Source organism: Halobacillus faecis, from assembly GCF_007991335.1.
Lineage (GTDB): Bacteria > Bacillota > Bacilli > Bacillales > Halobacillaceae > Halobacillus > Halobacillus faecis.
Genome location: NZ_BJYD01000017.1, coordinates 1 through 230,686 on the forward strand (window position 1 = coordinate 1; position 230,686 = coordinate 230,686).

221 protein-coding genes, 1 pseudogene, 3 riboswitches and 1 other annotated feature (1 of these 226 cut by a window edge) are annotated in these 230,686 nt (G+C 43.9%); of the genes and pseudogenes, 69 read left to right on the forward strand and 153 right to left on the reverse strand.

Going from position 1 to position 230,686, the window contains the following annotated elements:
• Positions 1 to 147: 147 nt before the first annotated feature.
• A complete protein-coding gene (locus tag HFA01_RS08730) occupies positions 148 to 366 on the forward strand; it encodes a hypothetical protein (protein ID WP_146815305.1) in 219 nt (72 codons plus the stop codon).
• A gap of 10 nt (positions 367 to 376) precedes the next feature.
• Here the strand turns inward: HFA01_RS08730 and HFA01_RS08735 are convergent, their stop codons facing one another.
• The 7 genes from HFA01_RS08735 to HFA01_RS18895 all read right to left on the reverse strand — a co-directional run bounded on the left by HFA01_RS08735 (position 377) and on the right by HFA01_RS18895 (position 7,979).
• Entirely contained in the window at positions 377 to 1,129 is a 753-nt protein-coding gene (locus HFA01_RS08735) for a GntR family transcriptional regulator (RefSeq protein ID WP_167506213.1), read from the reverse strand.
• Positions 1,101 to 1,949 (reverse strand): YitT family protein, encoded by an 849-nt coding sequence (locus tag HFA01_RS08740; RefSeq protein ID WP_146815309.1) that lies wholly within the window; start codon positions 1,947 to 1,949, stop codon positions 1,101 to 1,103. Before HFA01_RS08740 ends, HFA01_RS08735 begins: the two co-directional genes overlap by 29 nt.
• Before the next feature lie 340 nt (positions 1,950 to 2,289).
• Complete coding sequence (locus HFA01_RS08745) at positions 2,290 to 4,155, reverse strand: PAS domain-containing sensor histidine kinase (protein ID WP_246139305.1); 1,866 nt, start codon at positions 4,153 to 4,155, stop codon at positions 2,290 to 2,292.
• Between the two features lie 168 nt (positions 4,156 to 4,323).
• Positions 4,324 to 5,193: a DNA-3-methyladenine glycosylase family protein gene (locus HFA01_RS08750; RefSeq protein WP_146815311.1), complete on the reverse strand. Its 870-nt coding sequence runs from the start codon at positions 5,191 to 5,193 to the stop codon at positions 4,324 to 4,326.
• Positions 5,194 to 5,545: 352 nt separating this feature from the next.
• Complete coding sequence (pdaA, locus tag HFA01_RS08755) at positions 5,546 to 6,325, reverse strand: delta-lactam-biosynthetic de-N-acetylase (RefSeq protein ID WP_146815313.1); 780 nt, start codon at positions 6,323 to 6,325, stop codon at positions 5,546 to 5,548.
• 85 nt (positions 6,326 to 6,410) lie between these two features.
• Complete coding sequence (locus tag HFA01_RS08760; RefSeq protein WP_146815315.1) at positions 6,411 to 7,718, reverse strand: Na+/H+ antiporter family protein; 1,308 nt, start codon at positions 7,716 to 7,718, stop codon at positions 6,411 to 6,413.
• A gap of 111 nt (positions 7,719 to 7,829) precedes the next feature.
• Complete coding sequence (locus HFA01_RS18895) at positions 7,830 to 7,979, reverse strand: SE1561 family protein (protein ID WP_167356021.1); 150 nt, start codon at positions 7,977 to 7,979, stop codon at positions 7,830 to 7,832.
• A 140-nt stretch (positions 7,980 to 8,119) separates the two neighbouring features.
• Here HFA01_RS18895 and HFA01_RS08765 point away from each other — a divergent pair, with 140 nt between their 5' ends.
• Positions 8,120 to 8,998, forward strand: a complete 879-nt coding sequence (locus tag HFA01_RS08765) for a mechanosensitive ion channel family protein (RefSeq protein WP_146815317.1) — start codon at positions 8,120 to 8,122, stop codon at positions 8,996 to 8,998.
• On the opposite strand, the gene HFA01_RS08770 is transcribed toward HFA01_RS08765, so the two are convergent.
• The 3 genes from HFA01_RS08770 to HFA01_RS08780 all read right to left on the reverse strand — a co-directional run bounded on the left by HFA01_RS08770 (position 8,968) and on the right by HFA01_RS08780 (position 10,958).
• Positions 8,968 to 9,762, reverse strand: a complete 795-nt coding sequence (locus tag HFA01_RS08770) for a YfkD famly protein (RefSeq protein ID WP_146815319.1) — start codon at positions 9,760 to 9,762, stop codon at positions 8,968 to 8,970. The two genes, HFA01_RS08765 and HFA01_RS08770, sit on opposite strands and share 31 nt — an antisense overlap.
• Before the next feature lie 62 nt (positions 9,763 to 9,824).
• Positions 9,825 to 10,436, reverse strand: coding sequence for a YczE/YyaS/YitT family protein (locus HFA01_RS08775; RefSeq protein ID WP_146815321.1), 612 nt, complete (start codon positions 10,434 to 10,436; stop codon positions 9,825 to 9,827).
• A 129-nt stretch (positions 10,437 to 10,565) separates the two neighbouring features.
• A complete protein-coding gene (locus tag HFA01_RS08780) occupies positions 10,566 to 10,958 on the reverse strand; it encodes an OsmC family protein (protein WP_146815323.1) in 393 nt (130 codons plus the stop codon).
• Positions 10,959 to 11,111: 153 nt separating this feature from the next.
• Between HFA01_RS08780 and HFA01_RS08785 the strand changes: the two genes are divergently transcribed.
• Positions 11,112 to 12,284, forward strand: coding sequence for an MFS transporter (locus HFA01_RS08785; RefSeq protein ID WP_146815325.1), 1,173 nt, complete (start codon positions 11,112 to 11,114; stop codon positions 12,282 to 12,284).
• 93 nt (positions 12,285 to 12,377) lie between these two features.
• On the opposite strand, the gene HFA01_RS08790 is transcribed toward HFA01_RS08785, so the two are convergent.
• The 4 genes from HFA01_RS08790 to HFA01_RS08805 form a co-directional block, all read right to left on the reverse strand.
• The gene (locus HFA01_RS08790) at positions 12,378 to 13,430 is read right to left on the reverse strand and encodes a metal ABC transporter solute-binding protein, Zn/Mn family (protein WP_146815327.1); all 1,053 of its coding nucleotides are present in this window, start codon (positions 13,428 to 13,430) and stop codon (positions 12,378 to 12,380) included.
• A 133-nt stretch (positions 13,431 to 13,563) separates the two neighbouring features.
• Positions 13,564 to 13,974 carry a Fur family transcriptional regulator gene (locus HFA01_RS08795; RefSeq protein ID WP_146815329.1) on the reverse strand — a complete coding sequence of 137 codons (411 nt, stop codon included), beginning with the start codon at positions 13,972 to 13,974 and terminating at the stop codon, positions 13,564 to 13,566.
• The gene (locus HFA01_RS08800; protein WP_146815331.1) at positions 13,974 to 14,828 is read right to left on the reverse strand and encodes a metal ABC transporter permease; all 855 of its coding nucleotides are present in this window, start codon (positions 14,826 to 14,828) and stop codon (positions 13,974 to 13,976) included. Before HFA01_RS08800 ends, HFA01_RS08795 begins: the two co-directional genes overlap by 1 nt.
• Positions 14,821 to 15,606, reverse strand: a complete 786-nt coding sequence (locus tag HFA01_RS08805) for a metal ABC transporter ATP-binding protein (RefSeq protein ID WP_146815333.1) — start codon at positions 15,604 to 15,606, stop codon at positions 14,821 to 14,823. The genes HFA01_RS08800 and HFA01_RS08805 overlap by 8 nt, the downstream gene beginning before the upstream one ends.
• Before the next feature lie 179 nt (positions 15,607 to 15,785).
• Here HFA01_RS08805 and HFA01_RS08810 point away from each other — a divergent pair, with 179 nt between their 5' ends.
• Both HFA01_RS08810 and HFA01_RS08815 read left to right on the forward strand, forming a co-directional pair.
• Entirely contained in the window at positions 15,786 to 16,787 is a 1,002-nt protein-coding gene (locus HFA01_RS08810; protein WP_246139306.1) for a permease, read from the forward strand.
• 21 nt (positions 16,788 to 16,808) lie between these two features.
• Positions 16,809 to 17,675 carry a TIGR03943 family putative permease subunit gene (locus tag HFA01_RS08815; RefSeq protein WP_146815335.1) on the forward strand — a complete coding sequence of 289 codons (867 nt, stop codon included), beginning with the start codon at positions 16,809 to 16,811 and terminating at the stop codon, positions 17,673 to 17,675.
• Positions 17,676 to 17,812: 137 nt separating this feature from the next.
• On the opposite strand, the gene HFA01_RS08820 is transcribed toward HFA01_RS08815, so the two are convergent.
• Positions 17,813 to 18,505: an amino acid ABC transporter permease gene (locus HFA01_RS08820; RefSeq protein ID WP_146815337.1), complete on the reverse strand. Its 693-nt coding sequence runs from the start codon at positions 18,503 to 18,505 to the stop codon at positions 17,813 to 17,815.
• 10 nt (positions 18,506 to 18,515) lie between these two features.
• The gene (locus HFA01_RS08825) at positions 18,516 to 19,397 is read right to left on the reverse strand and encodes a transporter substrate-binding domain-containing protein (protein WP_146815339.1); all 882 of its coding nucleotides are present in this window, start codon (positions 19,395 to 19,397) and stop codon (positions 18,516 to 18,518) included.
• Between the two features lie 232 nt (positions 19,398 to 19,629).
• On the opposite strand from HFA01_RS08825, the gene HFA01_RS08830 reads away from it, so the two are divergent.
• Complete coding sequence (locus HFA01_RS08830; protein ID WP_146815341.1) at positions 19,630 to 21,540, forward strand: heavy metal translocating P-type ATPase; 1,911 nt, start codon at positions 19,630 to 19,632, stop codon at positions 21,538 to 21,540.
• Between the two features lie 46 nt (positions 21,541 to 21,586).
• On the opposite strand, the gene HFA01_RS08835 is transcribed toward HFA01_RS08830, so the two are convergent.
• Genes HFA01_RS08835 through HFA01_RS08845 form a run of 3 tightly spaced genes read right to left on the reverse strand, consistent with a single transcriptional unit; the run spans position 21,587 to position 23,248 of the window.
• Complete coding sequence (locus tag HFA01_RS08835) at positions 21,587 to 22,417, reverse strand: YihY/virulence factor BrkB family protein (RefSeq protein WP_146815343.1); 831 nt, start codon at positions 22,415 to 22,417, stop codon at positions 21,587 to 21,589.
• A gap of 22 nt (positions 22,418 to 22,439) precedes the next feature.
• Positions 22,440 to 22,769, reverse strand: coding sequence for a YtxH domain-containing protein (locus HFA01_RS08840; protein WP_115893576.1), 330 nt, complete (start codon positions 22,767 to 22,769; stop codon positions 22,440 to 22,442).
• An 11-nt stretch (positions 22,770 to 22,780) separates the two neighbouring features.
• Positions 22,781 to 23,248 carry a low molecular weight protein-tyrosine-phosphatase gene (locus tag HFA01_RS08845; protein ID WP_146815345.1) on the reverse strand — a complete coding sequence of 156 codons (468 nt, stop codon included), beginning with the start codon at positions 23,246 to 23,248 and terminating at the stop codon, positions 22,781 to 22,783.
• A 222-nt stretch (positions 23,249 to 23,470) separates the two neighbouring features.
• On the opposite strand from HFA01_RS08845, the gene HFA01_RS08850 reads away from it, so the two are divergent.
• Positions 23,471 to 24,862, forward strand: coding sequence for an alanine/glycine:cation symporter family protein (locus HFA01_RS08850; RefSeq protein WP_246139307.1), 1,392 nt, complete (start codon positions 23,471 to 23,473; stop codon positions 24,860 to 24,862).
• 132 nt (positions 24,863 to 24,994) lie between these two features.
• On the opposite strand, the gene HFA01_RS08855 is transcribed toward HFA01_RS08850, so the two are convergent.
• The 6 genes from HFA01_RS08855 to HFA01_RS08880 all read right to left on the reverse strand — a co-directional run bounded on the left by HFA01_RS08855 (position 24,995) and on the right by HFA01_RS08880 (position 28,569).
• Entirely contained in the window at positions 24,995 to 25,456 is a 462-nt protein-coding gene (locus tag HFA01_RS08855) for a hypothetical protein (protein WP_146815349.1), read from the reverse strand.
• A gap of 149 nt (positions 25,457 to 25,605) precedes the next feature.
• Complete coding sequence (locus HFA01_RS08860) at positions 25,606 to 26,271, reverse strand: SOS response-associated peptidase (protein WP_146815351.1); 666 nt, start codon at positions 26,269 to 26,271, stop codon at positions 25,606 to 25,608.
• Between the two features lie 69 nt (positions 26,272 to 26,340).
• The gene (locus HFA01_RS08865) at positions 26,341 to 26,712 is read right to left on the reverse strand and encodes a DnaJ family domain-containing protein (protein ID WP_146815353.1); all 372 of its coding nucleotides are present in this window, start codon (positions 26,710 to 26,712) and stop codon (positions 26,341 to 26,343) included.
• Between the two features lie 11 nt (positions 26,713 to 26,723).
• Positions 26,724 to 27,179 carry a nucleoside deaminase gene (locus HFA01_RS08870; protein WP_146815355.1) on the reverse strand — a complete coding sequence of 152 codons (456 nt, stop codon included), beginning with the start codon at positions 27,177 to 27,179 and terminating at the stop codon, positions 26,724 to 26,726.
• Positions 27,180 to 27,194: 15 nt separating this feature from the next.
• A complete protein-coding gene (locus tag HFA01_RS08875) occupies positions 27,195 to 27,836 on the reverse strand; it encodes an MOSC domain-containing protein (RefSeq protein ID WP_146815357.1) in 642 nt (213 codons plus the stop codon).
• A complete protein-coding gene (locus tag HFA01_RS08880; protein ID WP_146815359.1) occupies positions 27,826 to 28,569 on the reverse strand; it encodes a YkgJ family cysteine cluster protein in 744 nt (247 codons plus the stop codon). The genes HFA01_RS08875 and HFA01_RS08880 overlap by 11 nt, the downstream gene beginning before the upstream one ends.
• 163 nt (positions 28,570 to 28,732) lie before the next feature.
• Between HFA01_RS08880 and mreBH the strand changes: the two genes are divergently transcribed.
• From mreBH to HFA01_RS08900, 4 genes are all read left to right on the forward strand, one after another.
• Entirely contained in the window at positions 28,733 to 29,740 is a 1,008-nt protein-coding gene (gene mreBH / locus HFA01_RS08885; protein ID WP_146815361.1) for a rod-share determining protein MreBH, read from the forward strand.
• Positions 29,741 to 30,138: 398 nt separating this feature from the next.
• Entirely contained in the window at positions 30,139 to 30,444 is a 306-nt protein-coding gene (locus tag HFA01_RS08890) for a hypothetical protein (RefSeq protein WP_146815363.1), read from the forward strand.
• Positions 30,445 to 30,473: 29 nt separating this feature from the next.
• Positions 30,474 to 30,845 (forward strand): DUF1428 family protein, encoded by a 372-nt coding sequence (locus HFA01_RS08895; protein WP_146815365.1) that lies wholly within the window; start codon positions 30,474 to 30,476, stop codon positions 30,843 to 30,845.
• Positions 30,846 to 30,867: 22 nt separating this feature from the next.
• Positions 30,868 to 31,788, forward strand: coding sequence for a ketopantoate reductase family protein (locus HFA01_RS08900; RefSeq protein WP_146815367.1), 921 nt, complete (start codon positions 30,868 to 30,870; stop codon positions 31,786 to 31,788).
• A gap of 41 nt (positions 31,789 to 31,829) precedes the next feature.
• Here HFA01_RS08900 and HFA01_RS08905 read toward each other — a convergent pair whose 3' ends face one another.
• A complete protein-coding gene (locus HFA01_RS08905) occupies positions 31,830 to 32,411 on the reverse strand; it encodes a M15 family metallopeptidase (RefSeq protein WP_246139308.1) in 582 nt (193 codons plus the stop codon).
• 132 nt (positions 32,412 to 32,543) lie between these two features.
• Here HFA01_RS08905 and HFA01_RS08910 point away from each other — a divergent pair, with 132 nt between their 5' ends.
• The gene (locus HFA01_RS08910) at positions 32,544 to 33,272 is read left to right on the forward strand and encodes a hypothetical protein (RefSeq protein WP_307725369.1); all 729 of its coding nucleotides are present in this window, start codon (positions 32,544 to 32,546) and stop codon (positions 33,270 to 33,272) included.
• Positions 33,273 to 33,464: 192 nt separating this feature from the next.
• Here the strand turns inward: HFA01_RS08910 and iadA are convergent, their stop codons facing one another.
• The gene (iadA, locus tag HFA01_RS08915; protein ID WP_146815369.1) at positions 33,465 to 34,631 is read right to left on the reverse strand and encodes a beta-aspartyl-peptidase; all 1,167 of its coding nucleotides are present in this window, start codon (positions 34,629 to 34,631) and stop codon (positions 33,465 to 33,467) included.
• Positions 34,632 to 34,657: 26 nt separating this feature from the next.
• Entirely contained in the window at positions 34,658 to 36,154 is a 1,497-nt protein-coding gene (gene yfcC, locus HFA01_RS08920) for a putative basic amino acid antiporter YfcC (protein ID WP_146815371.1), read from the reverse strand.
• Positions 36,155 to 36,314: 160 nt separating this feature from the next.
• Here yfcC and HFA01_RS08925 point away from each other — a divergent pair, with 160 nt between their 5' ends.
• The 5 genes from HFA01_RS08925 to HFA01_RS08945 all read left to right on the forward strand — a co-directional run bounded on the left by HFA01_RS08925 (position 36,315) and on the right by HFA01_RS08945 (position 41,186).
• Positions 36,315 to 38,336 carry a sigma-54 interaction domain-containing protein gene (locus HFA01_RS08925; RefSeq protein WP_146815373.1) on the forward strand — a complete coding sequence of 674 codons (2,022 nt, stop codon included), beginning with the start codon at positions 36,315 to 36,317 and terminating at the stop codon, positions 38,334 to 38,336.
• Positions 38,337 to 38,402: 66 nt separating this feature from the next.
• Complete coding sequence (locus HFA01_RS08930) at positions 38,403 to 39,038, forward strand: hypothetical protein (protein ID WP_146815375.1); 636 nt, start codon at positions 38,403 to 38,405, stop codon at positions 39,036 to 39,038.
• 113 nt (positions 39,039 to 39,151) lie between these two features.
• The gene (locus tag HFA01_RS08935; protein WP_146815377.1) at positions 39,152 to 39,343 is read left to right on the forward strand and encodes a hypothetical protein; all 192 of its coding nucleotides are present in this window, start codon (positions 39,152 to 39,154) and stop codon (positions 39,341 to 39,343) included.
• Between the two features lie 21 nt (positions 39,344 to 39,364).
• A complete protein-coding gene (locus tag HFA01_RS08940) occupies positions 39,365 to 40,360 on the forward strand; it encodes an acrylyl-CoA reductase family protein (protein ID WP_146815380.1) in 996 nt (331 codons plus the stop codon).
• A 427-nt stretch (positions 40,361 to 40,787) separates the two neighbouring features.
• Positions 40,788 to 41,186, forward strand: a complete 399-nt coding sequence (locus HFA01_RS08945; RefSeq protein WP_146815382.1) for a hypothetical protein — start codon at positions 40,788 to 40,790, stop codon at positions 41,184 to 41,186.
• Between the two features lie 80 nt (positions 41,187 to 41,266).
• Here the strand turns inward: HFA01_RS08945 and HFA01_RS08950 are convergent, their stop codons facing one another.
• The 3 genes from HFA01_RS08950 to HFA01_RS08960 form a co-directional block, all read right to left on the reverse strand.
• The gene (locus HFA01_RS08950; protein WP_146815384.1) at positions 41,267 to 41,461 is read right to left on the reverse strand and encodes a YwbE family protein; all 195 of its coding nucleotides are present in this window, start codon (positions 41,459 to 41,461) and stop codon (positions 41,267 to 41,269) included.
• Between the two features lie 265 nt (positions 41,462 to 41,726).
• A complete protein-coding gene (locus HFA01_RS08955) occupies positions 41,727 to 41,939 on the reverse strand; it encodes a DUF2188 domain-containing protein (protein ID WP_146815386.1) in 213 nt (70 codons plus the stop codon).
• 63 nt (positions 41,940 to 42,002) lie between these two features.
• Entirely contained in the window at positions 42,003 to 42,464 is a 462-nt protein-coding gene (locus HFA01_RS08960) for a DUF2188 domain-containing protein (protein WP_146815388.1), read from the reverse strand.
• Positions 42,465 to 42,715: 251 nt separating this feature from the next.
• Between HFA01_RS08960 and pxpB the strand changes: the two genes are divergently transcribed.
• The 5 genes from pxpB (at position 42,716) to HFA01_RS08985 (ending at position 47,705) form a co-directional block, all read left to right on the forward strand.
• Entirely contained in the window at positions 42,716 to 43,429 is a 714-nt protein-coding gene (gene pxpB / locus HFA01_RS08965) for a 5-oxoprolinase subunit PxpB (RefSeq protein WP_146815389.1), read from the forward strand.
• Complete coding sequence (locus HFA01_RS08970) at positions 43,426 to 44,427, forward strand: 5-oxoprolinase subunit C family protein (RefSeq protein WP_146815391.1); 1,002 nt, start codon at positions 43,426 to 43,428, stop codon at positions 44,425 to 44,427. The genes pxpB and HFA01_RS08970 overlap by 4 nt, the downstream gene beginning before the upstream one ends.
• Before the next feature lie 12 nt (positions 44,428 to 44,439).
• Positions 44,440 to 45,213: a LamB/YcsF family protein gene (locus HFA01_RS08975; protein WP_146815393.1), complete on the forward strand. Its 774-nt coding sequence runs from the start codon at positions 44,440 to 44,442 to the stop codon at positions 45,211 to 45,213.
• Between the two features lie 51 nt (positions 45,214 to 45,264).
• On the forward strand, positions 45,265 to 46,455 hold the full coding sequence (locus HFA01_RS08980) for an NRAMP family divalent metal transporter (protein ID WP_146815395.1): 1,191 nt from the start codon (positions 45,265 to 45,267) through the stop codon (positions 46,453 to 46,455).
• Between the two features lie 587 nt (positions 46,456 to 47,042).
• Entirely contained in the window at positions 47,043 to 47,705 is a 663-nt protein-coding gene (locus HFA01_RS08985) for an O-methyltransferase (RefSeq protein WP_146815397.1), read from the forward strand.
• A 39-nt stretch (positions 47,706 to 47,744) separates the two neighbouring features.
• Here HFA01_RS08985 and HFA01_RS08990 read toward each other — a convergent pair whose 3' ends face one another.
• The 12 genes from HFA01_RS08990 to HFA01_RS09045 form a co-directional block, all read right to left on the reverse strand.
• A complete protein-coding gene (locus tag HFA01_RS08990; RefSeq protein ID WP_167506214.1) occupies positions 47,745 to 48,560 on the reverse strand; it encodes a protein phosphatase 2C domain-containing protein in 816 nt (271 codons plus the stop codon).
• Positions 48,557 to 49,114, reverse strand: coding sequence for a GNAT family N-acetyltransferase (locus HFA01_RS08995; protein WP_146815401.1), 558 nt, complete (start codon positions 49,112 to 49,114; stop codon positions 48,557 to 48,559). The genes HFA01_RS08990 and HFA01_RS08995 overlap by 4 nt, the downstream gene beginning before the upstream one ends.
• Positions 49,115 to 49,219: 105 nt before the next feature.
• Complete coding sequence (locus HFA01_RS09000; RefSeq protein WP_146815405.1) at positions 49,220 to 50,194, reverse strand: quinone oxidoreductase family protein; 975 nt, start codon at positions 50,192 to 50,194, stop codon at positions 49,220 to 49,222.
• A gap of 12 nt (positions 50,195 to 50,206) precedes the next feature.
• Positions 50,207 to 50,992 carry an enoyl-CoA hydratase/isomerase family protein gene (locus tag HFA01_RS09005; RefSeq protein WP_146815407.1) on the reverse strand — a complete coding sequence of 262 codons (786 nt, stop codon included), beginning with the start codon at positions 50,990 to 50,992 and terminating at the stop codon, positions 50,207 to 50,209.
• 16 nt (positions 50,993 to 51,008) lie between these two features.
• Entirely contained in the window at positions 51,009 to 52,769 is a 1,761-nt protein-coding gene (locus HFA01_RS09010; protein ID WP_146815408.1) for an acyl-CoA dehydrogenase FadE, read from the reverse strand.
• Positions 52,750 to 53,493, reverse strand: a complete 744-nt coding sequence (locus HFA01_RS09015) for a 2-phosphosulfolactate phosphatase (protein ID WP_146815410.1) — start codon at positions 53,491 to 53,493, stop codon at positions 52,750 to 52,752. Before HFA01_RS09015 ends, HFA01_RS09010 begins: the two co-directional genes overlap by 20 nt.
• Position 53,494: 1 nt before the next feature.
• The gene (locus HFA01_RS09020; protein ID WP_146815412.1) at positions 53,495 to 54,556 is read right to left on the reverse strand and encodes a phosphotransferase family protein; all 1,062 of its coding nucleotides are present in this window, start codon (positions 54,554 to 54,556) and stop codon (positions 53,495 to 53,497) included.
• 12 nt (positions 54,557 to 54,568) lie between these two features.
• Positions 54,569 to 54,967 carry an acyl-CoA thioesterase gene (locus HFA01_RS09025; RefSeq protein ID WP_146815414.1) on the reverse strand — a complete coding sequence of 133 codons (399 nt, stop codon included), beginning with the start codon at positions 54,965 to 54,967 and terminating at the stop codon, positions 54,569 to 54,571.
• 12 nt (positions 54,968 to 54,979) lie between these two features.
• Positions 54,980 to 55,852, reverse strand: coding sequence for a 3-hydroxyacyl-CoA dehydrogenase family protein (locus tag HFA01_RS09030; protein WP_146815417.1), 873 nt, complete (start codon positions 55,850 to 55,852; stop codon positions 54,980 to 54,982).
• Positions 55,842 to 56,420, reverse strand: a complete 579-nt coding sequence (locus HFA01_RS09035) for a TetR/AcrR family transcriptional regulator (protein WP_146815419.1) — start codon at positions 56,418 to 56,420, stop codon at positions 55,842 to 55,844. The genes HFA01_RS09030 and HFA01_RS09035 overlap by 11 nt, the downstream gene beginning before the upstream one ends.
• A gap of 29 nt (positions 56,421 to 56,449) precedes the next feature.
• Positions 56,450 to 57,229 carry an SDR family oxidoreductase gene (locus HFA01_RS09040; RefSeq protein WP_146815421.1) on the reverse strand — a complete coding sequence of 260 codons (780 nt, stop codon included), beginning with the start codon at positions 57,227 to 57,229 and terminating at the stop codon, positions 56,450 to 56,452.
• A 4-nt stretch (positions 57,230 to 57,233) separates the two neighbouring features.
• Positions 57,234 to 58,445, reverse strand: a complete 1,212-nt coding sequence (locus tag HFA01_RS09045) for an acyl-CoA dehydrogenase (protein WP_146815424.1) — start codon at positions 58,443 to 58,445, stop codon at positions 57,234 to 57,236.
• A gap of 458 nt (positions 58,446 to 58,903) precedes the next feature.
• On the opposite strand from HFA01_RS09045, the gene HFA01_RS09050 reads away from it, so the two are divergent.
• A complete protein-coding gene (locus tag HFA01_RS09050; protein ID WP_146815426.1) occupies positions 58,904 to 59,464 on the forward strand; it encodes a CotY/CotZ family spore coat protein in 561 nt (186 codons plus the stop codon).
• A 100-nt stretch (positions 59,465 to 59,564) separates the two neighbouring features.
• Here HFA01_RS09050 and HFA01_RS09055 read toward each other — a convergent pair whose 3' ends face one another.
• Positions 59,565 to 60,026, reverse strand: coding sequence for a DinB family protein (locus tag HFA01_RS09055; protein ID WP_146815428.1), 462 nt, complete (start codon positions 60,024 to 60,026; stop codon positions 59,565 to 59,567).
• A gap of 151 nt (positions 60,027 to 60,177) precedes the next feature.
• Between HFA01_RS09055 and HFA01_RS09060 the strand changes: the two genes are divergently transcribed.
• On the forward strand, positions 60,178 to 61,014 hold the full coding sequence (locus tag HFA01_RS09060; RefSeq protein WP_146815430.1) for an STAS domain-containing protein: 837 nt from the start codon (positions 60,178 to 60,180) through the stop codon (positions 61,012 to 61,014).
• A gap of 17 nt (positions 61,015 to 61,031) precedes the next feature.
• On the opposite strand, the gene HFA01_RS09065 is transcribed toward HFA01_RS09060, so the two are convergent.
• Entirely contained in the window at positions 61,032 to 61,808 is a 777-nt protein-coding gene (locus HFA01_RS09065; protein ID WP_146815432.1) for a nucleotidyltransferase domain-containing protein, read from the reverse strand.
• A gap of 71 nt (positions 61,809 to 61,879) precedes the next feature.
• Between HFA01_RS09065 and HFA01_RS09070 the strand changes: the two genes are divergently transcribed.
• Positions 61,880 to 62,833 (forward strand): nuclease-related domain-containing protein, encoded by a 954-nt coding sequence (locus HFA01_RS09070; RefSeq protein WP_146815434.1) that lies wholly within the window; start codon positions 61,880 to 61,882, stop codon positions 62,831 to 62,833.
• A gap of 171 nt (positions 62,834 to 63,004) precedes the next feature.
• On the opposite strand, the gene HFA01_RS09075 is transcribed toward HFA01_RS09070, so the two are convergent.
• The 5 genes from HFA01_RS09075 to HFA01_RS09095 form a co-directional block, all read right to left on the reverse strand.
• Positions 63,005 to 64,264: a glutamate-5-semialdehyde dehydrogenase gene (locus HFA01_RS09075; protein ID WP_146815436.1), complete on the reverse strand. Its 1,260-nt coding sequence runs from the start codon at positions 64,262 to 64,264 to the stop codon at positions 63,005 to 63,007.
• 20 nt (positions 64,265 to 64,284) lie between these two features.
• A complete protein-coding gene (gene proB / locus HFA01_RS09080; protein WP_146815438.1) occupies positions 64,285 to 65,415 on the reverse strand; it encodes a glutamate 5-kinase in 1,131 nt (376 codons plus the stop codon).
• Positions 65,416 to 65,454: 39 nt separating this feature from the next.
• The gene (gene proC / locus HFA01_RS09085; protein ID WP_146815440.1) at positions 65,455 to 66,297 is read right to left on the reverse strand and encodes a pyrroline-5-carboxylate reductase; all 843 of its coding nucleotides are present in this window, start codon (positions 66,295 to 66,297) and stop codon (positions 65,455 to 65,457) included.
• A gap of 314 nt (positions 66,298 to 66,611) precedes the next feature.
• Entirely contained in the window at positions 66,612 to 66,941 is a 330-nt protein-coding gene (locus tag HFA01_RS09090) for a thioredoxin family protein (RefSeq protein ID WP_146815442.1), read from the reverse strand.
• A gap of 57 nt (positions 66,942 to 66,998) precedes the next feature.
• Positions 66,999 to 67,613, reverse strand: coding sequence for a DUF421 domain-containing protein (locus HFA01_RS09095; protein ID WP_146815444.1), 615 nt, complete (start codon positions 67,611 to 67,613; stop codon positions 66,999 to 67,001).
• Positions 67,614 to 67,715: 102 nt separating this feature from the next.
• Positions 67,716 to 67,930: a binding site (T-box leader), on the forward strand.
• 39 nt (positions 67,931 to 67,969) lie between these two features.
• On the opposite strand from HFA01_RS09095, the gene argS reads away from it, so the two are divergent.
• Both argS and HFA01_RS09105 read left to right on the forward strand, forming a co-directional pair.
• Complete coding sequence (argS, locus tag HFA01_RS09100; protein WP_146815446.1) at positions 67,970 to 69,652, forward strand: arginine--tRNA ligase; 1,683 nt, start codon at positions 67,970 to 67,972, stop codon at positions 69,650 to 69,652.
• 72 nt (positions 69,653 to 69,724) lie between these two features.
• Complete coding sequence (locus HFA01_RS09105; protein ID WP_146815448.1) at positions 69,725 to 69,955, forward strand: hypothetical protein; 231 nt, start codon at positions 69,725 to 69,727, stop codon at positions 69,953 to 69,955.
• Positions 69,956 to 69,998: 43 nt separating this feature from the next.
• Here HFA01_RS09105 and HFA01_RS09110 read toward each other — a convergent pair.
• Positions 69,999 to 70,520 (reverse strand): annotated as a pseudogene (locus HFA01_RS09110) (AAA family ATPase).
• Between the two features lie 552 nt (positions 70,521 to 71,072).
• Between HFA01_RS09110 and HFA01_RS09115 the strand changes: the two are divergent.
• Complete coding sequence (locus HFA01_RS09115; protein WP_146815846.1) at positions 71,073 to 71,555, forward strand: ribonuclease H-like YkuK family protein; 483 nt, start codon at positions 71,073 to 71,075, stop codon at positions 71,553 to 71,555.
• Between the two features lie 13 nt (positions 71,556 to 71,568).
• Positions 71,569 to 71,829 carry a DUF4190 domain-containing protein gene (locus HFA01_RS09120; protein ID WP_146815450.1) on the forward strand — a complete coding sequence of 87 codons (261 nt, stop codon included), beginning with the start codon at positions 71,569 to 71,571 and terminating at the stop codon, positions 71,827 to 71,829.
• Positions 71,830 to 71,874: 45 nt separating this feature from the next.
• Here HFA01_RS09120 and HFA01_RS09125 read toward each other — a convergent pair whose 3' ends face one another.
• Positions 71,875 to 72,528: a peroxiredoxin-like family protein gene (locus HFA01_RS09125; protein ID WP_146815452.1), complete on the reverse strand. Its 654-nt coding sequence runs from the start codon at positions 72,526 to 72,528 to the stop codon at positions 71,875 to 71,877.
• A gap of 24 nt (positions 72,529 to 72,552) precedes the next feature.
• The gene (gene eutH / locus HFA01_RS09130) at positions 72,553 to 73,671 is read right to left on the reverse strand and encodes an ethanolamine utilization protein EutH (RefSeq protein WP_218027763.1); all 1,119 of its coding nucleotides are present in this window, start codon (positions 73,669 to 73,671) and stop codon (positions 72,553 to 72,555) included.
• A gap of 138 nt (positions 73,672 to 73,809) precedes the next feature.
• On the opposite strand from eutH, the gene HFA01_RS09135 reads away from it, so the two are divergent.
• Entirely contained in the window at positions 73,810 to 74,214 is a 405-nt protein-coding gene (locus HFA01_RS09135) for an ion channel (RefSeq protein ID WP_146815454.1), read from the forward strand.
• 143 nt (positions 74,215 to 74,357) lie between these two features.
• On the opposite strand, the gene msrA is transcribed toward HFA01_RS09135, so the two are convergent.
• From msrA to HFA01_RS09150, 3 genes are all read right to left on the reverse strand, one after another.
• Positions 74,358 to 74,831 carry a peptide-methionine (S)-S-oxide reductase MsrA gene (msrA, locus tag HFA01_RS09140; RefSeq protein ID WP_146815456.1) on the reverse strand — a complete coding sequence of 158 codons (474 nt, stop codon included), beginning with the start codon at positions 74,829 to 74,831 and terminating at the stop codon, positions 74,358 to 74,360.
• A gap of 121 nt (positions 74,832 to 74,952) precedes the next feature.
• Positions 74,953 to 75,074, reverse strand: a riboswitch (SAM riboswitch).
• Between the two features lie 168 nt (positions 75,075 to 75,242).
• The gene (locus tag HFA01_RS09145; protein ID WP_146815458.1) at positions 75,243 to 75,935 is read right to left on the reverse strand and encodes an AIM24 family protein; all 693 of its coding nucleotides are present in this window, start codon (positions 75,933 to 75,935) and stop codon (positions 75,243 to 75,245) included.
• Between the two features lie 136 nt (positions 75,936 to 76,071).
• Positions 76,072 to 76,947 carry an alpha/beta hydrolase family protein gene (locus HFA01_RS09150; RefSeq protein WP_167506215.1) on the reverse strand — a complete coding sequence of 292 codons (876 nt, stop codon included), beginning with the start codon at positions 76,945 to 76,947 and terminating at the stop codon, positions 76,072 to 76,074.
• 183 nt (positions 76,948 to 77,130) lie between these two features.
• Between HFA01_RS09150 and HFA01_RS09155 the strand changes: the two genes are divergently transcribed.
• A complete protein-coding gene (locus tag HFA01_RS09155; protein WP_146815461.1) occupies positions 77,131 to 77,619 on the forward strand; it encodes a DinB family protein in 489 nt (162 codons plus the stop codon).
• Positions 77,620 to 77,670: 51 nt separating this feature from the next.
• Here HFA01_RS09155 and HFA01_RS09160 read toward each other — a convergent pair whose 3' ends face one another.
• Positions 77,671 to 79,155 (reverse strand): Na+/H+ antiporter NhaC family protein, encoded by a 1,485-nt coding sequence (locus tag HFA01_RS09160; RefSeq protein WP_146815463.1) that lies wholly within the window; start codon positions 79,153 to 79,155, stop codon positions 77,671 to 77,673.
• A 135-nt stretch (positions 79,156 to 79,290) separates the two neighbouring features.
• Between HFA01_RS09160 and HFA01_RS09165 the strand changes: the two genes are divergently transcribed.
• The 3 genes from HFA01_RS09165 to HFA01_RS09175 all read left to right on the forward strand — a co-directional run bounded on the left by HFA01_RS09165 (position 79,291) and on the right by HFA01_RS09175 (position 84,575).
• Positions 79,291 to 79,788 (forward strand): GNAT family N-acetyltransferase, encoded by a 498-nt coding sequence (locus HFA01_RS09165; RefSeq protein ID WP_146815465.1) that lies wholly within the window; start codon positions 79,291 to 79,293, stop codon positions 79,786 to 79,788.
• A 405-nt stretch (positions 79,789 to 80,193) separates the two neighbouring features.
• Entirely contained in the window at positions 80,194 to 82,950 is a 2,757-nt protein-coding gene (gene ppc, locus HFA01_RS09170) for a phosphoenolpyruvate carboxylase (protein ID WP_146815467.1), read from the forward strand.
• A gap of 338 nt (positions 82,951 to 83,288) precedes the next feature.
• A complete protein-coding gene (locus HFA01_RS09175) occupies positions 83,289 to 84,575 on the forward strand; it encodes a GntP family permease (RefSeq protein WP_174787817.1) in 1,287 nt (428 codons plus the stop codon).
• Positions 84,576 to 84,667: 92 nt separating this feature from the next.
• Here HFA01_RS09175 and HFA01_RS09180 read toward each other — a convergent pair whose 3' ends face one another.
• From HFA01_RS09180 to HFA01_RS09205, 6 genes are all read right to left on the reverse strand, one after another.
• Entirely contained in the window at positions 84,668 to 85,444 is a 777-nt protein-coding gene (locus HFA01_RS09180; protein WP_146815469.1) for a 3-hydroxybutyrate dehydrogenase, read from the reverse strand.
• A gap of 107 nt (positions 85,445 to 85,551) precedes the next feature.
• Positions 85,552 to 86,928, reverse strand: a complete 1,377-nt coding sequence (locus HFA01_RS09185) for a Glu/Leu/Phe/Val family dehydrogenase (protein WP_146815471.1) — start codon at positions 86,926 to 86,928, stop codon at positions 85,552 to 85,554.
• Positions 86,929 to 87,058: 130 nt separating this feature from the next.
• Positions 87,059 to 87,838 (reverse strand): enoyl-ACP reductase FabI, encoded by a 780-nt coding sequence (fabI, locus tag HFA01_RS09190; protein WP_146815473.1) that lies wholly within the window; start codon positions 87,836 to 87,838, stop codon positions 87,059 to 87,061.
• A gap of 54 nt (positions 87,839 to 87,892) precedes the next feature.
• Entirely contained in the window at positions 87,893 to 88,564 is a 672-nt protein-coding gene (locus tag HFA01_RS09195) for a Dph6-related ATP pyrophosphatase (protein ID WP_146815475.1), read from the reverse strand.
• A 17-nt stretch (positions 88,565 to 88,581) separates the two neighbouring features.
• Positions 88,582 to 89,094: a GNAT family N-acetyltransferase gene (locus HFA01_RS09200; RefSeq protein ID WP_146815477.1), complete on the reverse strand. Its 513-nt coding sequence runs from the start codon at positions 89,092 to 89,094 to the stop codon at positions 88,582 to 88,584.
• Positions 89,091 to 90,158, reverse strand: coding sequence for a C45 family autoproteolytic acyltransferase/hydrolase (locus tag HFA01_RS09205; protein WP_146815852.1), 1,068 nt, complete (start codon positions 90,156 to 90,158; stop codon positions 89,091 to 89,093). The genes HFA01_RS09200 and HFA01_RS09205 overlap by 4 nt, the downstream gene beginning before the upstream one ends.
• 401 nt (positions 90,159 to 90,559) lie before the next feature.
• Between HFA01_RS09205 and HFA01_RS09210 the strand changes: the two genes are divergently transcribed.
• Positions 90,560 to 91,618: an NAD(P)/FAD-dependent oxidoreductase gene (locus HFA01_RS09210; protein WP_146815479.1), complete on the forward strand. Its 1,059-nt coding sequence runs from the start codon at positions 90,560 to 90,562 to the stop codon at positions 91,616 to 91,618.
• A gap of 36 nt (positions 91,619 to 91,654) precedes the next feature.
• Here the strand turns inward: HFA01_RS09210 and HFA01_RS09215 are convergent, their stop codons facing one another.
• The 3 genes from HFA01_RS09215 to HFA01_RS09225 all read right to left on the reverse strand — a co-directional run bounded on the left by HFA01_RS09215 (position 91,655) and on the right by HFA01_RS09225 (position 95,241).
• Positions 91,655 to 92,599, reverse strand: coding sequence for an ATP-grasp domain-containing protein (locus HFA01_RS09215; RefSeq protein ID WP_146815481.1), 945 nt, complete (start codon positions 92,597 to 92,599; stop codon positions 91,655 to 91,657).
• A 640-nt stretch (positions 92,600 to 93,239) separates the two neighbouring features.
• On the reverse strand, positions 93,240 to 94,685 hold the full coding sequence (locus HFA01_RS09220; protein ID WP_146815483.1) for a carbon starvation CstA family protein: 1,446 nt from the start codon (positions 94,683 to 94,685) through the stop codon (positions 93,240 to 93,242).
• A gap of 388 nt (positions 94,686 to 95,073) precedes the next feature.
• The gene (locus tag HFA01_RS09225; protein WP_146815485.1) at positions 95,074 to 95,241 is read right to left on the reverse strand and encodes an aspartyl-phosphate phosphatase Spo0E family protein; all 168 of its coding nucleotides are present in this window, start codon (positions 95,239 to 95,241) and stop codon (positions 95,074 to 95,076) included.
• A 278-nt stretch (positions 95,242 to 95,519) separates the two neighbouring features.
• On the opposite strand from HFA01_RS09225, the gene HFA01_RS09230 reads away from it, so the two are divergent.
• Complete coding sequence (locus tag HFA01_RS09230; protein WP_146815487.1) at positions 95,520 to 95,900, forward strand: RidA family protein; 381 nt, start codon at positions 95,520 to 95,522, stop codon at positions 95,898 to 95,900.
• Positions 95,901 to 95,998: 98 nt separating this feature from the next.
• Here the strand turns inward: HFA01_RS09230 and HFA01_RS09235 are convergent, their stop codons facing one another.
• On the reverse strand, positions 95,999 to 96,229 hold the full coding sequence (locus HFA01_RS09235; protein WP_146815489.1) for an excisionase family DNA-binding protein: 231 nt from the start codon (positions 96,227 to 96,229) through the stop codon (positions 95,999 to 96,001).
• 116 nt (positions 96,230 to 96,345) lie between these two features.
• Between HFA01_RS09235 and HFA01_RS09240 the strand changes: the two genes are divergently transcribed.
• The 5 genes from HFA01_RS09240 to HFA01_RS09260 all read left to right on the forward strand — a co-directional run bounded on the left by HFA01_RS09240 (position 96,346) and on the right by HFA01_RS09260 (position 100,782).
• A complete protein-coding gene (locus HFA01_RS09240) occupies positions 96,346 to 97,194 on the forward strand; it encodes a DUF1206 domain-containing protein (RefSeq protein ID WP_146815491.1) in 849 nt (282 codons plus the stop codon).
• A 225-nt stretch (positions 97,195 to 97,419) separates the two neighbouring features.
• Complete coding sequence (locus HFA01_RS09245) at positions 97,420 to 97,875, forward strand: recombination-associated protein RdgC (protein ID WP_146815493.1); 456 nt, start codon at positions 97,420 to 97,422, stop codon at positions 97,873 to 97,875.
• 100 nt (positions 97,876 to 97,975) lie between these two features.
• A complete protein-coding gene (locus tag HFA01_RS09250) occupies positions 97,976 to 98,725 on the forward strand; it encodes a YybI family spore inner coat protein (RefSeq protein ID WP_146815495.1) in 750 nt (249 codons plus the stop codon).
• Between the two features lie 230 nt (positions 98,726 to 98,955).
• Positions 98,956 to 99,777 (forward strand): STAS domain-containing protein, encoded by an 822-nt coding sequence (locus HFA01_RS09255; protein WP_146815497.1) that lies wholly within the window; start codon positions 98,956 to 98,958, stop codon positions 99,775 to 99,777.
• A gap of 12 nt (positions 99,778 to 99,789) precedes the next feature.
• Positions 99,790 to 100,782 (forward strand): Gfo/Idh/MocA family protein, encoded by a 993-nt coding sequence (locus HFA01_RS09260; RefSeq protein ID WP_146815499.1) that lies wholly within the window; start codon positions 99,790 to 99,792, stop codon positions 100,780 to 100,782.
• A gap of 35 nt (positions 100,783 to 100,817) precedes the next feature.
• Here HFA01_RS09260 and HFA01_RS09265 read toward each other — a convergent pair whose 3' ends face one another.
• The 4 genes from HFA01_RS09265 to HFA01_RS09280 all read right to left on the reverse strand — a co-directional run bounded on the left by HFA01_RS09265 (position 100,818) and on the right by HFA01_RS09280 (position 105,988).
• A complete protein-coding gene (locus HFA01_RS09265; protein WP_146815501.1) occupies positions 100,818 to 101,300 on the reverse strand; it encodes a GNAT family N-acetyltransferase in 483 nt (160 codons plus the stop codon).
• A gap of 100 nt (positions 101,301 to 101,400) precedes the next feature.
• A complete protein-coding gene (locus tag HFA01_RS09270) occupies positions 101,401 to 102,702 on the reverse strand; it encodes a Na+/H+ antiporter NhaC family protein (RefSeq protein ID WP_146815503.1) in 1,302 nt (433 codons plus the stop codon).
• A 469-nt stretch (positions 102,703 to 103,171) separates the two neighbouring features.
• Positions 103,172 to 104,494: an aspartate aminotransferase family protein gene (locus HFA01_RS09275; protein WP_146815505.1), complete on the reverse strand. Its 1,323-nt coding sequence runs from the start codon at positions 104,492 to 104,494 to the stop codon at positions 103,172 to 103,174.
• A gap of 111 nt (positions 104,495 to 104,605) precedes the next feature.
• Positions 104,606 to 105,988: a YjiH family protein gene (locus HFA01_RS09280; RefSeq protein ID WP_146815507.1), complete on the reverse strand. Its 1,383-nt coding sequence runs from the start codon at positions 105,986 to 105,988 to the stop codon at positions 104,606 to 104,608.
• A gap of 188 nt (positions 105,989 to 106,176) precedes the next feature.
• On the opposite strand from HFA01_RS09280, the gene cypC reads away from it, so the two are divergent.
• Entirely contained in the window at positions 106,177 to 107,427 is a 1,251-nt protein-coding gene (gene cypC / locus HFA01_RS09285; protein ID WP_146815509.1) for a CYP152 family fatty-acid peroxygenase CypC, read from the forward strand.
• A gap of 50 nt (positions 107,428 to 107,477) precedes the next feature.
• On the opposite strand, the gene HFA01_RS09290 is transcribed toward cypC, so the two are convergent.
• Positions 107,478 to 108,539, reverse strand: a complete 1,062-nt coding sequence (locus HFA01_RS09290; RefSeq protein WP_146815511.1) for an AI-2E family transporter — start codon at positions 108,537 to 108,539, stop codon at positions 107,478 to 107,480.
• Positions 108,540 to 108,664: 125 nt separating this feature from the next.
• Positions 108,665 to 109,414, reverse strand: coding sequence for an STAS domain-containing protein (locus tag HFA01_RS09295; protein WP_146815513.1), 750 nt, complete (start codon positions 109,412 to 109,414; stop codon positions 108,665 to 108,667).
• 276 nt (positions 109,415 to 109,690) lie between these two features.
• On the opposite strand from HFA01_RS09295, the gene HFA01_RS09300 reads away from it, so the two are divergent.
• From HFA01_RS09300 to HFA01_RS09310, 3 genes are all read left to right on the forward strand, one after another.
• Positions 109,691 to 109,846: a Fur-regulated basic protein FbpA gene (locus tag HFA01_RS09300; protein WP_146815515.1), complete on the forward strand. Its 156-nt coding sequence runs from the start codon at positions 109,691 to 109,693 to the stop codon at positions 109,844 to 109,846.
• Positions 109,847 to 109,874: 28 nt separating this feature from the next.
• Positions 109,875 to 110,177 (forward strand): MerR family transcriptional regulator, encoded by a 303-nt coding sequence (locus tag HFA01_RS09305; protein ID WP_146815517.1) that lies wholly within the window; start codon positions 109,875 to 109,877, stop codon positions 110,175 to 110,177.
• Positions 110,178 to 110,329: 152 nt separating this feature from the next.
• Positions 110,330 to 110,860 (forward strand): YceI family protein, encoded by a 531-nt coding sequence (locus tag HFA01_RS09310; RefSeq protein WP_146815519.1) that lies wholly within the window; start codon positions 110,330 to 110,332, stop codon positions 110,858 to 110,860.
• Between the two features lie 238 nt (positions 110,861 to 111,098).
• Here HFA01_RS09310 and HFA01_RS09315 read toward each other — a convergent pair whose 3' ends face one another.
• From HFA01_RS09315 to HFA01_RS09380, 14 genes are all read right to left on the reverse strand, one after another.
• Complete coding sequence (locus HFA01_RS09315; RefSeq protein ID WP_146815521.1) at positions 111,099 to 111,422, reverse strand: CHY zinc finger protein; 324 nt, start codon at positions 111,420 to 111,422, stop codon at positions 111,099 to 111,101.
• A gap of 151 nt (positions 111,423 to 111,573) precedes the next feature.
• Entirely contained in the window at positions 111,574 to 112,767 is a 1,194-nt protein-coding gene (locus HFA01_RS09320; protein ID WP_146815523.1) for an MFS transporter, read from the reverse strand.
• A gap of 15 nt (positions 112,768 to 112,782) precedes the next feature.
• Positions 112,783 to 114,414, reverse strand: a complete 1,632-nt coding sequence (locus HFA01_RS09325) for an SLC13 family permease (RefSeq protein ID WP_146815854.1) — start codon at positions 114,412 to 114,414, stop codon at positions 112,783 to 112,785.
• 216 nt (positions 114,415 to 114,630) lie between these two features.
• Positions 114,631 to 115,908, reverse strand: a complete 1,278-nt coding sequence (locus tag HFA01_RS09330) for an exo-beta-N-acetylmuramidase NamZ family protein (protein ID WP_146815525.1) — start codon at positions 115,906 to 115,908, stop codon at positions 114,631 to 114,633.
• Positions 115,909 to 115,971: 63 nt separating this feature from the next.
• Complete coding sequence (locus HFA01_RS09335) at positions 115,972 to 118,080, reverse strand: glycoside hydrolase family 3 protein (RefSeq protein ID WP_371860325.1); 2,109 nt, start codon at positions 118,078 to 118,080, stop codon at positions 115,972 to 115,974.
• Between the two features lie 331 nt (positions 118,081 to 118,411).
• Complete coding sequence (locus HFA01_RS09340; protein ID WP_146815527.1) at positions 118,412 to 119,731, reverse strand: Na+/H+ antiporter NhaC family protein; 1,320 nt, start codon at positions 119,729 to 119,731, stop codon at positions 118,412 to 118,414.
• Between the two features lie 135 nt (positions 119,732 to 119,866).
• A riboswitch (SAM riboswitch) is annotated at positions 119,867 to 119,974 on the reverse strand.
• Positions 119,975 to 120,045: 71 nt separating this feature from the next.
• Positions 120,046 to 121,122, reverse strand: coding sequence for an ABC transporter substrate-binding protein (locus HFA01_RS09345; RefSeq protein WP_146815529.1), 1,077 nt, complete (start codon positions 121,120 to 121,122; stop codon positions 120,046 to 120,048).
• 24 nt (positions 121,123 to 121,146) lie between these two features.
• Positions 121,147 to 121,920: an ABC transporter ATP-binding protein gene (locus tag HFA01_RS09350; protein WP_146815531.1), complete on the reverse strand. Its 774-nt coding sequence runs from the start codon at positions 121,918 to 121,920 to the stop codon at positions 121,147 to 121,149.
• A gap of 22 nt (positions 121,921 to 121,942) precedes the next feature.
• Positions 121,943 to 122,764: an ABC transporter permease gene (locus HFA01_RS09355; protein ID WP_146815533.1), complete on the reverse strand. Its 822-nt coding sequence runs from the start codon at positions 122,762 to 122,764 to the stop codon at positions 121,943 to 121,945.
• 104 nt (positions 122,765 to 122,868) lie between these two features.
• Positions 122,869 to 124,194, reverse strand: coding sequence for a coiled-coil domain-containing protein (locus tag HFA01_RS09360; protein WP_146815535.1), 1,326 nt, complete (start codon positions 124,192 to 124,194; stop codon positions 122,869 to 122,871).
• Positions 124,195 to 124,513: 319 nt separating this feature from the next.
• Complete coding sequence (locus HFA01_RS09365) at positions 124,514 to 125,221, reverse strand: hypothetical protein (protein WP_146815537.1); 708 nt, start codon at positions 125,219 to 125,221, stop codon at positions 124,514 to 124,516.
• Positions 125,218 to 125,967, reverse strand: a complete 750-nt coding sequence (locus tag HFA01_RS09370; RefSeq protein ID WP_146815539.1) for a hypothetical protein — start codon at positions 125,965 to 125,967, stop codon at positions 125,218 to 125,220. Before HFA01_RS09370 ends, HFA01_RS09365 begins: the two co-directional genes overlap by 4 nt.
• Positions 125,936 to 126,853, reverse strand: a complete 918-nt coding sequence (locus HFA01_RS09375; protein WP_146815541.1) for an ATP-binding cassette domain-containing protein — start codon at positions 126,851 to 126,853, stop codon at positions 125,936 to 125,938. The genes HFA01_RS09370 and HFA01_RS09375 overlap by 32 nt, the downstream gene beginning before the upstream one ends.
• On the reverse strand, positions 126,850 to 127,227 hold the full coding sequence (locus HFA01_RS09380; protein WP_146815543.1) for a GntR family transcriptional regulator: 378 nt from the start codon (positions 127,225 to 127,227) through the stop codon (positions 126,850 to 126,852). Before HFA01_RS09380 ends, HFA01_RS09375 begins: the two co-directional genes overlap by 4 nt.
• Positions 127,228 to 127,395: 168 nt before the next feature.
• Between HFA01_RS09380 and HFA01_RS09385 the strand changes: the two genes are divergently transcribed.
• A complete protein-coding gene (locus tag HFA01_RS09385; protein WP_146815545.1) occupies positions 127,396 to 128,730 on the forward strand; it encodes a short-chain fatty acid transporter in 1,335 nt (444 codons plus the stop codon).
• A 151-nt stretch (positions 128,731 to 128,881) separates the two neighbouring features.
• On the opposite strand, the gene HFA01_RS09390 is transcribed toward HFA01_RS09385, so the two are convergent.
• Together HFA01_RS09390 and HFA01_RS09395 are read right to left on the reverse strand one after the other, a co-directional pair.
• A complete protein-coding gene (locus HFA01_RS09390; RefSeq protein WP_146815547.1) occupies positions 128,882 to 129,661 on the reverse strand; it encodes an ion transporter in 780 nt (259 codons plus the stop codon).
• Between the two features lie 76 nt (positions 129,662 to 129,737).
• Complete coding sequence (locus tag HFA01_RS09395) at positions 129,738 to 131,090, reverse strand: hypothetical protein (protein WP_146815549.1); 1,353 nt, start codon at positions 131,088 to 131,090, stop codon at positions 129,738 to 129,740.
• Positions 131,091 to 131,596: 506 nt separating this feature from the next.
• Here HFA01_RS09395 and HFA01_RS09400 point away from each other — a divergent pair.
• Both HFA01_RS09400 and HFA01_RS09405 read left to right on the forward strand, forming a co-directional pair.
• Positions 131,597 to 132,394, forward strand: a complete 798-nt coding sequence (locus tag HFA01_RS09400) for a CAP domain-containing protein (RefSeq protein WP_146815858.1) — start codon at positions 131,597 to 131,599, stop codon at positions 132,392 to 132,394.
• Positions 132,395 to 132,720: 326 nt separating this feature from the next.
• Entirely contained in the window at positions 132,721 to 132,993 is a 273-nt protein-coding gene (locus HFA01_RS09405) for a hypothetical protein (protein WP_244157096.1), read from the forward strand.
• A gap of 41 nt (positions 132,994 to 133,034) precedes the next feature.
• Here the strand turns inward: HFA01_RS09405 and HFA01_RS09410 are convergent, their stop codons facing one another.
• Genes HFA01_RS09410 through HFA01_RS09420 form a run of 3 tightly spaced genes read right to left on the reverse strand, consistent with a single transcriptional unit; the run spans position 133,035 to position 136,638 of the window.
• Positions 133,035 to 134,126 carry a Ger(x)C family spore germination protein gene (locus HFA01_RS09410; protein ID WP_146815551.1) on the reverse strand — a complete coding sequence of 364 codons (1,092 nt, stop codon included), beginning with the start codon at positions 134,124 to 134,126 and terminating at the stop codon, positions 133,035 to 133,037.
• A complete protein-coding gene (locus HFA01_RS09415) occupies positions 134,123 to 135,214 on the reverse strand; it encodes a GerAB/ArcD/ProY family transporter (RefSeq protein WP_146815553.1) in 1,092 nt (363 codons plus the stop codon). The genes HFA01_RS09410 and HFA01_RS09415 overlap by 4 nt, the downstream gene beginning before the upstream one ends.
• Positions 135,215 to 135,225: 11 nt before the next feature.
• Positions 135,226 to 136,638, reverse strand: coding sequence for a spore germination protein (locus tag HFA01_RS09420; protein ID WP_167506216.1), 1,413 nt, complete (start codon positions 136,636 to 136,638; stop codon positions 135,226 to 135,228).
• Positions 136,639 to 136,838: 200 nt separating this feature from the next.
• Between HFA01_RS09420 and HFA01_RS09425 the strand changes: the two genes are divergently transcribed.
• Positions 136,839 to 137,936 (forward strand): oxidoreductase, encoded by a 1,098-nt coding sequence (locus HFA01_RS09425; protein ID WP_146815557.1) that lies wholly within the window; start codon positions 136,839 to 136,841, stop codon positions 137,934 to 137,936.
• Positions 137,937 to 137,999: 63 nt separating this feature from the next.
• Here HFA01_RS09425 and HFA01_RS09430 read toward each other — a convergent pair whose 3' ends face one another.
• Positions 138,000 to 139,220 (reverse strand): hemolysin family protein, encoded by a 1,221-nt coding sequence (locus HFA01_RS09430; RefSeq protein ID WP_146815559.1) that lies wholly within the window; start codon positions 139,218 to 139,220, stop codon positions 138,000 to 138,002.
• 353 nt (positions 139,221 to 139,573) lie between these two features.
• A riboswitch (purine riboswitch) is annotated at positions 139,574 to 139,675 on the forward strand.
• Positions 139,676 to 139,804: 129 nt separating this feature from the next.
• Here HFA01_RS09430 and HFA01_RS09435 point away from each other — a divergent pair.
• Complete coding sequence (locus HFA01_RS09435; RefSeq protein WP_146815562.1) at positions 139,805 to 140,995, forward strand: NupC/NupG family nucleoside CNT transporter; 1,191 nt, start codon at positions 139,805 to 139,807, stop codon at positions 140,993 to 140,995.
• Positions 140,996 to 141,126: 131 nt separating this feature from the next.
• On the opposite strand, the gene HFA01_RS09440 is transcribed toward HFA01_RS09435, so the two are convergent.
• From HFA01_RS09440 to HFA01_RS09450, 3 genes are all read right to left on the reverse strand, one after another.
• On the reverse strand, positions 141,127 to 141,897 hold the full coding sequence (locus tag HFA01_RS09440; protein ID WP_146815860.1) for a SurA N-terminal domain-containing protein: 771 nt from the start codon (positions 141,895 to 141,897) through the stop codon (positions 141,127 to 141,129).
• Positions 141,898 to 142,089: 192 nt separating this feature from the next.
• Complete coding sequence (locus HFA01_RS09445; RefSeq protein ID WP_146815564.1) at positions 142,090 to 142,560, reverse strand: NUDIX hydrolase; 471 nt, start codon at positions 142,558 to 142,560, stop codon at positions 142,090 to 142,092.
• Complete coding sequence (locus HFA01_RS09450; RefSeq protein WP_146815567.1) at positions 142,553 to 143,605, reverse strand: MerR family transcriptional regulator; 1,053 nt, start codon at positions 143,603 to 143,605, stop codon at positions 142,553 to 142,555. Before HFA01_RS09450 ends, HFA01_RS09445 begins: the two co-directional genes overlap by 8 nt.
• A 259-nt stretch (positions 143,606 to 143,864) precedes the next feature.
• Between HFA01_RS09450 and HFA01_RS09455 the strand changes: the two genes are divergently transcribed.
• Positions 143,865 to 144,122: a hypothetical protein gene (locus HFA01_RS09455; RefSeq protein ID WP_146815569.1), complete on the forward strand. Its 258-nt coding sequence runs from the start codon at positions 143,865 to 143,867 to the stop codon at positions 144,120 to 144,122.
• A gap of 90 nt (positions 144,123 to 144,212) precedes the next feature.
• Here the strand turns inward: HFA01_RS09455 and HFA01_RS09460 are convergent, their stop codons facing one another.
• The 3 genes from HFA01_RS09460 to HFA01_RS09470 all read right to left on the reverse strand — a co-directional run bounded on the left by HFA01_RS09460 (position 144,213) and on the right by HFA01_RS09470 (position 149,477).
• Complete coding sequence (locus HFA01_RS09460) at positions 144,213 to 146,639, reverse strand: bifunctional diguanylate cyclase/phosphodiesterase (RefSeq protein ID WP_146815571.1); 2,427 nt, start codon at positions 146,637 to 146,639, stop codon at positions 144,213 to 144,215.
• Positions 146,640 to 146,755: 116 nt separating this feature from the next.
• A complete protein-coding gene (locus HFA01_RS09465; RefSeq protein ID WP_146815573.1) occupies positions 146,756 to 148,951 on the reverse strand; it encodes a Z1 domain-containing protein in 2,196 nt (731 codons plus the stop codon).
• 88 nt (positions 148,952 to 149,039) lie between these two features.
• A complete protein-coding gene (locus HFA01_RS09470) occupies positions 149,040 to 149,477 on the reverse strand; it encodes a YkvA family protein (protein ID WP_146815575.1) in 438 nt (145 codons plus the stop codon).
• 267 nt (positions 149,478 to 149,744) lie between these two features.
• Between HFA01_RS09470 and HFA01_RS09475 the strand changes: the two genes are divergently transcribed.
• Both HFA01_RS09475 and HFA01_RS09480 read left to right on the forward strand, forming a co-directional pair.
• Positions 149,745 to 151,004, forward strand: a complete 1,260-nt coding sequence (locus tag HFA01_RS09475) for an ATP-grasp domain-containing protein (protein ID WP_146815577.1) — start codon at positions 149,745 to 149,747, stop codon at positions 151,002 to 151,004.
• Between the two features lie 29 nt (positions 151,005 to 151,033).
• A complete protein-coding gene (locus HFA01_RS09480; RefSeq protein ID WP_146815579.1) occupies positions 151,034 to 152,995 on the forward strand; it encodes a hypothetical protein in 1,962 nt (653 codons plus the stop codon).
• A gap of 353 nt (positions 152,996 to 153,348) precedes the next feature.
• Here HFA01_RS09480 and HFA01_RS09485 read toward each other — a convergent pair whose 3' ends face one another.
• The 5 genes from HFA01_RS09485 to HFA01_RS09505 all read right to left on the reverse strand — a co-directional run bounded on the left by HFA01_RS09485 (position 153,349) and on the right by HFA01_RS09505 (position 156,958).
• Entirely contained in the window at positions 153,349 to 153,546 is a 198-nt protein-coding gene (locus HFA01_RS09485; protein WP_089651440.1) for a cold-shock protein, read from the reverse strand.
• A gap of 172 nt (positions 153,547 to 153,718) precedes the next feature.
• Complete coding sequence (locus HFA01_RS09490) at positions 153,719 to 154,027, reverse strand: hypothetical protein (protein ID WP_146815581.1); 309 nt, start codon at positions 154,025 to 154,027, stop codon at positions 153,719 to 153,721.
• Positions 154,028 to 154,073: 46 nt separating this feature from the next.
• The gene (locus HFA01_RS09495) at positions 154,074 to 155,285 is read right to left on the reverse strand and encodes a GNAT family N-acetyltransferase (protein ID WP_146815583.1); all 1,212 of its coding nucleotides are present in this window, start codon (positions 155,283 to 155,285) and stop codon (positions 154,074 to 154,076) included.
• 333 nt (positions 155,286 to 155,618) lie between these two features.
• Positions 155,619 to 156,482 carry a pirin family protein gene (locus HFA01_RS09500; protein WP_371860326.1) on the reverse strand — a complete coding sequence of 288 codons (864 nt, stop codon included), beginning with the start codon at positions 156,480 to 156,482 and terminating at the stop codon, positions 155,619 to 155,621.
• Positions 156,483 to 156,529: 47 nt separating this feature from the next.
• Entirely contained in the window at positions 156,530 to 156,958 is a 429-nt protein-coding gene (locus tag HFA01_RS09505; RefSeq protein WP_146815587.1) for a MarR family winged helix-turn-helix transcriptional regulator, read from the reverse strand.
• A 146-nt stretch (positions 156,959 to 157,104) separates the two neighbouring features.
• On the opposite strand from HFA01_RS09505, the gene HFA01_RS09510 reads away from it, so the two are divergent.
• The gene (locus HFA01_RS09510) at positions 157,105 to 157,539 is read left to right on the forward strand and encodes a hypothetical protein (protein WP_146815589.1); all 435 of its coding nucleotides are present in this window, start codon (positions 157,105 to 157,107) and stop codon (positions 157,537 to 157,539) included.
• A gap of 115 nt (positions 157,540 to 157,654) precedes the next feature.
• On the opposite strand, the gene HFA01_RS09515 is transcribed toward HFA01_RS09510, so the two are convergent.
• Both HFA01_RS09515 and HFA01_RS09520 read right to left on the reverse strand, forming a co-directional pair.
• Positions 157,655 to 159,100 carry a protein adenylyltransferase SelO gene (locus HFA01_RS09515; protein ID WP_146815591.1) on the reverse strand — a complete coding sequence of 482 codons (1,446 nt, stop codon included), beginning with the start codon at positions 159,098 to 159,100 and terminating at the stop codon, positions 157,655 to 157,657.
• Positions 159,101 to 159,389: 289 nt separating this feature from the next.
• Complete coding sequence (locus HFA01_RS09520) at positions 159,390 to 159,698, reverse strand: hypothetical protein (protein ID WP_146815593.1); 309 nt, start codon at positions 159,696 to 159,698, stop codon at positions 159,390 to 159,392.
• A gap of 663 nt (positions 159,699 to 160,361) precedes the next feature.
• Here HFA01_RS09520 and HFA01_RS09525 point away from each other — a divergent pair.
• The 3 genes from HFA01_RS09525 to HFA01_RS09535 all read left to right on the forward strand — a co-directional run bounded on the left by HFA01_RS09525 (position 160,362) and on the right by HFA01_RS09535 (position 163,092).
• Positions 160,362 to 161,621: a hypothetical protein gene (locus HFA01_RS09525; RefSeq protein WP_146815595.1), complete on the forward strand. Its 1,260-nt coding sequence runs from the start codon at positions 160,362 to 160,364 to the stop codon at positions 161,619 to 161,621.
• A 114-nt stretch (positions 161,622 to 161,735) separates the two neighbouring features.
• Positions 161,736 to 162,275, forward strand: a complete 540-nt coding sequence (locus HFA01_RS09530; RefSeq protein WP_146815597.1) for an S-Ena type endospore appendage — start codon at positions 161,736 to 161,738, stop codon at positions 162,273 to 162,275.
• Between the two features lie 178 nt (positions 162,276 to 162,453).
• On the forward strand, positions 162,454 to 163,092 hold the full coding sequence (locus tag HFA01_RS09535; RefSeq protein ID WP_146815599.1) for an S-Ena type endospore appendage: 639 nt from the start codon (positions 162,454 to 162,456) through the stop codon (positions 163,090 to 163,092).
• Between the two features lie 412 nt (positions 163,093 to 163,504).
• Here HFA01_RS09535 and HFA01_RS09540 read toward each other — a convergent pair whose 3' ends face one another.
• From HFA01_RS09540 to HFA01_RS09565, 6 genes are all read right to left on the reverse strand, one after another.
• Positions 163,505 to 164,353, reverse strand: coding sequence for an amidohydrolase family protein (locus HFA01_RS09540; RefSeq protein ID WP_146815601.1), 849 nt, complete (start codon positions 164,351 to 164,353; stop codon positions 163,505 to 163,507).
• Positions 164,354 to 164,357: 4 nt separating this feature from the next.
• Positions 164,358 to 167,435 (reverse strand): GNAT family N-acetyltransferase, encoded by a 3,078-nt coding sequence (locus HFA01_RS09545; protein ID WP_146815603.1) that lies wholly within the window; start codon positions 167,433 to 167,435, stop codon positions 164,358 to 164,360.
• Positions 167,436 to 167,692: 257 nt separating this feature from the next.
• Positions 167,693 to 168,430, reverse strand: a complete 738-nt coding sequence (locus HFA01_RS09550) for an amino acid ABC transporter ATP-binding protein (RefSeq protein WP_146815605.1) — start codon at positions 168,428 to 168,430, stop codon at positions 167,693 to 167,695.
• A 9-nt stretch (positions 168,431 to 168,439) separates the two neighbouring features.
• Positions 168,440 to 169,138 (reverse strand): amino acid ABC transporter permease, encoded by a 699-nt coding sequence (locus HFA01_RS09555; protein ID WP_146815607.1) that lies wholly within the window; start codon positions 169,136 to 169,138, stop codon positions 168,440 to 168,442.
• Positions 169,125 to 169,952 carry an amino acid ABC transporter substrate-binding protein gene (locus HFA01_RS09560; RefSeq protein ID WP_146815609.1) on the reverse strand — a complete coding sequence of 276 codons (828 nt, stop codon included), beginning with the start codon at positions 169,950 to 169,952 and terminating at the stop codon, positions 169,125 to 169,127. The genes HFA01_RS09555 and HFA01_RS09560 overlap by 14 nt, the downstream gene beginning before the upstream one ends.
• A 122-nt stretch (positions 169,953 to 170,074) precedes the next feature.
• A complete protein-coding gene (locus tag HFA01_RS09565; RefSeq protein WP_146815611.1) occupies positions 170,075 to 171,061 on the reverse strand; it encodes a DUF3231 family protein in 987 nt (328 codons plus the stop codon).
• Between the two features lie 169 nt (positions 171,062 to 171,230).
• On the opposite strand from HFA01_RS09565, the gene HFA01_RS18900 reads away from it, so the two are divergent.
• Complete coding sequence (locus HFA01_RS18900; RefSeq protein ID WP_167506217.1) at positions 171,231 to 171,404, forward strand: hypothetical protein; 174 nt, start codon at positions 171,231 to 171,233, stop codon at positions 171,402 to 171,404.
• A 121-nt stretch (positions 171,405 to 171,525) separates the two neighbouring features.
• Here HFA01_RS18900 and HFA01_RS18905 read toward each other — a convergent pair whose 3' ends face one another.
• From HFA01_RS18905 to HFA01_RS09585, 5 genes are all read right to left on the reverse strand, one after another.
• On the reverse strand, positions 171,526 to 171,669 hold the full coding sequence (locus tag HFA01_RS18905) for a hypothetical protein (RefSeq protein ID WP_167506218.1): 144 nt from the start codon (positions 171,667 to 171,669) through the stop codon (positions 171,526 to 171,528).
• A 42-nt stretch (positions 171,670 to 171,711) separates the two neighbouring features.
• A complete protein-coding gene (locus HFA01_RS09570) occupies positions 171,712 to 172,176 on the reverse strand; it encodes a divergent PAP2 family protein (protein WP_146815614.1) in 465 nt (154 codons plus the stop codon).
• A 159-nt stretch (positions 172,177 to 172,335) separates the two neighbouring features.
• Positions 172,336 to 172,764, reverse strand: a complete 429-nt coding sequence (locus HFA01_RS09575) for a cell wall hydrolase (protein ID WP_146815616.1) — start codon at positions 172,762 to 172,764, stop codon at positions 172,336 to 172,338.
• Between the two features lie 71 nt (positions 172,765 to 172,835).
• The gene (locus tag HFA01_RS09580) at positions 172,836 to 173,531 is read right to left on the reverse strand and encodes a phosphatase PAP2 family protein (RefSeq protein WP_146815618.1); all 696 of its coding nucleotides are present in this window, start codon (positions 173,529 to 173,531) and stop codon (positions 172,836 to 172,838) included.
• A 256-nt stretch (positions 173,532 to 173,787) separates the two neighbouring features.
• Positions 173,788 to 174,843, reverse strand: coding sequence for a M14 family zinc carboxypeptidase (locus HFA01_RS09585; RefSeq protein ID WP_146815620.1), 1,056 nt, complete (start codon positions 174,841 to 174,843; stop codon positions 173,788 to 173,790).
• Positions 174,844 to 175,283: 440 nt separating this feature from the next.
• On the opposite strand from HFA01_RS09585, the gene HFA01_RS09590 reads away from it, so the two are divergent.
• Both HFA01_RS09590 and HFA01_RS09595 read left to right on the forward strand, forming a co-directional pair.
• The gene (locus HFA01_RS09590) at positions 175,284 to 176,342 is read left to right on the forward strand and encodes an SDR family oxidoreductase (protein WP_146815622.1); all 1,059 of its coding nucleotides are present in this window, start codon (positions 175,284 to 175,286) and stop codon (positions 176,340 to 176,342) included.
• Positions 176,343 to 176,465: 123 nt separating this feature from the next.
• Positions 176,466 to 178,250, forward strand: a complete 1,785-nt coding sequence (locus HFA01_RS09595) for a S9 family peptidase (protein WP_146815625.1) — start codon at positions 176,466 to 176,468, stop codon at positions 178,248 to 178,250.
• Positions 178,251 to 178,298: 48 nt separating this feature from the next.
• Here the strand turns inward: HFA01_RS09595 and mmuM are convergent, their stop codons facing one another.
• The 3 genes from mmuM to HFA01_RS09610 form a co-directional block, all read right to left on the reverse strand.
• Positions 178,299 to 179,228 (reverse strand): homocysteine S-methyltransferase, encoded by a 930-nt coding sequence (gene mmuM / locus HFA01_RS09600; protein WP_218027764.1) that lies wholly within the window; start codon positions 179,226 to 179,228, stop codon positions 178,299 to 178,301.
• 190 nt (positions 179,229 to 179,418) lie between these two features.
• The gene (gene srtD / locus HFA01_RS09605; RefSeq protein WP_146815629.1) at positions 179,419 to 180,033 is read right to left on the reverse strand and encodes a class D sortase, LPxTATN-specific; all 615 of its coding nucleotides are present in this window, start codon (positions 180,031 to 180,033) and stop codon (positions 179,419 to 179,421) included.
• Between the two features lie 355 nt (positions 180,034 to 180,388).
• Positions 180,389 to 182,578, reverse strand: coding sequence for an ATP-dependent helicase (locus tag HFA01_RS09610; protein ID WP_146815631.1), 2,190 nt, complete (start codon positions 182,576 to 182,578; stop codon positions 180,389 to 180,391).
• Positions 182,579 to 182,772: 194 nt separating this feature from the next.
• Between HFA01_RS09610 and HFA01_RS18910 the strand changes: the two genes are divergently transcribed.
• A complete protein-coding gene (locus HFA01_RS18910) occupies positions 182,773 to 182,946 on the forward strand; it encodes a hypothetical protein (RefSeq protein ID WP_167506219.1) in 174 nt (57 codons plus the stop codon).
• Between the two features lie 93 nt (positions 182,947 to 183,039).
• Here HFA01_RS18910 and HFA01_RS09615 read toward each other — a convergent pair whose 3' ends face one another.
• Positions 183,040 to 183,516, reverse strand: coding sequence for a ferritin (locus HFA01_RS09615; RefSeq protein WP_371860328.1), 477 nt, complete (start codon positions 183,514 to 183,516; stop codon positions 183,040 to 183,042).
• Between the two features lie 181 nt (positions 183,517 to 183,697).
• Between HFA01_RS09615 and HFA01_RS09620 the strand changes: the two genes are divergently transcribed.
• Together HFA01_RS09620 and HFA01_RS09625 are read left to right on the forward strand one after the other, a co-directional pair.
• Complete coding sequence (locus HFA01_RS09620; protein WP_146815635.1) at positions 183,698 to 184,864, forward strand: DUF4317 domain-containing protein; 1,167 nt, start codon at positions 183,698 to 183,700, stop codon at positions 184,862 to 184,864.
• Between the two features lie 317 nt (positions 184,865 to 185,181).
• Positions 185,182 to 186,366: a cation:proton antiporter gene (locus tag HFA01_RS09625; RefSeq protein ID WP_146815637.1), complete on the forward strand. Its 1,185-nt coding sequence runs from the start codon at positions 185,182 to 185,184 to the stop codon at positions 186,364 to 186,366.
• Positions 186,367 to 186,419: 53 nt separating this feature from the next.
• Here HFA01_RS09625 and HFA01_RS09630 read toward each other — a convergent pair whose 3' ends face one another.
• Complete coding sequence (locus HFA01_RS09630) at positions 186,420 to 187,793, reverse strand: hypothetical protein (RefSeq protein ID WP_146815639.1); 1,374 nt, start codon at positions 187,791 to 187,793, stop codon at positions 186,420 to 186,422.
• A 395-nt stretch (positions 187,794 to 188,188) separates the two neighbouring features.
• On the opposite strand from HFA01_RS09630, the gene katG reads away from it, so the two are divergent.
• From katG to HFA01_RS09645, 3 genes are all read left to right on the forward strand, one after another.
• Positions 188,189 to 190,423 (forward strand): catalase/peroxidase HPI, encoded by a 2,235-nt coding sequence (gene katG, locus HFA01_RS09635; RefSeq protein ID WP_146815641.1) that lies wholly within the window; start codon positions 188,189 to 188,191, stop codon positions 190,421 to 190,423.
• A 175-nt stretch (positions 190,424 to 190,598) separates the two neighbouring features.
• Positions 190,599 to 190,898 carry a protein YxiS gene (gene yxiS, locus HFA01_RS09640; protein ID WP_174787818.1) on the forward strand — a complete coding sequence of 100 codons (300 nt, stop codon included), beginning with the start codon at positions 190,599 to 190,601 and terminating at the stop codon, positions 190,896 to 190,898.
• A 237-nt stretch (positions 190,899 to 191,135) separates the two neighbouring features.
• Entirely contained in the window at positions 191,136 to 192,089 is a 954-nt protein-coding gene (locus tag HFA01_RS09645; RefSeq protein WP_146815643.1) for a calcium/sodium antiporter, read from the forward strand.
• Between the two features lie 95 nt (positions 192,090 to 192,184).
• Here HFA01_RS09645 and HFA01_RS09650 read toward each other — a convergent pair whose 3' ends face one another.
• Positions 192,185 to 192,520: a DUF779 domain-containing protein gene (locus HFA01_RS09650; RefSeq protein ID WP_146815645.1), complete on the reverse strand. Its 336-nt coding sequence runs from the start codon at positions 192,518 to 192,520 to the stop codon at positions 192,185 to 192,187.
• A 1-nt stretch (position 192,521) separates the two neighbouring features.
• Positions 192,522 to 194,042, reverse strand: a complete 1,521-nt coding sequence (exaC, locus tag HFA01_RS09655) for an acetaldehyde dehydrogenase ExaC (RefSeq protein WP_146815646.1) — start codon at positions 194,040 to 194,042, stop codon at positions 192,522 to 192,524.
• Positions 194,043 to 194,530: 488 nt separating this feature from the next.
• On the opposite strand from exaC, the gene HFA01_RS09660 reads away from it, so the two are divergent.
• Entirely contained in the window at positions 194,531 to 195,256 is a 726-nt protein-coding gene (locus tag HFA01_RS09660) for a polyphosphate kinase 2 family protein (protein ID WP_146815648.1), read from the forward strand.
• 892 nt (positions 195,257 to 196,148) lie between these two features.
• Here HFA01_RS09660 and HFA01_RS09665 read toward each other — a convergent pair.
• The 17 genes from HFA01_RS09665 to HFA01_RS09745 form a co-directional block, all read right to left on the reverse strand.
• Positions 196,149 to 196,436, reverse strand: a complete 288-nt coding sequence (locus HFA01_RS09665; RefSeq protein ID WP_146815650.1) for a YkvS family protein — start codon at positions 196,434 to 196,436, stop codon at positions 196,149 to 196,151.
• 361 nt (positions 196,437 to 196,797) lie between these two features.
• A complete protein-coding gene (locus HFA01_RS09670) occupies positions 196,798 to 196,995 on the reverse strand; it encodes a hypothetical protein (RefSeq protein ID WP_146815652.1) in 198 nt (65 codons plus the stop codon).
• A 35-nt stretch (positions 196,996 to 197,030) separates the two neighbouring features.
• Positions 197,031 to 198,407: a 23S rRNA (uracil(1939)-C(5))-methyltransferase RlmD gene (gene rlmD, locus HFA01_RS09675; protein ID WP_146815654.1), complete on the reverse strand. Its 1,377-nt coding sequence runs from the start codon at positions 198,405 to 198,407 to the stop codon at positions 197,031 to 197,033.
• A 173-nt stretch (positions 198,408 to 198,580) separates the two neighbouring features.
• The gene (locus HFA01_RS09680) at positions 198,581 to 199,498 is read right to left on the reverse strand and encodes a diacylglycerol kinase (protein ID WP_146815656.1); all 918 of its coding nucleotides are present in this window, start codon (positions 199,496 to 199,498) and stop codon (positions 198,581 to 198,583) included.
• Between the two features lie 155 nt (positions 199,499 to 199,653).
• Positions 199,654 to 201,084 (reverse strand): Asp-tRNA(Asn)/Glu-tRNA(Gln) amidotransferase subunit GatB, encoded by a 1,431-nt coding sequence (gatB, locus tag HFA01_RS09685; protein WP_146815658.1) that lies wholly within the window; start codon positions 201,082 to 201,084, stop codon positions 199,654 to 199,656.
• On the reverse strand, positions 201,084 to 202,553 hold the full coding sequence (gatA, locus tag HFA01_RS09690; protein WP_146815660.1) for an Asp-tRNA(Asn)/Glu-tRNA(Gln) amidotransferase subunit GatA: 1,470 nt from the start codon (positions 202,551 to 202,553) through the stop codon (positions 201,084 to 201,086). The genes gatB and gatA overlap by 1 nt, the downstream gene beginning before the upstream one ends.
• 12 nt (positions 202,554 to 202,565) lie before the next feature.
• Positions 202,566 to 202,856 (reverse strand): Asp-tRNA(Asn)/Glu-tRNA(Gln) amidotransferase subunit GatC, encoded by a 291-nt coding sequence (gene gatC / locus HFA01_RS09695; RefSeq protein ID WP_089651494.1) that lies wholly within the window; start codon positions 202,854 to 202,856, stop codon positions 202,566 to 202,568.
• A 476-nt stretch (positions 202,857 to 203,332) separates the two neighbouring features.
• Entirely contained in the window at positions 203,333 to 204,844 is a 1,512-nt protein-coding gene (putP, locus tag HFA01_RS09700; RefSeq protein WP_146815662.1) for a sodium/proline symporter PutP, read from the reverse strand.
• 495 nt (positions 204,845 to 205,339) lie between these two features.
• Entirely contained in the window at positions 205,340 to 206,890 is a 1,551-nt protein-coding gene (gene pruA / locus HFA01_RS09705; protein WP_146815664.1) for an L-glutamate gamma-semialdehyde dehydrogenase, read from the reverse strand.
• Positions 206,891 to 207,186: 296 nt separating this feature from the next.
• Positions 207,187 to 208,362, reverse strand: coding sequence for a CamS family sex pheromone protein (locus HFA01_RS09710; RefSeq protein ID WP_146815666.1), 1,176 nt, complete (start codon positions 208,360 to 208,362; stop codon positions 207,187 to 207,189).
• An 89-nt stretch (positions 208,363 to 208,451) separates the two neighbouring features.
• On the reverse strand, positions 208,452 to 210,452 hold the full coding sequence (gene ligA / locus HFA01_RS09715; protein WP_146815668.1) for an NAD-dependent DNA ligase LigA: 2,001 nt from the start codon (positions 210,450 to 210,452) through the stop codon (positions 208,452 to 208,454).
• Between the two features lie 14 nt (positions 210,453 to 210,466).
• The gene (gene pcrA / locus HFA01_RS09720; protein ID WP_146815670.1) at positions 210,467 to 212,701 is read right to left on the reverse strand and encodes a DNA helicase PcrA; all 2,235 of its coding nucleotides are present in this window, start codon (positions 212,699 to 212,701) and stop codon (positions 210,467 to 210,469) included.
• Positions 212,698 to 213,408: a heptaprenylglyceryl phosphate synthase gene (pcrB, locus tag HFA01_RS09725; RefSeq protein WP_146815672.1), complete on the reverse strand. Its 711-nt coding sequence runs from the start codon at positions 213,406 to 213,408 to the stop codon at positions 212,698 to 212,700. The genes pcrA and pcrB overlap by 4 nt, the downstream gene beginning before the upstream one ends.
• A 263-nt stretch (positions 213,409 to 213,671) precedes the next feature.
• Positions 213,672 to 214,259 (reverse strand): YitT family protein, encoded by a 588-nt coding sequence (locus HFA01_RS09730; protein ID WP_146815864.1) that lies wholly within the window; start codon positions 214,257 to 214,259, stop codon positions 213,672 to 213,674.
• 141 nt (positions 214,260 to 214,400) lie between these two features.
• Positions 214,401 to 214,703, reverse strand: a complete 303-nt coding sequence (locus HFA01_RS09735; protein WP_146815674.1) for a YerC/YecD family TrpR-related protein — start codon at positions 214,701 to 214,703, stop codon at positions 214,401 to 214,403.
• A 13-nt stretch (positions 214,704 to 214,716) separates the two neighbouring features.
• On the reverse strand, positions 214,717 to 215,775 hold the full coding sequence (locus tag HFA01_RS09740) for a DUF3048 domain-containing protein (protein ID WP_146815676.1): 1,059 nt from the start codon (positions 215,773 to 215,775) through the stop codon (positions 214,717 to 214,719).
• Positions 215,776 to 215,811: 36 nt separating this feature from the next.
• Positions 215,812 to 217,557, reverse strand: a complete 1,746-nt coding sequence (locus tag HFA01_RS09745) for an adenine deaminase C-terminal domain-containing protein (RefSeq protein ID WP_146815678.1) — start codon at positions 217,555 to 217,557, stop codon at positions 215,812 to 215,814.
• A gap of 73 nt (positions 217,558 to 217,630) precedes the next feature.
• Between HFA01_RS09745 and HFA01_RS09750 the strand changes: the two genes are divergently transcribed.
• The gene (locus tag HFA01_RS09750; protein ID WP_146815680.1) at positions 217,631 to 217,885 is read left to right on the forward strand and encodes a YgaP family membrane protein; all 255 of its coding nucleotides are present in this window, start codon (positions 217,631 to 217,633) and stop codon (positions 217,883 to 217,885) included.
• A gap of 189 nt (positions 217,886 to 218,074) precedes the next feature.
• On the forward strand, positions 218,075 to 218,182 hold the full coding sequence (locus tag HFA01_RS19230; RefSeq protein WP_335808466.1) for an EYxxD motif small membrane protein: 108 nt from the start codon (positions 218,075 to 218,077) through the stop codon (positions 218,180 to 218,182).
• On the opposite strand, the gene purD is transcribed toward HFA01_RS19230, so the two are convergent.
• The 12 genes from purD to purE form a co-directional block, all read right to left on the reverse strand.
• On the reverse strand, positions 218,144 to 219,427 hold the full coding sequence (gene purD, locus HFA01_RS09755; protein ID WP_146815682.1) for a phosphoribosylamine--glycine ligase: 1,284 nt from the start codon (positions 219,425 to 219,427) through the stop codon (positions 218,144 to 218,146). The two genes, HFA01_RS19230 and purD, sit on opposite strands and share 39 nt — an antisense overlap.
• A gap of 18 nt (positions 219,428 to 219,445) precedes the next feature.
• Positions 219,446 to 220,978, reverse strand: a complete 1,533-nt coding sequence (gene purH, locus HFA01_RS09760) for a bifunctional phosphoribosylaminoimidazolecarboxamide formyltransferase/IMP cyclohydrolase (protein WP_146815684.1) — start codon at positions 220,976 to 220,978, stop codon at positions 219,446 to 219,448.
• Entirely contained in the window at positions 220,975 to 221,553 is a 579-nt protein-coding gene (purN, locus tag HFA01_RS09765; RefSeq protein WP_146815686.1) for a phosphoribosylglycinamide formyltransferase, read from the reverse strand. The genes purH and purN overlap by 4 nt, the downstream gene beginning before the upstream one ends.
• Positions 221,550 to 222,554: a phosphoribosylformylglycinamidine cyclo-ligase gene (gene purM, locus HFA01_RS09770; protein ID WP_146815688.1), complete on the reverse strand. Its 1,005-nt coding sequence runs from the start codon at positions 222,552 to 222,554 to the stop codon at positions 221,550 to 221,552. The genes purN and purM overlap by 4 nt, the downstream gene beginning before the upstream one ends.
• A 12-nt stretch (positions 222,555 to 222,566) precedes the next feature.
• A complete protein-coding gene (gene purF / locus HFA01_RS09775; RefSeq protein ID WP_146815690.1) occupies positions 222,567 to 223,979 on the reverse strand; it encodes an amidophosphoribosyltransferase in 1,413 nt (470 codons plus the stop codon).
• On the reverse strand, positions 223,955 to 226,180 hold the full coding sequence (purL, locus tag HFA01_RS09780) for a phosphoribosylformylglycinamidine synthase subunit PurL (RefSeq protein WP_146815692.1): 2,226 nt from the start codon (positions 226,178 to 226,180) through the stop codon (positions 223,955 to 223,957). The genes purF and purL overlap by 25 nt, the downstream gene beginning before the upstream one ends.
• On the reverse strand, positions 226,164 to 226,847 hold the full coding sequence (purQ, locus tag HFA01_RS09785) for a phosphoribosylformylglycinamidine synthase subunit PurQ (RefSeq protein ID WP_146815694.1): 684 nt from the start codon (positions 226,845 to 226,847) through the stop codon (positions 226,164 to 226,166). The genes purL and purQ overlap by 17 nt, the downstream gene beginning before the upstream one ends.
• A gap of 1 nt (position 226,848) precedes the next feature.
• On the reverse strand, positions 226,849 to 227,094 hold the full coding sequence (purS, locus tag HFA01_RS09790) for a phosphoribosylformylglycinamidine synthase subunit PurS (protein WP_089651512.1): 246 nt from the start codon (positions 227,092 to 227,094) through the stop codon (positions 226,849 to 226,851).
• Positions 227,082 to 227,804, reverse strand: a complete 723-nt coding sequence (gene purC / locus HFA01_RS09795) for a phosphoribosylaminoimidazolesuccinocarboxamide synthase (RefSeq protein ID WP_146815696.1) — start codon at positions 227,802 to 227,804, stop codon at positions 227,082 to 227,084. Before purC ends, purS begins: the two co-directional genes overlap by 13 nt.
• Positions 227,805 to 227,927: 123 nt before the next feature.
• Complete coding sequence (gene purB, locus HFA01_RS09800) at positions 227,928 to 229,220, reverse strand: adenylosuccinate lyase (RefSeq protein WP_146815698.1); 1,293 nt, start codon at positions 229,218 to 229,220, stop codon at positions 227,928 to 227,930.
• Between the two features lie 10 nt (positions 229,221 to 229,230).
• Entirely contained in the window at positions 229,231 to 230,358 is a 1,128-nt protein-coding gene (purK, locus tag HFA01_RS09805) for a 5-(carboxyamino)imidazole ribonucleotide synthase (RefSeq protein WP_146815700.1), read from the reverse strand.
• Positions 230,348 to 230,686 carry the 3' portion of a 5-(carboxyamino)imidazole ribonucleotide mutase gene (purE, locus tag HFA01_RS09810; RefSeq protein WP_146815702.1) on the reverse strand. The gene runs 153 nt beyond the window's last position, so only the last 339 of its 492 coding nucleotides appear in the window; its start codon lies off the right edge, out of view; its stop codon occupies positions 230,348 to 230,350. The genes purK and purE overlap by 11 nt, the downstream gene beginning before the upstream one ends.

Sequence of the window (230,686 nt, forward strand, 5' to 3'; positions counted from 1 at the left end):
TAAAAGTCTCGAAACTGAGTATTCAAGTATCCTGCCAGTTAGTTGAATAAAGAGGAGTATTTGAGGGTATGGTACATATACTTGAATTGACAAATTATTTTAACTTTTCATATAATACGTGTAAGCATAAACAGGGAGTGATCATCAGTGGAAGCTCGCCCCGTTCGTAAACAGCTTGGACTAAGCAAGTATCAATTATTTCTCATATCCGCCATCATGGTCGTCGCATTCTTATCTGTATCCATGATTACGAAGAACTTCAATTATACGCTGGCTTCGTTGATCACAGTCATTGTCATTAACCTCAGCATCTTACTTAAAACGCTTCGCCTACAAAGAAAAAGAGCCTTTAAATCTGGACAGTAACCGTCCTGGATTAAAGGCTCTTTTGCTGTTCTTCTATCCTGTTTTTCCTCTGGCTTATAGACATGTAGTTCAAGCTTTCTTCCATATGCTGATCGATCAATTGGAGCAAGCGGGTCAAGTCTTTATTTTTTAATGCTTCGAGCAAGCCTTCATGTTCTTTAAAACGCTGTTTTTCGTACAGGTCTTCATCTACAAATACATCGTACAACATAAGATATACATTGATTTGATTAAGGATTCGTTCAGTAAAGTCAATCAAAAACGTATTCTTTGTTTTTAACGCAAGGGTCATATGAAATTGCTTGTTCACATCCAGGTACTCCAGGATATTTCGTGTTTCGTAGGTTTCTCTTTCATGTTCAATCCACTCTTCCAAGTGAACGAAATCTTCTTCATTCATCTGGTCATAGATTTGTTCAAGGGTCATCTTTTCTAAATGGCGCCTCATATCAAAGGCTTGTCTAATTTCTTCAAGCGTAGGTTCCACAACAAAGGCTCCACGATTGGAATAGATTTTGACTAACCCTTCCTCTTCCAACTTTTTCATCGCGTTTCGGATAGGGGTTCGTGAAACTTGCAATTCTTTTCCAATCGTGTTTTCGACAAGCTGGGTACCCGGGGGTAGATGGCGAAACAAAATGTGGTTTTTCAAGTATTCGTATACGTCATCCGTTCTGGATTGACGCTCATTGAGCGTTTCTGTAAACGTACGGTTCTGGATGTTATCCCACCTTTTATGCCAAGCGTTTAAAGTTTTCTCCAAGGATTTCATTCATCGAGTGAACGGTTATGAAGGCTTGTTCGTCTACTGCCGTCATATATTTTTTCAACCTTGTATAGTCTTTACGGCTTAGAATCGTCGTGATGACTTCTTTGTCTTCTTGATTAAAAGCACCCTTCGCCTGATGAATAGTAGCGCCTCGTCCCAGTTGATTTACAATGAAGTAACGGACTAATTCACTTTCTCGACTAATAATAACGATTTCTTTATTGTCTTCGAATTGCTGCAGCATATAGTCAATAACTAGTCCATTCAAAATGACCCCGAAAAATGCGTACATTCCGACCGTTGGCCCGAAAAGGAAGATCGATGATGTTGCAATCGCAATATCGGAAAACAAGACCCCTTTTCCGACTTCAACAGAAAAGAATTTATTCAGGATCATAGCTAGGATATCTGTTCCACCGGTAGAGGCTCCCTGATGGAAAACAAGCGCCATTCCTGATGCTGCGATAATCTGACCGATAATCAACTGAATAAGAAGATCATTACTCAAAGCTTCCTGCATAGGGAAAAATGCTTCAAGTCCCCATACCATAAAGGAAAGAGCGAAACTTGCATATATGGTTTTCAAACCAAATTGAAATCCTAAGAATATAAAACCGACGATAAAGAGTATGATGTTCAAGATAATCATGATCATTCCTAGTGAGAGATCTGGAATGACTTTATTCAGTACGATTGAAGCACCACTTACTCCTCCTGTGGCAAGATCGTTTGGTGATAGGAAAAAATGGACATTGATGGCTACTCCAAGCGCACCTAAGTTCATTAATAGAAAAGACCATACTTTTTTTAGCATCAGAAAGCCTCCTTTTTATGTGTAAATCGGTTAGAATTTGTCGAACGAAAATTGTAGTACAATCGGGATTATAGATCCCATAAATACGTTTGTAAACAGCTTTGATTATAAAAAAATATTTTATTTTTTGTAAGCGATTAAAGGTGGAATTTTCTAATAACAACACATGTTCAATTGCTGAAATTTCTAAATTTGATGAATCCTGACTGTATAAAAAGAACAAGGGCACCTTCTGTAGATAAGGTTTCCGTTAGTCCTTTTGGCCGAAAATATCCTCCTCCCTCACTTTAAAACATAAAAAAAGCATCACCCCTTGGGATGATGCTTTTTTCATTGAATTCTATTTTGGTAAGGTTACGGTAACCGTTGTCCCGGTACCTTTTTGACTTTCGTATGATATTTCTCCATTCAGGTCTGAAACAATCTTCTTCGTGACCATCACTCCTAAACCAGTTCCTTTTTCTTTGGTTGTAAAGAAAGGTTCACCGATTTTGGCAAGTTCTTGTGGTGTTAAACCAGGTCCATTGTCTCTAACGGAAAGCGTTAGGTTAGAGCTGGACATCTGTATGCACACACGAACCTCTCCACCTAGATCTACGGCGTCAATGGCATTTTTGACTAGGTTGATAAGAATTTGATTCAATCGCTTCGGTTCCGTTTCAAATGTGTCCCGAATGGGATCACAGTCAAACAGAAGATAGATTTGTTTTTCATTCGCTTCTGGTTCAAGCAGCCGCAATACATAAGAAACCAATTGTTCAGGATCTACCTGTTCAAGCTGAATCGATGATTTCGGCTTGGATAACATCATGAAATCTTGGACGATGGCTTCAATACGATTGACTTCGTCGAGGATGATCTCCTGGTAGTTATCCCTCAATTCAGGGTTAGCTGCCCCAATTTGCAGAAACCCTTTAATCGCAGTCAATGGGTTTTTAATTTCATGAGCAATACCAGCAGACATTTGAGTAATTGTGGAGAGCTGTTGGGATTTCTCTTTCAGCTCTAACATCTCTTTGTATTCCGTTACATCCTCATGAATACCAAGAACATACGAATTCCCATAATATTCAACAGGAAAGCCTTTCGTACGAATCCATTTCGTTTCTTCTTCAGCACCAGAAAGACGATATTCTATTTCACTTTCTTTCTTTGCCATCTCATCTAGAGCAGTCCTTAGAGAGGCGCGGTCCGATTCATGAACTTTTTCTATGAACAAGTCCGGATCTAGGAAAGCTTCCTGACGGGAGATGCCGAACATCTCCTGAAAAGCTGGGCTGACGTAATGGAGTTCCTTGAAGTCCGGCTGGCTGATCCAGAAGACATCCTTAATGTTATTTGCAAGTAATGCAAACCTTTCTTCTGACGCTCTCAATGCTTTCAATTGATTCTTGTATTCTGTAATGTCCTGGAGGAAGACAGTAATTCCCATTTCAGTGGGATGAACGGTAACATGGACATCTATGTTGGTTTCCTTTAGATATCCTTCAAACTCCACAGTCTCTTGAGTTTCCATTGACCTTAAATACTGTTGAAAGAAATGATAGTGCTCACCTATTGGAAATATATCCCATAATTTCTTAAAATAGTTCTGGAAGAAAGGGACCTCTGTCATCTCTTCCATTTTGGGATTGGCATACGTAACTTCCCAATTGTGATTGATCAATGCCAGACCATGTGGGAATTTATCGACTAGGTGCATCATTCTTTTTTTCATGGGGGAAGACTCCGATCCAAACATGTGTATCATATTCCGGTGGTGTTGATAACCCACACTTTGGTTTAAGGACAACGTGGTTTCTTTTTGCTGATTCGAAGAGAGAGTCATGGAGGCAGGGACATCGATCTGGTCCTTTATACTTTTCAAGGAAAAAGCAATTTGACCATTTGTCAGATGAACCATTTTGCATTGATATTTATGCCTGTTCGCATCTGTCAACTGGACAGACGATTCTCTGAGCCCATCTGTTAAAAGATTATGCAAAACCTGCTGAAGGCGCTGCTGTCCCGTGTGAGCAAAACTACGGATCCACTGAGAGAACGACATGTCCGACTCTTGAAGTTGAAGTGTTCCTTGCATTTGCTGATTAAGCGTAACTGTTTGAAGACGCAAATCCAGTAAACATGCAGGTGTACCATTCAAACTTAGAACATCCAAAATTTCGCCGCTATGCACTTGGTCAGAATACCTCTCTCTAATTACCAATATTAAGACCTCTTTCCTTTTATCCGTTCAATATTTTCCAGTACGGTTATCATTATAACGTAAGCCTTAACAATTTTGAATATTTTCAAAACAATTCACCCATTATTTTTGTATTTACTACAAATTATGAGGTAGAAGACAAGTTTATGACCATTTTCTTGTATCTTTTCATCCTTCAATACTTCTCCATAGCGTTAATGAGGCGTAACTCAAATACGGCTCCCATTCCTTACTCCAATTCTCCATTTGCTCATATGTCGGTTTGGTTTCCAAGTTGAAATAAAGCTTTAGTGCATTTTGAATGCCAATATCGGCTTTTGGAAAAAGATTCGGTCGACCAACACCGAACATCATCCAATTTTCTGCTGTCCAAGGCCCAACCCCTCTAACTTTAACCAGTTGCTTCATAATTTCCTTATCTGATTCATTCGCTAATGCTGCCAAATCCAGCTTCCCATCCACAATTAAACGTGATGTATCAATAACATATTCTGCTTTTCGCTGACTGAATTGCAATTCTCTTAACGTTTCGTAAGAGGTTTCGGCTACAGTTTCAGGGTCTGGGTAAAACCATACCCCTTCCTTTTTTGTTCCCAGTGTTTCCACAAACCGAGTACTCAACGTATAAGCGAATTTCATATTCAACTGCTGGTGGATGATGACTTTCATCAAACAGTCATAGAGATGAAAATCTTTCACAATCGGTGTACCCGGATGTGCTTGGAACATTGTTTTCAAGCTAGTATCCAAGAAGTGGTCATGAACCTTTTCTATATCTGTATCCCATTGAAATAAATCAGATATGTGAGAGAGCAACGATTCTTTTTCTTCCTCACTGTCACTCGACACTTCAAAAGAAGGATCAGCGGTTGTGCCGAGTCCCTGGACACGGACAATGTGATGGTTTCCTCCTAGCTTGACTGGAACATCGACCCACCGCTCTTCCCGGTTTAGACGGGTTAGAGGGTCAAACGCCCATCGAAGCAATGTGTAATCAAAATCATAAAAAGTATGTGCTTTAAACTTTTCTTTCCACAAACTGTTTTTCCTCCCTTTTGTCGGACGATTTGTTTAGATTTAGTTAAGAATGGGAACTATGCCCTAATATCCTCTTTTACTCATTTCCATCTTCATTCCTTTTCAAACATTCTTCTACATCCCCATACATTTGTCCACCTCCAATAATTCTTATCCCTAGATGCTCCTTCGACTTAAGATTGCCCTTATTCTCGGAAGTCGCCGTTTCGAAACTCTATTGTGAGCGAGGGGGTCGGGGAAGCTTAGTGAGGACAGGTCCAAAAAATAGAGTAGGCTCTTCATGTTCTTTAATAACTCCTACTATATAAATGAAAAAGAAAAACCACCACACGGAATGTGCAGTGGTTTAGGTTTAAAGTCCCCAAACAGGAGCAGGAACCATCTGTTTAATCATAAGATCATTCAAGCTTCCAAATCTGTATCCTCTTTTTCTAAGTTCATCAATCAGTTGAGACAAGGCCTCCGCATTATCCTGGGAAACGGTGTGTAGAAGGATGACGGCTCCAGGGTGGATTTGATCGATGACACTCCTGTAGGCATATTCCCAACCGCGTTGTTTGTCTGTCTCCCAGTCCACAAAAGCGAGGGACCAGAAGGCATGCGTGTAGCCAAATTCTTTCGCCCATTCTAATGTTTTCTCATTAAAAGTCCCCCTTGGTGGACGGACGAAAGTCATCACTTCCTGATCAGTCAAATCTTTGACAGCCTGGTCCACTCTTTCTAGTTCCCGCTTCATTTTCTCTTTCGATACTTTTGTAAAGTCAGGATGGCTCCAGGAATGATTCCCAATCAAATGCCCTTCCTTCGCCATTCGCTTTAAAAGTTCCGGTGCACTTTCAATATAGTGACCGGTAACAAAAAAAGTGGCGGGTACATCTTTTTCCTTCAATACGTCAAGCACTTGACCTGTGTACCCTTGTTCATAGCCGTTGTCAAAAGTCAAATAGACAACCGGGTCACCGGAAGTGTCTACATAAAAACCATCATACTTATCAATCATCGGTCCATACCGTCCAACGTCAGGGACGGAACCGTCTTTCTTCTTACTGAACCCCCAGCCTTCAGCCAATGTCTGGTTTGGCAAAATCAAAAGGAATAACGCCAGTAATACGGCGAATGTTCTTTTCCACATACGGACCACTCACTTTTTTCTTAGTATGTGTGGACACCCGATGAATATAAAAAAAGACAGGTGGGAAAATTACCCACATGCCCTTTTATAGAAATAGTGACGCTGCCCATCCAAAAATGAACAATGGAATATTAAAGTGTAAAAATGTCGGAACACAAGTATCCCAAATGTGATTGTGCCTTCCATCTGCATTCAGACCAGATGTTGGTCCAAGTGTACTATCAGAAGCAGGAGAACCAGCATCACCTAGAGCTCCAGCCGTTCCTATTAGCGCAGCTGTTGCCATCGGCGAAAACCCTGCTGACAAACAAATCGGCACGAAAAGTGCGGCCAGAATTGGAATGGTGGCAAATGAAGAGCCTATCCCCATCGTGACGATCAACCCGACAAGTAACAGTAAGAAAGCGATGAATGCCTGGTTGTCACCGAGATAATCGGAACTGATTTCGACAAGAGCTGATACAGACTCAGTTTCTGTCAGTACGTTTGCATAACCCGCTGCTACTAACATAACAAAAGCGATAAAGCCCATCATACCGATTCCTTCATTTACTACTTTGTCTCCTTTGTTATAAGGAACAACGCGGAAGATGAACATAAGGATAATTCCCGCGAGTGCAGCTAGAATAAGGTTCTGCCATACCGCTTGAATAACCAGGGTAACTACGATTGCGACAAGAGTCCAGAAGTGATTAAGGTTAAATCCAGTTGATTGTACTTTTTCGACTTCAACCCCGTTCCCTTCTGCATCCACATCCGGCAAGTCACGCTTCTTCCGATACGTAATAAAAATGGCAATCAAAAGACCGACGATCATACCTGAACCTGGAATGATCAATGATTGAGCGATTGAACCAATGCCAAGGTCGATTCCACTGGTGCTCATGGATGATTGAATCGTTTCATGGAAGATGTATCCAAAACCGATGGGCAGCATCACATAAGGAGCCTTCAAACCAAAGGTCAATGCTGCAGCAACAGCCCTGCGGTCCAATTTCATTTCATCAAACAATTTTAGTAACGGTGGAATTAAAATAGGAATAAAAGCAATGTGTACAGGGATCACATTTTGGGACAAGCTCGCTACAAATGCGATAACAAGTACCATCATCGTACGTCTATCCTTTAAAACTCGAAGCAGATAACCAATCAGCAGTGATGTGATCCCAGAATAGCTGATGGCTACTGCAAAAGCTCCTAACAATATATAACTAAGCGCCACGCTTGCCTGTTCACCCATACCGCCAACAAGCAGCTCTAATGAACTCACCAAGGTTTCCCCATTCATGAGGCCGGCGGTCAAACCTGCGGCAAGAATAGCAATAATGACATTCACACGTAATAAACTTAAGATTGTCATTACCAGGACAGAGACTACAACTGCCCATGCCATAAAACATTCTCCTCTCACTCTTTTCATGCATTAACGATTTATCATGATAAAGCACGAACGTAAAAAAATCAACCCTCAAATAAATTGAGAGTCAATTCTGACGATAACCATTTATTCCATGTTCTTTTCAAGATCTTCCAACATGGAAATAAGACGATCAATATCTTCCACAGACGTTTCTTCCGGGTCTAACTTCTCAATACGTCCCATAAAATCCGCCAGGCGCACTTTCAGATCTTCAATCCGTTCTTGTTGTGACATTCTTCTGCACCTCTTTTCTTCATACTTTCACGTTTTGGCCACGTTCATCATAGTACATGTCAATCGGCCTGTCCACAAAGAAGAAATCCACCCCCCACTAATGCTATAATGCTTGATAGAACCTATAGGAGGACGAATCCATGTCATTAAACGAGTTTAATGCTTACCTGGAAGAAAATGCCATAATAAAACTTTTATTAATTGCAGCCATTCTTTTTGTAGTTGTCCTCATTCTTCGTAAAGTCATTCATACGTTTTTCAAAAAAACGGACTTCATTGAGGAAAGAAAAGAAAATACTCTTGAATCCATGCTCAATTCCATCATCAGTTATACGGCTCTTATCGGGTTTATTCTTGTCGTTCTTGATGAATTCACTTCCATCGAAAAATTACTTGCCGGTGCTGGAGTCATCGGGATTATTGTAGGTTTTGGGGCCCAAAGCCTGATTAAAGACTTTTTTGCCGGCCTGTTCCTTTTATATGAAAAGCAGCTTCATAAAGGAGACTTCATCTCCGTTAACAACACCTTCCACGGGACAGTTGAAGACATAGGACTCCGGTTTTTGAAGGTGCGTCAATGGAGCGGTAAATTACTGACCATCAGCAATGGTCAGATTAAAACCATTGAAAATTACAACTTTGAATATATGCGCGTCATCGAAAAAGTCACCACAAGTTTTCACCAAGACCCCAAACAAGCGTATCAGGTCTTAGAAAAAGCTTGTGAGCGATTGAATGAGGAATTACATGAGTACTTGAAGAAAGATTTAACCGATAAGGCTTATGAACCTTTCCAAGTGTATGGGATGTCCTCTTTAAACCATGAACATCGTGGATATGAATATACAGTCGTGGCTGTAGTCAATGACCTAGTCTATTGGACGGCAGCAAAAAAAACGCGCCTTATTCTAGCTGAAGAGTTGTTTGAAAACAATATCTTCATGGCAGAACAGCGCGTTGAATTGAATTCATCTGGTCATGGGGACCATCACTTCACTTCAAATGAAAAGCTCACGTGATCTTGGATCGGGATCCATGCCCCGATCCCTTGCCTCGTGACGTTTTTTACGTTCAACGTTTTTTTCGAACCTTTGAGCTGAATGTACACATCACCAAACGTTACTTCCCCTTTTTCATTGACAGCTGGTGCATAAGCATGAAGAATTCCTACTTTGTTCGTTGGCACACCATAGGTATTGTTTTGCTTAGTCCCTTTACCAATGACCGTGTTGAAGGAAAGTGGAAGCTTGGTATTTTTTTGTGCTTCTAGCAGAATAAGCTTCATCATCTGGTCGCTGTGACTAATTCTTGAAGTCAAACCGCCTTTGATCTGCTTCTCTTCTTTCTGCACATAACTCAGCTTCTCTGTTTGCTTCCCACCGTGGTTGCTGTATTCATTCGTATTGATCTCCTGGTATTCCCAATTGATATTTGTCTCTTTGGATTCGTAAGCCAGCGGCCATCGCCCCAAAAAAATCTCCCCTCTATAACCAATGGCGAACGGCGATGGTTTCAATGATGTTTCATTCAACATCTCAATCAACTGTGGGTTGGTCACTCGAACATCCGTATCTTCCATCAATTCTTTCGTAATCGCTTCGGCTTCCAACAACTCTTGATCATCTGTCGAATTCGGATACGTGTTGTCTTTGGATATGTTCAGTACATGGTTCGGAATCGCACTCTCTTTTTCTGTTTTCTTATTTTCAGCTGATATCGATCCAGCACTAATGAACATGAAAATCCCAATAAATATGATCAGTCCTAACCACTTTCTTTTCACATCATGGGCCACCTTTCTTTTTTTATATTTTGTGAAAAATGGCCCGGACTATACACAAGGAATCATGAAAGCATCTTGTTCATGACGTGGTTCGCCTTCCCATCGAAAAACTGGATAAAAGGTCCAATCAAGACAATGATAATAACGGTACCGATTCCAATCGGCCCTCCAAGTACAACTGCAAGGACAAGTGCAAAAACTTCCGTCAACGTTTTTGCCGTTCGTAAACTGAAACCGAATCTCTTCTGCAGAGCAACCATGAATCCATCGATGGGATTCAAAGAAAACTTCGGTTGTAAATATAAAGAAACGCCAAAGGCAATAATGGCAATCCCACCGACCAGCACCGTCAATTGAACCCAGAAAGATGCAAGCCTGAACGTATCAAATACGGATAACATCCAGAAATCAATGAATTGTCCGATGACGAAGATTGTAACGACAGCCAGTAAATCCGGTTTTTCTTTTGCAATGATAGCGTTTGTAAAAATCAGCATAGCACCGATAATAATGACCCAGCTGCCTACAGTAAAACCGATCGTCTCAGACAGACCGACATTCACAGCATCCCAAGCACCCGCACCTAGATCTGATTTGATGGTTAATGTAATCCCAAGGGAAATAATGATTAATCCTATAAGATAAAAGAAAGCTTTGATAAAAACATTCCTCATTCCATTCCTCTCCTCTTCCTTTACATAATGCTAGACTTAATTGTTAAGACTTCACTGTATGACCAATATGTAAAAAAACATGCACAAAAAAAGAGCGCTTATCCAAATTCAGGATAACGCTCTTTCATTTTACTTGCTAAGTTGAATGCACTCAAGTGTTTCTTCTACTTCTATGCTGTTTTTTACTGACTGAACCATAGAACAATTTTTTTGGGAAATATCAAGGTTCTTCAACAACTTATCCTGGTTCAAATGGTATCCTTTAATTACATAATGAAGATGGATTTTTTCAATACGATTGGCTTCATCAGGATTCCTCTCAACCTCAGCCGTCACTTTAATATCCTCATAGTCCGTCCGTTGTTTATCAAGGATTTTCCGAAAGACTCCAATGCTGCAACCTGCAATGGATGCAACCATAAGTTGATAAGGGCGGAAACCGAACGTCTCATCACCTGAAATGTTCATTTGGCCGTACTCGAATGACGTGCGAACACCGTTTTCTTTTAAATAAAAGTCCATGATTCATTCACTCCTTTGACAATATGCTGCGCCTTTAGTTTTATAATAACCGTTTTCAGTAAGGAAATAACCTTCTTATTAGAAAGAAAAACTTGTCCCCTTCTATCGATTTCTTATACGATAAGGAAGTATGAAAAAGGGGGCAGGCAGTTTATGGTATCCAAACAAACACGATTCCGGATTTTAATCGGTCTCGTAACCATATCAGGATTTTCCCAGGGGATGCTCCTTCCATTGATTGCTGTCATCCTTGAGCAGAACGGCATTTCTTCCTCTATCAATGGATTGCATGCTACTGGGCTTTATATAGGGATTTTACTTTCCTCACCATTCATGGAAAGACCACTGCAACGAATCGGATATAAACCAATGATCATGATTGGAGGGGCTTTGGTTATTGTATCTCTTGCCTTATTTCCTTTCTGGCAGGCGCTGTGGTTCTGGTTCATTTTAAGAGTCACTATTGGAATCGGTGACCAGATTCTTCACTTCGGAACTCAAACGTGGATTACGGCCACCGCTGAAAAACATAACCGTGGTCGAAGCATCGCTTATTACGGCTTGTTTTTCAGTGTCGGCTTTACGCTGGGCCCGTTGATGACCAACCTGTTGACTTTCGGTGTCTATGTACCATTCCTCATTTCTTCGTTGTTAAGTTTAATGGTTTGGTTATTCATGATTTGGGTGAGGAATGAAACACCTGAAAAAGACCATACCACAGCTTATGGAACCAGTTCAATCAAAAGGTTTGCCAAAGCCATCCGTCTGGCATGGGTTGCTTTTTTACCACCTCTTGCCTATGGATTTCTAGAAGCGACCCTTCACGGAATCTTCCCGGTGTACGGGATGAGGATTGGACATGATGTAAACTTATTATCCTTGATTATTCCGAGTTTTGCTGCAGCCAGTTTGTTCTCTCAGATTCCTCTAGGCGCATTGAGCGACCGGATCGGAAGGAAGAAAGTCATTTTGACCGTCGTAGCGGGGGGAATCGTTGCCTTCCTTGCCGCAGCTCTGTTTGAAGACTCTGTGGCTGCTCTCTTCGCCACTTTCGCACTAGGCGGATTATTCGTCGGTTCCTTGTTCTCTTTAGGTATTTCATTCATGACAGACTTGTTGCCTAAAGACCTTCTTCCTGCCGGGAACATTTTATGTGGCATGGCTTTTAGTATCGGGAGTATTTTAGGACCTTTCTTGTCCGGATTCTTCTTAGATTTTTGGCCGAACCTATCATTTTTCTACGTCATTGTCAGCTTGTTAATCATTGTCTTTGCAGCTACCGTTTACAAGAAAGGTCCATCTGCTTCCCACCCACAACACGGGTAATGCACCTCTGTAGTTAAAGTGGTGTGAAACGAAAACCCCTATTAAACAAATAGGTATAAAAAAAGCTGCGGACATCTTGTCCGCAGCTTTTGCTTATTCAGATAATGCTGTAGTCAGTACATCAAGGTTTTGCTCCATCAACGTAAAGTAGTCTTCATCGTTATCTACATTATCTTCCGTTAAAACAGAAAGGTTGTGGAAACGAAGCGCTTCTGCTCCAATCTCATTTTGGATGACTTCTGAAACTTTCGGAGTAATATTCTGCTCGAAAACTACATACTCGAGGTTATTTGACTCGGCAACTTGAACAATATTTTCAAGGTCTTTTTGAGAAGGCTCATTTGTCGGGCTTAGTCCTGATACGGCAATCTGCTCGATTCCATAAGCCTCTTCCCAGTAACCATAGGCGGCATGGGAAACAATAACTTTGCTTTTGGCTTTAGATTCTACACGATCATGAAACGCCTGATCTAAATCCATCAGTTTCGCTTGTAGTTCTTGGTAATTTTCTTCATAAAGCTCTTCCTGATCTGGATTCATTTTAATTAACTGACTTTTGATTCCTTCTGCCATTTGTGCCGCTCTTACGGGATCCAACCAAACGTGAGGGTCCATTTCGCCATGGCCGTGACCTTCATGACTATCTTCTGCATCGGCATGTTCATCTTCTCCGTGGCTATTTTCTTCTTGAGCATGTTCATCTTCTCCATGACTGTCTTCTTCATGTGCATGCTCATCTTCTCCATGGTTATGAACATGTTCTTTTAGATCCATATCCGCTGCTGCTTCCAGGATCTCTACACCCTCCGGCTGAATAGAATCAGAAATTTTCTTTGCGTAACCTTCTAAACCGGCACCATTGTATATAAAAAGATCCGCTTCCGCCATTTTCACCATTTCCTTCGTCGTTGGCTCATACGTGTGAGCGTCTGAACCTGGTGGTAGAATAGATTGGACGCTTACCGTCTCTCCACCTATTTGTTCAGTAAAGAACTGTAAAGGATAAACCGTTGTGTATACATTTACTTGCCCGCTTTCGTCACTTGCTGTTTCATTATTTTGATCTGATGATGTCTCTTTATTTCCACAAGCAGTCACCACTAAAATGGTAAGTATAAAAGATAGTAAGATTGCTAGTTTCTTCATTTGTTGACCTCCTCGTCTTCCAAAAAGATTATATCGTAACCGTTACACTTTGTAAATAGTAACGATTACTTTTTGATGCACTTAAAAAAGAAACCCGCGTTCGAAACACAGGTTTCTTTTAATACCCGACAAATCAGTGACATTGCGGACATTTGCCATAGATCTCGAACTTATGGTTTTCAACATCATATCCATGCAAGTTCTCATTAATACTATCCATTGGGCAGAATTCAATCGACTTTGTTTTTCCACAAGTGGTGCAAATGAAGTGATGGTGATGGCCATGTGTATCACAGCCTAAGCGAAAATGCTTTTCCCCACCAAGTTCTGTAGCTTCTAATATATCCACGTCTGTCAGCATATAAAGGTTACGATAAATAGTATCGTAGCTGACCCCCGGAAAATCATTTTGAATTTCCTTTAGTATTTCTTTTGCCGCAATATATTGGTCTTGTTTGACAAAGATCTCTAAAATACGCTCCCGCTGCTTCGTTCTCTTAAACCCTTTTTCCTTCAGTCTTTGTAAAGCGGTCTCTACGTTCATTATGCTTCACCCTTTATCCATTGTTGAGCTCGAACTCGTTTGTAAAGAATCGACATAATTAAAATCAAAATAGCTGACACGACAATCGTCCCTCCTGGAGGAACACTCAGATGATAGGATGAAATGAGGCCGATCAGAACAGAGGTTTCTCCAAAAGCGATGGATAGACCAATTGTCTGCTTGAAGCTTTTTGCAATACGGATGGCTGAGGCGACTGGTAAAGTCATTAAAGCCGACACAAGTAAAATTCCTACGACCTGCATAGATGATGCAATAACCAGTGCCACCATAACGATAAATAACAAATGAATCCATCTTCCATTTACACCAGAAACTGACGCATGTTCCTCATCAAAGGAGAGAACGAAAAGCTCCTTATAAAACAAAATAACGATAAGGATGACAATCGAGGTAATCACAAGTACTGTCCACATACTATCACGGCTGACGGCTGTTACACTTCCGAATAAATAACTGAATAAATCCGTATTAAATCCGTCTGCAAGAGAAATGAGAATCACACCGACACCAATTCCCCCAGAAAGAATAATAGGAATTGCAAGTTCTTCATAGTGTTTATACACTTTACGAAGCCGCTCAATCAAGATCGCTCCGAACACGGAAAAGGCCATCCCCATGTAGATCGGATTCCATTCATTGACAGCGCTCACTCTTTTTTCAATCAGCAAGCTTGCTGCAATCCCAGTTAACGTGATGTGGGATAAGGCATCCGCAATCAAAGACAAGCGTCTTACGACAATGAACACTCCCAATAATGGAGCAACGATGCCGATTAGGATGCCTGTTATCGCGGCGTTTTGTAAAAATTCATATTGTAAAAAGCTTTCAATCATTGTGGTTCACCTCATGATGCGTGTGATTATGAGTCAGCTGCTGGACGGAATGACCATAAAGTTGATTGAGATCCTCTTCACTGAACTCCTTATACTCTTCAGAAGCTCCGTGAAAGTGAACGGTTTTATTCATACAAATCACATGTGTCGCATGCTCGGTGATCGTCCCGATATCATGGGTGACCATCAAAAGGGTAATCCCCTGCTCCTGATTCAGTTTACCAAGCAAATCATAAAATTCCGTTACGTGCTTAGCATCCACCCCGACCGTCGGTTCATCAAGGATTAATAAAGAGGGATCACTCACTAAAGCTCTTGCAATAAACACACGCTGCTGTTGTCCTCCTGATAATTCTCCGATATTGGAGTAAGCATATTCCTCCATCTCTACAACTCTCAAAGCTTCTAAGGCTTTTTCTTTATGTTTTTTATTAAAGAACTTAAAAGCTCCGATGCGGGAGACAAGTCCTGTCTTCACAACTTCAATTACGGTTGCAGGAAAACCAGAATTGAAACTGTTGGCTTTTTGTGAAACGAATCCAATTTCCTGCCAATCCTGATAGTTCTTTAAAGTTTGGCCGAATAAGTGAATGGAACCATGATCAGGCTTAACAAGTCCCAGCATTAATTTAATCAGTGTGGACTTCCCTGAGCCATTCGGACCGACAAGACCGAGGAACTGGCCAGACTGAATATCCAAGTTTACGTCTTGGACGACCCATTCTCTATCATATTTAAAAGATACATTTTCTAACTTTACGATTGTTCGATTTTCCATGGTCAATCCCTCTCGAAATAATAATCATTACGAATTAAATTATAGTTCATCCGTTCATTTAAGTAAAAAAGCCTGCTCGAAATCTATTGACAGTTCTTCTAAATTCCTGGTTAATAGAATAGGATAATTCATAACCATTACGATTTAAATGCAAATTCCATCATAAAGGAGGATTCTACTTGAATCAAGACCATTCTTCCACGAATTACAGATTAGGATACTTTTTACTCGTTATCTTTTTTGTATTGTTCCTTTTTGGAGACACAATCCCCTTCGATCGTATATGGCCTGTTCCCTCTTCCTTGCTGGATATGAATACAATTTTTATCAGTATCGTGCTTGAAGCCATTCCGTTTGTTCTACTCGGGGTATTCATATCCTCTGTCATTCAAACGTTCTTGAAGGAAGAAACATTGAAACGTTTCATTCCAAGAAACCCGGCTCTTGCTCTATTTCCTGCCGTTACTATTGGTGCGATCTTTCCTGTATGTGAATGTGCCATCGTACCGATTGTGCGCCGACTAATCCAGAAAGGAATGCCTCTCCATGTAGGGATTGTTATTCTTGTTTCAGCTCCTGTTTTGAATCCGATCGTTTTTCTTTCTACTTTTTACGCCTTTCAAACAGATCTGACCATTGCTTGGGCAAGGATGGGACTGGCCTTTATCGTTTCCATACTTATCGGTGCCGTGATTTACGCTTACTTCGGTAACAGCTGGCAATTAAATAAAAAGAATGCTTCTGTACATAATCATTACCATAACCATCAGGAGCGGAATCGTTTAGCAGAAACATTCCAACATGCCAGTGACGAATTCTTCGATATGGGAAAGTTTCTTATTCTAGGGGCCCTTTTTGCCAGTATTGTTCAAACCTTCCTGGCAAGGGATTTTCTCATTGAACTTGGTAACGGTATGCTTGCGGGACCGTTAGTCATGATGTCCCTCGCCTATGTACTTTCTCTCTGTTCAGAAGCCGATGCTTTTGTTGCTTCCTCTTTCAAAGGTCTTTTCTCTACAAGTTCATTGCTTGCCTTCCTTGTTTACGGACCAATGACAGACTTGAAAAATACCATTCTCATGTTTGCCTATTTTAAAAAGAGATTTGTTTTTGCTTTTATCGGAATTGTTAGCATCATTGTCTACACAATAACCATCCTTTTTGATGTCTTTTTCTTATAACGGTGATAGGAGGAATATTTGATGAAGCCTGGTACGCATCAATTCGTAAGAGCTGTCATTCTTTTTGGATTTGCACTCTTCATATTAAAACTGTTGATCAGCGGTGATATACAAAAGTTTATCGCCCCTCGTATGATGCCCTATGTGTACTTTACACTTATAGTCGTAGGGATCCTTGGAGCCATTCAATATTTTAAAACAGGGGATGAAGAAGAGCACGAAAATTGTGGGTGTGCCCATGGTCACGATTATCCCAGATCAAAAGTGAAATCTTTTTTAATTTACGCATTGTTCATTGTACCTGTTTTGACTGGAATGATGTTTTCCGATCATGTCATGGGCAGCTCTGCTGCAGCGAATAAAGGTTTTAAATACGAGATGCGCAACACAAACCCAGAAATTGATACGGAACCTTCAACAGACGGAGAGGATATTGACCCAATTGAATTAAATCCGGGCGTATTAACTCCTAAAAAACGATATCCAGACCTTTACGAATCTATGAGTGAAGCTAATGTTATTCATTTAACCGAAGACAATTACATTGGAACCATTTCCTTGATGGAAGACCACATGGAAGAATATCTCGGAAAAGAGATTGTCATGAATGGATTTGTTTTCCGCGAAGACACCTATCCTGAAAATCAGATTGTAGTGGGACGCTTTGGAATTAGTTGCTGCGTAGCTGATGGCGGAATCTACGGAGTGATGGTTCAAGGGGCGGAGCTAAACACATATAAAAATGATACATGGGTCGAAGTTAGAGGGATTCTCAACATGGTGGATTATAACGGTTGGCAACTTCCCTTGATCGAACCGAAGGATATGATTGAAATTGAAACACCACATGAACCTTATGTGTATGAAACATTCGAATTTTCAGGTTAAGTGCCAGCCCCATCTAGATAGAGATGGGGCTTTTCTGTTGGCACCTGGTACCTATTTAAGTTACGGAGGTAGGTTTAAAGAAGTAAGATATATATAGACAGAAAAAAGCCAGAGCTGAACGGCTCTGGCTTCATCGCTTATAGATATCGGTTGTGACGCTTCTCCAAATAATCTTGAAGAGCCGAAAAAATCATAGTAAGCGGCCAATACACAAGGGCTGCTGTAATGTACATCGTCATCGAATCGACCGTTCGACCCGCTGCGATTTGTGCTTTATTCAAAATCTCTGGTACTGAGATCATTGCTGCAAGTGATGTGGCTTTCAGCAAATCAAGAAAGACATTTCCAAGCGGCGGGATGGCGATTCTCGTTGCCTGAGGCATGATGATTCTTCTTATCGTCTGCCAATACGTAAACCCGAGTGCACGGGATGATTCCCATTGACCGTTCGGAACACTGTTCAGAGAAGCTCGATTGATTTCTGCAATATACGCTGCACTGTTTGTTCCAAAGCCGATGATTGCCGCTACGGTTGCCGGCATTTTTATTCCTACAACAGGAAGTCCGAAATACAAAACGAATAAATACACGAGAATTGGGGTACCTCGCATAAAAGAAATATAAAATCGGGCTGGCCATCTGAGCCAGATATAATCCGATCCTCTCGCAAGTGCTAAAAAGAAACCCAGAACGAGCCCGACCAGCATACCGCTCAAAGCGACCAGCAAGGTCAAAGGAACACCTTCAAGAATAAAAGGAAGGTTTGCCCAGGCACGCTCCGCGTTAAAAAGTTTTTCGATTTGAATTTCGTTTATTTCGATACCTAACATAAGGATCTCCTTACAGTTCTAGACCTTCGATTTCACGGATATCTGCTTCTGGTTTTTTAGAAGCATCCTTGCCACCGAAGAACTCTTCAGAAAGCTTCGTAAGGGTTCCATCTTCTCTCATCTCTTGTAACACAGCATCGATTTCCTCTTTCATTTGAGATGCGTCATTAGGCATAACAATGGCTGAGTTCGTCGGATGGAACTTCAGGTCCGGGTGTAATTGAACTTCAATATTAGGCAGTGCTTTTAAGGCAAGAGACTGCAAGTAATAATCATTGATGATAAAGTCTGTGTTCCCGTTCTCGACATCTCGCAAGTACACATCATTGGTTACATTTCCGTATGTTTTCGTTTCTGCACCGAAGTGTTCAGCAATCTGTGAAAACACGGTAGTCGCTCCACCACCATGTGTTTTTCCTTCAAGGTCTTCCAGTTTCTCAATTCCAGATAAGTCAGACTCACGGACAATCATAGTGGAATATGAATATTTATATGGTTCACTAAACGTAAACTGTTCTTGACGAGCTTTCGTCACTTCCATGTCGTTGATCACTGCGTCGATACGGCCACTGTTGATGGCGGAAAGTAGTCCATCGACTCCATATTCTTCAAATTTCAATTCTAGACCGAGGCGATCCGCCACCTCTCTCATGATTTCTACATCATATCCAGTCATCTCATCAGAGTCTTCTGGATAATAAGAAGCTGGGAAAAGTGTACCTGAAGTACCGACAACAATCTCCCCTTTTTCTTGGATTTCACTCCATTTGCTATCGGAAGCTTCTTCGCTTCCAGTGCTATCTGAACTGCTTTCTCCTTCATTACTTGAACCACAAGCAGCAAGAAATCCGGCAAGCATAAGCATAAGTATGAATAAAAGACCTTTGCGCATTCGTTTTTCCACCTTCCATATGTTTTTTGCACCTGTCTAATATAGCAACTTGACACCTGTAATATCAACTGCCTGGATTCTTTTTTACACATTCCATTTTTTCCACTTGTATTCTCACCCTTTCGTGATATCATAATAATATATATTAAATTAAAATAATTTTAAATAAACTCTCCATTTCACCGCATTAATTGACTTTTATTCTCAATTAACTAAAGGAGTTGAAAATTGTATGAATCAATCACGAACCTTATCTTCCTTGAAGTGGTGGAAATTACCATCACCTTCTACCCTTAAGGAACATGTTGAATTAATAGCAGCCATAAGCAGCGGACTACTTATCTTATTTGCATGGTATGGAGAACACCATTGGGCACCATCTGTATATGTCAGTTTATATGTAACAGCTTTCTTTATTGGTGGTTTCGCTAAAGCTAAAGAAGGATTAGAAGAGACAATAAAAGAAAAATCACTCAATGTTGAATTGCTCATGATTCTAGCCGCTATCGGCTCTGCTTCCATTGGATACTGGACAGAAGGAGCCATTCTCATCTTCATCTTTGCTTTAAGCGGAGCTCTGGAAACATATACGATGAACAAAAGCCATAAAGAGATCTCTTCATTAATGAGTTTGCAGCCGGAAGAAGCCTTCCTTATTACAAATTCCGGGTATGAATGGGTACCTGTAAAAACGCTCCAGATCGGCGATCAAATATTAATCAAACCAGGGGAACGTGTCCCTGCAGATGGAAGGATTGTGAAAGGCAGTTCCACATTAAATGAAAGTGCCATTACCGGTGAATCTCTCCCTGTTAGCAAAAGTGAAACTGGAGAAGTTTTCGCAGGAACGATGAACGTTGACGGCAGCCTTGTCGTCTCTGTCACCAAACCGTCGAATGAAACACTTTTCCAAAAAATCATTACCATGGTTCAAAATGCTCAAAGTGAGAAATCCCCTTCCCAATTGTTTATTGAAAGGTTTGAAAGTACGTATGTAAAAATCGTATTAGCCGTGGTGGGTCTTATGTTATTCCTCCCACATTTTCTGTTCGGATGGTCATGGATGGAAACCATCTACCGGGCCATGATTCTACTTGTCGTTGCTTCTCCATGTGCCCTTGTCGCTTCCATTATGCCTGCAACATTATCGGCTATATCAAAAGGTGCACGCCATGGGATTTTGTTCAAGGGGGGCGTACACCTTGAACACCTCTCTCATCTAAAAGCAATCGCTTTTGATAAAACAGGGACGCTCACGAAAGGAGAGCCGGAGGTCACTGACTTTCTTCCAATAGAAATGAACATGGAAGCTTCCATTCTTTCTGTCGTTTCTTCCATTGAAAATGAATCCAACCACCCCCTAGCCCAAGCAATTGTAAAGTATGCCCAAAAAAATGACTGCTCTTTTTCTACAGTCGAAAATGTCAAAGATCATAGTGGGATGGGTGTGAGTGGACAATACAACAACGAGGAGTGGAAAGTAGGAAAAGCCGATTTTGTTGGGAAAGAAGCAGCAACTTCGTATAAAGATAACCTTGCGGAAGTCCTTGCTTCGGAAGGGAAAACCGTGATTTTTGTAGCAAAGAATGAGCAGGTTGTTGCCCTCTTCGCCCTGAAAGATACAGTTCGAAAAGAAGCGAAGGAAGCTATTTCCACACTAAGAAGCCATGGTATTTACACCATTATGTTGACAGGTGACAATGACCGCACGGCAAAAGCCATTGCTGAAGAAGTAGGAATGGATAACTATATCGCTGAATGTATGCCTGACCAAAAACTTCAGGAAATCAAAACATTAAAAGACCATTTTTCTCATGTCGGTATGGTTGGGGACGGAATCAATGATGCACCGGCACTCGCAGAAGCTGATGTTGGCGTTGCCATGGGGGAAGGTACAGATGTTGCCTTAGAAACAGCGGATGTTGTATTGATGAAAAACGACCTTCCCAAGATTGGAGAGGCTACCCAGGTCTCTCGGAAAATGAACAAAATCATCAAACAGAACATTATTTTCTCTATAACCGTAATCATGCTTTTGATTGTAAGCAACTTCTTGCAAATCCTCGACCTTCCTTTAGGTGTCATTGGACATGAAGGGAGTACGATTCTCGTGATATTGAATGGACTCCGATTACTAAAATAAATAAGAAAGGCGGAACCTTACACGGTCCCGCCTTTCTTTATTTCTTCTACCCCCACGTTTCTTTCTTTCTACGGTGATGACTCATGGCATTGATTTCCCCTCCCAGAATAATGACAACTCCTGAAAGGTATAACCAAATCATGAGTACGATCACTGTCCCTAAACTCCCATAGGTGGCAGAGAAATTCCCAAGACTACTCACATAAAAAGAGAACAACAGAGAGACTAACTGCCAGCCAAATGTGGCAAATACCGCCCCAGGGACGGTATCACGGTATTTCAATCGTTTATTTGGTGCCATGACATACAAAAAGGACAATACGATATAAAAGATGATGGAGGAAATGACCCACCTCATCCCATTCCATAACGTCAAAAAGTTTTCTGAAAGTCCGAAGACAGAAAACAGTTGAATGCCGATCGTATGACCAAGCACAGGCAGCAAAAGCGCAATTCCGATAACAAAAACCATCGCCACTGTCAGGACAATTGCGATGATACGTGATACAAGAAACGAACGGTTCTCTTTGACGTTATGAGCACGGTTGAATGCGCGCATAATGGCATTGACCCCATTAGATGCAGCCCAAAGGGTGCCTAATAAACCGATGGATAACAAACTTCCATTTTCCCCGCTTAATAAGGAAGAAACATTTTCCGTAATCAAATCGAACGTTTCAGGGGGCGCATAGGTACTGACGAAAGCAAGCACACGTTCTTCGTCAATATGTAAATATCCGAGCAATGTAAGCAGGAATATCATAAAAGGAAACAGAGATAGTAGAAAAAAATACGACAGTTGAGCTGCCATCCCTCCGACATCATCTTCACCGAAGCGAGCAAACAGCTCTTTGCCAAAATTCTTGATGATTTTCACGATATTCCCTCACCTCTTGTGATCAAGAAGCTTCTTTTGAATCGTCGACAGCTCTCAGCTGCTCTTTCACTTCTTGATTGATTTCCCCTACTTTATTCAGCATACTCTCCGCCTTATCCAATAATTCCAGAAGATCTTCCACTCCTTTATTTACTTGGGAAGAAAAAGCCTCATAATTCACTCTAATTCTGTGGATGGCTTCTGAAGGCTGCTTCACATAACTTTGACATTTGGAACCTGTAGCTCGTGATTTCTCTCCTACATACTGTCTTGTTTCTTTATCCATAAGTGCTGCTATTCCTCCAACCAAAGCTCCGATCAGTACACCTTTCCAAAGTTTACTCTGTCCCATAAACATCCTCCTCAAAGATTATGATCGTTTTTTATTTTTTCTAACAGTTTAAAACATCCATCATGGACGAGGTCATACACATATTCAAAATTACCTGTAAAATAGGGGTCCGGCACTTCGCTTTCCTTTGAATGAGGAACGAAGTCCAGCAGTTTGGCGACCACTACATCATTTTTCTCTCGAATTCCTTTTAAGTCCTGGATGTTTTTATCATCCATCGCAATGAGGTAATCAAAGTCATCCCAGTCCGATGCCTTCACTTGTCTTGCACTCATGCCCTCATAAGAGATGCTTTTCTCATCAAGGATTGCCCGTGTCCCTTCATGAGGCTCAGAACCGATATGCCAATGGCCAATCCCTGCAGAATCGACGGTTATTTTTTCATCCAATCCTTCTTTTTTCACAAGATCTTTAAAAATGGCTTCTGCCATAGGGGAACGACAAATGTTACCGAGGCAGACAAATAATACACGAATCATAACTATGTTCCTCCAATGTAGTATTTCTCATCTGTTTATTTTCTATGAAAGCGTCGAAAATCCTGCCCAATTAAAACAGTTCACGCAAATATCTTCCCTTTTCATGTCGAAATCAACCGTTCTTTTTTTATTTTTGTATATAAATGACCTTGACATTTGTTTCTAATTTTCGGAATATTTAATATATGGACAAATATTAAATATATGGATAGGGGGAAGATGATGGGTGAAGGTAGTGCACTACACAGTTTTTTAAGTGAATTAAGTGGAATCGTCTGGGGACCGTTCCTTCTGATTTTATTGGTAGGAACAGGGGTTTATTTGACACTCCGTTTGGGTTTTCTTCAGTTCAGAACCCTCCCTTACGCTCTAAAGCTTGCTTTTAAACCAAGCAAAGAGAAGAAAAAGAATGAGAAAGGAGATATTTCGCATTATCAGGCACTCACCACAGCTCTTGCTGCAACCATTGGAACAGGAAACATCGCTGGTGTAGCAACGGCCGTTGTTCTAGGTGGACCTGGTGCCGTTTTTTGGATGTGGGTGACCGCTGTTTTCGGTATGGCGACAAAATATGCCGAAGCTGTACTAGCCGTTAAATACAGAATCGAAGGAAAGAACGGTGAAATGTCCGGCGGGCCGATGTATTATCTATCCCGCGGTTTGAAGACCAAATGGCTCGGACGTCCGCTCGGTTTCTTATTCGCGATCTTCGGTGCCGTTGCTGCATTCGGAATCGGGAACATGGTCCAGTCCAACTCCGTTTCTGATGTCATGGAAGGCACGTTCAATGTTTCTCCATGGGTGACGGGAGTGCTGCTTACGCTGTTAGCTGGCTTAGTTTTGCTGGGAGGAATTAAAAGTATCGGGAAAGTCACGGCTTTCTTTGTTCCAATCATGGCTATTTTCTATGTTATTGGTGCACTAATCATACTTATTCTGAATTACAACATGGTCATCCCGGCATTTGGCACTATTTTCAATGATGCATTTACAGCAAGTGCCCTTGGTGGCGGTCTACTGGGGACAGTCATTCGTTATGGGGTCGCACGTGGTGTGTTCTCCAATGAAGCAGGTCTCGGTTCTGCACCGATCGCTGCTGCTGCAGCCCGCACCGACTATGCAGGACGCCAGGCACTCGTATCCATGACTCAAGTATTCATTGATACCATTATCGTTTGTACAATGACAGGTTTAACGATTGTCATGGCTGGTCAATATCAAGGCGGCCTGGATGGCGCCGACTTGACTTCTACCTCATTCCAAATCTTCCTTGGTGATGTAGGAGCATATATTGTAACCATAGGCTTAGTCTTCTTTGCCTTCTCTACCATTGTCGGTTGGTCCTACTATGGAGAAAAATGCTTCGGTTACTTGACGAAACAACGATTCATCGGTGCTTACAAGATTGTGTTCGTAGCGTTCGTCCTTGTAGGAGCCGTATCCCAACTGAGCACAGTATGGATTTTCGCTGACGTTATGAATGGCTTAATGGCCTTCCCGAACTTGATCGGACTATTACTCCTATCCGGTGTCGTAGCTGCCGAAACGAACAAGTTCCTGAAAGTCGCCAAAAAAGAAAAACAACAAGAACGCGAACAACGGCAAGCCGGTTAACCTTAAATAATGACCTCTCATGCAAAAAGAGCTTACCGCACTACGTTGCGGTAAGCTCTTTTTTTGGTGTAAACTCAATTATTAGAAAACTTCTTGTTTTGAATAAGATTAATGAGGGCACAGGAACTACAACTAAGCTAATCCTCCCACCACCCACAGAATAATCAGAAACGATAACCCTATTCCTGTTGGTAAAAGGAAACTACGATACACAGTTCCCCAAGTAAAATGTTTTTTTCTACTTTTTAAGATCAGATCAACGGCAAAGAAAATGCAAGCCGCTCCCAAGCTGACCCACATAAAGATAACTCCAAAAAACATATGCAATAAACCTGAAACCAACAATTCCGCTTTGGGCTGTCCAGTGACTTTCGCTATATATCCTCCCGCCCATTCGCTAACAAAGGATGCGGCCACTCCGTATGAGAGAATCAGTGGAAGGCTGTATAACAAACCTACGGGTATAAGTAAAGTGACTGTATGTAGGTAAACGACTAAACTACTTAGCCCACTATCGAACGCCATGATGAACCCTAGAACAACAGCGTATATAGAACTTGTGATAGAACCGGCTACAATTTTTCTTTTTAACAAATACAGTCCTCCTTCTCCGCAAAACACTAATATGGTACTTGATTAAACGTTACGGAAAAAGAGGTAAATAAATCCATCCAAACGCTACACCTTACATTCCTATGGGTATCTGATTACACTACCCTGACTTATCCATTAAAAAATATTCGTTATGCTATCGGGGTGATGCAGTCAGGGCCTTCGTTTTTAGCTGAGTTGACGTAGTCGCTAACTTCATAGGCATGGAGATCGTCCATTGTCAGTTGTTCAACAAAACCCTTGGCATCCGAAGGCGACCATTTCACTGGTTCAATCCACTCATCCTCCCTTCCTTCAGGCAATATCACGGGCATACGCTTGTGAATCGGAGTCATGAACTCATTCGCATCCTGAGTGAGAATCGTACAAGTGTAAAGGGACTCTTCATCCCCTTCCCATTGGTCCCACAAACCGGCAAAAGCAAAAAGTGAACGTTTTTCAGGTTGGATCCTCACAGGTTGTTTTCCTGATTCGGTCTTTTGCCATTCATAAAAGCTATCCGCCACAATTAAGCAGCGTTTTTGGCTCATCAGCCTTTTGTAGCTGGGCTTTTCATGAGCGGTTTCACTTCTTGCGTTTATCATTTTGTAGCCGATCTTAGGATCTTTGGACCACGAAGGGACAAGCCCCCACTTCATATAACCTGCACGTTTTTGTTTTCCATCATGGATAACGGCCAGCACCTTTTGACCTGGTGCGATGTTATACCGTGGTTCATAACCATCGATCGGTCTTTCAATTCCGTACTCTTTCAATATTTCCGCTTCTTCAGCTAACAACGTGTACCTTCCACACATATCATCGCCTCCTATTCGTTTTTTCATGACCACCTCAACCATTGATAAATATAAAAATCCCGGCGTCATTCAAAATCCGAAACGCCGGTCAATTTTGCTTTGATATTGTTTGAATGCCCCTGATTGGTCCATTTTCCTCTTTTCCATCATCATATCAAAGCGAAGCTTTTTCTCTTTCCATTCTTTTTTATAGTAAGCGGATAACTTCGGATCTTTAATCTCGGCTAAAAGATCTTCAATTTCTACCATTTCTTTTTTCAGGATCATTTCTTCAGGCAGCATGTTGGCATTCTTCAAAATCCGGTAACTGTTTCTAAGTTCAGGAGGCAGATGAGCGAATTCGTCTTTGGGGAGCGGCTTTCCTTTCCCAGGCAAGTTGTCAAAATCCCCATTTTTCATGGATTGTTTAATCTTTTCCTCAATCAAATGTCCATAATCCATCTTTCTGCCTCCTATCCTTTCTTCATCGCATAGGCATGCATTGCATCTAATTCACTATTTTCGATTGGTTCATGGATCATCGTGATTTCTCGTTGGTTCTGTGTTTTTTGTAGGTCTTGATAAACTTTTTCTGATAGGGTAAGTCCCACACGACTTGCCTCTTCGACGGATTGGGAGTAGATGACTTTTTTCAAATTAGAAAAATACATGGCCGTGAGACACATCGCACAAGGTTCTCCACTCGCATACATCGTACAATCACTCAAATCAATCGACCCCCGTGCTTGTTGGGCTTTTTTAATCGCTACCATTTCAGCATGAGCGCTGACATCGGGGTGGAGATGAAGTTCATTTACACCTTCGGCAATAATTTCTCCGTTACAAACAAGAACTGCTCCGAATGGGTGGCCTCCATCGTTTACATTTTCTAAAGCTAACTGCAAAGCCCGTTCTGAAAAAGGATTCACAATCTCTATCTCCTCTCATTTTTGTAGACGTTTGTTCAGCGATTGCTTCAAACCACCAGCGAGTGGTTCAACAGCCACAACCCGTCTAATTTCAGTGGCGTTATCTCGATCATGGTAGCGCACCTCATTGACATCATTCACAGTCACTCCATCGGGATGAGACTCAATTAAGGTCATATAGTCCCCAGGAGCCACCTTCCCCTCCCGCAGCACTCTCAAATAAAAACCCGAGAACCCTTTCTCCACGACACGTGCCGGAAAATCATCGATTCCATGAGTTCGAGCTATAATATAGCACGGCTTTCTGGGCTCAGATACTTGCAGGACGGCTTCTCCAAGTTGAAAAATATCGCCGATCCGGATGTCACGTTCGTCCATCCCTTCTACAGTCAAGTTTTCACCGAAAGAAGGGAAAGAAAATTCTTGACCGTAATGATCTTCCCAGTGCCTATAGTGCTGGGCTGGATAGAGACATACAGCTTTGTCCCGGCCGCCGTGATTCTTTTTATCGGCTTGTTCATCCCCTTCAAAGTTCGTATAAGTCAAATGGACAGGACCTTTGACAGGGGTTTTCCGGTAGGCACTGTTCAATTCCCCTTTATCCGTTTGATAGGTTTCCGGACGACCGACATTCAAAGATAAGAGTTTATACTTCACTTAAGGTCCCCTCTTTCCATTGCTTAATCCAAGCTGGGAGATAATCATAACTCCAAGCGTCCATCGGATAATCAACAAAAACGTCTTCGCCATTTTCATAGAGCGCTTGTATTAATTCATTCATACTTCCGAAATAAAATTGATAAAGAAATTCATAGCTGAACGGTTCTTTTGGCATATGCTGATCTGCACACACCTGCGGATCACTATAGTTCAAATAGGTACGACAAGGAATCGGCCGCACTTCATAAGCCATACATAGTTGAGTTTCTGGATCCAGCATCGGGCATGGCAGGTTCAACTTTTTGTATTCCAGTTTTGTCTCTGGCGCTTCATAATCCATAGCCATGGCTTTTTGCAGTTTGTCCTGCTGTTTTTCATAATAATTTTCCCAATGGTCATAAATCGCTTTTTTTCGATCTTCGGAAAAGTTCTCAATGGAACGAAACAGCATTTTCGCTTCCATTTTCGTAATGACAATCGGGAAATAGCAGCAAAAAGCACACCCCATAAAACAATTCGGCTTCATGGAGGTAAATTCCTCCATCCGCTCAATTTCATGGTCGACTTCGGTTAGCAATCGCTGAAAACCACTTAATATAACCGTTTCTGTATCTTGTTCACTATCCAATAATTCATCAACAATCCCGTCAAAAAATGAAGGGTCGATATCATACGATTGGTTTATTTTTTCACACCGCTTTATGATTTCTTCATGTTTCAAAAAACTCATAGTAAAACTCCTCTATCTATCGTTAGTCCCATTATACATGGGGGATGACTTATGACACCACTTTCTCCCCGACCACGAATTTCCTGTTGTTCAACCCCCAAAAAAATCCTATGATATGAGAAGACATATAAATAGAATCATTCACCTTTGGAGGTACGTCTACATGTTATCAAACGCAGAAATCGGTATCGATCTTGGTACTGCTAATATATTGATTTATTCAAAATCAAAAGGAATTCTACTTAATGAACCTTCTGTTGTCGCCTACAATACAGAAACGAAAAACGTGGTGGCTGTAGGGAAAGAAGCAAAAGAAATGGTCGGAAAGACACCGCGAAACATCATCCCTGTCCGACCGTTGAGAGATGGTGTTATCGCTGATTATGATATGACCGCGCAAATGTTGAAAGAGCTTTTGAAAAAAGTATCCAAAAAATCCGGCATCTCCATGCGTAAACCGACCGTTGTCATTTGTACCCCTTCCGGCTCAACTTCTGTTGAACGCCGTGCCATTCACAATGCAGTGAAAAGCTATGGAGCTAAAAATGTGCATTTGATTGAAGAACCAATCGCAGCCGCAATCGGTGCTGACCTTCCCGTCGATGAACCTATTGCGAACGTAGTCGTAGATATCGGTGGCGGAACGAGTGAAGTGGCTATCATTTCCTTCGGTGGTGTCGTGTCCTGCAAATCCATTCGTACAGGTGGAGACGTCATGGATGAGGAAATCATCCAGCACGTGCGTAAAGCTTACAACGTATTAATCGGAGAGCGCACAGCCGAACAAATCAAGATGGAAATCGGCTACGCACTTATCGATCACCCAGAAGAAACGATGGAAGTAAGAGGTCGTGACATGGTCACTGGTCTTCCAAAAACCATCGAACTAAAATCAACGGAAATTCAAGGAGCCCTGAAAGAGTCCCTAGAACAGCTACTAGAAACGATTCGTGCAACCCTTGAAGATTGCCCACCAGAACTAAGCGGAGATATCGTAGACCACGGTGTCATCCTTACCGGAGGCGGCTCCTTGCTCAACGGCATGCAAGAGTGGCTGTCCAACGAAATTTCCGTACCCGTACACATGGCCCCAAGCCCACTAGAATCCGTAGCCATCGGAACCGGCCGCAGCCTGAAAATGATTCAGAAACTGCAAAAAGCAAGTAAGTAAGAAAGAAGTGTGGAATCACCCTGGTAGACTCGACAAGCATAAGACAAGCGGCGCAGTGGAGTGCTCTTCCTCCACGGAGGCGATTGACTTATGGCTCGAGAGTCTGGGTGATGGAACCGATCCAAAAAGATTGAAAGAAAAAAAACCTCCGGGTGGTCCCCCGGAGGTTTTGTTGTATCATCTCTTGCTCCTCCCAAAAGAAATAAACAAAACTAATTCCCCCTCAAAAGAGAGGATATAAGAGGGACTCTGTCGAAATACGGATAAAAGTAGAGATTCATTTACACTTTTGATAGAATGTTTCGAAACAACCCACGGAGTGGAAAGTAAGGAATAGAGGTCTATTGCCCTACTCTCACTTTTAACACAGCAGATCAAACATTAAGGAGCAGATTTCAATGAAACTATCTACTTTACTCAAGTGGTTAACAGGTGGTTGTGAAGCATTCCTGGCTATACCTATAGCAGGCGGGGCTTTCATATTCAGCAATGCATGGCTCCCGTTATTGTTCATGTTCGTTTTCCACTTAATTACCCTCGTTGTCTCAGCTAAAGACAAGCGTCCCTATGTAGGGAGTATTCTAGGTATGATCACAAGCGCCATAGGAGCGATTCCTTTTATCGGCTGGGTCATGCACACAGTGACTGCCATCGTTCTTTTGATAAATGCTGGACGGTCCACAAGCCTGGATAATAAATCCTGATCACCTATTTCATTGAGGGGGGGATAGCATTGTTTACAGTCATATGTCTTTTTCGAGTTAAACAAAAAAATCTGGATGAATTCATAGAACTGAGTAGAAAATCCGGGAATCTCTTAAAATCCCATGGCGCTCTCGACCATAATATTTATTTTTCAAATAAGTTGACCGGAAGCCAAGGATCCATGGGGCTCTTGAATGTGATAGATGTTGAGGAAGATGAAGAACTCATTCTCGGTCAATCCATATTTAAAAGTGAAGAGCATTACCACGAAATCATGAAAACAGCAGGATTCGACGATATCATCCAGTATTTAGACGACCATATTAAAGATGTTGTAGAGTCGACTAGAATTATTACCTCAAGTTTCACAACAGAACGTAGCAAAGAGTTAGAAGCATAATTTCTTCGGAGGTGTTGGAACTATGAAAATCGTAGTTTTAGGCGCAGGAGCTCTAGGAGCCTATTTTGGAGCACGCTGGCAGGAGGCTGGACACGAGGTCATTAACCTTGTCCGCGAAGGAAGAGCCGAGCAGATTGAAAAGAACGGTTTGAAGCTACATAGCGAAATGGGAAATTACGAAGTTCCAGATCCCGTGATTGCTAGGAGTCCAGAGGAGATTGAAAGCCCTGACCTTGTTTTTCTTGCCGTTAAAGGCTACCACCTTCATGGTACATTGGACTGGCTGAAAGCTTTGGTAAACAAGGGGGCAAAAGTGTATCCCGTTTTAAACGGTATGGAACACATCAGCATATTGCAAAAAGAATTGGGGGAGGAAGCTGTGATCGGCGGACTTTCTTACATCATTGCAACCCTTGATGAAGCTGGCCATGTTGTCCATACGAGCCCATTCCATGACCTCGTATTCGGACCGCTCCATACATCTCAGCAGGCCATCTGTGAAGAGCTTGCCCTCGCTTGCAACCAGGCGAATTTGAACGGTACGTTAAGTACAAACATTCTGGAGGACATGTGGAAAAAATACATGTTCATTACCGCCTTTTCTGGAATTACAACAGCTGTTAATCAGCCTATTGGCGTTGTACGAAGTTATCCTCAAACGTTCCGAATCGCAGAACGAATTCTTACGGAAATGAAACAACTCGCAAACGCTCACCACATCGATTTGACAGATGAACAAGTGCAGCAGGCATTTGAACGGTTACGCGGATTCGATCATGAAATGACATCATCCATGCATCAAGATCGACGAAAAGGACTGCCACTGGAAGTTGAACACCTTCATGGGGGAGCTTTACGCCTGGGTAGCGAAGTGGGATTGAGCATGCCTTATATCGAAACGATCCATGCAATGATCAAACCTTACGAAGAATATCAACAATGACAAAAAAGGTGCCCCTGAACTCAGTGGCACCTTTTCTCTATCTATTCTTCATCTGCGTACTCGTCTACTTTGGGCCTCTTCCCTCTTTTCAATTCCCTGATCGATAATCCGAAGTCCATCTGCAAATGAGGATAATCCTTAAAATTCTCCCAGTCGCCTCCCCATTCAAACCCAAGACCTTTAGCTGCTTCAGCGATTTCCAACCAATCAGATCGTCCGTTTCCATTTCCATCGTACTCTGTATCCCAAATGATTCGGCCATCTTCGTTCTCAAGCGCAAAATCTATGGCAAGTCCATAATTATGATAGGACTCCCCACCCTTTGCATAAGTGACAATTTGCCCCTCAGATGAACGACCTTGTTCATATAGCTTGTCTTGTCTTTGAACAGATCGGTGACCTTCTGTTATAACAATGTTGATCCCTGATCCCCTTACCTTTTCAACCAGTTGTTCTTTCCGCTTTTCCACTGTCGGATGAAGGTTTGTGGGCAACGGGACATCTTTTTTGTAAAAAACACCTTGAGGAAGTTCCTTTTCTACTTGTGGGACCAAAAAAAACAGCACCAGAGCAACCACGACAGCAAAAAAGAAAAAGTTCATCAGGTTTTTTAGAATGCGCACTTCTGCTTCCCTTCCATTCATTTATTGATTAATTTGAGAATACCACACGAAGCTGGTTAGAGAAACGAATAACTTCCTTTTCATAGTTTCCTATAGTATATTTACAGAAACATCCAATTGGGAGGGAACCATATGAAGTCCATCTACTTGTTACTTTCAAACACAGGAACGATCACAAACCAAGCCATCAAAGCATTCACCGCAGCGCCCTACAACCACGCATCGATCTCCCTGGATAAAAATATGAAGCGCCTGTATAGTTTCGGTAGACGTCGACCGACAAACCCTTTTTGGGGAGGATTCGTTCAGGAAGACCTTGTTCAAGGAACATTCAGCTGGTACCCCTACGCCACATGTGCCGTTTACGAATTAAAAATGACAAGAAGAAAATATCAAAAGCTCGAGCGCCTTCTTAAAGCGTTCGCTAAAAACTATAAAACATACTTTTACAATTACTTAGGTCTTTTGGGTGTGCCTACAAACCAGCCCATTCATGTGAAATCCAGTTATTTTTGCTCCCAATTCGTAGCTGAAGTACTTAAACGAGCAGGATCCAACCTTTTTTACAAAACGAGTGCTCTTGTTACTCCAGATGATTTCCGCAATCACGATGAACTCCAGTTGATTTACGAGGGTGCCCTTTATGAATACCCCCATTTATATTCAAAAACCTATTACCATCCAAAAAAGTACAAATCCTTCCCTTTTCGAAGATACATGATACAACAGATAAAGTCGGAGGTGCTCGGGATACAAGAAGAGAACGGAGAGCTCTACCAGTTCAGGGATGGCTTCATCAAACCCAAGAAAATCTTAATCTCAAAAAAATGGTACAGAATAAGAAATTTGCTAAGACTATAAATCCCTCTCCATGGCTCCAAAACATGTATAGGGACTTACGGACAAGATTAAAAAACACCAGAATATAAGTGCCATAGACACCGATAAACCTCATGAATGTAGAAAAACAAAAGCCCAACCGTCTTCCCATACCCTGATTAGAATCTTAAAAGCAAACACCCTGATCCGAGAACAGGGTGTTCGCTTTCTTACTTATTCAAATGTCCCTTTAACTAAAGGTTCTCCATTTCTGACCATTTCTCTCCCTAAGGCAATAACTCGGGAAATTCCCAGTGTTTCCGGGTTCATCATAACAAGGTCTGCATCTTTCCCTTTTTCCAGTTTCCCTTTCGTATGAAGACCCAAAATAGCTGCCGGGTTTAGGGTGATGACCCGCAAGGCATCTTCCATGCTCACCTTCTGCTCTAAAACGGCCTCCTGGAAAGCTTCATAAAGGGAGGCGACCTTACCTACTTTCAAACCAATCAAGTTCCCCTTACCATCAAAATCCGGGAGGCTACCTTGAGCGTCGGAAGTGAAGGTCATTTGTTCAACCGACACCCCCTGATCAAGCATGCGTTTTAGGGCTTCACTGCTTTTCACTTCTCCATCTTCTAAAAATTTCGGGATTGTACTCGTGGTAAAATCAACGTATCCTCCCTTTTTAGCGTATTGGATGCCTGCTTCAAAAAGATCAGAATTACGGTTGATGTGTGTCGGATAAAATTGTGTTATAGGTATATCAGTCGTCTCAATGACTCTCTCTATAAGTTCTAATTTATCTGGACTATCCCCGACATGCACATTTACAATCCCTTTTTTCCCTGAAAGCATCCCACCGATCCGCGCTTCGGAAGCGATCTTCGCCATTTCTTCAACGGTAGGCTGAGAAGATCGGTGGTCTGAGATGGCGATTTCTCCCGCTCCAATGATCAGATCAATCAACAGAATGTCGTCCTCGATGTTGCCTGTCAATGTTTTTACAGGGACTTGATAAGAACCAGTATGACAATAGCAGGTAATCCCTTCCTCCCTCAAAGCACGTGCTTTCGCTACGAGATTTGTCATAGTCCGTGTCGTCCCATCCGTGCCAATGACACCAACAAGAGTGGTTACTCCGTTTAAGGTGGCATCCGTCAGAGTCAACTCAGGTGTGCGGGACCGGAAACTTCCTTCCCCACCTCCACCAGTAATGTGAACGTGACCGTCAATAAATCCAGGAGTCAGCACCTCCCCTTTAGCTTCTATGACGTTCACCTGACCACCAGACAAGTCTATATGATCCTGGATATCGGCAATTCGTCCATCGGCAATCAGGACATCTTTTTCTCCTAAAAACTCAGGAGCATATACGGTGGCCTGTTTTATTAAAGTAATCAATTCTTATACCTCCTGTGTTCTCTCATTTAATTGAAGTTGACGAGTACAGCGACGATGACAAAGACTGACGCGAGTCCGAAGAGGAGCAACTGGAATTTGAAAATGAAACGGAACCAGTTGGACCAGTCCAGCCGCGCTGCACCTAGTGTTCCCATAAGCGCCGCAGAAGTAGGTACGATGATGTTCGTCAAGCCATCCCCCAACTGGAAAGCGAGTACGGCTACTTGTCTCGTTACACCTGCGATGTCTGCTAACGGTGCCATCAACGGCATCGTCAAAGCTGCCTGCCCTGAACCCGATACGACAAAGAAGTTGAAGACCGATTGGAATAAGAACATCAGCCATGCAGAGATCACCTCTGGCACCCCTTCAAACACTTGGCCTGCTGAATGAAGAACGGTATTCAGTACAGAAGCTGTTGCCGGGTCATCTCCACCTAATATGATAATGATCCCTTTAGCCATCCCTACAACCAAAGCTGCTGGCAGCAGATCCTTCGCCCCTTGAGCAAACCCTTCTGCGATATCGTTGACTCTCATGTTGTTCAATTTAAAGATCACACCAATGATTCCTGCAACCAGACCAATAGTGAAAAACTGACTTGCAATTTCCGGAATATAGTAGGCATGTTGAATAACACCCCAGATGATCCAAGCTACCCCTAAAACCACAGTTAAGATGACAAGCGCGTGACCAAATTTAAAATTGACTTTTAAATCTTTTTGCTCAAAGTCATCTCTGAAGTATTGATCGGATTTATAGGCTAATGACCGAGTCGGATCCTTTTTCACAGCACTTGCATATCTCCACGTATAGAAAGTACCAATAGCCGTAAAGATCACCCACATAGTAAATCGGAATGGGGTTCCTGAAAGGACAGGCACATCTGAAACTCCTTGAGCAATCGCTACTCCAAATGGGTTCATCCAGGATGTCGCAAATCCGATTTGTGTGGCTACATAAGTAATCATGATTCCTGTAATGGCATCATACCCAAGCGCAACCACGAGTGGTACAAGAATCATAGCGAATGCAATGGCTTCTTCTCCCATCCCGAAGACAGCGCCGCCCAGAGAAAATAAGAAGAACATAATTGGAATAATCAGCACTTCTTTCCCTTTCGTCCGATCAATGACGGACAGGATCCCTTCCTCGACGGCACGGGTTTTCATAATGATTCCAAAGGCTCCACCGATAATGAGTATAAAAGCGACGACTCCGACAGCCGAACCCCACTTATCTCCTGAAACTAACCCCTCAAATACATAATTTAATAGGCCTGCTCCTCCAAAAGGCTCAAACAAACTTGTCCCTTGCTGAGCATTTTCTTCAGCTACCGAAAAACTATCCGGGATCAGGACCGTTCGCGTTTCTTCTGATCCTGATTTGTCATACGTTACCTCTTTTGTTTCAAATGTCCCCGCAGGTATTAAATAAGTTAATAGAGCTGCGAATAGGACAACGAAAAAGATGATGACATACGTATGAGGCATCTCAAACTTCTTTTTCCGCTTCTTATCCATATGTTTTCCCCCTTTATAATCCTTCCACTAATCTACATGCAAGTTTCATGCCAAAAACATTTTCTGAATATTCCGCCTCAAAAAAGGCCGTTCACCTAAAATAGGTTTTAATTGGGTGTTATAATATAAACCAATAAGAACTAATAAGAAGGGTGATCGGATGAAAAACCAATTAACCTTGTTAACAGGAACAAAAGAGACCCAAGCGACCCTGCATGAACAATTGGAAGACATTTTAGGAGAATTCATTCATATTGAGAGCTATGCCGTCGATGAATACGTGCCAGAACAAATCAGCGATGATTTAATCATCTTTTCCTCTTATTTAATTGAAAAAGAAGCAGCTCCCTTCATCGCTCCCGGCTCACCACGCAAAACGGCCATTCGCACGATTAATTATCAACACATTGAGCGATTGTTGGAACTCGAGGAAGGAACCTCCGTCCTATGTGTCAATGACACCTTCGAAATGGCACAAGAAACGATTGACACCTTAGAAAAGATGGGTTTGGACCACCTTTCCTTCACCGCTTATTATCCTGGTCAAAAGAATACGATGCACGACATTCTTACTGCCATTACTCCGGGCGAGGTAACCCTTGTCCCTCCTTCGGCAGAAAAGATCATTGACATCGGCGTCCGCCTGATCGACATTACGACATTAATTGAAATTCTCGATCACTTCCATTTAAAAGAAGAGCTAGGGGGAATGATTTCGAACCGGTACACCGGAAAGATTATCGAGCTCAGCAAAAAGCTATCGGAAATGAACAAACAAACCGAACTCTTAAACCAACACCTCCAGCAGGTAGTTGATGGAGTGAATGATGGCGTCATGGCCATTGACTCTGAACAAAAGGTTACCGTATTTAATCCTTTCATTGAAGAGTACAGCGGACTATCGCACACGCACGCCATGGGAAAGCCTGTTCATCAATTATTTAAGGATCCTAAGCTTCTCGATTTCATGACCACCCCTCAAGAAGAAGGATTATACTTCTCTTTAAACGGCTACAACCTCATGATCTACCGTGTCCAATGGGAAGAGAGTGACAATGTTATCTTCATTTTCAAAAACTCGGATGAAACCATCACGATGGAAAAAGCGGCCCGTAAACACTTGTTGAAAACAGGCTATATCGCAAAATACACGTTCAAAGATATCATTGGAAACAGCCCAGCCATTCAAAAAGCGAAAAGCATCGGGTATAAACTTGCGAAAACTCCCCTTCCCGTTTTAATACACGGGGAAAGCGGCACCGGGAAAGAACTTTTCGCTCACGCCATCCACCATGAATCCGACCACCTTTATGAACCTTTTCTTGCTGTGAACTTCAGCGCACTACCCGAAGACTTATTGGAAAGTGAACTATTCGGCTATGAAGAAGGAGCTTTCACTGGTGCCAAAAAAGGCGGTAAAAAAGGATTATTTGAACAGGCGGATGGGGGAACTATTTTCCTTGATGAAATTGGAGATATCAGTTTAAAGCTGCAAGCCCGTTTATTGCGTGTGATTCAGGAAATGGAAATTCGTAAAATCGGTGGATCCAAAACCATCCCAATCAATGTACGCATCATCGCAGCTACGAACAAAGATTTACTTGAACTGATCGAACAAGGGGAATTCAGAGAAGACCTTTATCACAGGCTTAAAGTTTTATACGTATCTGTCCCTCCACTCAGAGAACGAAAAACAGACATCCCTTCGCTTGTGGAACAATTTCTATTAGAAAACCACACACCAAATAAATCACTTGGTGAAGGGTTGATCGGAGAATTGATGAGCTATGATTGGTTCGGAAACATTAGGGAATTAAAGAATACGATATCCTACCTTCTTACGGTTTCAGAGGGGGACACGATTGCAATTCATGACCTTCCTGGTGAAGATTTTTTCCAAAGACCGAAGAAGGAGACAAAACAGACAACAACCAGCCTTGTGGATGATCAAATAAATAAAAAAGTTTTAAAGATCGTCCTTTTATTAAACGAATCGATGGTCAATGCAAGCCGTAAAAAAATCTATGAAAAACTGTCTCTGGATGAATCCACCCCTTTATCCGAGCAGCAGATTCGCAGAGTGTTGACAGAGTTGAAAGAAAGAGGGTTCGTTACCATCAAACGAGGTCGGGCTGGCACGCAAATCACAGAAGCAGGGGCTAATTACATCCGCCAAAGTTAATGTGCTTCCATTCAGAGAATGATATAATAATGTCGAATCGACAAAATCAGGGAGAGAGACACGACGATGGGACTACAAGATAGAAAATCTAGTAAAACGTTCTATGAATTATTCATGGTCGCTCTCGCAGCCCTATCCGTCGCCACGATTTGGCAGCAAACCGGCTATAATAGTGTGATTGTCTGGACAACATGGTCCATCTTCTTCCTCGACTTCCTTTATCGATTATATAAAGCCGACAGCAAATGGGGGTTCATAAAAAAACACCCTTTCATTGTTATCGCTGCCATCCCCCTTGATGCGATCTTCCAATTTGCTAGATTTGCAAGAATCCTTCACCTTTTAAGGTTGAAGTCCATCACAAAATATTACACGATGCCTTTTATACGCTTTCTTAAAAGGCAGCATCTTTTAACGGTAACGGGAGCCACCTTTATTCTTGTGTTCCTTTTGATTATTCCATTAAATTTAATTGAAAATGAATTAGATAGTTACGGAGACGCATGGGTAAGTGCCATCCTTTCCCTCACCTTCTTCGGTAGATCTGGTTTCGAACCAGAAACGATGACCGGACATATCATCATCGTGATCTTCACCATCTTAGGTGTCATCATTCACGGGCTGGTGATCAGCACGACATTTGACTACTTGATACAAACCTCGCTGTTCCAATCCATTAAAAGTAAATTCACTGATAAATAAAGCCGCCATCTTATGGACGGCTTTTTTTCATGCCTCTCTTGCTAGATCAACGTTTAACTCCATATGGAAAAAGGAATCATAACCGGGACACCCATTTTCTGGAGGTGAAAGAGATGGCTGATCATAAACGAAACAAAGTATCCGAAAACGACCAAAGCTTTCAAGAAAAACTTAAAAAAGAACAACTGATTGATGGTATTCCAGACGAAGAAGTAAAGAAAGAAGAACGAGAACAGGATAAAGGAAGAAAGTCCAAACAGGACTCCGTTACAGAGGAAGACTACGACGAGGACCTTCGTCCTTAAAAGCAGAAATGAGGTGAAACGTTGACAAAGTTTAACGCATATAAAGTCGATCAAACCGAAGAAGGTGTGCATGGTTCGGTGCAGGCACAATCCTTCTCAGACCTGCCTTCCAGCGATGTTTTAATTAAAGTCCATTATTCCAGCATCAACTACAAAGACGGGATGGTTACACAGCCGGATAATGCACTCGTTAAAAATTATCCCATCATCCCAGGGATTGATTTGGCCGGGGAAGTGGTTCGATCCTCAGACGGCCAGTTTAAAGAGGGCGACGCTGTCATTGCTACCAGTTATGAAATCGGCGTCAACCATCACGGTGGATTTAGTGAATACGCAAGCATCCCAGCCGAATGGATCGTCCCCCTTCCCGAGGGATTGACGACAGAAGAAGCAATGATATATGGGACTGCTGGTTTCACAGCTGCTCTCTCCATTCACCGGTTAGAAGAAAACGGGCTGACTCCTGAGGAGGGGCCTGTCCTAGTAACCGGAGCTTCTGGAGGCGTCGGGAGTATAGCAGTGTCTATGCTTGCTAAAAGAGGCTATACCGTTGAGGCAAGCACAGGGAGTCCTGAACATGAAGAATACTTAAAAGACTTAGGCGCTTCTAAAATTATTTCCCGTGAAGAGGTTTATGACGGAAAGCTACGCGCCATAGCAAGCGGTCAGTGGGCTGGAGCTGTTGATCCTGTCGGAGGTGAACAGCTCGCCTCTCTTCTTAGTCAATTGAAATATGGAGGCGCCGCAGCCGTAAGCGGCCTGACCGGAGGTACAAAAGTGCCCACACAGGTTTATCCTTTCATATTACGGGGAATATCCCTCATTGGAATTGATTCTGTCAATTGCCCAATGAATCTAAGGAAAAAAGTGTGGCATCGAATGGCTAATGATTTAAAAATTAAAGAAGTCTTTGATCGAATTAAAGTTGTGCACACTCTAAATGAAGTGCCCGAAACACTTGAAAACATTCTACAAGGAAACACACGCGGCCGTTCGATCGTAAAACTTATGAATTGATGGTAGTTTTACAAAACGTACACTATTGACATCTATGAACATAGAGTTTATAATGTTTTGATAGTGCCTTCGAGAGAAGGTAACTCGGAAAAGAAAAGAGTGATTTGTATGAGACTGGCATTCTGCTACGTTTTGATACAACTTAATCACACTGGATCAGCTTCGGAGCTGTAAGGATGCAATAGAGGTAGGGATTGCGTCGTTTAAGTTGCCAAAAACTACCATGTAGAATTTTTGAACCGCGGCACTAACATGGACAAAGTTCCACAACCCTTGCGAAAAAAGCAAGTGGGTAAAACTTGATATTTTCCGAAAGTATACAAAGCGAGAAGGGCGGCCGCCCTTCTCGCTTTTCCAATTTACATAGGTTTAAAGAAATGCTTTCATGGTAATATAAGCCATAGATGTATAAAAGGAGGCTTATAATATGTCCCGGTACTTAGACCGTATCGAACCGGAAGATGTCCGCTTTCTTATGGACTTATCAGAATTTAAAACCCTCGTCCTGGAGATGCTTGGCGAAGCTCGGGATTTGGTGAACATACAGATCAACTACGATTTTCTTGATGAGCCCGAAGGAGACACACTTGTCAGGCCCATGGTTCAACTCAATGAAATCAGTAAATTCACAGAAGAGGACCGGCATACATTACTGCAAACTGGTTTTTCCATTGATGGCGAGCCATTTGATAACGGTGACTATGCCATGGAGCAAATCTTTGGTTCAGCGTACACCATTCTTTCGGTTACAGAAGATGAAGACGGTGCTTTTTTTACAATTGAAATGCCTTATAGAAACTTTGAAAAACAAAAGAGTCATGTGTAACCGTACTTTCTAAATATCTCAAAAAAGACAAAGAGCCCATGTTTTTACATGGGCTCTTTGTCTTGGCAAGAAGGCTATTTTTAGGAGTGTATGTTTTTTACTCGACCGACTTGACCGTCTTCAAGGCGTACCTTTATTCCGTGAGGATGGTTCGGGGATTTGGTAAGAATATCTTTTACTTTCCCACTGGTCAGCGCCCCTGTTCGTTGGTCTTTTTTCAGCACGATCTCTACTTCTGCCCCTATTTTAATGTCACTTCTTTTTTGTCCATTCATTTTTTGGAACCTCCACATTCAGTCTCTTCCGTATTCTACCACAATTCCTCTATCCGTCACTCATTCAACAGAAGCTCCCTTTACTTGAAGACTCAGTTTCGAGATGACAAAGGAAAGCGAGCTATTCCCCGTAGCCCCCTTCCACTCAAGAAAAGTCTCGAAACCGAGTCTTCCACAATCCTGCCATTTAGTTGAATAATACCATCCCTCTATTAAATCAAACATAAAAAAAAGCACTCGCTTGGAGTGCTTTTTTTATGTTTAATTAGCTGCTGTAGTTGTATTGATTTTGAATTTTACCTTCTTTGGTATGGATGACCGCTGAAGTTCCTTTGTTTTGTGCGATTTCTTTTGCACGATCAATCGCATCTTGTTTGTTTTCGTACACCTTCGTCGGTTGTTCCGCACCTTCTGCTTTAACAGCCCAACCTTCTTCATGAGAAACTACATGTTCTGCTTGATTTCTACTTTCAGCCACTTTGAATTCCTCCTTGAATAATTATTATATAAGTTATATATCCTGTTACGAAAAGACGTAAACCTAAGATTCTCCATTGAATGACATTTTTTCCTGTATACTTCCATCTTTTTTATGAACGACTACTTGTGTTCCTTTGTTCTCAGCAATCTCTTTCGCTCGATCAATCGCGTCCTGCTTCTTGTCAAAAACATTAGAAGGTTGTTTCGCATCTTCCGTTTTAACGGCCCAGCCTTCTTCATGTGCAACTACATGTTGTCCCTTTTCAAGAAGTTCCGGGCGACTTTCTCCCCGTTCTTGGTCTCTTGATTTTAGGTTTTTATCGCTCATCTGTTTCACACGATTGATTTCTTTCTCATCTGCGTTTTCATACCATTCTTTTGCCTGCTCTGTAGCGATAGGGATGGCCTGGCCCTCTTTATATCCTTCGTCAATCATGGCGTTCGCTATATCAATCGCCTTTTTCCTGATTGGTGTTTCCAAGTTTTTAAGCGAACTTGGAAAATCATCTGTATCCCACGGCATTTCATTCGCCCTCCTCATTCGTTCATTATCTTTTTTATTCCCTTCCACAAAGCGTGATTAAACCAATCGGGGACCTTTGTCGAATTGAAACAGCTGAAAAAATAGGATACGATATTAACGTCCATAAGTTAGAAAAAATGACATCCTTTGATATTTCCCTGCCAAATTTAACCGGTTAGTTAACGCAATACTCGCCATTCTGTAGAGTTGTTTGGCATCACTACTTTCAAAAGTGTATAGGAGGTATTTTCTTGAATATAAGCATTCATCCTCTTGGAGATCAGGCTCTCCTTATTGATTTTGGAGAATCTATTAATGAGGAAACCAATCAACAAGTACGTCAAGCTGCCGCACAACTAGATGACCAAAAACCCAGCTGGATGATTGAATACATCCCAGCTTTTTCTACTCTAACCATTCTATATAACCCCTACTACATAGCTAAACAGATAGGTTCACAAGATCTTCTTCCCTATGAATGGGCCCGAACAGAAGTGTTAGCATTGTTATCCCAATCCTCCACCTATCACTCTGAGGAGAGAACTATAGAAATACCTGTATGCTACGGAGGAGAATGGGGACCAGATCTCTCCTTCGTAGCTTCACATAATAGCATGAGCGAAGAAGAAGTCATAGACACCCACATGAATGGGGATTACCTTGTGTACATGATTGGATTTGCACCCGGCTTTCCATATATCGGTGGAATGAATAAAAAAATTGCTGCTCCCCGGCATGACGATCCAAGGCTTTCGATTCCTTCAGGCACCGTTGGGATTGCCGGAGAACAAACGGGAGTATATCCTATTGAAACTCCAGGGGGATGGCAATTGATCGGCAGAACCCCTCTCAAACTTTTCGAACCTGATCGAGATCGTCCTTCTCTACTTCAAGCAGGAGACCGCATTCGTTTCACACGCATTGATGAAGCAGAATATATACAACTAAAGGAGGGGGAACAATGATTTCTGTACTGAAATCGGGGTTGATGACCACCATTCAGGATATAGGACGATATGGCTATCAAAAAGATGGAGTCATTGTGAGTGGAGCCATGGATCAACAGGCCCACCGAATCGCAAACCTCCTCGTCGGAAATCCTGCCGATGCGGCGACAATGGAAATGACACTTATGGGGCCTGTCCTTGAATTTCAAGAAGATGCCTTCATCGCTATCTGCGGGGGAAATCTTACGCCAATGATTGACGGTGAGAGTGTCGCCATGTGGAAACCATTGTACATAAAAGAAGGAAGTGAGCTTCGTTTTGGCAAACCCAAAAAAGGATTCAGATGCTACCTTTCCATTGCCGGAGGGTTTCAGGTGCGGAAGGTTATGGGAAGTTCGTCCACCTATCTGCGTGCAAACATGGGTGGTTTTGAAGGACGCACTCTAGAAAAAGGAGACCAGCTTCGTTTTGGTCACTCGGATTCTCAACTTCGTTACTCAAAAGAACAAATGAAAACTGCGGATAAGCCTATATCCTTTAAAGAAGCTTCCTGGTTCGTCGGTCCTGAGTTCACCAATTATATGAAGGACAATCAGCCGATCCGGGTTATGGCCGGCCGTGAATTTAAGTTATTCACAGAGAAGAGTAAAGAACAATTCTTCAACGATCCTTTTCAAATTGATTCGAAATCAGACCGTATGGGGTACCGTTTAAGTGGCGGAACCTTAAAACTTGAAAATAAGAAAGATATCGTTTCAGAAGCGGTTACGTTCGGAACCATTCAAGTACCTCCAGATGGGAATCCAATTTTACTAGTAGCAGATCACCAAACCACTGGCGGTTATCCCAAAATCGGACAAGTGGCTTCGATCGATCTACCTAGAGTCGCACAAATGCGGCCCGGAGAAAGTATCAGATTTACACCTATTTCTCACGAAGAAGCTCAACGCCTGCTCTTAGAAAAAGAAAAAAACTTAAAACAACTGCAAAGAGGGATTGAAACCAAACGACTATGAGGAGGAGAATCTATGCATATCGTAGACTTGAATTGTGATATGGGAGAAAGTTTCGGCCGCTATACCATTGGCCGTGACGAGGAAATAATGAAATACGTAACCTCCGCGAATATCGCATGCGGCTACCATGCCGGAGATCCATCTATCATGAAAAAAACGGTCCGAATGGCGCTGGAACATAACGTCGGGATTGGCGCCCATCCAGGTCTTCCAGATCTAGCGGGCTTCGGCCGACGTCCGATGGATATTTCCGAAGAAGAAGCTTATGATATGGTGGTCTATCAAATCGGAGCTCTGAAAGGATTTGTGGATACTGAAGGGGGACGTCTACAACACGTTAAGCCCCACGGAGCTCTCTTTAACATGGCTGCGAAAGACCAATCCTTGGCACACGCCATTGCCAAAGCTATTTACGATGTGGACTCTGAGCTAGTCCTCTTTGGACTGGCAGGAAGTGAACTCGTGAAAGCCGGGCATGAACAAGGGCTTAAGACAGCAAGCGAAGTATTCTCAGATCGAACTTATCAACAGGATGGATCACTTACTTCCCGAAGAGAACCAAACGCGCTCATCACCGATCACCAGCAGGCGGTGGAACAAGTCATTCGCATGATTAAAGAAAACAAGGTCCGTACCGTACAAGACACGGATATTGATATTGATGTTCATACGATTTGTATTCACGGTGACGGAGGAAGCGCGATCGATTTCGCCAACTATATTACAAAAGCCCTGAAAGAATCAGAAATCACACTTCAATCCATCAGTGAATTTATCACAAAATAAGTAAACAATAGAATTCATACATCACAACCAACATAACAAAGGAGCTACTCCATGAAAGAACAATCGACAAGAAGTCTCCTGTTAGGAGCCGCTTTCTTGATGGCGACGTCCGCCATCGGTCCTGGCTTCCTGACACAAACGACTCACTTCACTCAACAACTTGCAGCAAGTTTCGGATTCGTCATCTTAATCTCCATTATTATAGACATCGGGGCCCAATTGAACATATGGCGAATCATTGCCGTATCTGAAAAACCGGCTCAAGACATCGCTAACAGCCTCCTCCCCGGCCTTGGAGTATTTTTATCTGTACTCATTGTTGCCGGTGGATTAGCCTTTAATATTGGGAATATCGCAGGCGCCGGCCTAGGTACCAATGTACTTTTCGGAATTCCACCTGAAATGGGGGCATTATTTAGTGGTATTGTAGCCATCGCCGTCTTTCTGGTGCGCGAAGCTGGTAAAGTCATGGACCGATTCGCACAAATTGCTGGTTTCGTTATGATTGCTTTGACGATTTTCGTTATGTTCTCTGCCCAACCGCCTGTAGGAGAAGCGGTCACAAAAACATTCGTCCCTGATACGATTGATTTTCTGGCGATCATCACACTCGTCGGGGGGACCGTTGGAGGCTATATTACATTCGCCGGTGGCCACCGTCTTCTAGACGCAGGTGTGAAAGGAAAAGAAGCACTCCCACAAGTCACAAAAAGTTCCGTGTCTGCGATTGGAATTGCCTCTGTCATGAGAATCTTCCTTTTCCTTGCTTCCCTGGGTGTTGTAGCCTCAGGTTTCACCCTGAACCCTGAAAACCCACCAGCTTCTGTTTTCCAGGCAGCCGCTGGAAATGTCGGATATAAAATCTTCGGTGTCATCATGTGGGCAGCTGCCGTAACTTCTGTCGTTGGAGCCGCTTATACATCTGTCTCATTCATTCGTACATTCAATAAAACGATCAACAAGTACCATAAATGGTTTATTGTCGCGTTTATCGTCATCTCAACCACCGTATTCGTTTCTGTCGGCGAGCCTGTCAAAGTGTTGATTCTTGTCGGCTCATTAAACGGCTTGATTCTACCTATTGCACTGGGTGTCATGCTGGTTGCCGCATATAAACAAAAAATCGTTGGGGACTACAAACACCCGCTATGGTTGACCATCTTCGGTGTCCTCATCGTCATTGCCATGTCCTACATGGGCGGCATGTCACTAATCCAAGGCATTCCAAAACTATTCGGTTAACCCCAAAGAGCTCAGGCAATCTGAGCTCTTTTTTCATGCACTAAAGCTCCCAATTGTGGAAGACTCAGTTTCGAGACGATTGTGTGGTTCTAGGGGCTCCGGGAAAAGGTTCGCTCCTTTGCCATGAAAGATTCTCGAGACCACTTCTAAAAATTGACTCTTATGATTGAGGAAAGTGGATGATTAGAACCCTGCCGCAGTACGTAAAATCTTGATCCAGAGCGCTTTGCACCTCTAACAGTTGGATAGTGGGAGCCTCTAAATTCGTATAGGCGTTTGTTTCTAACTTACATCGAAAGGGGTGGTTGGGAAGCTGCGAGACTCCCGCGGGAATGGATCGACTGGCAAGACCCCACAGTGCGCAAGCACGAGGAGGCTTGCCGTCATCCCCGCAGGAAAGGGAGTAGCATCCCAGCCACCCCTGACGCCCAACAAGGCAACGAACCCCGGAAACCTCTCGAAACTGAGTCTTCTACAATCCTGCCATATCCTTTAATTAGGAAGTGGGTATTGAAGCCCCTTTTTGTTCGAATTTTTAGTGAAAGAGGATTACACTAGAAGAAACTTATACATAAGGAGTGGTTTGGTTGCGAAATCTGGAGACTTGGAAGCAAGTAGATCAGTACTTTATCGATCAGCTGATTCCCGCAGATCCTGTTATGGAGAATGTACGAAAAGCAAACGAAGAAGCAGGACTCCCTTCCATCGACGTGTCTGCCGTCCAGGGAAAGATGCTTCAGCTTTTTGTGAAAATGAAAGCCGCGAAAAATGTTTTGGAGATTGGCACTCTCGGTGGATACAGCACCATATGGATGGCGAAATCCCTCCCTGAAGATGGTCACGTCACTACATTAGAATTCAACCCGACACATGCCGAAGTGGCCTCCAGGAATATGGAAATGGCAGGAGTGAAGGATAAGGTTGAAGTGATTGTCGGTCCCGCTCTTAAATCTTTGCCCACTTTAGAGGGACGGGAACCCTTCGATTTTATTTTTATTGATGCAGATAAGAATAATAATCCCCACTATATCAAAGAAGTTCTTAAGCTATCCAAGCCCGGTACGACGATTTTAGTAGATAATGTTGTACGGGATGGGGAACTGCTCGACTCAGAAAGCAAGGATAAGAGTATTTTGGGCATACGAGAGATGTTTGACGTATTAAACAACCACCCCCACCTTGATTCCACAGCTTTTCAAACAGTAGGAAGCAAAGGATATGACGGTTTCGTCCTAGCCGTTGTAACATAAAAAACCTAAACTAAGTGCACCTTTCATAGGAGGGTGCACTTAGTTAAATTTAATCCATACCGCTGTTCGGTCATCGATATGGAGAGAATGTTTATTCAGGTGTTCCGTTAATTCATGAACATAACCTTCCAACCCTACTTCTCGAATTCTCTGATACGTTTCTTCAAGGGTAAGTTCGGGATGAAATAAACCATCAGAAATAAGCAGGAGGCTCCGAATCCCTTTTCTTTTGATTACTCCTTGATCAAGGTATTCCATCACCTCAGGCATTCCGTTAGCAACCGTATAGCCACCTTCCACATTTGCAAGCCGACGGTTGTAGCGAAGCTTATTCATGTGTAGATCATAGTAACTTTCAGGTGGAAGGTTCTCTCCAGCCTTTTTTCCTTCGACACGTTTCTGCTTCGCTCTTTCGCTGATCCCTTTGACAGAGTCAATTGTGACAACCTTAAACTTTCCATTCTCATCCTCTACAAGAATCATAGAATCCCCTAGCTGCACATAATGAATCTGGTCATCCATAACTTTAACAACCGCTACGCATGTGGACCATCGTTCTTCTTCGAGTTCTGTCTGGACAGCGGATCTTTCCATCTCTTCCTTCAGATGTAGGTTGGCTTCTTCTACGGCCTTCACCAACTCTTCCCCACTCTTTAACCGCTCCATTTTAGTTTTGAAAATTCGTGCGGCAAGATACGCTCCATTATGGCCTGCTTCATCCTTGAAACAGACGAGCGGAGTTGCTCCATCTAAAACCCCATAAATACCAGCTTGTTCATTTAGAACAAAAGCGTCTTCGCATTCCTTTTTTTGCGGGCTCTTTTTTTGGATATGTTCCACGTATGTGACGTTCAAGTGATCTCCCCTTTCTTCAGCCACTCTTCTTTCAACATTCCGTACACCACATGGTCCGTATATTCATCATAAAGCCGGGCTGCTTGACGGATGACACCTTCCTGCTTAAAACCCAACCGCTCCGGCACTCCGCGACTCTTTGTATTCTGAGAGGCTGCTCGAATCTCAATTCGGTTCATACCTAGTGTCTTAAACGCATAGTCGAACAGAACGCGACAAGAACGTGTAAGCAGCCCCTTCCCTTTGTAATCAGCTCCCATCCAGTAGCCAATGCTTGTGAATTTATTTTTCTCATCAATTTCATGAAAATCAACGACACCAGCAATGTTTCCTTGATAAAGAATACAAACGGTCAGCCCGTTGTTTTCTGCATAACGGCGCAAACACATCTTTATGTAGTTTCTTGTATCTTCCACTTCTTTTGTAAAGTGGATCCATGGCAACCATGTTTTTATATGCTCTCTGGAACGATCCGATAGTCGGAATAGCTCTTCCGCATCACGGTGGTCGATCATCTTCAGTGATAATTCTTCATCGATTTTTTGTTCAAACATTAGTCTTCTCCCCCTTTTTATCTGTGGTCATTTGTATTCGACAGAATCCTCTCTTCTTCCTGCAAAAAAAGTACGGCAGAACAAGTCTGCCGTACTTTTTATAGGTTATGGCTTCAAGACCAGCTTTCCTTTTGTTTTTCTGGCCTGCATGACCTCATGAACATGAGCCGCTTCCTCTAAATCAAACACACCACCGACAGTCAACTTCAATTCACCAGTCTTCACCATTTTCAATAAATGGTTCAAACTCTTTTCAAACAGGACAGGCTTCTTCATAATCTGTGGCAAAAAGAATCCAATGACCGATAGATTTCGATTCATAAGACCAGAAGGATACATTTGGGGCGGCTCTCCGCTGGCAACCCCATAAACTACGACTCTTCCAAATCCTCTCATGCATTTGACGGTCTCGTGAAAAATATCGCCTCCAGCCATTTCCAGAGCCACATCGACTCCTCTGCCATCCGTCGCCTCCATTACTTCTTCACGCCACATCGGATTCGTGTAGTTGATGGCGTAGTCTGCACCTAAATCACGGGCTAAGTTCAGCTTTTCATCTGTGCTGGCCGTTGCGATTACCTTTCCTGCTCCGAAATGTTTGGCTAGTTGGACAGCAAGGGAACCAACGCCTCCGGCCGCTGCATGAACAAGGACGGTTTCTCCTTTTTCCAGCCTCCCCATCGTTGTGAGAATATGATAGGCGGTTAACCCTTGTAAGGGTAAAGCTACAGCGGTTTCGTCTGTGACTTCGTTTGGAATGGGGATCAAAGTACTCTCATTCGCCTTCACATATTCGGCATAGCCCCCTGAACCAATGAGGGTCACGACACGATCTCCCTTACCGACACGGCTCACCCCTTCGCCTACCTCTTCAACGACCCCGGCAACTTCTGCTCCAGGGATAAAGGGAAGTGGTGTGGGTACTACATAAGCCCCCTCACGCCTTGCTGTGTCCGCATAGTTCACTCCGATGGCATGAACTTTGAGAAGAACTTCTCCTTGTTCAAGCTCTGGTCGGTCGACATCCACCTTCTCCAATACGGAAGGCGCTCCATATTCTTTGAACTGAATCGCTTTCATCTTTTTCCCTCCTCATTTCCCAACAAAGTTGGGTTTGCGCTTCTCCTTGAAGGCCTGCACACCCTCTTTATGATCTTGCGTGGTGACCATCATCGTTTGTGTTATTCTTTCCTGCTCAAGAATCGTAGCTAAATCGGAGCGATCAGCCTGATCGACGATCTTTTTCATCATCCCCATCGCTCTGCCCGGACCTTTAGAAAGAGCAAGGGCATAGTTCATAGCCTCTTCTTCTAAATCAGCTAGTGGAATGACGCGATTCACCAATCCCCATTCAGCAGCTGTCTCAACAGGAATAGGTTCTGCGCGGAACAGCAGTTCTTTCGTACGGTATGGACCTAACAATCGTGATAAAAAGTAATGACCGCCTCCGTCCGAAACAAGTCCGACCTGTGCAAAGCTAAGCACAAATTTGCTTTCTTCCCCTGCCAGAATCTGATCACAGGCAAGCGCAAGGTTGAATCCAGCTCCTGCTGCGTATCCATGTACCACTGCCACGACTGGTTTGGCTAAATCTTTGATTTTCAAAATTAATTGATTGAGTTCTCCTACATGGTCATACAGATGCTGTGCGTCAGCTGTCCCCATGGATTTCACATCTCCACCCGCTGAAAAAGATCGGCCGGCCCCTGAAAGCACCACAACTTTCACATCATCATTACGTTCGGCTTCAGACAAGGCCTCTTGAAGACCTAAAATCATTTGATCAGAAAAAGCATTCAATGAATCCGGCCTGTTCAGTACACAGGATAATACCGGACCTTTAATATCGACAGTTAAGTGATCATTACCTAGTTTCATATTCGTCATCTCCTTTTTATGATACATATTGACCTGCAGCAATCATTCGATCGGCAAGCTGGCGGTTTCTTTCCATTGACCCTTCCCATTGATATTCACTTAAAAGCACAGGGATATGACGTAAAGTTTGAACACGTTCCTCCCCTTGCAAAAGCTCGGATAAAAGCTGGGTGATCGAACGCTGTACATTCAATGCAGACTGTTCAATTAACGTGTAGGACATCATTTCTTTTAATGGAAGGCTCGAATCTTTTGCATGTTCCGCTTTCCTTGTCCTTAAGACTGCGGACTCGACACGGTAAATTTCAATGGCAAGATCGGCAAGCTTCATTAATATCTCTTGTTCTTCCTGAATGGCTTTTCCGTATGTTCGGTAAGCCGCCCCTGCACATACAAGATATAAATCCTTGAATAAAGCCACGGCCTCCTGCCGTTTCTCGGAGCGTTTATACCCACCGTTCTTCAAAGAATATTCCGCTTTCTCCATTAATGATGCGGCATCAAATTCTTCTTTGGCTGCTTTTTGCAAAAAAGCACCTGGAATTAACAGACGATTGATTTCATTGGTCCCTTCAAAGATTCGGTTTATTCTTGAATCTCTATAAGCTTGTTCAATGGGATATTCCTTGATGAATCCCGCGCCTCCATGAAGCTGTAGGGCTTCATCCACCACCTCGTCCAGCGTTTCCGACCCGGCAACCTTACAAATTGCAGCTTCGAGCTTATGCTCATTCATCGCTTTAGCTGTGGATAGACGATCTTCAGAATCATAGTGACCATGGAGCGAAGCTTCTATATGACCAGCCGTACGATAAAGCAGAGATTCCGCACCATAGATTTGAGCCGCCATTGAGGCGAGTTTTTCCTTCGTTGCTGGAAATTCTGCAATACTTCTTTTAAACTGTTTCCGTTCTTTCACATGGGTAATCGCTAACTGAAAACTGTATTTTGCTGCTCCCATTGTGGCAAACCCTAAATTGAAACGCCCTAAATTTAAAACGTTAAGAGCGATCAGATGTCCTTTACCGACATCTCCGAGTAAATTTCCAACCGGAACCTCACAATCTTCCATCACTACAGAACAAGTCGAAGACCCTTTAATTCCCATCTTCTTTTCTTCAGGTCCGATGGAAAGTCCCGGGAAATTTTTTTCGACGATAAAAGCGGAAAAGTGCTCTCTATCTACTTTTGCATAGACAATAAACGTATCGGAAAAAGCGGCATTCGTGATATAAATTTTGGTTCCGTTTAATAGATAATGAGTACCTGCTTCATTAAGCACGGCTGTGGTTCTAGCGGAGAGGGCATCGGAACCAGCTTCAGGCTCTGTAAGACAATAAGCCCCTATGTACTCTCCAGATGCGAGTTTAGGCAAATACTTTTCTTTTTGCTGCTTCGTACCAAAATAGGTGATTGGTAATGTGGCTATACATGTATGGTTCGAATGAGCAACACTGTAGCCGCTTGCATTTCCTAATGCTTCACCAACGATTCCTTTACTGATCTTATCTAAGCCAAGCCCTCCGTAATTTTCAGGAATACTATGACCGAGCAGCCCCAAATTTCCGGCATGACGCATTTTCTCAGCTACAAAATCATAATCTCCACCTTCGATTCGTTCCCTATTCGGGTGAATTTCCCGGGTAATAAATTGTCGAGCAGTGGAAGCCATCATCTTATGCTCATCAGTCCGATCCTCCGGTGTGAACACAGCATCCTCTGAAATCTCCGAAATCAAAAACTCTCCACCACGAATGTTATGCTGAACTGGTTGCATTTTTCCCCTCCTTGATTTGACCGCTATCACGGTCATACGTCAGTATAGAATCGAATAAACCTTCTTCAGCAGCAAAATCAATTTCTTTCGGATCAAGCCCAGCCTTTACAAGTAACTTTCCTATTCTACAGTTTCGCAATAATTCTTTTGCGGGCCCGCTTCCTTCGTAGAAACCGAGAGCTGTCACAGCGGCATCCGAAAGTTCCCACCTGTCCCTTTTTTGCATGTGATAGATTAGACTGCCGACGCCATAAAAATCCTCCACCGTGTATTTTCCGCTTGACCCGGCACAGACGAGAACGATATCTTCTCCTTGATGATGCTCTGCCATATGATCGGCCATTGCTGGATTGTTCAGCAGTGAAGCGGCATATAAAGAGGAAGCCTGTGTGGATTGGTGTAAAGCCACCGTCCCATTTGTCGTCGTCAAGAAGAGGTGCTTATTCTGAATGATGGATTTCAAGTTGGTTCTTAACGGTGGTTCGAACCCAGCAATTCCCCTCCCTTTATCCTCTCCAGCCAGAATGAAGGGATCTTCAAATTGTTCCGCTTTTTTCCGAGCTTCATCCGGGCTGAATACTGGAATGACACTGGAAGCACCATCCGCAATCGCAGCTGTAATCGTGGATGTGGCAAATAATACGTCAAAGACGACGACGACTTTCCCTTTTAACTTTTCCGGCCGTATATCTTCTTTTTTAAAGATGACTTGGATTGTTCCCATGCTAGAGACCTGCTGTTTCTTCCGCATGATGAATCAATTGATTGACGAACACATGCATTCCTGCAAACCTCGGATCCTGTGTCTGCCCATTCTTATAGCGGTAATAAATTTGTTGAACAATCCCTGCCAACTTGAAATAGGCGAAGGTCAAATAAAAGTCTATGTCATCCACATGTCGACCGCTCTTTTCGGCATAACGTTGAATGAATTCCTCCCTTGTATAGAAACCATCCTGAGCCGTGAGCGGCGGCTTCCCTAATCCCGTTTTCAGAAGTTCAGGATCGTCTTTCTGAATCCAATAGCTCATGGCAGCTCCAACATCGGCCAATGGGTCTCCTACGGTCGTCATTTCCCAATCAAACAAACCTACCATTCGTGAGGGATCTTCCTTACTGAACATGGCATTGTTCAACTTGTAATCATAGTGAATGATGGTAGCTTCATTGGATAAAGGAATATGATCGATCAGCCATGTTTTCAAACGCTTCCCGGAAACCACATCATCAGTTCTCGCCTTTTCATAGCGTTTGATCCATCCATAGACTTGCCTTTCCATAAATCCTTCAGGCTTGACCATATCTTTAAGAGAAGTCTGTTGGTAATCCAGTGAATGAAGTTCTGCCAGCCGGTCGACCATCGTTTCTGAAAGTTGTCTTCCAAGCTGATCTGTCGCTTCCACAGCTTCTGGGAAGGCGTGATCAAATACGAGGCCTTCTCTGCGTTCCATGAGAAAAAAAGGGCGGCCAATCAGGTTGCCCGATTCATAGAGATAGGGTTTCGGCGCCAAAGGAAAGACTGGATGTAAAGATTGAAGAACCTTGAATTCACGTTCCATGTCGTGGGCCTTCGGAGCGACCGGTCCCATGGGAGGGCGACGTAAGACTGCTTTCCACTCCTCTCCCACCGACAACTCATACGTTAAATTGGAATGCCCCGCCCCGAACTGCCTGATTACCAAATCACCTGAAGGCACCTCCAACTTTTGCCTTAAGAAACGTTCAAGCTTGTTTACATCGAGCTCCTCCCCTTGACGTACAGGCCTTGTATCTTCTGTATAAACCATGAAGAACCTCCTTTATTTAGCTACCATTTGATAGGATGATAAGGATTCTTTCATATCCGTGGTCATCGCGACACTTTGCTGTTGTTCAAAGTCGAATTGAACAATGACCGACAAGCCCCTGGCCACAAGTTCACCTGACTCTTTTTCAAACATTTCCTGCTCTAAATGAAAGCTTGAGCGCCCAATTTTTGCGACATGACTGCGAATAATCAGTGTTTGATTGAAGTACACTTGCTTGATGAAATCACATTTCGTCGATGCAAGGATGAAATTCCAATCATCTCCTACAAGTGCCAAATCATTAAAAAAGCGGATCCGTGAATCTTCCATATAGACAAAAAAGTTATTGTTGTTCACGTGCCCCAATAAGTCGGTCTCACAAAATCTCACGTTCACTTCTATTTCGTGCATTCGTTCTCCTCCTCAACTTTTCACAGAGCTCTCATAGGTATAAAAACCCTTCCCGGTTTTACGGCCAAGCTCTCCTGCTTTCATTTTTTCTTCGATCGTTTTAGATGGCCGGTCTTTAGGATCACCGGTTTCCTTATACTGCTGCTGCATGACATAATAACCGACATCTATACCGGAAAGATCCATCAATTCAAATGGGCCGATGGGATGTTTCAGCGCTTTTTTCACGATTTTATCAATGTCTTCATAATCCGCGTATCCACCCTCATACAAGCTCATCGCTTCTTTTTGAATGGCGAACAAAATACGATTGGCAATAAATCCTGAGATTTCTTTTTGTAAAAGAACAGCGGTACGATTCATCTCTTTGCACACTTTCATAGCTAAATCAGTTGTCTCATCAGAGGTATGGTCACCTTTGACAACTTCCACGCAGTCCATGACCAGTGGCGGGAAGAAAAAGTGCATGTTGCACACCTTTTCAGGCCTTGATGTTGCATCAGCAATCAATGAACTGACGATCGTGGAAGAATTGGTCGCAAAAATTGTATGAGATGGAGCATGCTCTTCCAGCTTTGCAAACACTTGTCGTTTTACATCCAGTTTTTCAACGACAGCTTCAATAACAAGGTCTGCACTTGATACCGCTTCCTCCAATTCTGTTGTAAAATGAAGGCGGGCAAAGGCCTCATCACGCGCGTCTTTAGAAATTTTTTCTTTTCTTACCCACTTCTCCATAATCCCAACAAGTTTTGCTTCAGCCTTTTCCAATGATTCCTGGCTGATGTCCTGGATCTTGGTTTCATATCCAGCTAATGCACCTAGCATGGCAATCTGATGACCCATACTGCCCGCTCCGACAACCGCTAATTTTTCAATGGTCATTCGTCTCCTCCTTCACTCCGTTAAAAATCAACTGCATATATAAATCAGTCAAAGACTTCTCGTCCACTTCTCCTTCGGGTTCGTACCAAAAATAGCTCCAGTTCGCCATTCCAAGGACTGCATAGGATAACATGTCTGCACGGAGAGTTTTCTTGAATTCTCCGTCCGCCATCCCCTTTTCCAACACTTTCTGTATATTCAATTGAAATTGTTGGCGTTTTGGCATGATGATCGCTGTCTTCTCTTCACTCAGGTGTCTCATTTCTTGAAAGAACACGAGTGCACTATGACCGTTTGTTCTGATATTGCCAATCAACAACTCTACAATTCTATACAACTTTTCTTGATTGGAAAGACCTTCGCTTGTCATGATATTTTCTTGCCCCTCCAGCAGGTGATCAATAAAAGATTGATGAATGTGAACAAGTACATCTTCTTTGTTTTTGAAATAGTAATAGAATGTCCCTTTTGTCACTCCATTCGCATCAACGATGTCCTGGATGGAGGTGGCCTGGAACCCCTTTTTACCGAATAATTCTATGATTGAGTCCATCATTCTCTCTTTCATGCCCATCCGTCCTAACTCAGCAAAATCCATTAACAGGAAGCGTGCATGCCACCGTCAACAACGAGGACGTCTCCGGTGACATAATCCGATGCTCGACATGCTAGAAATAGAGCGGCTCCTTTTAAGTCCTCCTCAGAACCAAAGCGTCCCAGCGGCGTTCGATCGAGTATGAAATCTCCCCCGTGCTCAAGTACCCCTTTCGACATTTTTGTCGGGAAGAATCCGGGAGCCAGGGCGTTCACTTGAATGTTGTGCATGCCCCACTTCACTGCTAGATCCTTTGTAAAAGTGATGACCGCACCTTTGCTGGCATTGTAGCCGACCGTCTCCATAAACCTTGGATCCGCACCACCAAGACCAGCAACAGAAGCAATGTTGATGACCTTTCCGGACTTCTGTTTGACCATTTGCTCGCCAACTTTCTGAGACATAAGGAAAGTTCCGGTCACGTTGACGTTCATTACCTTTTGAAAAGCTTCCAGTGGCATTTCGAGCGTCGGTGCGCCCCACGTAGCCCCGCTATTGTTAACAAGAATATCAATCGTCCCGAATTTGGCTAACGCTTCCTCCACTACACGGTCAATGTCTTGAGGGTTCGTGACATCACACCCAAGCGCAAGTGTCTCCACACCACATTCACCCTCAAGCCTGTGCGCCGTTTGTTCACACGCCTCTTTTTTACGGGAACAAACAATAATATTCGCCCCTGCTTCGGCAAGACCTTCAGCAATTTGTTCACCAAGCCCACGTCCGCCTCCTGTAACAAGTGCGGTTTTCCCTTTTAAATCAAAAAGATCTTTTACATGCATGGTCTCACTCCTTATATTTGGATAATTCAAGTTTAGCAATCTGTCTTCGGTGAACCTCATCCGGTCCATCTGCCAGCCTCAATGTTCGAGAGTTTGCCCATTGGGCAGCTAAGGTGAAATCATCACTGACTCCTGCCCCGCCGTGAGCTTGTATCGCCCGGTCAATAACTTTCAATGCCATATTCGGGGCGACCACCTTAATCATGGCGATTTCGGTTTTCGCTTCCTTATTCCCAACCGTGTCCATCATATAAGCAGCTTTTAAGGTAAGCAGACGTGCCTGTTCAAGTTCAATCCGGGAATCTGCGATCCACTCCCTTACGACCCCTTGCTCTGCTAAAGGACGATGAAAAGCCACTCTGTTTTGAACACGCTTACATAAATCCTCAAGCGCTCGTTCCGCTGCTCCAATCAATCGCATGCAATGATGGATTCTTCCAGGTCCTAGACGACCTTGTGCGATGGCGAACCCTTTACCCTCTCCCCAAATCATATTTTCCTTCGGGACACGGACATTGTGAAAATCAATTTCCGCATGACCATGGGGAGCATGGTCATATCCAAATACAGGTAACATGCGCTTGATCTGAACACCTTCCGTATCCAAAGGGATAAGAATCATGGATTGTTGCTCATGACGCTTGGCATCCGGATCCGTTTTCCCCATAAAGATGGCGATTTTACACCGTGGATCTCCTGCTCCTGAAGACCACCATTTCCGACCATTGATAACATAATCGTCTCCGTCCCGTATAATGCTCGACTTAATGTTTGTAGCATCAGAAGAAGCCACATCCGGCTCGGTCATCGAAAAACAGGATCTGATTTCTCCCTTCAGAAGAGGTTCCAACCACTCTTCCTTCTGATCTTCACTTCCATAACGGGCCAGCACCTCCATGTTCCCTGTATCAGGTGCATTGCAATTAAAGACTTCAGGGCCAATGAGAGAACGGCCCATCAATTCACAGAGTGGAGCATATTCGAGATTTGACAACCCGGCTCCATATGTATCGTCAGGTAAAAATAAGTTCCAAAGCCCTTCCTCTTTTGCTTTCAATTTCAGCTCTTCCATAATCGGAGGCACTTCAGAAAAGCGATCCTTTTGTGCATTTAGTTGTTCCTCATACACCGACTCATTTGGATAAACGTGTTCATCCATAAACCGTTGCAGCTTTTCTAGGTAGCCTTTCACCTTATCGGAATAATCAAAGTTCACCCTTTTCCCTCCTTTAACAAAACATACCAAACGGTTAGTATGCATCCATTTTATACCTACTATTCTGAAAATTCAACAAAAGTGAATGATTATTCATATTTTATAATTATAGTCCTACTTTTCCCAGTCCCCTCTGAATCTCCATAAGGCAAACGATTTCCTTTATCTCGAAGTCTGTTTTTGCTTGAAGGCATTAAGCGTAATTAAGAAAAATAAAAAAGATGCCAGTGTACGCTGGCATCAGACCGTAGGGAAATTTTCCATGGCGTGGTAGACCATGAACTTTGAGCTTTCGTGAACTCTCAGTACTATAAAATATTCCTTCCACAGCTGGTTGCCTTGGCGTTCACCTAGCATTTTTACAATCTATGAAGATTCTTAGATTGGTAGGCACCTATACAAGCGCTCTCTATGAAAAAACATAGAATGTAGAGAAAAAATAAAGGAGGAAATGTTTTATGAGTTGTAAAGGAAGAGATAACAACTGCGTCCGCGATGTTATTAAAGAAATCATTAAAGCTCAAGATGAAGTAGCTGCCTTGATGGACAATGGTTGTTGCGATGTCAGCTGCGAGCGATCCATTCGTGATCTGCTTTCACCTGCTGAAGAGACACCACGTAACACAACCATCCCATTCATTTTGTACTGCAAAGACTGCAAACCTTTCATCGGTAGCGGGGTTATTCGTAAACAATTAATGTCTAATAGCTCCACTTATCTTGCCTGCTTGAGCTCTCCAGTTTTCAGAGCGAAGAAATTTACCAATGATGGAAAGTGTGTCAAACTGGAGCTTTTGATTCCTGAATCAAATGGGGGAGCACGTGCTGTACCATCTTGTAGAAAGAAAGATGTGTGCGACTATTTCCCGGGAGATTCTATTCGTAACCTTCGCGCAACAGGAATCTGCATTACTGTAGATCTGGATTGCTTCTGCAGCATCACATGCCTAGAACCGACGACTCCATTGATGTCAACACGTCACGAAATAGACGACGCTATGTCTCAATACGAAGACTAATAAAAAAACGTGCACGGAACCTTGTTCCTGCACGCTTTTACATAATAGATACACGGATAGGATAATAAGAACGAGTAATTTCTCCGTCCTTACCAAATCACTAACCCTTCACTACTGGATTTATTCCCCACCATCCGTTTCGTTTTCGAATCGTGACAATCTGGCCGATATGGTAAGCGTTATGCATAAATAAATTCGAAAGGGTCTCTGCCCACATTTCAAGCTTTTCCTGACTGCATGATAGAAGCTCTTGTTTAAACATCGTCATAACCATTTGGAAGTCAGTCACTCGTGAATGCCAATCCATTTGTCCGTGATTTTGAAATGTATCATAGTGACGGGGCCGCTCAGCCACTTCCTCCCCACGGAAGCGACTTAAGTATCTTTCGTTGTAAAAATAAAGATGATGGACGATTTCCGCGATGGAGTGGGGTTGATCGTGCAGTTTCTCCATTGCTTGTGGTTCTTCCAATTCTCTTACGGCATAATTGAAACAGACGAACCAGCTGTTTTCATCGTGGACAGATTTCAACTGCTCTATTAATACTTCTCTTATAGCCATTTCACCACCTCCTCGTTTTGATATTCCCTTTTTTAATAACCTTAAGTCAATCCTATTGGAAATGAATAGTTATACCATTTATAATGGGAGTAACTGATGATCCTCTCCAACTAGTCAAATAGAGGCTCATAGAACAGAGAGGAGCTTGCAAATGGAACCGAACCAAGCTTTACATGACTTTCTTTTGCAAAAAGCTGAAGTTTTAACAGATGAGTGGTACAATTCTCTGAATCAACATGACGTTTCAGGGGTGTATGCAGCTACGGATTCAGAAGTCGTCGATCATTTAAAAGCTCAGAACTATGAATTTCACAAATATATGCGCCAGCTTTTCATATTGGAGCGTGACGAATTTTTCAAACAAATCAACGGGTGGATTATTAATGTCGGTAGAGATCCGCAGCATTTAAACACACCTACCCACGAAATCATTCGGGAATTCATGCGTGTTCGTGAACAGTATTTGGATTTCCTGGAAGAATTCATCCTTCAACAGGAAACGCCTGTATCCCGCGACCTAGAAAATGAATGGAAACGTTTGTTAATCGAAGTTTTTGATGAGATCATGTTTAAAGTTACAGAAGAAAAATCCAATCAGTTGAACAGAAAAATTGACCATCAACGTACGGTGATTAACGAATTGAGTTCACCGCTCATTCAGTTATCCAATGACCGGGCCTTACTCCCATTAGTCGGTAATATTGATACCGAACGTGCGACGGCGATTTTGGAAAACACCTTGAAAAACTGTACGGAAGAGGATATTGATGTCCTTTATATCGATCTATCCGGTGTTTATCTCGTTGACACGATGGTGGCTCAACAAATTTTTCAATTGATTGATAGTTTACAACTGATTGGTGTTTCATCAACCGTTGTCGGTATTCGACCTGAAATTGCTCAGACAGCCGTTCAGCTCGGTGTCGACTTCAGAAATGTCACAACCACCGCCACGCTCTCTCAAGCGATGGCCGGTCAATCATTCTAATCGTTAGAACTCCCTGATCAGGGGGTTCTATTTTTCATTTCTTCTATCATTCTCTTCAAGAAAGGAATGGTATAAGTTTCACTCCCCCAATAATCTTCAAGCCACTCCAGATGGTCTTCCATCATAGCAGCCATTTGAACCACGGCCTTTTCATGACGGTCCAATGATATACTACGATACACGTTCTCCATCTCCTGAACATGAGCAGATGGAAGTGCATGTGGGACAGCCTTTAAACCCAGCTGCGCTCGATCCGGTGCGTATTTTTTCAGTAGAACCTTTGCCACATTCACGCCTATATCGTTGGCTACCTTTACAGCCCACAGGTCATTCCCACGATCAGCCGCTTTCTTGTATTGCAGGAAGAAGAAAGCCGTGTCATCGACCGCATATAAAAAGTCCTTTTCAGATAAATAGAGATTCTGATGAGATTCATGCTTTTCCATACGCTGTTCCTGATCATAGAGAACGCGGAAAAAATCTTTATGTACGAGTGTTTCCTCAGTAACCGTAAAAAGATCCACGTGAAGCAAATTTTCATACACAGCAATGATTTGTGGAGCGATAATAAAGATATCATCATAAAAAATGATGTGCTGGTAGCTTTCGAGATGCTTTTGTCTATTTTTCAGAAAAGCTTCCTTGTCCACCTCATCGACCAGCACATACAAATCCACATCCGAGTGCTCGTCTTCCTCCCCGCGCCCCATCGACCCCTTTAAAAAAACAGCCTTCACGAGATCATCTGCTTTCAAGCTTTCCGTGATCTTTTCTACTGCTTCTCTTTGTCTCATCCAATCCCTCCTAAAAATAAAGATTACACCATCATATAATAGAATGAATTTTTTGTAAAAGGAGTTAGAACATGTCTCGAGAAAAATCACTAGAACTCTTAAAGCTTGAATCTCTTCTTAATAGGGTTTCCACCCATCATCCCCTCAGAGAGGAAATGGCAAACCGTTTAGGCCGCTTGTCTGCCGGGCATTTTGGTGAGTCAACAGCTGAACACTACATGAAGTACTTTCCAGGAATAAGCAGGCAGGATGTCAGGCTTCACGATGGGATCCAACCTTTTCAGATAGACACTCTGCTTATTTCTAAGGAATGCCTGGTTATTTTGGAAGTAAAAAACTACAAAGGGGAACTCCATTTCGATCTTGACCAACGGAAACTCATAAGAACAATAGATGGAAAAATCGAGATATTCCAAGATCCCTTTATACAAGTAGCACTGCAGAAATTTCAATTGCAACGCTGGATCAAGAGATCCGGCTTCCCCTCCATCCCCATCTACTCCTTCATAGTCATCGCAAACTCCAATGCCTCTCTTACATTCCAAGGAGAAGATCTTAGTAAAAGAAAAAGAGTCATCTTCGCAAAACAACTACCGACTCACCTAACGAAATTCATGGAAAATTTCAAAGGAAAAAATGTGTGGACTGACGATCACTTGGACGAATTCTCAGCACGGATTAAGGCTGAATATATCCCCTATGATTCAGATGTCATGAAGCAATATGGCATTTCAAAAGATGAGCTCAATTGGGGAGTGCCGTGTCCCTCGTGCCGCTTACTTGGTATGGTTCGGCGCCGTGATCATTGGCTTTGTGAAAGTTGTGGATCTAAATCAAAAGATGCTCATCTACATTTATTGAAAGATCATCAATTGCTGATCGGAGACACGATTACAAATGCAGAATTCCGTGCTTCAACTGGAATCGGGTCCGTAAAGGTGGCTCGTACTCTCCTAAACCAATGCTGTACCCACAACAATCGTCACTCGAAGGCAAGAAAATATACGATAGATTTAGTTAGGTAACCTTCAGCAGCCGTTAAGTCACTTTCCTTACCAGTTAGGGCACTTTAAATTCAGTTAGGGCACTTTGCGATCGCGTTAAGTCACTTTCCCCCACCATTAGGGCACTTTCCTACCCTCCTCATCACAAAAAAGAAGGGAAACTCTTGAGAGTTTCCCTTCCACAAAAGAACCTTATCTAATTTGGCCGGTTCCCTTCATTAAGAACTTCACTGTCGTCAGTGCAGGAAGTCCCATAGGGCCACGGGCATGCAATTTTTGTGTGGAAATACCGATTTCGGCTCCGAATCCTAGCGCACCACCGTCTGTGAAACGTGTGGAGGCATTGTGATAAAGCGCGGCAGCATCCACTAGTGCAAAGAATGTCTGTGCTGCTTCATCATCTTCGGTCACAATCGCTTCTGAGTGTTTCGTGCCGTACGTTTCGATGTGTGCGATCGCATCGGTTAAATCGTCTACAGCTTTAACGGCGATGTCTGTGCTCAAGTATTCGTTCGCCCAGTCTTCTTCGCCGGCAAGTACAGAACCTGGGATGATATCCAGGATATACTCATCGCCGTGTACAGCAATGTTGTTTTCTTTCAATGCTGCGATAAGCGCATCTTTATTGTCGTTCAACCACTCTTTGTGGACGACAAGTGTTTCTGCAGCGTTACATACCGCCGGGCGGTCTGTTTTCGCGTTCACGAGAATGTTGATCGCTTTTTCAACGTCTGCATGTTTGTCGACATAGATGTGGCAGTTCCCAACACCTGTTTCAAGTACAGGTACGGTTGCGTTCTCAACGACAGCCTGGATCAACTTGCCGCCACCACGTGGGATGAGAACGTCGATGTGTTCTTTCATTTTGAAAAGTTCATTCGTTGCTGCGCGGTCTGTGGATGCGATGAATTGTACCGCTTCTTTCGGAATCTTCGTTTCTTCAAGACCACGGTGCATCACTTCAACAATTGCCTGGTTCGAGTTAATTGCAGAAGATCCACCCTTCAGAACAATCGCATTACCAGATTTCAGCGCAAGACCAGTCGCATCGACGGTCACGTTCGGGCGTGCTTCGTAAATCATACCGATGACACCTAAAGGTACGGTTACTTTTTCAACTTGCAGACCATTTTCAAGTGTCCAATCTGTCACCACTTGACCAGTCGGATCTTCAAGTTTGGAAACATCACGTAACCCTTGGGCGAACTCAGCTACACGTTCTTTAGAAAGGGATAGACGGTCCATAAATGCATCGGTGAAGCCTTTTTCACGTCCATTCGCCAGATCTTTCTCATTGGCAGCTAAAATTGTCTCGTATTCACGTTCAAGTACATCGGCTAAGTGATTCAGCGCCTGGTTCTTCTCTTCTTCAGAAAGAATCATCAATTTCTTCGAAGCTTTCTTCGCTTCCATTGCTTGTGCTTCAACGTTTACATTAGTTGTTAGTGTCATCAAAGACCTCCTTGATTATTTTAAACACCTACGGGCAGGGCAACGTCTAAGTGGCAGACAAAATCTTTACGTTCAATTGCTGCTTGTTCATAAGACTCAAGTTCAGGTTCAGTCAGGCTGATCATTTCTTCCATTTCATCTGAAGAATAATTGACAACGCCTAGACCGATCTCATCTCCATCAAGATCGTGAATGCGCACAACGGCACCTTTTTCAAAACGTCCTTTTACATGATGAACGTTCATCGGCAGGAGACTTTTCTTCATTTCAACAATGGACTCTTTTGCACGATGGTCGATAATGACTTCACCTTCTGGCCCAGAGTTGAAAGCAATCCACTGCTTCTTCTGGTCAAGGTTTTCAGAGTCTGTCGTTGTTTCAAAATACGTTCCTGTTGCATTTCCGTACACAGCATCATAAACGATGTTCGGCGTGTTTGCTTTTCCTAAGAAGGAAGAGATGCCGGATGCCATGGAAATCTTGAATGCGTCAATCTTGGACTTCATACCGCCTGTGCCGACTGCACTACCTGGATCACCAGCTGCGGCTTCGATTTCTGGGGTAATTTCGTGGACTTTATCAAGTAGTTTCGCGTCCTCATTTTTTCTAGGGTCTGCATCGTAAAGTCCGTCAATATCGGAAAGGATGATCAATTGATCTGCGTCCACAAGTCCTGCTACTTTTGCAGAAAGTGTATCGTTATCACCGAATTTCAGTCGATCGATCGTAATTGTGTCATTTTCGTTGACGATTGGGATAATGCCGCGTTCAAGCAGGACATTAATCGTATTACGTGCATTGTTGTAGCGGTCTTCGTCAGAGAAGTCGCTGCGGGTAATGAGGATCTGGGAACCCATATAACCGTGGGATAGGAAAAGATCGGAATAAGATTCCATCAACAATCCCTGGCCAATGGATGCGGCTGCCTGTTTTTCAGGCAAAGAGCTCGGGCGCTCAAGACAACCGAGTTTACGATAACCTGCGGCTACGGCCCCTGAGGATACGAGTAGAACTTCGTGGCCATCGTCTTTCAATTGGACGACTTCATCTACTAATTTTTCTAATTTGCGGCGGCTGACTTCACCGTGCATGCTGGTGAGGGAACTACTCCCTATTTTAATTACTACCCTTTTTTTATCTTGACTCAACATATCACTCCTGTTTAACTTTTTCGCATCAATTTGCTTTGTTTACTTACTGCCTACAAGTAGTCCTTCAAGTTCTTTGCTTAATTCTTTCGAGCGGCTGGCTGCTCCTTTAATCGCTTCAGAGATGGCGTAACCTCCACCTGCTTCATCAAGAGCGTTGAGCCCTGCAGCTGTTGTACCGTTCGGAGATGTCACGTTTTCACGTAGTTCTGTCGGGCTTTCATCACGTTCCAACATCATTTTTGCTGCTCCAAGCAACGTTTGTGCTCCGATTTCACGAAGAGTTTCGCGATCCATGCCTTCTGCACGACCCGTCTCTTCAATGTGTTCCATTAAATAATAGAAGTAAGCGGGTCCGCTTCCTGCTATTCCTGTGAATACGTCCATTTTATCTTCTTCAATGACGAAAACTTCGCCAATGGATTTCAGTAGTTCTTTTGCTACAAGTACATTGTCCATGTCTGCAAAACGTCCTGGCGAAATGGCTGTCGCAGATTCGCGAAGCATGCTTGACGTATTAGGCATCACACGGATGACTTGCTGTCCTTCATTCAATCGTTCTTCCATATATGATGTTGAGATTCCCGCAAGTACAGAAACAAGTACTTGGTTTGCTGTCAATTTATCTTTTAAATCAGCAAGTACAGCATCAATATCTTTCGGCTTCATTGCCAAAATGAACTGATCGACTTCTGCAAAGTTCAATTCATCTTTCAATACTGTGCGTACGCCGTATTTAATATTTATTGTGTTTAAACGTTCTTGATTACTTCTATTGGTCACGATGATGTTCTCAGCTGGAATATTGCCGGATTCCACCATGCCTGAAATCATCGCTTCAGCCATAGAGCCTGCACCTAGAAAAGCAATCGTTTGTTTAATCATTTGGGTTAATCTCTCCCGTTCGCATTTTTTGTTCGCTTTGTTTAAGACGTTTTTCATCATAACATTGGGCAAATCTTATTCAAGGGGTTTTAGGCAAGTCGGGTCTATATACGCCAATTAGTTAGTGTAAACGGTTTCATGGAGAGGTATTTCCAATTCATCGCTTCTCATCGCAAATAATCTCGTCTCAGACATGTATTTGCGGATTGAATTTTCAAGAAAAGCCGGAGAAAGCAAAATTGAGGGAATTATCAGACTTTATTTTTGTATGATCATATGAAAAAAAACCATCTGTTGAGGGTTTCAACAGATGGTCATCCTTCATTAATGAAATGATTCAGTTTGGCAAGTTGCTGGTTCAGTTCCCCGAGTGGAACAAAGCGGGCTTTGCGGAATAATTCTTTCCCTTCAGAATAGATCAAAACAGCTGGCACCGTCATGACTGAAAACTCTCCGGCCACTTGCGGAACTTCATCAGCGTTCACATGCCTGGATACAATTTCAGGATAGTCGTTCAATAAGTTCTCTACTTGCGGAAGCAAACCATGGCAGACCGAACATCCGGGCCTGGATACATAAACAATCGAAAGCGGATGTTCATGAACAAATCCCTGTAGTTCTTCAATGGTGTTTACGGATTCCACTTTTCTCACCTCTGTTCCATTATATCAAGGAATAGATCAAAATGCCTGCACGGGGACTTAATTTAAACGATCTGGATGAACGTGTTGGTGTTGCTTCGTTTCTACTTCCTTAAATAAATCTTCAGCAGGAGGTTTCGCTGTCGGGATTTGTGCGGCCTGATTTGGATTTAACATCTGTTTCAACGAAAGAATTTGTTGGTATAAGTCATCAATGTCCTGCTTTGTCGCTGGTCTTTTATGTTCTTTAAACTCAAACCCGACCTGCCCGTTTGGTTCCAGGGTCGCCGACTTAAGGTCAGCAATGGACGTGACGTTGCTCTGCCTTAACTTCATCTCCAACTGGTCAACAGTAAAACGTAGTTTCTTTATATTCTTTTCATTTAACTGTCCATTTTCAATAATGGATACAGACCTGCCTGTGAGGAAACGTTCCATAAAATCGAATTTCACCTGGCTGAATTCCATAACCATCAGTGTAAGGACAAGCACTCCCCCAACGCCGAATGTCACCCATATATTTTTCCCCGCCACAGGTTGGATCAGTAAGGAACCGATCGCAATCATGATGACTGTCTGTGATAAAGTCATCTGTGAAATGGATTTCCGACCAGCAATACGAAGAATGATTGTCCCTACAATAATAATGAGAACAGCTTTCCAAATCCAATCCATCATCGATCACCTCTATATCGTATGTTCACCTAAATAAACCAAGATATTCGCAAAGAAAGGATTGCAAAAGGGAATGCTTTCCGCTATAATCTTTTCAAATATAGAAATTCTAGGAAAAAGAGAGTAGCTACCAGAAACAGACCAGCGACTCAGGGGGGGTGGAAGCCTGAGCAGGATTTCAGTAGTGAAACGGACTTTTGAGAAGCTTTCCTGAATCATAGAGTAGGGAAAAAGCCGGGGACGCCCCCGTTAACAACGTCGAGTGGCTATTCGATAGCTATAAGAGTGGTACCGCGAGCACAAACCTCGTCTCTTTTTTAGAGACGAGGTTTTTTATTTTTATGGAGGTGTCGTTTATGGAAAAACAAATACTTGCCCTGCAGATCGCTCATATCCTTGGGGAGGAATATCCACGGGATTGGGTGCAGCAACAGATTGAAACCCCTAAGCAGTCCAGCCATGGTGACCTGGCTTTTCCTTGCTTCCCCCTGGCAAAGACGTTGAAAAAAAGCCCGCATCTGATTGCTGAGGAAGTTTCCAGTCAATTGAAACACCCGATATTCAAAGATGTGCAGACAGTAGGCGGCTATATTAATATTTTTCTTGATCAGGGGTTTGTCGCTGAACATACGTTGAACCAATTTTACCAGGACCCGGAAGCCTTTGGGGCTCACGAATTTGGAAAGGGAAAGACTATCGTCCTTGATATGTCAGCTCCGAATATTGCCAAACCTTTCTCTATGGGCCATTTAAGATCCACGGTCATTGGAAACGCCCTTTCCAACCTTGCTCAAAAATGTGGATATGAAACCGTGAAGATCAATTACATCGGAGACTATGGTACTCAGTTCGGAAAACTATTAGCCGCTTATCTCAAATGGGGCCAGGAAGAAAGTCTCAAGCAGAATCCAATTCAAGAATTGACCCGAGTGTATGTAAAGTTCCACCATGCTTCAAAAGAAGATCCATCCTTCATTGACGAAGGTAGAGAATGGTTCAAGAAATTGGAGGATAACGATGAAGAGGCGATTGCCTTGTGGAAATGGTTTAAAGCCGTTTCACTGGAAGAGTTTGAAAAGATTTACAATCTCTTAAGCATCACCTTCGACTTGACGCGCGGCGAAGCCTACTACAATGATAAAATGGATACGACCATCGACATGCTGCAGGAAAAGGGATTGTTGGAAAAATCGGATGGAGCTCAAGTCGTCCGCCTTGATGAGGAAGAATTACCTCCCTGCCTTATTCAAAAAAGCAATGGCACGACCATTTATGCCACAAGGGATATAACAGCTGCGATTGATCGGAAACAAACGTATAACTTTGATGAAGCCCTCTATGTGGTCGGCCATGAGCAAACCCTTCATTTCCAGCAGATCAAGCATGTGTTGAAAAAAGCAGATTTTGCCTGGGCGGATCAATTAAAACATATCTCTTTTGGAATGATGCTTCAAGACGGCAAGAAAATGTCCACACGTCAGGGGAAGACCGTTTTACTGGAACAAGTGCTGCAAGAGGCCATTTCCCAAGCTGCGAATAATATAAAGGAAAAGAACCCTCAATTGAAGAACGCTGAAGAGGTCGCGGAACAAGTTGGAGTAGGTGCTGTCATCTTTCACGACCTTAAACACGATCGTCGCAATGATGTCGAATTTTCTTTGGAAGATATGCTTACTTTTGAAGGCCATACGGCTCCATACCTTCAGTACACCTATGCTCGAACCGTATCTTTACTGGAAAAAGGGAACTTTGATCCCAATAATCCTGTAACAGACGTTCAAACAGCATCCGCTTGGCCACTGATCAAAACCATCCGCCTTTTCCCTGAAGTGATTGAAAAGGCTTATCAGGAGTATGACCCATCCAAACTTGCCAAACACCTGTTGGACGTTGCCCGTCACTTCAATAAATTTTACGCCCTTACAAAAGTAGTGGGAAGTGCAGAGGAACAAGCACTCCTTTCATTGATTTATGCCGTTAACTACCAATTAAAAGACGGTTTGTCCATTCTCGGGATTCAGGCACCTGAAAATATGTAGCATATAGAATTTTAGAACTTCCACCTTCCTTCTATTATAATAGAGGTAACAAAAGGGAGAGGAGCACATCCTATGTACCCGATTTATTACGGACTTGCCATCATTGCCTCGCTAGCTGCTTTGATAGGCACAATCGTTATAGCTAAAAATGTAAACAAACCCGAAAACACATCGTCACCTGAAGATGATGCCAAGCAGTTGAAGAATGCCGGGAGTGACACGGGGAGCATTCCATTACTGACGACCATTTACGCCATCACATTTGTCATAACAGCTATTCTCATGTGGATCTTTATTTTTTAACACATGTAAGGAGAAAAGGTGCGCCTTTTCTCCTTTTTTGTTTTTATAAAGAGGACTTTATAATCAAATCGGCTTGGCTTTCAGGATCGGTCGTTACTATGTAGTAATCTTCCGCTTTCCAGTACCGTTCCTTGAATTTATCGATATTCTTTCTCGTTTCCTTACTTTCTCTTAAAAACCTTTCTTCTCTTGGACACTGGACCTAGACCACAAAATCAAAAAAACTTCGCCACTCTTCCCTTTGCAAAAATACACCTTCTATAATAACTAAAGCCCTCTCTTTTTCGAGCGCTTCAAATAAGTCTTCCTTTAATGCTTTGACATCCCATTGTAGAAAATAATATTCGTACCATGGTTCATACCCGGTATTGTATCTCCTCTCTCTTTCCACCACGTAATCATCGATGTGATACGTTACGACTGGAAAAGAAGATTTCTTGAGTTCCTTTTCTATTTTCTCAGTAAGCGTCGTTTTCCCTGAACGACTCAAACCATCAATTCCGAATATGAATCTTTCTCCTGCGTTTAAAGAAGGAATTCTTCGAAGGACCTCCTCGACCACCATCCCCCCTCCTTTCGTTATTGTTTTATTCATATCGAACGTGTGTGTTTTTCTACTGACTGATGCAAACCACTGAAATTCGTTGTTTCCCTGCCCCCGTATCCATGGCCAGGGAGTGTCATCCATTATTTCAACCAGACCAGGCTTCCTTTAAGGGAGCGCGGTATGTGCTCAGCTCGCTCCCGCGGAAAGCGAGTCATTCCCCACAGCCCCCATCTCCTCAACATACGTCTCGAAACTGAGTCTTCAAATAAAGGGAGTTTTTATTTAACACTTAGTTCCGGAACTTCTGTGTAATCCTCCTTCTCGATTTGCGGTACTGATACCCTTGGTACATAGAGAACAAAACTTTTTTTCAATGAAAATGTACATAAATTTTTCAACACTGACACATACTCTCGATAAATTCATGTTATCTTTCGTGTAGGTCTATGAATATCTTAATAACAGAATGGTCACTAGCTCATTGACGTACAATCCCTTTCTTTTGAAAAATTTAAGGAGTTGGCTACTGTGAACCAATCCCATGTATTTCAAAACCTCACCCATAAAAAAATGAAGTTCGAAGAAGTGTTTTCTCATATTCTGACGTTTATGAAAAGTGATCCGATCGGGGATTACAAGTTAATGATGGGGACGGATTCCCAAGTTCATCCCTCCCACACCCTGTTCATTACCGGCATTGTCATCCAACGAGTGGGAAAAGGGGCCTGGGCCTGTTTCCGCAAAGAAGTCGTGCACAGACAAATGACTACCCTGCATGAACGTATTTCCTACGAGACATCATTAACGGAACAAGTGGCTTCCTTGTTTACAGAAGAAAAGAAGAACACCCTCATTGAAGTTGTCCTCCCTTATATCTATAAAGGAGCCACGTTTACAATTGAAGGGCACATTGATATTGGGAGTGGAGATCGAAACAGGACAAGAGTCTATGTAAATGAAATGATGGCCAGAATCGAGTCCCTCGGAATGGAAGCGAAGATTAAACCGGATTCCATTGTAGCAAGCAGTTACGCCAATCGATATACAAAGTAGTGGGCGGTGATTGTTGATGTATCAAAAGACCGTTACCTCTTGTGTGTTAGGAATGATGTCTATTTTTCTTCCCTTTGTCGGTATCATTCTTGGATGGTTCGGATTTCTTTTCGCAAATAAAGCTCTTGATGAACTCTCCACAGATGCCCCGGGATATCGTTACGCCCTAGGTGGAAAGATATGCAGCATCGTTGGGCTTTGTCTACAGTCCTGCATCCTTATATTCATCCTTGCTGCCTATTTCTTTTTTATGAATCTGAATCTCTTTATGTAAAAAAATGAAAGCGCCCTCCGGATCTAGAGGGCGCTTTGTAAGCTATTAATTGTTTATTTTTTTTAATTCTTCAAGAACATCAGATGGTTCGGCTCGATCTTTGTAATCAGCCTTCGTGTAGTCATACACAATCGTCCCATCTGTATCAATGATATAAGTGGCGGAGACAGGCAGGGTCCATGTTTCGTCGCCATTGTGTTTATCCACGTTCAGCCCTTTGTCTTTGTACACCTCAACCAGATAATCTGGTAATGGATACACTAAGTTATATTGATTGGCCACTTCATTTCCAACATCGCTCAGTACGTGATAGTTCAGTTCATTTTTCTCCTGGGTGGTCAATGACTGATCGGGAGTTTGTGGACTGATCGCCATTAATTCAGCTCCTTGTCCATGAATCTCATCTAAAATCTGCTGATAGGCTCTCAGTTCCATGTTGCAGTAAGGGCACCAGCCTCCGCGGTAAAAAGTAAGAACAACCGGTCCACTTTTCAATTGTTCATACAGTTCGACCGTTTCTCCCTTCGCGTCAGGCAAATTGAAGTTTGGCGCTTTCTCTCCTGTAGACAAACCCTCTCCGTCATTTGAAGATTCAAGTTCATCAATCGCTTTCTTCATCTTTTCTTGAATTTCCTCAGGAGTTGCTTTCTTGAATTTTTCAATGTATTCATGATAATGCTTTCTCATTTCTGTCTTCATGAAAAAACTCCTTTTTCATTAGATTCACTTTTCATTATATAGAGTTTCGACACTCGAAGAAAATGATTTGCTTTCTCTCGTCATCCACAAAGCCAGTCCAACAGCCAAGAGGCCTGCTGTCAATTTACCGATCAATACTGGAAAAATCATATCCTTTTCCACACTCGCTACAAATGCGAAATGACTGCCTATGACGAACGCTCCACTCACGGCAAATGCAGCGTTGACCGTTTTTCCTCGTTCATCCATGTCTTTCATCGTCGCCAGCATAGGTAAATGATGCGCCGTGGAAGCAATCAAACCTGTTAAGGACGTAGAATTCATCCCTAATCTACCACTCAGTCGCCCTATCCATTTTTCTCCCCGCTGATTGATGAAAGCAACAAGAGGATATGCGCCAGCTAATGTAACGGTAATCCTTCCGACAATAACCATCCCGTAAGATAAAGGAGCCATCCCCGGGAGGACAACAAACCCTGTCAGTGTTTCGATAATTATGAGAGCGAGACCAGTAATAATCATAATTTCAATGGTTTTTCCGAAATAAGAAAATAACCGGATCGTTACGTTTGTGAACAACCACAACCCTGTCCCGATGACAGCGGAAAGCAAGATTGCCGGCGTCAAATTACGTAACATCCAAACGGATTCATATCCTGCCAGAGCACCCCCGACAAAGCATCCGATCGGCACCGTAACTAAACCTGCTAAAATTCCTCTTGAAAAGAAGGGACGATCCTCCTTTTTTACAATCGTAAGCGCAACAGGAATAGTGAAAACAAGCGTTGGGCCCATCATCGTGCCGAGGAGTGCCCAGGAAAAAGTAGCCGCTTCCTCTTCTAAAGCTAGGGTTTCTGCCAAAGGGTAGGCCCCCATATCAATAGCAAGCATCATGGATGCAAACATCGATGGATCTGCCCCAAACCATAAAAACACCGGGCGGATGACTGGGGCCAACCACTGGGACAGTACAGGAGCGAGGGAGATGATTCCTACCATCGAAAGAGCAAGCGGTCCCATCATCATAAACGCTTCGTAAAACCGCCAGCCGAGAGATAGGCGATGATTAAGTACATAATAATCAAGCGCTCCCAATACCATGAAAGCACACATCACGATCAATATCGCGTCATTTATCCACAAAAGCCCAGCCCCTTTCCTCTCATTTATGTTTACAGCAACTTCTACACAGGGTAGTACTTTTTCTATAACGGCTTGCTCGTCTTTACCCAGGGGACGCTGAAATAGCCTTTCCATATTACTTAAAAAGGAGAAGAGAAAATGGTACAAACTCTATTCCTCGTTGCAATCATTTTCATTGCAGCGAATCTCGTGTACTTTTTCACGAATAAAACGTACAGAAAAAGCTACTTCAGCACAGCACTCTTTTTTCAATTATTTTTTGTCCTCACAGGTCTCTTATTGGGATTTGCACTCCTTTACTATCTGCTATCGATAGATCGAGTCATTCTAATTACTAGTCTATCATCCCGGGAACCTGTCGACCCAACCTTTTTGGACTTGCTTTACTTTAGTGGGGAAACATTGTTGAGCGTGGGTTATGGGGACATGCTGCCTGTTGGGATGGCACGCTTTTTTGCATTGCTTGAATCAGGAATCGGCATCCTTCTCCCTACAGCCTATTTCTTAAAAGCCATGGATGTATCCAGGCAAAAGGAAGATTGATTCTTCCAACAACTTTTATGGATGATCAGAGATTTGGCAGAACCCTTATGAGGCATCCACGCCTCCCTGATTCATAGCACAAAGTTTTTTGAAGCTGAGCCTCACCGAAATAAAAAGGACCCTTATGAAAGGGTCCTTTCTTATTATCCAATGGAGCATGCGGCGGAGCCATGCTTTTGCAAATATTTCTGGTGATACTCTTCGGCTTCATAAAAGGTCGTAGCCTCTTCTACTTCTGTCACAATAGGACGTTTGAAAATCCCTTTTTCTTCCCACTCTTTAATTTTTTCTTCAGCAATGTATTGCTGGCTTGCATCTGAATAAAAAATGACAGAACGGTATTGGTGACCAACGTCGATTCCCTGCTTATTGCGGGAAGTCGGATCGTGAGCTTCAAAGAAGATATTCACAAGTTCTGCATAGGTGATGACAGTTGGATCGTAGTTCACTTTCACTGATTCCGCGTGTCCACTCTTACCTGCTTTAACTTGCTCGTATGTCGGGTTCTCCAGATGGCCGCCAATATAACCGACCTTCGTTTCTGTAACCCCTTCAAATTTTTCAAAAAATGCTTCTACTCCCCAAAAACATCCTGCACCGAAAATAGCTGTTGCCATTTGACATCTTTCCTTTCCCTTAACGCAACTTCTATCGAGAGCCTTGACGGTTATGGTGCTTATACGAAAAGACCCCTTTTCTTATCCAGTAAGAAAAGGGGTCGCTAATATCCGCACGATCCTCTCATCTCTTAGAATGGTGATCCATTCTACAGGAATTGGCACCGTTCTCGTCAATCCTTAGATTGATTCGATGGTTGCCGGGCATCAAAGGGCCAGTCCCTCCGCCTCTCTGGATAAGAAGTTTCCGTTATTTAATTTTTGTTAGTACCCATAGTACTACGTTTTTGTAACGAAGTAAAGGATAACAGATTAAAAATTTCTATTGAAAGCACATCGAGTACTTCTTTGCTTTTATTGTATTCAAAGCTTAACATGCTCATGCCTGTCTGTAAAAAAATCCGCTCCCGCTCAGCTCTGTCCCGTCGTGTAAACTTCTTCGAACGGCTGCACAATGACGAACCCTTCTCCTTCAAATTCCATTTGAATGGACTCCCCGCTTCCACGTCCAATCAGCGTTTTAAAACTAATGTCTGTTTTGAAATTGGGCTCCAAGTGTCCGGACCAGGCAACAGTAGCATGTGGGTCAGTAATCACAGGTTCTCCAGGACGGACCAACAATGTTAAGGGTTCATAATGCGAAGTAATCGCGACGCGCCCACTACCGCTTAGGGTCACGTTGAACAAGCCGCCAGAAACCATACCGGCTACTTTTTTCATTAATTTAATATCCCAGTCAATGCTCGGTTCAAAGGCAAGAAGGTCGTTCCCATTCACCGTAATGGTTTCATTATCCAGATCGAAAATAGTAATCTTCTTGCCCTGGTCGGCAAGGTAAAGGCGCCCGCGCCCAGTGGCCTTCATTAAAGAACTTCCTTCGCCGGTCATAGCTTTTTTAAATAAACGACCGACGCCATGCTCAAGGATCCCCTCTCTTTCAAATTTAATGTTTCCATTATAGGAAATCATCGCTCCCGCTTTCGCCCACACTTGATCGAGAAGGTTGACCTCAAGAATTCTCGGAGTCTCCAGTTCAAAATAATCATTCTCGGATTCATCCTGCTTCGTTTTTCTAATAAATTCATCAATGGAGTAGTCGCTCATTGTATGTTCCTCCTTATCGTATTCTATGGTTATTTATGCTTCCTCATTGCTTCTATACCACGATGGATTATAATCGAGTCCTAAAGTTTACGTATCTATATCCCATTGGCGATGATTATACCGGCCTATGTACATTTTATTTTTCCTCTAGATGCTTTTCAAACCAATTCAACACCTCAGGAGCATACTCATTGAAATGCAGCCTTAGACCGTGATCTCCATTTTCATACTCAACATACCGATGAAGATCATGATTACGTTCCATCAAGTCTGCAAACACTCGCGCCTGTTCAACCGGGACTGTCTGATCCCTTTCTCCGTGAAGCATTAGTGTTGGTACATCAAGATCCGCCACCCAATGAATCGGGGCAAGTTCACGATACCAGCTTTGTTCTCCACCTGGTTCTCCCATCAGCTGTTCGATTTGCTGTTGGAAAGGTTCAGGCTGTGTGAGATACAGCTGCTTTAAGTCGGTAATGCCTCCAATGACAGCGAGGGCATCAACCTCCATATCCTGTTGAACAGCGAGTAAACTCATCCACCCGCCACGGGAGTATCCAAGCATGACCGTTCGCTCTTCATCTACATGTGCCAACTCTGCCCCAACCTTTTTTATATCCAGCACGTCTCGGACAAAATCTTCCGTATGGGTTGGTTCAAACTTACCTTCTGCGTTTTCCCTATAGTGAGACGCCAATACAACATATCCCTGCTTTGCCCAATAAGATAGGTTTTTAAGTTCTTGTGCATCAGTCAACGAACTTTCTCCCACCCCACCGCGATTATGAATGAGTAAGGGAAGTTTCCCATCAATATCCTCCGGTTCAACCCAAAGACCCGGGATTTCAGTACCGTTGCTGTCATATGTAATGGAATATCCTGTAACACCTGGTACACCAATTTCTACCTCTTCCTTACTCTGAAGGACAGATTCTTCTTTAGCATCGACAAAGAATACCACAGCACCGATGAAACAAAGGAAAGCGATAAAAGCTCCAAGGAGTTTCTTCACCTGATCCCTCCTCAATCATAATTGGAATAATTTGTATGACATGGTCATGCATTTTTTTCCTTTTCTTGTCTGTACATACGAAAGGTGGTGGAAAAGGTTTCATTTTTGGAGGGGCTGGGGAAAGAAACTTTTATTAGAGTTGTGATAGACTCTATGTAACTTCACTTGAAAGGGAGAATCTGTATGTATGGCTTAGATGAGAAAAGAAAGGAACTGCTCCATTTTGTTGAGGAAGTTTCAGAGCAAGAAGCATCCGTTAAGCCTGAAGAAGATCGTTGGTCGATTCTTGAAGTTTTAGAACACTTATACTTAATGGAACAATTAATCGTTTATCAGATTAACCAGGCTCTTAAACAGGGAGACACTCAACAGGCAACAGAAAAACCGATCCATAAGACGACAAACCGCGACTATAAAGTTGATGCACCAGAGGCCGTCCGCCCGAAGGGAGAATTCAAGACCCTGGATGATGCAAAAGAAGGTTTGAAAAAGACACGCGAAGCAACTTTGTTCCTGATTCATAATAAAGAAGAGGATACTTTGCAAAACCGCGTATTCCCTCACCCCGCTTTCGGAGATATGAACTTGGAACAATGGGTTGAATTTATCGGTTGGCATGAACTACGACACCTGGATCAAATGAAAGAAGTAAAGGCCCATATTCATGCGTAACACAAAAACAACCCCCTGAGTGATCACCACTCAGGGGGTTACTCTTACCACTCATTTTTTAAAATCCTCTGGTTTAACTTCCTCACCATTTTTACCGGTGTAACGAAGTCCCCATCCTGTCCATGCCGCAATAAACATGACAATTAATAATAACCATCCCTGGAAGACGAACGGAAAGACTTCGCCAGGTCCGACGACAGGAAGGAAATCATATTGATCGGCTGCTCCCTGGACGGTAGCCCATGCGAGCAAAACCCCGCCACTCCACGGGAAGATGTAGCCAAGTGAAGATGTGACGGTATCGAGCAAGTTGGCTCTTCGATACGGGTGGATATTCATTTCTGTACCTAGTTTACGAACAAAAGGTGCCGCAGCAATCTCAGCTGCCGTGTTAATCGTTATAAATACATTCAAGAAAGCGACTATTCCGAAAATTGAAAGTTCAGCTCGGCGGACAACATTGTTGATCAGCTTCAAGAAGAAGTTTTTTATGACATCCATCGTACCTGCTACGTCCAACAGATAAGCGGCTGCCAATATGAATAAAATTAAAATAGCCATATTAAAATAGCCGCTGATTCCATCAATTAACGCCCCTTCAATCACCGCTTCTCCCGCATCGTTCTTATGGATATGCAGGACCTCTTTCAAGGAATGACCGGAAAGAAGGATAAACACGCCTGCTGCCAAAATCCCGTACGAAAGCGAGGTCAATAAATGGTGACCGCTTAAGGCTAAATAGAGAACCAATGCAAATGGAGCCAACATGAGAAGCCCTTCAGGTGAAACTTCATTTTGAAGCTGACTGACCACTTGCTGACTGCCCATCTCTCCACCACCGCCAAAAATTACAAATAAAATGAGAGCTGGAATGGCTGCAGTAATGGAATATTTAAAACGTGAACGGACAACTCCTGGTACGTCCGCATCTTGAGTTGTTGCAGAAACAATGGTCGTGTCTGATACAGGGGCCAGGTTATCTCCAAAGACAGCTCCACTTAAAATCGCAGCCAGGAGAATAACAGGATCTGCTCCTAGAATGACTCCAGCCGGATACATCAGAACACCAAAAGTCGCTACTGTACCATAACCGGTACCGACAGCTGTTGAAAACAACCCTGCTAGAAGAAAAGTAATGCCGACAAAAGCTCCCCCTTCCAGTCCGGATTGGAAACCGAACCAAATAAGGCCGTCGACTAATCCGCCAGCGGATAACATGTTTGCAAACATCCCTGCCCAAAACCAGGCAATGATGGCAACGACCCCTACTGGCTGGGCCATGCCGGATATTAAGCTTTGTGCATAATCCGACCATTTGGATTTACATAAGAATAAACCAATGGCAATTCCAATGACCATCCCGAGTACTAATGCTTGTTCGGTCACAAGCCCTGTGACACTTAATACAATCGCCCATATGATGAAAAAGACTAAAGGAATGGTCGCGGTAAAGACTCCTCCACGAAACTCTAACCTTCGTATATCTTTTTCTCCTACGGCTTCATCAATGACTTGATCTTTTTCTTTATCTGCCACTAGATTCCCTCCTCTACCAACGTTAACTGTACAATAGTTTATCATCCCATGTGTATAGATGTAATGTCACGAATTTTTTCATAATTTTTCAAAAGTATTGTATCATCGATAAAAAGTAATGAAAGGAGAAAGGCCATGCTTCAATTGATCCCTTTCCAAGAAAAAGATTTTCAAATATTACTTAGTTGGATTGAATCACCGAGATTCCTTATGCAATGGGGAGGGCCGATGTTCAATTTCCCATTAACCCACCAGCAACTGATGGATTACAACGATGCACAAGACCGACAAGCCTTCCAAGTGTATGATCCATCAGTGCGTACAATCATTGGACACCTTTCCATTGGACGGATAGATAAAGATAAAAAACAAGGACGAATTGGAAAGGTCATCGTTTCTCCCGAATACAGAGGAAAAGGTTATGGCAAAGATATGATTCAGCTAATTTCCACGTACGCCTTCCAGCACCTTGGACTAGAAAGACTGACATTAGGTGTCTTCGACTTCAATAAAGGAGCCATGCGCTGTTACGAAAAGGCTGGTTTCACCAAAGACCGCTACTTCAAAAACCACCGCCCTTTCGAAGACGAATTATGGAGCCTTTATGAAATGAGTCTCAATAAATATACATAACACTTAAGAGGGGAGAATGCGCGGCGTTCTCTCCTCTTACCTTTTCATACTCCCCCCATTCCTATACACCCCACCAGGAGGAAAGCTCCAGCAACCCATATTCATGGAAATCATTGGGTGACCAGGTCATACATATTCTTCCAAATCCTTCAGCTAAGATTTTCATTTTGTGTTTTGATGGGAAAGAATTTAAAATAGTAGAAGTATGTTTATGCATGATTATAAGTTAACGCTTACATGTGTTGTCATCCTTATACTTGCCATATTTTTCTGACGTTTAAAACTGGGTAACTGTTGATGGTATCACGGATCGAAGTGTTTGACTATGCAAATTATTCTGATAACATTATGAAACACATAGGCCATTTTATTATACTTAAATTGATCTGACAGGAAGGTGAAAGTATGACTACTGTAAAAAACACAAGCGATCATACAACTCCCTTACGCCGGGACATCCATGCATTAGGAAAAATGCTGGGTGATATTCTCGTCCACCACGGCGGAGAGGAACTACTAAACAAAGTAGAAACGATCCGACAATTAACGAAAGACTTGAGGAATAATCCAGATCCCTCAACATATAACCAACTGAAAGATGAGATTCAAAACCTCGAACCACCAATGCGCTCCCAAGTCATCCGCGCATTCTCGATTTATTTCCACCTCGTTAATATAGCTGAACAAAATCATCGCATTCGCCGTCGCCGCGAATATCAATTACGCGAAGATCATGGCGCACAACCATTCTCGCTCGAAAGCGCTGTACAGAATTTGAAAAAGAATGACTTTTCTAAAGGGGCAATTCAAGAGGTCTTGAACAAGCTTTCTCTGGAATTAATTATTACTGCCCACCCTACAGAAGCTACAAAGCGGACTGTGCTTGAGATTCAGAAGCGTATTGCAACAATCCTTAAAAAGCTTGATCATCCTCAATTGACGAAGAGCGAACGTGAGAGCTTACAGGACAGCCTTCAAAATGAAGTCACGGTTCTTTGGCAGACAGATGAATTACGCGAGCGTAAGCCAACCGTTATGGATGAAGTGCGCAACGGGCTTTATTATTTTGACGAAACCTTATTTGACGTGCTTCCAGATATCCACCAAGAGCTCGAAGCTCGGTTGGAGGATCACTATCCAAATGAAGATTGGAACGTCCCGAACTTCCTTCGTTTTGGCTCCTGGATCGGCGGCGACCGAGACGGAAACCCGAACGTAACACCTGAAATTACGTGGCAGACACTTCAAAAACAGCGAAAACTGGTTTTGAAAAAATATGATGAGGTACTCGTCGAGCTGATGAAGCGATTCAGCCATTCTTCCACACAGGTAACCGTCACCGATGAGTTAAAAAACGCCATTGAACGAGAAGAACCCATGCTTCCAAAAGGGAAGAAATGGCGTGTGGACCGCGAAATTTACCGCCGTAAATTCGCCATTATCCTGGAACGCCTTCGTCAAGTAGGTAAGTCTGATATCGGCTATGGTTATGCGGACGAGCTTCTCAAGGACTTGCGTCAAATACGTGACAGTGCACAAACACACCAGCCGAACAAACGCGAACTGAAAAAGCTGCGCAAACTGATACGTCAAGTGGAACTATTCGGTTTCCACCTCGCCACACTCGATATTCGAAATCATAGTGGCGAACATGAATCAGCTGTCTCAGAACTTCTACAAAAAGTAGGAATTGTCGAGGACTACGCTTCCCTGGAAGAGCAGGAGAAGCTTGAAATCCTCCAAGATGTATTGAAGGATCCACGTCCGATTTCATTATTGAACGAAGACTATTCTGAAGAGACACAAAAAATGCTGAATGTCTTTCAGATGATCCGTAGAGCTCATAAGGAATTCGGTGATCGTTCAATTGAAGTCTATTTAATTAGTATGACGGAATCTGCAAGTGACCTTCTTGAAGTCCTTGTACTAGCAAAGGAAGCTGGCATCTACCGTCTGCATGCAGATGGCACAGTGGAAAGCAACTTGAATGTGGCCCCCCTTCTAGAAACCGTCGATGATCTTGTAGCTGGCCCTGAGATTTTAAAGACTCTATTTGAAATGGATGTCTACAGCAAACACTTGGAAAAGCATGGAAATCACCAGGAAATTATGCTTGGATATTCTGATGGAAGTAAAGATGGCGGAACACTCACAGCCAACTGGAGACTTTACAAAGCCCAACAGGAAATTCACGATATGGCCCATGAATACAATGTTGGTTTGAAATTCTTCCATGGTCGTGGAGGATCTCTAGGACGTGGCGGAGGACCGTTGAACCGAAGCTTGCTTTCTCAACCAGTGGAGACTCTTGGCGAAGGTGTGAAAATTACCGAGCAAGGAGAAGTTCTCTCTTCCCGTTACCTGCTGAGGGATATCGCATATCGAAGCCTTGAGCAAGGAGCCTCTACCCTACTCGAAGGCGCCATGAATATTTCAAAAGAATCCGAACAAGGTCACCATAGGGAAGAACTATGGGAACAAGCCCTTGAGGAAATTTCTGATGTATCCTTGAAAAAGTACCAGTCGCTCGTATTCGGTGATTCCGACTTTTTGACTTACTTTAACGAAGCGACTCCGTTACAAGAAATCAGTGAGCTTAACATCGGTTCCCGTCCAATGAAACGTAAAGACAGTTCTAAGTTTGAAAACTTAAGAGCCATCCCGTGGGTTTTCGCTTGGACACAAAACCGTCAGCTCATTCCAGCTTGGTACGCGGCCGGCACAGGACTTGCCAGTTATGTGGAGAATAACGAAGATAACCTGGCTGTGCTCAAGCAAATGTATGAGAACTGGCCGTTCTTCCGTTCTACCATCAATAATTTACAGATGGCCCTGACAAAAGCGGATATTCAAACAGCTAAAGAATATAAAGCTCTTGTCAATGATCAGGAACTTGGAGAACGTATTTTCCAAACAATTGTGGAAGAATACGATCGCACCAAAGACATCTTGCTGAAAATCACAGGAGATGCGGAACTTCTTGATCACCAACCGACCATTAAAGAATCTGTGCGACTTCGTAATCCTTATGTAGATCCATTGAACTTCCTTCAAGTGGAACTCATTAAAGAATTGCGTCAAGTCGATGATCACGAAGATATCTTAACAGAAGTTCTTCTTACCATCAGCGGTATCGCAGCCGGACTTCGTAACACAGGCTGATCAATAAATACCAAAGCCGAGTATAACCCTCCGAGGTTATACTCGGCTTTTTTATTCAAAAATATGGCAGGATGGTGTAAGACACAAATTCAAGATGGTTCGAGGTTCGCTGCCCTGGTTGAGCTTCAGGGATAGCTCACTGTGGTGGAAAGCAAGCCATTCCCTCATCCCCTTCCACTCCTCAAAAGTCTCGAAACTGGGTCTTCAAGAATAGAGAGCTTCAGCAAAGGATCGACCGCTCGTTTTCTTTTAACCATTTGAATTCATATGGAATTCCTCATTTATTTTTCAGTTTTGGACAAAGTAAAACAGATATTAAACAAAGTGAGGGATTCATCATGATCAGTATCCTAATTGGACTCGTACTACTTATGCTTTTGGCTTATCTTGGATGGTCCATCATCTGGATTGCGCCACTGGTATCAGGTATTGTGGCGATTTTAAGCGGCATGGATATCCTGCCTGCGTACACAGATACCTACATGCAAGGATTTGTCGATTTCGCGAAAGACTATTTCCCGATTTTCCTTTTCGGTGCGATTTTCGGAAAATTGATGGAAGACACGGGAGCCGCTCAGTCGGTTGCTCATAAGATTTCAAGCGTGATTGGTAAAAAACGTGCGATTCTTGGCATGCTTTTATCGGCAGCTATTCTTACGTATGGCGGAGTTAGTTTGTTTGTTGTAGTCTTTGCTGTGTACCCCTTGGCTGTAGCGATGTTCCGCGAGGCGAATGTTTCTAGAAAGCTGATTCCATCAACGTTTGTACTCGGAGCATTCACTTTTACGATGACCGCTCTTCCAGGAACACCTCAGATTCAAAACATTATCCCGATCAACACCTTTAAAACAGACACGATGGCTGCTCCAATCTTAGGGATTGTTGCTGCTTTGATCATGGCTGTCGGCGGATATTTTTATTTGAAATTCCGTGAGAAACAACTGAATAATAAAGATGAGAAATTTACGGAGCCTGAGGGTGACAACCAAGTTAAAAGTGTGAACGAAGAAGAACTTCCGAACTGGATTCTCTCCACCATTCCACTAATCGCTGTAGTTTTGACATTGAACGCCTTTGACATCAGCATTTTAGCCGCGTTGCTCATCGGGATCATACTAATCATGATCTTTAACTGGAAAGATTATAAAGCTTTCATCAAAGCAATCAATGGCGGGGCTTCCGGCTCGGTTATGGCTACCATTAACACGAGTGCTGCCGTCGGATTTGGTACGGTTGTTACAGCGTCACCTGGGTTTGACTCTGTAAAGGAATTGATTTTCAGTATCCCACTAAGCCCGTTTTTCTCCGAAGCTTTTGCCGTCAGTCTGCTTGCGATGATTACCGGTTCGGCATCTGGAGGAATGGGAATTGCTCTCGAAGCTCTCGGACAAGAATATTACAATATTGCTGTTGATCAAGGGTTGAGCCTTGAAGCTTTTCACCGTATTACTTCGGTAGCGTCTGGAGCCTCCATACTCCCTCATAACGGTGCTTTATTGACATTGTTCACTGTTACAGGATTAACCCACAAAGATTCCTACAAGGATGTTTTTGTTGTCGGTCTTCTTATTCCGATGATTGCAACCATTGCGATTATCTTCCTTGCTATGATGGGCATCAATTAAATAGCAAAAGCTTCTCTCCTAAGGAGGGAAGCTTTTTCATTTGATGAAGGAAATGAAAAACACGTCCCCCATAAAGAGGACGTGTTTCTTTTTTATTGAACGGTGTAACCACCATCGATGACCGCTGCTTGGCCAGTGATGCTTTTCGCTTTTTCACTGACAAGAAAAATCGCATAGTCTGCAATTTCCTGCACTTGAAGCAATCGATTTTGTGGCACGAGTGGATAAATAACTTCTTCCAAGGCTTTTTCCTTATCGATGTTTCTCGATTTTGCAAGATCTTCTAACTGGTTTTGAACCAGCGGTGTATCTACATATCCCGGGCAGATTGCGTTAACGGTGATACCATGGTCCGCCGCCTCTAGAGCAGCTACCTTTGTTAACCCAATCACCCCATGCTTGGCACTGTTATAACCAGCTTTCCCTGCGAAACCGATCAGTCCATTGATCGAAGCCATATTTAAAATTCGACCATAGCCTTGCTCCTTCATGTGTGGGAACGCGTATTTTGTTCCATAGAACGGACCTTTCAGCATGATATCCAGGATCAATGAATATTTTTCACTAGGGAATTCCTCAATTGGAGCGACATGCTGGATCCCTGCGTTATTGACGAGAATATCAATTTTACCGAATTTATTGACCGTTTCTTCAATTGCATTTTTCACATCTTCTTCTTTCGCTACGTTGGCAACGACCCCTTCTACTGTATGTCCTTGGGAACGTAGCTGTTCTACTGATTTGTTGAGGGTATCTTCATTGATATCATTAAGCATGACCTTTGCGCCTGCTTTTGCAAATTCTGTGGCGATTTCAAGTCCAATCCCCTGTCCGGAACCAGTAATTAAAGCTGATCTACCTTCAAGCATTCCAACTCCTCCTTTAAAATAAGCACTCTTCCTTTAATTTTCCCTTTTCCAAGAAAATATGTGCAAAAAAAACTCAACCTTATATGTAAGGTTGAGTTTTTCACCCTTTAATAGAGCTTTCCCTGACGGTACATGATCGTAGATAGTTTCGTGACGGAATGAATGTAACAATTTTGCCTTAACGGGAACGGATCTCCGAAAAATTGCGGAAGGATCGTATCCATCGTACCTTTCAGCTTATCGAAAAGTCTTTCGAAAACCTGATCCTCTGTCATGAACTGTGCCTCTCTTCCCTGGACCCATTCGTAGTAAGAAACGATGACCCCACCTGCATTGGCTAAGATATCAGGTACAATCAATACCCCTTTATCCGCAAGATATCGATCCGCTTCTTCTGTAATCGGTCCATTTGCGCCTTCTACGATGATTTTCGCTTGAATGTCCTTCATGTTATCTTTATGGATTTGATCTTCCAACGCTGCTAAAATCAGAACATCAACATCCATTTCCAATAAATCATCCCGCTCTTTTATTTCTGCCACAAGCTCATGCTCATTCAGTTCTTGTTCTGTGGAAGGCAGGTCCCCATCATGCTCTTTCGCGAATTGTACAAGTCCAGGGATGTCCAGGCCATCTGAGTTATACAGCATGACATTCGCATCGCTCACAGCGACCACACGGTTTTTCAAATGATTGCATTGATAAGCCTCAAGGGCAGCGACAGAACCAAGGTTACCGAAGCCCTGGACGGCCATTTTCAACTTTTTATCGGCATGATCAAGAGCGGTATGAGCAAAAATGTTTTCCGTATCGCCCAGCCATTTTCTATGTTCATTGACGAAATCATGCATCATATACCGGAACGTATAGTAAACCCCTTTCCCGGTCGACTCTCTTCTTCCAAGCGAACCTCCGTTGACTATGCTTTTTCCAGTAAAACTGTTGCGGTACGGCTCTCCAGGGTGAATGTTTTTGAATTCGCCCATCATCCAGTCCATTTCCCGCTCCCCTGTGCCCACATCCGGAGCTGGAATGTCCTTGTCAGGTCCTAGGATATCATTGAAATATTGGACGTATTTCTTACATATCAAATTGAGTTCTTTTATGGTGTATTCTTTCGGGTTGATGACCACTCCCCCTTTACCTCCACCAAAAGGAAGTTCGTGCAGGGCATTTTTTAAAGTCATCAATTTGGCTAAATTGGAGACTTCATCTTCATCGACCGATTCATGAAAACGAATCCCGCCTTTATAAGGCCCCACGGTATCACTATGTTGTACGCGGAATGAAGGGATCCTTACAATTGTGCCATTTTCTGTCGTGATGCGTAGGAAAGATTTGTGGATATGATTCGGAGTCGAGAGCAGGGCGACCAATGAGTTGTAGGCTTGCTCTCGTGTTTGTGCTTTTAAATCCGGCAGAAAATCTTCATCTTCCATGATGGCTTTCAATGACTCTTCAATAATGGTTTGTTGTCTTTGCATAATCCGATAGCCTCCGTTCTAATGAATTGGTCCTGTGTTGATTTCCTTATCTAAGAGTCCATTCCCCAAACAGAAGCTATAAAACGTTTTCAGCAAAGAAAAAAGCCCCCTGCGCGAGGGGGCTTATCCATTAACCTAAAATATTGTAACCCGAATCAACGTAGACAATTTCCCCTGTCACTCCACGTGACAAGTGGCTCATCATGGCCAGTGTCATATCACCGACTTCTTCCTGCGTTACATTCTTTTTAAGAGGAGCGGTTTCTTCAATTTTGTGTAAAATTTCATTGAAGCTTGGTACGCCTTTCGCTGCAAGTGTACGTACCGCACCAGCTGAGATGGCATTGACTCTGATTTGGTTTTTGCCTAAATCAGAGGCTAAATAACGGACAGTAGCTTCAAGGGATGCCTTCGCTACACCCATGACGTTGTAGCCTTCGACCACGCGTTCAGCGCCGAGATAACTCATGGCAATCATCGATCCGCCTTCTGTCATATAAGGTTGACTGGCTTTCGCAACCGCAATAAGAGAATAAGCGCTTGTGTCCTGTGCAAAAGCAAACCCATCACGGGAAGTTTCGATGAAATCCCCTTTTAGATCCTCGGCATGTGCAAAAGCGATGGAATGACAGACCCCATGAATGACTCCCACTTTCTCACCGATCTCTGTAAATGCTTGCTGAATACTTTCATCACTGTTCACGTCACATTGGACGATGGCTTTCGCATCCAACCCACCGTCTGCAAGCAGCTTTTCAAGTTTTTTATAACTTCTTTCTTTTCGATATGTAAAAATAACGTTTGCTCCTGCCTGATAAAGGGATTTAGCCACGCCCCAGGCAAGACTTCTCTGGTTCGCCACACCCATGACGACGATGTTTTTATCTTTCATTTGTAAAATATCTTCCATAGTAACCTCCAACAATGTGTTTTCTTAGTTATACCTTATTCCAAAGAGGATTGTCTACTTTTCATCCAACTCTACATGAGAAAACCTGCCATCATGTGACTCAAATCGCTTCCCATGCTGAAGCCTCAAAGGCGTATGGAACAAGGGCCCATCACAAACGAATGTGTGAAATTCACCATTTTCTCCGCAGGGGTCAATATCAGAGGGTAAGGAATGCAGAAACTCCCGATCATAAAGAACTCCCGGGAGTCTTTGATCCAACTTCAGTGTATCAACGGTAGTGACCACTGCCTGAAATCCATTTCCAATGACCTCTGCGGCCACTTTCTGTGAACCCATTCCCCATAAAGGATAAACGCCCGCCATCCCATTCTTCTTCAATAGTTCGTCTCGGAATGATCGAATATCCTCAAGGAACAGATCAGCGTAAACCACTTTGCTGATTTTTCTTTCCCTAAAGCCTTCGAACACCTCCTTCATTACGTTGTTATAAATCTGATTTGATGCATTTTCCGGAACCATGACGATTTTAAGTGGTTGGTCAAGTGCAGCCGCTTGCTTCATGAGCAGATTCTTACTGACTTCATGGACAGGTAAATGCAATGATTGTTCAGAGATGGTGGAAAAAAGGCCCGCGACCTCATAATTTTCATCATCTATCACTTTTTGCAAGGCAAGGGCCGAATCCTTGCCACCGCTCCAGGAGACGATCACTTTCTCTGGCATTTTCCCATCACTTCCTTTTATGAATGTAAATGCAGCGCCATGTGGATCAGGTTCTCACTTTTGCCGTTCTTCCGAATGTAATCTTGAAAGCATCCTTCCTTTTGAAAACCGAAAGACTCATAAAGGTGGATGGCTCGTGCATTGGATTCCGATACATTCAACCGGATAATATCCAGCCCATCCGTCCGCCGGCATCTTGCTATCATTGCAGTTACGAGTTCCCGTCCAATCCCCATGTTTCTTACGTCCCTTTTCACACTAACACCGAATGTACCTTGATGTCTTGTGGCAGATAGAGCGCCCAGATTAAAGTTTAAAAAGCCGACCAACTCACCGTCCCTTTCTGCCACGAGAAAAAACTCAGGTTCTTCATACCGGCCGATCCATGCTTTTTCTTTTTCCAGAGAATCGTGGAATTCAGAGGGATATTTCAACCCATAACCTTCAGATAAAATTTCCTTAGCAATCACCATCGTATAAGGTGCATCTTTTGGCTGCCCTTTACGAATCACACATGAGGGCACGGTCATTTCTTACCACTCCAATAAGCGCCGTCCTCCATGTGAGCAAAAGGAATGTCGGTATCCACTTCTCCAACCACCTTTTCTTCTTCGAGGTCCTCTCCATTCAACCAACGAGAAAAATCAAATTCTACGGGTTCTTGATCCCCACCTAAAGCAAACCAGGCTTTGTTTTCTTTTGGTAAGTATCCAGATGTGTGAATGGTTCCTGCCCAATTGCTGTACAGTTTAGAAAATACTCCACGATCTGTATCATTCATTAACCGGAAAGCATCATAAGCACCTTCAATATTTTCACGATTCGAACGGATGGCATCCATACGCTTCATAGAATCCACGAGATGATTTCGATTTTCCTTTTTCATAATTTCAAAATGGTTCGTACAAACGTCCGATTCCCTTACCTCTACTCCCCGTGGAGAAGCCTCCACTATATAAGTCACATTGCTCTTATCAAATACGGTATAACTAAAGGAGTGGCGATGAGGGATCTCACGGAGCATTTGAACAGCTTCGGTTACATTCGCACAGGACTCAAGTATAAGACGCCCGATCATACAGCAGATAAATCCATCTCCAGGACGCTTGCGATGCATAAAGTTATAGCCCATCACAAGACCTTTTTCATTCATCCCATCCATACGGCCGGTAATACGCTGCGTCGGTCCTATCATGCTGTATCCCTGGTCTGTCGGTTGAAAAAGGCTGTACCTTCCCTCATATGTCTTCGGCATGTAATCATAATTCCGAATGAAATAGCCGTCTCCGGTCATAATCGAACATCCACTTCGTTTATAGTCGATACGATATCCACCGAATTCCATCATTACTTTTTCCATCGGCCATTCCAGCGAATCCCTCAATCCCAGAAGCTCCTCCCAGATACCCGGGGCAAAGCGCGTGATTGCTTCCTTCACTTCCTGTTCTTCTACAATAAAACGAGGTTTCCTCACCCGCCATTGCTTTTCCCTATTCTTTACGGTCCACGAGTCTTTCAGCAGCTTTCCTTGATAAAATCCAAAATCATAGTGCGTGCCTCTAAATTGTAAAAGATCGCTATGTATTTTCTTCATCATCGTTTCCTTTCTAACCGTTTCTGCCTTCAATGTACCAGATTCCACTTCAAAATTGAACTATCGCTTACTTCTATTTAACATATTGGCGGGATTCTTGAAGACTGTTTCGGGGTTCATTTGCTGTGTCGAGAGTCAGAGGGGCTTGAAAGCGAGCTATTCCCCGAGCCCCCACCATCTATAGCCTCGAAACTGAGTCATTCAGAAATAGGGAGGTTATACGAAAGAATTTGTCCATTTAGACTTTTAAATATTTATGGAGAGGGAATCGAATAATAAGGAAAGATGAGAGAATTTGCTTAATCATTCTAGTTTTTCACTAGTAATTTTGGTACTCTAAAGGTTGTAACAATCCGAAAGCGTTTTCGATAGGGGATTAAGGAAAAGGTGGTGGAACAAAGATGAAAGAAGTCGTAATTTTGGGGGGCGGCTATGGCGGTATGAACACTCTGCACGGGTTGCTCGATCAAATCCCGGAAGATGTACATATCACTGTCGTCGACAGGAATCCTTACCATTCATTAAAAACTGAATTCTACACCATAGCTGCAGGAACAGAATCTGACCGTCATGCCCGCGTTGATTTTCCGAAACATGACCAAGTCACTTATGTCTTTGATGAAGTGGAGAAAATCGACACAGAAAATGAGACCATCGTCGTCAAAGGTGGGGAAAAAAGTCTTCCTTACGATTACTTATTAATTGGCCTTGGTTGTGAGGATAATTATCACGGCATCGAAGGAGCACGAGAATTCACCGAGAGTGTCCAGACGTTCTCGAAAGCAAGAAGTGCGGGCTTTGCCATAAACAACCTCGGAGCCTACGGAAAGGTGACCGTTGTCGGAGCCGGACTCAGTGGTATTGAGGTGGCTTCAGAAGTCAGAGAAAGCAGACCGGACTTGAACATTCGATTACTGGACCGTGGCGACACGGTATTAAAAGCTTTCGATTCCAAGATTCAAGATTATGTAGAGAAATGGTTCAAAGATAATGATGTGGAAGTCATCCACGGAGCGAATGTGGAATACGTCGAAAAAGACGGCGTATGCAACAATGGAGTTTGTTATTTGAACGATGTTACCGTATGGACCGCGGGTGTCCGCCCGAACTTCCTCGTCAGAGAGCTTCCTTTTGAAAAGGATGACCAGGAGAAAGTCATCATCAATGATTTTTACCAGGTGCCCTCTCATCAAAATGTCTATGTAGTAGGTGATTGTGCAGCTTCTGAACATTCTCCTAGTGCGCAGCTTGCCGGACAGCAAGGAGAAAAGGTGGCCGATGTACTTAATGCCGTCCTTAGAGACCGCGTACCTGAACGTCCGTCTGAGGTGAAGCTTAAAGGGGCCCTGGGCTCTCTTGGGAAGAACGACGGATTTGGCAACATGCTTCAAAAACCGATGACAGGCGTCCTTCCTCGTCTCGCCAAATCAGGAGTTCTCTGGTTAAGCAAACGACACTAAAAAAGATCGATCACGTTCATGTGATCGATCTTTTTGTTATACATGTGATTTCTCTAAAAGCCCTCCGAGGTACTTTGCCAGCTCAAGCATGCCATAAGTACCTGCTTTTGCTTCAGCATCCGAATTGTAGTTGGTATTTGTGTTCACATCATAGGTGTAAAAACGACCTTCTTTATCCTGAATAGCTTCAATTCCAGCGACGTCAATATTGTTATCCTGTAAAAACGTCTCATACTCATCAATGATGGCTGGTCGATAATTTTCGAGAACTTCAAACTTCGCTTTAGGAGTTTGTGGTTCAGCATCCGTTGGGCAATACAAGTCTTCTATCGAGCAAGCATCTGCCGGGCATAGTTCAAAGCCTTCAGACGTATCCACTTTCACCCCATAAACAAACCTTCCACCTACAAATTCGTGACGAACAATATAGGGTTCCGGGGCTTCAATATACTGTTGAATCAATGTAATTCCATCAACCGGCTCCTCAAAAGAGTCACTATCCAAGTATTCTCGCAATGCTTCCGTAGAATGGAAAAGCTGAACTCCCTGCCCTTTTCCAGCACGATTGTGTTTCGTTATGAACGATTCCATGTCCAACTGCCGCGCAGCATCGAGAATGTTCTCTTTCCCTACAGCCGTAATTGTTTTCGGTGTGCGAATGCCAGCTTGATTTAGAGCCATATACTGATTGACCTTACTAACTTCAAGCCTTAAAGCGCGGCTGCCATTCACAATGGTGCGGTCATGGCGTTCGAGCCAGGCAAGCACAGCTTCCGTAAACTCAGGTGCGTACCGGTGATTCCTTGTATGAGATGAAGCACTGATACGGTTGTAAAAAACCCCTTCAGGTGGCTCGCTTGTCAAATCAAGCGTCCCCTGATCTAAATGCCAGAGTTCATAAGGAAGATCAAGCTCTTCTAAGCGCTCCGTTAAATGATCGGTCCATTCATCGTTCTCATGGAGAATATAAATTTTGCTCATCGAACCGACTCCTTTCCTTTTCTTCTTTATACTTATCATATCATAAAAAACCGATAAGGTTACTAGGAATAAGCTTATTACAAAGAAATTCCAACTCCCACTTACGCTCCCGATTGTTGAAGACTCAGTGTCGAGACTTTTGATGAGTCGAGGGGGATGCGGGGAATAGCTCGCTTTCCGCGGGAGAGCCATTCCCCTACGCCCCTTTACTATATAAGTATCTCGAAACGACTCTACAAAAGCAGAGTTTCCAATATCTGTCGAAATGCAGAAGTCTGTTGCCTCACCATTTAAATGCTGTTACAGTGCGCTCTATGACTAATGGACAAGGAGGTTGGAAGACGCTCCTTCTCAGTATAGGGGTTCGTTTTTCACACTCATCGAATGGGGTGGTTGGGAAGCTGCGAGACTCCCGTGGGAGAAAGGAGATCGGCGAGATCCCTTAGTGCGGCAGCCCGCCCGAGGAAGCTCGGCACTCCCCCACATTAGAGCGAGTAGCTTCCCAACCACCCCTGACGCCAAACAAGGCAACGAACCCCGGAAACATCTCTAAACTATGTCTTCAAGAACCCTGCCATTATCTTTAATTAAGACGGAAAAGAATAAAAGCCGCTTAGCCTGAGGCTAAGCGGCTTTTGGATTATCCTGCTTTTGAGGTAATGATGGTATCTTCTTTTCTCACTTTCTGTTTAATCACCTGCCATACGAACCAAGTGGCAACGGCAAGCCAGATGACCGATCCAAAGACCATAGAAGTGGAATACTCCAAACCAAACCCTTCAGGAGCGTAGAAGATATAAGAGCTTACTACAGCCGTCATGAACAGGGCGGGAACACTACAGATCCAGTGGAACTTGTGATTTTTCAACAAATACATGGCTCCTGTCCAAAGCATCACTGTCGCTACCACCTGGTTGGACCATCCTACATATCTCCAAAGAAAGCTGTAATCCATTTGCGTTAACAGGAACGTTGGAATCGTAACCGGGATTGCGAATAGCAAGGGTGTCCATTTTCCTTCGAATTTCTTTTTACTGACCTGACGGGCAAAATCAACAAGCATCATACGTGAAGATCGCAAAGCGGTATCTCCCGTAGTAATCGGAAGGACAATGACACCAAGAACAGCAAGGATCCCTCCCAGCGTACCAAGTGTGGTGCTACTGATTTCATTAATGACACCAGCTGGTCCTCCTTCTGCCAGTGCGGTTTGCAGACCTCCTGTGTTACCGAAGAAGGTCATACCGGCAGCTGCCCAGATTAAAGCAATCATTCCTTCAGCAATCATGGCACCATAAAACACTTTTCTTCCTTCACTCTCTTTTTTCAACGTTCGAGCGAGAATTGGGCTTTGCGTACTGTGAAAGCCTGAGATTGCTCCGCATGAAATCGTCACCATCAGCATCGGCCAGATTGGCAATTCATCTGGATGGAGATTGCTGACCGTCAAATTAGGAATGGGGTGGTCGAAGAAGAACATCCCTATCCCAATGGAGACAGCCATGAATATCAAGATGGCTCCAAAGATCGGGTACACTTTTCCAATAATTTTGTTGATCGGTAGAAGAGTAGCAATGAGAAAATATGAGAAAATGATTAAGACAGATGTGAAAAATCCTAGTGGCGTGATTTCTGCCATCAACTGAGCCGGACCAGCCGTGAAGGCTGCAGCTACTAAGATCATAAGGCCAATGGATAAAAGATTGATCACCGAACGAGCGGGACGGCCTAAGTACTTTCCTACAAGTGTCGGGTACTGAGCTCCGCCATGACGAAGGGAAAGCATTCCCGAGAAATAATCGTGCACAGCTCCAGCAAAAATGGAGCCAACAACGATCCAGATAAATGCTACGGGACCATATAACGCTCCCATCACAGCTCCGAATATAGGTCCAAGCCCAGCGATATTTAATAGCTGGATAAGACTCGCTTTCCACCAGCTCATCGGCACATAGTCAAAACCATCGTTCTTTTCATATGCAGGTGTGTTTTTCTGATCATTGATTCCGAAAATTCGTTCAACCACCTTTGCATAAAAAAGATATCCGACGACAAGTAAAACAATAGATGCGATAAATGTGATCATCGCTGAGCCTCCTTTCAAATTTGAATGTAAGAAGTATTCTAGCGATGATTTTGTCGAATCACAACCCATTTTCTGAATATTTATATTTTTATCTTTTTTTTCTTAAAAATTAAGCGCTCCCAAGATCATTTAGCGTCGCTTTTACTTTCTATCGCTTAAATAAGTGCGGCACTCTTTTTCACATGATTGGTACCTGGAACCTAAAATTGAACATAAAAAAACTCCTGCGTCATTCGCAGGAGTTCATGGTTCTTATGTAACCTGCCACCCTGTAGAAATGGTTAAGTTTCCCGCAGTCGTTTCGATTGCCAGGGTGGCATTGATATTAAGATACCATAGTGGCTGTATTCATTCAAACACATATTGCCCTATGTACTCTTTACCTGTTTTAATTGGAACATTGGTATTGTCTCTTTTCACTAAAGCGATTTAATAGATCATCTAACTCTTGTGAAATTCTCAATAGTTCATCATCTGTCGGATTATTGTTATAGATTTCATACATACGCATTCTCAATTCTTCTATTTGTTTCTCTAATCGCTCTTTGTAAGGCATAATTTCATCTCCTCCACTCGTACCATACCCTAAATAAACTACTCTAAACTATTATTTTTAAATAATTTTCAAAAATAATGATGTCCCATCTCATTTAACCACTCTATACGTATTTTATCGGACAAAAATACTGAAAAATAAGTCTTATTCACTATTTTCTAGTTGATTTATGGAGGTTTCATAAATCTATTGTCGATATTTCCCGGGTAATCATTCTATTCCTCTATTACGGATATCGTGATAGGATAATTAAAAACCTACATAAAGGAGTGGCAGTCATGTTTAAAGCTGTTTCAACGAATCAAGCACCAAGTGCGATTGGTCCATATTCTCAGGCTACAGACCTCGGAAATATTGTTTATATTTCCGGACAGATCCCGCTAGACCCAGAGACGATGGAATTCGTCTCTAACGATATTCAAGAACAGACACACCAAGTAATGAAAAACATTCTTGCGATACTTGAAGACGTAAACCTTTCTTTCAAGAATGTTGTAAAAATGAACATCTACTTGGACTCGATGGATGATTTTGCGGTAGTCAATGATGTTTATGCGAGTTATTTAACTGAGCCTTATCCTGCTCGTGCTGCTGTAGAAGTTAGCAAACTCCCTAAAGGAGCAAAAGTGGAAATAGAAGCCATTGCTACACGAGGCTGAATCTATATTTATAATATTCGAAAATTGCATTGTTTTTCTGTCCATTTTATTCCAAAAAAAGCAGAGCTGTAAAGGCTCTGCTTTTTTGTTTCATTCCATTAATCCTCATCTTTAACATCCGGATCCTCAGGAATAGGTTCACTCAGATATTCTTGAATCATTTTCCGGTAGTTTTCCATTTGTTCCATGTGATTGTGGAATTGATTTTTATTGATTAAATACTGCCGCCCATCATAAATGGCCTTAATTTTATGATTCAAGATCAAATGTCGGAGATAGTCTTCAGGTAGCTCAAGATATTCTGCCGTTTCTTCCACTGTTAAGTACATGATCCGTCACCTTTCTTTCACTTGCATTATATCATTTCTTTTTTGACGAAACGTTTCTTTTACTACAATTGTGGGAATTAGATTAGAAACTATTCTAGTGAAATGAGAGGGATACTATGGCTTCTACGATGACAGCAAACAAAAACAAGCGTTCAGAAGCAAGCGAGGAAATCAAACCATGGGTACGGAGGTTCGGAAGACTCGGTTTTATGGCTAAGGGTATTGTTTATGCTCTTATCGGTGTATTAACTTTGATGGCCGCTCTTGGAGTTGGTGGGAAAACAACAGGTACTTCAGGAATGTTCAGCTCTCTTGCCGGTGTCGCTTTTGGAGAAATCTTACTTTGGATCATTGGTATTGGCTTAATCGGGTATATCTCCTGGCTCGCAATTAAAGCCATCATGGATCCTAATAATGAAGGAACGGATGCGAAAGGGTTAATCACTCGAATCGGTTATATTGTAGGTGCTGTAATTTACGGTTCCCTGGCTTTCAATGCAATAAAAATCGCCCTCCATGCTGGTTCCAGCAGTGGAAATTCAGAACAGACGATTTCAGCTAAACTTTTGTCCCAGCCTTTTGGTCAATGGCTTGTCGGGATTGTTGGAGCTATTGTCATCGGGTATGGTATTTATGAATTTTATCAAGGAAGTACAGGCCGCTTTATGAAGAAGATGAATACTGCGGAAATGGACCGTCATAAAAGGAATGTAGCAGAAAAATCCGGTAAATTCGGGTTATCTGCAAGAGGGATTGTACTCGGGCTTATCGGATTCTTTTTCATTCAAACGGCCCTAACGGCAAATCCTGATGAAGCCAAAGGTCTGGACGGAGCGCTTTCTGAAATTGCCCAGCAGCCTTACGGACAAGTACTACTGGGGATCGCTGCCGTTGGATTAATCTTATATGGTGTCTACCAAATGGTACGTGGGCGTTACGCACGGATGAACTTCGGAAAAAAATAAATGCATTAAAAAAGCCTTTCCTCCATGGAGGAAAGGCTTTCGATTTTTGTCGCGAATATACCGACGACCACATTCGTCGTTTAGCTTTATAAAAAGCATGTACTTCGTCTTACACAAACAGCTCATCGCCCATTTACTATACCACGATTCTTCTTTAGATGCAATAAGGCGTTGAGTCGCCTCCTTGTGCTATACTAGGGCTACAAAAAATCTCAGGAGGAGCTTATGCTTACATTTGAAGAGAAATTGAACATCATTGAAGAATTCCCTGAACTTGAAAAGAAAGAGATTTCTCTCGGAAGAGTGAATTTTCATTATGAAGAAAGTGTTTATGATAAAAAAATCGTCGTTTACCGACTCCACCCGAATGGCAACGGATTTGTTTATGCGGGTGAATTAGATGGATATGCTACGGATGACAAAGGGATGGTCAACATTAAGGAAATCAGCGCCGATGAACTCCGCACATTAATCCGGGAAGCGATCGAATCTTTGTCCCTCTCTCCTGCCGAAAAAAATCCAGTCATGGAAGAATGGCTGAACGACAACGATCAGTCCCTTGTTCTAATGCGTGAAGAGGATGGTTTCCATGTTTACGCTGAAGAACAGTTAGAAGGTACGTTCAATTCTTACGAAGAAGCCGTCAACTTCCTTGAACAAGAAGGCTTCAGCCGTCTTTAATGAACCAAGAGCCGCTTTATACGGCTCTTTTTTATACGGCTAGGTATTGTCATGCCCCGCCCATTCTGCATAAAGTATTGAAAAAAGGTGGCGTTTCTTTATGTACACGTACCCCTATTCATACAGACAGCAACAGCCCTTACCAACTTCAAATATCCTCTCTTATGCCAAAGGAGATGTAAATGGTGATCTCATCCCAGACCAAGTTTTTCTAGTAGGAGAAAAAACACCGGATAGTCCGTATATTACAAACATCACTCTGGTCATTCAGGATGGACAAACGAGCATCTTCTATAGTGTCCCCTTAAAAACGAACATGGGATATCAACCACGCCTTTTTCTCGGTGATTTCACAGGAGACGGTGTCGATAACATTTTGATCAGCATGGACTCTGGTGGAAGTGGCGGTTATGGATACTACTATTTATATTCGTTTTTGAACAATCAAGCACAGGTCCTCTTCGACTATGAAACATTTGATGAAGCCTATGAATATGAAGTCACTTACCAAAACCAGTACAAAGTTGAAGTTCTAAACAAAACCCTTGACCTCTCTTTTATGATCGATCTAAGCAACAGGGACCCTGAGTACCTATCAGACATTTATAATGAAGACGGAACATTAAAAGCACCGCTACAGGGTTCGGTCTCTGGCTTGAATACTCTTTACCCCATCGATTTTGACGGGGACGGTGTTTATGAATTGTTCGCCTTTCAACGGATCATCGGCCAGTATAATGCGGATGGTCTGGGACTAGTTCAAACCCCGCTCACATGGAAAGGTAATGGCTTTGTCCCCTTCTTTGACAATCAATATGTAGCTGTCCTCGGCGTGGGTTCAGACACCTAAATACTTCAAACCTGGCACGCGGCTTATCTTTTTAAGTACCAGGTACCTTGGTTCTACCCCACGGTACCTGGTACTAGATTCAAACTTCTCTAGTACATAAGGCTTCTTTTTACTTACTCTCTTTTCACAGTGGTAACCGCAGAAAATTCTGATGAAATCTCCCATAAATCGTTATACTAGGATAAAATGGGGTATAAGAAAAACTAACGTAAATGGAAGGAGAAAGCGATATGGATCGATTAAATGAACGTTTAGCCCAATATTTTCATGATAACCAAACCACATTAGTAAATGAATTACTCCCAAAAACGTTGGACAAACTTCAAATCAACTATACAGATCAGGATCTGAATTATCATTTTGAAATGCTCCGTCTACTTCTGGACCGTGTAGCTAAAAGCCTCTTGCAGCACCCAGATGAAACAAATGCAGCTGCCATCGGCTATGACACCGAAAATTACCTCTATTCTAAAGGAGTTCTTCTAAAACAGACCGTGGATGTGTTGAGCGTCTTCCGTCTTTCTCTCATGAAGCACATGCGGAATTCAAACTTGATTCAGGAGGCCAAAATCGAAGAAGGCTTCGTTGTGGCGGAAGAGGTTGTCACTGCATTTGACGCAGCGATACGCGCAACAACAGATAGTTATAATAAGACAAAAGAAAGAGAACATGAAGAAATGGAGAAGCATTTGAACGCGGTCTCTACCCCTGTCGTTCTCATCGACGAATTTCAAGCCGTCCTTCCATTGGTCGGAGAATTTTCAACGGAACGCTTCGACGTAGTCAAAGAGCACACGCTACATAAAGTCAAAGAGCACGGTTTGCGGTTATTATTCATTGACTTTTCAGGGATCGCTACATTCAATGAGGTCTTCATTAATGACCTGTTCAATTTAACAAAAACCATTAAATTGCTTGGTACAAGAACGGTACTGACTGGAATTCGCACAGAAATGGCCATCGCAGCCATTCAATCTGATATGAATTTCGAGGAGCTCGAGACTTTCAATGATCTTAAACAGGCCCTAATTACAATTAATGATAACCAATAAGGAGTTGAACCAATGATTCGTGTAGCATTATTAAGCAAGTGGCACGTGCATGCCGTTGATTATGCACGTGAAGCTTCTGAAAATCCCGCTATTCACATTTCAAAAGTCTGGGATGAAGATATAGAACGGGGCAAAATGTGGGCGGAGGAACTTGGTGTACCTTTCGATGACGACCTCAAGCGAGTGCTTTCAGATCCGGAAATCGATGGTGTCATTCTCACAAGTCCAACAAATCTCCATATGGAAATCATCATGGACGCTGCCAACCATGGAAAACATATCTACACAGAGAAAGTGCTCTCTTCAAGTCGAAAAGATGATGAAAAAATTTTCTCCAGCATAGAGGATACCGGCGTAAATTTCATGATCTCCTTACCTAGATTGACCTCTGACTATTATCTATATGCCCAAAAAGTTGTAGATGACGGTGTGCTAGGAACTGTAAATATGATTCGCTGCCGTGTGGCTCATAATGGAGCGGTCCCCAATGATGACCATCCGAATGGTTGGCTCCCTGAACGTTTTTTTAATAAGGACCAATGTGGAGGGGGGACTTTGATCGACCTTGGGGCCCACCCGATTTATTTGGCGAATCGCCTCGCCGGAAAACCAAAGGCTGTATCCGCACGATTGCATTCACTCACAGGCCGGGGTGTCGATGATCACTCTGTTGCCACCGTAGAGTATGAATCAGGTATTCTTGCAGTCTTGGAATCAAGTTTTGTGTCATCCGGGAGTCCTTTCCAGCTCGAGATTTACGGGACAGATGGGACACTTATGGTTGAAGGAAGCGAGGTACGGATCAAAAGCCGTTCCCATGGGATGAACGAATGGACATACCCCGAACTCCCAGCTGCTATCCATTCCCCTCTGCAACAATGGGTTGATGAAATCCTCAATCAAGTGGAGCCGACCATCAAGAAGGAAGATGCCCTTCAGTTGACGGACGTCAACGAAGCAGCCGCTCTTTCACACGAACACAACATGAGAATCACCATAGAATAAAAAGCGCCTGCCCATCATTTTGTGATGGACAGGCGTCATTCAAGTTCTTTTCTCAATGTTACTAATGGTCTCACTTTACCTCGAAACCATTCTTCTGTGATATCCCCTGTCGGTACAAACCCGTTTTTTTCAAAAAAGCGCAAGCTTCCCTGATTATCCTCGTAAACTTCGGCAAAAACGTTTTCCATGCCAAAAAGGGCATAAATCTCTTCAAGAAATAACCGAAGAGCCTCTGTTCCAACACCACAGTTCCTCTTTTCAGCAATGACCATACCGATAAAATCTTTTCCTGGCGTTCGGAACAACTCCACCTTTCCAATTAATCGGTCATCCAAAACCACAGCTTTCATGTATAAATTCGGCTTTTCACCATTGAAGTAGGATTCATAAGCTTTAAAGAATTGCTCATATGTACGCGGGACATCCACACCTGTTTGCACTTGGAGTTTTTCGTCCATTTCCCATTTATGCAGCACTTCAATATGGCTGCTCTTAATGTCCTCAATGGAAACTTCCATAAATCATTCTCCTCTTAAAAAATAAATCCAGATCATAAAATCAGTACCAGACGGAACGCCTGGTACTGTGAATATTCCCTATTCTTTTATTTTGAATCCATTAATTTCGAATCGTAAACTTTGGAAAACGAAATACGATAGCCAGAACTCCCGAGAGAGCTAGCAGGATCGGATAAAAACAGAAAGGGACAATACTGACAGGTGAAATGCTTGCTACTCCTGCCACTGACAGAATTTGTGCACCATATGGAAGCAAACCTTGGACAGAACTGGAGAAGATATCCAATAAGCTCGCTGACCTTTTGGAGTCAATCTCAAACCGTTCTGAAATTTGTTTAGCCAGAGGACCAGCTGTCATGATGGAAATCGTATTATTGGCTGTAGATACGTTCACGGCGCTGACCAATCCTGCGATACTGAATTCTCCGCCTCGATTCGATTGAGCACCTCGACTTATTTTACGAAGAAGGAAATCAATGCCACCATTTTGACGAATCAATTCAACAAGTCCCCCAAGCAGAATGACCAGCAAAGCCAATTCCTGCATGCCGGCAAACCCGTCGCCTAAAAGAGTGACAAATTCTATTCCTGAAAAGTCCCCCATCAATAGGCCGATTAATCCCGCGAAACCAATACCTCCCATAAGGACGTAAATAACATTGATGCCCATAATTGCAAAAATAAGAACTCCAAGATACGGCAACACTTTTACAACGTTAAACGGATGGTCATCCTGGAGCGTGGAAGCTGCATCCGTTGTCAACACACCAAAAATAATAGCCGTTACGACCGCAGCCGGAAGGACGATAAAGAAGTTTGCTTTGAACTTGTCTTTCATTTCTGTTCCTTGTGTCCTAACGGCGGCAATCGTTGTATCAGATATGATGGAAAGGTTATCTCCAAACATAGCTCCACTGACGATCCCTCCCATCGTTAGAGCAACTGCGACATCTGTCTGCTCTGCAATACCCATCCCAACGGGCGCAAGAGCCACAATCGTTCCCACAGAAGTTCCCATGGAAATGGAAATGAAACAAGCGATGATAAACAAACCGACAATCAGCAAGTTTCCTGGTAATATGCTCAAACCTAAGTTGACGGTTGAATCAACAGCTCCCATCCCTTCAGCGACTGTAGAAAAAGCGCCTGCCAATAAGAAGATGATCACCATTAAGATAATGTTGGAATGCCCTCCACCTTCTGTCAATTGCTGTAATTTCGTCTGAAAAGCCGTTTTTCTATTCATAAAGAGGGCTACGAGAATGGCAGCAAATACAGCCACCAATACAGGCATTTTATAAAAGTCACCGGTTAGGATTCCAGAGCCGATAAAAAGCAAGATAAATACTCCAAACGGGAGCAGCGCCCATCCGCTCCCCTTATTCAATTCTTTTGTTTCCATAAAGATCCTCCTTAGTCAGGATTCGTTCCCCTATTCCTACCTATAATAGCTCTTTCATACTCTACAACACTCAAAGATGAGATATCAAGTTTTGAGACGCTTATATATTGAATGGAAAAAATAGGGTAGTGGAATGGATCCTATATATCATTCATTTATTGTTATGAATGCTACCTCCTGCTCTAGCCACAGTTTCTACAGGATGGCCATCATACACCGATGGCTACAGTCATTATTTCCAGGCTTCTTTTTGCGACGTTCACCACTCTTTTGCTCATCCCAGCAATTTATCGGCTATTCACTAAACCAAAAGGAAAGAAATCAGAAATCAACGCTTCCCCGGAAAAGTCGGCTATGTAAAACCCCCACAAACAATAAAGGAGGAGCGAAACCTATGCATGTAATGACCTCCCCTATTGTAAATAAACGAGGCGTAGCTGATATTCAGCTACGCCTTTTTTTGTTAACTTCATGACACAGGAGACATTCCAATCTCCATTTCATATGAAACCAACGCTTCTTCAAACATCTTTAAACCTTCACTGATTTGGTCCTTTGTAATGGTTAAAGGTGGAATCATCCGGATAATCTCAGTCTTATTTCCACCAAAGTAAAACAGCACCCCATTTTCAAGGGCTTGATCAAGAATCTTAAAAAGTCCTTCACTGTTTGGCTCTTTCGTGACAGGATCAACGATTTCAATACCAATCATCAAGCCAATTGAACGGACATTCCCGATGACAGGGTGTTTTTCCTGCAGCTCTTTCAACTTCCCAGCCGCATAAGCCCCCTGCTCCTTCGCATTTTCAAGCAGCTGTTCCTCTTCCATGACATCAAGAACCGCATTGGCTGCGGAGCAAGCGATTGGGTTCCCGCCGAAAGTCGTCGCATGGCTTCCAAGTGGCCATTGGTGCATCAACTCTTTAGAGGCCACTGTAGCACTCAAAGGCATGCCATTCGCAATCCCCTTAGCAATTGCCATGATATCCGGAACAACCTCGAACGTATCAGCAGCAAACCATTCGCCTGTTCTCCCAAACCCAGTCTGGACTTCGTCAAAGATTAGTAAAACACCATATCCATCACATAGTTCTCTAAGCTTTTTCAACCATGCTTTCGGAGGGACAACATATCCACCCTCCCCAAGCACAGGTTCTACAATGACAGCAGCGACTTCATCAGGTGTCACTTGATGGTCAAACAATCGTTGGAAGTCCTTCTCTAGTTGATGGACAACATAGACTTCCGGGTCATCCCCTTTCGGACTATCTTCCATTCTTGCAAAAGGGATGTGGTAGGACCCTTGAGGCTGCATAAATTGACGGTATTTACTCTTTGAACTTGTTACGCTTAAAGCTCCCATGGATCTTCCGTGGAACCCTCCAATAAAAGACACAATATAAGGCCGCTTCGTAACATGTTTCGCTAACTTGATCGCTCCCTCTACAGCCTCCGTTCCACTATTTCCAAAAAAGAAACAGTCCAGGATTCCAGGCATAATTTCAGCAAGGCGATCAGCCAGCTTTAATATAGATTCATAGATGATGACACCTGATGGTCCATGAGCAAGACTGTCTGCTCCTTCTTTAATCGCTTTAACTACTTTTGGATGACGGTGCCCTACATTTGTCGTAGCGATCCCGGACGTGAAATCTAAGTACTTCTTTCCGTCCACGCCGTAATAATAGCACCCTTCCTCTTTAATGACTGGCAGATTCGGATGATCTTTAGCCATGCTCGGGGCAAGCCTCTCCGACATCCGTTCTAATCGATGTGTCCAATGTTGTGTCATAGTGTTCCTCCTGATGTAATAGTCCAAGTTTCTAATGTATTTTGTTTTCATAATAAGAATAAAGGAGCTTTAGTTGAAATCTAGAAATCTCCTTCATTCCTGTAGGTAAGGTTAAAAGAATAATAGATGAGCAAGCAGAGCAGCAATCGGTAGAGTAATGACTGTACGCTGCAGGAAAATTACGAAAAGCTCAAAGAAATTGATCGGAATTTTGGATTTAATCAATAGGATACCAATCTCAGACATGTAAATCAGCTGTGTTAATGACATGACTCCGATAATGAAACGCGTCAATTCTGATTCAATCCCACTTCCAACCACAGCTGGCAGGAACATATCCGCAAATCCAACGATCATCGCCGGTGCGGCTTCTGCAGCCTCCGGAATTTGCAGCAGGTTCAAAAACGGAATGAACGGGTAGGAAAGCCATGTAAACACCGGGGTGAATTCAGCAATGACAAGGGCGATCGTTCCAAGAGCCATGACAAGGGGGATTAGGCCGAACCAAATATCCGCTACATTATAGATTCCTTTTCTCACTATGGACCCAGCACTTTTCACTTGATCGGCTTTGGCTACCGCCTGGTCAAGACCGAATTTGAAAGTGGATGTCCCTTCTGGCACAATTTCATCAATCTGTTTCCCGACAGGTTCGTGATACGTTTCTTTTTTCAAAGAAAGTGGTGGGATCCTCGGACAAATGACAGCTGCTACAATCCCGCAGACAACGACCGTAAAATAGAAAGATACGAACATATGATCAATTGATAAAAACTTCGCAATCACGAGACTGAACGCAATGGATGCAATTGAAAAGTTACTTGCAACAACCGCCGCTTCACGTTTGGAATAGTAACCATTTTCATACTGCTGGGTGGTCAACAGCACACCTACCGTCCCACTCCCCATCCACGAAGCCATCGCATCTACGGATGAACGACCAGGCAGCTTGAACAGTGGATGCATCACTTTTCTTACGACCGTTCCAATTAAGTCCATCAAACCGAACTCCAGCAACAGCGGCATAAATAAACTTGCAAATAGAAACCAAACCATTAGAACAGGAATCAAGTCATAGAGGACAACGCCCCCTGTCAGTTCTGAACCGATATAAGAGGGTCCTGCCTCAAGGAGCGTCAGAATAGCAAAAGCTGCTCCAAGGAAACGTAAAACGATCCAAAACGGTCCTACATCAAAAACATTCGCTATGAATGGATGATTTCTTATCTTGTTGCTTACAACTTTTACGCCCACACTCCCTATAGCGGAGAGCGAGATTATAATGGTCATAAACGCAGGAATCCAGGGGCCAAGGGCCGCTTGGAGCCCATCTGCCATCAAACCAAGTCCGATCGTCACCCGTCCATTAACAGAGATCGGGACGAGGAATAATAAGACCCCGACCAAAGATGGTAGAAAAAATTTCATCCATTGTTTCATTGTATAGGATGTGGATGTTTGAATACTGCTTACTTTTGATTGTTGAATAGCCATGATTCGGCCTCCTTTGTCATTTTTATGCATAATTAAGTATAAATAAACAATTTGCGATAGTTAGTAACTATACATTTTCATGCATGAAAATTCAATAGGTTTTATGAAGTTTTTTAAGACGGTTTATTCAGATGGAGAAAAAGGAATAAAGAAGATGATGAGATTGCTAGTATAGGAGGCGTTACATAATGACGGTTAAAGTGCCAAAAGACAAGACAATCGACAATACACTAGCCATTTTTAAAGACGGATACAACTTCATACCAAAACGGATTCAGAATCACCATTTGGATGTATATGAAACGAGGGTTTTAGGAGAAAAAGTAGCTCTCCTCAGCGGAATTGAAGGGGCAAAACTTTTTTATGATACCAGTCGTATGAACCGGAAGGATGCTTTACCTAAACGAGTATTGAAAACGTTGTTCGGTGAAGATGCCATTCAGACAATGGACGGGGATGCACACACGCATCGCAAGTTGTTGTTCATGTCACTCATGACTCCCGATGCCCTCCAGGAATTGTATGAAATCACAACGAAGAACTGGGCACACTTCACCAAAAAGTGGAGCAGCATGAAAAAGGTGACGCTTTATGACGAGTCCCGGGAACTGCTGTGCCGGACCGCTTGTGAATGGGCCGGCATCCCATTAGCGGAAAAGGAAGTAAAGAAAAGGACCAGAGACTTGAGTAATATGATTGATGGATTCAGTGCGGTCGGACCAAAGCACATCGAAAGCCGGAGAGCACGCAAACGGTCGGAAGAGTGGATAGAAGAATTAATCTTACAAGTTCGTAAGGGGAACCTTGAAGCAGAAAAAGGAAAAGCCATCTATGAAATGGCTATGCATAAAGATTTGGAAGGTCAACCGTTAGACGCACGTATGGCAGCTATTGAAGTATTGAATGTGATTCGTCCACTAGTAGCCATTTCTAAATTCATCGCATTCGGCGCTGTTGCCCTTCATGAACATCCAGAAACTCAAACGCGCGTCGCCCTGGATGATGAATATCTATTCCAGTTCGCACAGGAAGTCCGTCGATACTTCCCCTTCGTTCCTTTTCTCGGAGCGAGGGTCGACCATGATTTCACATGGCAGCAATACCCATTTAAAAAAGATCAACTGGTCTTAATCGACATTTATGGAATCAACCATGACCCTAAAATCTGGGAGAATCCGGATCAATTCAATCCCGAGAGATTCATCGACTGGGATGGCGGATTGTTCGACTTGGTTCCTCAAGGCGGAGGCGGGTATTATAAAGGTCACCGCTGCCCGGGAGAATGGCCGACCATTGAAGTATTGCAGGCAAGTTTTCGTTACATGACCAAGCATTTAGGCTATGATGTTCCAAAACAAGACTACAGCTACAGTTTGAAGAAGATGCCCGCCCTTCCTAAAAGCGGCTTTATTATAAGCAACGTCCACTTCAAAAATTGATAACTTAAAGTTAAAAAAGTCCAGGAACAAATTCCTGGACTCTTTTCTATTCAAGAATGATAGAGTCGATAAAAATCATACCCATGCTTCAGCAATACCTTTATTACGGAATAAGTAGGGACAGCGATAATCATCCCGACCACTCCATACAACGGTGCGGCTACCACAAGTAGCAAAATAACCGTTAACGGGTGGATATCTAATCGTTCTCCAAAGATCAAGGGGGCAACTAAATTCCCCTCTAATTGTTGGACAACAATAAACGTGATGATCACATAAATGGCCATGGAGGGTTCCTGCATAAGAGCGACCACAATTGCCGGTATGGCACCAATGACAGGACCGACAAAGGGAATAATACAAGTTAACATAACGAATATACCCAGGATTAGTGCATAATCGAGACCTATAATAACGTAACCGATGTATGTCAAAATGCCATCCACAGCAGCAATAGTCGCTTGTCCGATCACATAGGATGAGACTGTATAATCTAAATCTTTGAGCACTTTTTCTCCCCTAGGCTTATGTTTTTCAGGTAAGGCTCTTTTTAAAAAAGGAATCAGTTTGTCGCCATCTTTCAAAAAGAAAAACAAAACGAAAGGAACGATGATTAACACTGTGGTCGCACCAGCGATGGTTGAAAAAACACTCATCATGTGCTCACCAATCTGTTGAGTCAATCCACCGAAATATTCTGTTACACGCTGCTTAATGGAAGCAACAGAAACCATTCCCATATCATTTTGCTCAAGCTTTTGACCCGCCTCTTCTGCCGTTTGTTTGATTTTTTCAGGGAGTTCCGAGATATCCGTAATCTGTTTTTTTATCGTACCCGCTAAAAAACGGATACCTCCATAAATAAGCGCCCCGATTACGGCAAAAACAAAGAGGATTGCAACAGGCAGGGGAAGGAATTTTGATCTTGCCATAAAGTGTACAACAGGCCGCAAAATATAAAAAAGGAACCCAGCGATTAACATCGGATAAAATAAAGTCCCGAAAATCGTTTTGACTGGATTCAAAAGCTCTAGTTTTTCTAAAAAATAATACAGGATAAGGATAAGTATAGCCGCTGTGATGTACTTAAAAAATGAGTGTTTCATCCACATGTTCCTTCACCGTCCTTTTATCCAAATCATTCACTAAATGGACAGGTGATAAACTATAAATCATGCACCCTGACCAAATTCCTCTCCTACTTATGCAAAAGAGACCTGCCTGGGGCAAGTCTCCTTTAAGAGTCATATTGTATAATGTAACGTAATCCTGCGTAGGTATTTTTGAATGTTTTCAACCCTTTGTCGAAGTATTGGAAGGTAAGAGCAAGTTTTGGTGTAATCCCAACCACAAGACATTCGGTTCCAACTAATTGCAGCGACTGATTCAACTGTTTTAAATGTCTGCTGAACTGGTCATTGAATTTATGAATACCGCTTAAATCTATTAAAGCGTATTGGATATCACCTTCCGTACATTCCTTCAGTAGCGAGGAAATCAGATGATCCACTCTTTTTTCATCCAAATCACCAATGAGCGGAATAGCCACTGCATGGTCCCATACTTTCAGAATAGGAATGGAAAGGGACTCAATGAGATGATCCTTCCTCTCCTCTTCCTCAGCCTTCGTTGTTACATCCATTAACATGATGGTATAGTAACTGGTTTCCCCCTCTGCATTTTTCATTGGTGTAATGACTGTATCGGCGACAAATTTATTCTTTATGTTGATCCTCACTTGATGTTTCTTATTCAGTCTTTCCATACGATCCTGTTTCTTTAAAGAATCGGTATAAAAGTTGTCCATATTCTCCCCAATTAAATCGTTCACGTGCTCATACCCGAACATCGGAGCAATTTTTGTGAAAAGATTTTTGGCCTCATCATTCATCCACACCAGATCATAATTGAGGTCTGCAAGCAAGATGTTCTCTCCTATGCTATTCAGCGCATCTGTCATCGTTAGATCTGAAGTCATTAAAGCCATCCATGTTCCCACCTTATCCAATTAATTTTTCTTTATTATAATACCATTTCCTTTCCAGAGGTAGAGGTGAAAAAAGTCGAATGTGTTCATGTTATAAAACTTAACAATGTAATAGTTTTATGTTAGATTTTCTTACATACTAAGTGACATACATGATTTTTTCCGCTATTCTATATTCATCAGATAAGAATAGGAGGAGATCATCGTTCTTTTTCCAACCCGACGATTTACTGTGCCAAATAAGAAAGTATTTCACACATACGGGAGTGAACCTTAATGAAGAACCATTTGAGGACCGCCGTTGAGAGTATGAAAGAACATTACATCCAAAAACTTATTGATGCAGGAATGTATCAAGCCTCTGACGAAATGCTCAAATCGTTAACGTTAACGGAGCTCGAAGCGCTCGCTTCAAGGGTCGAACGACCATAAGGAGGTGCAACATCAAGGAGGAGAAGTGATGTCGTCTTACAAGCACAAAAAAGTCATTTCGATTGGTACGGTCAACGAACTTACAGGCCTTTCTCTCAGGCAGATCCGATATTACGAAGAGCGGGAATTGATTTATCCAGAACGTACCAAGAGAGGAACACGCAAGTATTCTTTTTCTGATGTTGAAACCCTCTTGCAAATTGCTGACAAACGAGAGGAAGGTGTACAAACGTACGAGATCCGGAAAGATTTACAGTCTTCCAATAAAGGGAAGGTAATGGAACGGATGCTTCGCGGGCAACTGAATGCCCATTTTCGAATGAACAAATGAATCCATTTACAGGCAGCCCGGACACCCCTAGGTCCAGGGCTTTTTTTTGCACACTTTTAATATCTCGACATAAAATATCTTGACTTCAAAATAATTGAGGAGTATAGTTTTATTTAGAATTAAAACTATTTTATTTCAAAGGAGAATGTAAGATGACAAATTTAACGTTGGATCAAGTCCACAGCAGCTTGAATTTCCAAATTAAGCATATGATGGTATCAAAGGCGAAGGGTGAATTTGAAACATTCGACGTAGAGTTTTCCGGTGATTTGAATGACTTACCTTCTGCCCAAGTGACCGTTACTATTCCGGTATCTTCTATCAATACAGGGAACGAACAGCGCGACGGCCACCTTCGTTCCGGCGACTTTTTCGAAGCTGAACAATACCCTAACCTTGTGTTCCGCAGCACTTCCATTAAAAAGGTTTCGGATGATGAATTCGAAGTAACCGGTGACTTCACCATTAAAGAAGTGACTCATCAGGAGACCTTCACCGTTGAATATAACGGGACATCCAAGAGCCCTATGGATGGCAGCACGATCGCAGGTTTTGATGTGAGTGGAAAAATTGATCGTGAAGTTTACGGATTAACGTATAATGCGGCTCTTGAAACTGGCGGTGTTCTACTAGGGAAAGAAGTTAAGTTTGAAGGGAACTTTGAGTTTGTTGTAGGGGAATAAATCTACACGATTTAAAAAAGGTGAGCCTAATTATAGACTCACCTTTTTTAGTGGATTTTTTATTCTCTATTGGTCTAGTTGGCGTTAAGTCACTTTTCTATAGTGCTAAGTCACTTTCAACACCGTTAGGAAACTTTGAATCTAAGTTAAGTCACTTTCACCTCTTGTTAAGGCACTTTCCAATCCTCTCCCCCCCTCCTCCTTCCAACATAAAAAATCCGCCCACGATGATGGACGGTTACATCTCAAAATATAAAGGATAATGCAGGCGGCAACCCTCATTAAATCCATGCAGACAAACAGGGCATTGAGACGACTTCATATATTCATGAATGGTTAACTCATGGCTGCAGCTTCCACATAAGATCGCACGCTCATCCCATTTGTGCTTTGGCCATTGACTCGGTTCATGGTCTGCTTGTTCCTGATGGCAGGAATAACACGCATAATATTCCCCGCAGCAGTGAAAACGTATGGCGATCACATCAACTTCACTGTGATAGTGCGCACAGCGTGTCTGATGGTCAACCTGATTTCCCTTCACGAGAGGAGTCTCTTCCATTTTATCCTCTCCTTTTCTTTTAACATCCATATCTATCACACTCTGTTTATTCTCATGATCAGAAGCACAAATTCATCTATCCGTATTATAACATGGGTCATTGCCATAAAAAGGTGTACCAGGTCATCCAGTATTTGGATAATGGTTTACATCACTCATTTTTATAGAGTGGCAGAAAGATAAATAGGAGGATGAGCATGAAAGTGACACTCAACACACCTGTCCATTGGTAGTTTTCCCATAGGGTACCGATGGCCGTGCTGCCCACAGCTACCCCGATGTAATAACTGATCAAGTAAAACCCTGAGGCTCCGCTTTTATGATGGGTCGCGGATTTGCTGACAAGGGCAGCGGCCATGGAATGAGCGACAAAGAAACCCATACAAATGAGGCAGAGTCCTAAGAGTACAAACGTTCCAGCTGGAAGTGCGGTAAGGGAGGCACCAGCGATGAGGATCGTCACACCAGTGAACATCACTTTTTTCAACCCAATCACATCAGACACACGTCCTGCCAGCGGGGGCGCGAGGACTCCAAATGCATAGGCAAAGTAGGTAAAAGCGATCCATTTTAATGACCAATTGAACGGATCTCCCTGTAAATGAAAAGGGATGTAAGTCCAAATAGCCGTAAAGACAATTTGCAGCAATACACCCATGAGGAACAAAACAAGCATCGACCGGCTCTTCAAATGAACCAGCATGCCTTTCAAATCATCACCGATGGACTGGTTTGTTTTTTCGAAAAAGCGTTCTTTTGGAAAAAGGACTAAAAATAGCAAAGCTGAGAGCAGTCCAAACGCAGCAAAAATATATAAGGTCGACTGCCAATTAAACAGATCTGTCACATATCCACCTACAACTCTCCCTCCCATTCCTCCGAGGGCATTGCTGGATATGTATAAGGTCATGGCTAGACCCAAGTGTTTATGTGCGACCTCAGCTCCTAAATACCCCATCGCTGCCGCAGGGATGCCCGCTAAAAAGAAGCCCTGTATAAATCTCACCACAACCATCCACCCGAATGTTGGCGTGAATGGCAAAAGGATGAGAGTCCCTGCTGTAATAAACAAGGAAACTTTCATGACAACAGCACGTCCATATCGATCGGCAGAAAAACCGAGGATAAATAGACCGACGACCATGGCGATGACACATGCTGACATGAGTAAACTGGATTCCGTAGCGGAAACTTTAAATTGGTCAGTAAACACAGGAAGCAGTGGTTGAAAAACATATAAGGTTGAGAATATGGATAAGGAAGCTAACATCAAAGCGGTGGTGACACGCCAAAATTCACTTTGTTCAGGCGTGTAGGGTTGTCTGTTCGGTTGTGCAGCTTCCATGTCCATCATCCTTTATTATGAGTTAAAGCGATTCGGGAATGTCGTTAAATCGATCCCCCAAACGAACGGTAAGTAGAAATAGATTGCGATTGTAATTAAAACGACGGCAACAATATTCAGCCAGAGTCCGGCCTTAGCCATATCCGGAATTCTTAAATAGCCACTACCGAAAACGACGGCGTTCGGAGGGGTTGCCACAGGCAGCATAAATGCACAGCTTGCCGCTACACCCGCTGCAATCATTAAGCTGTACGGGTGAACCGAGATCGCACTGGCTAGAGAGGCCATAATCGGAAACATCATCGTCGCTGTGGCCGTATTCGATGTAATTTCCGTTAAGAAGATAACGAGCGCTGCAACGATGACAACAATCAGTATCAGATTGACACCATCTAAAATCGTCAGCTGCGTACCAATCCATTCAGCAAGCCCCGTTTCCTGAAATCCAGCAGCAATAGCTAGACCTGCACCAAAGAGAAGCAGGATTCCCCACGGCAGCCCTTTCGCTGTGTTCCAATCCAGAAGATAATCTCCTCTTTTGTTTTTTGAAGGTATGAGAAAAAGGAGAATGGCTGCACTCATCGCGATCATCGTATCATTGATATTTTCATTAATGTGTACGAGTAAAAATGATCTCGATATCCACGCTACTGCTGTCAAAGCGAACACGGTCATGACAATTTTTTCTTCTACACTCATGACACCGAGCGCACGCCTCTCCTCCCCAATGACTTTTCTGCCCCCGGGCAGTTCTTTAATTTTCATAGGGAAAGCAATTTTAACCAAATAGAACCAGGCGAGTGCTAAGAACAGAATCGTCAGTGGAACACCGAACGCCATCCAACCAGCGAAGCTGATTTCGATTCCGTAGGTTTGTTCAACAACGGCTTTAAAAATCGTGTTCGGTGGTGTTCCGATTAGAGTTGCCAGTCCACCAATGGAAGCACTATAGGCGACCCCGAGCATGACCGCTTTACCGAAATTGAAATTCTCGTGATCCACTGATTCCCCTTTTTTCTTCAACTGTTCAGAAGCTTGATAGATAACCGCCATGCCGATCGGGACCATCATCATGGCCGTTGCTGTATTGGAAATCCACATCGACAAGGTCCCCGTAGCAACCATAAACCCAAGCACGATTTGTTCGGTGCTTGTCCCTACGGATGCGATGATAAACAAGGCCATCCGCTTGTGCAGGTTCCACTTTTGCATGGCAAGCGCAATAAGGAAACCACCCATAAACAGGAAGATCGTATTATCGCCATAGGAAGAAGCCGTCGCACCACCGTCCAGCCCTCCGGTGAGAGGGAAAAGAATCAACGGCAGAAGGGATGTTGCAGGAATTGGAATCGCTTCTGTGATCCACCACGTGGCAATCCAGATGGTACTAGCTAAAACAGCTACAGCACTTTGCGATAACCCGTCCGCCTCTAAAAACAAAAGTGTAAGCGCAAACAAAATTGGTCCCAAAAAAAGACCCACTTTCTGACGCGTATCAAAGGACGGCCCCGGGTCCTGACCTTCTGACTTCTCGTTCGTCTGAGACGCCGTTGACGTTCCGCCGCCACTTCCTTTCACCATAAAACTCAGTAAATCCTTTGCTTCGTAGTGCATCGTCCAAAGCCTGTTCCATGCCCCACTTAACATTGATTGTGCACCCATGCTTATTACCTCACTTTCCATTTGTCAAATATGTATGAATATTTACAAATTTTATCATAAAGTCCAACTTCTTGTAACAAATTCGCATCCACTTGAGACCGATGACTCAACAACTGCCGCTTACTGGTAAAAATATACACACCAGGTCATCCATATTCTGGATGACCTGGTGTGTCAAATTATCCCTTATTCTTCTTGTTGTTATTTATAAAGGAGGTAGTGTTTTCTTACTTTGTTGAAGTCTTTAAGATCGTCTTCCCAACGGTCTTTCATATTTTCTACGGACTCGCCGTTTTCAATAGCTTCGCGGATCCATCCATTACCAACTAATAGATCGAAGAAGGAGACGCCTGCTGAGTTTTCCGCACGGAACTCGAAGTCTTCCGGATACATGTCATGAATCGTCTTCACGAGATAGACACCGGTTTCTACAGCGTTGAACTCTTCACGATCGATGACATGGATCTGCACCCCATGAGTCAATTTCCCTGCATGCTTCGAGAAGGATGGGGTGAAGGATGCCGCTCTGAACCTTACTCCTGGTAGGTTGAAAGCGTTCATCTCTGCCGCCAGATCTGTACTATTAATAAAAGGAGCGCCAATCAATTCAAACGGTCGAGTCGTACCGCGCCCTTCAGATACATTTGTCCCTTCAATCAAGGCTGCGCCCGGATATACGAAAGCCGTGTCAACGGTCGGCATGTTCGGGGAAGGAGCAACGAATTCTAGTCCTGTCTCATCATAATCCATGCTCCGCTTCCACCCTTGCATTTCCACGACCGTCAAATCCGCACCAATCTCAAACTCGTTATTGAAAAACTTCGCAAGCTCCCCAACTGTCATCCCATGGCGTAGTGGGATCGGATAGTTTCCGACGAAGGACTTGTAGTCTTCATTCAAAACCGGACCTTCCACTTTTTCTCCACCCAGTGGATTCGGACGGTCAAGGACGACAAATGGGATGTCATTTTCCTGAGCTGCTTCCATCGCATAAGCCATCGTGTAGATGTACGTATAGAAACGTGTGCCTACGTCCTGAATATCAAACAGCAGCACATCGATGTCTTCTAACATATCCGGAGTCGGTTTTCGAGTCTTGCCATAAAGACTGTAAACTGGAAGTCCTGTTTCTTCATCTGTATAAAACTCCACATACTCTCCAGCCTGAGCGCTGCCCCTGACCCCGTGTTCCGGGCCATACAACGCCGTCAGGTTAACATCCTCATCGTTGTGTAACAGATCAACGATGCTGTTCAAGTTTTGGTCAACACCGGTCGGGTTTGTAATCAGACCCACATTCTTACCTTCAATCAGTTCTTTCTCTTCATCTAAAAGGACTTCTACTCCAAGCTTGAAAGGTTCCCCTTTTTTATGATGCCCTTTTTGTTTACCAGGATTGCCGTTATGATCCGCGAAAACAACTGAGAACGTCGACCATGTCATCATCAAAACGACAGCAAGCATCAACCATTTTTTCATAATAACCTCTCCCTTTTAATTATGATGAAGAAGGACGTGAAGCCCCTCTTCCTAAAAAAACGATTAGTAACTGAGACCCGTACCATATTCAAACAATACGCCACCGTCAGCTCCTGGAATGGTCACAGGCAGTTGGCCGGTTGGATTGTTTGTACCAAAAATGGTAGCCGCCGTCGCTTTAAAACTTGCATCCCTGAAGCCGTACTGTGCAATATAAGCGTCCACTCCTGGATAGGCCATAATGTCATAAGGGTTTCTAATTCCTACACCAATCACTTCTGCATCTGTGTTCGCCATTACCTCATGGATCAACTGCATTTGAGAATGGTCTGACGAACGCGTGGACACATTGTACGTGTACGTTCCAAAGATGACTTTGTCTGCTTCCGCCACTGTTTGTTTTTGCTCCGCCGTCAATTTGCTTTCATCTGTTCTGATCAAGGTCGTATGGGAATGGTGAGCAGAAACAGCGTCTGCAAGGTCGCCAATAAATGTGTTTCCAATCACCACTACCTGTTCATCACCTGACGCGTCCAATGGAAGTGCCCCATCATTTTTCACTAGCGTAATGGAACGTTCAGCCGCTTCTTTCTCCACAGCTTTATGTGCCTCTGATCCGACGACTTCTTCCGCTTCTGCGATTTTCTCATCGAGCGGTTGAGGTGTTTCTTCTTTAATGATGCCTCGGTTCAACTTCAATGTAAGGATCCGTTCAACAGAATCTTCAATCGTAGCCATTGGAATTTCCCCAGACTCTACAGCCTCATAAACACCTGAAGCTACTTCCTCGAGCCCTACAGGCATAAGCGCAATGTCTGTGCCTGCATTGATGGCACGAATAACGGCATCCACCGGTCCAAAATGATCGGCGATGGCTTTCATGTTCAAAGCGTCTGTGACGACGACTCCTTCATAATTCATCTCCTCACGCATCAATCCAGTCAAAACCTTTTCAGAAAGGGTGGCTGGAAGCGCGATTTCAGAACCGTCCTTCTGGGAAATCACTTTGGTATCATCAATTTTCGGGAACGTGATATGGGCAGTCATGATCGCATCAATGCCTGCATCCATCGCCTGTTGGAACGGATACAGTTCAACTTCCTTCAGACGCTCAAGGTCGTAAGGAACCTCAGGAAGACCGAGGTGGGAATCTGTTGCCGTATCCCCATGACCTGGGAAGTGTTTCGCCGTTGCAGCCACCCCGTGCTGCTGCAGCCCTTTCGTGTACGCCACACCCATTTTTCCAACGAGCTCCGGATCTTCCCCGAAAGAACGAACGCCAATGACAGGGTTGTCTGGATTGTTGTTTACATCCATAACAGGGGCAAAGTTCATGTTGATACCAAGGGATTCAAGTTCAGCTCCAATCACTGCCCCTACATCTTCAGCGATTTCTTCCGATCGGGTGGCACCTAAGGCCATATTTCCAGGCATGTCCGTCCCTGATTGTAGACGTGTCACGATTCCGCCTTCCTGGTCAATCGTCATAAGCAAACCATACTTTTCAGAAGCGGCTTGATAATCAGACACAAGCTTGGCCGTTTGTTCTGTTGTCACAACGTTCTCACGGAATAAAATGACACCGCCCAAATGATATTTCTGTACCATCTCTTCAATTTCAGGAAGCATGTCCGTCACGTTTTTCCCTTCCCATTTCCTGAAATCAGGCATCAGCATCTGACCGACTTTTTCCTCCATCGTCATGTTGGCAAGTGCATGTTGAACGAGGTCGTAACGGTCACCCTCCTGTTTTTTAATGGTCGGTTTGAAATCCGGCTTCCCTTTCTTATTCTTTGAAGGATCGGGCTTGTAGTCCAGAGCGATCCGGTCTTCAAAATGGCCATTCGATACCGTCACCCATGTTCGTCCCGGTTTTCCTGTAAAAGTAACCGTTCCATCGTCCGAGACAGTGGCAACGTTTGAATTCCTCGATTTCCAAACGAGTCCGTCATTCACCTTTGTGAAGTGTCCGTCTTCATACACGTTCAGTGCGGAAAGAGTCAACTCGTCCCCGTCCACCGTCTCATCTGCTTGCGGTACGTTCTCAAAAATGATGACATCCGATAATCCGTCCTCTTCAGCAGCTTCCACCTTTGTACCCATCAACCACGATGGCAGCATCATGCCAATGGTCAGTGTAAAGATCAACATCCATTTGCCTGCCATTCTCATTCGCCATTCCTCCTTGATTTATCTATTTGTAAAAGGTGCCTTCCTATCCAAAAAGACCCTTTTGCAAAACCATTTTCGAAAAAAACACCCTCAAAAAAGTCGGTACAGGAGAGATAATGTTGTAAACGTTTACATTTTGTAATAAAAGCGTAACGGAAATAGATATAGTCGTCTATACCACTTAAGGCCCTAATCATTCTATTTACCTCCATTTTCCAAAGCTTTCCTACTATTCCAATTGACTCATTTTAAAATAATGTGTCAGCTTTTTTTAATTTAACTGTAAAAAAAGTACATATAAAAAGGCACCTGAATCAGGTGCCTTCTCCTCTTAAGACGCGTTCTTAAACACTTCTTTTCTTTTTTCAACTGTGAACTTCGGATATCTAAATGCGATCGCTAAAAGACCCGCTACAGCTGTGAGTAAGGGATAAATACAAAACGGAACGATGGCAACAGGAGAAATACTTGCCACACCCGCTACCGCGAGGATTTGGCCTCCATAAGGAATGATCCCCTGCACGGAACTGGCAAAGATATCGAGGATACTCGCTGAACGACGTCCTCCAATCCCATATTCATCAGAAATTTGTTTGGCCAGTGGTCCTGCTGTAATGATGGAGATGGTATTGTTCGCCGTAGAAAAGTTGATAGCTGTCACAATCCCAGCAATGCCAAGCTCCCCACCACGATTGGAATTCACTTTCCTGCTCACGGCTTGCAGCAAAAATTCGATGCCTCCATTTGCCCGGATCAATTCCACAAGACCACCCAGCAAGATCGCAATCATGGCAAGCGTCTGCATATTCGTAAATCCATCACCTACGAGAGTTATGAATTCCATCCCGGAAAATTTACCAAGCAAAAGGCCGACTCCACCAGCAAAAACAATGCCTCCGATCAAAACGTAAATGACGTTTACTCCAGCAATGGCAAACCCGAGTACACCTAAGTAAGGTAAAATTTCTAGAATGTTGTACGTGTAATTCTCATTCAGGCTTGCCGATGCATCCGCCGTCATCACCCCAAAAATAACGGCCGTGATCATGGCTGCCGGTAAAACGATGAAGAAATTCGCTTTGAACTTTTCTTTCATTTCTGTCCCCTGTGTACGAACAGCTGCAATGGTCGTATCCGAAATGACAGAAAGGTTGTCCCCGAACATCGCACCACTGACAATCGCCCCCATGACCAAGGCAAGACCGATGTCTGTTTGCTCGGCTACACCTACTCCAATTGGCGCAAGGGCAACCACTGTACCTGTCGATGTCCCCATGGAAATGGAAATGAAACAGCCGATCACAAACAAACCGACGACCATCCAACCGCCAGGCAGGTACGTTAAACCAAGATTGACGGTAGATTCAACTGCGCCCATTCCGGATGCTACAGCAGCGAAAGCTCCTGCAAGTAAGAAAATAATAACCATTAAGATGATATTGGGGTGCCCTCCCCCTCTCGTCAAGTGGGATATTTTCGTCTGGAAATCTGCTTTACGGTTCATGGCTAACGCAACGAGGATCGCTACGAACAGAGCGACCAATACGGGCATTTGATAAAAATCCCCTGTGATGATGCCCGAACCAATGAAAAGTAAAATAAAGATCGCAAATGGGATGAGTGCGAAAGCGTTGCTTAATGGTTTTGTCATGATTTGACCTCCTTTATATATATAACTCATCAGAATAGTCGGTTTTATCGCGAGAAAAACACTGGTCTAAAAAAGACGGCAAACAAAAAGAGCCTTCTCACATAAGAAGGCTCTTGAAACGTATCCGCACATTCCTTCTCATCTTTCAAGTGATCATCACTTGCTGGAATTAGCACCGGCCAACCGATGTTGGTGGTTGCTGAAGCTTCGCAGGACCAGTTCCTCAGCTTCTCTTGATAAGAATTATTCAATTGAGTTAATGGTTACTTTACAATAAAAACCATTCGCTGACAAGAGTTTTTTCAGAAAAAATGTCATCGATCGTAGCGCCCAATCACTTCCATCGCTTCTTCTGAAAGTGAGGTGTCGATGGCGTCACTAAAGTCAATGTCCCCGCTGATCGCACCGTTTGCGTCATACATCTCGAACTGTTTCTTAATATCGTCGATGAACATTTCCCCGTTCGGATCGAGTCCTGTTACACCAACTTTCTTCCAAACATCAGCGTCTTTCAAGGCCGTATGCTTTGTCATGATTTCAATGACTTCATCCAGTCCCTCATCATAAAGGAACGCATCATTGTAATCACGTACCCCTTTCAAATAAGCAGCCATAAATCGGACGGAAACATCGGTGTCCTTTTCAATAAAATCAGGAGACCCGAGGACCATCGCAATTTGTGCATCCGGAGCGAAATCTGTGGCGTCACCGAAGCGGACGTGCAGATCCTGCGCTTCTCCCTGAGTGATCAGAGGCTCGATTTGCAAAGCAGCATCAATCGATTTGTTGCCCATTGCGGCAAGCATGTTACCAAAATCAGACATGAGGACAAATTCGACATCGTCTTCCGTCAGCCCGGCATGTTCAAGCATACGCTGAAAAATATAATCATCAACGGCATTTCTCGATGAAACGGCAATCCGCTTCCCTTTCAAATCACTATACTCTTTGATTTCATCCTGCAGATCTTCACGAACCACAAAGCTGAAGTACGAGCTGCCATCAAAATAGTGCCCTTTATCAGCGATGATTTTCACATCAATGCCCTGAGCGATGGCATTGAAGAAGGAAGCTGTAGAAACGCCCCCGGCAATATCCACCTCACCCGCAGCCAACGCCGGAAGCATGTCGTCACTATTGGCGAACGTTGTAAACTTGATATCGATATTGTAATCATCAAAATATCCTTTTTCTTCAGCGATATAAAAGCCAGCTCCAGATGCAGCACCGTCCTCGGCAATGACCACCGTCGCTTTTTTATCTAATGGAGCAAAATCGCCGTCAATCATTTCACCACTCCCTGTATCCTCCCCAGAATCACCGGAGGCACAGCCGAACAACACAAAGATGATGAACAAAAAAGAAAACAGATGACATACTTTTTTCACCATGGGATTCCAATCCCCTTTCTTTCACTATTTACGCGATCGCTGCACTTCATCCTGAAGATGATTCCAAATCTCGACAAAATGTTCTGCCATCAAAGGATCTGCCCGTACCTGCTCCATATTTCTCGGACGTGGCAGGTCAATCCGTTTTTCATCAATGATGGTGCCGGGCTGGGAACTCATCAACAGGATCCGGTCGCTAAGTAGGAGCGCTTCATCTATGCTATGGGTAATAAATAAGACCGTTTTCTTCGTCTCCGACCAAATATTCAATAATTCTTCCTGCAAAATGAATTTGTTCTGCTCATCGAGTGCAGCAAATGGTTCATCCATGAGGAGAATTTCTGGATCGTTTGCAAACGCTCTGGCAATACTGACGCGCTGTTTCATCCCGCCGGACAGCTCTTTTGGATAGAGTTTAGCGAATTTTTCAAGCCCCACTTTATTCAAATAGTAAGCGGTCCGTTCTTTGATTACATCTGCAGGCAGATGCCTCATCTTTAAGCCGAAACTGACATTGCCTTCAACGGTCAACCACGGGATGACCCCGCGTTCTTGAAAAACCATCGACTGCAGCGGGCGCTCTTTATTACTTTTCGCAATCGTAAAGGTCCCACCACTTGGCTTTTCTAACTCAGCCAGAATCCTTAATAAAGTCGTTTTTCCACAGCCGCTCGGTCCGACGAGACAAACGAATTCCCCGTCTGCAATATCGAGCGAAATCCCTTCTAACGCCGTCACGCGGCTCTCTTTTTTATAAAAAACCTTCGTTAAATCCTTAATCGATATTTTAGCCTCCATCCCTTGTCGCTCCTTTCATCAGTTAGCGCCATGGCAGCAGTTTGGCCTGCAGCCCCCGTAGAATGATGGAAAACAAATAGCCGAAGAACGAAATGAGTACGAGTCCGACAAACATTTCTTTTAACAAAAAGGCTTTATACGATGTCCAGATCAAATACCCAATCCCTGAGTTGGCTCCCATCATTTCTGCCGCGACAATCGTCAACAGTGCAATCGCCTGCCCCATTTGAATACCTTCGAGCATGACCGGCAGCGAACCAGGCAAAGCGATTTTGAAAAAGAACTGCTTCGAATCCGCGCCATAGTTTTTTGCAACATCCAAATAAATGCGGTCAATGTTCACAACACCCGCTACCGTATTAATGACGACAGGAAAAAACACACTTCCCGCAATCGTCACCACTTTGGATACTTCACCGACACCAAATAAAATGATGATGATGGGCAGGAGAGCAAGGGTTGGAATCGGCATCAAGGCCATGATGAGTGGCGACAGGAAATGTCGGACCGGTCCGTAAAGCCCCATTAGGAGACCAATCACTATAGCCGGTATGACCCCCAGCAAAAATCCCGCGAAAATACGAAACAAAGAAATGCCGACATGATGAAACAGCTCTCCGCTCATCCCCATCGCCCAGAACGTTCCTACAATCTCTGTCGGTGGCGGGAAGAAACGGGCATCAATCAGTCCCGTTCTTGATAAAAACTCCCAAAGCAATACAATGAAAATCGGCGATGATATGGTCAATATCTGCTTCAGACGATGCTGCATCTGGCGCTTTTTCCATTCTTGTTTTTCCATTTGTAAAGGGTCTGTCATAGATTCCCTTAAGCCATCTTTCATTCTCACCACCTCTACCGCTAATTTATGTGCGAACGCCCAATTGTGTGAAATTGTTCCTTTTATACGTCTATAAAAGCAAAAAAAACGCCATCTAGGCGTCTTTTTCACTCATTCTCTTTATTGGTTTCCTCAAGATTCGTCGCCAATTCTTCCAACTTCTTTTCTAATACTTTCATGAAAGCGACCTTTCCTTCTTGATTTCCTGCAGGTGGAACTTCTTCTCCAAAGATGTACCTCATGTGTTCCTCCATCTGAGAAAAAAACTCCCCTTCTCCGATCTGTTCTAAATAAGGAGGAGTTTGGAAAGCATCCAATTCTTTTTTCAATGCTTCGTTCTCTTTTCTCTGCTTTTCTGATTCATTATTAAGCTTACTTATTTGTGTACGCATTCGTTTTGTATCTGCTTCATTAGTAAAAAGAGATTTTTGTAACCTCTTCACTTCTCCCTTGACGGTCTGACACTCTTCTTTCCATTTACTCACTTCTTGATCGGCGTATTGTTTCTCTTTCAGCCTTTCCTTTTCAAGCTGTTCTTTTTCTTTCCGATAGGTGTTTTCTAATTGTGAATAATCGTCTCTCGCTTTAGCGAGGGATTCTTTCACACCTTCTAATTCTTCCATGAAGGTTTGTGAACGCTGAGTAAGTTCTTCATTCTTTTTTTCTAACTCTCCCTTATTCTCTTTCCAAATTTCCGCTGCCTTTGAATGTCTTTGATTGGATTCATCCAATTGTTTTCTTATTGTTATGCATTCCTGTTGAGCTCTCTTTTTCATCTGCAGCTCATTATTAAAGTTATTTTGCAGAAAAGAAAAATCTTTCTGTGCTTGTAAGATCATTTGTTTTTTCTGCTCAAGACGTTCGTTTAACTGTGCACACTCACTCTCTAGTTTATCAATTTCGAGAGAAAAGTTTTTCTTGGTATCGGCTAGATCTTCTTTTAGTTTCTTCACTTCTTCTTCCGCTTCCGTTTTAGCATCTGTTACTATTTGTAGTTTTTGCTGAATTTCCGCATAGCTTCTTTGTAACATGGAAAGATCTTTTTGAGATTGGAAGATCCTTCTTCTTGTCTCTGCCAGTCCGCCCTCCAGGTCCTGAACTTGACCAGATAATTCTTTTTCCTTGTGGCTCCACCCGATTGCTCGATTTTGCCAATCCTTTAGTTCAGTCTTGAATTTTTCCTCTTGTTCCTCATAACGATTTACTCGTTCCTCAAACCCTTGAATTCTCCGCATTAACTCTTCATTTAAAACAGATTCTTCATGATTCCATTGCTCTATTGTCTCTTGTAATTCTTCGTTCTCTACTTTTAATTTCTCCAGTTGGGAGTAATGATAATTATCTTGATAATCCTTCACCCTTTTTTTGTATTTGTCCAACTCAGCCCTATAATAAATCAACTTCTGCTGTAACTGGATAGGATCCTTTTTCACTCGCTCCGCCCCCTTCTAACAGAAAACCGATTGCTCCATTTTATGTTGGAAGTTTTTCATTTATCACTTTCTCCCCTTAACGATTGAGCCGTCTCCATTTAAGGTAGGACTGCTTATGATATAGATAAGAAAGGAGAAGGAATATGAGGGATAAAAAACATCGAGAAGCTCTAAGACAAAGAACACATCAACAAAGCGAGACAGACACTACCCAAACACCAAGAAAACCAACTCGTAAAAAAGCAGGCGGCTGTGGGTGCGGCAAGAAAAAGAAATAACTCATAAAAAGAGAATGGAAGGTAACCTTCCATTCTCTTTTTTACGATGGATTCACTTCTGTATAACCATTCTGATCAGCCGCTACGTTCAGTCCTTCAGGGACACGGATATAAAGAGCGGACCCGTTCCAATGGGATACGGTTGTCCGTCCCCACGCATATCCATTTTCTTCACCGAACAAGCGGAATGGAAATTCAGTGCCGAACATTTTATATTTCAAGTTCAATGTTTCTCCTGGATAGATTGAAAGGGTTGTCGTATCCAGGACCACGGCCGGCATATACTTCTCTTCCACTTCGTACCCGTTGACTGTCAGTGGTGTCTGATAATAAGAGGCTTCCACGGTCTCCGTAAGTTCGTCTGTATGTTCGACGAAAATGTTGACCCCGTTCACATCATTTTCTAATACTTGAAGAACGATTTGTTCTTCGTTAAAAGGAAACGACCATTCATGGATGCGCCACTCTTCCATGTCATCCACCTTGCCTTCATGAACGGCTTCATAGAATTGCTGAGACTTCTGCTCCGCATCTCTATCATTCTCTTGTCCTCTCAATTCCGTGCTGTCAATAGGAAGGACGAGAAAAATAACCATTGAGCCAACTAACAGGGCAGAATAACCGATAAGCATCCAGAGTCCCATCTTCCCTTTCGCAAAACCGAAGTGTGAACTTTTCTTAATGAGAAGGCTTAAAGCAATAAAAACCGTAAGCAGGATCAGGATCGGCAAGAAAGTCACTATAATCATTGCTTCACCTCCAGACGGTTGGAAACGAGTACAGCGAGTGCGTAGAAAATAGTCGTCGCAGCGAGAGTCTTCAGTGTGAAAAGCCACGCATTGCTTTCCTCAAAAAAGAATTCAAAGAAATATACCTGAACTGGGAATCCGCCTCTATATAACAAGATCATTAGACCGATGACAACGACCGGCAGAATAATGACGAGCATTTTGTTCAACTGAACAATCATCCCAGCCAGATAGCCTAAGCTGCTGAACAAAAATAGGATGAGAATGGTCGCGAGCATACCAAGGAACCATGCACTCCCATTCCCTACTCCCTGAGTAAGAAGCATTTCATCTCCAGGCAATATAAAATAGGCAAACAGTTTCAAAGCAAAACTGGACAGCAAAGCAGTCAGCGCCCCAATGACACATAGGACAAACAGAAAAGCAATGGTCGAAAGTGTACTCGTCTTCCTATTTGTAACAAATGCAAAATCATCTTCCCGATACGCTTTCGTCGTTAATAGAAAAGCGGTAAGAAATCCCCAGAAAATCGTGAAACCCACCACGATGTCTGCGGTATAATAGGTAATGTTCACATCGTATCCTGTTCTACCGCTGCCCATTGAACCGGAACCATTCAATGAAAACAAGAGACCGAGAAGCTGGATGACCACAAGCGAAGTGAATACGCCTGTATAAGACTTCCATTTATAGCCGATCTGCTTTTTGACGATTTCAGACGTCTGTACTTCGATCAAAGACATCATCTACACTCCCCTTTCCATGTTGAGGTTCAGTTAGATAGATACATAAATCATTCGCTTTAACAGGTGAGATTTGAATCCCCGCCTCCTGCATGCGCCGGTATTCATGATCCGTAAAATCGTTTTTCACCACGGCATAGCACGTATCAAATGCCTGCTCTTTTTTCCATAGAATCTCTTTTTCTTTTAGAAAAGAATCAACCATATCTTTCTTTCCAGTGAGACCCAATCCATATTCCTTCAAGTCATCCATCGACATTTGCAGCCTCAAAGCTCCTTCATGAATCACAAGCACTTCTTCAAACAGATCTTCCATCTCTTCTAGATGATGCGTCGATAATAGAATGGTTCTCGGATGCGCTAAGTAATCCTTCAGCAGGGCACGGTAAAAATCTTTTCGGACGGCTGCATCCATCCCTGTCGTTGGTTCATCAAAAATCGTAAGTGGGGACCTTGAAGCAAGGCCGACAATCATGTTGAACGTACTCTCTTTCCCCTTGGACAACTCATTGTGATGCTGCCTTGAATCAAATCCGAAATAATTGAACAAACTTAGTGCTAAATCAGGGTCCCAATGGTGGTAAAACCGCTTGCCCTCTTCAAGAATTTCTTTTAAGGTGAGCGCAGTCGGAAAGTTCATAGCATCGTCAATAAAGATCGTATTGGCCGACACGAACAAATTGTTGAACGGTCTCCTCCCATAAACCTCGACAATTCCTGACTTCTCCTTCAATAAACCAGCGATGATCTTCAGGAGCGTCGTTTTCCCTGCTCCATTTCTGCCGATTACACCGACAATTTTATTTTCTTCAATGGAAAAAGAAAGGTCGTGCAGCGCATTTTTCCGATAATAACGCTTATTCAAATCCTTACATTTAATTGCTTTCATTCTTGATCTCCCTTCCAAGCATCTCTGACCAGCTTAATGGTTTCATCCTTTGAAAGCTCAAGTCTTCCGGCTTCCATGACGAGGTCTTCAACTAAATTTCTCAGTGTCTGATTTTTTCGTTTATCCTTAATGATTTGTTTAGCGTTGGTCGAGACAAACTTCCCTAGTCCTCGTTTGTCGTAGAGAATCCCTTCTTCTGCAAGCTTTGTCAGACCTTTGGCAGCTGTGGCTGGGTTGATGTTATATAAATCAGCCAGTTTATATTGCGAATAAACTTTTTCATCCGCCTGAAAGTTCCCACGCAAAATTTCGCTTTCCAGCCATTCGGCAATTTGAATATAGATCGGTTTCAAGCCGTCGGTATCAAGAATCAATGGATCACCTACTCTCTAAATGGGTGCATTAGTGTTGTAATGTAGTGTATGACTATTTCTAACTTTTGACAAGGAAAAAATTACACTTGGGTCTTGAAATTTCCTGTGCACTGTTGGACACTTAATGTTGTAGTTGAAAGCGATTACATAATTAGGAGGTAGTTTAGGATGCTTCGAGGAATCACAAACTTTTTCGATCGGATGGTGCAGCGTTTCTTACCCGATGCGTTTTTGTTCGCCATCATTTTGACACTTGTCGTTTTTGGATTAGGGATTTTCTTTACAGGCAGTTCACCAGGACAAATGGTGCAATTTTGGGGAGACGGCTTTTGGAATCTTCTCGCCTTTGCCATGCAAATGTCTTTGATAGTTGTCACGGGATACATACTTGCCAATACTCCTTTGGTTAAAGCCGCTTTATCTAAAATAAGTACGCTCGCCAAAACTCCAGGACAGGCCATTGTGTTAGTCACTTTCGTAGCTGGAATTGCTTGTGTGATCAACTACGGTTTTGGGCTTGTAGCTGGAGCACTACTTGCCGTCCATGTGGCGAGACGTGTCCCGAATGTGGATTATCGTTTACTGATGGCCAGTGCCTATAGTGGATTTATTCTTTGGCACGGAGGGTTTTCAGGATCCATTCCGTTGACTATTGCGACAGAAGACCATTTTCTAGCCGATTCGATTGGCTCCATCGCTATTACGGACACCTTATTCAGCAGCATGAATATTTTCATCATCGTGACTTTACTTCTCTCTCTTCCTCTGCTTAACTTGTGGCTGCTCAAATCCAGTGGTGACCTGAGTAAAAACAATCTCGACTTCTTAGAAAACGAAGATAAGGCCGAGCAGCAAATGGCCGCCACTACTGCCGAACTAACTCCGGCAGAACGTATGGAAAACAGCAGGATCATCTCTTACTTCATTGGTGCGCTTGGACTCGCGTTCATCGTCTATCACTTTGTTAGAAATGGGTTTGACCTCAATATAAATATTGTGAACTTTATTTTCTTATTCCTCGGAATCCTTTTTCACCAGACACCAAGAAGATTTTTGAACAGCGTAAACGATGGAGTGAAAAATGCTGGCGGAATCATCATTCAATTCCCTTTTTATGCAGGCATCATGGGCATGATGGTCGCATCTGGTCTATCTGAGCAAATGTCGAACTGGTTTGTGAGCATTTCAACAGAATTCACGTTTCCCGTGCTCGCTTTCATCAGTGCCGGAATTGTTAACTTTTTCGTCCCTTCCGGAGGCGGACAGTGGGCGGTTCAGGCTCCGATTATGATTCCAGCTGCGATGGACCTTGGAGTAAGCACCGCCAAAACAGCGATGGCTGTGGCCTGGGGCGATGCGTGGACGAACATGATCCAGCCATTCTGGGCCTTGCCGCTTCTTGCGATTGCCGGGTTGAAGGTGAAAGACATTATGGGCTTCTGTGTCATCATTTTATTTTGGAGCTTCATCCCAATCTCCATCGCTCTTCTATTTTTCAACTAAGGCATCTCCCTTCCCTCTACACAGATGGCAGGATTGCGTAAGTTTCTAAGCTCAGTTGGTTAGAAACGCTTGTATGCGTGTAAAGGCTATAGAAAAGGTCAGGGAATGAGAAAGGATCGCTGTCCAATGGCTGGACAGCGATCCTTTTGGGTTAACCTGTTTTATTATTCTTACGATCTTGCTCCCGCATCATCTGCTTCAGCTCATCAAGATCATTCATAATCTTCGCCATATCCTTACTTTCTTCCTCCGCATGTTCGGAAAGCTGTTGGGCATTGTTGACGATTTCACCAATAATCAGATTCAATATAATGAAAGCAGAAACAACAATAAAGGAAACAAAATAGACCCATGACCATGTGATCTCAGCAAAAATCGGACGGAAGACGCCGCTTGCCCAGCTCTCCAATGTAAATACCTGGAATAATGTCAACGTACTGAGACCGACATTCCCAAAGTATTCAGGAGCGATGTCTCCAAAGAAGGTGACCCCAATTATCGCATACACATAAAAGATGATGCCCATCAGGATCATGACGGACCCAATAGCAGGAATGGCAAGGAACAAAGCGCTTGTCAGCCTCCTTAGAGAAGGGACAACTGAAATGGTCCTCATTACTCGCAGCACCCGTAAAATTCGTAACACGCCGACGAAGTGAGTGTTATAAAGCACGAGACTTCCAAATACGATGACAAAGTCGAAAATGTTCCAACCATCTTTAAAGAAGTGGCTGCGATAAACGACAAGCTTTAAAATGATTTCAATCGTAAAGATCGATAAAACCAAAATGTCCAAAAATATGAATAACGAGTGATAGTTTTGATAAATGCTATCATCCGTAGAAATTCCGATAACAACAGCATTGATCAAGATAACCGCTAATATAAAACGTGAAAAACTTCTATGTTCAATGAAATGGCGTAACTTGATTCTCTTCTCCCCACTTTCTCCCCAATATAACTCTCTCGTCTTTTATATAGGATTTATGCGCAGCCGTCAATTGCCTTTATGCCCACTTTTGGACATCAACACACAATTGCTGATAAGCCTTCGATTCATCCATCATTTGTTTATCTGCATACACTTTCGAAAGCCACCTGAGCGGCTCGGGTGTACTCGGTTTCAGCTCCATTTCCATTTGAAAGCATTCGATGGATTTCTCAAGCTGATGAAATCCATAGTACAGTTCTCCAAGCTCCTGCATACAATCCAGGTCTTCCCTGATTTCGTTCATCCGCTCTACTTTCCTCATGAGCGAGCTCTTCTTCGGGAAGGACTTTAGAGAATCATGGACTTGTTCAATCTCCATCGTTTCGAGCAATCTTATAAGGAAGGCATCCAATAACTCCCTGGTTTCTTCCGGGTGCTGAGCTGTAATTCGTCTCATAAAAGGCATGAAGTTTACGGGATCCTCATGGAAACGATTTTTTTCAAGTAAGGTCGTCATCTGCTTGAATTGTTCTTCATCCAGCATGAGCTCCCGTTCTGTGTAAAGACGCGCCGCTGCATCTGTATTCTCTTTTACTAAATAATGTTGGAAAAGATCTTCCGTTACGGATGGGAAGGATGGAATCGTTTGAGACATTTGCTCAAGTAAGAGGGTTCGGCTATCGCAATCGAAGTGCCTGGACAGGTAGGCACGATACAATTGGTAGTTTTCCAGGGTCGGTTGGTTATAGAAATGAGTTAACAGATGAGATGACGCTTCAACCCAACGATGCTCTTGTTCCAAAAGACGTTGGTGGTCTTCGAAAGTTGCATAGGTTTCCTTAAACAACGGGTCGCGTTCCATAAGTGTGTGTGATTGTTCTAAGTATAGGTTGGTAAGCTCTCGGTAGGAGAGGTCATTGGCCATTTCTTTCACGAACTTGTTGTTCGGTGCAAAGTCACGCATCACCCGAATCACCCGATAGGCTCCGGACATGTTTCCTTCACGACGATATTGATAAAAGAGAGATTTCATATCCTGGAATAATTGTTTCTTGGGAATGAATGATTCAAAAAAGGTGAGGACTTTCGCCTGTTCTTGTCTGGAATATGGACCTGCGATTTTCTTTTTCAGCTGAGGATAGCTGACTTTGTGTAGAGGGGTGTTCATTTCAATCAAAGCTTGTAAAAATGGATGTGGGGATTCATAAGCCGTACCTTCTTTAAGTGCACGAGCTATATAGGAATGGAGCTTTAACCGTGTCGTCCGGACAGCCGTCAGATATTTTTGCTTATAAAAGAAAAGCATATGGCATTGGGATTGATCATCAAACGTTTCAACCAGCTGCATCTGCTCATAAAAAACAATACGGGATGGAACAAGCGCTAAATCTTTCTTCGGCTGCTTGACATGAATGGTCATTGGGTTCATTAACATCCGCCTCCCTCTTTTCTTCACTATATCACAATGGACGTTCTGTGGTAAAAATAAGACTTTTGTAGAATATTTTATATTATATATCTCACGTGGACTTGTTACTAATGTTAAGTGGTATAGTAAATGATTGGTGATATTCTATAACAAGCCATGCCCTGAAGGAGTTTTGACAGGTGTGCTGTAAAAGGAGTCTATCCTCTCATGAAGCCTTTAATCCCATCCTAATCTTTGTAAAACTGCTGTCATACTCGTAAAAAACAGACCTTTCTTAAAAGTCTGTCAACCCAGATAAACTAGTAAAATATCTATTTGAAGGATTTTCATTCCAAAAATACGCTTTTTAAGAACTTTGAGAATCCCTGAGATTAATGGACCCTTCGAATCTAACAATCTTCTCTTATGATCTTATGGAAATATCATCCTCCTATGTTACAAAAGTTCAGTGGTACGATGGAGTCGTTCCAAAAAAACAAAGGTTTCAAGGAGGAATTTTCAACATGATGAAAAAATCATTGATGGTATCAGGAGCGCTCGCTCTATCCTTACTAGCAACACCAGCCACTTCCCTTGCATCGACAGGTGAAGTACAGCAAAACGTACAAGTAGAAACAAAAACGATTCAAATAGATTCCAGCCAACTGAACAACTGGATCACTGACAATGAAGAAGCTCTCAAGAACAACAAACTTCAACAAGTAGATTTCCAATCTTTCTTTAATCAATTTGCACAAAAATATCAACAAGTACCACCAGAACAACCGAAACAAGAAGAGCCAAAAGCAGAAACTCCTGTAAAAGAAGAACCGAAACAAGAAGCACCTGCTCCAAAACAGGAAGCTGAACCAGCCCCTGCACCAGAGCAGCCTGCTGAAGAAGAAGTACAAAAAGAAGAAAACACACAAGAAGAAGCAGCATCTGAAGTATCTGCATTCGAAAAACAAGTCGTTGAGTTGACCAACCAAGAGCGTGAAAAACAAGGACTCGCTCCACTGAAACTAGACACTGAACTAAGTGCCGTCGCTAAAGACAAGTCTCTTGATATGCAGCAAAACAACTATTTCTCTCACAACAGCCCAAATTACGGTTCTCCATTTGACATGATGAAGTCTTATGGCATCGACTACCGTACAGCTGGTGAGAACATTGCCATGGGACAAACCACTCCAGAAGAAGTTGTCCAAGGCTGGATGAACAGTCAAGGCCACCGTGAAAACATCATGAACCCTAACTTCACCCATATTGGTGTAGGTCATGCAGAAGACGGAAACTACTGGACTCAAATGTTCATCGGTAAATAATAGAATGTGAGGCAGTCGCCACCGGGAATCTCCCGGTGGCTTTTTTGTGCGTTTATCCGGCTCTTTGGCGCGAACCGGCTGCTCTTTGGCGCGAACCGGCTGCTCTTTGGCGCGAACCGGCTGCTCTTTGGCGCGAAAGGTCATCCTCAAATCGGATGACCCTTCGCTTACAGAAATTCATCCTTTCACTAGACTTGCAGTAGGCATTTTTCACAAATCTGTGAACGAATGACTTTTTTTCTTTTTTATTTGTCCAAAACCTATTGCAATTAGTCTGAATATTCCATAAAATCAATCATAATTTAACTATATCAAATCAAAAGGATGTGTTCTTTTTGAATACAAAAACGGTGAGTCATCTTTACAACGTATGCCCTCTTTGCCACGGAACCGGAACTTATAAGGAATATGATGACAGTAAGGCGAATATGATCATGGATCACTACAGCCGCGTGAATCATGCGAGTGAAAAGACGGCATGGAAAATGGCGGTGGAAGAAACGAGTTACAGCACGGAATGTGGGCGTTGCCATGGCAATGGTCATGTGTTGAATGACGAAGGTGAAGAGATGTACAGGGCTTTGAAGCAGTTTGCCTGATTTATATAATGGCCCCTCATTTTAGAGAGGGCCTATTATATTTATAACAATCCTCCTGTCTTCTCAATTTCCACCTCTACATCCACCTTGAACTGAACCTCCTTATATTCATCTTCCCAATCCATTTGTCTCCATTCCTCCGGATACTTCGCAGCAATATCCAAGCCGATTCCTAAAGGATCACTATGGACTTCCTGAAGGATGGTTATGACTTCCTCTATTCTTCTTGTTATCTCTTCTTCTGCTTGCACCTCCATACCTTTGAGGTCTGACTCTCCGAGTGGGTTTTCGTTAAGCTCTGTTCTAATCTTCAAATTAAGATGGCTTTTGATAGACCCGTCCTTTGAAACCTTGGTATCCAGATCCCTCTTTAGGTCCATAATGGACAATCGGTATGGTTTTTCGGGATTATTCTTATAAGGTATAAAAACATCTGCCCGAAAGCCTAGATCATCTCGCATAAGCAGTAAAAGAGTAGCCTGCCTGGCGTCAAGGTCCTTCCCTGTATATTGATCTTGATCAAAAAGAGCTAAACCTTTGATGTTTGGCTTTTCGCCCTTCTTTTCCATTAGAGGGAAAATGGGATCGATTTTTTCGTTGTTCATTTTATTCCATATCGTAAACAAATTCATTTCAGGGATGATTGTGTTACTTTCGGCTGAACGAATACCGTTCAATACACGAAAAGCAACAGGACTCTCGTCATCTTCAATACTTAAGATTTCTATTGCTTCCCCTTTTACTACAACTATTTTGGATGGCAGATATCCAAGATTACCACGGTAGAAAGTCTCCAGTAACGGATAAATCCCTTTTTTTGCAAGCTCCTCACCTATAAAAATTATGAATGTCTTCGTAACATCCAGACGTCCAGGTAGATGATTTTTGACCTCATGCCCAAGCTCTCCTGTTGTGGCAGCCTCTGCGGTCAGTAACTCGTCTTTCACTTCAATTCTTCCTCCGCCTTGGGACTTAATATTCAACGCACGTATGCCTCCCCTGATAAGGTTTGGATCTTCTGCTGAAAGATCATAACTGATGCCATTGATGAGTCGGCGATCCTTCAAGTTTTCCTGATCCCAACACCCTGTAAGCAAAAATAAAGACAAAAAGAGAATCATACCTTTTCTCATGCATTCACCTTTTTCTTTTTAAATAGATAAGATAAGAGAGTTAGCAAGAACGGAAGAAAGAATGCAACAATATAAATGGTGTACTTCAGTATTAGATCATAAAGTCGAAAAGCTTCCTCACTGTATGAAGCTGAAACGACTAATATATACATGATGCCCCCACTTATGAGGACGATCGATCGTAATGGCTTCCCCTCTTTTCCGATACTTTTACTGCAGATGAGTAAATAAATAATTACCGATGCCGTCATCGGACTGAGCCAAATAAATACAAACAATAGATCGATACGGTCAACGGTATTAAATGAAAGAGAACGCATTAAATAAAGGACAGGCTCTCTCACCTGCTTAAGGACATCAGGACTGAAAACCATCACACAAAGAATAATGACAACAAAATATAGCAGAGTAATGGTTGCGTTAGAGAGTGAAACCGTACGTAATAGCTTCGAATGTTTCATATGTACATACGGACCTATAAATAACATTAGCTCAAACCCTAATACCGCAAACAAGTCCGCTTCGGCACTCTTGATAACCTCTAAAAAACCTGATCCCCCCACCGGCATCAAATGACGTACTTCAAGAGGGGTTTGAAACAGAATAAGCACCAGAAGGATAAAGACCGGTACGAGCACCACAGATAAAACAACTAAATAACGAGCAACGACCGGATAATCCTGCACAACTAAATACATGCTGAGGGCAATAATCAATAAAGCGATGGACCATACGGGTGTATAAGGGAGAAGCCAGTTGTTCACTAAATTAACAAGAAGAATCATGGAATACGTACCGATGATTAAAAAACCGATATAGTTGACTATATTTATCGCTCTTCCAATATAAGGACCAGTAATTAATAACGGAATTTCCTGATAGGATGAGCCTGGAAATCTCTTGAGTAACAACCAATAGACGACCATTGTAAGTTGGACAAGCATGCCCGCAACTAGGACAGGCATCCAGGCATTTTGTTCTACTTCCATCTGCAACAAATTGGGCAACGAAAGAAGACCTATTCCTAACTGGGCTTGAATGATCATTAAATAGATCTGAAGTTTTGTGAGCAATCGGCTATTATTCATTTCCCTCTCTCCTAGCGTGAATAATCCTCGTTCTTATTAGAATTACGTAGAATAAAATCTCCCATTTCATTCGTTCGTAATGGAGCTAATGGTGCTAAATAAGGTTCACCGAACGATTCCAACTTGCACAAGTGAATCAGGATAGCCATTAAGATAATTGCGATGCCGAATAAACCGAATAAAAATGCTGCAATCATCGACACGAAGCCCAGCAACCGGGAAATGACAGCCATCTGGTTAAAAGGAGCAGCAAATGAGGCAATGGCTGTCAGACCGATAATAACGATCATTGTATTGGATACAAGTCCTGCCTCCACCACCGCTGTGCCGATAACCAGACCTCCGACAATTCCGATCGTTTGCGCAATGGGAGACGGAAGCCGAATAGCTGCCTCTTTTAATATCTCCAAGATGACCTGCATCAGTAATGCTTCCAATATAGGTGGAAAAGGCACGTATTCAATAGATGTCCGGATACTGTAAAGAAGTCCAAGAGGTAAAATTTCCGGATGAAAACTGACAATGGCGATATACATAGCTGGAAGCGTCACAGCAATTAAGAAGGAGATCAAACGAATGATCCGGAAGAAAGATCCAACAATCCAATGCATGGAGTAATCATCAACCGATTGATAGAAAGCAAAAAAAGTCGTCGGTAAAACGAGTACTTCCGGGGTACCGTCTATAATCAATACCGCTTTGCCCTCCAGCAAATAAGACGCAGCACGATCCGGCCGTTCCGTGCTTAAAGCCTGTGGAAACGGAGAATGATTATTATCTTGAATCACTTCTAGAAGGCCTGTGGACGTCTGCAATTCTTGGAGATTGACGCTGTTTAATTTTTCTTCAATATGATGAAGAACTTTCTGATCAATCACCTCATCAATGTACATAAGAGCAACGTTGGTATCTGTTAAATGGCCAAATACATACTTTTTCATCTTAAAAGAGGGAGCTTTGATCCTCTTCCTTAAAAGCATCATATTTGTACCTAGGGACTCACCGAACCCATCATGCGGACCACTAATAATATGCTCCGAATCGGGCTCTTTGATCGCCCGTTTTTCCTCCACAGGTACAGAAGCTATAATCGCTTTTTCTTCTCCCTCAATTAATAGGGCGCAGCTTCCACTCAGAAGTTCAGAAACGAGTGTGTGAACGGTAGCCGTCTGCTTGTCCTCTGAAACCTGAAGGGCTTCAAGAGCATTTTTTCCTTTGGTTAATTTGAGAGGGCGGATGATATAGTCCATCACCTTATCCTTGGCAGCTAGTGAATCCATGTAAAGGATCTTCCCACTCTTATGCCCAAAGACAACGGCTTCCACCACTAAATCTTCTGTGTGAAAAAAAGCTTGTTGAATAAGCTCGACATTCTGATCCAAATTATCAGTAAGCATCCGTTCATTGCTCTCGATCTGCGACACAGGTCCCCCTCCTCCCTTATAGAATCTTTTCCTCTTAGCTTGTAACGCGAGTGCAAATTTATGCGATAGCCAAGTAGGTGGATGTTTATCATAATTGCCGCTGGAGAATGTCAATGTGGTGGAACTGAGCATTTATTTTGAAACTGAGACAAAAATAAAGTAATCTTTATTACAATGATTTGAAGAAAGGTGGATGTTCCATGTTATTTGATTCCTATAAATTAGACAGCAAAAAGTTGGACAACCGTTATGTCGTAGCACCGATGACTCGTATTAGTGCTGAAGCGGACGGCCGCGCCAATGATCGTATGAAAAAGTATTATCAGCGTTTTGCCAAAGGTGGATTCAGCGCTATCATTACGGAAGGGATTTATCCAGATACGACCTTCAGCCAGGGGTACAACAATCAACCAGGGATTGCGACGGATATTCAGGCAGATGCTTGGAAACCGGTCGTGAATACTGTGCACGATGAAGGAAGCATCATCATCGCCCAGCTCATGCATGCCGGGGGCCAAAGCCAGGGGAATGCATACACCGATGAAACGATCGCTCCTTCTGCTATTGCTCCAAAAGGGGAACAATTGGGCTTTTATGGAGGTTCAGGCGCATTCCAGACGCCACGTGCGATGGATGATCAGGACTTCTTAGAGGTGAAAGAAGATTTTGTGGCAGCTGCGCGCCGTGCGAAGGAAGCTGGTTTTGATGGAGTGGAAATTCACGGAGCGAACGGCTATCTTCTGGATCAATTTTTGACCGATTACTTGAATAAGCGTGAGGATGAGTATGGGGGATCGGTTGAAAACCGCCTGCGTTTTGTATTGGAAGTCGTGGATGAAATTCTCGCAGAAGTTGGAGAAGACTTCATCATCGGAATTCGTATCTCTCAAGGTAAAGTCGCCGATCAAACCCACAAATGGGCCGGTGGTGAAAAAGAAGCCGAGCAGATCTTCGGTGCACTAGGGAAGACGGGATTGGATTACATTCACGTCACAGATGGTGATGCGACAGCCCCTTCCTTCGGTGAAGGATCCAAGACGCTTGCCGGTGCAGCTAAGACTTATGGCGGCATCACAGTTATCGCCAACGGTCAACTTCAGGAGAAAGAGCGCGCGGAGAGCCTTCTCGATTCAGGACAAGCCGATCTTGTTTCCATAGGTACTGGAGCACTTGCCAATCCTGATTTACCGAACAAAGTGAGAGACAATGTTGAACTGAATGCCTTCGATTTTGAAAAAATCTTGCTACCACAAGCCGAAGTGAAAGACCACGAACTCGATGCACCTATAAGAAAATAAACATGAAAGAAGACCCGGTCCCATGCGATTGTGACCGGGTCTTTCTTATTTTCAGTTTCATAATCATTTAACGATCTGTACTTTTCGCACCATACGTCCTTCAATTTCCAACACTTTAAATGTTAGATGATCTTGTTCCAATACATCCCCTTCATTAGGGAAATCATTGAATTCCTTGATCAGGTAACCCGCAAGGACATCTTCTTCTTCCGGAATTTCTGTATCAAAAATAGAATTCAGACGACGTAAGGTGATTTTTCCATCGCAAATCAACTCTGTTTCTGATATTTTTTCAATGATGGCATCCCTCTCTACATCCATTTCATCTTCAATTTCCAAACCAATCATCGCTTCAATGACATCTTCATGGGTTAGAACACCCTCGGTTCCGCCATACTCATCTAGAACAATGGCCATATGTTTTTTCTCTTTGGTCATTTTCCTAAACACCCATTCAATCTTATGGAACTCATAGACGACCAAAGGATCTTTGTACGTGTATTCCATGAACGGCTTCTCCGGTTCCATCGCCCACGAAATTAAATACTTCGAGTGGAAAACGCCGATGATATCGTCCATGTCCTCACCATATACAGGATAACGGGTGAATGGATGTTGAACGACCATGTCACGGACTTCTTCGAAAGTTGCTTCCTGATCAATCGCAATCATATCGACGCGCGGTGTTTTCAGCACGTCTTTTACGTTCAAATTATAAAAATCAAGCACACCTTTGATCCTATGGGATTCTGCTTCATTGAACGTTCCCTCAGAGTCGGCAATGTCAACCATGGTACGGAGCTCTTCTTTTGAAATGGACGATTCATTCTTCTGTCCTTTGGATAAAGCATTGGTTATAAATCCTGTTAGCCGGTTCAGAACAATAGTGATGGGTTTAAACACAACCACAAAAAAACGAATGACTGGATATACAGTTAGAGCAATGCGATCCGGAAAAGCAGCGGCCACCGACTTTGGAATAACCTCTGAAAAAATAATTATGGTAACCGTCAGAATGGCAGAAGCCAGCCCCACACTGAATCCATATTGAATGGCTAATGTAGTCACTAACGTAGGCAGCAGGATATTCGCGATGTTATTTCCAATTAAAATAGTAGTGATGAATTCACTGGGGTGTGAGAGTAAATCTAGTAATTTACCTGCTTTTTTATCGTCTTTCTTTGCTCTCGATTGTAGCTTCATTTTGTTAGCTGCCGTAAGAGCCGTTTCACTTCCTGAGAAGAAAAGCGACACAAACAGCAAAAAGATGATCGCAATGATCACGGGGCTATTCCTCCTTGAATGATGGACAATTTTTAAGTAAGAGGGCTAGAAAATGGCCTCCCTCTCCTTGTTCACGTTTTACATTTTTCAGTCTGTATCATACACACGAAATGTCAGTAGCACCTATTGTACACTACATCCTTTTCCCTTAGAAGAAATATGAAAACTACACCTTCCGTTTACTGGAGTAATCTATTATAAAAAAGAGATTCTTTAGATAAGCTCCATTCGTATGGAAGCTACCCAATGATATCTTATATAGAATTTTCTTTGTTTATTTAGAACATTTCGTATATTACAACATTACAACAATGTCTTGCCACGTTCTTTTTCGTCTGCTAGAATTTCAAACTATCAACTTCATACGGATTCCTTATATAAATGTGGAAATATGGTCCACAAGTCTCTACCTGGCTACCGTAAATGGCCGGACTATAAGGAAAGATACGTTCAGGCTCTTTGATATGACCTGTTCTACCTCTTTCCTTTTTACAATGGAAAGAGGTTTTTTATTTATATTAGGTTGTCAGACATCCTACCTCCACAAGAAGGAATCCGTAAACTATTCCAAGGAGGAACACTTCATGAACATTCTTACAGGACTACTCTCATTACTTGCCATCGTTGCTTTAGCTTGGCTGCTCAGCAGCAACCGAAAAATGGTGAAGTGGCACACCATTCTCGCAGGTTTAGCTTTAGAAGGCGTATTTGTGTACACCATGCTCAATGTTTCCATCGGTCAACAGTTGTTAAAGAAAGCTGCTCTCTTCATCCAGAGCGTGATTGATTACAGCTCGGCAGGGATTGAATTTGTCTTTGGTCCTCTATTTGCTCAAACAGATATCAATTTCTTGTTTGCGATCAACGTGTTAGGTGCACTCATTTTTATATCTGCCTTGATTTCTGCTCTTTATCATCTACGTATTTTACCTTTTATTGTGAAAATCTTAGGAACGATTGTTGGAAAGCTATTAAAAACATCGAAAGTGGAGTCCTTCAGTGCTGTCGGAAATACGTTTCTCGGAGTAGCAGAGGCCCCGTTACTCGTAAAGCCATACTTGGCTAGAATGACTCGCTCTGAAACCTTTGCGATTATGGTCGGAGGAACAGCTTCAGCCAGCGGTGCCATCCTGGTCGGTTATGTAGGAATGGGTATTGATTTGAAATATCTATTAATCTCTATTTTCAGCGTACCATTCGTGTCACTGGTTGTTGCCAAGCTCATTGAACCCGAGGTGGAAGAATCCGAACTGGATGGAAATGTCCGGATGGCCGGTTCAGGTCACGCAAATGTATTTGAAGCGATCTCTGATGGTGCTGTCAATGGTGTGAAACTCGCTTTGAACATTGGTGGCCTCTTGATTGCTTTCATTAGCATAATAGCATTGGTCAATGGATTGTTAGGTGTCGTTAATACCGACCTATCAACGATCTTCGGATTCTTGTTCTATCCATTCGCCATATTGATAGGCATTCCAATTCCTGATGCTTTCCAAGCTGCTTCATTAATCGGGACAAAACTTGCTGCCAACGAGTTTCTGGCTTACCGGGACCTGCAGGAAATGGTGAATCAATTGTCACCAAAGACAGTGGCCATTATGTCCGTTGCTTTATGTAACTTCGCGAATCTGTCATCCATCGGTCAATTGATTGTAGGGCTCGGCTCATTAGCTCCCAACAAACAATCCCAAGTCGCTAAACTGGGACTAAAAGCCATCATCGGAGGAACACTCGCAAGCTTCATCACAGCCATCTTCGTATCCATGTTCATTTAAAATATGAAGGATGTAAAAATATGTAAGACCTGGTCACCCATAAAATGGGTGACCAGGTCTTACAAAATCATCCAATTCCATAAAATACATGAAAGAAACCAGACCTTATAAGGTCTGGTTTCTTGTTTGTCTTATAGATTAACTGTGACTTCTGCATCTTCACGAAGGTTATCGACAAGTTTTTGAGTCGCTTGTCCTTCTTTTTGACGAGTCAACTGCTGTTCGATTGTTGGTTTAGCTTCTTCATAGGAAGGTACTTCTTGTTCTGTGTCCATACTTTCTTGCTGTTCTTTCATTTTGTCATAAGCTTCTTTGATTTCTTCCTCTGAAGGTTTTACATCTCCAGCCTCTTCAGCAATCAGCTTATCAATTTTAACTTGAGTCTGAACTTGAGATCTTACTTCCTTCTCACTCATTCCTCGTTCTTTAAGCGCTGCAAGAAATTCATCAACGGAACCGACTTGCTGTTGCTTTGCATATTCCTCAAGTGTCTGGTCTACTTCTTTTTCAGACGCCGTAAATTCACGATTGTTGGCTTCCTGTACCAATAGCTCTTGTCCTACCAGGCTTTCAGCTATTTGTTTCTTCAGTTGATCCTGATCAAGTTCCTGGCCTGTCATTTGAGACTGCATCGCTGCTTGCTGGAACTGTCCTTTATAAGTCGTTTCGAATTCTTCTTTTTTAATTTCTGTACCATTTACACTAGCGACAACTTCAGGGACACCTTCAAGATCTGGTTCAGGTGCTTCAGGTTGTTCACCGGATTCTGCTTGTTCTGTTTCCTCCTGCTTTTCTTGTTCCTTATTATCAGAAGCGCCTTCTTCATCGTTACCGCAGGCAGCTAGTAAAGAAACGAACGCTACAAAGAGTAAACTTAATAACCACTTTTTATTCAATGTCATTTCTCCTTTATTCATCGTTGTGTTAGCCATTGTAACACGGAACCACCGTCTGTAAACACACCTATATCGGCGGTCACGAGTCCCCCTTCACACAAGCGACCTTCTGAACACTGTCATGACAAGGCTTCTTCAAGGAATATTTTGTCTTTCTTACAAATGTGGAAAATTTGTGGAAAGTATGAAAAGGATCCATCAGCGGATGACTGGTGTACGAGTTCCACTCAGCCAATCATGAATAAAGGGCGCCTGATGAGGATTCAGAAGATTTTTTTGTATTTCCTCAGCATAAAAGAAAGCCTGCTTCTTACTCTCATCGTTTGTCGTCAGTGCCCCTTCATAGAAGCTGCTGCGAAAGATGATCTGGACACTAAACACCCTGTCTCCATTCTCGTATGTAGCAAAACCTGTTTCACCTGAATAAATGCCGAACAAGTCCATCGCTTTTAGATCAAGTCCGGTTTCTTCTTTCACTTCCCGTTTAACTGCCGAATCGAAGCTCTCGCCAATTTCAAGAAGCCCGCCCGGTATGCCCCACACTCCATAATCAGAACGTTTTTGCAGGAGAATACGGCCATCCCCATCTTCTATAATTGCCCCGCAACCGACTGTGAGCAATGTTTCGTGGCCGATCATACGGCGCATCGTCTGAATATAATCATTCATTTGGTATTCTCCTTTCAACCTTTTCAGCGTAGAGAAGGTGGAGAATCGAATTAAACGGATGGGCTTCCACTTTATAACCATGTTCTTCCCACCATCTGATTAAGCGTGAGCGGTCGGCATAGTACTCATCTTCAATCGCTTCCACCGCTTCTTCGTTCCCTGATTCTTGATAACTCTCGAGTACGCTTTTTCTGTGTGAGTCATCTCTAAACATTAAATCAGCAATGACTACTCGCCCGTTGTCACCCAGGGTACGATCCATCTCTGCAAGGGCAAGCTCTTTATCCTCATCTGTTAAATGGTGGAGCGCGTAGCTCGAGACGATAAAGTCCGCCTCTTTATCATTTAAAGGAAGAGAAAGGAAATGACCCAGACGTGTATCCGTTTGAGGGTGTTTCTCTGCACACACCTTCAACATCTCTTTCGACTGATCGACAGCAACCATCGGTATGCCCTGCTGCAAGAATAATCCGGTCAAGTTCCCTGTTCCTGCACCGATATCCACACCCCTCTCCTCAGCAGATGCTTCCACCCAAGCATGAGCCTTCGATAGAGCCTCATTATAATGTTCATGAACATTGAAGCGGTACCCCGTTGTTTTAATATTGTCATCATAGTCTTCCGCCTGTTCATCAAAATTCCAACGATCGCGCCAGTTCGTCCGCTTCTCTTTCAAAGCCTTTAACTCACGGGCCATATCCATCATCGATTCCTCCTCTTCTTCTCTTCGACTGACCTCAATCATACGTTCCACCGTTGCCACCGTATCTCTGATCTGCAGCATTTCTTCATAAAGCCACGAACGCTGGTTATGTAAATAATTCGTAAAGTCATCATTGTGATCCAAAGCCTTTTTAATTTCTTTTGTAGATAATCCAACTTCCCTCAAAGCAAGGATGGTACGCAGATCCCCGACCTCTTCCTCTGTATATATCCGGTATCCATTGCTCGCTTTTTTCGGTGCAATCAATCCTTTTTCTTCATAAAAACGAATCGTCCTCTGCGTGGTGCCCAATTTCTTCGCTACTTCGGTAATCTTCATCATTAAAATGAATCCCCCTTTTCAAATCCCACTATAAAGGGTAACGTTACGTAAAGGTAAAGAACATTCTAAAAAAATTTCCACCTTCACATGATACTCTCTCAAAAATAGACTAATAATCTAGTTCACATGCTCATAAGCTTTTAGAGGTTAAGGGAGAGTGTCATAATTTTCGGATAGCAGTTGAAAATCGCTGTGAGCTTTTATAGTATAATGGTAACAAACAGTTTCATAGCTTTGATTTCCTTAGAGGAGTGAGCAAATGTTAAAAGAATCTGACTTTCCAACAGAAGAATTAAGAGGGCAATGGATCAAGGTCCGGAATAAGAAACTGGAGGAAATGGCCCAGTTCATCCAACGATACTTCCATCTCACTAAAGTCAGAGAAAACCCGGGCAGTTATGAAGTTCAGGGGTACTTCTACCAACCTGGATTTGGTGAAGTCCGCATGGCGTTCGAATTCAGTTACGAGAACGTCGCCAAATTCACAGATTTATTTGATGAGCCCATTGAAAAATAAGAAATAGAAAAAAAGACCCATACACTGGGTCTTTTTTCTGTCCTAAAACTTGCAGAAACGCTCCTGTTTCATTACATACCTAGCTGCTTACTACATAGCCATCGAACGAGTTAAAAGAGCACTCGCTTCCGTTTTGTTTAATGGCTTGCTAAATACATACCCTTGATATTCCGCACACCCATGGCTGCGGAGATAATCCAACTGGACTTCTGTTTCCACCCCTTCTGCAATGACACTTAACCCGAGCCGTTCAGCTAATTGTATAACGGTGTCCACAACCGCCCGATCCTTTTCATTCTCATGAATGGTCTGAATAAAGGAACGATCCACTTTCAATGTATCTAACGGGAAGTCTTTCAAGTAACTGAGTGATGAAAACCCTGTCCCGAAATCATCCAACGCGAGTTGAACCCCCATGGTTTTCATGCGGTTCATGACCGGCAGCGCCTGTATGGAATCCTGTACTATACTTTCGGTAAGCTCGATCTCCAAATGTTCAGGGGCGACTCCCGTTTCTTTAAGTACGCGTTCAACTGTAGATACAATGGTTGGGTCCATGAACTGGATTGCTGATAAATTGACACTGATCCTCTCCAGGTTATGTCCTTCATTGATCCATTGGCGATATTGGTGACAAGCTTCGAACAGGATTTTCTCTCCAAGAGGTACGATTAATTTCGTCTCTTCTGCCAGAGGGATGAATTCGTCCGGGCCTATGAAACCAAGTTCCGGGTGGCTCCAGCGAGCCAGGGCTTCGAAGCCAATAATTTTCCCGGAATAAACGTCTACTTGCGGTTGGTAATACACATCAATACCTTCTTTTTCAACGGCTTTCCTCAGCCCGTTTTCCAGTTGGAGTTTCCGAGTGATGTGCTGATCCATTTCTTCCGTATAAAAACAATACTGTCCTCCACCCATTTGTTTTGCCTGATACATCGATGTATCTGCGCGCTTGATAAGAAGATCGGGAGTGGTGCCATCCTCTGGATAGAGACTGATACCTATCGAACCTGAAATATAAAGGTCTCTATCTTCTATTGTAAAAGGAGTGGCAATTTCCTCTATGATCAACTCCGCCACTTCTTTTGCCCCTTCCGAACCTGTGTCGGGGAGAACAATGATAAACTCGTCCCCACTCTGCCTGGCCAGGAGAGCTCTTTGGGTCAGGAGGGATTTCACCCGTACAGCCCCTTCATTTAGCAACAAGTCCCCCATCCGGTGGCCATACACGTCATTGACCTGCTTAAACCGGTCAAAATCCAAAAACATGACAGCCAGGTTTTCTTGGACGTCCTGAATATACCCAGCCAATTGTTCATAAAGAGCTCGCCGGTTAGGCAGATGGGTCAAGTCATCTTTATACACCAGTTCACGGATCCGTTTTTCATTATCGAAACGCTCTGTAATATCCCGGATGATGCCTGTAAAGTAGGTGGTTCTTTCATCTTCTACGGTCGATAAGGAGAGCTCCATTGGAAATTTCGATCCATTTTTATGTAAACCCTCAAGTTCTACGGTCTTTCCAATCACATGGGCGTGTTTGGTTTGTTTATATCTCTCGATGGCTTTTTGATGGGGATCCCTAAAATGTGCGGGCATCACTTTAGTTAAAAGCTCACCAATCATTTCATCAGCCCTATATCCAAACGTCCGCTCAGCTGATTTGTTCCAGGCCAGAACAACCCCTTTTTCATCCGATGTTACAACCGCATCGTTGGCGGACTCCAAAATAGAACGATACATTTCGTTAGCCACCTCAAGACGCGTGTTTGTCGTTTCTATTTCCGTATCAAATTTGATTAACGCAATCAGAAATCCGATGGTTAAGAGAACTCCTCCAGCAATCAGCCAGGCGAGCATTGTCGGATCAACTACGGGACCACTGATCGGCGATTGGCTTGGTCCCATAAAAAAGGTAGCCGATTCCATCCCCGTAAAGTGCATCCCGCAGATCGCCATCCCCATGAACGTGGAACTTCCCCATCTTTTCAAATGGTCCTTTCTGTTATCGCTTTTCTCTTTTTGCGCATATAAGGAGAAGAGTCGTAACCCTACAAAGGAAACAGCTAATGCAATAGCGCCGGATGCCGCCACCAGCCATGGTTCATACTCGATCATAGCATTCATCTTCATGGCATCCATCCCAATGTAATGCATGGACACGATGCTCAAAGCAATTAACAGCGCTCCCGTAAGCCGCCAGACCTTCTTATCCAACCCTTTACTAATAATAAAAAAGGCGGTGAAGCTGGAAGCAACAGCAGCTATTATACTTAATACAACCAAAACAACGTCGTACACAACAGGCATTCCCATGTCATAAGCAAGCATGGCAATAAAATGCATCGACCAGATGCCACCACCGAAAGTCAGACTTCCCAGGATCAGCCATTTATACCTGGTATGTTGAACGGAAGCCATGCGGTTCACAATTTGCAAAGCTGTATAAGAAGACAAGATGGAAACCACTACTGACAAAAGCACGAGCCATCCGTTATATTCACCGACCACTTCCATTGCTTCCACCTCTATCCTTTTTTCGACATCAATCTTTTCTCCTATTATACAACACCCTTTATAAATGGAATAGAAAAAAAGCCTGTACCAATTGTCCTATTGGCCAGACTTCTTTACTATCCATGGATCGTCTTATTTGCGTACACAGTCGGAGCTGTTTCTGCTTGTGCAACGAGGACAGGCCACCAAAATGGCGCTCCCCGCCAACCATGCTCTTTTTTTCCTTCCTGACGAAGCATAATCAAGGCCGGGTGTTGTTGAGCTACTTTTCTTGCCATTGTCATCTCACCCGTACCTTTACCTGGAGTATCAGGAGAATTTTCGAACTTACCATCCTGTTTAAAGCGACGAATCTGCCTGTTTCTTTTTGTAAGCAGCCAGACAAAAGCATCTTCCTGAGCCTCCGAACTCAAGTAATCCAGGATTCCTTTATATTCATCAAGATAAAAATCATAGCCTGTTTCCATTTCAAGCGTCTCATGAACAAGACTGAGGATTTCCTTAACCTTTGTTACTGGAACAAGGTAGGCACCATCCTTGGTGACATGTGCGTTATTGATCGCTTTTTCGACAAGCTGATCGATCCTGCGTATCGTTTTTTCGATATGCGTTTTATACCCCGTTTGGAAACCGACAGGCAGCATACGCTTGTGTGGCTTAATCATCGTAAGGCTTGATAATAAGATTTTGTTTGGATTACAAGGCATAATTGTATCGTTGAGATCTCTTTGAATAAAAACGACACCTTTGTGATGACCGCCTCGTTCGAAAGCGTTCCTCAGCTCCCTGTCGAACTCATGGATTCGCTTCATAACTCCATATATTTTTTGCGTGGTGTAAAAACGAGTAACGGCAAGATCCGCGACAGGTCTTGCTCCATACATCCGGGAGTGTTGTAAAACCGTATCCTGTTGGAAAGACTTCGGGTTCCTTCCGTAGAAAAAGCCGATAAGATTATGAATCGTCACGCCCCGGTCGAGGATTTGCCCGCCGATAAAAATGTTCATAGGTGCTCGGAGTTTCAATTCCCCCTTATGATTGAGGAGTTCGGTGACATCTTTTTCCGAGTTGACCACACTACTTACCATATATTCTTCATCTAATGAATGACGGACTTCTTCATAGACATCTTCAAATATAGGAGCCGGTGTCTTTTTCAGTGTGTTCACTGACCGGATAAGGTCGTCATAAGACTCACGGACGAGCCTTTGAAACTCTTCCGATTCCGATCGAGCGGCCTCGATGAGCAACGTTTCGAAACCTTGGATCAATTCAGCCTGCCAGGCATGCGCATTTTTCCCACGTTCGGTGTGGATGATAAAAGAATACTTTTGCTCTCTCCGACCTTTCATGCGCTGCTGAAAACGGCGGATGCTCGCGCCTACGATAAAGTTCACAACCGCCTTCCGGATGTTCGCAATATTTTTCTGGCTCAATAATCGATCCATTTTGACACGGCGGCCATCCATCTTCTTCATGACCTCCAGTTCTTTTTCATCCACTTCATGATAAAGGTAAGAAGCAAGATGACCGTCTTTCTCACTTTTGTCAAAATAAACATCCCCACCGATGTAACGGTCGTGGATAGGAACAAGTTCTGTGAATGCCGGGCGGATCGGTTCGAACACTTTCCCTTCATGGACCTTCATTTCTTCCGGTTGCAAGTAAAGGGAATAAGGAGTCGCAGTGACTTGTAAAAACGATGGGCGGTCAAGCGCTTTTCTAAGATCATTGATTTTTGATGCAATCACCCGCATTTGCTTGACGTTTTGCTCCCGCTTGTATTCGTAAGCGACACTTGCGAAGTCTGCCTCGTCATCAATGAAAAGCACGCGTTTATTTTGCAAATCCGGGTATGTTTCCAGCACGGCCTGCTTCAGGCGATCGAGATTGTGGGTCTCCTTTTTCACAATGAGGGCCAGTTTTTGAGATAATTCATACTTTCGTAGATTGTCAGGCATGTTCATAATATCGAAAACCTGCAAGGCATCATGGTCGATGGCCCCTTCGAACTCTTCATGAAGACGAGCATAGGTTTGTTTGACGAGCGCATTTGTCCCTTTTGTCAAAAGGATGACCAGATCAAAGCCATGATCATACGCCAGGCCCATTACTCCGATAAACGTACGTGTCTTCCCGGATTGGATCTTCCCAAGCAGCATCCCCGGGCGGTGCTCAGTCGTGTTTGTATCTTGAAGTTTCGCCATCGTCCGCAGCATACACTCACGAACAGGCTGTTTATATTGATTCTTTTTATTTAAATACTTGAAAAACGCTCCGTTTGTTTTCAAGTGTTGGAATGTTGATGACATTGTATCTTCTCCCTTTTACAAAACACGCTTATTATACATGATTGTGGAACATGAAAAAAGCAAGGAAACCTGGAAATGGTCTCCTTGCTTACTCTGCTTTCTCTACAGGGTCTTCCAACTCTTCAAGATCAACTTCCCCGTTAAAGAGTTTCACTAGTCTTGCCTGAGCCTGTTCTTTCACATGTTCATCAATATGAGAGATTACTTGATAGACAGCATAAATGATCACTGCACTATCATCCGTAAAACCAACGACCGGAATGAAGTCAGGGATGACATCTACAGGCAAGATTAAATACCCTAACGCTCCCGCAATCGTCAGTTTCGCCTTTTTCGGCGTATCTGGGCTTTTGAAGGCATAATACAAAAGCAAACTATAATAGACGATTTTAGTCCCGATCCGACTGCTGTAGGTACGAAGCTTTTCACCATATTCTTTCTCCGAAAAATATGCCCTTCCCCGTTCCACCGCTTTCCTAGGGTCGAGCTTCTTCAAACGATCCTGATAGGTCTTTTGTTTTGTCATAGGCACCTTCCTTTTTCAGTACTATACTTTTGACGAAAATCACTTCTTCTAAACTCTTTTAATCGATGGTTCGTTTTATTTCCTGGGAAATCGACGTACCGGATGGGAATTGCCATATACCTATTCGTCGTTTTCATGTAGAAGAAACACTAGTTTTGTCGAATAGGACAATAAAGCTTACAGTTTTTGGCCTATTCTGATACTTTAAGAGTAACAGTGTCAAAGTTTCTTATACTTATATTTTCACTGACAAAGGAGAGGTTCGAAATGGATCTAGATCAACTTGAATTGAATGCGACAGTGGATGAGACGGTTAAAACGAAACCGTATTACACGGCTTTAGTCGGATGGAGTGTGCAGGCCATTGAGGCTGCAGCTCGTATGAACCGCCCATTCGTCGTTGTCGGACCTGCAGAGTTTGAAACATATGCAGAAAAGCACGAAATTCCATTTGTAGGATGGGACTTCAATAAGCTCAATGAAAGCTCTGATCATTTGTACAAACAGTTGAAAGACATGGGTGTTGAAGTTGCCGTTCCTTTATATGAAGAATGTGTGGAATGGGCCGGGGCGCTGAACGCTCGTTTCCGTGAAGACCCTCGTGTATTCAACCGTTCTTTATTGCTTCGCGACAAAGGGATGATGAAACGAAAAGCACAAATTTCCGGTATTAAAGTCGGCGTTTTCGAAGAGGCTCACGAGAAGGAAGATGTTAAACGTTTCTTGAAACGCGTGAACGAAGCTTTGTTGAAACTGGAAGGCGATCACCTCGATCCGATCCATGTTAAACCGTTGGACAAAGCCGGCTCTGTCGGTCACTTAGCCATCTATAATAATAAAGACATTGAACGGATTCAGGATACGGATTTCCCATTATTGATGGAAAGTCACCTTGATGGACAGGAATTTTCCTGTGAGGCGTTCATCCATAAAGGCAAAGTGCGCTTCCTTAATATTACGGAGTATGTGAAGCTTGGTCATTCCAACTTCGTTCCTGCTTCCCCAAGCTTAGAGGAAAAACGTCCTCTAATTGAACGTGCGGTCCAACAACTGGTCGACGCTTTCGAAATCGAGTACGGCGTCATCCACCCCGAATACTTCATCACCCAGGACGGAACGCTCCACTTTGGAGAGGTAGCGGCCCGCGTACCTGGAGGTCATATTTTCGAGTTGATTGAACGCGCTTACGGATTTAGCGCCTATGAAGCTCAAATCCTTTGCAGTGATCCGAATACAACAGAAGAAGAAATCCGCGAATTTTTCCCAGACCCTTACGATTATCAAAACTACGCCGGGTGTCTAATGGTTCACCCGAATGTAGATTACGTTGAAGACTTGAAAATCCCTGAAGAGCTTGAGGATCATCCATATTTTGAAAAGCATGATATGTTCACCCCTCCTCAAGGGAAAGTAGCCGAGCGCGTTGGCTTCGGAAACCATTATGGAACGATCTTTTTCTATGGCCGTGACAGTGAAGAGATGACCGATTTGCTGAAGACATACGAGCAGTACAACTTTTACGTATAAACGCAAGCGATAGAGAAAGGAGAGGTTTTATGCCTCAGACGACGAGTGCCCTTGTCGAACGTTTCATCTATGCTTTAGACGAATTAGATAGAGCTCCATCCTTTGCAAAATCCAAGTACCAGACAGATGTGTACCAGGAAGCGAACCGCCTCATTGAAGCAGAGGATGGCTTTGAAAACTTATATCAGCATGCCGGACGTTTGGAAGAAGCGGGTGTATTTCAAGATGGACCATGGGAGACAGCAGAAAAACTCCAGCCTCCCCTTGTAGCCGGGTCCCTAAAAGCGAAAGGACTTCCTATGATCATCGAAGTCCTCAGCGAATTGCGTATGCTCGCCATTGCTAAAGGAAAAGCGACGAACCCGAACGTTTCACCTGAAATGGCCGAAGAATTTTTAAATGAAGTGATGGTCCTGAACTTGAACCTCCTTTTCCCAGACGCCAGTGAAAGTTCCAGGATTGAAAAACATGAGAATGATGAGAAGGCAGGGAAATTGTTTCAATTCTTATCCACTCATCTTTCATCAAGTGCACTGATCCAAACCCTAATTTATGAAATCAAGCGACTAACGGCGCAACGTCCGATCATGGTGAAAAGAATTGTATCCATGATCAAGATGGCAAAGGAAATGCTCGATCAAGATTCGGATGACCAAGGGAAGACAGAATTGAAGCAATTCATTGCAGCCATTGAAGGACCGTCTAAACTGAGTGAACAATTCAATGACGTCAACGCGTACCGTTCACAGTTGAAAACACTCACACGCACAGACCTTATTTCTGAGAGTGTCGCACTCGCACAGTCCATGCGCGAAACGGGCCTCGTATCTCCACATCATGCAACCTTGATTCGCTTTTTGAGCAAAAGGAATCCTGCGCTTCTTGCTTATGCGCTGAATTTAAACAGTAAAGGCAGCGCTAACCTCGAGGAGCATCGGGAACTTGTCATCCAGTTGATCCGGGCTTCTATTTTCCCTGGTACCCGGCAGGCGATTTATGGCCTGTCGATGTTACTTGAACGTGGAGTATTGTCTCATTCCCCTGTCGCACCGGGTCTAAGGCGATTGGTAGAACTTGATATCCGCCCGGATGTACGACACGCGCTTAATTCAACGACGAATACAGGCGAAGGTGTCACCGCGAATAGCATCCTTGTCGCCGGTACCATTCAAGTACTCGGTCAGCCACTCGGCGTTGGACAGGGATTCAATCCGACCTGTCAGGCTGCCCGCGGCATCAGCTTATGGGCACAGCACGCCCCTGGCTTCTTGTTGGAAATCATTCCACGTGCGGCACGTGATGGCGACCTTGACTTCACGTTTGAAGGAACACCGATTCACTCAAAAGAGCTGAAAGGCGGACTAGCTCCGGACCTTGATAAAGAACTTGATCCTGTATCCCTTGTCCTCGTGCCTCACCTGGACAAGATTTACAGTGAAATGATGACGCGTGTAGCTTTGAGAGGAGAAGACGGTCACCGCTGGGTCAACCCGGCCTTTTATGGAAACTGGGTGCAGAAAGGATTCAGCTCTGTGTTTGATCCAATCACCGGTTATGTTCTTGACTACACTGGATTCGTCAAACTTTTCTATGCCACACACCATCCGGAGTATAACGATGATTATGAATTGATTTACCCGAACCCTGTCGGCATTTTCATCACGAACGTGCACGGCAAACTGCTCGGCCTCCATGCCGTTTCCATTACGAGAATATCGAAAGACCCGAATGGTGAGGAGAGAATCTATTTTTATAACCCGAACAATGATGGTTCCCAAAACTGGGGCCAGAACATTGAGCCAAGCGTCATCGGGAATGGTGAAATGGAAGGCGAAAGCTCCCTTCCTTTCCACGAATTCGTTTCCCGGTTATATGCATTCCACTACAACCCTTATGAGCAAGGGGATGCGTATGCAGTGGAAAATTCCATCGTTGACGGCATCCGTCAGCTTGCTCAGGAAAGCTGGGGAAAAGATTATACGTGGGTGTAAACGAAATGAAGCCAGACTCTTTATGGAGTCTGGCTTTTTTGGTGGAGCTATTGGGGAGTAGGTTTTATTAGCAGGTTTGCGCAATATATTAGCAGGTTTGGTCGTTTTATTAGCACCTTCATGCCATATATTAGCAGGTTTCGCTCTTTTATTGGCAACTTCCAACCACATATTAGCAACTTCTGATTCTATCAGTGACTTTTCTCCGTGTATCGGTAGGTTTTCGCTATTTATCAGTTGGTTTGGCGTATTTTTGGTGGGTTTTGCGCTTTTATCGGTGACTTTGTTAAACATAACGGTATTTTTGCCACAAAAAAAGACTTCCGAACGAGTCGGAAGTCTTTTTGTCTTACTTATTTTTGAACGTTAGCCGCTTGTGGGCCACGGTCGCCTTCAACGATTTCGAAAGAAACTTGTTCGTTCTCTTCTAGAGTTTTGAACCCTTCGCCTTGAATAGCAGAGAAGTGTACGAATACGTCGTCTTGACCTTCTACTTCAATAAATCCGAAACCTTTTTCTGCGTTGAACCATTTAACTGTACCTTGTAACATGTTGTTACCTCCTGCGTGGATGATGATCCACATTGTATTACTATAATTGCTCTGCCTATTCATTCAAGACGAAAGTCACTTTCAAGTTCCTTTAGCTTTCATTCCTAACCGAACAAGAATAATTAACTTTATTATATACCCCTATCCAAACCGCGTCAACCTTGGTACCAGATTATTTCTGAACAGTTTCCTTTTCAAAATATACAGCCAGCAGCTGATCGAGCTTCACGCCGGGATATTTAGACTGCAATTTCTCTTCAAAATTCTTTAAAGAAAGTTTCCTCTGTAATTCCAAAGCGTACACACTGACATCCATAAAGTCAGCCAGTGCGACAAGCTCTTCATATGAAAGCGGAGTCGTGTAGATGGTTCCTGCTGTCTCCCCGATCGTTTCATACCGTACCCGAAAGGCCTCGAGCACTTTTGCAAAAGGACCGCTTTCAAAACGCTCCACGGCAGCGAATACTTGGTTCCTTCTCATCTTTCCCTCTCCCCACACCTAGCATGTTATATAGGTATGGTTTCTGTTAGAAAAATGTCCAGGATTTCGGCTGATCCGGGTACTGAAAAAGTCCAATGGTACGTCCATCGCTGACAGCTGCTCCACTTCTCAACAAACTAGAGAGCGATACACAGCCCATCATCAAAGAAGAAAAATGAGCGATATCAATCTCAATGGTTACTTCAGCCTCCCCATCTGTGGCCGCAGGCTTTCCATTCGTAAACTGCCAGACCGATTTGTACGTTTCATTCAAAAAGGAGTCCTTCACTTTCCAGCCGACCTTAACCGTATCCGTTCCGAAACAGGTCCCAACCATTTTTTCAAGAAAAGCAGGAATATCCAAAATCCGATACATTAATCCCCGGCCTTCCTCACTGACTTTATGGTAAATGGAAAAGATGAGCTGTTCATCCACATGGACAGGATCGTTCAGTGAATAAGCAAAGTCGTGATCAAACGTTGGGAAATAGATGGAACGCACCTGGTCTTTTTGATTATGTAGATATTGAATAAGCGTGCGATAGGCTTTTGTCGACGTGTGGAAGAAGTTCTTGACATGAACATCGTTTTGTAAAAAGTGATCGCCTTCCTTGAATTCAAGCGTCACGTATCCTGTGATTATTCCAGATTCTCTCACACCGAATGTATGAAGTCCTTCTTTTTCAAGAAATGAGAACCCATACGGAGGAATGGCCGTCGCCCCATGATTTTCTTTTGCCCATGTGTCATAACATGCCTTCACCTCATCCTGATCAGCTGCATTCAACACTTCGACCTTCTCTCCTTCATTGTAGGAAGGAAGCTGCGAGGGGTGAAAATGATAGGTCGACAGCCGCGGACCCAACCCAAATCCCATCCTCTTATAAAACGATGGTTGGAAAGGATACAAGTGGGCGATTGTCTGCCCTTTGTCTCTCGCATCTGCTAAAAAATGCTGAATGATCCGCTTCGCGTACCCTTGCTTCTTATATGGAAGATCGACCGCTACAGTTCCGATTCCACCAGCTTGTACTTGCTGACCATATACATTCATGACATGGTCATAGGCAATGTATCCACCTACGAGCTGTTCTTTTTCATAAAGACCGATTGTATGAATGTCATCCTTTTGAGCCATTTTCCTCCTATGTTCCGTGTACCTTTCCTGCTCTTCTTTAGAGTGCAATTTCATGCCAGGGTAACAGCGTCGGGATAAGTCTGTAAATGCTTGGAAGTCCTCTATGATCTTAAAATCCATTCCACATCCTCCTTATTGGACAATTCTGTATATCAAGTCTAGCATTTACTAAATATTTCTTCTATTCTAATTGGGCGAAAATCTGAGGACGTAAATTTTGGAGGATGTAAAGTGGATGGGTATTGAATGCTAACAGCCTTTGCTCTTGCATCGGGAGCGTTTGATCATGCATATAAAGCGGAGAAGAGGTCGAAAAAAAGAAGAAAGAGGCAAGGAATTAGAAGATAAAATCAATATTGATACGAAGAGTGTTCTTTTGAAGAAGCCCATGACAAAAGACGCTTGAATCAGAGAAATCCAAGCGTCTTTTGTTTTTCCCAATAAATCTTTTCATCATACAGCAGGAGGTCCGAATTTTCCTCTCCGGAAGTCATCATAAGCCTGTTTGATTTCTTCCATAGAATTCATTACAAACGGTCCATGTGGAACAATTTCTTCACGAATCGGTGCTCCAGAATAAACAAGCACCTTGGTTCGTCGCTTCTTAGAGACGAGCTTCAACTCACTGGACCCTTCTCCTTCTTCAAGGAAAGAAAGCGTAGCAACCCCGTGCTTTTTCAAATTCACTTCATTTTCACCTGCCACAACATCTCCTGCAAGAACATATACGAAGGCATTGTGATTTTCAGGTAAATCAAGAGTGAATGCTGCGTCTTCGGATAGGGTGATCTCACTGAGCGTAATAGGAACGATAGAGTTGAGTGGTCCTTCCACACCGGCCACATTCCCAGAGAACACTTTTACGGATCCTCCTTCAAAAGGAACGACAGGAGCGTCTTCCCCGTAGACATTTTGATAGATGGTTTCGGAATTTTTCTTATTTCCAGGAAGGTTCAACCATAATTGCAGCGTATGAGCGATATCATCTTCCACTCCATCTTCTGCGTGTCTTGCTGCCCAACCGGCATTCATGTATTGCACGTCACCGGGCTCAAGAACATCACGGCCCCCTGCATTATCAATGTGTTCCAATCGTCCATCAACGACATAGGTGACGGTTTGGAATCCGCGGTGCGGGTGATCGGGGAATGTCCCTTTTTTGAACCAATCCTCAGCCATCAGGATAAATGGGTCGAAATCGCGCCACCTGTCCGCGGGCAGGACCCACCCTTTTTGAATCGCCGGGAAACCCATTTCTTGATATTGGACGTACCAATGATCTTTCACTTCTCTTTGAAAGTTCGCCATGTCAACCATCCTCCCAATTAGTTGCTATATCTACTATTCACTTGAAAAAGCGCTCCTCACCCTTCAATGTTGATTTGCATTTTTGTGAGGAGCCGATCCAATTCTTGTAGTTCTTTTTCTGAAATGCCTTTAGTTACCGCATCATTGAAGGCTTCCGCGACAGGTAGGACTTGTTCCTTCAACTTCTGCCCTTCTTCTGTCAGATAAAGTTCCAACGAACGCCTGTCCTCTGTGCAGAAGTTCCTTTTGATGAACCCTTTTTTCTCAAGGTTCGAAGCCATGCGGGCAATGTTTGTCTTATCCTTCTTCAAATGATGAGCCAGCTGATTCTGTGTCATTCCGTCCTTTTCCCAAAGCAGCATCATGATCAAGTTCTGCTCGGGTGCAAGGTTGTAAGGCTGCAGCTGTGCTTTCACATAGCTCGTCAGCTTCAAATCTGTCTGGTGAAGCTTAATGCTTATATAATCTTGAAAACTTAAATTCATATGCGATCTCCCTAAAAAGTTGCTATACATACTATTATAATCCGACCAAAGTCCTCTGTCAAAAGCTCTGGCCATAGATTACCAGAACATAACTCCCCTAGCTATGCTAAAATTTTCTAGAGAGTAACCGAAAGGAAGTCGCAGTTATGGAAATCATACCCTATACATCTGTAGGACAGCTAAAGCTTAACATGAGGAAAGAGGAAGTTAGAAAAACGATAGGGGAAACACCTCAGGAATTTCTTCGTGACCCTGATGAGCCCACTTCTGATCACTACGTAAAATCAGGGATCTTTGCCTATTACAAAAAAGATGAAGATACAAACAACGCCTATGAATGTACAGATCCTGCTTCCGTTACCTACCAGGGGATTTCATTCCTCCATATGAGGGAGAGAAAAGCGAAGAAACTCCTCAAGAAACTGGATCCGGATTTTGTCGACTTGAACGAAACCGTGATTTCCCTTGAACACGGAATCAGCTTATTTTTCATGGAGCATAAGGTCGAAACTGTCCTCGTTTTTGAACGAAACTATTATGATGGGCTGTTTGAAGAACTGAAAAAGTTAGACGAGATCTAATGGGCCAGGGCTGAACCCTGGCCGTTTTTTGTTAGGGCGTTGTTAATCATTCATTCACGATACGTCACTTTGAGCTTGCGTTAAGGCACATTCACCTTTTCAGCACATCATTCGCTCAAGTCCCGCAAAAGGTCCGGTAAGGTTGATCGGATGGTTTTGGTAGCTCTGCATAAGCTTCCTGACCTTCCGTATAAGCGTAAGGATCTGCCAATACAGAAAGCAGTTGTTTTACGACACTAAAATCTCCCTTTTCCACCGCGGCTTCAAGCGCTTCTTCCACACGATGGTTCCTCGGGATAATAGAAGGGTTCGATTTTTCCATTATCGCTTGGACATCCGCTCCCCTGCTCTCCTGACGCTCCAAACGCGCCTGCCACTGCTTGTACCAGTTGGTAAACGCCGGTTTTCCATACAAGGATGTTTCATTCAGACGACCGAGGGTCAGGGCACGGAAGGTGTTCGTATAGTCCGCTTCGTTCTTTTCCATGATCTCCAGTAAATCTTCAATCAAAGGTTGATCCTGAGCTTCTTTTGTCGTCATTCCCAGTTTTGCCCGCATTCCGTTTAGCCAGTACGTGTGATAGAGCTTTTCATAGTTGGCATGGGCCTCCTGCGCCAATTCCACGGCTTTCTCCTGATTCTCGTGGAAAAGAGGTAGAAGGGTTTCTGCAAAACGAGCCAGATTCCAAGCTCCAATCGGGGGTTGGTTCAAATAAGCGTAGCGTCCTTGTCGATCAATGGAACTGAAAACCGTTTTGGGATTGTAGGTGTCCATAAATGCACACGGGCCGTAGTCGATGGTCTCTCCACTGATCGTCATATTATCTGTATTCATCACGCCGTGAATAAAACCGACGAGCTGCCACTGAGCAATCAAGTAGGCCTGCCGTTCGATTACTTTTTCAAAAAAGGCCAAATAGGGATTCTCAGCATCAAAGATATCAGGATCATGACGTTCAATTGCATAATCAGCAAGGGCCTTCAGTTGTTCGTGATCTTGGAGGCCTGCCGCATATTGAAATGTTCCAATACGTAAATGACTGGAAGCGACCCTGGTCAGAACGGCACCCGGAAGAAGGTCTTCCCTCTGGACATACTCTCCGGTCGTCGCAACGGCGAGACTTCGGTTTGTCGGGATCCCCAATCCGTGCATCGCTTCACTGATGATGTATTCCCTGAGCATGGGACCGAGCGTTGCCCGTCCGTCACCGCCACGGGAAAAAGGAGTACGTCCTGATCCTTTCAATTGGATATCATAGCGCTTATTTTCTGACGTGATCTGTTCACCAAGCAATACAGCTCTTCCGTCGCCAAGCATTGTGAAATGGCCAAACTGATGGCCGGCATATGCCTGTGCGATGGGTTCAGCTCCATCAGGTGTTTCATTGCCGGAAAATACAGCTGGGTTCGGTGTTGTACTCAAGCCTAATTCCTCTGCGAGCGACTTGTTAAAGAAAACGAGTTCAGGATTTTCAACTTCAGAAGGGGCTGTTTTTGTATAAAAAGAGTCCGGGAGCTTTGTATAACTCTGATGCAAATTCCATCCTTTTTGTTTATCCATAAAAATCTCCTTTATTGCTTGAGTCGTTGCCTCTACCATATCATAAGTGTTCCCCTGTTCTCTTTCTCATAGGCGCAGTTAATCATTTTCTTCTCTCCGTACATCCAACATGTTACAACCTAATTGATCCTGTTATATGATACTGAATTGAAATGTCATTAAAGCAGAAGACACTACACAAAATATAACGATTAGTAATGTAACGAAATATAATATAAACAAAAAACCCCTGGGACAGGGGCTTTTTCAATATCGTGAAAAGTTTATTTTTTATTATTCATTATAGAATTTACTTTTCTTCATCTTCTGCTTCATCCTGCGTTTGCTGATCTTTTTGTTTAGCTTCTTGTATGGTACGGCTAATGTTTTTAGCAGATCCTTTAATGATATCTTTCTGATTCTTTATACTATTCTTTAATAAATCTTTAAAATTTCCTTTCGTTGCTTTCAAACTTGCATTCATTTCATCTATGGCCGCTTTAATTGATTCAATTGTCTCGCTATCTAGATCCTCATTATTCATCGTGATTTTTTCAGTGGAATTATTTCTTGTCACACTTGCATTGAACGTAAAAGAGCTATTTTTTTCGTTTTTCATTTTTCACCCTCCTTTATTCTTAAACTCCCAGACAAACGGGCAGCAATTATTTATAGATGGGCTCATCCCGCCTTCTACGATATTTGTTGTATTAATTAGTATATACTTATTCATTATTTAGAAATGAGGATTGTGTAGTTGTCCAAAATTACACATTTTATATTGAAATTAGAGAAACAGCTTACTACGAATAGTTAGTTTTAGTGAATTTGGAGTGCTGATTAACTAGGAATTACACCTAGCGATAGATAAATCAAAACCCGTGAGTTCAACATCGCTACCTATGAAGTCCTCTCATTTAAGAGCGATACCCTATGATCTGAATCTGCCCACGAAATCTAAGAACTTTTCATCTCATCCAACTTCAGATCTACTTCTTCCATTTATCATCGTCTTCATAATATTAATAATGATATGACAGGAGAACTGAATCTTAGTTAAATAAAAAGAACGCCCCCATAGACAAAAGAAATCTCAATGCTATTTTTTGTGGTTATGAAATGGAGTTTAAAGGGCTCAGTAACAAAAGAAGCATTTAGATTCTGGTTTATAACATATTGATAATCTTAAATATAAAATCAGTTCTTATAGTAAAAGTAGTCTATTTGTCCATACAATCTACCTACCGTTTTCATATGATACATCGAAAGGTGGTGATAGGTTATGAGTTATACCAATCACGACGGCTATGGAAAATGCAAGAATTGCTTTAACCAAGAACAATTTTGTACGTGTCATCAGGAACTAGAAGAACATCCAGATAAATCCTTTACTGATCAAAGCCCTCAATGTCAAAAGATTGGGGACCAGAAGCAAAATCAGGAGCAGGAACAAGAAGGGCCTGAACAGGAACAAGGGCCTCAAATCCAGGACCAAGATCAAGGTCAACTTCAAGATCAAGAGCAAGAGCAAACACAAGAAGGTCAAACTCAGGGTGACCAAACGCAAGAACAAGGTGACCAAACACAAGGCCCCCAAATGCAAGAACAAAATGAAATCCAGATTCAGGATCAAGATCAAGAACAAAACGAATTTCAAATCCAAGATCAAGACCAGGAACAAACAGAAGATCAAGACCAAACTCAAGGGGACCAATTACAATCACAACGACACGGTGATCAATCCATGGAGAATGATCAGTCTATTTCAACTCCAACCGATGTGGATGTAGACGGTGTTACTATGGATGTTAAGTGCGGAGATTGTAAACCTACGATTGTTTTTTTGGAGGACTTATTTGAGGAGCGTAAAAAAAAGAAACATGGTTATCGGAGGGATGGATTCATGGATGACAAACATGAGGTCTGTGGCAAAGATTGTGATTGCTGTGTTCGGAATCTTGCTGATTTATTAAGAGATGTCCAAGAATTTCAATCCACCATCACACCCCCGGAAGATAAAGACATCGATATTTATTTTACCACTGTTAATGGCTTAGATAATCCAACGCTTAATCAGGTCATCAACCAAGTCGTAGATTGTTCTGTTTTAAGGTTCAGGCCAGCTACACAACCCACAATCGCTCCTAATACAGCTGTTCAATTATGTGATGTAGCCGGAATTTGTGCAACAAATACGGATGAAACTCCGGAGATATCCAATGTTTTTGAATTTCTGCTAAGACAAGCAAACGAAGTGGAGAAGGAAGATAAAGAAAATTGTAAAAAGAAGAAGAAAGCATGTGACTGCCCTTGCTGTGCTGCAGGTATTGGAAATGAACTAGAGTGCACGGCGAGTTACGGACTGTTACTTGATGTATTTTTGAAGGGGCAGACCGAAGCACTTCCACTCTATGTATTAAATATTAAGGACTGCCTGGCCTATCTTGTAGACGACCTCGTCAATCCAACTGAGATCTGTGTATTCTCTCTATGTGCTATAAGTGCGTTTACCGTAGTCAGCCAAACAATACCGCCAGTATAGAAACATCTCAAAAAACAAGACAATTGGATGTTTGTATTGGTTAATCAGCCTGTACTGTCGACTGTGAAAAGCATAGATTAATAAGGAAAAAGCTTTTTTGAGGGGGAAAATAAGGTGATTAATTATCAGGAAGGGAAGCATTATGATTGCATGGGCAAATGCTCTTGCACAAATAGAAAGGAAGATAAGGAAGGTATGAAACACCATCAGTATGATAAATGTAAAATGCCTACTAAAGATTTATTTGACGACAGATGTCCTGATAAAGTAAAAGGGTTTAATTTGTGTAATAAGAGAAATGAATTAAGGTGCTTCAAGCAATGTCAACCCATTTCACAGCCATGCGGTACTACTGATGCTGAGTTGGAATTTTTCAACTATTTCACTAACCGAACAAACTTTAATTTCAGTGGATTAGTGGTTGTAAAGAATACAGGCGGCTGCTCTATGGTTGTTGAAGTTACAGACAGAGTTGGAATGGGTAGTGAAGTTGCCACAGTAAATCCAGGTGCCTCAATTCCAATATTTGTAGAAGGATTGGTTTCTCTGGATATTGCTTGTAACCCGAGTGAGGAAGAGCTTCTTGTATCACCAACTTGTGATGGAGAAATTATCTTTGATTTGGAATACTGTGCTACCAAAACCTGTTTATAAGCAAAAAAAACACCCGAAAATCCCTGTCGCCTGACTGGGATTTTTTGTTTGTTAATGGGCGCAATAGTACAAACACCTAAGAAATGGGCGTTTGTACTGAGTCATCCGCCTTTGCCCTCCTGAGCATACTACATATCCTGATATTAGCTATGATGAGATTTAGGTAGGAGGCATTTGTATGTCCAAAAAAGATTCTTATGGATATAAGGGGTTCAAACAATGCGATATATGCCAAAAAAAGAATGATCCCTCCAGAGTGTTCACTAATCGAGTGGAAGCAGATGGAATATCCCAACGCGTTTTTAAATTTCATGATAAAGAAGACTGTGACCATGATTATTATGATGATGAGTGTGAAAGTGAAGAGTTTTGTGGATGTTATTGTGAACCATGTCATAAGCCCTGCCCCGATAAAGTGAAAGGTTTTGATTTCTGCAAAAAAAAAGAGGAAATCAAATGCTTTAAACATTGTGCACCGATTTCACAACCCTGTGATTGTTGTAAATATAATTATTTTACCAGCAGGGCCAATTTGGACTTTAGCGGCTTAATTGTTGTAAAGAATACATCTAACCTAACCAGCAATTGTTCCATGAAAGTGTGCTTGACGGACAGCTGTGGTACAGCAGGAGTAGCTACGGTGAATCCCGGCTCATCCGTTTCTCTCTTTGTCGAAGGCTTAAGTTCGCTTGATATCTCCTGCTTTAAGCATGCCTCAGAAACTACAGATAAAGGACTTTGCGTGGGAGAAGTCATCTTTGACCTTGAATATTGTACGATCCAATATACTTCAGACCATGATTGCAGCGATTTTTAACCGTTTGAAAATTGTTTATCACCCAAGATTGAAACCGAAGATAAAGGTTAACTTCCCCCTCCTTCAATGGACGACGTCTTATCGATGGGATCGACTGAACGAATTCACGAGGCTTATTAAAGAAACACCTTTAAAATGGAAGTCAACCAAACTTCTTTCACTTGGAGGTGTTTTTCTCATTAATGAAAAGTTCATGATCCACAAGATATTAAGGAGGAAGTAGTTCTGTGAGAAAAACAGCCGTTATAAAAGAGCAGATTCATTTCCTATTAGAAAAAGACTAAGACGCTGTGTACAAAACATAATTTGGAAAGTTACTGAAAAAGGTCTCTTAGAAAACGACCTCCCTTCCTCCATTATTAGTCACCCAAAGCTTTTCCTCATTCCTTGCACACCCAGAAAAGGTCCGCCCTTATACAAGCTTTTCTATCTTTTGAAAAACACGGCAGGCATTTTCATAAAAAACACCCTCCACATGCTTCGAAGGAATAAAGTCACCGATAAAGTCGGCGTAATCCTTGATTGGGACGAGCGGCCAATCAGAACCAAAGAGCAACTTCTCGTAATGATCGCAATAGGTCAACGCATGGCGGACATGGTCGAAGTGATTGTCAACGAGCCTTGCATCCAGTTCTTTTTTCGTTCCGACGAGCCATCCGGACAAGTCAGCAAACATGTTTCTGTTTTTATAAACGACTTCCGCGCCTGTCAGCACCCAAGGGTCCCCTAGGTGCGCCATGACGAAGTTGACGTCCCTCCTCGCAACTGCGACTTCGTCCAATGTCAGCGGATGGGAGTACTTTAACAACCCACGTTCCGAATACGTATCTCCGGTGTGAAAAACAACTGGAACCTCGTAGGCAGCTGCAAGATCATAGACTGGCTGATAGATGTCATCATAGGCGTAGAAAGGATAGTAACCAAGATAGATTTTCACACCAACGGTCTCAGGCTTTCGAAGTTCTGTTTCTAATCGATCCAGTGCATCCTGACCCAAGCAGAAAGGGTTAATGCCCGGACAAACGCCTACTCTTGGTAGTTGAATTTCATCCAGATCAAGCCCCATGGGAGTCTGTACGTGGCGATCTGGAAAGCCTTCGCTGCCTTCGGTCACACCCATTCCAATGGCAAAAGCAACGTCACCATCATCCATCTCTTTCTGCAGCCCTTCTTTTGTATAAACGACACGGGACAAGTCCTGTCCCGTATCTTTGAAACTTTGGATACTGGAGAAGTGGATATGGGCATCAATGATTTTCATTTTACTACTTCCCCTTGAAAGAAATCCGGTGGAAAGGATGATGCTTCCACGGTTCCTCATGTTCACCGATGATAAAGAATGTGGGCTCAACAACCGCTACCTTTTGTGAGGAAGCGGACCATTCATGAACAGATGCGGCGAGAAAAACGTCCTGATTCATATACATTTCTGAAAGCTTCCGCGTCTCGGGGTGAACCATCATCAGGTGATCACTTCTTTCATCCGAACCAATGACAACAGAAGGGCCGGATTCCAGCTCATACTCTTCCACTCCAGCATAATACGTATGGAAAACCCCTTCTGTCGGAACCCGAGCAAAGCATGAGGATAGGTTTTCATCCGGTTTCAAAAAGGCTTCCAGCGTTATGTTCTCAGCAGCAAAGGTACGAGGAGCCCCCTGCTCAATTTCTGCATAGACCGCTACCACTGGAACTTCAGGCAATGTCAAAGCGTATTGTTTCAAGGTCAAGCCTTTCATCTTTTCATGTTCATGGAAGGTTGTAGCCATGCAAATACCCGTCCAGTCATTACCGTCCTGATCTTCCTTCGTGATGGATTCCACTTTCGTTTCTTCTTTCATCATCGAAAAAGGACTCACACCGTCCAGGACATAACGCAGCCCTCCGCCCCATGGATTCCACCAGCTCCTCGGACCTGCCTCTGGATATTGGTGATGTAAGAATTCGCGCCCTTGATGAAATAGAGAATAGAACCCAGGAAAATAAGAAGTAGAGGCTGTAAACGTCAGTGTTCCGTTATCGACCATCCATCGATCCTCTTTTTGGCTGACATTCACCTTCTGATCTCCTTGGACAAGCTGATAAGATAAGAAATCAGCGTTTCTTCCTTCAGAACGGAAGGTGCCGAACAAAGCAGCGAATCCTGGTCGCTCATGGATGATCGGTACATCGATCGCGGTCACACCGTCCTCCCGTTTCGCTTCTTTCCTATAGGAATTCCCGTCATTTTCAACGGTCAACTCCCCATACAAATAAGGAGTCAGTAAAGAACGGAAGGAATGTGTCACTTCTTGTCCTGCTTTTGAAACAAGCCCTTCTTTCGGTACCATCTCAAACACAGGCTTTTCCGGAAGGAACTCTCCTTCCCCTATAATCAGCTCCCGCCACTCCGACCAGTGAGAAGCAACATTCACACCGATTTGGATTGGTCCATGACAGTTTTTACTCCCTGAAGAAAGCCGGTCAAGTTTGTACTCAAAAGCAAATCGCCAATCATCTTTTCTTCCAGTTGCCTCTTCAGGCCAGGCGATTCCGAATGTATCCCCCGCTCGGTTCGTTGTATAAAGCCATCGTTCAGAAAGGTCTTTCTCTCGTAAATACTCCGTGTAAGGGATCAATGCTTCCGTGCCAATGACCACGCCGTCTCTTTCCGGAAGGGCCAGAGCTTTGTACTTCGGAAAAACAGGTTGCAGCAAATGAAGGTTTTCGTAATCCTTCTCCCCGTTATTGATCAGCTCGTGATGGATTTCGACCAGCCCGTCGCCATAGATTTTGTAGTAACTGTTCAGCAAAATTCCCGGAAAGGACTCAGACTCAAGAGATGTTTTCATTACAAAAGCTTCAGCCAGTTCGATATACTCAACTGCCGTTGCCATCTTTTTAGAAAACTCTTCACTGAAAGGGTGACCAATCTTTGGAGTCAAAAGGAGGAGCGGATCTTCTTTCGACCTGACTGATCCTACAGACACCATCTGGTTTCTTTTTTCAACCTTCACAAAATACGGACCGTTATAACCGTACCAGTCCGTGTCGGTATCTCCTCCGAATTTCCCGCCGAACCCCGGGAATGCAAGCCCGATCTTTGTACGGAAGGAAAAAGCATGGCCATCCTCTGTACGTCCATCCACTTCCACTACCTCATTCAAAAAGCCATTCTTCAACAATTCCACAGATACCGGTATAGTCGTGCGCCCCTTGCCTTCTACCTCGACATTCACCGATGAATCCGCCCATTGGAGGACTTTTTGATGAGGCAACTTGATCGTCAAAACAGCTCTTGCTTCCATACGGCTTTCCACATCCAAATAGAGCGTTCCTTTTTGTTTCGGACGCCAATGTCTCTGAACCGTACGAACATCCACCTTCCCTGCCTGGAGAGGAAAAACGCCCGTTCTCAATGGGATGCGTTCGCCATTGATCATGAGGTCCGCTCCGATGACGGGGTGGGTTTTCCATGGGCTTGGTTCTTGGTCCGGGACTTGAACTTGGACACTGGATGAAGTACTCCAATGAGACTTCACAATGGCCTCTTCATCCAAATTTTCTCTTACAAGGGTTGAAGTCTTCCCAAACAAAGACATTTCCAGTGGTTCGCTCGTATAGTTCTCCACCCGATAGGTCACAGGGTAATCTTTATTTTCTAATAGCTTAAAATCAGGCACATCCATTTCTACCCGCCAGTCATTCGTTTCAATGAGCGTGACGCCACGACCGGTGCGTTCAAACTGGACCCTCACAAACTCCTCTCCGTCTTCCCACCGATATTCATAAAAGGTGAACCCTCTATCCCTCGTTCCATCAGGCTTGATTTCCAAAGGGCGTACGCTCGTCGAGTACCAGTCATGCTTCTCAAAAAATGGTTTCAATGCTTCGATTTGCAGGACTTGCGGCATGAAGTTCATGAGGTGAGTCGCATCATCCCGGTCCTCCCAAAAGAAGCCGCATTTTTTATAAAGCGGTACCGCTTTCGTATTTCCCGGCCACGTAAAAAGATCAAGCCGTGGCCAACCATATTCGACCGTCTTATCTATGGCTTGAAGCAGCAATCTCTTCCCAATCTTCAACCCTTGATACCCTGGATGCACATTTAACAAGGGGATATAAAGGGCACCTGTATCTTCTTTATATTCCGAAAGTCCACAATACCCGACAACTTCACCCTCTACTACAGCAAGGAACAAATGAAGGTTTGTAGATTTCGCTTCCTTTTCTATGACGTCCTCAGCCGTCGTTACAACAGCATCACCGCCCCAGTTATCACGGCTCTCATTCCACATTTTCGCAACGGATGCTGCATACTTGTCTTCATACTCTACAATGCTCACACGCTCTAAAGTTTTCATAGCATTTCCTCCAACGTATGTAATGGAAAATACTTGCTCACTCACAGTTTATGAGTTTATGGCTGGGAAGTAAAGAATATTCAAACAAATCTATGTCCTGTAACGACCTGACTCTTGGTAATAAAACCCTAGCTCCTGGAAGTAGCGACTTAACGATCAACCATAACGCCCTATTTCTATTACCAATAACGACCTAATGCTGAAAAGTGATGCCCTGACTCGGCACATAAAAAAAAGCCAGGCAGAATCGCCTGACTTTACTTTCGTATCCGGTTCAAGAACTGCTGCGTACGGGGTTCTTTCGTCTGTTGGAAAATTTGCTCCGGGGTCCCCTGTTCGACAACTTTCCCTCGGTCCATAAAGATGACCCGGTCGGCCACTTCTTCCGCAAAGCTCATTTCATGGGTAACGACAACCATGGTCATTCCTTCTTGCGCGAGCTCTTTCATGACATCAAGAACATCACCGACAAGCTCAGGATCAAGAGCCGAGGTCGGCTCATCAAATAGAATGACTTCCACTCCAGTAGCCAGTGCACGAGCAATGCCCACACGCTGTTGCTGACCGCCAGAGAGTTGATGCGGATAAGCATCAAGCTTCTCACCAAGTCCGACCTTCGTTAAGATCTCCGTCGCCCGTTCGCGCGCTTTCGCTTTAGATACCTTTTGAACAGTCACAGGCCCTTCCATCACATTTTCGAGTGCGGTGAAATGTGGGAAAAGGTTATGGTTCTGAAAGACCATCCCGGTTTGTTTTCTGAATTCGACGACCTGTTTTTTCTTCGAGGGCTTAGAAAAATCCATCGACTGCTTTCCAATCGTGATCTCTCCTTCTTCCGGTGTCTCCAGAATGTTCAAAGAACGGAGCAGCGTCGTTTTCCCAGAACCTGAGGGTCCGATGACAACCACCACTTCTCCGCGGTCGACATCCATATTGATATTCTTCAGTACGTGCAAATCTCCAAAAGATTTGTTGAGGTCCTTGACGGTAATCATAGCTGCCTCCTATTTTGCGACATATTGATCCAACCTGTTCTCTACACGATCCTGTACAAAAGAAAGCCCGATACAAATGATCCAGTAGATCACGGCTGCTTCGGTATAAACGAGTAGAAAATGATAGTTTGTTGCTGCGATTTCCTGTGCTTTTCGGAACATTTCTGTGTACGTAATCGTCGATGCCAACGAGGTATCTTTGATTAAGCCGATAAACGAGTTCGACAATGGCGGAATCGATACTCTCGTTGCTTGGGGCAGAACGACACGTCGCAGGGCCTGAAGATTTGTCATTCCAATCGAGTGAGAAGCTTCCCACTGCCCTTTAGGTATCGACAAAATGGCCGCACGAATAATCTCAGAATTGTAAGCTCCCATATTCAAGGAAAAACCGATGATGGCAGAATACAACGGGTTAATGGTCACTCCCACTGAAGGAAGCCCGAAAAAGATGATGAATAATTGCACAAGTAAAGGTGTCCCGCGAATGATTGACACATAGGCACGCGCCATCCACTGGAGCACTTTCATGTTTGAAAGCCTCATCAGCGCAGTAATGACAGCCAAAACTAATCCGATGGCAAATGTAATCAGCGTCAGTGGAATGGTATAGTAGAAAGCCCCTTTCACCAAAGGGAGAAAAGAGCTCACAATAATATCGATATACTTTTCCATTTCAGGGTCTGTAAAGATGTTACTTAGATACATCTTCACCAAACCATTTCTCGGAAATCTCAAGGTATGTGCCGTCGTCTTTCATTTCTTGAAGGGCTTCATTGACGGCTTTTACAAGATCTTCATTGCCTTGACGGAATAGCAGGCCACTTTGAGAAGCATCATCTTGACGGGCTGCGATTTTTACAGGGGCATCCTCACGGTTGTTCAAATAATCAAGCACAGACAAACGGTCGTTGACTGTCGCTTCCACTCGTTTTGTAGCAAGAAGCTGCATGGACTCATTGAATCCTTCCACACTTGTAATTTCTGCTCCATTTTCACGGGCAATGTCTGCATAGTTACTAGTCATGGATTGGGCAGCATTGACACCTTCTAGATCTTCAAAGCTTTGAATGGACTCGTTATCTTTATGAGTCACAACCACTGCGGAAGATTGAATATAAGGATCAGAGAAAGAATACTCTTCCTGACGTTCTTCCGTAATCCCAACCTGATTCGCAACCATATCGAAACGTTCAGCATTAAGGCCAGCAAACATGGAATCCCACTTCGTTTCGTTAAATACAGGTTTGACCCCAAGGCGGTCGGCTACCTCACGCGCAATCTCTACGTCAAAACCAGTCAGTTCATCATTTTCATCGTGGAAGGTGTATGGACGATACGTCCCTTCTGTACCAATCACCAATTCTCCACTTTCTTTGATCTGTTCAAGCAAGGTCTGCTCAGAAGATTCGGACTCATTTTCTTCACCAGAAGAAGCCTGACCGTCTTCCTCACTGCTTCCGCAAGCGGCCAGCACCATCGCTATAAAACCTATGGATAAAAGCAAAACGAACTTTTTCATTTTAAAATCCTCCTTAAAACCAAGTAAATTGATATGTTTTATTGACTTTTACGATGTTAACGGATAAAGGGGACGATGTCAATAAAAAAACCTGACGACCCCTCGCCAGGTTTTCCACTCCATCAATGTTTAATGGTTTGTGGCGGTTCTTCCATCCACCCATGCTTAATCATGATTTTAGCGCCTTCATGGGCGTACTCGAATATATCTTTCATAAAGACAGTTAATTTCGTAGGTAAATCATTCCGTAAACTGAACGCCGTTCCTAAAGAATTCCCCCCCAGCGAAAAACTGCAAAACAGACTGACACAATACATCATGATCTTATCCGAAAACGGCGGAATTTTGGAACTCGTGATATTCCCCCCGGCAGTTGATGGGATTTGTATGTCGTTTTGCAAGAAGACTTCACTCATTTCCTTGATCAGGCCTTTCGCTAGTTCTCCTCCCTTATAAAAATAATCGCTGGCATCTTTATGGGTAGCGCTTTGAGCGAATCCATAAATCATCTGCATTCCCGTAATATTTGACTCAATGGAATGGTGGATGTGAGCAATTTCAACGGTATTTAATGCCCGCTTTCCTTTTAAAGGGTTGAACATCCCTAAATAATTCATCCCTTTCGCATGCTCCACCTGTTTTTGGACCGCCACGTAAGGAGCTCTCGGAAGATAGCCTTTGCTCAATAAAAATTGCGTACAATCGTCATAGCATTTTTGAGTAATCTGGGTCAGTTCCTGATACAGCAACGTGACATCCGGGCGGTACGACATCGTTAAATTCAGTGTGTGCATGCCCATGCTGATTTCTTTCACTAAACGCAAAAACATAATGTCAAAACCATTATCGAAAAGCTTGGGGACCCCTGTATTCACGTCATCCTTGGTAAAACCGTTAGGAACAGGTACATCATCCTGTTCAAACATGGATTCGATTTTGCCGACATATTGTTGAATGGTTGACCTTAAATTCGTCATGATTTGTTTCGCTTCAGAATCGTCCGCTTGTTCGATGAAATATTCAAGCATCGTGAGAATCATCGTCTTCTGCTGATAAGTCATCCACAACGTACCGATTTCGGATGAAGATAAACGAGGGCTTTCTGGCATTTTGAACTCCTCCAATTTGGATTGCATTCAGTTATTCACTGCAATATCCGTGCTTTTTCCTTAGTCTTTTCAAACTGGTGCGTTTCATTCATCAATAAGGATGAAAAGTAAGACATAGGGGAAGGATTCTTGGAGAAAGTAAGAAGGAACCAATAGGAGGAGGATGAAAATGAGTAAAAATAGTGAGAGCAGAAAGAAAAACAACCCAAAAGGCAGAGACCGCGGGTCTGCTAACCAGAAGCTTCAAGCAGCCCTAGAGGGACGCAACAAAGAAGATGACCACTTATCCGCTGCTTATATGAACAACAATACCGCAGCGGTTGATGTAACCGAAGAACAGTAGCTAAGGAAGCTGGTCCTGGATGTAGCTCCTTTAGGATATCTGTCCACACCTTGGCCTGGCATTCATTCCTAGATAAACGTAGAGGCCTGCCCATCACCGGGCAGGCCTTTATTTAGCTTCATTATTTTTGAATGGGTTTGCGAGCGAGGTGTTCTTTAACCTGATTGTAGGAGAGCCCCGACTGTTCATTGCGGCGTTTCACATCACTCACATTCGTTCCAGAGCTTGCAAACACATCTTTTCCAGGATTGTTCGATTGATTCATCCGAATCACCTCCTGGCCTTATTTTTTGCACGATTGGTTTCATTATCCTTCAAGCTTTGCAGAAAAATATCCAAGAGCGGCACCTAACAGAGCTCCGCCCAGCACTTCAATTGGCTGATGACCGAGAAGCTCTTTTAATTCTTTATCACGCTCGACAAATTCCGAACTTGGAAAATCTCCAGAAATCGCAGCAAAGTTATCTTCAAGGTCATTCACCAGTTGAGCGATTTCTCCTGTATGTCTACGAATTCCTTGAGCATCATACATGACGATGACACCGAAGATCGTCGCTAGCGCGGTTTCTGTATGACGCGACCCTTTGTTGGCAGCGATATATGTCGCAAGCGCTGACACTCCAGCCGAGTGGGAACTCGGTTGGCCGCCTGTCGTAGCAATCTGCTTCAAATCCCATTCCCCGGTCACTTTTTTATGAGTGAAAATTTTTAAGGCTTGTGCGATTCCAATTGCCGATAGGGCTGTAATAACCCCTCGATTCATCTTATCCATTATTGACCCTCCAGTTCATGTACATCTATATATGTTCATACCCTCTGTGTTTGGTTTTATTCAGAAGGATCTAAGAAACATAAAAAGCTTATTCCCTTATCAGAAGGATCAAAATAAAAAACTGACAGGCGAAATACAGCCTGTCAGTCTTATTCATGATTAGAATGAATTGTAAATTTCATCACATTCACCCGAGGCGGGCTCATAAAAACAGTGGGATTTGTATCTTCCGACCTGACTCTGCCCATACCACGTCGGCGGGCAGTCTCCGTCCGGCCTGAAGTACCATAAACTGTACTTTGCCGGCCAGCTCCTGTACCCCTTTACGTTCCTCCGTGCCAGACGTCTCTCACTGTCCCGTGCTCTTCGGTAATACAATCCGTGTTGCAACGCTTCAAATGCTTTCGGCTGGTTGATGACCTGAGGCAGGGTATTCACCCCTTTGAAATCCGAACAATTCACCCTAGCCCGATTTACAGCGACAGCACCTACGTGCAGCATGCCCTGCTTCCCTTCTCCAACAGCCTCTGCTCGCAGCAATCGTGCCAACATATCGATATGTTTGCTTGGAGCTTTAATAACAGCCATGTGGTCGCCCCCTTTTTGCTCACTCTTCTATAATCTATTCAAAAAAAGAGAGCGCATGAAAAAAGAAGGGATTAGGACAACATTTGCCTCCTACGTTGATGCCATAGCGTCACTTCAAGAGCAGTAAGACACAGAAGAAGCCAGGCTAAACCAAACAAATAACCTGCAACAACATCTGTGAAGAAATGAACCCCTAAATAAACACGGCTGATTCCGATCAAGATTGCGATGAGGGCCAAAACGACATTGATAGTCCACTTCCACTTAGGCTCAAGTTTGCTGATGGCGAAAAGATAAATAATGAAACCATAAAAAACGAGTGCGCCCGATGCATGACCACTTGGAAAACTGGAAGTCGCGCCATGATAATCGCCTTTGAACGTTGGTCGGTCGCGGCTAGAGAAAGACTTCAATCCTGCCGTGAGCCCACTGACTCCTCCCATCGCGAGAATGAAATAAACACCTACCCAGCGACTGAATGGCGAAAAGAACAACAAATAGACAACAAGAATTAAGGAAACAATCACCATAAAAATAACAGATCCTGCCTTAGAAATCCCCTTGGCCAATGGCTCCGCTCCACCAAACGCAGTCGCCCGCACAAGATCGAAAGCCTGCTGGTCGATCGCGAACTTCTCTTTCTGCAATATGCTGTTGGTCAAATCAATGAAATAATAAATGCTGATTCCAAGTGAAAGGAATCCAACCAGAATAAGTAATACAGATGTAATGGATAGATCTGATAATTTCGTTCCAGAAAAGAGCATACCTTCTTCACCTACTTTTTCGTTCGTGATAATCCATTCCCTTGCCTGCTGAAAATAAACGGCTCATCATTAAATTTCTTTCATGATCGGCATAGCGGTGGCTGGAAAGGTTGGTTCGCGCGCTGAAGGGCTCGGTTCGCACGCTGGAAGACTGGTTCGCGCACTAGAACCCTGGATCGCCCACTGGAAGTCAAAGTCACACTCTTAATTTACAGGATAAAAAAAGGAACTTCCTAAATAGGAAGCTCCCTTCACATTATTCTCCATCGTAGTTGCTTTCCGGCAGTGTATCCCAAAAGGATGGGTCTGCCGATTCCAGTGAACCATCCGCTAAAGCATTTAGTGTCGCTTTCATAGCTGTGACCGCTTGCTGAATCAGATATCCATTGCTCTTTTGACCAAGGACATAGTCTTCACGGTAGTGATCGGCCATGCCTCGCATTTCGAATAGCAGGGTAGAGATCCCATATTCGGCAGCCAGGCCATTACGGCTGATCGTTTGTGCCGTTCCACCAGGATACTTGGAAAGAAGACCATACCCTTTGGATTCAACAGCGTCATAAACAACAGCACCCAATTTTTTTGACTGTTCACGAACAGTTTCATCCACTTCTCCATTAGTAGGATACAAAATAGATCCAGATACGAGTTCACCCGTATCGCCAAGCGTCACTTGTGTGCCCTGGTGATGCAAGTCAATCATATAATCAGGATAGTATTTTTGCAGCACTTCTTCATGTAAAGCCTTCGTTTCAGGCTGGTTGCGGTCCACGTGGTCACGGTTCAAGTCCACCTCATTTGCATTGTATCGGGTATGCGTACCGGAAACATAATCATCCAAGGAGAAATTCACATCCCCTTCCGCTCCATCCACATTCAATCTTGGAGCAATGAGAACATTTACATTTTCAATAATGTTTTCTACGCTCTTACCATTAGAGGTCAAATACTTGATGACTTCCAACGCTCCTTCTGTGGTCAGCGTTTCATTCCCATGCTGCTGGGTGAGGAAAAGGACAGTCGGCTTGTCTTCATCCATGGTCCCGAACTTCGCTAAATATAAATCTCTTCCCTTAACGGATTGTCCATAGACTTCAAGCTCAAGGGCTTCTGAACGCTGGTCCAGCTTATGTAAGAAATCAGTCATCTCTTCATAAGAATGCAGGCGTTCATTTTTTATGGTTTCATTACCGTTGTAATTCGGTCCATTCGGTCCGTTCTGTCCAGCCAAAACGGTGCCACTTCCTGGAATCAATCCACCTGTTGTCAAAAGCGCTCCCGTTACTGCTACTGTTAATAGTTTCTTTTTCATCAAATTCCTCCCATTTTGTAGGTTATTTACCAAATACTTCATTCTTTCAGCAAAAACCTGCACGAGGAGACAAAATGAACAAAAGTGACTAACTGTTTTTACAATGAAGTCCCAAATGTATACATTCCGAACTAGGACCTCTCACCTCTTTCAAATAAAAAAAGAATCAGACTCGTCCGGTAAGACGCCCGATCTTTTACTTATTATTTATAGCGAATACCATTCACTTACTATAGAGGTTACATGGAATAACGACCAATGGGCTGTTTCCAATCTTTTCTCATGCTTTTTTCACAACATTCCGTTTGCTATATGTTATCCTTGTATGCACTATGAATGATAGTAAGAGCGGTCCATGGTTATAGATTTGGAAATCTTTCTTCTATTATGAACGACAAGGTTCTATATAGACTGATGAATGAGACATCGGAGGAGCTAACATGAATATTTTGATTACAGGAGCTACAGGTTTTTTGGGAAAACAACTAGCATTGAAACTGCTGAAAGAGGGACATAACGTCTATGCCTTAGTAAGAAGTCTGCGGAAAGCGGAAAACCTCAAGGATGAAGTTCCGTCACACGCCAAGGGAAACCTTCACATCATCGAAGGCGATCTATCTCTTAAAAATGCGGGAGTCAGTGAAAAACAACTCCAAGATTTGAGTGAGAAGATTGACACGGTTTACCATAGCGCAGCCTTCCTATCTTTTGATGAAAATGAACGGGAGAAAACTTTCAAAGTCAATGTGGATGGAACAAAAAATGTTCTTCATCTGGCGAAGGAAATAGATGCCGCAAACTTTTATTATGTAAGTACCGCATACACGCTCGGAATGAAACGTCATGCCTCTGAGCAGTTACACGAAAAAGAGCAGACGTTTGTGAATGCCTATGAAGAAAGTAAGTGTCACGCCGAACACCTTGTACTAAGCTATGATCATGCGTTAAATATAAAAATCTTCCGCCCATCCATCATTATTGGAGATTCGAAAACCGGGGAAGCAGACACAAGTTTTGCCTTGTATGGAGTCATTCGCGGCCTTGAGATTCTTAAGAAACGCACGGAGCGGAAAAAGGAACTACAAAACCAAACGTTTAAGTTTCTATGCACAGGTGAGACGAGTCAAAACTTTGTCCCTGTCGACTATGTGGTAGATGTACTGATCGCAGCCCTGAAAAGAGATCATCCGAAAACCATTTATCACATTACGAACCCTCATCCGCCCACCAACCGTCTGTTATTTGAAATGATTAAGGAGAAACTGGACTTTCCGAATATCGAAATGGTTCCGTCTGATTACGATGGGGAACTGACGAAAGAAGAACAAGTGTTCAATGCTCCGATGAGTGTTTTCCGTCCGTATTGGAATAAAAACATTCGTTTCGACGACACGAACACACAAGAACTACTTGATAAGAATGGCATGTATCATTTGAATATGGACAAGGAAATGATTGAGCGGATTCTTTATGGAAACAGAGCGCCAGTTAAACCATAATACCCAAAATAACCGAAGAAGCACTTGCTTCTCTTCGGTTATTTTTTTATAAGAAAAAGGGATATCCAGGAAATGAGCGAATGGTATAAATAGTACATGACAAAAGACCAGGAGGAATCAATCATGTTAAACTTCCCGCAACCCGATGTGGAACAATTCTTTCAAACCTATGGCATAGAAACGTTTGCTTTAAGTCCGGATGAATCCCAGCTTGTGTTCAGTACAAATTTGAATGGCAAGTACAATCTATGGGCGATGGATCTGCCGAATACTTTTCCCTATCCACTAACGTTCCATAATCAAAGCTGTGAGCACCTTACCTACGATCCTAAAGGTGAATTCGTCCTTGCCGTTGTAGATGAAGATGGTGATGAAAATGGCCAGATTTATGCCGTCCCGCCTCAAGGGGGAACCCTTCAACCTGTGAGGAAAGAAGAAGGCGCCCGTCACATCCACCCCTTTTTGTCAAAAGACGGAAAGAAACTTTACTATACGTCCACCAAAGATGATGCAACGTTCATGAAAGGCTATCGCTACAACTTGGAAACCAAAGAGGAAGAAGTGATTGTCCACGGGGAAGAGGCCATGACGATTCTCGGCGACAAAAGCCCGGAGGAGAAGAGCTTCCTTTATATGAAAGCTTTTGCGAATACATACCAATTGGTTTACGTAAGAAACAAAGAGGAAGACGTGCTTCTGACTCCTTCTCCGGATCCACAGCACACCGTGTCCGATGCGGTTTTCGTATCAGAACATGAAATTTATTTACTCACCAATTATGAGAGCGACTTTTCCTACCTCGCCCGCTTCGACCTTGAAACGGAAACTTTTGAAAAAGTCGTCCAAGTTGAGACAGAGGAATTTAAGCAGATGAAGTATGATCAAACGACGAATTCGTTGTATATCATCAGCGAGAAAGGCGTACGCGACCATCTCTATCAATATAAGATCGAAGATGCGCATCTAGAAGAGTTGGACTCTCCTGTCAGCGTCATCGATCAGTTAGTGATTGCCGAGTCTGGCCGTGTGTACCTTCTCGGAGACTCTGCGACTGTACCTGCTAATCTGTACAAACAGACGGAAGAAGGTTGGGAACCGTTGACGAAGTACGGCGTCCCCGGCGTGAAAGAAGAGCATTTAATCGCTCCTTCCCATGTCACCTATGAATCTTTTGATGGGTTGGAAATTGAAGCCTTGCTGTACCGACCGAAGCCGGAAAAGGATAACGGTCATATGATTCTCTGGCCGCACGGAGGACCACAATTCGCAGAGCGCGACTCCTTCCGTTCTCTCTTCCTTTTCCTCGTCCATGAAGGATACAGCCTTTTCGCACCGAACTTCCGGGGTTCGACCGGTTATGGACAGACATTCACAAAAATGGTTGAGGGCGACTGGGGACATGCACCAAGACTTGATAACATCGCAGGGATCGAATGGTTGATCGATCAGGGTTACGCAAAAAAAGATAACATTCTGTTGATGGGTGGCAGCTACGGCGGTTACATGGCGCTCCTGCTTCATGGCAGACATTCGGAATACTTCAAGGCGGTCGTCGATATCTTCGGCCCCTGCAACCTGTTCAGCTTTATTGACTCTGTCCCTGAGCACTGGAAACCAGTTATGGCCCAGTTTGTCGGTGACCCTGAAAAGGATAAAGAAAAGCTCGAAGAAGATTCTCCGATCAACTACCTCGATTCGATGACAAAGCCGATGCTCGTCATCCAGGGCGCAAAGGACCCTCGCGTAGTCAAAGCGGAATCCGATCAAGTCGTTGAGGCTTTAAAAGAGAAAGGTAGAGATATAGAATATATTGTCCTGGAAGATGAAGGACATGGTTTTTCCAAGAAAGAAAACGAAATGCTCGTGTACAGGAAAGTCCTCGATTTCCTGCAACGGCACACTCAATAAAAACGAAAAAAGAAGGGCTGACTTTATCGTCACCCTTCTTTTTCATCCTTATTTCCACTTCAACGCCAACCCACGAATATGCTCAGGCGTCGTCCGACAGCATCCACCAATGATCGATGCCCCTTTATCAATCCAACGCTCGGAAGCGTCATCAAAGCACACCGTGGAACCCTCTCCGTGCCATGTATTGGAATCCGGATCATACGTTTCGCCGGAGTTCGGATAGATAAGCACTGGCTTATCTGTATGTTCTTTCAGGACAGCCACTGCATTTGCAGCTCTCTCCATTGGGGCACAGTTGACTCCGATTGCAGCGATTTGCTTGTTGTCATTCAGTTCTTCAGCACAAGATCGAAGAGCCGTCCCGTCGCTGATGGTATCTCCACCTTTTAATGTAAAAGACATCCAGGCATACGACTCAGGAAATTCTCTTAATAATGCAGCCAAAACTCTCACCTCTTGGTATGATGGGATTGTTTCCATCGCTAGAAGGTCTGCCCCCGCTTCTACCAATGCTTTCATTCTCGGACGATGGAAATCCATCAACTGTTGATCAGTCACACCATATTTTCCGATGTATTCCGAGCCATCTGCAAGATAAGCTCCATAAGGGCCAATCGATGCGGCCACTAACGGCTTCACTTTCCTTACAGAAGACGCTTCTTCCCAATATTCGTCTCTTGCACTTCTGGCAAGCTCGACCGTTTTCTTGATCAACGATATCGATTGCTCTTCAGAAAAACCTCGTTCCGCAAACCCTGCGATCGTCGACTGATAACTGGAAGTAATGGAACAATCCGCTCCCATTTTGAAATATTCTTTATGTACTTCCTTAATGGCCTCCGGATTTTCCAACAGAACTTTCGCCGACCATAATGGATCGTCCAAGTCGTAGCCATAAGCTTCAAGCTCTGTCGCTAAAGCGCCATCCAGGATCATGACAGAGTTCTGTTCAAGAATTTGTTTAACAGGATCCATATTCATCATTCATTCTCCCTTCTATCCCGCATACCTTTCCTCAGGACCTTTCGACACCGAAACCATTCATTCCTGCAAAACAAATAGACTGCCCTCCTTAAAAAAAGAAAGGCAGTCTCATCGTCATATTTCATTAAGGAATACGAACGAAAACACCCTCTCCTTTATTACAAAAGGAGAGGGCTGTTACTCATTGTATTTCCTGCTGTTTCACTAAATCCGCTTCTACAATAAAACGCTCAGGAGCAGAACCGATAAAGTCGAACGGATAACAGGTGGTAAACGTCAAAGTCGGTGAAGATGTGGGTACCAGGAATGATTTATCCTCCGATTCCGCCACCCATATCTTATTAATTTGGTATTCATACTCAATGTTTTTCTCCGTGAGATAGATAAAATCCCCTTCCACTAATCCATCAAGACTGGCAAACGTCGTCTCTCTATGACCGAAAAGAGCGGTGTGCCCACCTTCAGAAGGGGATGATGTTAACGATGTATCAAACATTCCGATTCCTTTCTTTATGTTGTCTGGATCAGCATCGTAATACACTGGATACTTTTTTCCAAGCTTAGGAATCGTAAGCTCTCCCACCCCTTCACCCGTTCCATACGTTTCAGCAGAAACATAGTCTACAGTATAGGAAGACTCACTCACCTGTTCAGAAACTGAAGAAGCTTCGCGCTTATCCGTCTGCAATTCGGGATCATAGAAGATGACCTGACTTTGTAACCACCATTGGCTACCGTTCCACAAAACCACCAAGAGTCCCATCGTTATGAAGATGATGCTAAGTTTTCGGATCATCAGACTTCATCTCCTTTGCGATCAAGTCGTTTAGTTTTTACCGAATCTCCTTCTGAGCAATAAAATCGAGCCAGCTCTTCTTACGATACATATCCATGAAAACACCGGTCAGGTAAGTGGTACACTGTGCTTGATCACTTCGCGAAAAGACTTGCCTTCTAGGACCTATGTTAAATACTTTTTGTTAAGTAAACGATAAGAAGAGGTGAAAGAGTTGTAAAAGAATGTAAATGTTACGGTTAGCGAAAGACATATGAAATAGTACTCAAATGAAATTCCTTAATCAATGAAATAAAAAAGATGCCACGATCCTAAGGACCTGACACCTTCTTAGTTGTTTTTTAACGTTCCATTTCTAACCCTTACTCAATAACCCATTGTCTAAACATACCTCTACCAACAGTTCCTTGTAACCTGCTTCTTCGAATTGTATGCCGATCTGGTCACGGTCAAATTCCTTAATCATACCAGGACCGAACTTCCGATGATTGATGCGTTTCCCAATCTCCACATCATCCATTCGGAGAAGGTTTTCATCCGATAAATCAGGAGCCTGCCGCTTCCGTTTTTTCAGCGTCTTCTTCTCTCCTTCCGGCTGAAGGATCCTTCTCACGTTCATCAAGAAAATCGATTCTGTCACGCGTTCACTGCCTTTGTAGTTGTACGTCAGCAACTCAAGGTTTGTTCGTGCGCGCGTCATTCCGACATAAAAAAGACGGACGGCTTCTTCCATCGGTCCTGCTTCCTTATTGCGGTACGTTTCCATATCTTCCTTCGATGGAATGACGCCATTGACGAGGTCGATCATATACACTTTGTCATATTCGAGACCTTTGGCACTGTGGAACGTTGTCAGCGTCAGGGTGCTTTGATTTTGATTGTACTTCGAAGTTTGAAGGAGCTTCTCCAACTCCTTCAAACGGTCAGCAAATCCTTTCAGTGACCCTAACCCCTCAGCGATTTTTTCCAGAGTGTTCAATATGTTCATCAAGTGTTCTGCGTTGAATCCAAATTTCTCGGACATCTTCTGCAGGGCATGATCGTAACCGAGCTTTTCCCTGATCGTGCGGATCGCCTGGGCGGGCTCCATTTCGTTGATGTCTTTAAAAAGCTTTTTCGCCTTCTTGATGTTCTTTGATTGATAGTCAGGAATGTCCCTCTCCAAGAGCCGATCAAAAACGGACGCTTGGCTGTTTTTCTTTTTCAAAAAGAAGATCTGCTTTTTCGAAATGTAAGCATTGAACTTCGTGTGGATACGCTCGAGAATATCGACACGCCGGTCATTGTACGAAAACCGCATAAAGTTCAGGATGTCTTCTACGACCCAGTGTTTAAAGACCTTTGGATCAATGTCTTTCATGTAAAAATCGATGCCGGCCTTATCCAGCTGATCAGCAATCGGTACAGCCGAAGCGTTGTTGCGGTAAAGGACAGCCACCTCTTCTCCCGGTTCTCTCTTTTTCAGCTGCTCAGTGAGATACTTCAACTGCTTTTCATAGTTGCTCAAGTTTTTGATCTCGATGGGAGTGTGCGCTTCATTTTCCGTGAACATTTCTTTCGCATACCGCTTCTTATTGCGTTTGATGAACTGATTGGATACTTTCACAATATCCTCGGATGAGCGGTAATTCTGGGACATCGTCAGCACCGTTCCGTTCGGATACGTCTCTTCAAAATCCAGAAGTTTATCGACATCAGAGCCGCGCCACATAAAGATCGACTGGTCATCATCCGCTACGACACAAAGGTTGTTCTGGGGTTTTGCCAGCAATTCAACGATTTCATGCTGGACCAACGAGTTATCCTGACTTTCATCCGTCAACATGTACTCAAACTGCTGCTGATATTTGGATAGGATGTCTCGATCGTCCAATAAGATTTGATGACAATACGTAAGCATGTCATCAAAATCAAGCAGCAACTTGAACGGATCTTTCTTTTTGAACGCTTCATACGATTGATAAATGGCTGAGGCCTGTTTCACCTCACAAGAGACACGTTCAAGCTCTTTCCCTTCAATCATCCGGTTCTTCACAAAGCTGATATACCTCATCAGCTCATCCATCTCATCATCCGTCATCTGCACACCATTTGTATCTTCATACAATTTCTTCAAAATGAACTTCTTATGGAGCGGAACTTCCGGACCGTCCCAGCCTTTTTTCAATTCTTCATCACTAATGTTTCCTTCAATCAGCTGGAAATCCTGACCATTCTTTCGTAACGACTCGCGGACCACTTTGTAGGCGAAACTGTGGATGGTGGAAAAGTGGACTTTTTCATCCGTCAGACCGGAAAAGAAACGATCGAAACGTTCCGACATATCCCGTGCTGACGCTTTACTAAATGTGACCGCCATGATCCGGTCCGGGTCCACTTTTTTCTCAAGAAGCAAATAACCAATCTTCATATTCAGTGTCGTTGTTTTTCCTGACCCGGGCGACGCAAGCAAAAGCAAGGGCCCATCCGTGTGCACCACCGCCTGCTGCTGGACCTCGTTTAAAAGGACTCCCGTCTCCTGTTCCATTCGTTCAAAAAAATCCATACCTGCTCCTCCTTCCTCATTGACGTACAACGAAAAAATAGATGGAAGAAGGCACACACGCTTCTTCCATCTATTTTTTCAACTTCACTTATTATACATTGGATTTCGTATCGTTTCTAGATGAATTTCTTCCCTGGCTTACATGAGAAATTCATTTCCGATTCATAATAAGAAGGAGACGGAGGTGAACAATCATGGCGAAAAGAACAAAGAAACACGATGCAGAACAAAAGAACAAAAAGGGTTTTGACCCTAAACAAGCCGGCACTGAATTCTCTCAGGAATTCGGCAGCGAAGCAGCGAACGAAGCTCACAAACAAGAAGCTAAAAAAGCACGCAAGTCCAAAAAAGCAAAACAAGATAACTAATACAAAAAGGATTCCCACGTGGGAATCCTTTTCCTTTTGAAGTCAGTCCCAAGACTCCCGTTAGGAGATAAGTGTCAAAGATTACCTTCCATGCTATACCGCCTGCCTTTGGCCTAACTCTTGATCCAGCAATAAAATCGCCGATGGATGATCCTGCGCAAGTTTCAAACGGTCCACAATCGTTTGACTTTGAGCTTCTTCATCAATTTGCTCCCTTAAGAAATCTTGGATGATGACGGCCGCTTGGGGATCGGTCTGGTTTGCATAATTGAAAGCTTGGCGGTAAGAATTGGTGACAAATTGTTCATGTTCCATCACCTTCTGAAACGTTTCGAGGGGTGAACCATAGTCTGTCGGCTGGGCGGGGATTTGAAACAACTGAACCGTGCCATCTTTATCCACGACATAATCGATCAACTTCAGCATATGGGTTCGTTCTTCCTCTGATTGAAGACGAAGCCAACTGGCCATCCCTGTATAATTTTTCTTCCCCATATAGGCAGACATCGCTAAGTATAACGTCGTTGAGATGTGTTCTATTTCAATCAGCCGATTGAACAATTGCTCCATTTCTTTATTCAAAACTGCACCTCCCTTGTAACAATGTTCACCCTAAAAATGTATGACCACGCGTTTAAAGATATACGACGAAGCACGGCCCGGACTTCCTTGTTTTTCTTATCGTCCTTCCTGAACCTGTGGTAAAATAAGAGAACTATATAACGAGCGAAAGATGAGGAGTGAACACTGGATGGACAAAAAAGACATTGCCGGCATCCGCAGGCAGCTTAAAGTCGACAACGACCTACTGAAGATCAAAAACATCTTCAACGTCTATATCATGAAGGAAACGACAGAAATTTTTCATCACCAGAGCCAGCCATTTGAAATGCTGGATAAAGACCAGCAAGAGCTGTATATGAACAATTTTAAAAAGCTTCTCACCGGACAGCTTGACGAAAAGTTATTCGAACTAAAATTCCACCGTGAAGCCGAAGACAGCAGCCAGCTGATTTTACATAAAGGTCTTCTAAGTAACCATGTGGACGACTGGAAGGAACAAATGCTTCAGATGACGGAAAAAATCATCCGCGACAATCCTTATGAGAAGGATGTCGTCATTTCCTTTATACGCGCAGAATATATGAAGCCGACAAGACGCCGCAGTGAAGAGTCAGAGGAAAGCAGCCGCGACGCTGTGTATTCAAACCCATTCATCCTCTGCAGCATTAATAAAACCGAAGACCCGAAAAAAGAAATTCAGTTCGACTATATCGAGAAAGAATTCAAATATAAAATTGAAGTCGATCCTGTCATCGACTTGAAGAACCCGATGACCGGCTTCCTTTTCCCAGGAATTACGGACGGCGCTTCCGATGTGAACCATATCCTCTACTCTGCCGGAAAAGCGAATGAACCGGACTATCGTTTCATTGAAGACGTGTTGAACGGGGAAGAAATCATGACAGCGAAAGAGGATAAAGCCATTTTCGAAGAAGTCATCCGTGATGTCGTCGGGGACCAGTTGAGCCCTTCCACCCTTGCCAATGTGTATGGGGAGATCAACCGCACCGTGGAAGAAAACGAAGATGACACCCCGCCGAAGCTCGACTACAGAGATGTCGAGCGCGTACTGAAATCGAGTGGGGAAGAAGTGGATTCTGAAAAAGTGAAGCACGCGTTCGCACAGATCACCGACAATGAAGGCTATGAGTTGAAAGCAAGCAGTATCGTACCGAAATACAACTCCAAGTCGATTAAAATCAATACGAAGATCGCCAATATTTCAATCAGCCCCCAGGACCTGCAGTTTGTCAGACAGGTCAATTACAAAGGGAAACGCTGCATTATGATTGAAGTAGAAGAAGATGCAGAAGTGGATGGATTCAAAATGTTGCCGGAAGCTTTCGGAGAGTAAGGGTGGCCGTGTCTTGGTTGATATTTTTCATTTTTGATTGATATATTTAGATTTTAATTGATATATTCGAAATTCAATTGATATCTCACAACTTCAATTGATATCCGTAATTTATCCTCAGTGATGAAGGCCTGTGCATTCTTTGTACGGGCTTTTTCTCATACGCAAATCAACCCTGAATCACATGACCGACACCTATGTGCCTTTCCTCTTCGGTCCGGTCGGCTTCGCCGTAGTATCCAGCCATGTAGAATGAGGTTTAATTATTTTACCCAGAGGATAATGGCAAACCATACATAGAAAAAGGAGGCTCGACCATGTCCATCATTCAAGGAATCCTGCTCTTATTCATAGGCTTTTTCATCTTCACCCTCGATAAAAAGCAAGAAAACATACCTGTACCTACTGTTCTTGTTTTTATTGGCATCGGTTTATCCTTCGTTCCTTACTTTTCTTCCATCGAAGTAACAGAACATATGATTTACCATGCATTTCTTCCCGCTCTCTTATTTGTTTCCGCCTACCGGTTTCCGGCTGAGCAGTTTAAAAAACATATGGGTTTCATCCTTTTTCTCGCTACTGCCGGAATCTTGTTGACGGTCGGAATCTTAGGAGGACTTGTTTATGCCGTTAGCGGACCTTTTCTTTCTCTCTCTTTGATTGGAGCTTTACTGCTTGCTTCCATCCTAACGCCCACCGACCCTGTTTCCGTTGTATCAATCCTAAAGAACTCTACCGGTGATGAAAAAATAGCGGATGTCGTAGAAGGAGAATCCCTTCTGAATGATGGGACAAGTATCGTTATGTTTTCAGTGCTTCTCGGCATTTACACAAGTCGTGAGGAGTTTTCTCTCCTATCATTTACAGGCGAGTTTCTAGTCGTTTCCTTAGGAGGCGCAGGTCTAGGCATTTTCTTCGGATGGTTAATGAGTAAGGGAATCCATTACACCCACAACAAAGAATATCAGGTGATGCTGAGTATCGTTCTGGCCTATGGCATCTTCAACCTGGCAGAACACCTTGGAGTATCAGGTGTGATCGCCACCGTATCCGCTGGTCTTATGCTCTCTTTTGAATACGGTCGAACCATTAAAGAAGAACACTTTAAGGATACCTTGGATGGCTTTTGGGGAATCGTTGAAATTTCGCTGCTTTCTCTATTATTCCTACTCATAGGTATCAAGTCCGCTCCCTATCTAAGCTCACCTGTCTGGGGATTCGCTTTCCTGATCTTTATCCTTTCGATGATCGTACGTTTCGTCATCATCACAGGTAGTACAACCCTTTTCCCCCATTGGCGCAAGGAACTTTCCTGGCGTGAATCAGCTGTGATCTCATGGTCCGGCCTTAAAGGGACGATGTCCGTATTTCTCATTTTAAGTTTTCAGGTTCAGCAAACAGGTGATCATGAAATGTTTCTATCGTTAGCTTTTGCTACAGTGTTGATCTCGCTCGTCATTCAGAGCCTTGGGGTCTACCCGTTGTCCAAAAAATTGTTATAAAAAAGCTGATCGGTGGCCTCACCGATCAGCTTTTTAAACGATTCTATTATGATTTAATAAACAAGCAGTGTAAGCAATGACACCCCTATGCCCAAGAACCCCAACAAGATACTGTATGGCAGATTCCTAAGCACAATTTGATAGGGATTCATCCGTAAAGCTACAGAAGTGATCGTAACAATCAACCCATAAGGGGCGGATGGTACGGTCGCGATTGCACAGGCAGACAAAAGAATCGTCAGCGTCACCTCCGGGAACGTTCCGATCAACAGTTCACTGACACCACCGAAGATCCCCATCGTCGCAAGCGGATGAACACCTAACAGCGTCATCACAAGGAAAGCGGCTTGGATGAAGAGCATGATGAGAAGCGGACTTCCCTCAAGCGCAATCAGAGGATCCTGCAAATACTTCAAGTATGGCGAAGCATTCAACGTCTCTGTTAAAAAGGAAAGCGACAACAGAAGAACGATGAAGTTGCTCAAGTGGTTCGTCTTCCATTTCCACGTCGGCCAGCCGATCTGCAGAAAACTTCTCTTCCGCTTCACGAGCACCGCCCATGTGAAAGCAAACGGGAAGATCGAAACGGTCACAGCAAAAAGAAAGTCCAGTTGAATGACGTTGCCCAAGAACACGACCACTGATAAAAATAGAACAAGTGCGGTAATGAACTGAAACAGTTTCTTCCCGCTTTTCCCTGTCCCTTTTTCTATTGAAGGTGTTGCTTCAATCTCATGTTTGCGGAACATCATTTTACCGATAAATGAATCCATCGAAATCCCAAGAACCGCGATCAACAACATCCAAGGAAGAACCTCTAAATAATTGGCTCCTGTAATGAAAATCGAAGTCGCCAGCAGAATTTCAAGCGGGCTCCATAACAAAGCAAGCGAATACCCACGCAGTGTCGCCATTAAAATGAAACTGTTCTTCACCTTCGTTTTCACATCTTTCAACTGTTCCTTCAACAAATCCTGAGAAATGGTTGCAGAAGACAAGTTAAGGAAAGCAGCCAGAGAGACCATGGTGACTTCACTTCGGACATATAAGGAACCAAGTCCTTTGGCGTTGTTTCCTAATAGGGATTGCAGAAGCTTGTTGTACCTTCCCGCTTTTACCACACTATTCATCCATGGGAGCATCGATAATAGGAAGAGAAGCCCAATGTTCCCCGCAAAGAAAGAGGGGATTTCTTTTATTGTCGTATCGCTCGAAAAAAAGAAAAATGCTCCAGCAACTAAAAGCACGATCCCGAGGATTTTAAACACTCGATCCGAGCGAGGAAAGCTGATCGCCAGCATGACGATTCCAAGGATCCCTATGATGGTATATAAGGTAGAGTTGGTCCAGAACACGTGAACAACATTCAAGGCAAAGACGAACGAATAAAATATGTATAAGTAGTTGGATATGTAACGCACAATCATTCCCCTATCTCATCGGCTGATTTTCTATGTTTGCCCGGGAGCATCATTTAGTAGAGTCAATGCTTTCATGCTATACACAATGGGAATATTTTTCAATGCATTTGTATTTGAAAAGCGAAGACTTTTTCTTGAATCTATACGTCCATCCATGTAAAAATCCCTGTCCCTCTCTACCAATAGGTCCCTCCGCGTCACCGCGTCTCCTTCCCCCCTTCCTCCCTCATTCATGACCATAATGAATCTATTAAAATATGATTCACTTATCTTCTCTATTAATGAAATAAAATTTTTCCAGTGAATGAGAGGGTTATTCCTTTCAAAATATAGCCTTTTTTATTATAATTATAATCTAAGACCGATTATAATTTTTTCACAAATATAGGAGGGTATCATTCATGGACAAAAATGAAATGCACGACAGCCAAGCTGGTAAGTGTCCCGTATCCCACGAAAAAACAAAGGAAGAAAGTGCGGTAACGACAACAAAAGTCGGTACAACGAACAAAGACTGGTGGCCCAACCAGCTAAATCTGCATATTTTACGTCAGCATGATAAAAAGTCGAATCCGCTGGGAGAAGACTTCAATTATGAAGAAGAATTCAACAAGCTTGATTATTACGCTTTGAAACAAGACCTTCATGAGCTGATGACAGATAGTCAGGACTGGTGGCCGGCAGACTACGGACACTATGGTCCCCTTTTCATTCGGATGTCCTGGCACGCAGCCGGTACGTATCGTACAGGAGATGGACGCGGTGGCGGTGCAACCGGTACCCAGCGTTTTGCGCCTCTGAACAGCTGGCCGGATAACGCGAACCTTGATAAAGCCCGTCGCCTGCTATGGCCGATCAAGCAGAAATATGGCAATAAGATTTCATGGGCAGATTTGCTCGTACTTACTGGAAACGTCGCGCTTGAATCCATGGGCTTGAAGACTTTTGGATTTGGAGCAGGGCGTGAAGATGTGTGGCATCCAGAAGAAGATGTCTATTGGGGAAATGAAAAAGAATGGCTCGGTGACAACCGTTACTCCGGCGATCGTGAACTTGAAAGCCCACTTGCTGCCGTGCAGATGGGACTCATCTATGTAAACCCAGAAGGTCCAAACGGCAACCCGGACCCGCTTGCCAGTGCACGGGATATCCGTGAAACATTCGCCCGTATGGGGATGAATGACGAAGAGACTGTTGCTCTTGTTGCAGGTGGTCACACCTTCGGTAAAGCTCACGGTGCCGGGGACCCTGATCAAGTCGGTGCCTCACCAGAAGCGGCTGATATTGAGGATCAAGGTTTAGGTTGGATGAGCTCTCACGGAAGCGGAAAAGGCCGCGACACAATCACAAGTGGTGTCGATGGTGCATGGACAGCGAACCCGACCGTTTGGGACAACGGATATTATGACCTTTTATTCGGCTACGAATGGGAATTGACAAAGAGTGCAGCAGGTGCGAACCAATGGGCGCCGGTCAATCCTAAAAAAGAGGACATGGCTCCAGATGCGGAAGATTCATCGGTGAAAGTCCCTACATTCATGACGACAGCCGATATGGCTCTTCGTATGGACCCTGATTACGAAAAGATCTCCCGTCGTTTCCATCAAAACCCGAATGAATTCGCCCATGCCTTTGCACGTGCATGGTTCAAGCTTCTTCACCGTGACATGGGTCCAAAAACAAGATACCTTGGACCGGAAGTACCGGATGAAGACTTGATCTGGCAGGATCCGATTCCTACGGTAAATTACGAATTAACGGACGCTGAAGTGGCAGAGTTGAAAGAAAAAATCCTCGACTCCAGCCTTTCTATCAGTCAACTTGTGAAAACGGCCTGGGCGGCAGCAAGCACGTACCGTGGATCTGACATGCGTGGGGGCGCGAACGGTGCCCGCATCCGACTTACCCCACAAAAAGATTGGGAAGTGAACGAACCCCAACAGCTTTCCAAAGTGCTTGCGGTCTACGAAGGCATTCAAAAACAGTTCGATAAAGAAGTCAGCCTGGCTGATTTAATTGTCCTAGGCGGAAGCGCAGCCGTAGAAAAAGCAGCCAAAGATGCAGGTGTCGAAGTAACCGTTCCATTTGTTTCCGGACGCGGGGACGCCACCCAAGAGCAAACCGATGAAGAAAGCTTCGAAGTGCTCGAGCCGATGGCGGATGGGTTCCGTAACTATGAGAAGAAGAGATATACGTTGAGTCCAGAGGAACTGCTTGTCGACAAAGCACAGCTCCTTGGTCTTTCTGCACCGGAAATGACTGTACTTGTGGGTGGTATGCGCGTACTTGGTGCCAACTACAAAGACACAGACTACGGCGTATTCACAGACAACGTCGGTACACTGACAAACGACTTTTTCGTGAACCTTCTTGATATGGGCATCGAGTGGAAGCCGAGTGATTACAACGAATACGAAGGTCGCGACCGTCAGACAGGCGAACTTGTTAGAAAAGCGACACGCGTCGACCTCGTCTTCGGTTCCAACTCTGTCCTGCGTGCGCTGGGTGAAGTGTATGCACAGGAAGATAATAAAGAGAAGTTTGTACACGACTTTGTTGCTGCCTGGGTGAAAGTGATGAACGCGGATCGTTTTGATCTGAAGAAGAAGAAAGATTTGGCTTATCATAACGCGTAAGTAAGAAGCAGGAGGCCTCTCGCCTCCTGCTTTTTTCGTTATGCTCCTCTATGAAAAATAAAACGTAGAAAGAGGTAAAAGACCATGCTTTTATAAATATCTGATATCATGGGAGAAAGAAACTGTTGCGAGCAGACGATAAATCCGTCCCCCGCTCAAAAAGGAGGTATGCTGTGTGGATCGGAGCCGTGAAGAAGAAGTGATTCGTAATTATCAAAAAGGTGAAAAAATGATGATTCTGCTTTTTGCCCAGTGGTGCATGAACCATGACCTGGATCCTGTAGTCATTTATAAAGAGGCCTATCCATACCAGGATAAAAATAAAGAACTGATCGATGCCTTGGAGCTTACTGTACCGAAGCAGGAGTCCGATCACATTGATTCTGAGACACTTCTTGAGGTGCTGTCTCTCTATGGAAATGACGACCTCGCTTTTGTTGTATCTGATTTAATAGCCCGTAAAAATTTGAAGTAAGTAACCTCAAGAAAAAAGTTCAGTGTGTCATAAAGAAAAAAGCACCTGATCGTGATGCCACCCGGGCATTCGGTAAGGTGTTTTTTTCATGTATGGAATTTGGTCGTACTCCCCTGTTCCGTTCATGCTTTACCACAGTATATTGTATAAAAGCTTCCCCCCCAAAAACTTTTTAACTACTACGAATAAGGGTATGGGAAAACTAGTAAAAAGTAAAAAGGAGTTTGAGAGGCTACTATGGCATACTTCTTATTAATTGTCGGCTTCGTTCTATTAATCAAAGGAGCCGATTTATTCGTTGATGGCTCTTCCAACATTGCCAGGCTACTCCGTGTACCGCCTATCTTGATAGGGTTAACGATTGTGGCATTCGGCACAAGCTCTCCTGAGGCAACAGTCAGTATTATTGCAGCTTTACAAGGAAATGCTGATATATCCTTAGGAAATGTAGTAGGGAGCAATATTTTTAATGTCACTTTAGTTGTAGGTATAGCCGCTTTCTTATATCCACTAATGGTAGAGAGTGAAACAACGAAAAAAGAAATTCCCTTTGTACTGCTCGCTAGTGGAGCTTTACTCGTACTTATTAGTGATACGGAGTTACAAGGTCTAAGTGATAACTTGCTTACACGCAGTGACGGCATCATCTTTTTGTTGTTCCTATCTATTTTTATGTACTATGTGATTGAAGTAGGGATGAAAAGCCGTAAAGAATCGATCCAAAAGCCCATTCCTTCAAATATTAAGTGGGGAAAGAACATTCTTTTGACACTGGCAGGTTTAATAGCCATTATCTTTGGGGGAGATCTGGTGGTAGATAGCGGCACTGAAATTGCCTATGAACTCGGGATGAGTAAAACATTAGTTGGATTAACCATCATTGCGATTGGTACATCACTTCCTGAACTCGTAACCTCCATATCCGCTGCATTGAAGAAAGAAAGTGGAATTGCACTAGGTAATGTAGTAGGGAGCAACATTTTCAACATATTATTTGTTTTGGGGGCTTCCGCTTTCATTTCACCTCTATCTGTTAATGGAAAGATCTTTATTGATGTCATGATTATGATTGCATTGAGCTTGTTATTGTTCTTATTTTCAAGGACCCATTATAAAATCAAAAAAGCAGAGGGCTTAGTCCTTGTGACCATGTATATCATTTACCTCGTTTATATAATTTTACGAAACTGAGAATTCCGCTCGTTACTCAACGCAAAAAGTCAACTAAGCAGAGTCAAGTACAAAAAAAGCAGGAGGCTGAATAATAAGCCTCCTGCTTTTTTATGTTATTTGTCATTTATCAATTCGGTTGCACGGATCACAAACGACTTATTTTTTGTACTCTCTAATGAAAAGGAGTTTCCCATTCCATCTGACACATCAATCATAATTTGGAGATGCTGCCAATAAGAGAAATTAGCTTTGTGCATATAGTACGAGGAACCTGAAACTTCCCCTATTTTTTCATCTTGGCTGCCCAGATAGAAGTCACCTTCTGTCATGCATACTGGCGAAGTTCCATCACAACAACCTTCTGAGTGAATAAAGAGAATCGTTCCATATTCTTCTTGTAATTGCTCAATCAAGGTTCTTGCTTCTTTTGTAGCAACTACTTTTTCCATTTTAATAAAAGCCCATGGAACCTTTGTTATAACCAACTAAGAGGTTCTTTGTTTGTTGATAGTGGCTGAGCATCATCAAGTGATTCTCACGACCAACGCCGGACTGTTTATAGCCACCAAATGCAGCATGGGCTGGATACTGGTGGTATGTATTTGTCCATACACGGCCAGCTTCAATTGCACGACCAGCTTTATAAGCAATCTCTCCATTACGGGACCATACACCAGCGCCTAATCCGTATAATGTGTCATTCGCAATTTCAATGGCTTCGTTGAAGTCTTTGAATGTTGTAACAGATAGGACTGGGCCAAAGATTTCTTCTTGGAAGATACGCATGTTGTTCGTTCCTTTGAAAACAGTTGGTTCAACATAGTAACCGTCCTCTAGATCACCTTCAAGTTCATTTTGGTTACCGCCGATGAGCAGTTCAGCACCTTCATTTTTTCCGATCTCAATGTAAGAAAGGATTTTATCCAATTGTTGTTTAGAAGCTTGGGCACCCATCATGACGTCAGTATCTAGTGGGTTACCAACTTTGATTGCTTTCACACGTTCAAGCACACGCTCCATGAACTCGTCATAAATCGACTCATGAATTAATGCACGAGAAGGACATGTACAAACTTCCCCTTGATTTAAGGCAAACAATACAAAGCCTTCAATCGCTTTATCCAGATAGTCGTCGTCTGCATCCATGACATCCGGGAAGAAGACATTTGGTGACTTACCTCCGAGTTCTAATGTTACTGGAATAATGTTTTCAGTCGCATACTGCATGATTGAGCGACCTACGGCTGTTGAACCAGTGAAAGCAATTTTTGCAATACGTGGGTTCGTTGCCAAAGGCTTTCCTACTTCCAAACCAGTCCCGTGAACAATATTTAGAACCCCTGTCGGTAGTAGATCTTGAATAATTTCAAGTAATACACAAATGGAAGCTGGTGTTTGTTCTGCTGGTTTTAGCACAATAGCGTTTCCTGCTGCTAGAGCTGGCGCAATCTTCCAAGCAGCCATAAGAAGCGGGAAGTTCCAAGGAATGATCTGCCCAACGACACCAAGTGGCTCATGGAAATGATAGGCTACTGTATCTTCATTGATTTCACTGATTCCGCCTTCTTGCGCGCGGATCACACCTGCAAAGTAACGGAAGTGATCAACTACTAAAGGAAGGTCAGCGTTTAAAGTTTCACGAACAGCTTTCCCGTTATCCCAAGTTTCAGCTACCGCTAGCATTTCTAAATTCTCTTCAATTCGATCTGCAATTTTATTTAAGATTACCGCACGTTCAGCAACAGAAGTTTTACCCCAAGTCTCTTTCGCTGCATGTGCTGCGTCAAGTGCTGCTTCAACATCCTCAGATGAAGAACGTGGTACAGCTGTAAATACTTTACCACTGACTGGAGAGATTACATCTAAATATTGACCATTTACTGGTGCAACCCATTCCCCGCCGATGAAATTTTGATACTGCTCTTTGTAGTTTACTAGTGCGTCTTTTGTGTTTGGATTAGCAAAAATCATTATGTAATTCCCCCGAAGCTATTTCTTTTTGTTATGTAGGCAAATTTGTAATCAATAAGTAATCTCATTGTCATACTTTGTCACATTTTGCCGCACGGTTATTTAGTGTATATGAACTATATATTTTTCGCAATAGTTTTTATCATTTAATATCATTTAATTTTTTAATTTATTTGACATAGTAACTTACTGTTTTCTTAGGCTATTGGTGCTAAATTTCCTTATTTATTGAATTCTGAGATTTGAATATTTTATTTTCTTAATAAAATATTTGAATCTACAGTAACCCTCGACCAAAGTGTTCGATCCACATTAGGATAAATATAAAGTGAAATCAGCTTTGTTACATATTTTCATCCCCCCTCCTACTCCGCTTCCATATCTATAATTATCACTTGTTAAGCCATGTAATTTTAGAAGGCTTCCGGCTAGCGATGAAGAATATATAAAGAGAAGGTTTCCATATAGGCTTTAAAGGAGATGATGACATGCTAGAGTCAGTAGATCTTTCCTTGAGCATAGACAAGAAACAATATAAGAAGGAACTAAAACAAACACAGTTGAAGTTACTTCAGTTGCAGCGATCCATCTATGATCATCAGTTAGGTGTTATTGTTGTTTTTGAAGGCTGGGATGCTTCCGGAAAAGGAGGCGCAATTAAACGGTTAACCAACGGACTCGACCCGCGCGGTTTTGAGGTACATGCCATTGGTGCTCCTTCCACGAACGAGAAGAGGCACCATTATCTCAAACGCTTCTGGAATAAGATTCCGCCCTACGGGAAATTAGCGATTTTTGATCGTTCCTGGTATGGCCGTGTCCTTGTGGAAAGGGTCGAAGATTTCGCTTCTGTTTCGGAATGGAATCGAGCCTATAACGAAATCGTTCAATTTGAGCATCTCCTTGCTCAAGATCGATATGTCGTCATTAAAGTATGGCTGCACATTTCTAAAGAAGAACAACTGATACGATTCCAAGAGAGAGCACAAGATCCTTTAAAGAAATGGAAAATCACGGATGAGGACTGGAGAAACCGCGCGAATTGGGAGAAGTATGAAGAAGCTGTAGAGGATATGTTCCAGCACACGTCTCCTCCAGAAAGTAAGTGGCACATTGTAGAAGGAGAAAACAAACATTATGCTAGAGTGAAAACCAATCACATCGTTATACAGGAGATTGAAAACAAATTAAGGCAACTAACCACTTCTTTTTAACCGTTCCTGCTTAACATGTTAGGGAATCCAGGTACATAAAGAAGCCCTGGCACTTAAGGAAGTGCCAGGGTGAAAGTAAACAACTTAGGTGACCCAACCATGTAAGAATCATCCTTGATTCTACACTTTTTTTGGATTCCAGACTTTCTCGAAGGACAATTCTACGGAGAATTCGTTTCCTTATCCGGTTAAGTCAAATTTTCTTCCTCTTCTTCCTTAACTGCAACAGAAGAGAGAATGCAACAGCTAAGGGAATGCTCTTCGCTCTCTTACTCAACCCTCAATCTAACTTCAAAAGGGAATCGTCTTACAAAGCCTTCCCCGCCACCTACCATCAGTAGGCAACTGGATCACGTGCCTTTTCAAGACTGTTTTTTCATCCTTATTGTACGGGATGCACATTCTTTCCTTGGCGTGATTTTCGTTCGTTTGGAAACGAACTCGCGATGGTTGAGCCACCTAAGTTGTTTATTTGTTTTTGTTATCTTCTTTACACTCTTATTATATCACCATTTACCGATTGTACCGAAGTCAGTTGTGTCAACTTTGTAAGCGTTTACTAACGGTCTGATCGTGTTAGTTTTTGTGCTAATTTCCCAAAAAAATCTTTCATCAGGTACCAAAAAGCAAAGGAATGACAAATACCCCCTATTTGTTTATTTCTTCTCCAACCACGTCACACCCTCTACATGGGGTGATTGGTTATTGCTGATAAGAAAAGATGAAGTAGTGTTTACCTTATTCAAAGGCGGTGCCTGACACCTGCTATAGTAGTGCTTTAACATAATGGGGGCAGTACCGAAATTGATGTTTTATCAGATCCGTCCACACTAAAAAAAGAACATCACACTCGATCAGTGTGAAGCTCTTTTTTATATTACTATTGTTGAACTTACACATCGCGACGTTTTTTAATGCTGTAGTTTGTATGAGCAACAACGGTTTTTTCGAAGTCTAAATTGCGATCGTTGAAATCTTCCATAATAGTCATGTCGCAAACAACGGAGTTTTGTAAATTTACAGAAGTTACGACAGCTTCTAACTGTTGGCCGTCTTTTTGGAAAGTTATAATATCGCCTATGGTTGCTTTGTCCTCTTCTTTTACTTTCTGTTCTTCTTCTGAGTTTTTCTTTTTAAACGCAGCATCAACTAAATTTTTGCTTATATTTTCATCAGCCATGAGAAATTCCCCTTCCTAGTGAGTGAATAAAATGTAGTTTTTGTAGTTTCGCTTTCGTTGGTGTCAAGGTCCTGGCCAAGGGTTTCCTTATCTATACCCTTAATCAAGTGCCCTCATTCTCCTTAGAGTATTACTCTACTACGATTCTTGTTTAGAAGAATGGTACAACGCTTCCTAGATAAAGTACCCTGCATTTCAATGAATATAACTTATTCTCCTTTTACAATAGTTCCTTAGTAAAAAGTAAAACTAAATTATGAAGGCGCCTCACACCCGCCACCTTAATATTCTAAAGGCGAGAGCAGGCACTGACGTCTTATTCAGATACAAAAAAGCAGGAGGATTCCCCCTGCTTTTTCCTTCAAATATCCTCTACTACCCTAACCACTTTATTTCCACAGTTCTTGCATTTCCCATCCAACATTATACCTGCAGGATGATCCACAATAATGAAGTCTGTAATCGTAACTACATCATTGCAATGAGTGCAACGGACGTTACCAATCAACTTCTTTCTGAAATCTTCAGGTATGGATAGCCACTTCTTATTCGCTTCCATTCACATGCCCTCCCATTATAAATTAAGGCTTGCTTTTATTTCTTCACCAACCACGTCACACACTCCACATGACTCGTCTGCGGGAACATATCAACAGGCTGAACTTCCTTCGTCTCATACCCGCCATCTTCCAAAATACGCAAATCACGAGCAAGTGTCGAAGGATTACAGGATACATAAACGATCCGCTCCGGTTCCATATCAAGCATCGCCTTCAACAGCTCTTCGTCACAACCTTTACGAGGAGGATCAACGACAATCACGTCTGGACGAAGTCCTTGGTTACGCCACCATGGCATAAGCTCTTCCGCTTGTCCCACATAGAACTCTGCGTTATCCATCTTATTCAGACGCGCATTCTTCTTCGCATCAGTAACAGCTTCTGGTACGATTTCAACGCCGTACACTTTCTTCGCTTTTTGAGCGAGGAACAAGGAGATGGTTCCAATTCCGCAGTAAGCATCAATAACGGTTTCCCCGCCTCTTAAATCAGCATAGTCGAGAGCCTGATCATAGAGTTTCTTCGTTTGTGTCGGGTTGACCTGGTAGAACGACTTCGGTGAGATCATGAACCGGATATCGCCGATTGTGTCATAAATGTACTCATCGCCCCAGATGATGTTCGTTTCTTTTCCAAGGATGACGTTCGTTTTCGCACTGTTCACGTTATGGACGATCGATTTCACGTTTGGAAAAGCATCACGGATCTCATCGATCATTTTGTCTTTGTGCGGAAGCTTTTTCGTCTTCGTGACAAGAACGATCATGATGTCTTTCGTATTCTGACCGGTACGGACCATGATGTGTCTCAGCACGCCGCGATGGGTTTGTTCATCATAGGCATCGATTCCGTGTTTGGTTGCGATGCGGCGGACGGTTTCGACCATGCGATCGTTCATTTCGTCCTGGATCAGGCATGTGTCCATGTCGATGATGTTGTGGCTTCGTTTCTGGTAGAAGCCGGTCATCAATTCGCCGTCTTCTTTCTGCCCGACAGGAATTTGGACTTTATTCCGATAGCGCCAAGGGTCCTCCATCCCAACCGTAGGGTGGACAGGGACATGTTCGAGGTGGCCGATTTTCTTCATGTTGTCTTTCACTTGCTTCTGTTTCATATCGAGCTGCATTTGATAGCTCATATGCTGAAGCTGACAGCCGCCACACTGGTAAAACACATCACATGGGGGCTCAACGCGGTCGTCACTTGCTTCTGTCACTTTCACCAGCTTGCCAAAGCCGAAGTTCTTTTTCACTTTGACGACTTTCACTTCGGCCTTTTCACCTGGAAGGCCATACGGTACGAAAAGTGGATAGCCATCGACTTTCCCTACCCCATTGCCTTCGTGAGTCAAATCTTCAAAGCTCAGTTCAATCGTCTCGTTTTTCTTTACGGGCGGTTTCGGTTTCGCCATTGTTCATCCGTCCTTTATCTATATACTCTAATCGTAGTTTATCATATCTCTAAGTGCGGAGTCGCGCCGGGTAGCTGCTCGATGTCATAAGTGTGAAGTCGCCCCGACAGGCTAGTTTACTCTCTACAAACAAAACAAAAGAACGCCACTGTCTCACACAGCAGCGCTCCCCATTATTCTTCTTCGTCAGCTTCTTCTTTAAATATGTCTTCTGGAACAAAAAAGTCCAGATGTCTGTATAAATTGACAAATTCCCCGGGCAATAATCCACCGAATTCCCCGTCGATATTCAACTGCATCTTTTCATCTGTCTTCACCTTCACACGACTTGCGGTCGTGTGAATGAATTTCGGATGATTCAAGTGGTTTCCCTGGATGGCAAGCGTCGCTAAACGGACGAATTCTGCGATGTTCATTTTTTCAATGATCATCAGGTCGAAAAGTCCATCATCCATACGAGCGGATGGCGCCAGTTTCTCCAAGCCACCGACAGAGTTGGTGTTGCTGACGAGGAAAAGCATGATCTCGCCTTCATACCATTTGCCGTCATACTCCATTTCGACGTAGGTCGGACGGATCGATGGAAGCATCTCAATGCCTTTTAAGTAATAGGCAAGCTGACCGATCATCGTCTTCAACTTACTTGGTACTTCGTAAGAGATTTCGGTTATTTTACCGCCACCGGCGATATTCATGAAATATTGGTCGTTGACACGGCCGATATCGAGCGGATGGCTGTAGCCTTCCAGGATGATATCCACCGCTTTATGAATGTTTCTAGGCACGTGTAAGGCACGGGCAAAGTCGTTCGTTGTCCCGACTGGAATGATGCCGACTTTCGGTTTGTGTGGTTTTTCGGCAAGTCCGTTGATGACTTCATTGATGGTTCCGTCTCCCCCTGCAGCGACAACCAGGTCGAATTCACGATCGACGGCGTACTCCGCTGCTTTGACGGCGTCACCAGCACATGTTGTGGCATGAGTGGAGGTCTCGTAACCGGACTGTTCGAATCGTTGCAAAATGTCCGGGAGAACCTTGCGTATGACTTCTCTTCCAGAGGTCGGGTTATATATAATTCGGGCACGTTTCATCGTGTATGACCCCCTTTTCTATCCAAGCATGTTCCATTCTACATCATAGCGCTTTTTCCTGGATTTGCAAACCATTTCTATAGTATATGATGACAAGTCCTAAACCATACGAAAGCACGCACCAGCAAGTGCGTGCTTTCTTGAAATTTAAGCGTTTAGCGCTTTTCCATTTCTGCAAGGATGATCTTGTTGACCATCGGTGGGTTCGCTTGTCCTTTGGTTTCTTTCATCACCTGACCGACAAGGAATCCAAGGGCTTTATCTTTTCCGTTCTTGAAGTCTTCAATAGACTGCGGGTTGTTGTCCATGATGCCGACAACAATTTCAGTCAGCTGGCCTTCGTCGGAAATCTGCACAAGTCCTTTATCCTTAACGATCTTCTCAGGATTGCCGCCTTTTTCTACTAGCTCCGTGAAGACTTTCTTCGCAATCTTGGAACTGATCGTTCCGTCTTCGATCAGTTGGATCATCTTCGCAAGAGAAGCCGGTGTCAGCTCAAGCTCATGAAGCTCTTTGTAGTGCTTGTTCATGTAAGCTGATACTTCACCCATCAACCAGTTGGATGCCTGCTTGATGTCCGCTCCTTCGGCAATTGTTTCTTCGAAGAAATCGGAAAGTTCTTTGTTGTTTGTAAGAACCATCGCATCGTACTCTGGAAGCTTCAGCTCTTCGATGTAACGCTTCTTACGAGCATCTGGAAGCTCAGGAATTTCGGCACGGATGCGTTCTTTCCAAGCTTCATCGATGTGTAGAGGGACTAGGTCCGGCTCTGGGAAGTAACGGTAGTCGTCAGAACCTTCTTTGACACGCATCAGAATCGTTTCTTTCGTCTGCTCATCGTAACGACGAGTCTCCTGAAGGATTTCCCCTCCGGAAAGCAGTTCTTTCTGCTGACGCTTCTCTTCGAATTCCAGTCCTTTTTGTACAAAGGAGAAGGAGTTCAAGTTCTTAAGCTCTGTCTTCGTTCCGAACTCTTCCTGACCGATTGGGCGGATGGAAAGGTTGGCGTCACAACGTAGGGACCCTTCTTCCATCTTACAGTCAGAAACGCCTGTGTACTGGATGATGTTTTTCAATGCTTCCAAGTACGCGTACGCTTCTTTCGGTGAACGGATGTCCGGCTCAGAAACGATTTCAACGAGCGGAGTACCTTGGCGGTTGTAGTCGACAAGGGAGTATCCATCATCGCTGTGTGTCAGCTTACCTGCATCTTCTTCCATGTGAAGACGCGTAATGCCGATCCGCTTCTTCTTGCCATCGACTTCGATATCGATGTAACCATTCTCACCGATCGGCTTATCAAACTGGGAAATTTGATATGCTTTCGGGTTGTCCGGATAGAAATAGTTTTTACGGTCGAACTTCGTGTCTGTCGCGATGTCACAGTTCAATGCCATCGATGCTTTCATTGCAAAGTTCACGGCTTCTTCGTTCAATACAGGAAGAACACCAGGGTACCCAAGGTCGATCGGGTTCACGTTCGTATTCGGATCATCTCCGAACATGTTCGGAGACGGGCTGAAAATTTTCGAGTCTGTTTTTAATTCTACGTGGACTTCAAGTCCGATAATCGTTTCAAAGTTCATTAGCGCGCACCTCCAAGGGACGGGCGTTGTTTATGATAATCAGTCGCCTGTTCGAAGGCATGAGCGGCACGGTAAACGGTACCTTCATCAAAGTGTTTTCCGATGATCTGAAGGCCGATCGGCAGACCGTCTCCAGAGAAACCGCATGGGATGGAGATTCCTGGTACGCCTGCAAGGTTAACCGGAATCGTCAAAATATCGTTCGCATACATCGTCATTGGATCGTCGACTTTGTCCCCTACTTTGAAGGCAGGTGTCGGTGTTGTCGGCCCGATGATGACATCGTAGTCTTCAAACACTTTTTCAAAATCGTTCTTGATCAACGTACGGACCTGCTGAGCTTTCTTGTAGTACGCATCGTAGTAACCAGAGCTCAACGCGAAGGTCCCAAGCATGATGCGGCGCTTCACTTCGTCACCGAAACCTTCCGCGCGGGAACGCATAAACATGTCGAGCATGTTTTTCGCATCTTCCGCACGCTTACCATAACGGACACCGTCAAAACGGGCCAGGTTCGCAGATGCTTCAGAAGATGAAATCAGGTAGTACGTGGATAGCGCGTACTTGGAGTGAGGAAGAGAAACCTCTTCCCATGTAGCTCCCATTTTTTCGTATTCTTTAAGAGCAGCTTTCACCGCTTCTTTTACTTCTTCAGAAACCCCTTCAGAAAGGTATTCTTTCGGTACACCGATCTTCATGCCTTTCACATCACCAGTCAGAGACTCCGTATACTTCGGCACTTCAACGTTTGCAGAAGTCGAATCCATCTTGTCATGACCAGCGATTGTCTCAAGCAAGAACGCATTGTCTTCAACGCTGCGAGTGATTGGTCCGATCTGGTCAAGAGAAGAGGCGAACGCGATGAGTCCGAAACGGGACACACGGCCGTAAGTCGGCTTCAATCCGACCACACCACAATAAGCGGCTGGCTGACGGATCGACCCACCTGTATCAGAACCGAGGGAGTAAGGAACTTCTCCTGCAGCTACAGCCGCGGCAGAACCACCACTGGATCCACCTGGAACGTAATCGGTATTCCAAGGGTTACGAGCTGCTGCGTAGCTGGAGTTTTCGTTGGAAGAACCCATCGCGAATTCGTCCATGTTCAATTTTCCGATGGTAACGGACTTAGCGTCATTCAATTTGTTGACAACGGTCGCATCATACAATGGATCGTCAAGGTTAGAGAGAATCTGGCTTCCTGCTGTTGTACGCAGTCCTTTTGTTACAATGTTATCTTTCACACCGATTGGCAGACCAAAAAGCTTCGCATCGTCGTTGCCGCGCTCCTGGTCAAGTTCTGCCGCCTGCTTCTTCGCTGCTTCTTTGTTCAGCGTGATGAAGGCCTGGACTTCTTCATCCACTTCTTCGATACGCTTGTAAGACTCCTCCACTAAGTCCGTGACGGAAATCTCTTTGTTATGTAGCTTCTCTTGAAGCTCACGTAATGTATAGTCAAATAAAGACATCGTCGAACCTCCTTATTCCAATACGGATGGCACTTTGAACTGTCCATCCTGCTTGTCCGGTGCATTTTTAAGTGCATCATCCTGAGAAATCCATTTCTTCGGCTCGTCCTTACGCATGACGTTCTTCAAGTCAAGAACGTGGGTCGTAGGCTCGACGCCTGTTGTATCTAATTCATTCAACTGTTCAGCATACGTGATGATGTCATCAAGCTGCTTCGTGAATGTCGTTGCTTCTTCTTCCGTGATCGCAAGGCGCGCGAGATTCGCGACGTGCTTCACTTCCTCTTTGCTAATTCTGGACATAATGCGACCTCCATTTCGATCTCACATAATATATGATCATACCAAATATCAGAATCCATTTTCAACGTACGGATACACCTTTCTTAGTTTAACACATCAAAAGGACGCTGTCTTATCGTGAAAGCTTACTCTTGCTGAGAGTGTTTTCGTTAAGTTCGATCGTGCTTGAAGGTACGTGAAATCACTCGCTTTCCATAGGCGTGTGGTAATGCTTTAAGCAAAATGCTCTTCATTTCTGTAGCATTCTCCATTATATATTTAAGAACACGAATCACTTGGGACCAAGCACATCGATGAAAGGAAAAAAGGTCAGGAAATCTATTTATGAATTTCTCATACTTGGCTTATAAAGGGCAATTTGGTCGATAGAATATCACCAACCTCCCGTTGAAATCGGCTGCTTATTCCATTCAACAAGATCTCGAAACAAAAAAATTCCCGGCCATAAGACCGGGAATTTTGTAGTGAAGAACTTTTTACATTTTCGTAACTTTATCAAATTCTTCAGCAATATCTTTCGGTGGTTGACCAGTAAGACTGACAAGAATGGAAACAAGACCACCAAGGATGAAACCAGGTACGATTTCGTAAAGGTCGAAGATTCCTCCACTCAGGAAGTCACCCCAAACGACCACGGTAACCGCACCGACGATAATTCCGGCAAGCGCACCATTACGTGTGATGCCTTTCCAGAATAGGGACAAGATGATTACGGGACCGAATGCGGCACCGAAACCTGCCCAAGCGTAAGATACAAGACCAAGAACGGTACTGTCCGGATTACCTGCTAGAAGCACCGCAATCAATGCGATACCGGCTACGGCAACACGACCAACCCATACCAATTCTTTCTCAGTAGCGTTCTGACGGAACAGTGCTTTATAGAAGTCCTCTGCTAGTGCAGATGAAGATACAAGCAACTGAGAGTCAATCGTACTCATAATCGCAGATAGAATCGCTGCTAGTAAGATACCAGCAATGACAGGGTGGAACAGGATCTGAGAGAACGTGATGAAAATTTTCTCAGAGTCGACAAGCATCTGGATGCCGCCTTCTGTCATGACTTCAGCATTAAATGTAGAAAGATCAGCTACATCTGCCGTGTTGATGTATGCAAGTCCGAATAGACCTGTGAAGATCGCACCGTAAAGACCTAGAACCATCCAGCCGATACCAATCAAACGTGCTTTTGGTACGTCCTTAGGAGATCTTAGGGCCATGAAACGTACAAGGATGTGCGGCTGACCAAAGTAACCAAGTCCCCAAGCAAGAGAAGATAGGATCGCTAGGGCACCGACACCTTGAACCATGTTCAAGTGAGATGGATCGATTTGGGCTACTGCGTCTGTGGCAGCATTCCAACCACCAAGTTCAGTAATCGCAACAATTGGTACAGCGATCAATGCAAAGAACATCAAGATCCCTTGAACAAAGTCTGTCCAACTTACGGCTAGGAATCCACCTAAGAAAGTGTAAGAAATAGTTACAATTGCGCCTAACCATAGAGCTTGCGTGTAACTTAATGCAAAGGAAGCTTCAAACAGCTTCGCACCGGCAACCATACCGGAAGATGTATAGAAGGTGAAGAATAAAAGAATGACAGCTGCAGAAATGACACGTAACACGTGGGAATGGTCACGGAAGCGGTTCTCAAGATAGTCTGGAACAGTGATCGAGTCATTTGCAATCTCCGTAAATACACGAAGGCGGCGTGCGACGAACTGCCAGTTTAAGTATGCACCAATAGCTAGACCGACACCGATCCAAGCTGAGGACAAACCTCCAGCGTAAATCGCACCAGGTAAACCTAGCAGCAACCAACCACTCATGTCGGATGCACCGGCAGATAGCGCGGCAACTCCTGGACCTAAACGACGACCACCTAAGACATAGTCAGATAAATCACTTGTAAGACGATATGCAGCAAAACCGATTCCCAGCATACCGATTAAATAGACAATAAACGTTATTAAAGTAGCAGTACTCATGTTTTGTTATTCGCTCCTCTCAGTGAATAGTGTAATGATAGATAGAATGATTAAAATTGGCATTGGTACAAATAACCAGAACCATGTTGCTCCAGCGATGGTTGCTGATGTTGCAGTAGCGAGTTCAAACACATTTCCACCTCCCAAATGTTGGTTTATACAATCCTATGCAAAGCGTACCGACGCATGGTTCTTAAGTCACGAAGACTTAAAAAAACCAAACACAGGTACAACTATATCATATAACTTTTGTAAGAACATTGCAAAAATTGCGCGAATAGGTCATAATTGAATTTTTATTCGTGTATCCAGTATAAAAATACATATATGTGACATTTTTATGATAATCATTCACAAAATTTATTTTAAAAAATTTTCGAGACCATAAAAAAATGGGGAAATGTCCCCTTTTCCCGACAGCGTTAGTATGTTCCATTTTTCATGAAAAAAACCCTTTCCACATACATGTGGATAAGGGATTTTTTGGTCGTTCTATTACAGCATTTCAGACGTTGTTTTTCCTTGCATATGATGAATAAGGTAATCAGGACCTCCAGCTTTTGAATCGGTTCCTGACATGTTGAAACCACCAAACGGATGATAGCCTACGATTGCTGCCGTACATCCACGGTTGAAGTACAAGTTACCAACATGGAAGTCTTCGCGTGCTTTTTCTATATGCTCGCGATTGTTGGAAATCACAGCCCCAGTTAAGCCATATTCGGTATTATTTGCGAATTTGATCGCCTCGTCGAAAGATTTCGCCTTCGTGAATCCTACTACAGGACCGAAGATTTCCTCCTGCATGAGACGTGCATCCGGAGCAAGGTCGGCAAAAACAGTCGGTGCGACAAACCAGCCTTTGCTGTCGTCTCCTTTTCCGCCTGTCATCAACCTTCCTTCTTCCTTACCAATTCCGATGTAACTCATAATCTTATCATAAGCACCCTGGTCGATCACGGGTCCCATGTAGTTGCTGTTATCCGTTGGATCACCATAGTTTACTTGTTCCTTCGTCTTCTGAACGACTCGTTCCAGCAGCTCATCATACACATCTTCGTGAGCAATAACACGGGAACATGCGGAGCACTTCTGTCCGGAAAAACCGAAAGCCGAGTACGTAATCGCATCAGCCGCTAGCTCGAGGTCAGAATCACTGTCGACGACAATTGTATCTTTTCCGCCCATTTCGATGATGGTACGCTTCAACCACTTTTGACCTTCGTGAACTTTTGCTGCACGCTCGAATAAACGAGTACCGACTTCACGTGAACCCGTAAAGCTGATAAAACGAGTACGAGGATGATCGACAAGATAGTCCCCAACTTCCTTACCGCTTCCAGGAATATAGTTGATCACTCCTTTCGGCAATCCCGCTTCTTCAAGCACTTCCATCATCTTATAGGCGATGATCGGAGTCGCACTGGCCGGTTTCAGAAGAACCGTGTTCCCGGATACCATAGCGGCAACCGTCGTTCCACACATGATGGCAAAGAGGAAGTTCCATGGAGAAATGACAACCCCTACTCCAAGCGGAATGTAATGGAAACGGTTGTTTTCAATCGGACGGGAATTGATTTCCACGCCTTTATCAATTTCAAGCATTTGTCGCCCATAATACTCCATGAAGTCGATCGCTTCCGCTGTATCCGCATCCGCTTCTTTCCATGGCTTCCCGCCTTCTTTGACGAGGTGTGCCGTAAACTCATGCTTACGACGACGAACAATCGCTGCCGCACGAAAAAGGATGTCCGCACGGAACTTCGCTTTCGTTTTTCTCCACCAGTCAAATGTCTCATCGGCCACCTGGTGAGCTTTCTCAGCAAGATCCTGATTCGCCTTCGACACATAGCCGATGACTTCTTTCTTGTTAGCCGGATTGACGACTTCAATCCTATCATCCGTCATGATCCGCTCCCCGCCGATAATGAGAGGATACTCTTTTCCAAGGTCCGCTTCTACCTGCTTGATTGCCGCCTGCAGAGCTTTCCGATTTTCTTCCACTGTGAAATCAGTAAATGGTTCGTGTTTGTAAGGGACTACCATAAAAAACCGCCTCCTTGAAAAGTAAAATGGGTGACGCTATGTAATATTTTGAAAATTACCACATTAAGCGTTTCCACAACCATTCTATCGTAACTATGCATCTAGTTCAAACGATTGAGGCTGATTTTATCGCAAATATTCAACTGTGTAGAACTGAGGCCAAACATTTGCGTATTTCATCAAAATTCCTAGATATTTTTCTACTTTTGTCGAAATCCCACTACTCCTCAACTGTGTCTATTATATTAAAGATAATAAGAAAGACCGCATGGGGTGAGGCCCAGGCGGTCTTTGTATTATTCGTAAACATGAACGAAAGGTTCCTGCTCGCCGGCTTTTTTGACGATCAGACTTTCTGGTTCATCCATGCTGTGGATATTTACTTGGACATTATAGTGATCTGCAAACATTTCGTTTACAAGACTGTACACATATTGTGTGAAGCCGACAACTTCCGATTCAGATTGGAATTGGATTGGTATTTCAATCGACACTTCACGCAGTTCGTTATTGACGTAAAATCCATTGCCGATCATGCCTACAAAGTTCGGGAAATAGTCGGATACTTCTTTTCTGAAGTCCGAGAAGATTTGTGAATCATCGAAGTGGTCCTCTTCTGCTTCCTTGGATGGAAACAGCACGTGCTTTTCTTCGATACGATCCCAGCCATTTACGGTCATGTCCGAACCTTTAACGTACGTTTTACTTAAAAACTTACCTGGAACTTTCGAGCTTGCTTCCTCTTCTTCATAAAGGGCGAAGACGATTGGAACATCGTTCAGCTCTTCTCGTTTACGGATTCTATCTAATATTTCATCCGCATATTCTTTCCCTTTTTTAAGGAGTTCTTCCGTTGAATGATCTTCGGATAAGCTTTGTCCCTCTACTGTAAAGTTATATACGGTTCGTAAGGAAATCCCGATCGTTAGCCCACTCAGTTCCACCTTATTTTCGTCTTTTCGAACTAAGTAATTCTGTTCTATGATGTTGGAAATATAGCGGGGGCTCTCACGGAAGTCTTCCTCTGTTGCTGCGTCCTCATTCAATTCAGGATTCAATCCATCTTCGACTTCTTCAGGATCCTGATCTTCTTCTACTGGCACGTTTCCATCACGCCCCAACCATGTAAGGAGTGTATCTCCATCCAAGTACTGGCCAGGCTGGAAGAAGTATTTATCCGGGTCGTAGTATTCTTTAGAATGACGGCGAAGGCCGCTTTCAAATTCATCAATATCCATCCGGTTGCCCATCTGGTTCGTCGTCACAGCACGGGCGGTTGATACCTTCGGGCTGCTCTCTGTCAGGATCATCCGGTAATCCTGTTCCGACATGTTGTAATTCGGAATGATGGCAGATTGATTATTTTTTTCATCTTTCGTTTCTTGTATGACTTCTTCTCTGTTGTCAAAAACGGGTGTACACGCGCTTACGACGAGCAGTGAACTAAGCAACAGTGCGTGCATCTTCCTCATGCTTTCCACTCCCTTAATGAGACCAGCCGGAGCGTGTATGTTTTTTCACGCTCCGGCTCCTCTTGTATAACCATAAAACGTTCGACCGATCAGGATAGAGCGTTTTTGAACTGCTCTTCATCCCAAATTTCAATCCCCAAGTCTGATGCTTTCGTGTACTTGGAACCGGCGTCTTCTCCAGCGATGAGAAGGTCGGTTTTCTTACTGACACTCCCTGTCACTTTCCCGCCAAGTTCTTCAATCATTTTCTTCATATCCGATCGGCTGTAGTCCTCCATTTTCCCTGTAAGGACCACAGTCTTATCGTTGAAAGGAGAATCGATCGGCTGATCGCTCTTCTTCGCACCCTTGTATTCCATGTTCAGTCCGAGCTCCTTCAACTCTTCCAATAACTGGATGACCTGATCTTCATCAAAGTAGCTGGCGATCGATTCGGCCATCTTGCTGCCGATTTCAGGGATGGCTTCAAGGGCAGCGGCATCCGCTTCGACGAGGGCGTCCATATGTTCAAAATGCTGGGCAAGCGTGCTTGCAGCTTTTGAACCGACGTAACGCACCCCAAGACCGAACAGCAGTCGCTCGAGGGAGTTTTCTTTTGAAGCTTCAATCGCATTCAAAAGGTTCTCCACTGATTTTTCACCCATACGATCAAGCTGCAACAGCTCTTCACGGTCGAGCTTATACAAGTCTGCGATCGTATGAATTAAGTTCTCCTGAAACAGTTGGGCGATCACTTTTTCCCCAAGACCTTCAATATCCATCGCATTTCTTGAAACGAAATGAATCAAGCCTTCCCGCAATTGGGCCGGACAGTTCGGGTTCACACAGCGTAAAGCGACTTCTTCATCAAGACGGACAAGCTGACTGCCACACTCCGGACATTCTTCCGGCATGCGGTACGGCTCTTCTTCACCAGTCCGCTGATCTTCAACTACACGGACGACTTCAGGGATGATGTCTCCGGCTTTCTTGATGACCACCGTGTCTCCGATACGGATGTCTTTTTCGATAATCAGGTCTTCATTATGCAAGGATGCACGTTGCACCGTTGTTCCTGCAACTTTGACCGGATCAAGAATCGCTGTCGGTGTCACGGCACCTGTGCGTCCAACACTGAGTTCAATGTCCTTAAGCTTCGTAATCGCTTCTTCTGCCGGGAACTTGTAGGCCGTTGCCCAGCGCGGGCTTTTCGCAGTAAAGCCTAAGTCTTCCTGTTGATCGAGGCTGTCCACTTTGATGACGATGCCGTCAATCTCGTAATCAAGATCCGCACGGTGTTCGACCCAGCTATTGACATAGTCGATGACCTCTTCAATATCGTTACACTTTTTCCATTCCGGATTTGTTTTCAATCCGAGCTCTTTCATTTTCTCCAGACGTTCACTGTGCGCATCCGTGGGATCATTTTCCCACACACCGATGCCATATAAAAAAATGTCCAGATTACGCTTGGCCGCAATTTTCGGATCCAGCTGCCTTAGGGAACCCGCAGCGGCGTTACGCGGGTTGGCGAAAGGTTCTTCCCCATTCGATTCTTTGGCTTCATTCAATACCATGAATGACTTCTTCGGCATATACGCTTCGCCTCTGACTTCGACGGTCACCGGTTCTTTCAACCGAAGAGGAATATTTCGGATGGTACGCAGGTTTTTCGTAATGTCTTCCCCGGTCGTCCCATCTCCACGAGTCGCTCCCCGCACGAAAATCCCATCTTCATATTTTAGAGAAACGGCAAGGCCATCGATTTTCAGTTCACATACATAATTGACCTCTGCATCCGTGCCATTTTTGACACGACGGTCGAAGTCACGAAGTTCTTCATCATTAAAAGCATTGCCGAGGCTGAGCATCGGGATATCGTGCTGCACTTTTACAAAAGCGTCCAGAGGCTTGCCACCGACCCGCTGGGAAGGTGAATCCGGCGTCTTTAAATCCGGGTGCTCTTCTTCAAGCTTGATCAATTCCTGCATTTTTTTATCATATTCATAGTCGGAAACACTCGGATCATCGAGCGTGTGGTATTCATAGCTGTACTGTTCGAGATCCTGTCTGAGTGTTTCGATCTTTTGCTTAGCTTCCGTTGCGTTCATATCCATCCACTTCCTTACGCTTTCGTAATCGGAGCAAAACGAGCAAGCAGGCGCTTAATACCTGTCGGGGCCGGGAAGGCGATATCGAGTTCCATCCCATCTCCTTCACCCTGCACTTTGACGACCGTGCCTTCGCCCCACTTCTTGTGGTGTGCTTTATCACCAGGCTGCCAACCGATTTTTTCGCCGCCTGAAGATTTTTTCTCAGGCTTCTTCGCGGCCCGTTTCTTCGGAGTGGCTTGAGGCTTCGTGCCGAACGGCGTGCTTTCCCGTTTTTTATTGAAGAATGGCAGCTCTTCTTTCTGTTCTTTTCCTTCAATCAGTTCTTCCGGAATTTCATGGATAAAGCGACTGATTGGATTCATGTTCGTACGGCCGTAGAGGGTACGCATTTTCGCGTGGGAAATGAACAGCTCTTTCTCTGCACGGGTGATCCCGACATAAGCAAGACGTCGCTCTTCTTCCATTTCCTCTTCATCCATAAGCGCACGGCTGTGCGGGAAAACGTTCTCCTCCATACCGATCAGGAAAACAACCGGGAACTCAAGTCCCTTCGCTGAGTGCAGCGTCATCAACGTCACTGTGTCGTCACTACTAGGGTCTTCATTCATAGAATCAATATCCGCAATCAAAGCGAGATCGGTCAAGAAAGCAACCAGTGTTTTATCTTCCGCGTTTTCTTCAAAGTTCTTCGTAACGGATTTGAATTCTTCGATGTTTTCAAGACGGCTTTGCGCCTCGATACTCTTCTCGTTCATGAGCATCTCTTCATAGCCGGTTTTATCAATGACTTCCTGTACCATATCCGTTGCAGAAAGGAATTCCTGCTGCTCAGCCCAAGTCTGAATCATTTTACGGAAGCTCATGATCGCTTTCGCTGCTTTTGCGCTGACGCCGACGAAATCGACTTCGGCAGCGGCTTCGTATAAGGAGATGTCATGATCTGCCGCATAGGCAAGCATCTTGTCCATACTCGTTTTCCCGACACCGCGCTTCGGTTCGTTGACGACACGCTGGAAGCTTAAGTCGTCGTTCGGGTTGGCGATCAGACGGAGATAGGCAAGCATGTCCTTGATCTCTTTACGATCATAGAACTTCGTTCCACCGATCATCTGGTACGGGACCCCTGCTTTGACGAACGTTTCCTCAATCGTACGGGACTGAGCGTTCGTGCGGTACAAGATCGCAACATCCTGATAGCGGAACTTTCCTTGGCGGACAAGGTCCTCTATTTTATCTGTGACAAAAAGACCTTCTTCACGTTCCGTACCTGCCTGGTGGTAATGGATCTTTTCTCCACCTTTATTATCCGTCCATAGACGCTTCGGCTTACGACCACTGTTTTTATCAATGACGTTGTTGGCGGCATCCAAGATTAATTCCGTTGAGCGGTAGTTCTGCTCAAGCAGGATTGTACGTGCTTTCGGGTAGTCACTTTCGAAATTTAGGATGTTTTGAATATCCGCTCCGCGCCAAGCATAAATGGACTGGTCGGAGTCACCGACAACGCAGAGATTCTGGTAACGGCTCGCCAAATGTTTGACCAGTTGATACTGAGCATGGTTCGTATCCTGATACTCATCGACATGGATGTACTGGAAACGGCGCTGGTAGGATTCCAACACTTCCGGCACTTCGTCGAAAAGTCTTAAGGTTTGCATGATCAAGTCGTCGAAATCGAGCGACTGGTTTTTACGGAGTTTCTTTTGATAGCCTTTGTAAATTTGGGCGATTTGTTCTTCATGCATGTTGCCCGCCTGTTTTTCATAATCTTCTGCGGTCATCAATTCGTTCTTTGAATTACTGATCGCTCCGAGCATCGCACGAGGGTCCCATTTTTTCGGATCAAGATTGATCTCTTTCAGTACTTGTTTAATAACAGAGAGTTGATCGCTTGAATCTAGGATCGAAAAATTGCGGTCATAACCGATCCGGTCGATGTCACGTCTCAAAATCCGTACACACATTGAGTGGAACGTGGACATCCAGATTTTTTCCCCGTCTTTGCCGACAAGAGATTCGACACGCTCTTTCATTTCGCGTGCCGCTTTATTTGTAAACGTAATCGCTAATATATTCCGTGGCGCAATGTCTTTTTCACTAAGTAGATAGGCGATGCGGTGTGTCAGTACGCGTGTTTTACCACTTCCGGCACCTGCCATGATGAGCAGCGGGCCTTCTGTGTGGGTCACCGCTTCTCGTTGTTCTGTATTCAAGCCTTGAATCAATGCGTTCAATGCCTGTGTCATGAGGGTCCACCATCCTTCATCTTCATTGATTTAACGGCTTCTACCGTTTTAAGAGCAACCTCTAGGTTATCATAAATCACATCGCCGACAACGATGACATCTGCATAGGCGGCCATTTCTGACGCCTGTTTCTCCGAACGGATGCCTCCACCGTAGACGAGGGATGTGTTTTCTAATTGTCGGGCTACGGCTTTGACCAAGTCAGGATCGCCGTAGGTCCCACTGTATTCCATGTAAAAAACGGGCAGATGGAAAATATGTTCAGCCATCTGAGCATAGGCGAGGACAGCTTCTTTATCCGGAAGCGAGCACTCCGTCCGTTTGAACACTTTCGCTTCAGGGTTTAGCACACAATACCCTTCTGTCAGCATGTCCTGCCACTCAATCACATCTGCATACTCTTTGATCGCCTGGTGCTGCACATCAATCATCCACTTCTTATGACCACTGTTCAGGACAAGAGGGATGAAATAAGCATCAAAGCCGGGCGCAATCGCTTCGATGTCCGAAACTTCCAGCACAAAGCTGATGTCATACTCTTCGATGCGCTCCTGCAAATCCGTGACGTTTTCGAACGTCACACCGTCTGTGCCTCCGACGATGATCGCATCTGTTCCTGATGTACATATCTTCTCTAAGTCTGCGTCTGTGATCGTCTTATTCGGATCAAGCTTGAACACATGATCCCACTTGCTTATATTGTACATTTCCGTCCTCCAAAACAACAGTTATCCATCTACCCATTATAGCAAATTTTCATCCCCGGGTTGAGGGGCACAACCAAACAAATCGATGACCTTTATAAGAAGAGGTTGTGGAGGGTGGTGGAAATATATGTATGACCTGGTACACCATAAATTGTAAACACGAAAAAGCCCGTCCTTTCTACCGAAAAGAGAGGCGGGCTTTGCTTTTGTACTGTTGTAAAATTATGGATGATAAAGTCGAACAAATATTTCCATCAAAAAAATCACGATGGCTGTTCGGGGAGGAGGCGGGTGGATGTGAAGGTCATGGTGACGAGGCCGACGCTTAGGATGGTGATGGCCGAGAGCATGAGCGTCTCGAGCGAGAACAGATAGCCACTGGCACCGATAACCACGGCGTCAATCGCGAGGATGACGAATCCGACATTGACTTTACACCAATCGGCGATCATTTGGGCGAGGAGGTCGGTTCCGCCCGTGCTTGTATGGACCCGGAGCATCAATCCAATTCCCCCACCCACAAGCGCTCCTCCAATAATGGAGCTGATTGCTGGATCGAGAGGCAAATGATGCACCCTTAATCCTTGAAGCACGTCAATGGAAAAAGAAGAAATCAACAACCCGTGCAGACTGTTGTAGAAATACGAACGGTAAAAGAACCAGGCGAGCGTAAAGATCGGAATGCTGAAACAGATGATCGTAAGCCCGACTTCAAGTCCCCATATATAATTCGCAATCATCCCGATTCCGATGATGCCTCCATCTAACACATGATCCGGAATCAGGAAAAAGTTGATGCCGAGTGAAAGTATCATACTGCCGAGAATGATCATGGCGCCTTTTTTCAACATCGTTTTCATCGGACAGGTCCCCTTCCATAGTACTAGCCTATGCCTGTCCGTTTTGTCTTAGAATCACGGAAAAGTGTTTCCATGGTCGATATTCAGATCACAAAAAAGACTGCCACAAATGTTGGCAGTCTCCTATCACATCTATTCGGTTTGTTTTGCCTGCACACGGTCAAGCGCTTGTGTATAGGCATCATTGCCATAATTCAAGCAGCGTTTCACACGGGAAATCGTCGCCGTGGATGCACCTGTTTCGGTTTCAATTTTATGATAAGTGAAGCCTTCACGCAGCATGCGCGCTACTTCCAATCGCTGAGCGAGTGATTGAACTTCATTCATCGTTGCGAGATCATCAAAGAATTCATAGCATTCTTCTATACTCTGCAAAGATAAAACCGCTTCGAACAGTTGATCGAGCGTCTTTCCTCTCAATTTATCGATCTGCATGCCTTTTCCCTCCTTACTCCGATTCTACTGCAGCGTTTCCTGGAATGATGTTCACCCAAGTCTTCCCTGGTATAAATGCCAGAGGGCTGCCGTCTTTATAGGGAAGCAATCGTCCATTGACGTTCTTCCACTCTACTTCTTTCATTTTTCCTTTTTGTAAAAGAAACCCGTTCCCGCCTGATGTCAGATCAATCGCACGACGGCCGGCACCATCAATGATCCGGTGGTCCGTTTCAATAATCATGACATTGTCTGCAGCTATCCGCTCTCCATTCAAACGGTCGATGGTTGGCTCTCCATCACTGGAACGTAAAAACTGCTCTTTCTCTTCATCATAAGTAAAACTCACGTTCGTCCGACTGCCATAAGTGACCTGGACGTCCTCCACTGGTGTGCCATCATAGAGCCCTTCTCCAGAGAAAGGCAGAGCTTCAGGTGCTCCTTCCGCCTCATAGCCTTTGCTCGCAACCGCCTGCTCGACTCCCTCTGTCAAAAGATAAGAGTTGTGAGGAGCTGCACGATCGGAGGACCGTTCGAATAACCAGCCGTTGTTATCATACATCGCTCCATCCAGGAAATCGACACCGCTGCGGGCTACTTTTTGATTGATGGCCATAGATGCACCGTGATAGGTATAAAGCGCATGAAACCCATCAGCGATTTCAAAATAGTATGGACGTGCACTTCTTACCGGACCTATTGTATCAGGAATATCACTATGGAACAAAGCGAGGAAGCGTGTAATCTGCCCCTCCGCCAAAACTTCATAGACAAGATCAGCCTGACTCAACCCGGATTGAGGCCTTGCTTTCGGGTGGTTGTTCACCATAACGGACAAAGCACGATGGTCTGCTTCTTCAGACGTCGGTTCACCCGTCAGTGGAAACGTTTCTGTATAGGCTTGTTCATTTTCTTCCTTTTCATCAACGGTCACGTTCTCTTCTGTCTCTATTTGTTCTACGACCGCTGTTTCTTTCTCGTTCGTTTCTTCAGGCTGGGCGGCCCCTGCTTCCTTATTGCAAGCGGCAAGAAAAAGGACGACAAGCAAGCTGAAGAATGTAAGCTTTCTCAATGATAGCACTTCCTTATGTGTATTCCCTCTTTTATTTTAACGCATTATTGAAGGAAAGAGTACCTCTTTCTTTTTCACATCCATGATTCCAAGCGGAGTAATTCGGATGAATGGCAGATGCATGGATGATAGGAAGAGGAGCGTGTAAACGGGATCATTGAATGTAAAGCCATGTTCATTCAGGCATTCTTTCAATTTCGCTTCTTCCTCCATGAGCTCTTCCATCGGCAGATCGGCCATCACTCCGCCAAGAGATAGAGGCAGTTCAAATAGGACTTCTCCTTCATTGACGAGCACAATTCCCCCACCGATTTCCTTCATACGCTGAAAAGCCTTCTTCATATCTTTACGCGATTTCCCTGTCAATATGATATCCCCTGTATTGCTGTAAGAGCTGACGAGACCACCCAAACTCTGTGTGAATCCTTTCAGCAGCGTATTGACCATCCATTCTCCTTCCCGGTCCATGAGCATCAAGTAAGATTCTTTATTGTCCTCACTTAACCGGTCGGTGGAAGCATCCGTATCGATAGCATAAGGTTTCATAATGACATCATTCACCATCTCAAGACCGATCGGCATGGAAAATTGCATATCCGCATCCGTCACTTCCCAATCCAGATCAAGCGGCTTCACACCATTTTTCTCCCACTGGATCGGTGTTTCTTTTTTCAAAACTTCACCATCACGCTTTGTCCACTCCCCTTTAGCGATGACGGAGTGGGGCATCGGGTCTTTCGGATGTGATAAAAAGTTCAGGTGAGCGACGCGCCCGGCGTTCAAGCTCCCCACACGATTTTCGATTCCGAAGTGACGAGCCGCATGATAGGTAGCCATCATGTATGCATCGATTGCCGGGACGCCTGCATCCAATGCGATTTGAATACATGGATTGATCAGTCCTTCACGATAAAAGCCCGGCGTCGAACCATCCGTTGTGTACATCATATGGTCGAAGTGGGTGTGCCCTTTTTCTACAAGTCCTTGTAAAATATCCGGAAGATCCGGGCGGATGGAGGAATAGCGCAGTCCTGTATGATAACCGATTTCCAAACGTTTCAGTACATCGTCAGCGGTCATCGATTCGTGTTCTGAATCCATGCCGAGCAGGCGCATCTTTACGAGCGTTTGTTCAGAAGCACCCGGAAGATGAGCTTCCAATGGCTTTCTTGAGCGTTTGGTTTCCTGCATAAAATGCAGAATCTGCTCGTCCCCATGATGAAGGACATCTGGCCAGGCGGTCAGCTCTCCGCCCTGAATGACCGCATCATGACTGATCCAGTCCGGAATCTGTGAATCGAAAGCATGACGATCTTCATCCCGAAGCACGGACTGTGAATCAAAGCGGGCCCACCAGTACATCGTGGCCGGTAAATCCATGAATTCTTCCAATAAAGAAAACGCTTTCTCTTTTTCCGTTAAAAAAAGCCACATCAAGTTATCGTTGACGAGCGTTGTGGTCCCTGTCTCTGCCGCATATTCTGCAAAGCTCTGGGGATTATATAACTGAAATGGGTGGGCATGCGGTTCAACATAGCCAGGCACAATATAACTGTCTGTGCCATCAATGATTTCCGTCCCTTCTGTATAGGAAGGAAGCTCTTGGCCGGTATATAGGATGCGATCCTCATATAACCAAATGTGGCCATGCATCCATTTCTTTAAGTAAACATTCAAGTAAGTTGTATTTTTTATTAATTTCGTCGGCGCCGTTTTTCCATCGATAATAGCTGCATGTTCGCGCAGCTGACGGTTCCGCCAACGAAAACGTGTTTCGTTCATGGAGCGTACCTCCCTGAGATCATTATGTTCTATCGTAACACAGGATATTCCATTCTGGTAAGGAGGAAGCACAATGAAACCGAACATCGGAATCATCAACAGTATGGTCCGCATCACCGCAGGCCTCAGTATGCTGACCTATTTGACGATCCGCGGTGCACGCAGAGAGTGCGATTCTTCCCACCCGCTTCTGATCATGTTGTCTGCATTGAAGGTTGCGGAAGGGATTGTACGTTTCTGCCCTTTGACTGCTGTCTATGAGGAAATGGCTACAGAGAAAGACGGCATCGAGCAAAGCTGGCAGCAAAACCTTCCGCAGGACCAATAAACGCGGAGGTGTACGGCATGTTTCTGCCGATGATATTCTTGTTCCGAAGATATATTAAAAATTTGGCCGATAAAAATAAAGGTTAGCCGAGATTTCTGGATTGATATCACCCAAACGATCATGGATCAATTACAATCACCAACAAAAAAGAGCGGGCTGCCCCGCTCTTTCTTCAAAAGGATGAAACATATGGATTTTATGGAATACTTCACAGACGTCGGTTTCGTCATCGTCACCATCATCGGCTCGATTGCCGCTTTATTCTACGTCGGCATGCGGAGCCGCCGAAGAGACTGATGAACGTCCGATATCTCTTCGATAGAAAAAGTCGCTCTGATTCTCAAATGGCCGGAGCGATTGATACGTACGGTCCAGCGCTTGCGCCAAGTCTTCTCCTTTATTTCCAATCAAAAGGACGCGCCCGCCGCTGGATACATACTTCCCGTCTTCCCAGGCTGTCCCTGCGTGAACGACAAAACCGCCTTCTGCCACTTCCACCTCAGGTAACGGACGCCTTTTTTCATAGGCTCCTGGATAGCCCTCGGAAGCGACAACCACACCCGCGCAAACACCCTCCGACCATGTCAGGTCAGGATTTTTCCCATCCAGCACATCGATCATCACTTGCAGGAGATCATTTTCTAACAAAGGCAAAACAACCTGTGTCTCTGGATCTCCGAATCGCGCGTTGAACTCGATCACCTTCGGACCTACGGAAGTTTCGATCAGTCCTGCATACAATATACCTGTAAACGGCCTGCCTTCCTTCACCATCGCTGCCGCTACCGGCTTCAAGATTTCCTCGACGGCAAACGCGTACGACCAATTATTCAATTCCTGCACAGGCGCAAAAGCACCCATCCCGCCCGTATTCGGACCCTGGTCTCCGTCATAAGCCCGCTTATGGTCTTTCGCAGGAATCATTGGATAGACATTCGTCCCATTAACAAATGCCATTAACGAAAACTCATCCCCTGCCAAAAACTCTTCTACAACGATTTCCCGGCTCGCATCGCCGAATTGTCCATTTCTAAGCATGTCTTCCGCTGCTGAGAGCGCTTCGTCCACGGTTTCAGCAACAACGACACCTTTTCCTGCAGCCAGACCGTCCGCCTTTACGACAATCGGCGCTCCCTTTTCTTTAATGTAAGCCTGAGCAGCTTCCACATCCGAAAAGGCTTCATATCCAGCCGTCGGAATCTCGTATTCTTGCATCAGTTGTTTGGCAAAATGCTTACTTCCTTCAATAAGAGCAGCCGCTTTGGTCGGACCAAACACCGGCAGATCCGCTTCCTGGAAAGCATCCACCAATCCATCAAGCAAAGGGTTTTCCGGTCCTACCACGGTCAGTTCCACATTGTTCTCCCGAGCAAAAGCAACCAGCCCGTCAAAATCCTGCTCACTCGTATCAATGCATTCAGCCATCTGACTCATCCCTGCGTTTCCCGGGGCAGCGAAAATGCGATCCACCTGATCACTTTCTACGAATTTTTGCACAAGGCTATGCTCACGGCCACCTCGACCGACGACCAATACGTTCATAAGACTCCACCCTTTCGATTAGTGTTTGAAGTGACGCATTCTTGTAAAGACCATCGCGATGCCATGTTTGTTGCAGGCATCAATGGAATCTTGATCACGCTTAGAACCACCAGGCTGTATAATCGCCGTAACACCTGCTTCCGCTGCAGCTTCAACGGTATCTGGCATCGGGAAAAAGGCATCGGACGCCATGATGCTGCCTTCCGCTTTCTCACCTGCCTGCTCAAAAGCGATTTTCGCAGCACCGACACGGTTCATCTGTCCCGCACCGACACCGAGCGTACGGTCACCTTTGGCTACAACGATGGCATTGGACTTCACATGTTTGACGACTTTCCAACCAAGCTTCAAATCTTCAAGCTCCCGCTTGGAAGGCCCACGTTCTGTCGCCACTTCAAGCTCCACATCATCAAGTGAACCTTCATCAGCATCCTGTATAAGCAACCCGCCATTAACGGTCACAAGCTTATGAGCCGGACGATCCGCTTTTTTCATATCCACTTTCAACAGACGCAAGTTTTTCTTCGTTGTCAGGATATCAAGCGCTTCTTGACTGAAAGATGGAGCGATGATGATCTCAAGGAAGATCTCTTTCAATTTCGCCGCTGTATCGGCATCGACTTCCCTGTTCAAGGCGACGATTCCACCGAAAATCGATACAGGATCGCCTTCATACGCTTTAACGTAAGCGTCATACAAGTTTTCTCCTACTCCCACGCCACATGGGTTCATATGTTTAACTGCGACAGCTGCCGGCTGGTTGAACTCAAGAACCACTTCAAGGGCGGCGTTGGCATCTTGAATGTTGTTGTAGGAAAGCTCTTTTCCGTTCAGCTGTTCCGCTTCAGCAAGCGATGTCCCTCCAAAGTTCGCTTTCTTATAAAAAGCAGCCGTCTGGTGCGGGTTTTCTCCATAACGTAAGGATTGAACTTTTTCATAAGTGACCGAATACGTCTCTGGAAATGGCTCTTCTGTCAAACCGGAAAAGTATTCCGCAATCATTGCATCGTAATTGGCGGTATGACGGAACACTTTGGCTGCAAGCTTACGGCGGGACTCATAAGAAAGGGCATCGTTTTTGAGACCTTCATAGACCTCTTCATAATCGGCCGGGTCCACGACGACTGCGACATCCTCAAAACTCTTCGCTGCAGAACGAAGCATCGTCGGTCCACCAATATCGATGTTTTCAATCGCATCCGCTTCCGTGACGTCTTCTTTCGCAATCGTTTCTTTGAATGGGTACAAGTTGACGGCGACAAGTTCGATCGTCTCAATGCTTAGTTCCTCAAGCTGCTTCATATGCTCTTCATTTGAGCGTTTTGCGAGTAACCCACCATGGACCGAAGGGTGAAGCGTCTTCACACGTCCGTCCATGATTTCCGGAAATTCAGTCACCTCGGAAATGGATTGTACCGGAATACCGGCTTCTTCGATGGTCCGCTTCGTGCCACCAGTAGAAATGAGCTCATAGTCGAGTTCATGAAGTTTTTTTGCAAAGTCAGTTAATCCTTGTTTATTGGAAACGCTCAGTAGGGCACGTTTTTTCATAGAGATTCCTCCTTGATGAATAGTGATTGAATCACTTGTGGGTAAAGACGGTGTTCAACCGCCTGAATTTTATTTTTCACATCATCCGCTGTATCGTTTTCTTCTATATGAATGGGTTCCTGGGCGATGATCGGTCCTGTATCCATACCAGCATCGACATAATGAACCGTCACACCGGTCACTTTCACTTTTTTCTCCAGGGCTTGACCGATGGCATCTTTCCCCGGAAACGCTGGAAGCAGGGAAGGGTGGATATTGATGATTCGACGTTCATATGGCTTCAATAATGTCGGGCCGATCAGCCGCATGTACCCGGCGAGGACGATAAATTCAATCCCCCGCTGCCGGCAGTCATCAAGTACCGCCTGCTCATACGCGGCTTTATCTGTAAAACTTTTTGCCCGGTAAACGACGGTATCGATTTCATGCTTCTGTGCCTTTTCGATGACAGGGGCACCGATGCGGTCACAGACGAGCAAGGCAATGTTCGCTTCAAGCTCTCCAGATTCCACTTTGCTGACGATCGCATCGAAATTCGAACCCGTACCGGAGGCGAAGACAGCGATGTTGATCATATCCCCTGCACTCCTTCGTCGTTCGTCACTTTTCCAATGACAACCGCATCATCACACGCACCGAAAGCGGCGTTCACATCAGAAGGATCAAGCACGACGACCATTCCGATGCCCATATTGAATACACCGAACATTTCCTCATCGCTGATTGTCCCTTTTTCCTGTAAAAAGCGGAACACCTCAGGCACCTGCCAGCTTTCGGTGTCGATTTCACACCCAAGTCCTTCGGGCAGGGTTCGTGGAAGGTTCTCGTAAAATCCTCCTCCGGTAATGTGTGCGATGCCTTTGATGGTGGTGTTCTTCTTCAGCGATTGAATCTCAGGAACATAAATCCGTGTCGGAGTCAGCAGAACCTCTCCAAGTGTCCGGGCCCAGCCCGCCGGTACCGTATCAAGGTCCAGGTCTGCGATGAGTTTCCTGACAAGAGAAAAACCGTTCGAGTGGACACCGGAGGAAGGAAGACCAACTAAAACGTCTCCTTCTTTGATCTCAGAACCTGTGATGATCTGCTCCTTATCGGCCATTCCCACGACAAAGCCGGCGAGGTCGTATTCATCCGCCTCATACATGCCGGGCATTTCCGCCGTTTCACCACCGACTAAAGCAGCACCGGACTGTTCACAGCCATCCGATATTCCTTTGACGATCTGCTCAATCCGCGCAGGATCATTTTTTCCACACGCAATGTAATCCAGGAACAAGAGCGGATCTGCGCCCTGGGCGACGATATCGTTGACACACATGGCGACAACATCTACCCCAATTGTATCATGCTGATCCATCTCGAACGCCAGCTTCAATTTCGTTCCGACTCCGTCCGTTCCTGTCACAAGGACAGGTTGTTCATAGCTCATACCGCTCAAGTCAAACAACCCGGCGAAAGAACCAAGTCCCCCCATCACTTCCGGACGCATGGTGCGGGCGACATGCTTTTTCATCCGCTCGACCGCTTCGTAACCAGCTTCGACATCGACGCCCGCCTGTTTATACGATTGACTCATCTCGCTTCCCTCCTATGCTTTTTCATATGGATGCATGGTATTTGGATAAATTTCCGTTGGGTAATTGCCGGTAAAACACGCCATACAACCGCCGTGCTTCAAAGACTCTTCCCCCTGATAAATGCTGTTGTTCAATCCTTGTACAGATAAAAAAGCAAGGCTGTCCGCGCCGATCTGTTCTTCCATTTCCTCGACGGAATTGTTCGCGGCGATCAGTTCGCCGCTGTTGGATGTATCAATGCCATAGTAGCAAGGGTTTTTAATCGGAGGAGACGCAATCCTCACGTGGACTTCTTTCGCTCCCGCTTCCTTCAACATTTTCACGATTCGCCGACTCGTCGTCCCCCTCACGATGGAATCATCGACCATGACGACCTTTTTCCCCTCGACAATCCCTCGGACAGCAGAAAGCTTCATTTTCACTCCTTGTTCGCGGAGTTCCTGGGACGGCTGAATGAACGTACGGCCGACATAGCGGTTTTTGATTAAACCGAGCTCATAAGGAATACCGGAAGCTTCCGCATAACCGATGGCTGCCGAAATACTTGAATCAGGCACACCTGTTACGACGTCCGCATCAATCGGAGCTTCTTCTGCCAGCGATTTGCCCATCCGTTTGCGGGAGGCGTGGACATTCTTTCCATCAAGGTTGCTGTCGGGTCTTGAAAAGTAGACATATTCCATGGAACAGAGCGTGCGTTGAATCGGAGCAGAAAACCGTTTCGATTCGATCCCCTCATCCGATATAATCAGCAGCTCACCAGGATCGATTTCCCTGTCATACTCGGCACCAACTACATCGAAGGCGCAGGTTTCTGAAGAGACAACCCATGATTCCCCAAGATGGCCAAGACTGAGTGGACGCAATCCACGCGGGTCATTGGCAACAAACATGCGGTCCTCAGTCATAACGAGAAAAGCATACGCACCTTTGATCATCGACAGAGCTTCCATGATCGCCTGCTCGAGAGGCAGATGGCGCGCGCGTTTGATTAAGTGGGCGACCACTTCAGTATCCGACGTCGTCTGCAGAATGCTCCCCTGCGCCTCCAGCTGATTTTTCAACGCCTGGGCGTTCACAAGGTTTCCATTATGAGCAAGGGCCAATCCGCCTGTCTGAGAACGGAAGTGGAGCGGCTGAATGTTTTCATAGCCGCCATCCCCTGCCGTTGCGTAGCGCACGTGACCAATTGAAGCATGACCACTCAAGTCCTCGAGCTGGTTTTCAGAGAAAACTTCATTGATCAGGCCGTGCCCTTTTGCGAGCTTCAACTGTTCCCCGTCCGTTGTGACAATGCCCGCTCCCTCCTGACCTCGGTGTTGGAGGGCATGCAAACCGTAATACGTCAGCTGGGCTGAATCCTGATGGCCCCAGACGCCAAAAATGCCGCATTCTTCATTTAAACCTTTGATTTCAGCAAGCATCCGATCGCTCCTTTCCAAGCTTCTTTCAGCACTGATGTCTTTTCTTCCAGAACGACGCCTTCCTGCTTGATTCTGTACACCCCGTTTTCCGTCACGGTTCCGATCAGACGAGCGTCTGTAACACTCTGTTCGAACGCTCCCTTTTGTTCAGGGGCTACCGTGACGACAAAACGTGACTGCGATTCTGCAAACAGCGCTGCGACTGGCTCCCCTTCAAGCGTCACCTCACAACCGAACTCATTTTCAAACAGCTTTTCAGCAAGGGCGACAGATAAACCGCCTTCTGACACGTCATGGGCAGAGACGACCAGTCCTGCGCGAATCGCTGTCAGCAGCTGCTTTTGACGGTTATACTCTGTCTTTAGATTGATGGAAGGGGCTTTTCCGAAATGCTTTCCTTCAAGCATGCCCTGCAGTTCACTGCCACCGAATTCTGCCTGCGTCTCTCCGATGACGTAAATCAAATCCCCGGCGTTCTGAGCATGGGAACGCGTGATATGTTGGACATCATCAATCAAGCCGACCATGCCAACGATTGGAGTCGGGTAAATCGCCTGACCTCCGAATGATTCGTTATACAAGCTAACATTCCCACCGATGACAGGCGTTTCAAGGTCACGGCACGCCTCGCTCATGCCGTCGACGCTTTTTTCCATCTGCCAAAAGATTTCCGGGTTTTCTGGTGACCCGAAGTTGAGCCCGTCTGTAATTCCCAGTGGACGACCACCGGAGCAGACAATGTTTCTCGCCGCTTCAGCGACCGCAATTTTCCCACCGACTTCAGGATCGACATAGAGATAGCGGGAGTTACAGTCGGTCGTCATCGCAAGTGCCTTTTTCGTTCCACGTACGCGAAGAACGGCCGCATCGGATCCTGGAGTGACGACGGTATTCGTCTGGACCATAGAGTCGTACTGATCGTACACCCATTCTTTACTGGCGATTGTCGGCTGTTTTAATAGATTTACCAATGTCTCCCGGTAGTCTGTAATTTCCGGAATGTACTCTTCCATCCTTTGAAACTCTTCATAATACGCAGGTACGCTGGACGGTTGATGATAGACCGGCGCATCCTCAGCAAGAGAATCAACAGGAACATCAGCAACCGTTTCCCCGTGGTGCTCGAGACGGAAGCGTTTCGTATCCGTCACTTCACCGACCGCTACCGCTTCAAGATTATACTTACGGAAGACTTTCGCAATCTCTTCTTCGCGTCCTTTTTCTACGACAAGAAGCATTCGTTCCTGAGATTCCGAGAGCATCATTTCATAGGCTGTCATATTTTCTTCACGCTGCGGGATGTGATCGAGATTCATCGTCATCCCCGTCCCAGCTTTACTTGCCATCTCACTTGCCGATGATGTGAGACCTGCTGCCCCCATATCTTGAATACCAACAAGAGCCTCGTGCTGGATCACATCAAGACAAGCTTCAATGAGCAATTTTTCCATGAACGGATCCCCGACTTGCACAGATGGACGTTTTTCTTCGGACTCTTCCGACAACTCTTCCGATGCGAAGGTAGCACCGTGGATGCCATCACGTCCGGTTTTGGCTCCCACATACATGACCGTGTTGCCGACGCCTGCAGCGATTCCTTTTTGAATATCCTTATGATCGATCAATCCGACACACATCGCATTAACGAGTGGATTTCCGTTGTATGCATCATCAAACTGGACTTCACCGCCAACGGTCGGCACGCCGACACAGTTGCCGTAACCGGCGATGCCGCGGACGACTTCTTCAAAAAGATACTTCACACGCGGCTGCTGTAATGAACCGAACCTGAGCGAATTGAGAAGCGCAATCGGGCGTGCACCCATCGAGAAGACGTCGCGTAGGATTCCTCCTACTCCTGTCGCTGCCCCTTGATAGGGTTCAACGGCGGATGGGTGGTTGTGACTTTCAATTTTGAAAACGACAGCCTGATCATCACCGATGTCGATGATTCCTGCCCCTTCCCCAGGACCTTGAAGCACGTGTGCTCCCTCGGTCGGGAACTTTTTCAAAAGTGGTTTGGAGTTTTTATAACTACAGTGTTCCGACCACATAACAGAAAACAACCCGGTTTCCGTGTAATTCGGACGGCGACCGAGAATCGAGCGGATGGAAGCATACTCGTCATCCTTCAGCCCCATCTCTCTATAGATGTGCTGTTCTTCGATTTGTTCTGGACTGATCTCAAGCATTGATGGCATGGTGTTCCCTCCAGTGTGTCAAAATCGATTCAAATAGACGAAGACCGTCATCATGACCAAGAAGCGCTTCGACCGCCCGCTCCGGGTGTGGCATCATGCCGAGCACATTTCCTTGTTCATTCGTAATACCGGCAATATCTCCGACGGACCCGTTCGGGTTCTGGTCATACGTAAATACGATCTGCTTGTTGTTTTGAAGCTTCTGAAGCGTTTCTTCGTCACAAAAATAATTGCCGTCTCCGTGCGCGATCGGAATTTGGATTTTTTCCTTTTCCTCGTATTGACGGGTGAACATGGTATCCGCATTCTCGACAGTCAATGTTTCGAAATGGCACATGAACTTGAGCTTTTCATTCGGAAGCATCGCACCTGGCAGAAGACCCATTTCGAGAAGGATTTGGAATCCGTTGCAGACGCCAAGGACTGGTTTTCCTGCCTCAGCCGCTTCCCTGATTTGTGTGATGACATCAGCCGTCGAGGCAATGGCACCAGAACGCAGGTAGTCACCATAGGAGAAGCCGCCCGGCAGTAGAATCCCATCATAGTTTGCTAGATTCGCTTCCTTATACCAGACAAGATCGGCTTCTGCTCCAAGCTGATCTTTCACAGCGAAGTACATGTCACGGTCACAATTCGATCCTGGAAAAACGATGACAGCGAATTTCACGTTAACCCGCCTCCTCAATCGTGTAGCTGTAATTTTCAATGACAGGGTTGGCAAGAAGCTGGTCACACATGCGATCGATTTCCGCTTCGAGGTTGTCACTGTCTTCAACCATCACTTCCATGTATTTTCCGACGCGTACGTCCTGGACGTTGTTGTACTCCAAGGATTGAAGTGAATTGTGGACGGCTTTCCCCTGTGGATCAAGGACTCCTTCTTTCAATGTGATGTGAATCTTTACTTTGCGCATACGCTCTCCTCCAGTCGATGTAGTATGTTTGTGTACGTATCGATCAAGTCACCGGTACTTTCCCGGAAGACGTCTTTATCCATTTTCTCGCCTGTTTCCTGGTCCCAGAGTCTGCACGTATCCGGGGAAATCTCATCAGACAGGACGATCGTGCCGTCATTGAGGCGGCCGAATTCCAATTTGAAGTCGACAAGTGTCAATCCTGCCGTGAGGAAAAGCTTTTGAAGTTCTATGTTGATGTCTAACGCCTGCTGTTTAATAAACGTGAGTTCTTGTTCCGTGATGTCCGTCAGGTGATAGGCATGGACATCGTTGATGAGTGGGTCATTCAATTCGTCTTTCTTGTAAAACAATTCAATGATCGGTGGAGTAAAGCTCGTTTTTTCCTCAATCCCGAGCCGGCGTGTAATGCTGCCAGCCGCCTGGTTGCGGACAACGACCTCAAGAGGAATGATGTTCGTTCGTCTGACCAGTTGTTCGGTATCGTTTAGAGATTTAATAAAGTGGGTCGTAATGTTGTGCTGGTGTAAGTATTGGAATACTTTCGAGGTAATCAAGTTATTGAGGCGTCCTTTGCCTGCAAACTCGTCTTTTTTCTTGCCATTAAATGCAGTAGCGTCATCTTTATAAGATAAAACGAGCTGATCCGACTCATCCGTCGTATGATACACCCGTTTTGCTTTCCCTTCGTACAATAAAGAACCCTTCATACAGAAACACCTCGCTAAGGAATTGGGATTTTTTGTATGACCTGGTACACCAGTTTCTGGTGTACCAGGTCATACAGTATTTTCCATTATATTACCTTCATCTCACCGTTATCTTTCCTCTATCTACAGGCCGATGCGGTCGAAGATACGGTCGACTTGTTTCAGGTGGTGCTTGTAGTCAAAGCAGGCATCCAGCTGTTCTTTGGACAGGGTGGATGTGATCTTATCATCCGCTTCAATCAGCTCACGGAACGGAATGCCGCGCTCCCAGGCTTCCATAGCTTTCGGCTGGACGAGGTCGTACGCTTCTTCGCGCACGAGACCTTCATCGATGAGCGTCAGCAATACACGTTGGGAGAAGATGAGTCCGTATGTTTTCTCCATATTTTCCTGCATCCGTTCAGGGAAGACCGTCAAGTTCTTCACGATGTTGCCAAAACGGTTCAACATGTAATTCAAAGCGATCGTTGCATCAGGCAGGATAATACGCTCGGCGGAAGAGTGAGAAATATCACGTTCATGCCAAAGCGGTACATTTTCAAAGGCCGTCAGCATATTACCGCGCAGCACGCGTGCCATTCCTGTCATATTTTCAGAACCGATCGGATTGCGTTTGTGTGGCATCGCTGAGGATCCTTTTTGACCTTTAGCGAAAAATTCCTCAACTTCACGCGTTTCCGTTTTTTGCAGCCCACGGATTTCCACCGCGATTTTCTCAATGGAAGTAGCAACCAAAGCAAGTGTGGAAACATAATGAGCATGACGATCACGCTGCAACGTCTGTGTTGAAACTGGAGCCGGCTTCAGGCCAAGCTTTTCACACACATATTCTTCAACAAAAGGATCGATGTTCGCATACGTTCCGACCGCTCCAGAAAGCTTCCCGAACTGGATATGCTCCATCGCAAGGTCCAAACGCTCTAAGTTACGTTTCATTTCTTCATAATATAAGGCGAGCTTCAGTCCAAATGTCGTCGGCTCAGCATGAACGCCGTGGGTGCGTCCCATCATGACCGTGTGTTTGTGTTCCTTCGCCTTTTCACCAAGGATTTCGATGAAGTTGACGAGATCTTTGCGGATGATTTCATTCGCCTGCTTCAATTGATAGGAGAGCGCCGTGTCTACAACGTCTGTCGAAGTCAGCCCGTAGTGCACCCACTTGCGTTCTTCTCCGACCGTTTCAGAAACGGCACGAGTGAAGGCTACCACGTCGTGACGGGTTTCTGCTTCAATTTCGTGAATACGGTCGATGGAGAAGGAAGCACCCTCGCGAAGCTTCTGCACGTCTTCTTTCGGGATGACCCCAAGTTCACTCCAGGCTTCACACGCTAAAAGTTCAACCTCAAGCCAGGCCTGGTATCTATTTTCTTCTGTCCAAATTGCACCCATTTCCGGGCGTGTATAACGTTCGATCATTGTCTTCCTCCTACCATAAATGGATCTGATTTTCTGTGATGCGTTTGTCGATTTCTTCTAAGTTGTCACCAACAAAGGTGATGTGCCCCATTTTTCGGGTCTGACGGGCTTCTTTCTTTCCGTAGTCATGAAAATGAAAGCCGTGGTAATATTCCAGACGATCCAGCAAAATGCCCCGGTGTTTGCCGAGCACGTTCACCATCACCGCTGCGCCGAACGAATGGACCGGTAACAGCGGGAGACCGCAAATGGCACGGATGTGCTGTTCAAATTGCGATACGCTGCACGCTTCAATCGTATAATGGCCGGAATTGTGAGGACGCGGAGCCATCTCGTTGATGAATATGTCATCACCCTTCACGAACATTTCCACAGCGAATGTACCGACCACTCCGATTCGTTCAGCCAAAACTTCAACCGCTTCACGGGCGCGCTCTTCCAAATGACCAGGAACAGTTGCCGGAACTCTTGATTCATGCAAAATGTGGTTCTTATGGATATTTTCTGCAATCGGGAACGGGATGATACGCCCATCCATTCCTCTTGTGAACACTTGAGAAATTTCAAGATCGAATTCAAGCCACTGCTCTACAATGTACGTGCCGCCTTCTTTCATAAAAGTGCGGACATCTTCGAGATGCGTTTCATCTTCGATTTTCTGCTGTCCCTTGCCATCATAGCCGCCGCTGACCCTCTTGATGACAGCAGGGTAGCCTGTGACCTCCAGCGCGTGCGCTACCTCTTCAAAAGTGTTCACGATGCGATACTCAGGAACCGACAGTCCAGCATCGACGGCGACTTCCTTCTCTTTCGCCCTGTTTTGGGTCACCTCAAGCGCGAATGCTCCTTGCGGCAGCTTCTCTTTTTCTTCAAAAAGCCGGGCCACATGGAGATCGACGTTTTCAAATTCGTAGGTGATCACGTCACTGACCGTACTCAATCGCTCCGCCGCTTCCAAGTCATCGTATGCAGCGACGATGTGTTCCTCGGCAATTGAGGCACAAGGACAATTTTCTGCAGGATCAAGCACGGCGATTCGATAGCCCATATGTCTTGCAGCGACAGCCATCATCCGGCCGAGCTGTCCGCCTCCTAGAATTCCGATTGTTCTTCCTGGTCGAATCACTTCAGTTTTCACGGAGATCCCTCCTCATTCCGTCCACTTTATCTACCATCTGACGGCGATAGTCTGATAGTTTTGATGCTACTTCCTGATCGAAAGCTCCAATCATTTCAGCTGCTAGAAGTCCAGCATTCTTCGCGCCTGCTTTCCCGATTGCAACGGTTGCAACGGGAACGCCCCCCGGCATCTGCACGATGGATAAAAGAGAATCCAGTCCTTGCAAAGCTTTCGATTCTACCGGAACTCCGATAACCGGCAGTGTCGTTTTGGATGCGACCATTCCTGGTAAGTGCGCCGCACCCCCTGCTCCTGCAACAATCACTTTCAACCCTTTTTCCCGGGC

Bases quoted from the DNA above. Each gene is read 5' to 3' on its own strand.
- HFA01_RS08740 (WP_146815309.1), bottom strand. From the start codon at position 1,949: ATGCTAAAAAAAGTATGGTCTTTTCTATTAATGAACTTAGGTGCGCTT.
- pdaA (WP_146815313.1), bottom strand. From the start codon at position 6,325: ATGTGGAAAAGAACATTCGCCGTATTACTGGCGTTATTCCTTTTGATT.
- HFA01_RS08760 (WP_146815315.1), bottom strand. From the start codon at position 7,718: ATGGCATGGGCAGTTGTAGTCTCTGTCCTGGTAATGACAATCTTAAGT.
- HFA01_RS18895 (WP_167356021.1), bottom strand. From the start codon at position 7,979: ATGTCACAACAAGAACGGATTGAAGATCTGAAAGTGCGCCTGGCGGAT.
- HFA01_RS08765 (WP_146815317.1), top strand. From the start codon at position 8,120: ATGTCATTAAACGAGTTTAATGCTTACCTGGAAGAAAATGCCATAATA.
- HFA01_RS08775 (WP_146815321.1), bottom strand. From the start codon at position 10,436: ATGAGGAATGTTTTTATCAAAGCTTTCTTTTATCTTATAGGATTAATC.
- HFA01_RS08780 (WP_146815323.1), bottom strand. From the start codon at position 10,958: ATGGACTTTTATTTAAAAGAAAACGGTGTTCGCACGTCATTCGAGTAC.
- HFA01_RS08785 (WP_146815325.1), top strand. From the start codon at position 11,112: ATGGTATCCAAACAAACACGATTCCGGATTTTAATCGGTCTCGTAACC.
- HFA01_RS08790 (WP_146815327.1), bottom strand. From the start codon at position 13,430: ATGAAGAAACTAGCAATCTTACTATCTTTTATACTTACCATTTTAGTG.
- HFA01_RS08795 (WP_146815329.1), bottom strand. From the start codon at position 13,974: ATGAACGTAGAGACCGCTTTACAAAGACTGAAGGAAAAAGGGTTTAAG.
- HFA01_RS08800 (WP_146815331.1), bottom strand. From the start codon at position 14,828: ATGATTGAAAGCTTTTTACAATATGAATTTTTACAAAACGCCGCGATA.
- HFA01_RS08805 (WP_146815333.1), bottom strand. From the start codon at position 15,606: ATGGAAAATCGAACAATCGTAAAGTTAGAAAATGTATCTTTTAAATAT.
- HFA01_RS08815 (WP_146815335.1), top strand. From the start codon at position 16,809: ATGAAGCCTGGTACGCATCAATTCGTAAGAGCTGTCATTCTTTTTGGA.
- HFA01_RS08820 (WP_146815337.1), bottom strand. From the start codon at position 18,505: ATGTTAGGTATCGAAATAAACGAAATTCAAATCGAAAAACTTTTTAAC.
- HFA01_RS08825 (WP_146815339.1), bottom strand. From the start codon at position 19,397: ATGCGCAAAGGTCTTTTATTCATACTTATGCTTATGCTTGCCGGATTT.
- HFA01_RS08830 (WP_146815341.1), top strand. From the start codon at position 19,630: ATGAATCAATCACGAACCTTATCTTCCTTGAAGTGGTGGAAATTACCA.
- HFA01_RS08840 (WP_115893576.1), bottom strand. From the start codon at position 22,769: ATGGGACAGAGTAAACTTTGGAAAGGTGTACTGATCGGAGCTTTGGTT.
- HFA01_RS08845 (WP_146815345.1), bottom strand. From the start codon at position 23,248: ATGATTCGTGTATTATTTGTCTGCCTCGGTAACATTTGTCGTTCCCCT.
- HFA01_RS08850 (WP_246139307.1), top strand. From the start codon at position 23,471: ATGGGTGAAGGTAGTGCACTACACAGTTTTTTAAGTGAATTAAGTGGA.
- HFA01_RS08860 (WP_146815351.1), bottom strand. From the start codon at position 26,271: ATGTGTGGAAGGTACACGTTGTTAGCTGAAGAAGCGGAAATATTGAAA.
- HFA01_RS08865 (WP_146815353.1), bottom strand. From the start codon at position 26,712: ATGGATTATGGACATTTGATTGAGGAAAAGATTAAACAATCCATGAAA.
- HFA01_RS08880 (WP_146815359.1), bottom strand. From the start codon at position 28,569: ATGAGTTTTTTGAAACATGAAGAAATCATAAAGCGGTGTGAAAAAATA.
- mreBH (WP_146815361.1), top strand. From the start codon at position 28,733: ATGTTATCAAACGCAGAAATCGGTATCGATCTTGGTACTGCTAATATA.
- HFA01_RS08890 (WP_146815363.1), top strand. From the start codon at position 30,139: ATGAAACTATCTACTTTACTCAAGTGGTTAACAGGTGGTTGTGAAGCA.
- HFA01_RS08900 (WP_146815367.1), top strand. From the start codon at position 30,868: ATGAAAATCGTAGTTTTAGGCGCAGGAGCTCTAGGAGCCTATTTTGGA.
- HFA01_RS08910 (WP_307725369.1), top strand. From the start codon at position 32,544: ATGAAGTCCATCTACTTGTTACTTTCAAACACAGGAACGATCACAAAC.
- yfcC (WP_146815371.1), bottom strand. From the start codon at position 36,154: ATGGATAAGAAGCGGAAAAAGAAGTTTGAGATGCCTCATACGTATGTC.
- HFA01_RS08925 (WP_146815373.1), top strand. From the start codon at position 36,315: ATGAAAAACCAATTAACCTTGTTAACAGGAACAAAAGAGACCCAAGCG.
- HFA01_RS08930 (WP_146815375.1), top strand. From the start codon at position 38,403: ATGGGACTACAAGATAGAAAATCTAGTAAAACGTTCTATGAATTATTC.
- HFA01_RS08935 (WP_146815377.1), top strand. From the start codon at position 39,152: ATGGCTGATCATAAACGAAACAAAGTATCCGAAAACGACCAAAGCTTT.
- HFA01_RS08945 (WP_146815382.1), top strand. From the start codon at position 40,788: ATGTCCCGGTACTTAGACCGTATCGAACCGGAAGATGTCCGCTTTCTT.
- HFA01_RS08950 (WP_146815384.1), bottom strand. From the start codon at position 41,461: ATGAATGGACAAAAAAGAAGTGACATTAAAATAGGGGCAGAAGTAGAG.
- HFA01_RS08960 (WP_146815388.1), bottom strand. From the start codon at position 42,464: ATGCCGTGGGATACAGATGATTTTCCAAGTTCGCTTAAAAACTTGGAA.
- HFA01_RS08970 (WP_146815391.1), top strand. From the start codon at position 43,426: ATGATTTCTGTACTGAAATCGGGGTTGATGACCACCATTCAGGATATA.
- HFA01_RS08975 (WP_146815393.1), top strand. From the start codon at position 44,440: ATGCATATCGTAGACTTGAATTGTGATATGGGAGAAAGTTTCGGCCGC.
- HFA01_RS08980 (WP_146815395.1), top strand. From the start codon at position 45,265: ATGAAAGAACAATCGACAAGAAGTCTCCTGTTAGGAGCCGCTTTCTTG.
- HFA01_RS08995 (WP_146815401.1), bottom strand. From the start codon at position 49,114: ATGTTTGAACAAAAAATCGATGAAGAATTATCACTGAAGATGATCGAC.
- HFA01_RS09000 (WP_146815405.1), bottom strand. From the start codon at position 50,194: ATGAAAGCGATTCAGTTCAAAGAATATGGAGCGCCTTCCGTATTGGAG.
- HFA01_RS09005 (WP_146815407.1), bottom strand. From the start codon at position 50,992: ATGAAACTAGGTAATGATCACTTAACTGTCGATATTAAAGGTCCGGTA.
- HFA01_RS09010 (WP_146815408.1), bottom strand. From the start codon at position 52,769: ATGCAACCAGTTCAGCATAACATTCGTGGTGGAGAGTTTTTGATTTCG.
- HFA01_RS09015 (WP_146815410.1), bottom strand. From the start codon at position 53,493: ATGGGAACAATCCAAGTCATCTTTAAAAAAGAAGATATACGGCCGGAA.
- HFA01_RS09020 (WP_146815412.1), bottom strand. From the start codon at position 54,556: ATGGTTTATACAGAAGATACAAGGCCTGTACGTCAAGGGGAGGAGCTC.
- HFA01_RS09025 (WP_146815414.1), bottom strand. From the start codon at position 54,967: ATGCACGAAATAGAAGTGAACGTGAGATTTTGTGAGACCGACTTATTG.
- HFA01_RS09030 (WP_146815417.1), bottom strand. From the start codon at position 55,852: ATGACCATTGAAAAATTAGCGGTTGTCGGAGCGGGCAGTATGGGTCAT.
- HFA01_RS09035 (WP_146815419.1), bottom strand. From the start codon at position 56,420: ATGAAAGAGAGAATGATGGACTCAATCATAGAATTATTCGGTAAAAAG.
- HFA01_RS09040 (WP_146815421.1), bottom strand. From the start codon at position 57,229: ATGCATGTAAAAGATCTTTTTGATTTAAAAGGGAAAACCGCACTTGTT.
- HFA01_RS09050 (WP_146815426.1), top strand. From the start codon at position 58,904: ATGAGTTGTAAAGGAAGAGATAACAACTGCGTCCGCGATGTTATTAAA.
- HFA01_RS09055 (WP_146815428.1), bottom strand. From the start codon at position 60,026: ATGGCTATAAGAGAAGTATTAATAGAGCAGTTGAAATCTGTCCACGAT.
- HFA01_RS09060 (WP_146815430.1), top strand. From the start codon at position 60,178: ATGGAACCGAACCAAGCTTTACATGACTTTCTTTTGCAAAAAGCTGAA.
- HFA01_RS09065 (WP_146815432.1), bottom strand. From the start codon at position 61,808: ATGAGACAAAGAGAAGCAGTAGAAAAGATCACGGAAAGCTTGAAAGCA.
- HFA01_RS09070 (WP_146815434.1), top strand. From the start codon at position 61,880: ATGTCTCGAGAAAAATCACTAGAACTCTTAAAGCTTGAATCTCTTCTT.
- HFA01_RS09075 (WP_146815436.1), bottom strand. From the start codon at position 64,264: ATGACACTAACAACTAATGTAAACGTTGAAGCACAAGCAATGGAAGCG.
- proB (WP_146815438.1), bottom strand. From the start codon at position 65,415: ATGTTGAGTCAAGATAAAAAAAGGGTAGTAATTAAAATAGGGAGTAGT.
- proC (WP_146815440.1), bottom strand. From the start codon at position 66,297: ATGATTAAACAAACGATTGCTTTTCTAGGTGCAGGCTCTATGGCTGAA.
- HFA01_RS09095 (WP_146815444.1), bottom strand. From the start codon at position 67,613: ATGGATTGGATTTGGAAAGCTGTTCTCATTATTATTGTAGGGACAATC.
- argS (WP_146815446.1), top strand. From the start codon at position 67,970: ATGGAAAAACAAATACTTGCCCTGCAGATCGCTCATATCCTTGGGGAG.
- HFA01_RS09105 (WP_146815448.1), top strand. From the start codon at position 69,725: ATGTACCCGATTTATTACGGACTTGCCATCATTGCCTCGCTAGCTGCT.
- HFA01_RS09115 (WP_146815846.1), top strand. From the start codon at position 71,073: ATGAAGTTCGAAGAAGTGTTTTCTCATATTCTGACGTTTATGAAAAGT.
- HFA01_RS09125 (WP_146815452.1), bottom strand. From the start codon at position 72,528: ATGAAGACAGAAATGAGAAAGCATTATCATGAATACATTGAAAAATTC.
- HFA01_RS09135 (WP_146815454.1), top strand. From the start codon at position 73,810: ATGGTACAAACTCTATTCCTCGTTGCAATCATTTTCATTGCAGCGAAT.
- msrA (WP_146815456.1), bottom strand. From the start codon at position 74,831: ATGGCAACAGCTATTTTCGGTGCAGGATGTTTTTGGGGAGTAGAAGCA.
- HFA01_RS09145 (WP_146815458.1), bottom strand. From the start codon at position 75,935: ATGAGCGACTACTCCATTGATGAATTTATTAGAAAAACGAAGCAGGAT.
- HFA01_RS09155 (WP_146815461.1), top strand. From the start codon at position 77,131: ATGTATGGCTTAGATGAGAAAAGAAAGGAACTGCTCCATTTTGTTGAG.
- HFA01_RS09165 (WP_146815465.1), top strand. From the start codon at position 79,291: ATGCTTCAATTGATCCCTTTCCAAGAAAAAGATTTTCAAATATTACTT.
- ppc (WP_146815467.1), top strand. From the start codon at position 80,194: ATGACTACTGTAAAAAACACAAGCGATCATACAACTCCCTTACGCCGG.
- HFA01_RS09175 (WP_174787817.1), top strand. From the start codon at position 83,289: ATGATCAGTATCCTAATTGGACTCGTACTACTTATGCTTTTGGCTTAT.
- HFA01_RS09180 (WP_146815469.1), bottom strand. From the start codon at position 85,444: ATGCTTGAAGGTAGATCAGCTTTAATTACTGGTTCCGGACAGGGGATT.
- HFA01_RS09185 (WP_146815471.1), bottom strand. From the start codon at position 86,928: ATGCAAAGACAACAAACCATTATTGAAGAGTCATTGAAAGCCATCATG.
- fabI (WP_146815473.1), bottom strand. From the start codon at position 87,838: ATGGAAGATATTTTACAAATGAAAGATAAAAACATCGTCGTCATGGGT.
- HFA01_RS09195 (WP_146815475.1), bottom strand. From the start codon at position 88,564: ATGCCAGAGAAAGTGATCGTCTCCTGGAGCGGTGGCAAGGATTCGGCC.
- HFA01_RS09200 (WP_146815477.1), bottom strand. From the start codon at position 89,094: ATGACCGTGCCCTCATGTGTGATTCGTAAAGGGCAGCCAAAAGATGCA.
- HFA01_RS09205 (WP_146815852.1), bottom strand. From the start codon at position 90,158: ATGAAGAAAATACATAGCGATCTTTTACAATTTAGAGGCACGCACTAT.
- HFA01_RS09210 (WP_146815479.1), top strand. From the start codon at position 90,560: ATGAAAGAAGTCGTAATTTTGGGGGGCGGCTATGGCGGTATGAACACT.
- HFA01_RS09215 (WP_146815481.1), bottom strand. From the start codon at position 92,599: ATGAGCAAAATTTATATTCTCCATGAGAACGATGAATGGACCGATCAT.
- HFA01_RS09220 (WP_146815483.1), bottom strand. From the start codon at position 94,685: ATGATCACATTTATCGCATCTATTGTTTTACTTGTCGTCGGATATCTT.
- HFA01_RS09225 (WP_146815485.1), bottom strand. From the start codon at position 95,241: ATGCCTTACAAAGAGCGATTAGAGAAACAAATAGAAGAATTGAGAATG.
- HFA01_RS09230 (WP_146815487.1), top strand. From the start codon at position 95,520: ATGTTTAAAGCTGTTTCAACGAATCAAGCACCAAGTGCGATTGGTCCA.
- HFA01_RS09235 (WP_146815489.1), bottom strand. From the start codon at position 96,229: ATGTACTTAACAGTGGAAGAAACGGCAGAATATCTTGAGCTACCTGAA.
- HFA01_RS09240 (WP_146815491.1), top strand. From the start codon at position 96,346: ATGGCTTCTACGATGACAGCAAACAAAAACAAGCGTTCAGAAGCAAGC.
- HFA01_RS09245 (WP_146815493.1), top strand. From the start codon at position 97,420: ATGCTTACATTTGAAGAGAAATTGAACATCATTGAAGAATTCCCTGAA.
- HFA01_RS09250 (WP_146815495.1), top strand. From the start codon at position 97,976: ATGTACACGTACCCCTATTCATACAGACAGCAACAGCCCTTACCAACT.
- HFA01_RS09255 (WP_146815497.1), top strand. From the start codon at position 98,956: ATGGATCGATTAAATGAACGTTTAGCCCAATATTTTCATGATAACCAA.
- HFA01_RS09260 (WP_146815499.1), top strand. From the start codon at position 99,790: ATGATTCGTGTAGCATTATTAAGCAAGTGGCACGTGCATGCCGTTGAT.
- HFA01_RS09265 (WP_146815501.1), bottom strand. From the start codon at position 101,300: ATGGAAGTTTCCATTGAGGACATTAAGAGCAGCCATATTGAAGTGCTG.
- HFA01_RS09270 (WP_146815503.1), bottom strand. From the start codon at position 102,702: ATGGAAACAAAAGAATTGAATAAGGGGAGCGGATGGGCGCTGCTCCCG.
- HFA01_RS09275 (WP_146815505.1), bottom strand. From the start codon at position 104,494: ATGACACAACATTGGACACATCGATTAGAACGGATGTCGGAGAGGCTT.
- HFA01_RS09280 (WP_146815507.1), bottom strand. From the start codon at position 105,988: ATGGCTATTCAACAATCAAAAGTAAGCAGTATTCAAACATCCACATCC.
- cypC (WP_146815509.1), top strand. From the start codon at position 106,177: ATGACGGTTAAAGTGCCAAAAGACAAGACAATCGACAATACACTAGCC.
- HFA01_RS09290 (WP_146815511.1), bottom strand. From the start codon at position 108,539: ATGTGGATGAAACACTCATTTTTTAAGTACATCACAGCGGCTATACTT.
- HFA01_RS09295 (WP_146815513.1), bottom strand. From the start codon at position 109,414: ATGGCTTTAATGACTTCAGATCTAACGATGACAGATGCGCTGAATAGC.
- HFA01_RS09300 (WP_146815515.1), top strand. From the start codon at position 109,691: ATGAAGAACCATTTGAGGACCGCCGTTGAGAGTATGAAAGAACATTAC.
- HFA01_RS09305 (WP_146815517.1), top strand. From the start codon at position 109,875: ATGTCGTCTTACAAGCACAAAAAAGTCATTTCGATTGGTACGGTCAAC.
- HFA01_RS09310 (WP_146815519.1), top strand. From the start codon at position 110,330: ATGACAAATTTAACGTTGGATCAAGTCCACAGCAGCTTGAATTTCCAA.
- HFA01_RS09315 (WP_146815521.1), bottom strand. From the start codon at position 111,422: ATGGAAGAGACTCCTCTCGTGAAGGGAAATCAGGTTGACCATCAGACA.
- HFA01_RS09320 (WP_146815523.1), bottom strand. From the start codon at position 112,767: ATGGAAGCTGCACAACCGAACAGACAACCCTACACGCCTGAACAAAGT.
- HFA01_RS09325 (WP_146815854.1), bottom strand. From the start codon at position 114,414: ATGTTAAGTGGGGCATGGAACAGGCTTTGGACGATGCACTACGAAGCA.
- HFA01_RS09330 (WP_146815525.1), bottom strand. From the start codon at position 115,908: ATGAAAAAATGGTTGATGCTTGCTGTCGTTTTGATGATGACATGGTCG.
- HFA01_RS09335 (WP_371860325.1), bottom strand. From the start codon at position 118,080: ATGAGAATGGCAGGCAAATGGATGTTGATCTTTACACTGACCATTGGC.
- HFA01_RS09340 (WP_146815527.1), bottom strand. From the start codon at position 119,731: ATGACAAAACCATTAAGCAACGCTTTCGCACTCATCCCATTTGCGATC.
- HFA01_RS09345 (WP_146815529.1), bottom strand. From the start codon at position 121,122: ATGGTGAAAAAAGTATGTCATCTGTTTTCTTTTTTGTTCATCATCTTT.
- HFA01_RS09350 (WP_146815531.1), bottom strand. From the start codon at position 121,920: ATGGAGGCTAAAATATCGATTAAGGATTTAACGAAGGTTTTTTATAAA.
- HFA01_RS09355 (WP_146815533.1), bottom strand. From the start codon at position 122,764: ATGAAAGATGGCTTAAGGGAATCTATGACAGACCCTTTACAAATGGAA.
- HFA01_RS09365 (WP_146815537.1), bottom strand. From the start codon at position 125,221: ATGATTATAGTGACTTTCTTGCCGATCCTGATCCTGCTTACGGTTTTT.
- HFA01_RS09370 (WP_146815539.1), bottom strand. From the start codon at position 125,967: ATGATGTCTTTGATCGAAGTACAGACGTCTGAAATCGTCAAAAAGCAG.
- HFA01_RS09375 (WP_146815541.1), bottom strand. From the start codon at position 126,853: ATGAAAGCAATTAAATGTAAGGATTTGAATAAGCGTTATTATCGGAAA.
- HFA01_RS09385 (WP_146815545.1), top strand. From the start codon at position 127,396: ATGCTTCGAGGAATCACAAACTTTTTCGATCGGATGGTGCAGCGTTTC.
- HFA01_RS09395 (WP_146815549.1), bottom strand. From the start codon at position 131,090: ATGAACCCAATGACCATTCATGTCAAGCAGCCGAAGAAAGATTTAGCG.
- HFA01_RS09400 (WP_146815858.1), top strand. From the start codon at position 131,597: ATGAAAAAATCATTGATGGTATCAGGAGCGCTCGCTCTATCCTTACTA.
- HFA01_RS09410 (WP_146815551.1), bottom strand. From the start codon at position 134,126: ATGAGAAAAGGTATGATTCTCTTTTTGTCTTTATTTTTGCTTACAGGG.
- HFA01_RS09415 (WP_146815553.1), bottom strand. From the start codon at position 135,214: ATGAATAATAGCCGATTGCTCACAAAACTTCAGATCTATTTAATGATC.
- HFA01_RS09425 (WP_146815557.1), top strand. From the start codon at position 136,839: ATGTTATTTGATTCCTATAAATTAGACAGCAAAAAGTTGGACAACCGT.
- HFA01_RS09435 (WP_146815562.1), top strand. From the start codon at position 139,805: ATGAACATTCTTACAGGACTACTCTCATTACTTGCCATCGTTGCTTTA.
- HFA01_RS09440 (WP_146815860.1), bottom strand. From the start codon at position 141,897: ATGACATTGAATAAAAAGTGGTTATTAAGTTTACTCTTTGTAGCGTTC.
- HFA01_RS09445 (WP_146815564.1), bottom strand. From the start codon at position 142,560: ATGAATGATTATATTCAGACGATGCGCCGTATGATCGGCCACGAAACA.
- HFA01_RS09450 (WP_146815567.1), bottom strand. From the start codon at position 143,605: ATGATGAAGATTACCGAAGTAGCGAAGAAATTGGGCACCACGCAGAGG.
- HFA01_RS09455 (WP_146815569.1), top strand. From the start codon at position 143,865: ATGTTAAAAGAATCTGACTTTCCAACAGAAGAATTAAGAGGGCAATGG.
- HFA01_RS09460 (WP_146815571.1), bottom strand. From the start codon at position 146,639: ATGGAAGTGGTCGGTGAATATAACGGATGGCTCGTGCTTTTGTCAGTA.
- HFA01_RS09465 (WP_146815573.1), bottom strand. From the start codon at position 148,951: ATGTCATCAACATTCCAACACTTGAAAACAAACGGAGCGTTTTTCAAG.
- HFA01_RS09470 (WP_146815575.1), bottom strand. From the start codon at position 149,477: ATGACAAAACAAAAGACCTATCAGGATCGTTTGAAGAAGCTCGACCCT.
- HFA01_RS09475 (WP_146815577.1), top strand. From the start codon at position 149,745: ATGGATCTAGATCAACTTGAATTGAATGCGACAGTGGATGAGACGGTT.
- HFA01_RS09480 (WP_146815579.1), top strand. From the start codon at position 151,034: ATGCCTCAGACGACGAGTGCCCTTGTCGAACGTTTCATCTATGCTTTA.
- HFA01_RS09485 (WP_089651440.1), bottom strand. From the start codon at position 153,546: ATGTTACAAGGTACAGTTAAATGGTTCAACGCAGAAAAAGGTTTCGGA.
- HFA01_RS09490 (WP_146815581.1), bottom strand. From the start codon at position 154,027: ATGAGAAGGAACCAAGTATTCGCTGCCGTGGAGCGTTTTGAAAGCGGT.
- HFA01_RS09495 (WP_146815583.1), bottom strand. From the start codon at position 155,285: ATGGATTTTAAGATCATAGAGGACTTCCAAGCATTTACAGACTTATCC.
- HFA01_RS09500 (WP_371860326.1), bottom strand. From the start codon at position 156,482: ATGGTTGACATGGCGAACTTTCAAAGAGAAGTGAAAGATCATTGGTAC.
- HFA01_RS09505 (WP_146815587.1), bottom strand. From the start codon at position 156,958: ATGAATTTAAGTTTTCAAGATTATATAAGCATTAAGCTTCACCAGACA.
- HFA01_RS09510 (WP_146815589.1), top strand. From the start codon at position 157,105: ATGGAAATCATACCCTATACATCTGTAGGACAGCTAAAGCTTAACATG.
- HFA01_RS09515 (WP_146815591.1), bottom strand. From the start codon at position 159,100: ATGGATAAACAAAAAGGATGGAATTTGCATCAGAGTTATACAAAGCTC.
- HFA01_RS09520 (WP_146815593.1), bottom strand. From the start codon at position 159,698: ATGAAAAACGAAAAAAATAGCTCTTTTACGTTCAATGCAAGTGTGACA.
- HFA01_RS09525 (WP_146815595.1), top strand. From the start codon at position 160,362: ATGAGTTATACCAATCACGACGGCTATGGAAAATGCAAGAATTGCTTT.
- HFA01_RS09535 (WP_146815599.1), top strand. From the start codon at position 162,454: ATGTCCAAAAAAGATTCTTATGGATATAAGGGGTTCAAACAATGCGAT.
- HFA01_RS09540 (WP_146815601.1), bottom strand. From the start codon at position 164,353: ATGAAAATCATTGATGCCCATATCCACTTCTCCAGTATCCAAAGTTTC.
- HFA01_RS09545 (WP_146815603.1), bottom strand. From the start codon at position 167,435: ATGAAAACTTTAGAGCGTGTGAGCATTGTAGAGTATGAAGACAAGTAT.
- HFA01_RS09550 (WP_146815605.1), bottom strand. From the start codon at position 168,430: ATGATTACCGTCAAGGACCTCAACAAATCTTTTGGAGATTTGCACGTA.
- HFA01_RS09555 (WP_146815607.1), bottom strand. From the start codon at position 169,138: ATGTATCTAAGTAACATCTTTACAGACCCTGAAATGGAAAAGTATATC.
- HFA01_RS09560 (WP_146815609.1), bottom strand. From the start codon at position 169,952: ATGAAAAAGTTCGTTTTGCTTTTATCCATAGGTTTTATAGCGATGGTG.
- HFA01_RS09565 (WP_146815611.1), bottom strand. From the start codon at position 171,061: ATGCCAGAAAGCCCTCGTTTATCTTCATCCGAAATCGGTACGTTGTGG.
- HFA01_RS18900 (WP_167506217.1), top strand. From the start codon at position 171,231: ATGAGTAAAAATAGTGAGAGCAGAAAGAAAAACAACCCAAAAGGCAGA.
- HFA01_RS18905 (WP_167506218.1), bottom strand. From the start codon at position 171,669: ATGAATCAATCGAACAATCCTGGAAAAGATGTGTTTGCAAGCTCTGGA.
- HFA01_RS09570 (WP_146815614.1), bottom strand. From the start codon at position 172,176: ATGGATAAGATGAATCGAGGGGTTATTACAGCCCTATCGGCAATTGGA.
- HFA01_RS09575 (WP_146815616.1), bottom strand. From the start codon at position 172,764: ATGGCTGTTATTAAAGCTCCAAGCAAACATATCGATATGTTGGCACGA.
- HFA01_RS09580 (WP_146815618.1), bottom strand. From the start codon at position 173,531: ATGCTCTTTTCTGGAACGAAATTATCAGATCTATCCATTACATCTGTA.
- HFA01_RS09585 (WP_146815620.1), bottom strand. From the start codon at position 174,843: ATGAAAAAGAAACTATTAACAGTAGCAGTAACGGGAGCGCTTTTGACA.
- HFA01_RS09590 (WP_146815622.1), top strand. From the start codon at position 175,284: ATGAATATTTTGATTACAGGAGCTACAGGTTTTTTGGGAAAACAACTA.
- HFA01_RS09595 (WP_146815625.1), top strand. From the start codon at position 176,466: ATGTTAAACTTCCCGCAACCCGATGTGGAACAATTCTTTCAAACCTAT.
- mmuM (WP_218027764.1), bottom strand. From the start codon at position 179,228: ATGGATCCTGTTAAACAAATTCTTGAACAGAACTCTGTCATGATCCTG.
- srtD (WP_146815629.1), bottom strand. From the start codon at position 180,033: ATGATCCGAAAACTTAGCATCATCTTCATAACGATGGGACTCTTGGTG.
- HFA01_RS09610 (WP_146815631.1), bottom strand. From the start codon at position 182,578: ATGGATTTTTTTGAACGAATGGAACAGGAGACGGGAGTCCTTTTAAAC.
- HFA01_RS18910 (WP_167506219.1), top strand. From the start codon at position 182,773: ATGGCGAAAAGAACAAAGAAACACGATGCAGAACAAAAGAACAAAAAG.
- HFA01_RS09615 (WP_371860328.1), bottom strand. From the start codon at position 183,516: ATGGAGCAATTGTTCAATCGGCTGATTGAAATAGAACACATCTCAACG.
- HFA01_RS09620 (WP_146815635.1), top strand. From the start codon at position 183,698: ATGGACAAAAAAGACATTGCCGGCATCCGCAGGCAGCTTAAAGTCGAC.
- HFA01_RS09625 (WP_146815637.1), top strand. From the start codon at position 185,182: ATGTCCATCATTCAAGGAATCCTGCTCTTATTCATAGGCTTTTTCATC.
- HFA01_RS09630 (WP_146815639.1), bottom strand. From the start codon at position 187,793: ATGATTGTGCGTTACATATCCAACTACTTATACATATTTTATTCGTTC.
- katG (WP_146815641.1), top strand. From the start codon at position 188,189: ATGGACAAAAATGAAATGCACGACAGCCAAGCTGGTAAGTGTCCCGTA.
- HFA01_RS09645 (WP_146815643.1), top strand. From the start codon at position 191,136: ATGGCATACTTCTTATTAATTGTCGGCTTCGTTCTATTAATCAAAGGA.
- HFA01_RS09650 (WP_146815645.1), bottom strand. From the start codon at position 192,520: ATGGAAAAAGTAGTTGCTACAAAAGAAGCAAGAACCTTGATTGAGCAA.
- exaC (WP_146815646.1), bottom strand. From the start codon at position 194,042: ATGATTTTTGCTAATCCAAACACAAAAGACGCACTAGTAAACTACAAA.
- HFA01_RS09660 (WP_146815648.1), top strand. From the start codon at position 194,531: ATGCTAGAGTCAGTAGATCTTTCCTTGAGCATAGACAAGAAACAATAT.
- HFA01_RS09665 (WP_146815650.1), bottom strand. From the start codon at position 196,436: ATGGCTGATGAAAATATAAGCAAAAATTTAGTTGATGCTGCGTTTAAA.
- HFA01_RS09670 (WP_146815652.1), bottom strand. From the start codon at position 196,995: ATGGAAGCGAATAAGAAGTGGCTATCCATACCTGAAGATTTCAGAAAG.
- rlmD (WP_146815654.1), bottom strand. From the start codon at position 198,407: ATGGCGAAACCGAAACCGCCCGTAAAGAAAAACGAGACGATTGAACTG.
- HFA01_RS09680 (WP_146815656.1), bottom strand. From the start codon at position 199,498: ATGAAACGTGCCCGAATTATATATAACCCGACCTCTGGAAGAGAAGTC.
- gatB (WP_146815658.1), bottom strand. From the start codon at position 201,084: ATGAACTTTGAAACGATTATCGGACTTGAAGTCCACGTAGAATTAAAA.
- gatA (WP_146815660.1), bottom strand. From the start codon at position 202,553: ATGTCTTTATTTGACTATACATTACGTGAGCTTCAAGAGAAGCTACAT.
- gatC (WP_089651494.1), bottom strand. From the start codon at position 202,856: ATGTCCAGAATTAGCAAAGAGGAAGTGAAGCACGTCGCGAATCTCGCG.
- putP (WP_146815662.1), bottom strand. From the start codon at position 204,844: ATGAGTACTGCTACTTTAATAACGTTTATTGTCTATTTAATCGGTATG.
- pruA (WP_146815664.1), bottom strand. From the start codon at position 206,890: ATGGTAGTCCCTTACAAACACGAACCATTTACTGATTTCACAGTGGAA.
- HFA01_RS09710 (WP_146815666.1), bottom strand. From the start codon at position 208,362: ATGAGGAAGATGCACGCACTGTTGCTTAGTTCACTGCTCGTCGTAAGC.
- ligA (WP_146815668.1), bottom strand. From the start codon at position 210,452: ATGAACGCAACGGAAGCTAAGCAAAAGATCGAAACACTCAGACAGGAT.
- pcrA (WP_146815670.1), bottom strand. From the start codon at position 212,701: ATGACACAGGCATTGAACGCATTGATTCAAGGCTTGAATACAGAACAA.
- pcrB (WP_146815672.1), bottom strand. From the start codon at position 213,408: ATGTACAATATAAGCAAGTGGGATCATGTGTTCAAGCTTGATCCGAAT.
- HFA01_RS09730 (WP_146815864.1), bottom strand. From the start codon at position 214,259: ATGTTGAAAAAAGGCGCCATGATCATTCTCGGCAGTATGATACTTTCA.
- HFA01_RS09735 (WP_146815674.1), bottom strand. From the start codon at position 214,703: ATGCAGATCGATAAATTGAGAGGAAAGACGCTCGATCAACTGTTCGAA.
- HFA01_RS09745 (WP_146815678.1), bottom strand. From the start codon at position 217,557: ATGAACGAAACACGTTTTCGTTGGCGGAACCGTCAGCTGCGCGAACAT.
- HFA01_RS09750 (WP_146815680.1), top strand. From the start codon at position 217,631: ATGAAACCGAACATCGGAATCATCAACAGTATGGTCCGCATCACCGCA.
- HFA01_RS19230 (WP_335808466.1), top strand. From the start codon at position 218,075: ATGGATTTTATGGAATACTTCACAGACGTCGGTTTCGTCATCGTCACC.
- purD (WP_146815682.1), bottom strand. From the start codon at position 219,427: ATGAACGTATTGGTCGTCGGTCGAGGTGGCCGTGAGCATAGCCTTGTG.
- purH (WP_146815684.1), bottom strand. From the start codon at position 220,978: ATGAAAAAACGTGCCCTACTGAGCGTTTCCAATAAACAAGGATTAACT.
- purN (WP_146815686.1), bottom strand. From the start codon at position 221,553: ATGATCAACATCGCTGTCTTCGCCTCCGGTACGGGTTCGAATTTCGAT.
- purM (WP_146815688.1), bottom strand. From the start codon at position 222,554: ATGAGTCAATCGTATAAACAGGCGGGCGTCGATGTCGAAGCTGGTTAC.
- purF (WP_146815690.1), bottom strand. From the start codon at position 223,979: ATGCTTGCTGAAATCAAAGGTTTAAATGAAGAATGCGGCATTTTTGGC.
- purL (WP_146815692.1), bottom strand. From the start codon at position 226,180: ATGCCATCAATGCTTGAGATCAGTCCAGAACAAATCGAAGAACAGCAC.
- purS (WP_089651512.1), bottom strand. From the start codon at position 227,094: ATGCGCAAAGTAAAGATTCACATCACATTGAAAGAAGGAGTCCTTGAT.
- purC (WP_146815696.1), bottom strand. From the start codon at position 227,804: ATGAAGGGTTCTTTATTGTACGAAGGGAAAGCAAAACGGGTGTATCAT.
- purB (WP_146815698.1), bottom strand. From the start codon at position 229,220: ATGATCGAACGTTATACACGCCCGGAAATGGGTGCAATTTGGACAGAA.